The organism is Caballeronia sp. LZ016 (genome assembly GCF_031450805.1).
Taxonomy (GTDB): domain Bacteria; phylum Pseudomonadota; class Gammaproteobacteria; order Burkholderiales; family Burkholderiaceae; genus Caballeronia.
Genome location: NZ_JARTVY010000002.1, coordinates 284,510 through 515,195, shown reverse-complemented (window position 1 = coordinate 515,195; position 230,686 = coordinate 284,510). Strand labels below are relative to the sequence as shown.

The window sequence follows — 230,686 nt, the reverse complement described above, 5'->3', positions numbered from 1 at the left end:
ATTACGGCTATCAGGGCTGGCGCGCCACGACGGCGACGGCGGAAGGCGTCTGTTCGCTGTCGGGGATGCCGATCCATCGCGGCGATCAGGTGTATCGCCCGTCGCAGCGCGATCCGAAGCCGCAAAACGCATCGGCGATGATCCTCGCGGCCGCCATGCCGCAGGACGAAGAAGTCGAAGCCGACGTTCACGGCTGATTCAATATCCGACCGTGAAGCGTTGCCTGACGGATTCGCCGCGCTCGAACGCGTCGAGGAAGGCGATGGCGAAATCGTCGAAGCTGATCCAGCTCCTGCCGCTGCCGTCGACGAGCAGCTCGTCGACGCCCAGCCGGAATCTGCGCGTGCGCGGGCCGCTCACGAACTCCGCCGACGGCGACACGAAGGTCCACAGGACATCGCGCTCGCGCCGCAGCGCGTCGAGAAACGCTGCGCCCGCGGTCGCTTCCTCGCGATACGCCGGCGGAAAGCCGGGCGCATCGAGCACGCGCCGCCCCGGCGCGACGTAGAGACTGCCCGCGCCGCCGACAACCATCAGACGCGCGACGCCCGCGCGCTTCACCGCACCGACGATCGCGCTTTCCGGCACGGATGCGAATCGCGTCGCGCTGAACACCGCGTCGTGACCGGCGATGGCGTCGGCAAGCGCGGCTGTGTCCGTGGCGTCGACGTTGCGCGTGCCGAGGCCTTCGCGCGCCTCGAGGGTCGAAGTATCGCGGGCCAGCGCCGTCACCATGTGTCCCCGGCGCAACGCTTCTTCCAGCAATCGGCTGCCGGCATTGCCCGTCGCGCCGATGATCGCGACCTTGCTCATATCCGTTCTCCCGGCTTTGGCGACGCAGACGTGCCGCTCCGGGCGTCGGTAATTCTTCCGCACGGAGAGCGAAAACACAGCGGCGCCGCGTCGAATGACCCGATTCCGTTTCGATGAATTGATGGATGCGAGAATCGTTTTGGCATCGCCGCCGGCGTCGAACTCCGGCGACCGGTTCCGAGAACGCAATTTCCGAGCCGGTTTTAAGCGCCAACGGCAATATGAGAAGCGCGCGGCTATAATCCGGCGCACACCATGAAGCGATGCAGACGCCGTTAAACTAGAGGCCCCGCACTCCTGCCGAAACGCGTCAAACGGCGATTCCCGGCGCGCCGAACGCAGTTCGTTTCGTGAAGAGTTCCAATGGACGTCGTCAATTTGACATGACACTGGTTTATCTTGCAGGTCCTCGCCGCTCCATTACCGGAAGGAGTTAATCGTGAAGAATCCGCAATTGCAGGGTGCCATCGAAGGACGCGACAATCCGGCAGGCGAAACCGCCTATGAGCCGATTCCGGTTGGCGTCGCGCCGGCGGAATCGGCCGATGAAGCCGACTACGCCGATTCGCTGGAGATCCCGCTCAATTACGGCATCGTGATGGACGCTGTCAGGGACGCGGTGCGCGCGAATCCCTGAGCGTTTGAGTCTTTGAACAAAGCGCCCCCTCGGGGCGCTTTTTTTTCGCCGGCGTATTCACGGCCGTTTCCGCGGCATTACATCGCGCTGTCATCATTATTATCAGACGAAATATCGACTGCACTGGAATGCGAGTTCCTTTCAGCCGCCTGTGATCCGCAAAAGTCAAGCGGAATAAAAGCGTGAATATTCGTTACCGTACTGTATTAACACAATGGTACACTTCGCCGTCCGCCAGATGCGGGCTCGCGCCCGAGACTAAGGGTGCGGCTGCTGTCCAAAGTTCGTCCACGTGACGACGCCTGAATACCCGAATAGATGCCGTTTAACAGCGGTGTTTCGCATTACCTGCTAATCGTCCTGGGTTTATCGTTTATTGCAGCGAAGGCTCGTCGGGCCAAACGCGTGTCTTAAGCAGGCAGACAAGCGACGGTAAGAATCAACGAACAAACCGCACGCAATGCGCGCGCATTCGAACCAACAAAAATGGCCGCACCTCTCGATTACCTGCTCGACCGTCAGATATCCCGGCAATGGCGCGGCTTGCTGTCCGCGCTCGCGGATGAGTTCGAAACGCAGATCGGCGGGGCGGAGTTGCGGCAACTGATGCATCGCGTCGGCAGCCGTTTCGCGGATGCGTCGCCCTTGCCGCCTTGCGCATCGACGGCCGAACTCGCCGATGCGCTCAACGCGGTGTGGCGCGAAGCCGACTGGGGCTTCGTCGAGCTGTCCGACGCGCGCGACCATCTGCGCCTCGTTCACTACTGCGCGCCGCTTCGCGCATTCGGCGACAGCGCGCTCGCGTGGACGCCCGCGTATCTCGAAGGCGCGTATCAGCACTGGCTCTCGACGATGGGCGCGGACGGCCTCGCCCTTCGGCAGCACGGCGACATCGGCCAGACCGGCGACGGCGCCGCCATCGAATTCCGGCTCGCGCGCGGCGCGGCCTGAGCATCGCTTTCGAGGAAGGGCCGCATCGTCGGCGGCATCGACCGTTCAGGATCGGACGGCGAAAAAAATGCAGCACGCAGCACTGGCCAGGTTTCAAGCAGGGCATCACGAGGATGCGGCATCCATGAATACTTCGCGCGACATCGAGAAGCTGTTCGATCACTTCGGCGGCAATGCAGGGGAATATCAGGAAATCGGCCGGGAAAACGAGGCCAGGAGCGCCCGTACCCGCTGGCCGCTGCTCGCCACGCTCGACTTCGCGCAGCCGGCCATTCCCGAGATCGCCGCGCGCCGTGAATCGCGCGCGCAGCCGGATGCCGCGCCGGCATCGGCGCCGACGCCTATTCATCGCGGCAAGCCGCCGTTGTTTGCGCGCTCGCACCGCCGGGCGATTCCGCCGGTGATTTCCCCCGCCCCGCGCGATTCGCTGAGCGCCGCGCGATTTTCCTCGCCGGACGACGCTGCGCAGGCGGCGCTTCCCGCGACGCGCAACGCGCCGGCAGCGCCGCCGCGCGTCGAGAAGGCCGCGTCCAGCCCGTCTCCGTCGATACTCGGCAAGCTGTTCCGGTCGGCGCCCGCCGCCCAAGCCGCATCCGACGACTCCCTCGCCGGGCTTTTCCACCGCCTGCGCAACGGCGGCCCACGCCCATGAAAGTCATCACGGTCGTATCCGCGAAGGGCGGCGTCGGCAAGACGACACTCGCCGCCAATCTCGCCTCGGTGCTTGCCTCGCGCAATCGTCGCGTGATCGTGCTCGATCTCGATCCGCAAAACGCGCTGCGCCTGCACTTCGGCATCCCGCTCGACAGCATCGACGGCATCTCGCGCGCCACGCTCAGCCACAGCCCGTGGCAAACGGTGATGTTCGACGGCATCGACGGCGTCACCGTGCTGCCTTATGGCGCGCTCCTCGAAGACGATCGCCGCCGTTTCGAAACGCTCGTCGATGGCGATCCCGCGTGGCTCGCGCGCTCGCTCCATTCGCTCGCGCTCGACGCAGACGATATCGTGATCGTCGATACCCCGCCCGGCTCCTCCGTCTACACGCGCACCGCGCTGACAGCGGCGAACTTCGCGCTGAACGTGGTGCTCGCGGACGCAGCCTCCTACGCCGCGATCCCCGGCATGGAGCGCATGATCGACGCCTACGCCGCGCCGCGCCCGGACTTCGCCGCTCAGGGCTATGTCGTGAATCAGGTCGACCAGTCGCGCCAGCTGAGCAAGGACGTGCTCAAGGTGCTGCGCGACATGCTCGGCGCGAAACTCTTTCCGGGCGTGATCCATCAGGACGAAGGCATCGCGGAATCGCTTGCGTGCGACACGACCCTCATTCACTACGATCCGCTCTCGCAGGCCGCCGCCGATCTGCGCGCGTGCGGCGACTGGCTGCTCGCCGCCATCGATTCGATCGCGCCATCGAGGAACGTCGCATGAGTTCGGCGAAAATCCCGTCGCAGGAAACGGAGGTCAGCGTCGCGACTTCGCGTCTCGAACGCATCGTCGATGCGGGCATCTGGAGCAGCCGCATCGTCGTGATTGTGCTGACGCTGTTCGCCGCGTTCGCGCTGTACTTCGTCGTCACCGTGCCGCTCGCGTTCGGCCAGCAACTTGCGTTCGCGACCATCTGCTTCGTCTGCGCGCTCGGCTTCCGCCGGCTGCAAGGGCAATACGCGACGCTCGTGATGATCATGCTGTCGGTGACGGCCTCGGGCCGCTACATGTTCTGGCGGCTCACCGAAACGACGTACTGGGAGCGTCCGCTCGACGCCGCATGGGGACTGCTTCTCGTCGCCGCCGAAGTCTATGCGGCGCTCGTGCTGATGCTCGGCTACTTCCAGACCGCGTGGCCGCTCAAGCGCAAGCCGCTGCCCTTGCCCGCCGACCGCGGCGCGTGGCCGACCGTCGACGTCTTCATCCCGACCTACAACGAGCCGCTTTCCGTCGTGAAGCCGACGATCTACGCGGCGCTTGCGCTCGACTATCCGACCGACAAGCTCGCGATCCACGTGCTCGACGACGGCCGCCGTCCCGAGTTCAAGGCGTTCTGCGAGGAAGTCGGCGTCAACTGGACGATCCGCACGCACAACCGCCATGCGAAGGCGGGCAACATCAACGAGGCGCTGAAGGTCACGAAGGGCGAGTACCTCGCCATCTTCGACTGCGATCACATCCCGACGCGCTCGTTCCTGCAAATCTGCCTCGGCTGGTTCCTGCGCGACAAGCTGCTTTCGATGCTGCAGACGCCGCATCATTTCTTCTCCCCCGATCCGTTCGAGCGCAATCTCGGCACGTTCCGCAAAGTGCCGAACGAAGGTGAACTGTTCTACGGACTCGTGCAGGACGGCAACGACCTCTGGAACGCGACGTTCTTCTGCGGCTCGTGCGCGGTGCTGCGGCGCTCGATGGTCGAAGAGATCGGCGGCATCGCGGTGGAAACCGTCACCGAGGACGCGCATACCGCGCTGAAGCTGCATCGGCTCGGCTATACGACTGCGTATCTCGCGATCCCGCAAGCCGCCGGCCTCGCGACCGAGAGCCTGTCGGGGCATATCGGCCAGCGCATCCGCTGGGCGCGCGGCATGACGCAGATTTTCCGCATCGACAATCCGCTCACGGGCAAGGGCCTCAGGCTCGGCCAGCGGCTGTGCTATCTGAACGGCATGCTGCACTTCTTCTATGGCGTGCCGCGTCTCGTCTTTCTGACGGCGCCGCTGTCGTATCTGTTCTTCGGCGCGCACGTGATCGAAGCGGCGGCGAGCACCATCGCCATCTTCGCGCTGCCGCACATGATGCACGCGAGCATCACGAATTCGCGCATGCAGCGCTCGTTCCGCCATTCGTTCTGGGCCGAAGTGTACGAGTCGGTACTGGCGTCGTACATCACCGCGCCGACGCTGCTCGCGGTCATCAACCCGAAGCTCGGCAAGTTCAACGTGACGGCGAAGGGCGGGCAGATTGCAAAGGCTTATTTCGACTGGTCGATTTCGCGCCCGTATCTGTTCCTGCTGCTGCTGAACCTGCTCGGCTTCATCGCGGGGGCGGTGCATATCGGCATGAACTGGCACGTTCGCAGCGAGGTGCAGACGACCGTGCTCAACCTCTGCTGGACCGTCTACAACATGCTGATACTCGGCGCGTCGGTCGCGGCGGCGAGCGAGCGCCGGCAAGTGCGCTCGACGCATCGCGTGACCATGAAAATGCCCGTCATGCTCAAGTTCGCGACGGGGCGCACGCTCGCCTGCGAGACCATCGACTATTCGGAAGGCGGCGTCGGCGTGAAGCTGCCCAACGGCATCGCCGTGCCGATGCACGAGCGCGTGACCGTCTCGCTCTTTCGCGGCGACGAGGAATTCGCGTTTCCCGCGACCGTGGGCTTCAGCGAGCCGGGGCGCGTCGGCTTGCGCTTCCTGCAACTCACGCGCGAGCAGGAATACGACTTCGTCAAGACCACTTTTGCGCGGGCGGATGCCTGGACCGGCTGGTCCGAAGGCCGCCTCGCCGATACGCCGCTGCGCGGCCTGTCGCACGTGCTGCTCGTCGGCACGCGCGGCATCGCCGGCCTTTTCGAGCACCTGTACAGCGACCTTCGGACCTGGATGAGCAAGACGCCGGCCGACACGAAGAAGCTGACGACAAAAGATCAATGATGGGTAAAGGATTATCGAGGCCGCGTCGCTGCGGCGTAGTGGCATGCGCGTTTGCATCGGTCATGGCGATGGCCGCCTCGCTCGCGGCGGCGGCCGATGCCGCGCCCGGCCCGGCCGTCGTTTATAACCCCAACACCATCGCGCAGCCCGCGCTCGCGGCGCCCGTCCCCGCGTTTTCCGGCAAGCCCGCGAAGCCGCTCGCCTCACGCGTGCCGACGACCGCCGATCCCGGCATGCTCGTGCCGGGAGGACGCCGCCAGACGCTGACGTTCGCCGACTACGGCGCGCTCGATCCGCTGCAGTTGCGCGGCACGGACGGGCAGAACGGCATCGCGTTCTCGGTGCGCGGCGATGAAGTCGTGACCGGCGCGGTGCTGCATCTCATCTACAGCTATTCGCCGTCGCTGTTGCCTTCGATCTCGCAACTGAAGGTGCTCGTGAACGGCGAAGTCGCCGCGACGCTGCCGGTGCCGCGCGAGCAGGCCGGCACGCTCGTCGCGCGCGACGTGGCGATCGATCCGCGCTTCATCGCCGAGTTCAATCACCTGAACGTGCAGTTGATCGGGCATTACACGCAGCAGTGCGAAGACCCGTCGAATTCGACGCTCTGGGCGACCGTCAGCAATGCGAGTTCGCTCGATCTCACGTATGCGTCGATTGCGAGCAAGCCCGATCTCGCCGCGTTGCCGCAGCCATTCTTCGACCGTCGCGACGTGCGCCGGCTCGAGCTGCCCTTCGTGTTCGCGGGCAAGCCGGGCCTCGGGGAACTCGAGGCGGCGGGCATGGTGGCGTCGTATTTCGGCTCGCTCGCGGGCTATCGCGGCGCGGTCTTTCCCGCGCAGACAGATGCCGTGCCGCTCGCGGGCAACGCCGTCGTGTTCGCCATCGGCGATGCGAAGCTGCCGGGCGTCGAGATTCCGCCGGTCTCCGGTCCGACGATCGCCGTCGTCGAACGCGATGCCGCCGCGCGCGGCCGGCTGCTGCTCGTGCTCGGCCGCGACGACAAGGAGCTGAAGACCGCCGCCAAGGCGCTGGGCGTCGGGCAGAACACGCTGTCGGGCGCGAGCGCGACGATCACGCAGTTCAACGACCTGCAGCCGCGCCGCCCTTACGACGCCCCGAACTGGCTGCGCACCGACCGTCCCGTGCGATTCGGGGAGCTGGCCGAAGCGCGCGACCTCACCGCCAACGGCTACGACGCCGACGCCGTGCGCGTGAACCTGCGCGTGCCGCCGGATCTCTTCATGTGGCAGACCAAGGGCGTGCCGATCGACCTCGCTTACCGCTACACGGTGCGGCCCGCGCCGGATCGCTCGTCGCTCAACATCAGCGTGAACGACGGCTTCGTGCAATCGCTACGGATTCCGGCCGTGTCGGCATCGACGTTCGATCTCGCGCATTACTTCAGCCGCGTGCTGCCCGACCGGACCGCCGCCGCGCGCCGCCAGATCTACTTGCCGCCGCTCCTCATCACGCCGCGCGCGCAATTGCGCCTGCACTTCTATTACGACATCCCGAAGACCGGCGAATGCCAGGGCCGCGTGCTCGATAACGTCGTCGGCGCGATCGATCCGAATTCGACCATCGACCTGTCCGGCTTTCCGCATTACATGGCGCTGCCCGATCTGGCCGCATTCGCCAACGGCGGCTTCCCGTTCACGCGGCTCGCCGATCTGTCGCAGACGGCGGTCGTGCTGCCGAACGATCCGAACTCCGCCGACTACAGCCTGTATCTGCTGGAGATGGGCCGCATGGGGGCATCGACGGGTTATCCGGTGACGGGCGTCACCGTCACTCACGCGAACGACGTGGACCGCTTCGCCGACAAGGACCTGCTGATTCTCGGCGCGCCGGGCCGCCAGCCGCTCTTGCAACGCTGGGCGAAGCACATGCCGTTTTCCGGCGACGGCGACGCGCGCACCTTCCAGTTGAGCGACGTGGCGTTCAAGGTCGTCGACTGGTGGCATGGCGAAGACGGGCCGGAGCGCTCGCCCGCGCGCGCGGACCTGTCGCTCGTCAGCGCGAACGGCGATGCGCTCCTGACCGGCTTCGAATCGCCGCTGCAAAGCGGGCGCAGCGCAGTGGCGCTCATCAGCGCGGCCGGACAATCCGATGCGGACCTGTCCGCCGCGCTGCTCGACAACGACCTGCTGCCGTCCATTCAGGGCGCGATGGCGGTCATCCACGGCCGCACGGTCACGGTGACGTCGAATGGCGAGGCGTATTACGTCGGCCATCTTTCGCCGATGCATTACATGCGCTGGGCGCTGTCCGCGCATCCGCTGCTGCTCGTGCTGTCCGCGGTGATCGCCGCGCTGATCATCGCCGCCTTGTTCTACCGCGCGCTGCGTTCGCTCGCGGCGCGGCGTCTGAGGGATTGATATGCGTGAGGTTATCGTCCGACTCGCGGCGGGCGCGGTCGTCGCCATTGCCGCAGCGTCGCATGCCAGCGCGGCGCAGTCATGCGACTGGCCGGCTTATCGCCAGTTCATCGAGCGCGTCGTGCAGGCCGATGGCCGCGTGATCGACCGCTCCACCGAGGCGCAGCAGACCACGTCCGAGGGCCAGTCCTACGGCATGTTCTTCGCGCTCGTGGCGAACGACCGCGCGAGCTTCGACCGCATGCTCGGCTGGACGCGCGCGAATCTCGCCGGCGGTAAGTTCGATGCCGGCGACGTCCGTTTGCCCGCGTGGCAATGGGGCCGCAAGGCCGACGGTTCCTTCGGCGTGATGGACGCGAACGCAGCCTCGGACGCCGATCTGTGGATCGCCTATGACCTGCTGCAAGCCGGCCGCCTGTGGAACGAGCCCGCGTACACGCGGCTCGGCCGGGCGCTCGCGGCGCAGGTCGTGAAGGAGGAAGTCGTCGATCTCCCCGGTCTCGGACCGATGCTGCTGCCGGGGCCGCAGGGCTTCAACGCGGGCGGCGTGACGCGGCTGAATCCGAGCTATCTGCCCCTGCCGCTGTTGCGCGGCCTGGCGCACGAGATGCCCGACGGCCCCTGGACGAAGCTCGCGCAGAATGCCGCGCGCCTCGTCAAGGTCACGTCGCCGCGAGGCTACGCGCCGGACTGGGCGGCGTATCGCAATGGCCAGTTCGTCGTCGATCCGAAGAACGGCGACATCGGCAGCTACGATGCGATTCGCGTCTACCTGTGGGCCGGCCTCGCCGCAAGCGCCGACCCGCTCGCGCGGCCGTGGCTCGACGCGCTGCCCGGCATGCGCCAGAGCGTCGCGAAGGCGGGCTTCCCGCCCGAGAAAGTCGCCGCGACGACCGGCGCGGCCAGCGGCGAAGGCCCGCTGTCGTACTGGGGTGCGCTCGCGCCGTATTTCAAGTCGCTGAACGACGAGCGAAGCCTCGGCCTCGCCCGCGCCCATCTGGACGCGCTGAACGGCTCGCAGGATGCGGTCTACTACGACCGCGTGCTCGGACTTTTTGGCGGCGGTTTCATCGACGGACGATACCGCTTCGATGAAAACGGACGCCTCGTGCCGAACTGGAGAAGCGCATGCTGATCCGGGCAAAGAAGCGCGCCATCGCGGCGATGCTTTGCGCGGCGCCCGCATGGGCCTTCGCGCAGGCGAGCGCCGATCCGCTGACGGTGCTCGTCGATCAGGGCAAGTACTGGCAGGCGCACAAGCGCGGCGATCTCGCGGAGCAGGCGTGGCAGAAGGTGCTCCGGATCGATCCGAAGCAGCCCGACGCGCTCTTCGGCATGGGCATGGTGCTCGCGGATCGCAAGGACGGCAGCGGCGCGCAGCAGTATCTCGCGCAATTGCGGCAAGTCGCGCCGAACTATCCGAGCATCGACGAGCTCGGCGCGCGGCTCGGCCAGTCCAGCCCGCGCGATCAGACCGTCAACGACGCGCGCCGTCTCGCGCAAAGCGGACAAAGCGCGTCGGCGGTGCAGGAATACCGGCGCGCGATCGACGGCAAGCCCGCGACGCCCGCGCTCCAGCTCGAGTATTACCAGGCGCTCGCCGCGACGCCGCAGGGCTGGGACGAGGCGCGTCGCGGCCTCGATCAGCTCGCGCGCCAGAACACCGGCGACCCGCGCTACGCCCTCGCCTACGCGCAGCATCTGACCTATCGCGATACCACGCGCCGCGACGGCATCGCGCGGCTTGCGAAGCTGGCGGGCGATAACGCCGTCGGCGCCCAAGCGAAAACGAGCTGGCGGCAGGCGCTGTTGTGGCTCGGCGCGCGGGCATCGGATGCACCGCTCTTTCAGGCGTATCTGCAAACCGCGCCCGATGACGCCGCCGTGAAAGCCCGCTTCGAAGCGATGGTCCAGCAGGACAAGGCCGCCCGCGACCGCGCAGAAGCGGACGCCGCCGTCGATGCGCGCGGCCGCGCCGTCGCCGATGGCTTCGCGGCGCTCGACCGCGGCGATCTCGTCGCGGCGCAGGCGCGCTTCTCGTCGGTGCTCGCGGGCAATCCGAACGACGCGGACGCGCTCGGCGGCCTCGGCGTCGTCGCGCTGAAGCAGGAGCGGTTCGCACAAGCGCGCACGTATCTCGAACGCGCCACGCGGGCGGGCAACGCGGCGCGCTGGAAGGACGCGCTCACCAGCGCGACGTACTGGACTTATACGAGCGATGGCATCGGCGCGCGCAGCAACGGCGAGATCGCGAAGGCGAAGGCGTTGTTCGAGCGCGCGATCGCCGTGAATCCGTCGGATGTCACCGCGCAAACGCTGCTCGGCGACATGCTGCTCAACAACGGCGATCCGCGTGGCGCGGAAGCGGCGTTTCGCATGGCGCTGCGCCGTCAGGCCGACAATCCCGATGCGATTCGCGGGCTCGTCGGCGCGCTCGCCGCGCAAGGACGCGGCGACGAGGCGCTCGAATTCGCGAACCGGCTGAACGCGGAGCAGCAGGCGAAAGCGGGCGGCATCAACACGCTGCGCGGCGAAGCACAGGCGGCTCAGGCACGCACCGCCGAAGCGCGCGGCGACCTGGGCGCGGCCCGCAGCCTCTTCGAAGACGCGCTGCTCAACCTGCCCGACGATCCGTGGCTGCGCCTCGACCTCGCGCGCATCTACGTGCGGCAAGGCGCGGTCGGCAATGCGCGCAGCATGATGGACGGCCTCGTCGCGACTCATCCCGACATGACCGATGCGCTGTACGCCAGCGCTTTGCTCGCCGCCGAAACGCAGGACTGGACGGCGGGCCTCGCGCAGCTCGAGCGCGTCCCGGCCGCGCAGCGCACGCCCGCGATGACGGCGTTGCAGCATCGCCTGTGGGTGCATCAACAGGCGGAACTCGCCACGCGCGCCGCCAGCGCGGGCCAGCGCGCGCAGGCCATTGCGATTCTGCAGCGCGCCGAGCCGGTTGCGGCGGGCAGCGCGGAACTGACCGGGGCGGTGGCGTCGGCGTATCTGAAGGCGGGCGATGCATCGCGCGGACTCGCGCTCGTGCGCGGGGCAATAGCGACTGCGCCCAACGACGCCGGCTTGCTGCTGCAATACGCGGGCATCCTGTCATCGATGCAGCAGAGCGCCGAACTCGGTTCGGTGATGCGCCGTCTTCAGTCGATGCCGCTGACCACCCAGCAACGCGCCGATTTCAACGATCTGAACGTGGGCATCGTGATCGCCCGGGCGGATGCGGTACGCACGCGCGGCGATCTGGCGGGCGCATACGACGTGATCGCGCCCTGGCTCGCCGCGATGCCCGACAACGCGGACCTGCAGGCGGCGCTCGGCCGCATGTACACCGCAGCAGGCGACGACCGCAATGCCCTCGCGTGCTATCGCGCGGCGCTTGCACGCCGTCCGGACGATACCGGTTTGCAGGGCGCCGCGATATCGGCGGCGGCGGGCGTGCGCGATTTCCGGCTGGCGGAATCGATTGCGAAAGACGCTATCGCCGCTGCGCCGAACGATCCGGCGCTGCTTGCCGCCATCGGGCGGATGTATCGCGCGCAAGGCAAGCTGGACCTCGCCGCGCAGTTCCTGCAACGGTCGCTCGTCGCGGCGAACGCGTCGGTTGCGGCCGGATCTGCGCGACGCGATAACGTGCCGCGCGACTGGCAGGCCGCGATGAACCGCATCGGGTCGACGCCGCTTCCGGGGACCAATCCGTTCGAAGGCAAAACGGCCGTGGGAGCGGCGTCGTCGGGGAATCCGCAAGCCAGTTTCAACTCGTTGAATCCGTCTTCTTCGTCTTCTTCGTCTTATTCGTCACCCGTGCCGACCTATCTGCCGCCTCCGCAGCCTGCGCCGTATTCCGTGCCTTACGTGGCCCCACAGCCTTACGAAGCGCCGCGCCCGGCGGCCAGCGGCGGGTACGGGCCGGATGCTTACGGGTCGGCGCAGTCGGGCGGGCCGCGTGCTGCGCCGGGCGGCGGCTACGGAGCCGATCCTTACGGCCCCGCGCAACCGGCTGCGCCGCTGCAGCCGTATCCGGGTCAGGAGCCGGGCGCTTATCCGGCGCAGGCCTATCCGCAGCAGCAAGCCGCCTACGGCGCGGCGGACCCCTACGCCACGTCGCCCTGGCCGATGTCGCCTGCGGCGCGCCAGGCGCAAACGGGCGGATATCCGGCCGCCACGGCTTCCGCTTCGAAGCGGGCGGCGTCGCGCAAGCCGGCAACGGCAGCAGCCTATCCGGCTCAGGCGCCGTATGGGCAACCGCAATACGCGCCGCCGCCGGCCGGATACGCGCAGCCTTATCCGCAGCAGTACGTCGCGCAGCAGTACGTTCCGCAGCCGTACGTTCCGCAGCCGTATCCGCAGCAGTACGCGCAGCAGCCGTATGTCCCGCAGCCGCCAGCGGGCTATGCACAGCCTTACTACCCGGCGCAGGCGGAACGCGCCGCTTCAGCCGCGACGACGAGCGCAGGCGGTGCTGCGAGCATCGCCGGTTCACAGACGGCCGGCGTCGCCGAAGAACTCGCCGCGATCAACCGCGAGCAGGCGAGCACGATTTCGGGCGGCATCGTCTTCCGCAATCGGAATGGCGAGGACGGCCTGTCGAATCTCACCGATATCGAAGCGCCCATCGAGGGCCGCATCAAGGCGGGCAACGGACACGTGATCGTGCGCGCGACGCCCGTCACGCTCGATGCCGGCACCGCCGCCGGCAACCAGCAGACGCTCGCGCGCTTCGGCTCGGGACAGGGCGCGACGACGACGCCCATCGCCAACAATTACGGCTCGCAGACGGCGACGGGCGTCGGCCTGTCGGTCGGCTACGAGAACCGCCACTTCAAGGGCGATATCGGCACGACGCCGCTCGGCTTTCGCGAGACGAACATCGTCGGCGGGGTGCAGTATCAGAACGCGATCAGCGACAAGGTCTCGTATTCGCTCGCCGTCGCGCGCCGCGCCGTCACCGACAGCCTGCTCTCCTACGCCGGCGCACGCGACGCCGCCGCCGGCCTCGAATGGGGCGGCGTGACTTCGAGCGGCGCGCGCGCGGACCTCGGCTGGGACGACGGCACGAGCGGCGTCTACGTCAACGCGGCGTTCCAGTATCTCGATGGCCGGCATGTCGCGTCGAACACGGCGGCGAAAGGCGGCGGCGGCGTCTACACGCGGCTCTTGAAGGACCCGGACCAGACGCTGACGGTCGGCGCGAACACGACGCTCATGCACTACGACAAGAATCTGTCGTATTTCACGTACGGCCAGGGCGGTTACTTCAGTCCGCAGCAGTACGTGATCCTCAATTTCCCGGTCGAATACATGGGACGCGCGGGGCTTTTCACCTACGATGTAAAGGGGTCCGTCGGCGTGCAGCATTACCGGCAGGATGCATCGAATTACTTTCCGATCGATAGCCAGCGTCAGCAGAACGCGGCGGGTTCATCGTCGGTGCCGGATGCGGGCGCGGTGTACCCGGGCCAGAGCAAGACGGGCGTGTCGTATTCGCTGAGCGCGACCGGCGAATATCAGCTCGCGCCGCAACTGGCGTTCGGTGCGACGGCTTCGTTCGGCAACGCGTACCAGTATCGCGAATGGCTCGCGGCCGTGTACGTGCGATACAGCTTCAATCGGCAAGGGAACGTGCAGCCGCTGTTTCCGCCGCAGGCGTTCAGCTCGCCGTATATGTCTCTGGCGAACTGATCGCGCGTTCTTTTGCGGCCGTGGCGGCCGCTGTCCCTGCATGGCGGGAACGCGCGATTGCGCGCACACTGCCGGAAGCGGCGCGCCCGCCGCTCGTGGGCTTGCGGGCGCGTGTTCCAGCGCATGCGAGGACGCATCGAATGACCTCGACCTTCACCGATCGACGCGACGCAGGCCGCCAGCTCGCCGCGCTTGTTTCCGCCTACGCTGACCGCGAGGACGTCATCGTGCTCGGTTTGCCGCGCGGCGGCGTGCCGGTGGCGTTCGAAGTCGCGAGCGCGCTCGATGCCGCACTCGATGTGCTCGTCGTGCGCAAGCTCGGCGTGCCGTGGCAGCCCGAACTGGCGATGGGCGCGATCGCATCCGGCGACGCGTTCTATCTCGATGAGCGCATCGTCGGATATGCGGGCGTGACCCGTTCCGCGCTCGATGGCGTCATTGCCAGCGAGCGCGCGGAACTGGAACGGCGCGAGCGGCTTTATCGCGGTTCGCGGCCGCCGCTGAACTTATCGGGCAGGGTCGCGATCATCGTCGATGACGGCATGGCGACCGGCGCCACGATGAAAGTCGCTGCCATGTCGTTGCGCAATGGCGATGCGCCGCCCGCGACGATCGTCGCCGCCGTGCCGGTTGCGCCGCTCGATTCGGAGACGCGCGTCGCGCATGTCGTCGATGAGTTCGTGTGCGTGCTGAGGCCGCATCAGTACTTCGGCGTCGGGCAGTTTTATCTCGACTTCGATCAGACTCGTGACGAGGAAGTGCGGGCGTTGCTCGGCGTGCGAGATTAGCGCAGCCACGGCGCGTCGCGCTCGGCTTTCCCGTTCCCCACGTCATTGCGCACATGAGCATCTCGTCCATCGCTGACAATTGCCAAGGATCACTGAGCATTTTGACGAAATGCGATACACCGAAGAATATAAAGGCGATACCGTAGGAGCTTGTTCGTAGTCCGGTAAGGCCCATGTAACATGCCTGTGCAATGCACCTTCACACTCAACAATCGCGCTACCTCCACGCTTGTTTGTTCGGGCTACGGAACGGTCGAGGCCTTCTCCGGACAAAAGCGCGGACGCGACAATCCCGCTGAAGTTGCTACGAGGCGGATCGGCCCCATCCCGCGCGGCACCTATTACATCGTCGATCGCCAATCGGGCGGCCTGCTCGGTAGCCTCCGCGACAGCTTCTCGCCGCTCGTCGGTTCGACTGACCGGAGAAAGTGGTTCATGCTCTGGAATCCGAAAACCGGCGACATGACGAACATCGACGGCGTGATGCGCGGCAACTTCCGCATTCATCCGGAAGGCGAGCGCGCGTTGAGCGAAGGCTGCATCACGCTCGTCAATCCTGCGGAGTTCGAATTGTTGCAGCGTTTCATCAGGCGATCGCCCCCCTCACTTCCGGTCCCGGGTTCAGTGCTGAAAGCGTACGGAACGGTCACGGTCACGGTCACGGTCACGGTCACGGTCAAATGAGGCGAAATACCTTGTCGAAGTTCGCGCTCGTGGGCTTGTGGGCCGTCGTCTCGTTCCTGATGGGTGCGGCCATCACCCGGTTCATCAACCTTCGCGCCGGGGCAATTCCCGACTGGATGGCCGACTCGGTTCGCACGACGCTCGATGCGCTGGGCTATCAGGCAATCGGCGTCGAGAGCATCATCGACGGGAGCCTTCTCGGCACGATCGGCGTCTGCTGGTTGTTGGCCGCCGTCATGCTGTGGACCAGCCTCCGTCTTGCTGGCAACTTCTTTCGACGCCGGCCATCGCATCTGGCGTGCGTCCTCGCAATATTCGCTGCTGCCTACGCAATCGCGCATCGCATACATGAAGCTGTGACCGCAACGGGTGGTCCGCGCTGGCTGCATGATCGCCTGACGACTCCGTTCGACGGTGAGCCGGACCCGCTTCAGGCGGTGTACCTCTTGTTCTTGTTCATCGCCTGCTGGCTAGGCGTGCTTCTCGTCGTCATGGCCGTTCGTGCGGTTTGCAGAAATCGCGCATGTTCGCGCCGCGATGTCGGCCATTCTTGAAGGTCAGACTCATGTCGTCCGATATTCTGTTGCAGATCAAAGGCATCACTGGAGAATCGCAGGATGTATCGCTCGAAGGTGCGATCGAAGTGATCCATTGGGAGTTGTGCATCGAGCAGCAGTCATCGATGCTTTCCGGTTCGGGCGGCGGCGCAGGCAAAGCCTCCGTTTCCGATCTCACGTTCCGTCACGAGCTGGACCGGGCGTCACCCAACCTTGCCGTATATGCCGCTCAAGGCAAGCGCATATCCGAGGCGAAGCTCATCATGCGAAAGTCCGGCGGACTACCGTTGGAGTACTATCGAATCACGCTATACGACGTGCTCGTCACGAAGGTATGGCCGTCTGTGGATGGCGCCAGTTCCATCGAAACCGTGTCTCTCTCTTTCGCCCGCATGAAGCAGGAGTACGTTCTGCAGAGCAAGCGGGGAGCAAGCGCTGGCACGATAACCGGCATCATCGACGTCAAACAGAATAGAGCCGCGTGAGTGCGGGCGTTGCCTGGCGTGCGAGATTAGCGCATCCACGGCGCGTCGCGCTCCCGTGCATCCCGCCCATACTTCCTCCGCGCCTGCCCGAGCACCTCCCGCGCGACTCCGCCTTCATCCACAAGCGCCTTGAGCGCCGCCAGAACGATCGCCACGCGATCCACCTCGAAGAACGCGCGCAACGATTGCCGCGTATCGCTGCGGCCGAAGCCATCGGTGCCGAGGGTCACGTAACGGCGCGGTACGTGAGCGCGGATCAGCTCCGGCACCGCGCGCACATAGTCCGTCGCTGCGATCACCGGCCCGCGCGTTCGTCCCAGCGCGCGCGTGACATAAGGCATCGCGTCTTCATCCGATAAACGCGAGCGACGCTCGCACGCCGCGCCATCGCGATGCAGTTCCGCATAACTCGTCACGCTCCACACGGCGGCATCGATGTTCCAGTCGGCGAGAAGCATCGCGCGCGCGGCGATCGCTTCGTTCAGAATCGCGCCGGAGCCGAGCAACTGCACTTGCGCGTCCGACTTGGAATCCGCATCCCCGATCCGGTAAATGCCACGCAGAATGCCTTCGCGCGTGGCGGCATCGAGCGTCTTGCCGGGCGCGGACGGCTGCGCGTAGTTCTCGTTGCCCACGGTGATGTAATAGAACACATCCTCCTGACGCTGCATCATCGCCTGCATGCCTTCATCGACGATGGCCGCGACTTCATAAGCGAACGCGGGATCGTAAGCGCGGCAGTTCGGAATCGTCGATGCCGTCAGATGGCTCGTCCCGTCCTGATGCTGCAGACCCTCCCCGCCGAGCGTCGTGCGCCCCGCCGTCGCGCCGATGAGAAAGCCGCGCGAGCGCTGATCGGCGGCGGCGAAAATGAGATCGCCGATGCGCTGAAAGCCGAACATCGAGTAGTAGATGTAGAACGGGAGCATCGGCAGATCGTGAACGCTGTAAGACGTCGCCGCCGCAATCCACGATGAAATCGCGCCCGCCTCGGAAATGCCCTCCTCCAGAATCTGCCCGCGCGTGTCCTCGCGATAGTAGAGCATCGAGCCCATGTCCTCCGGCTCATACAACTGGCCGAGCGGCGAATAGATGCCCACCTGCCTGAAAAGGTTAGCCATGCCAAACGTGCGCGCCTCGTCCGCGACGACCGGCACGATGCGCGCACCGAGCGTCGCATCCTTCATCAGGCTGCCGAGCATGCGGACGAACGCCATCGTCGTAGACATCTCCTTGCCGGCGGTATCCATGGCGAACTGCGCCCACGTGCCGGGCGCAGGCGGCACGATCGATTGCGATGCGCGCGCGCGACGGCGCGGCAGATAACCACCCAGCGCCGCGCGCCGCTCGTGCAGATAGCGCATCTCGGGCGCATCGTCGGCTGGCTTGTAGAACCGGAGCTGCTCGACGTCGCTATCCGACAGCGGCAAGCGGAAGCGGTCGCGAAAGGCCTTCAGGTCGTCGAGATCGAGCTTCTTCTGCTGATGCGTCGTCATGCGGCCCTGCCCGACCGCACCCATGCCGAAGCCTTTCATCGTCTTCGCGAGGATCACGGTCGGCTGGCCCTTGTGCGCGAGCGCCTTCGCATACGCCGCGTGCAGCTTGCGCACGTCGTGGCCGCCGCGCCGCAAACGGTCGATATCCTCATCCGACATATGCGCGACGAGCGCCGCGAGTTCCGGATTCTGGCCGAAGAAGCGCTCGCGGTTATAGCGGCCGTCATTGGCCGAGAAGGTCTGGAACTGGCCGTCGACCGTATGAGCGAACGCGCGCAGCAACGCGCCGGTGCGATCGCGCGCAAAGAGCGCGTCCCAGTCCGATCCCCACAACACCTTGATGACGTTCCAGCCCGCGCCGGTGAACTGCGCTTCGAGTTCATCGACGATGCGGCCATTGCTGCGCACCGGGCCATCGAGCCGCTGCAGGTTGCAGTTGATCACGAACACGAGGTTATCGAGCCGCTCGCGCGACGCCAGCGACAGCGCGCCGATCGATTCCGGCTCGTCCATCTCGCCGTCGCCGAAAAAGCCCCACACCTTGCGCCCTTCCGTCTGCTTCAGGCCGCGATTCTGGAGATAGCGCATGAAGCGCGCCTGGTAAATCGAGTTGATCGGGCCGATGCCCATCGAGCCGGTCGGGAACTGCCAGAAGTCGGGCATCAGCCACGGATGCGGATAGGAACACAGGCCCGGTCCCGTGATCTCGCGTCGATAATGGCGCAGGTGGTCCTCGTCGAGAAAGCCTTCGAGGAACGCACGGGCATAGACGCCCGGCGAGGAATGCGGCTGGAAATAGACGAGGTCGCCGCCGTGGTCGTCGCCGGCAGCGTGAAAGAAGTGATTGAAGCCGACTTCGAACAGATCCGCCGCCGACGCGTAACTCGCGATATGTCCACCGAGCTCGCCGTACGCGCGATTGGCGCGCACGACCATCGCCAGCGCGTTCCAGCGCAGCACCGCCGCGAGCTTCTCTTCGATGTCGAGATTGCCGGGATACGGCGGCTGGTCGCCGACGGCGATGGTATTCGCGTAAGGCGTCGCCCGCGCCCGCGCCGACTCGACGCCGACCGACAGCGCATGCTCCGCGAGCCGGTCGAACAGGTATTGCGCCCGCGCCTTGCCGACGTGCGCGACCACCGCATCGAGCGCCTCCAGCCATTCGGCGGTTTCGGCGGGGTCCGTGTCTTCACGCCCTCGCGCAAGAGAAAGAAGCTGGCTGGTTCCGCTCGACAGGTCCGTCATGGCGCGACTCCGCGTAAGGTGCTGGAATGCTTTCAAGCATATCCAGTTCCCGACAGAATTTGCGTCTCATTTGGCTGCTGCGGCGCGTTACGATAGCGTATTCATTCTGCGAAATCGCCAATAACCGGAATCTTCACACTATGAGCGTGCAAGTGAAGCAGCGCCTGGACCGCATCGATATCGGCATCCTGAATCAGTTGCAGCAGAACGCGCGCATCACCAATTCGGAACTGGCGCGCGCCGTCAATCTGTCGCCGACGCCGTGCTTCAATCGCGTGCGCGCGCTGGAAAAAGCGGGGCTGTTCAGGCAACACGTAACGCTCCTCAGTCCCGAGGCGCTGGGCCTGAGCATCAACGTGTTCATTCAGGTCAGTCTGGAAAAGCAGGTCAAGGATGCGCTCGCCCGCTTCGAACAGGCGATCGGCGAGCGGCCCGAGGTCATGGAGTGCTATCTGATGACGGGCGACGCCGACTATCTGCTGCGCGTCGTCCTGCCGGACGTGGCGGCGCTCGAACGCTTCATTCTCGAACGGCTGACGAAGATGCCGGGGGTATCGAATATCCGCTCGAGCTTCGCGTTCAAGCAGGTGCGATACAAAACCGCGCTGCCGCTGCCCGCGTCCGGCCTGACGCTGCCGGAACCGAAGGACGATGAAGGCGACTGGACGTGATGCGCTGCGAGCACGCTGCGGCATCGGCCGCCCGATTGCCGCAGAATGGCCGCTAACGTCATCTACAACCTCTTTCCATGACCGACCGCGCCCCGCTTCGCGCGCCTTCCTGGCGCGACATCGCTGAACGGACGGAACGCGCCCTCGCCTGCGGCGCGCTCCGCTCGTTCGCGACGGTTCCGCATTTCATCGACGACCACGGCGTGCGCTTTCTCGTGCGTCAGGCGGCGAACCTCGCCCATAAGGAGCAAGCCGCGAAGCTGGCGGCGAAGTCCGCAGCCGACGCCGCCAGCGCGTGGCGCGACCCGTTCTCGCCGTGCGAGGAAGCGCTGCGCGTCGGCGATATCGGCGAGCGGCACTTTCTGCTGCTCAACAAGTTCAACGTGCTCGCGCATCATCTGCTGATCGTGACGACGGATTTCGAGCCGCAAGCCGCGCTGCTCGACGCCGGCGATCTCGCCGCGCTGCTCGCGTGCCTGCGCGAATTCGACGGCTTCGGTTTCTACAACGGCGGCGCCGTCGCGGGATCGAGCCAGCCGCACAAGCATCTGCAGATCGTGCGGCTGCCGCTCGACGGTCATCCTGTGCCGATCGAACCGCTTGTCGAAGCCGCTCGCGACGCCGCGCCGTACCGCGTGCCTCGATTTCCGTTCGCTCATGCGGCGGCGTGGCTCGGCGATGCAACGTCGATGCGCGCGGCCGACGTGTTCGACACCTATCGCCGGCTGCTGAGTGAGATCGGTATCGAGCCGTTCGATGTCGCGGGAGCGGAGCATCAATCCGCGCCGTATAACCTGCTCGTGACGCGCCGATGGATGCTCGCCGTTGCCCGCACCGCCGCCGATGTCGACGGCGTCGCGGTGAACGCGCTCGGCTTCGCCGGCTCGCTGTTCGTGCGGGACGACGCGCAGCGCCGCATCGTCGAAACGCTCGGGCCGATGAACCTGCTCACGCGGGCATCACGCCCGGCCTGAAACCGTCGCGGCAGCTTGAAAAGCCGCGCCGCGCCCCGCATGTCGGCTCTCAACCTTTCGGAGTCCGGACATGGGAAGCCGTCCTCGATTCATCGACGATCTTGCGCGCGGCTCGCAAGACGCCGCGCCAGATCGCACGTCCACGCCGCTCGACGACGCAGCGCTGCTCGATGCCTATTCCCGCACCGTCATAGGCGCGCTGGAACGCGTGCAGCAAGCCGTCGTGTTCATTTCGGTCGAACGCGAATTCGCCGATGCGCGCGGCACGCGGCGCGCGGCCGGCGGCACCGGTTCGGGCTTCATCTTCACGCCCGACGGCTATTTGCTGACCAATAGCCACGTCGTCCACGGCGCGACGCGCATCGGCGTGACACTCGGAGACGGCGCGCACTTCCATGCCGATCTCGTCGGCGACGATCCCGACAGCGATCTCGCGGTGCTGCGCATCGGTTCGCCCGAGCCGCTGCCGCACGTGGAACTTGGCGATTCGCACAGCCTGCGCGTCGGGCAAATCGCGATTGCCGTCGGCAACCCGCTCGGGCTTGCGCAAACGGTGACGACGGGCGTCGTGTCGGCGCTCGGGCGCTCGTTGCGGTCCAACTCGGGCCGCATGATCTACGACGTCATTCAGACCGATGCCGCGCTCAATCCCGGCAACTCGGGCGGGCCGCTCATCAACTCGGCGGGACAGGTGATCGGCGTGAACACCGCGATCATCTCGGGCGCGCAGGCCATCTCGTTCGCCACTGCAATCGACACGGCCAAGTGGGTCATCATGCAGATCTTCGCGCATGGGCGCGTGCGGCGGGCGTATATCGGCGTCGCCGGCACGACCGCGCCGGTTTCGCGGCGGGTGCAGCGCTTCTTCGGGCTGCCGGCATCGAGCGCCGTGCACGTGATGGAAGTCGTCAAGGGAAGCCCGGCCGCGTCGGGCGGGCTGCGCGCGGGCGACCGGATCGTCGCGGTGGATGACGTCGCCATCGATACCGTCGACGGCTTGCAGCGCACGCTCGATGCATCGCGAATCGATCGCGCGGTGAAGATCACGGTGCTGCGCGGGTCGCAGAAACAGGACCTCGAAGTCACGCCGGTCGAGCAGACAGGGTGATGTTTTTATCGGCATCACGAAGCACTCGAAATCGACGTGAAGCGATCAGGCCCACGGTTTGCGCTAAGGCAATTGTCTGGTGACTATGTGCGCTAACAGCCGGTCGGCATTGCGACTATCCGGCTTAATGAGGGAGCAGCAGGCGCACGAGCGGGTCACCGTTCGACCGGCCTGCCCTCCGGGGAAGGTCCCAAGGTCCATTGAGAACCGAGCAAAAGGGATTGCCATGACCAAGCACAAGACCAAGCTTTCGATGCCGCGCCGCCAGGCGTTCCGCTGCAGCGGCCAGCAACTCGACGCCATCATGCGATTCGCGGAAGAGCGCAAGTTCGACGAGCAGCCGCTGCAATGGGTCGTCGCGCAATACTGTCGCTCGCAAGCGAAGGCGGCCTGACTGCACCGCGCAAAACTTCGCGTCAACGCTCCGACAATATCCGCTGTTTAAGCACCCAGATCGCCGTCGGCACGGCGTAGTAGGCGCTGACGTTGCCGGTGACGAGCTTGCCGGTGAGTTGCACGCGCGCGTCTTCGGGCGGTTCGGCATCGACGATTTGCACCGTCGATACGTTCGACTGCGCACCCGCACCCGCGATGCAGAGAGGGCTTGCGAGCGCAAGCACCCACGCGCGACTCGTGGCCGCGTCTGCCTGGCGCGCAGCCTGTCGCGTGACCTTGCCTTCGAGCGTCACGATGTCGCCGTCGCTTGCGCATGGCGCTGCCCATGCGGAGCTCGCCCCTGCCATAATGAGCAGAACCCCCCACGCGCACGCTTTCGCTGTCATGCGAGCCTCGTAAAAAGCGCATTCGGGCCGACGCGCTGTGGTCTGAAAAGAAGCCCACACACTTTAGGCGATTGCCGATAGGGTCGCAACCCGGACAATTTTCGGAGGCGCGCTGCATTCGGGCATACGTGCGGGAACGCACGTTGCTGTCTCTTCTGATGATTCCAACACCGCGCACTCATGCGAGCGCCGCGTCGTTCGATCAGGGAATGGACGCTCGCATCGACGGTACGCGCATACACGCGGACGGAGACGACGATGAATCAGCCGACCAATCAGGTGATAGTGGGCGTATTTGCGTCCTATCGCGATGGACACGAGGCGCTGCGCGCGTTGCAACTTGCCGGGCTTTCACGCGACGACGCGCATCTTTACCGCGCCGGCCCCAACGACGTCGATTTCGACGCCTTTCCACTGCCCTCGCACGAAGAGGACGAGGCCGAGTACATCGCACATGGCGAGCATCAGGGCGTCATCGGCGCGCACAACCGCTTCGTTTCGCGCGAACCGCAGCCGCAACGGCCGCTCAGGCCCGCCGAAAACGATGAAGCCATTCGGCAGCGGACGCTGCTGGTCATTCGGATTACCGATGAAATCAAGCCCGGCGCGATCGGCGACATGCTGCACGAACATGGCGCCGTCGCCGTGAAGGATCCGGCCGGCCACTGGCGATTCTCGCCGTACAGGAAAGCCGCGCGAGCGTGAGCCGCCGCGCCGGGCGACCCGGTCAATGCATGCGCCGGGGCGCCCGCTCGTTGCCGAGGGCGTCCGTTTCCGCCGATGAATCGGTGTCGGCGGCTGCGGGCGCTTCGACTGCCTCTTCGTTCGCACGCCGCATCGCCTCTTGCGCCGACGCTGCCCTCAACGCGCGGCATTGCGCCGATCGCCGAAACGTCGCAAGCATGCGGACGACTTCACGTGGCCTCGTTCGCATCGCCGCCTCCGCTCAAGCGTTGAGAAACTACTTTAAGTGTAGGCAGCAAACCGCCGAAAACAAAGCCCGATGCGCGCATAATCCCGCGCAGCGTTGACGTTTTATTCGCACGCGCCGAGCGGCCGCCGCCGCGCCCCTGCGCCGTTTTGAACGAACCGTCTAGTTAATCGTGTGCGTCGTGACGCTCGCGCAACAATCGAAAAGTCCTTTACTGCTGCCTTGCCAGCAGCCTTCGATGTCCGCAGAATGGAAGCAACGGCTTAATTAAAGCCGTTTTTCATTCTTGGCAGCAGACGGGCGGACACTCGATGGCAACCCTGGAAGGCAAAGCGCGATTTCGAATCGATACGGATAGCACCGGCGCCGGCATCGCGATCATGGTCCTGACCACCGCCGCGTTCGCCGCAAGCGATTCCACCGTCAAGCTGATCGGCGCGGCTGTTCCCCTCGTCGCGTTGCTGTGGGTGCGGTATGTCTTTCAGATGATCGTGCTCGGCGTGTGGCAAGCGAGGCGCGGCCCTTTCAACCTTTTGCGCACCGGCAACGCCAAGCTGCAGATCGTTCGCGCCCTGCTGCTGCTCACCAATTCAGCCTGCACGTTCGCCGCGCTACGGTACTTGCCGCTTCCGGTCACCACATCGCTTGCGATGCTCGCGCCGCTCATCTCGACGCTGCTTGCCGCGCTCGTGCTGAAGGACCACGTCCCGCGCAGCAAGTGGGCGATGGTCGTGCTCGGCTTCATCGGCATGTTGCTGGTCGTGCGGCCGGGCGGCAGCGGATTCACCTGGACCGTCATTTTTCCGATTGCGTCGGCGACGACGTTCGCGTGCTTCCAGGTCGTATCGAGCCATCTGTCACGTGTGGACGATGCCGCCACGACGAATTTCCTGACGGCACTCGTCGCGACGATCGTGCTGTGCGTGCTTGTGTGGGCGGATCAGGCGCAACTGCTGCCTGAGCTCGCGCGCGTGAGTGCGGCAAGCTGGATGCTCGTCGCACTCATGGCCACGATGGCGACCGTCGGTCAATTGCTGATGCTTCAGGCGCTGCGACGCGCGCCGCTGTCGGTGCTGACGCCGTTTTCTTATGCGCAGCTCGCGTTCGCGACGTGCTTCAGCTGGCTGCTGTTCGGCCAGGCGCCCGACTCGTGGATGGCAATCGGCATGTGCGTCATCGCGGCGAGCGGCATCGGCACCGTGCTGATGCATGGCCGCAAGGCGGCAGCCGCGTGATGCAGGGCGCGCAGCCCGCACGACGCGAGGCACGCAGGGCCGCCCGTTAGCGCGATGCTTGCGCCGTCTGCGCCTGCCCCGTGCAGAGCCAGTGCACGTCGACATCAAGCGCGCGGGCGATGCGGTTGAAAGCGTGAAGCGGCGGGACGGTAATGCCGCGACGCCAGAACTGAACGTCGTCTTCGCTTACTTCGACCCATTTGGCTGCTTTGGCGGAACTGACGTTCGCGCGTTGCATCGCCCGGTCGAGCCGCGCGGCCATTGCGCGCCGCAGGGAATTATCGTCGTGACTGCGTTCAAGGTGTCCAATGGTTTGGGTATGTCGGCCCATCTGTTTCAACTCTCTCGATTTATCTATTCTGGCCGTTCAACGCCGGCTCGATTTTGCGCAACGAATCGTACGAAACAAGAATGACGAACGAATGACAGATGCCGTCTTCCGCGATTTCATGCGCTTGTTGCAGTGCGAGATTTTTTCAAGACGGGGTATCAGCGTCAAGTGGGGGTAGACCGGATGGCTCGCCTTTCGGCCTAAGTGTTTACCCGCTGCAAACGTAAAACACCTTGATTCACAAGGACTTATCGAACGCTCGTGCGCGCAGTTGCAACAGCTGAGTGCTGGGCGACCGAGGCGCGCCCTCTCGAGTCCGTTATTCGCATGAGGAAAATCGCCGATTAAAAAACGACGATTGACACGCGTGTCACTTTTCTCTAAAAATCGATTCCTCGCTGCGCCGCAAAATCCACCGCATATTTAAAGAGGCACTTCATGGAATCGAGCACGAGCAGTCTTGCGCCCGAAAATCTTCTCGCGTCGCAAAAGGCGGGATTGGACGTCACTTTCGGCCTGGCATCGCGCGCGGTCGAAGGCTTTGAAAAGCTGATCGATTTGAATGTGCGCACATTGAGAACGGCGCTGGCGGATCACCAGGACTACGTGACGAAGACTTTCTCCGTACGCGATCCCAAGGAATTCTTCGCGCTCCAGAACGCACAGTTCCAGGCCAACGCCCAGCGCACACAAGCGTACTGGCAGCAAGTCGCGGAACTCTCGACGGGCGTGCGCGGCGTGTACCTGCAGGCCGCGCAGGATCAGATCGAGAAATCGCAGCGCAACGTTCAGGCATTCGTCGACAGCATCGCGACCGGCGCACCGGGCAGCGAGGCTGTGGTGTCGGCGTGGAAACAGGCAATCGACGCGGCCACGCAATCCGCCAATTCAGCCTACGAAGCCGCCCGCACGGCGGCGCGCCAGGTCGTCGAAGCCGCCCGGGGCGATGCGGCGAGCGCCGCTCAGGCAGCCGATGCCGCCGCGCCGCCCGCTGTTCGCGTCGTATCGACGAAAGCGGCCGGCGCGAAGAAGTAAAACGCGGCGGGTTATCGTTCGAAGGCCGTGAGCACGAGTTCGTGCGAGCGGCCGATCCACACCGCCGAATCGCGATGATCGCGCAGGTCGTCGCCGGTATTCGGATGCATGAAAATATCGAGCGCGCCATGATTGACAGCCAGCCATTCGAGCATCGTGGTTAGCCGCTCGCTGCCGAATCCCAACTGAAACGACCACTGCGGATGCGGCCCGACCGGCCGTTCATGAAAGCGCCCCAGCCGCAATGCGCCGGCTTGCAAGTCGCTCGAAAAGCGCTGTTCGATGCGTTCCCTGAACCGCCATGCGGCGTCGCGGCTAGCGGCGTCGAAATAAACATGCGCGTGCCAACTGCTTATCGTGGGCGTTTCCATCGTTTCATCCGTGGGCAGCATGATCGAGACAGCGCCCATTCTAGCGAAAGGCCGCTAATACGCCCCGCCGCCGCTACTCGACGATGACCGGTTCGGCGACGCCCCGCCGCCTTCCGTCTGGCACCCGGCGAGCGGTCCAGCGAGCACGGCGACGACCGCCGCGACGATTATGGCGAGCTTCATGGCCTTCTCCCTAAAGCGTGACGACAAGCGCTAAACGCCCCGCCGGCTCACGATATTCCCCATGCTAGACTACTGTACATGCGTACAGTTACAGAACCCGCCTACACAGTCGCCGTGCGCGCGCTGTGCGAGTTCACCGCGAAGCAAGGCGACCTCGACCTTCGCTTCACGCCCACGCCCACGGCGCAGGAAGGCGTCGCGGGTCACGTGACCGTAACCGGGCGGCGGGCTGCGGGATATCAGAAGGAAATCGCGTTGTCGGAAGACTTCGGCCCGCTGCGCGTGCGTGGCCGGGCCGATGGCTACGATCCCGCATCGAACCGGCTCGAAGAAATCAAGACGCATCGCGGGAAGCTGGAGTCGATGCCGCCGAATCATCGGCATCTGCACTGGGCGCAGGCGCGCGTCTACGGGCATCTGATGTGCCGCAAGCTCGGGCTCGAATCCATCGAGATCGCGCTCGTTTACTTCGATATCGCCGCGCAGACGGAGACCGTGCTGACGGAAACGCAATCCGCCGATGCGCTCGGGGAACATTTCAACGCGCAATGCGAGCGGTTCATCGCGTGGGCCGAGCAGGAGGTGCAGCATCGGGCGGCGCGCGCTGCCTCGCTCACGGCCCTTGCGTTTCCGCATGCCACGTTCCGCCCCGGTCAGCGCACGCTCGCCGAAGGCGTGTATCGCGCGGCCGTGTCGGGGCGATGCCTCGTCGCTGAAGCGCCGACCGGCATCGGGAAAACGGTCGGCACGCTTTTTCCGTTGCTGAAGGCCTGGCCCGCGCAGCAGTTCGACAAGATCTTCTTCCTCACCGCGAAGAGCGCGGGCCGGCAACTCGCGCTCGATGCGCTCACGACGCTCGGCGCATCCGCGCAACGCCCGCTGCGGATCGTCGAACTCGTCGCGCGCGACAAGGCGTGCGAATACCCGGACCGCTCGTGTCACGGCGATTCCTGCCCGCTCGCCCGCGGCTTCTACGACCGTCTGCCCGCCGCACGCGCCGCCGCGCTGGGGCGCGCACAGTTGCATCGCGCGTCGATTGCGGAGGTGGCGCGGGAGCACGCGGTGTGTCCGTACTATCTGAGCCAGGAGTTGTCGCGCTGGGGCGATGTGATCGTCGGCGACTACAACTATTACTTCGACACGAGCGCGATGCTCTTCGCGCTCGCGGAGGCGAATCGCTGGCGCGTGGCCGTGCTCGTCGACGAAGCGCATAACCTTGTCGAACGCGCGCGCGCGATGTATTCCGCAACGCTCGATCAGGGCGCGTTCAACGCGATGCGCCGCGCCGCGCCGCCCGTGTTCAGGCGCACGCTGGCTCGCGTGGCGCGTGCGTTCAGCGAGACGAGCCGCGAGCAGAGCGCGGCGGGCATCGAATACGCGGCGCACGACGAGCCGCCCGCGAAACTGCTGAACGCGCTGGGTCAGGCGGTATCCGCAATGACCGAAACCCTCGCCGAGCAGCCGGACGTCTTCACGCCGGACGTGCTGCGCTTCTATTTCGACGCCGTGCAGTTCACGCGCATCGCGGAACGCTTCGGCCCGCATTCGATGTTCGACATCGCGCTGTCGGGCAAGCGCCGCGCCGTGTTCTGCCTGCGCAACGTGATTCCCGCGCCGCATCTCGCGCCCCGCTTCGCGCGCGCGCATACCGTCGCGCTGTTTTCCGCGACGCTTACGCCCGCCCACTTCTACGCCGACGTGCTCGGCCTGCCCGCGACGACCGTCCGCATCGACGTCGAAACGCCGTTCACCGCGGACCAGCTCGATGTGCGCGCGATCGCCCACGTATCGACGCGTTTTCGCGACCGCGAGCGTTCCGTGGACCGCATCGCCGACATGATCGCCGCGCAGTATCAGCGCGCGCCCGGCAACTATCTGAGCTTCTTCAGCAGCTTCGACTATTTGACGCAGGTGGCGTCGGCGGTGGCGGAGCGGCATCCATCAATTGTCTGCTGGCAGCAGTCGCGCGCGATGAGCGAGGCCGCGCAACAGGCGTTTCTCGCGCGCTTCGAGCCGGACGGGCGCGGCATCGGCTTCGCGCTGCTGGGCGGCGCGTTCGGCGAGGCGATCGACCTGCCGGGCACGCGGCTGATCGGCGCGTTCGTCGCGACGCTCGGACTGCCGCAACTGAATCCCGTGAACGAGCAGATGAAAGCGCGCATGCACGACGCGTTCGGCGAAGGCTATGCGTACACGTACCTGTTCCCCGGTTTGCAGAAGGTCGTGCAGGCGGCGGGGCGCGTGATTCGCGGTCCGCAAGACCGCGGCGTGCTGTTTCTCATCGACGATCGCTTCGCCCGCACCGAAGTGCGACGGCTCCTGCCTGCATGGTGGAACGTGAGCGTGATTCGCGAACCGGAGGACGCGGGCACTCTGCTTGCTGGATAACGGCACCCCAAAAAGCCTGCGGCGTGAAAAAGCCCAGGCCAAACATAAGGAGAAGCCATGTCCACCACCGATCAACCGCTTCGGCAACCGCAAGCGGGCGACGCGCTCGAAATCCTTGCCGCGGATCACCGCGCCGTCGAGCAGTTGTTCGACGCGTTCGACCGTGCGCCGAAAGACGATCTCGAACGCAAGTCGACGCTCGTGCAGCGTGCGTGCGAACTGCTGACCATTCATGCGATCGTCGAAGAGGAATTGCTCTACCCCGCCGCCCGCGAGGCGCTCGGCAAGGACGACGAGAAGATCGACGTCGAGGAAGCCTATGTCGAGCATTTCCTCGTGAAGACGCTGATCGAGAAGTTCACGCAACTGCGCGCTGGCGAGGAAGGTTTCGATGCGACGTTCCGCGTGCTGAAGGAAAACGTCACGCATCACGTCGAAGAAGAGGAATCCGAACTCTTCAAGGAAATCCGCAAGACCGGACTCGATCTGGTCAAGCTCGGCGAGAAGATCGAAGCGCGCAAGACCGAACTGCAGAACCGCATCACCGAAGTCGCGACGGGCACCACGGCGACGACGCACTGAATCAGACCGCAAGATCCGGGAGCGTGTGAGCCGCCGCCGTCGCGCAAAATGACGGCGAGACTTACACATCGACCGGAGCATTCATGAAAGCGACTGGCAACGCCCTCGCGTACGACGACGGCGCGGATATCGTCGAACGCGTCGATGCGCTCGACTGGGCGGGCATCGAAACGCAACTCGGCTTGCAGGGTTCGGCCGTTGCGCCGGGGGTGCTGTCGGGCGACGAATGCGCGGCGCTGGCCGCGTCCTATGACGACGACGCGTTGTTCCGCAGCCGCATCGTGATGGAGCGTCATAGTTTCGGACGCGGCGAATACAAGTACTTTGCTTATCCGCTGCCCGCGCTGCTCGACGATATCCGCGGCGCGGCATACGCGCATCTCGCGCCGATTGCGAATCGCTGGAACGAGGCGATGGGGATCGACACGCGGTTTGCACCGGACCACGCGGCATTCATCGAGCGATGTCATCGCGCGGGACAGACGCGCCCCACGCCGCTTCTCCTTCGCTACGTCCCCGGCGACTTCAACTGTCTGCACCAGGACTTATACGGCGAGCACGTGTTCCCGATCCAGATGGCGATTCTTCTGTCCGCGCCGGGACGCGAATTCACGGGCGGCGAGTTCGTGATGACGGAGCAGCGCCCGCGGATGCAATCTCGCGTTGAAGTGGTGCCGCTCACGCAAGGCGACGCGGTATTCTTCGCGGTGCATCAGCGGCCGGTGAACGGCACGCGCGGCGTGTATCGCGTGAACATGCGGCACGGTGTCAGCCGGTTGCGCTCGGGCCGGCGCCATATGCTCGGCGTGATCTTCCACGACGCGCGCTGAGACAGCCTGACGGGCGATTATTCGTTCTCTTCGAAGTAGTGCCCGAACCGCGCCTGCTTGGTCTTGATATAGCGCTCGTTCTCCTCGCGCATCGGAATGGCGAGCGCGACGCGCTCGCTGACCGGAATGTCATGGCGCAGCAGCGTATCGAACTTCGAGGGGTTATTGCTCATCAGCCGCACCGACTTCACTTCCATCGCGCGCAGGATGGCGGCGGCGGAATCGTATTCGCGGGCGTCGTCGGGCAGGCCGAGGTGCAGGTTCGCATCGACGGTATCGAGTCCCTGTTCCTGCAGCGCGTAAGCGCGAATCTTGTTCGCCAGGCCGATGCCGCGCCCTTCGTGCCCGCGCAGGTAAAGCAGAATGCCGCGATTCTCAGCGGCGATATAACGCAGCGCCAGATCGAGCTGCTCGCCGCAATCGCAGCGGTATGAGCCGAATACATCGCCGGTCACGCACTCCGAATGCAGCCGCGTGAGCACGGATTCGCCGTTGCTCACGTCGCCCATCACGAACGCAATGTGTTCGACATCCGTTTCCTTCACGCGATACACGTAAGAGCCGAAGGTGCCATAGCGCGTCGGAATGGTGGCGGTGGCGACCAGTTCGACGTCCGCGCATTCGGCGCATTCGCCGAATCGGTGATCATTATTCTGTACGTCAAGCGTTGGAGAAACGGTTTTCATAGTCAATCAGCGAGTCCATGACGCCGGGCGTGATCCGGCACGTCATGGTAAGGCCCATCGGGAAAGTTTGCAGATTGTCGCACGGCGCGCGTCCGCTTTACCCGTCGCCCGCTGATCGATGCGCTGTTGCGCCGATTCACGCCGGATTTTCGAAAGTGCCTGGACTGCTGTCGGTTGCGCGCCATTCCGGCTTGCGCACCGGATCGGCCTTTTGCAGGGCCGCGCGCAGGGCGGCGGCGTCCAGATCGGCGGTATAGACGGGCGTGGCGGGCTGCTGGCGCCAGGAGTCGTCGATCTCGCCGGCATCGACCGCATCGAAGCCGATCTCGTCGATCAGTTTCATCACCACGCTCTTCGCGCGATGATCGTCGCCCGCGACCGGCAGCGCGATGCGCCCCGCCGCGCCCGCCGGCTTGCCGTTCTTGCGCAGATGCGCCGCGTAGATATTGTTGAACGCCTTCACCACCGGACGCCCGATCTGCTGCTCGACCCAGCGGCTCTCCGGCATGCCTTTCTCAATCGGCTTGATACGCCCGTCGCGCTGCTGCGGATAGTAGTTGCCGGTATCGATCACGACGACGCTCGCCGGCACGCCCGCGAACAAGTCTTTCGGCAAATCGGGCACTTTCGCTTCCGGGATCGTCACGACGACGACTTCGGCGCCCTTCACCGCGTCACGCGCCTCGACGGCGGTCGCGCCGGTCGCGCGCTCCACGTCGCGCAGCGAATCCGGCCCGCGCGAATTGGCGATGTTCACGTCATGCCCGCATTGCGCGAAGCGCTCGGCGAGAACCAGTCCGATGTTTCCCGCTCCAATGATGCCGATCTTCATGAAACCCTCCGTGAGTTGTTGACGTTTCCGAAGCGCAAGCGCAGTGCCGCGGCCAGATGGCGCGACGAATCGACGCCATAGCCCAGATCAATTACAATGATAAAATCAATCCATTTTCAAGGATTGATAGTTTTAGTTCATACTTCACTTACTTCTTCAACACCACTCCAAGAGGAATCTGGTAATGCCGATCATCAACAGCCAAGTCAAGCCGTTCAAAGCAACCGCCTATCACAATGGCGACTTCGTGACCGTCACCGACGAAACCCTGAAGGGCAAGTGGTCCGTGTTCGTCTTCTATCCGGCCGACTTCACGTTCGTCTGCCCGACCGAACTCGGCGATCTGGCGGATCGTTACGAAGAATTCAAGAAGCTTGGCGTCGAAATCTACGGTGTGTCGACGGATACGCACTTCACGCACAAGGCATGGCACGACACGTCGGAAACCATCGCGAAGATTCAGTATCCGATGATCGGCGACCCGACGCTCGCGATCTCGCGCAACTTCGACGTGCTGATCGAGGAAGAAGGTCTGGCCCTGCGCGGCACGTTCGTGATCAACCCGGAAGGCGAGATCAAGCTGTGCGAAATCCACGACAACGGCATCGGCCGTGACGCGGGCGAACTGCTGCGCAAGGTGCAGGCTGCGCAATACGTCGCGGCACACCCGGGCGAAGTCTGCCCCGCCAAGTGGACGCCGGGCGCTGAAACGCTGACGCCGTCGCTCGACCTCATCGGCAAGATCTAAGTCTCGGTTCTCACAACGAGCATCCGGACCCGGCCGCGCTTCGCGGCGGGTTCACCCCCTACGCCTTCGGTACGGCGCTGTTGCGCCGCGCCGGAGCGCGTCGGTCAGAACGCAAAGAACAACGTCACGGAACGGACAACGCCATGCTGGACGCCAACCTCAAGAATCAGTTGAAAGCCTATCTGGAAAAGGTCACCCGGCCGATCGAGCTCGTCGCCTTCCTCGACGACAGCGACAAGTCGCACGAGCTCAAGAGCCTGCTCGACGAAATCGCTTCGCTGTCCCCGCGGATCAGCGTCGTCGAGAAAGGGGATGCCGCCGCGCGCCGTCCGTCGTTCACCATCGGCGAGCCGGGCAAGGCTGCGGGCATCCAGTTCGCGGGCATCCCGATGGGCCACGAATTCACGTCGCTCGTGCTGGCGCTGCTGCAGACCGGCGGCCACCCGATCAAGCTCGACGACTCGACCATCGAGCAGATTCGCAATCTCGATGGCGAATACCAGTTCGAAACGTATTTTTCGCTGTCGTGCCAGAACTGCCCGGAAGTCGTGCAGGCGCTGAACGTGATGGCGATCATCAACCCGCGCATCAAGCACGTCGCCATCGACGGCGCGCTGTTCCAGAACGAAGTCGAGGAACGCCAGGTCATGGCCGTGCCGACGATGTTCCTGAACGGCGAGAGCTTCGGCCAGGGCCGCATCGGCGTGAAGGAAATCCTTGCGAAGCTGGATAGCGGTTCGGCGGCTCGCGCAGCGAAGGAACTGGAGAAGAAGCCGGTGTTCGATGTGCTGATCGTTGGCGGCGGCCCCGCCGGTGCGGCAGCGGCCATCTACTCGGCGCGCAAGGGCATCGCCACCGGTGTCGTCGCGGAACGCTTCGGCGGCCAGGTGCTCGACACGATGGCGATCGAGAACTTCATCTCGGTGCAGGAAACGGAAGGACCGAAGTTCGCGACCGCGCTCGAGCAGCACGTCAAGAGTTATGAAGTCGACGTGATGGACGTGCAGCGCGCCGAGAAGCTGGTTCCGGGGCGCGTCAACGAAGTTCATCTCGCGAGCGGCGCGGTGCTGAAGGCGAAGACCATCATCCTCGCGACGGGCGCGCGCTGGCGCGAAATCAACGTGCCGGGCGAGCGCGAATATCGCGGGCGGGGCGTGGCTTACTGCCCGCACTGCGACGGTCCGCTCTTCAAGGGCAAGCGCGTCGCGGTGATCGGCGGCGGCAACTCGGGCGTCGAGGCGGCGATCGATCTGGCGGGCGTGGTATCGGCGGTGACGCTGATCGAATTCGGCGCGGAACTGCGTGCGGACGCGGTACTGCAGAAGAAGCTGCGCAGCCTGCCGAACGTGACCATCGTCACGAGCGCGCAGACGACGGAAATCACCGGCGACGGCAAGAAGGTCAACGGTCTGACCTACACCGACCGCGTGAACGGCGAAAGCCATCGCGTGGACCTGGAAGGCGTGTTCGTGCAAATCGGCCTCGTGCCGAACACCGAATGGCTGAAGGGCACGGTGGAGTTGTCGAAGCACGGCGAGATCATCGTCGATGCGAAGGGCGCGACGTCGCTGCCGGGCGTGTTCGCCGCGGGCGACGTGACGACCGTGCCGTTCAAGCAGATCGTGATCGCCGTGGGCGAAGGCGCGAAGGCATCGCTCGGCGCGTTCGACCACCTGATCCGCGCATCGGTGGAAGAGGAAGAAGCCGTGGCCGCGTAAGCGTCACCGGATGTGCTGCAAGAAGGGCGAACGGAGCAATCCGTTCGCCTTTTTCTTTGCCGGTGCAAGTCACGGCGCGCGGGAAGGCTTCGGCTCCAGCACGAGCGGGAACGTGACTTCGAACACGCTGCCATGCCCTTTCGACGACTGGAAGCGCAGCTCGCCGTCCAGCGTGCGCGACAGTTCCTTGACGATCGCAAGCCCTAGCCCCGCGCCGGGGATGTCGTCGGCGGCGGCGCGCTCGAATTCCTCGAACACGCGCTCCTGATCCGCTTCGCTGATGCCCACGCCGGTATCCGCGACGCGCAGACGCCAGCGATTATCCGGCGCGGCGCCGATCGTCAGCGCGATCTCGCCCGACGCCGTGTATTTGATGGCGTTCGACAGCAGGTTCAGCGCGACCTGCTTGACCTTCAGCCGGTTCGACACCACGCGGCCGAGGCTCGCGTCCAGATGCCCGATGAGCGCGAGCCCTTTGGCCTCGGCCGCGACGCGCGACGACTGCAACAGTTCGTCGTAGAGGCCGATCAGATCGAAGGACTCGACGGTGAGGATGGAGTCGTCGCCGAGCACCTTCGAGTATTCGACCATTTCGTCCACGAGCGTCGCCATGTCGCCGATCTGGCGATTCGCGAGCGCGAGCGCCGTGTCGCGCCGCGCGGGCGAGCGTCCGGCCAGTTGCAGCGCCGTCGAGAACACATTCAGGAAATTGCGCAAGTCGTGCGCGACGCGCCGCGTGATCTGCATGCGCGTCTCGTAGAGCTCGCTGATCAGCTTCTGCCGCAGCGTCAGTTCGTAATTCGCGTGCTCCAGCATGCCGGTGTAATCGTCGATCTTGCGATCGCGCTCGCTCACGGCTTCGCGAATCGACGTCAGCGTGACGAAGCTGATGACTTCGTCGGTCGTGAGGCGGGCGTGCTCTTCTTCGGCGCGCGACAGACCCTCGTGCGTCGCCGCATATTCGCCGATGGCCGACAGCAGCACCTGCCGGAATGCGTCGAGCTCGCGCACCAGTTCATCGATGCGATACCCCTGCTGCCAGCGCCACTGGCCGTGCCGCCGCGCGTCGGCTTCGAGCGTGCGTGCGCTGTCGACGGCGGTTCGCGATTCGAGCACGACGCAAATCTCTTCGAAGATGCTCGGCAAATGATCCGCAAGCTGGCGATACGTGAGCTGGTCCGCGTGTTCGACTTCGGAATCGCCGAACACGAGGTTCATCCATCGTTCGGTCAATTCCGTCTGCCGCTCACGCAGCGCGGTCACGAGACCGCTCATGCCGCCGGCTGGGGTGTCGCTCATGGGCGATTCTCCGATTGCTGTGCGCCGGAGACGGCGCGCATGACGCTGGTCTGACAGGCGACGTCACAGGTCGATTCGACCGCCTGCCGCTTGCAACACCACGGCAGTATAGGCCGGCGCCCGGCGCGCGGCGCATGTCCGAGTGTCCTGTTCGGGCATTCTTTTTCGAAGGCGGCGGCCCGGGCGGTATTATTTGCCCGATCACCCGCGAACGGCTGGAGCATTCGATGACGACACCTTCCGACTGGCAAGCGCAGCAGTACAGTCTTTTCGAAGCGGAACGCACGCGGCCGGTGCGCGATCTGTTGAACGGAGCGGAGGGCGCGCCCATCCGGACCGCCGTCGATCTGGGCTGCGGTCCCGGCAACTCGACCGAGACGCTCGTCGGTTTTGCGCCCGGGGCGAGCGTGATCGGCGTCGACAATTCGCAGGACATGATCGACGCGGCGCGCAAACGCATGCCCCACGTGGCGTTCGAACTGGCGGATATCGCCGCGTGGGACGGCGCGGGCCCATACGATCTGATTCTCGCCAATGCGTCGCTGCAGTGGGTGCGCGGCCACGACACGCTGCTGCCTCGCCTCGTCCACAAGCTCTCGCCCGGCGGACGCCTCGCGATCCAGATGCCCGACAACCTCGACGAGCCTGCTCACGCGCACATGCGCACAGTCGCGGCGCAAGCGCCGTGGCGGCAGCGGCTGCAAGGCGTGGAGCGCACGGCGCGCTTCTCCGCCGAGTGGTATTACCGGCTGCTGAAGCCTCATTGCGCGCGCGTCGATGTCTGGCGAACGACGTATCACCACGCGCTCGAAGGTGGCGTCGATGCTGTCGTCGAATGGTTCAAGGGCAGCGCGCTGCGGCCGTTTCTGGCGAAGCTCGACGCCCTAGAACAGGAGGATTTCCTGAACCGCTACCGCTGTGCGCTGGCCTCCGCCTATACGGTGCTGGACGACGGCTGCGTGCTGCTGCCGTTTCCGCGCCTTTTCCTCGTCGCGACGCGATGACGCGCCCGTTCACTGCGGCCGGCCGGTCTCGCGCAGCATCTGCACGAACTGCCGCGCCGCCGGCGAAAGCGCCCCGCCCTTTCGCGTGACGACGCCGTACGTCTGCGATTTCGACTTCATCCGCACCGGCAGCACGCGCAGCATGCCGTGAGTTTCGAATACGCGCGCGACGCTCGCGGGGAGAATCGACACGAGTTCGGGACTCTCCTGCAGCAACGTGACGGTGACGAACGGCGATGCGGTCGAAATGGGATTGGCGGGCATCGGCAGGCCGGCAAGATCGAGTTCGCGCTCGAGCAGCGCGCTCATCGGCAGATAGCTCGGATACGTCACCCAGCGATGATTCGCCAGCTCCGCGAAGCCGATCTCGCCGGCCCCCGGCTCCGCGTGAATCCGTCCGACGACGACGCAAAGCGGCTCATCGGTGAGCGGCTGATAGTGATACTTCGACGGCTGATCCGATACGCTCGCGCGCCCGATCACCAGATCGACGCGGCCATCGTCCAGCATCACGAGCATGTTGGCGCTCGTGTCCTCGATGATTTCGATTGCGAGGTCCGGATGCTTCGCGTGCATCCTGTTCACGATCGGCGCGACGACGCCCGACACCGCGCCCATGATCGTGCCGACCGACAGCCGCCCGCCGGTGCCCGCGCGAATCTGCGCCACTTCCTGGCAGAGCGCGTTCAGATCGGCGGCGAGCACGCGCGCGTAACGAATGACGCAGCGGCCGAACGGATTCGGGATCAGCCCGCTTTTCGCGCGCTCGAAGAGCGGCGCTTCCAGCATGGATTCGAGTTCCGCGAGCGCCTTGCTCGCGGCGGACTGGGTCATCGCCATCGCGCTCGACGCCTTGTGCAGCGACTTGTGCTCGTCGAGCGCGATCAGCAGTTGCAACTGCTTCATGCGCAGCCGGGACATGAGAACATCGAGCGAATTCTTGATCATGCGACGCTGCCGGGTGATTCCAAAAAGCGATCATGCGATGGAAAGGTTTCACTATACAGGCGCGTGCCTCGAGCCGTATAGTCGGCATAGCGCCACGCTCGTCAGTCATCATACGAGTGGGCGATCCATTTCACGAGAAGGACGAGACATCATGCAACTCACAGGCAATCTGCTCATCGGCCAGCAATCCGTTTTCGGCGCGAACGGTTCCATCAAGGCCGTCAACGCATCGACCGGCGCGGCCATCGAACCGGCTTTCGGCGGCGCGACGCTCGACGACCTCGACCGCGCGTGCGCGCTCGCCTGGTCCGCATTCGACGTGTATCGCGAAACCGCGCCGGAAGCACGCGCGAAGTTTCTGGAAGCCATCGCCCAGAACATCCTCGATATCGGCGACGACCTGATCGAGCGCTGCATGATCGAAAGCGGCCTGCCGCGCCCGCGTCTCGAAGGCGAGCGCGGCCGCACGGTCGGCCAGTTGCGCATGTTCGCCGATGTCGTCCGCAACGGCGATTACCTCGGCGTGCGTATCGACCCGCCGCAGCCCGAGCGCAAGCCGCTGCCGCGCGTCGACCTGCGCCTGCGTTACATCGGCCTCGGCCCGGTCGCCGTCTTCGGCGCAAGCAACTTCCCGCTGGCGTTCTCCGTCGCGGGCGGCGATACGGCATCGGCGCTGGCCGCGGGTTGCCCCGTCATCGTGAAGGCGCACTCGGCGCATCCGGGCACGGCGGAACTCGTCGGCCGCGCGGTGCAGAAGGCTGTCAAGGATTGCGGCATGCCTGAAGGCACGTTCTCGCTGCTGTTCGACAGCGGCCGCGACATCGGCCAGGGTCTCGTCAAGGACAACCGCATCAAGGCAGCCGGCTTCACCGGTTCGCGCGGCGGCGGCACGGCGCTGATGAAGCTCGCCGCAGCTCGCACCGAGCCGATCCCGGTCTACGCGGAAATGAGCAGCATCAACCCGGTCGTGCTGTTCCCGAACGCGCTGAAGAACCGTGGCGAAGCCATCGGCAAGGCGTTCGTGCAATCGCTCGTGCTCGGCGCGGGCCAGTTCTGCACGAACCCCGGCCTCGTGCTGGCCATCGACGGTCCCGACCTCGACAAGTTCATCGAGGCGGCATCGGCGGCGCTGAAGGAAACCACGGCTCAGACGATGCTCACGCCGGGCATCCACAAGACCTACGAAAGCGCGATCGAAAAGGCCGGCTCGCACGCCGACGTGACGATCGCCGCGCGCGGTCTCGAAGCCAAGAGCGGCCATCAGGGCCAGTCGGCGCTGTTCGTGACGACGGCGGATGCGTTCCGCAAGAACCTCGAACTGCAGGAAGAGATATTCGGCGCATCGTCGCTCGTCGTGCGCTGCCCGGATCTGGCGTCGATGCGCGAGCTGATCGAATCGCTCGAAGGCCAGCTGACGTCGGCGCTGCACATCGACGAAGCCGATTACGCCGATGCCCGCAGCTTCCTGCCGGCGCTCGAACGCCGCACCGGCCGCATTCTCGTGAACGGCTTCGGCACCGGCGTGGAAGTCGGTCACGCGATGGTTCACGGCGGCCCGTACCCGTCGACGGCGGACGGCCGTTCGACCTCGGTCGGCAGCCTGGCGATCGATCGCTTCCTGCGCCCGGTGAGCTATCAGGACCTGCCGGAAGCGCTGCTGCCCGACGCGCTCAAGATCGACAATCCGCTGGGGCTGAATCGCCGTATCGACGGCAAGCTGCAACTGGCGAGCTGATCGAAGCACGGTCTCGCGGGACGCCCCTTCGGGGGCGTTTTTCGTTTGCGGGCTTTTGAAATTTATTTCGCCGCCCTAACTAACCACGCGCTGCGCCACGTGGCGGCCGCGTTGGCATCAGTGGGGTAGCGAGCGGCCCGGGAGCCTTGTCGGTTATCGGCTAAAGAATGGCGTCTCAAAACCGCCGCCCCGCGCAAAATGTCGCAATCAGACAGACTGAAGCGTGGCGCTGCGCGCATCGCCCGAACCGCAGCGAATCTGCGAATGGGCCACCGTCGCCGCGATCCGGCGCTTTCGCATCGGGACCGGGGCTGCGCGGCGGGTCGAGAACGCGGCCGCGCTCGCATCCGGACGCCCGAACCTAGGTGCGAAACGCAATTGACGTCCGGAAATGGTTGAACCATATTCGGATTTCGCTTCCCCACAGCGAGTTTTCGCACGGGGAACAATACGAAGGATTGCTGCGGCAGCCCCCGCGTTACCCGCGCGAGGCGACGCCGAAGCCACGTTATCGAATATGTCCTTCGAGGGCTTTTAGCATGACCACGCGTTTGACGTTTCCCGCATCCATGTTTTCCGTCGTCTGCCAGCGCTGCGGCAGCACGATGCGCAAGAGCGCCGACAGTTGCCCCAACTGCGGCGCGGACCGCAGCGCGGCCTTCGGCCACAAACGGGGCGCGGGAGACGCACGGCCGCGCACGAGCATGTTCGAGCAGCAGGCTTCCACGCCGTTCGCTTCGGCATCGGCGTCGGCATCCGGTCCGATCGATACCGGCGACGACGAAGCGCCGAACTCCGCCTGGACCGGACGCTGGGACCCGAAGCGCGCGAGCGAGCGCATCGCGCAGCGGGCGGCGGAACACCGGGCGAAGCGCGCCGAGGAATCCGCGCGCAACGCCTACGCGGACCCGAGCAACGATCCCGACGGCCTGCCCGGCTCCGGCAGCCGGGATCGCAGGAAGACGATCATCGCGGGCGCATGCGCGCTGGCGCTCGCCGCCGGGGCGATCGTCGTCCTGCGGCAGGCATCGGACGAGCAGCCCGTACCGCAGACCGAATCGAGCGCGTCCGGCGCCATCGACCCGAAATTCGGCGCATTCGGCCGCGGCGCAACCGATGCGCCCGCCGAATCCGCGCTTCCCGGCACCCCGAAGCCGCAAGCCCCGACGGCGCAGGACAGCGCCCGCGTCATCGCACCGGACGATCCGCTGTACGCCACGCGCATGGCGCTGGATCGGCGCGATCTGACGCAGGCGCGCGCCCGCATCAAGGCGCTGCCCGCGCAGCAGCAGACGCGTCCCGAATTCGATGCGCTCAAGGACGAACTGGCGAACCGCGAACTGCAACGCGACGCCGCGCTGCAACTGGCCCGCGCATGCGAGCGGACTTCCGCCTGGGCGTGCGTGCAGCAGAATGCGGCGGAGGCGCTGGCGCTCGACGGTAGCAACGCCGAGTCGCAGGCGATGCTCGAGCGCGTCATCACCCATGCAGGCTGGCTCGCGGCGACGCCGCAGGGCGCGAAAGCAGGCGCGGCGAACGCCGTCGACAACACGCCGAACCCCGCCGCCGCGACGGGCGCGGTGGCGGTCGCGCCGGCGCCCGCTCCCGTTCCGTCGCAGGCTCCGGCAAACGTTGCAACGGCGGCGCCTTCGGCGCCTTCTTCCTCGCCCGCAACCGCTGCACCGCCCGCAGCCGTCGCCGCCGCGAAGCCCGCGCCGGAACGGCACACGACGCCACGCGCGGCCAACGCCACCGCCGCTGCGGCGGCCGCACGGCAGGCCGCACTCGACGAAGCCCGCGCGGAGACCGGCTACTTGTCGCGCGCGGAAAAGATCGCACGTGCGCAGGCGGCCACGAACGCAGTCGTCGCCGCGACCATCCTTCCGCCGACGCCCGCGTTCGCCTCGGCCCCCGCCGTGACGGCGACCGCGCCTGCGAAACCGGCGACGACATCGGCCACGACATCGGCCACGACGACCGTCGAAAGCACAAAGCCTGCGCAAGCCGCGCAGGGGAACGGCCTCTATGTCGCCCCGAGCGCGCAGAACGGCATGTACGTGGCGCCGAGCGCGCCGACCGACATGTACGTCGCGCCCGCCGCGCCGAACGGCATGTATGTCGCGCCGACGCCGCGTCCCACTCCGTCGCCCGCGCCCGTACAACACACGACGCCTGCTGGCGGGCAATCGTCAGCGGCGCCGGCGGCGGCCCAGGCCCTCGCGCAGCCCGCCGTATCGCACGCGCCGCCGCTCCTGGCGACATCGAACACCGCGCCGGCCGTGAGGCCCGTGGCGACCGTGCAGACCGCCGTCGCCACCGCCACGCTCGCGCCGACGACGCCGGTCGCCGGTCCGGGCGCGCGGGCGGCGAGCACGTCGGCTGCATCGACCGTGACGGCGCGTTTCGACGCCGACAAGAGCGACGACGTCGAACGCGCGATCAAGCAATACGGCTGGAGCAACACGGACGCCGCGCCCAAACCCGCGCGCTAAGCCAGCCCGCGCAACCCGCGCATGACCGCCTTTCGCGCGATGCAGCCGCATCGCGCGTGTTTCGAAGAACCCGTCCAACTCGACTCAAGGGTCAATCATGGTCTCGACCAGTTTCATGCGCAATGCCGCGCGGGGTGCGCTCGCGCTCTGCGCCGTCATCGGGCTCGCCGGCGCGGCGAATCCGAGTTTCGCCGATCCCGTGCCGTACAAGATCACGACGGGCCAGGAACGCGGCACGTACATCCAGATCGGCCAGGACTTGTCGAAGTACGTCGCCGAGCCGGCGGGCATCGATCTCGAAGTGCTGCCGTCGAAGGGATCGGCGGAAAACGTGCAGCGCATGCGATATGAGCCGGGCGTGAAATTCGCGCTGGTGCAGTCGGACGTGTATCAGGCGTATCTCGACATGGCGAGTTCCGGCAACGCGGATGCGGGCAAGATCATCCAGCCGCTGCGGCTCATCATGCCGCTGTACGACGAGGAGATTTACTTCGTCGTGCGCTCGGATTCGCCGCTCAAGACCATCAACGAGATCAAGGGCAAGAACATCAGCGTCGGGCCGATCGGCAGCGGCACGGCGCAATCGGCGGAAACGCTTTACCGGCTGATGTTCGGCGAGCCGATTCCCGAGGCGAACGAGCAGCACTACAACAACGAAGACGCGCTCGCCAAGCTGATCGTGCGCAAGATCGACGTCGCGGTGATCGTCGCGGGCCAGCCCGCGAAGCTCTTTCAGGACATGAACCCGGAACTGCTGCAGCAGATCAAGCTGCTGCGGCTCGATCCGTCCGCTCCGGAGACGGCAAAGGCGAAGCAGACGTACTTCCCCGCGACCATCCGGACGACGAGCTATCCGAACTGGATTCAGGAAGACACGCCGACGCTCACCGTGAAGGCATTCCTCGTCACCTACGACTACGGCCTGCGCGGCACGGTCGGCGCGCTGTCGAAGTTCGCCGATTCCCTCTGCACGAACTTCGACACGCTGCAGGCAAGCGGTCATCCGAAGTGGAAGCAGGTACGGCTGGAGTTGCCGCCGCTCACGCGCGGCTGGAAGTACTATCCGCCGATGGAAAAGCACCTGCGCCAGTGCATCGCGCGGCGCACGGCAGCCGCGAAAGCGCAGGGCTCGGCGCAGACGGTGTCCACGCGCGGCACGGAAGCCGGCGCGCCCAGGAAGAAATCGACGTGCACCAGCCAGGAGAAACTGCTCCTGCTCTGCGACGACCAGTGACGCCCGGTCATCCGCGAAGCGACGGCATGAGCGCGGCGAGACGCGTCATACCGCGCCCGATCGTCTCCGCGCTCGTGCCGCCGTATCCGAACAGCATGCCCTGCTCGCGGGCCACGCCCGCATAGAACGGGCGGATGCCGTACAGCCCGACCGACGCCTCCCGCGCCGCCGCGACGACGCGCGCCTCCTGCCACGGTTCGCGAAGGCGCGCGACGAGATGGATGCCGGCCATCGCGGGAAGCGGCTCGAAGCAGGGCGCGAGATCGCCCGTCAGCCTGTCGAGCAAGGCCGTGCGCCGCTGGGCGTACGCCTTGTGCATGCGGCGCAGATGCTTCGCGTATTCGCCGTCGAGCATGAACGCGCCGAGCGCCGCCTGCGTCAGCATGCAGCCGTGCCAGTCCGCGATCTGCTTTGCGTGCCAGAGCGGCTTGCGAAGCGTCGCGGGCGGCACGACATAGCCGATCCGCAAGTCGGGAAACAGCGTTTTCGAAAACGTGCCGACATACGCGACCAGTCCCGCCCGATCCAGACTCTTCAGCGATTCCACCGGCCGTCCTTCGAAACGGAACTCGCCGTCGTAATCGTCCTCGACGATCACCGCGCCGCGCCTGGCCGCCCATTCGAGCAGTTCGACGCGGCGATCGAGGGTCATCGGCATGCCGAGCGGAAATTGATGCGACGGCGTCACGTAGACGAGCCGTGCGTTGCGCGGCAGCCTGCTGACGACGATGCCCTCGCCGTCCACCGGCACATGCGCGATGCGTGCGCCCAGCGCCGCGAACAGCGCCCGCGCAGGCGGATAGCCGGGTTCTTCGACGGCGACGACGTCCCCCGGCTGGATGACCACGCGCGCGAGCAGATCGAGCGCCTGCTGCGCCCCTTGCGTCACGACGACATCCTGCCAGTTGCACGCCACCGCGCGGCTGAAGCCGAGATAGCGCGCGATGCCGAGCCGCAGTTCCTGCTCGCCCGCAGGATCGCGATACGACGCCACGCCGCCGCCCGCGCGCGCCTGTGTGCGCAGCGCCTGATTCAGACAGCGACGCCAGGCATCGAAGGGAAACAGCGTCTTGTCGGTGACGCCGCCTTTGAAGTCGCAGTCGAGCGACACGTCCGCGGGCGGCATCGGCATCGCCATGCGCTCGGGCATCGCGCGCCAGATCCCGGCGGCCCGGGCGCGCGCCGACGCCGGTTCGGGACGAGCGCCCGGCAGGCGCGCGAGGCCATCGGCGACGAACGTGCCGTCGCCCGCGCGCGTGCGCAGAAAGCCTTCCGCGATGAGGCGATCGAACACTTCGAGCGTCGTCTTTCGGGAGACGCCGAGCTGCGCGGCGAGATCGCGCGTGGACGGCAGACGCGCGTTCGCGGCGAGCCGCCCTTCGATGATGCCGGCGCGCAGCTGGCTATAAATCTGGCCGGTCAGGCCGCGCCGGCCGTGCAGGATGATGTGGATGTCCAACGCGGTGGCGACGCCGTCAGCGAAGCGGCGGCCATTCGGCGCGCGGCGTTTCCTGCAAGCGGCGGTCTCGATTGCCGTCGCAGGGAGCGACCGGGTCCGGCCGCTTCCGGGCATTCGGTGCGTCGACTCGTTCGTCGTTCATTCGTCGGCTCCAAAAATTGCACTGCAGAGCGATTCGCCCTCCCCAGTCAACCACGCCGAGCCCGCGCCTTGCTCGCTGACCCGCACTTCCGCCAGGCCCGCATCCGCGAGCGCCGTCAATTGCCGGCGCAGCGCGCTCATCGGCAAGGCGGATTGCTTCGCCAGTTTCGGCAGCGACCACGCGCGCGCGGGCGTTTCCTGCTTCGCACGCCATAGTTGCGCGAGAACGGCGACCAGCGCCGGATCGATGTCGTCGTTCATGTCCTTGCTCCCTTCGCGCGGGCGTCCAGTTCGCCGACGAGTTGCCCGAGCCGTTGCAGCGCCGCCTCGCGCTGCGGCGTCCACGGATAGCTGTAGTTGAGGCGAATGTAATGGGCGAACGCGTTGCGCGTCGAGAACATATATCCCGGGCCGACCGTGATGCGCTCGCTGAGCGCCGCGCGATACAGCAGCATCGAATCGACGCGCTCCGGCAGTTCCACCCACAGCACATAACCGCCCTGCGGCGCGGACGTGCGCGTGCCGGGCGGAAAGAAGCGCTCCACCATCGCAATCATGATGCGCGCCTGCTGCCGATACAGCTTGCGCACGCGGCGCAAGTGCCTGTCGAAGCCATCGTGACGCAGATAATCAGCAACGGCCACTTGCGGCACGGATGGCGTCGTCAGCGTATTGAGAAACTTGAGCTTCTCGACCTGCGCGCGAAAGCGCCCCGGCATCGCCCAGCCGATGCGATGCGACGCGGTCAGGCTCTTCGAAAACGACGCGCAGTGCAGCACGATGCCCTTCGTATCGTAGTTCTTGAGCGTCGAAGGCCGCGCATCGCCGAAATGCAGTTCCTGATAGACGTCGTTCTCGATGACGGGAATATCGTGCATCGAGAGCAGATCGACGAGCTGGCGCTTGCGCGCATCCGGCATCTGAAAGCCGAGCGGATTCTGAAAGTTCGGCATCACCATGCACGCCGCGATCTTGCCCTCGCCGACGATCTGCGCGAGCGCGTCGATGTCGATGCCATCGGCGGGGTGCGTCGGCACTTCGATCGCGCGCATGCCGAGACGCTCGATCGCGTGGAGCATCGCGTAGAACGTGGGCGATTCGACGGCGACCGTGTCGCCCGGTTTCGCGACAGCCTGCAGGCTCAGGTTGATCGCTTCGGTGGCGCCGACCGTGATGACAATCTCGCCCGGATCGACCGGCACGCCGTTTTCCGCATAACGCCGCGCAATCTGGCGGATCAGCTCGGGATTGCCGGGCGGCAGATCGTCGATCAGATTCCAGCTTGCATGACGCCGCGCGATGGCGTTCGCATATTGGTTGATGCGCCGCCACGGGAACGGCTCGGTATCGGGATACGGCGAGCCGAACGGCACGGCGTCGTGCGCGCGGATACTGCGCAGCGTCGACAGCACGAGTCGGCTCACGTCGACTTCCGAAGCGACCGCGACCGCGATCGCGCCCGCGCCCGCCTCGCCGTCCCGCTTGCGCCCTGCCGCGCGATGGTCCGGCTTCGCCCGCACGAAGTAGCCCGATTGCGGCCGCGTCTCGAGAATGCCCCGGCTTTCCAGCAACGCGTACGCATGCAGCACGGTCTTGATGCTCACGCCGTGCTGCTGGCTTGCCTGCCGCACCGACGCGATGCGCTCGCCCGGCGTGAATACGCCGCGCCGCACGGCGGCTTCGATTTCGTCGGCGAGTCGTTCGTAGAGTTTCACGGGCGCGGTTTTATCGGCTGGATCAAGCGGAAGTCTAGGGCAAATCGCCGCAACTGTACTCCTTCCATTTCATGTTTTCTGTGCGCCGCGTTCGTTTCGGGACACAGTACGCTGTGGGTCATCGTCTCAGCAAGCCGTCCGACACCGTCATGAAGAAGCCCGAACCGCGCATCGAACCGTATCATCACCCCGCCGCCGGATGGGGCGCGCTCAAGCAGGTCGCCATCAACCTCGTGAAGGAAAAGGTGTCGGGCGGCAACTACCGCACGCTCTTCAGGCAGAACCAGCCTGATGGCTTCGATTGCCCCGGCTGCGCGTGGCCGGATCGCGAGCATGCATCGACATTCGAGTTCTGCGAGAACGGCGTGAAAGCGGTCGCCGCCGAAGCCACGGCCAAGCGCGTGACGCCGGCATTCTTCGCGAAACACACGGTGTCGTCACTGATGGCGCAGTCGGACTACGAACTGGAGCAGCACGGCCGCCTGACCGATCCGCTCGTCTACGACGCGACACGCGACCGGTATGTGCCGATCCCGTGGGATGCGGCGTTCGAACTGATCGAATCGCACCTGAAGAAGCTGGACGATCCGAACCGCGCCGCGTTCTATACGTCGGGGCGCGCCAGCAACGAGGCCGCGTTCCTGTATCAGTTGTTCGTGCGGATGGTCGGCACGAACAACTTCCCCGACTGCTCGAACATGTGCCACGAAGCGACGAGCCGCGGCCTGCCGCACACGGTCGGCATCGGCAAGGGCACCGTCACGCTCGACGACTTCGAGCACGCCGACACGCTGCTGCTCTTCGGACAGAATCCGGCGACGAACCACCCGCGCATGCTCGGCGAGTTGCGCGAGTGCGCGAAGCGCGGCGCGACGATCGTTTCGATCAATCCGCTCAAGGAGCGCGGGCTAGAACGCTTCGCCAGCCCGCAGCACACGCTCGACATGCTGAACCCCAAGGGCGTGAAGATCAGTTCGGTGTTCATCCGTCCCAAAGTCGGCGGCGATTTCGCGCTGATCAAGGGCGTCGCGAAACGCGTGATCGAACTGGACGACGCGGCGCGCGTCGCGGGCGGCGAGCGTGTGATCGATGTCGATTTCGTCGCGCAGCATACGGTCAGCTTCGACGCCTTCGCCGCCGATCTGCGCGCGGAAAGCTGGGAGACGGTCATCGCCGAATCGGGCGTGCCGATGGACGAGATCCTCCGCCTCGCCGATATCTACGCGAACGGCCGCGCCGTGATTGCGACGTGGGGCATGGGCCTCACGCAGCACAAGAACTCGGTGCCGACCGTCCAGTTGCTTTCGAACCTGATGATGATGCGCGGGAACATCGGCCGGCGCGGCGCGGGCCTGTGCCCGGTGCGCGGGCATTCGAACGTGCAGGGGGATCGCACGGTCGGCATCGAGGAAAAGCCGACCCAGGCGTTCCTCGACCGCCTCGCCGCCGCCTACGATTTCGAGCCGCCGCGCGAGCACGGCTACGACGTCGTGGAAACCATTCATGCGATGCTCGAAGGCCGCGTGAAGGTGTTCATCGGCCTGGGGGGAAATTTCTCGATTGCGACGCCCGACACGCCGCGCACGTGGCAGGCCATGCGCTCGTGCGATCTCACCGTGCACATCACGACGAAGCTCAATCGCAGCCACCTCGTCCACGGACGCGACGCGCTCATTCTGCCGACGCTCGGCCGCACCGAAATCGATATGCAGAGCGGCGTGCCGCAAGGCGTGAGCGTCGAGGATTCGATGAGCATGGTGCACATCTCCTACGGCATGAACAAGCCGGCGTCACCTAACCTGCTGAGCGAAGTGGCCATCGTCGCGCGCATGGCGCACGCGACGCTCGGCAGCGCGAAGGTCGACTGGCTCGCGCATGCGAACGACTACGCGCTGATACGCGACGGCATCGAAAAAGTAATCGACGGATTCGAGCGGTACAACGAGCGCCTGAAGACGCCGGGCGGCTTCCATCTGGGCGTCGCCGCGCGCGACCGCGTGTGGAAGACGCCGAGCGGCAAGGCGCGGTTCATCGTGCATGCGATCGCGGTGGATACGCCGATTCACCGCGCCCGTGCGCTGCACGGCGAGCGGCTTCTGACGCTGATGACGACGCGCTCGCACGATCAGTACAACACGACGATCTATGGGCTCGACGACCGCTACCGGGGCGTGTACGGCCAGCGCCGCGTGCTGTTCGCCAACCGTGAGGATATCGACATGCTGGGCTTCGAGCCGGGCGAGCTCGTCGATATCACGAGCGTGTGGGACGACGGCGTGGAGCGCCGCGTGGACGGCTTTACGCTCGTCGAGTATGACATTCCGCGCGGCTGCCTTGGCGCGTACTATCCGGAGACGAATCCGCTGGTGCCGCTCGCATCCGTTGCGGATGGCGCCGGTACGCCGACATCGAAGTCCATTCCTGTGTTGTTGCGTTCCGCCAGTCGATGAATTGCCGCCTGAGGTTACATTGCTGCGTGGCGTTGCCGAGCGCATGCTGACGCGCCCGCGACCGCGCACCGAGGCGACGTTCGAGCGCGGCCGTTCCGCAGAACAGGCGGTCGATGGTTGCCCCGAGCGCCGCGAGGATGCTGACGCACGCAATCCAGCCGAACGCGATGTCGTCGAGCGCGCAACTCACGTAGGCGCCGCCGGCCATTGCCGCGAGGAACACCAGCATGACGAGCCCGAACGGCGGCGATTCCCCGTGCTCCGTGCGGCGGCCGAGGCTGCTGGCGGCGAATGCATTGTGTTGACCCAGACCGTGGACGTCTGCCGTTCCGTTCATTTTTCTTCTCCAAACCGCTGAAAGTTTGTGTCCGCACAACATACGCAGAAGGAGACGAGAGCGGAATCAGAGTTGTCCGAACAATAGAGTCGCCGTTCACCGATTGCTTTTCGGGCAAAAGCCGGTTATTTGCGGCGCTTTACTTGGCGCCTGCAAACTCCTGAACTTCGGCATCGGCGACGCCGGCGAGCGGGACCGCGCCCGACGGCCCCATCGCGCGGGGTTGCAGGAGCAGCGCGACCAGCCCCGTCCATCCCGTCTGATGCGACGCCCCCACACCGCGGCCGTTGTCCCCGTGAAAATACTCGTGGAAGAGCACGAGATCGCGGGAGTGCGGATCGGCTTGCAGCAACGGATACGCCGCCATCACGGGCCGCTCGCCGTTCTTGTCGAGCAGGAAAAGCGTGGTCACGCGGCGCGCGAGTTCATCGGCGATTTCGGCGAGCGAGAATTTCTGTCCCGATCCGGTCGGATACTCGACGCGGAAATCGTCGCCGTAATAGCGATGAAATTCCAGTATCGACTCGATCAGCAGATAGTTGACCGGCATCCACACCGGCCCGCGCCAGTTCGAATTGCCGCCGAATACGCGCGATGTCGACTCACCGGGCTGATACTGCACGCTGAAGCTCTCGCTGTTGTGATAGAAGACGAACGGCTCGTCGAGATGCACCCGCGAGAGCGCGCGCACGCCGTGATCGGAGAGGAATTCGGTCTCGTCGAGCATGCGCTTCAGAAGCGCTTTCATGCGATGTCCGCGCAACAGCGACAGCAGCACGCTATTGCCCTGCCCCGCGACGTTCCAGCGCGACACGAGCCGCGACAAGTCCGGCCGATGCTCCAGAAACCAGTGCAGCCGGTCGCGCAGGCCCGGCAGCGCGCGATGCACGCTCGGCTCGAGCACGTGCACCGCGAACAGCGGAATCAGGCCGACGATCGAGCGCACGCGCATCGGCACGCTGGAGCCATCGGGCAGGCGCAGCTTGTCGTAGAAGAATTCGTCCTCGCTGTCCCAGAGGCCGGTGTCGCAACCGTCTTCGCAACTCACCGCTTCCGCGATGTACAGGAAGTGCTCGAAGAACTTCACCGCGATATCGACGAATACCTTGTTCGCATACGCCAGTTCCAGCGCGATTCGCATCAGGTCGAGCGCGTAGGCGGCCATCCACGCGGTGCCGTCGGCCTGATCGATGTGACCGCCCGTCGGCAGCGGCGACGAGCGATCGAAGATGCCGACGTTATCGAGGCCGAGAAAGCCGCCCTGGAAGATGTTGCGGTCGTCGGCGTCCTTGCGGTTGACCCACCATGAGAAGTTGAGCAGCAGCTTGTGGAACACGAGCTCCAGGAAGTCGCGGTCGCCCACGCCCGTGATCGCGCGGTCGATCTCGTACACGCGCCACGTCGCCCAGGCATGAACGGGGGGATTGGCATCGCCGAAAGCCCATTCGTAGGCGGGCAACTGGCCGTTCGGATGCTGATAGCGGTCCTTCACGAGCAGCAGCAACTGGCGCTTGGCGAACTCGGGATCGATCAGCGCGAAAGCCGCCGCATGGAACGCGAGGTCCCACGACGCGTACCACGGATACTCCCATTTGTCCGGCATCGATACGATGTCCGCGTTGCACAGATGCCGCCAGTCGAAGTTGCGCCCGAAGCGCCGCTGCTTCGGCGGTTTGGGCTGAAGCGGGTCGCCGTCGAGCCAGCGCGTGACATCGAACTGGTAGTACTGCTTGGACCACAGCATGCCCGCGAGCGCCTGCCGCTGCACGAGCCGCTGATCGGCATCGGCGATATCGTGCTGCAGCGCGCCGTAAAATTCGTCGGCTTCCGCGATGCGCCGCGCGATGAGCGCATCGGCATCGAGCGGCGTGACGTCGGGCGCGGATTCGGGACGCCAGCGCAAATAGACCGTCGCTTTCGCATGCGCTTCGAGCTGCAGATGAAACCGCGCGGCAGCGCGCGTGCCGGTGTCGCGGCGAATCGCGTCTGCATCGCCATGCACGAGGTAGTCGTTGAAGCCGTCCTTGAACGGCCCTGCGCCCTCCATGTGAAACAGGCGCTTCACGTTGGTTTCGTTCTCGCAGAAGATCCATTCGACGCCTGGCGCATGCGGCGACCATGCGGTGACGACCATCGGCTCGTGGCCCAGATGCCGCGCGGCGACATACGTCGCGCCTTGCACCGTTTCGAGCGTGAGCGAGGGCTTGGTCGGAGTCGGCTTCCACGACCACGTATTGCGCGCCCAGATTTGCGGCAGCACGTCGATGGCGGCGGCCTCGTCCGCGCGATTCTCGACGGTCACGCGCATCACGATATCGTCCTCCGTGTGCTTCGCGTACTCCACCTGCACGTCGAAGTAGCGTCCGTCGTCGAAGGCGCCGGTGTCGAGAACTTCGTACTCGGGCATGTCCGCGCCGCGCCGCGCGTTCTCATCGACGAGATCGGCATACGGAAACGCCGCGTGCGGATACTTGTACAGCATGCGCATGTAGGAATGCGTCGGCGTGCCGTCGAGATAGAAGTACAGCTCCTTCACGTCCTCGCCGTGATTGCCTTCCTGATTCGTGAGGCCGAAAAGGCGTTCCTTGAGGATCGGATCGCGCCCGTTCCAGAGCGCGAGAGAGATGCACCAGTTGAGCTTGTCGTCGCCGAAGCCGGCGATGCCGTCCTCGCCCCAGCGATACGCGCGGCTTCTCGCATGATCGTGCGGGAAGTATTCCCACGCGGTGCCGAACTCGCTGTAGTCCTCGCGCACGGTGCCCCACTGGCGTTCGCTCAGATACGGCCCCCAGCGCTGCCAGCGCGGGCAATCGCCGGCATGCAGCCGCGAGCCTTCGACGGTATGGATCTGATTGACGGTGCGCGGCTTCGGCATGGGATTTCCTCGGTGCGGCGGGTGTGATCTTCAGAGACGCCAAATTTAACGCGATTCCACGATCGCCCGCACAAACGATGCATCACGCGCCGTCGATCAGCTTCCCGATGCGCAGCAGCTCCGCGAGCGACCACGCCTGAAACGGCGTGCCGCCGGGCGTATGCGGCGCTTCGCCGTCCGCCACTTCGCTGACATGACCGATGCCGTACTGATCGAGATGCGCATGAAGCGGCGCAAGAAAGCGCTCGCGCACGCCCGCCGCGCCGTGCACGCGCAGCCATGCCTCGACGAACGGGCCCATGAGCCAGGGCCATACGGTGCCCTGGTGATACGCGCCATCGCGATCCATCAGGCCGCCCGCATAACGCGACCGGTACGCGGGGTCCGATGGCGCGAGCGTGCGCAGCCCGAGCGGCGTCAGGAGATGCGCTTCGACTTGTGCGATTACTGCGCGCGCGATCTCCCCGTCGACAATGGCATGCGGCAGGCCGCCGACCGCGAAAATCTGATTCGGACGGATCGAGCGATCCAGCTTGCCCGGCTCGTGATCGGCATCGACGACATCGTAGAGGGCGTGTGTCGCAGGGTCCACGAAGCGCGTCTGGAACGCTTGCCGCGCGCGATCGCGCATTGGCTGCCAGCGCGCGTTCCATGCCGATGCAATCGACAGCGCATTGATCCACAGCGCCTGCACTTCGACCGGCTTGCCGATGCGCGGTGTCACGACGCAGTCGCCCGCTTTCGCGTCCATCCAGGTGAGCTGCACGCCGGGGACGCCAGCGCGCAACAGGCCGTCGCCGTCCGCGACGATGTCGAAGCGCGTGCCGCGCGTATAGCCTTCGAGAATCGCATCGACGGTGTGTTGCAGGCGGGCCGTGGTCGCGGCGGGGGCGTGGCCGGTGGCGAGATAGTCATGCACCGCGATCGCGAACCACAGCGACGCATCGACCGAGTTGTATTCGGGCAGGCCGCCGCTGTCCGGAAAGCGGTTCGGCAGCATGCCTTCCGACAGCGTGTCGGTCCATTCGAGCAAGATCGATTCGGCATCCTCATGACGTCCCGAAGCGAGCAGCAGGCCGCGCATCGAAATGAACGTATCGCGGCCCCAGTCGGTGAACCAAGGGAAGCCCGCGATGATCGTGCGTCCGTGCTTGCGCGCGACGACGTAGGCATCCGCCGAGCGCGCGAGCCGCGAGCCGAACGCGGCGCGGCGCTCGCGCTCACGCGCGTCGAGCCGCGATGCAAGCGCGAGGGCATCGCGTTCGCGCGGCGGATCGTCGCCGGTATCGGCGTGCAGGATCAGTACCGCTTCGCCGCTAGCAAGATCGAAGTGAAAGACGCCGGGCGTCGCGAGGTCTTCGATGTCATCCAGCCCGCGCTCGCGTTCGCGCACATACTGGAAGTTGCGATACCAGTCCGGCGCATGTTCGTAGACACCGTTGCTCGTCGCGCCGATGGCCGGCAGCGCGCCGTAGGGCCGCCAGTGCACGCGCTCGCCGTCGACGCTCGCATCGAAGTCGAACGACGCGTTCTCGCGATGCAGCGCGTGATAATCCCGGCCGGAGATCAGCGGGCGCACGTGCAGGGCCGCCTGCGTCGGCGCGCCTTCGAGACGCCAGCGCAGCACGGTCTCGCCGCTCTCCTTCGCGACGAACGCCTCCGCGACGGCCACCACGTTTTCGCCGATGCGATAACGCCACGTCGGCCACGGCGATATATCGAAGGCATCGAGTTGCGCCGATGCGTCCGGGTACAGCACGTCGGGCGCGTAACGCTGCATCGTCAGCGGAACGCGTGCGCCGTCGACATCGAGCCAGGCCTCCACGCCGTTGACCAGCACGACGCGGCCTGCGGGCGGTTGCGTCGCGGTGAGCAGCAGCGCGTGATAACGACGTGTGCGCGTCGTGCCCACTGTCCCCGACGCGAAGCCGCCATGCGCATCGGCCTCGAGCCATTCGTCTTCGAAACGCGCCGGATCGATGGTCATGCCGCCGCCTCCTTGCGATAGTCGGCGAGCGCGCGGCGGGCCTTGCGTCGGATGGCCTGCTGCATGCGCGGCGTCCAGCCGAAGCACCATCCGGCAGGCCCCAGCGCCTGACGGCTCCAGCGCCACAGATCGAAGGCATCGGTCTGTTCGAAGATGAGCCCGTCGCGGATCGTGAAGCGCGTGCGGATGTGGTTGACGACCGGCCGCCCCGTCGCCGAGTAGGTATAGCGCACGACGGCATTCGCGCTCGCGGTCTGCCCGATCGACTCGATGCCGTCGACGGTCAGCGCGAAGTCACGCGCCCGGTGCAGCAGCATCCGCCACATGTCGCCCGCTTCGCGCCCGAACAGCACGCCGAAGGCGGGGTCCTCGAAGCGGACGTCGGGCGCGTAGCAGGCGGCCATCGCGTCGGCGTCGACGTTTCCGAAGGCGCGGTAGAAGCGCTCGATCAGTTCGATGTTCGTATTCGGCATGGCAGATCGCAGACGGGTTGCGCGGCGCGCACGAAGTCGCATTCTCGCGCGGCTGCGGCGTGTCTGCATGACCGCCACTGCCCCGAAAGCGCGCTAATGGCGATAACCAACAGCAAACGATTCCCGCGCACTCCACTTCAATAATCACCCTTACTCTTTTCGAATAAGAAATTTCTTATATTTTCCCGAGATTGCTTTCAATCAAGGAATAACCAATCGCCCGCATCCGACGGCGCATATTTTTTTGAACGCATATCCGAAAGATAGCCGTTTAAATATAATCCACTGGCCGTGCTAGTCGAGGGGTCGACGAAGAGCGTGCCCAGCGTGGCTCTGGCACGGTCGCCAATCCCGAACCGCTGCAGCACCGAAGTCGAGCACGATGAGAATAAAGCCCAGAACGAGTATGCCATCGCAGGCATCCGCGGATTACTTCCTTACAGATTGCCGAATCGGAATCATAATCCGCGTTATTCAGTCCGTATCGCCCGATCATTTTATATATGTGCTTAGAACCGAGGGCGGATCGCATTATTGCGCGCAATTGGATTATCGGGAATACCCGGATCGTAATTCCGCTTTGTTGATGGCATTCGAATCCGGACTTTCCGTCACGATGACCGGCGACACGAGCCACAAAATCACCGATATTTCCGCCGCACTGCCCGGCGCGCCCCGGCTTCCATCAATCGGCGCGACCTGGCGTCTGCTCGAGGACGTCAGGACGGGGACCATCGTTCAGGTCGAAGACGCCGATACGCTCGCGACCATGGCGTACATCGTCCGCAGCGGGGACGGCACGTATCACTGCGCGCAGATCCGCCCATGCGAGGACGGCTACCGCAACGCGTTGCTGATGGCGGCGTTCCGGGCGAGTCTGCCGGTCACCGTGGCAGGCGACGCCGACTATTACCTTACGGCGCTGTCGGTCGGGTCGAAGGCGTTCGGGCCGCATCTCAGCGCCGCGCCCGCCTTCATCTCGAGCACGCCGCGCTCGGGCGTCATCGACGAAATCATGGACAAGGAAGTGTCCGACACGCTGATCGTGATGGTCAAGACGCCGGACGGCACGCGGTACCACGCGCAGATCGACCGGCAGGAGCATGCGAACAGGAACAACCTGCTGTTGCTCGCACTCCGGACGGGCCTGCCGGTCACGGTCAACGGGAATCAGGACCATTACGTCACCGGCATCGCGGTCGGTGCGTTGTCGGCGCCCGCCGCGCCGTCGCTGGTGCTCTTCGGGGCGAAGCTGACGGACACGCGCAGCGGGATGCTCGTGCGGATCATCGATTCCGATTCGCTGGAGGACATCCGCTATGTCCTGCGCACCGCCGACGGCGCTCACTACTGCGCGAAGATGAACACGGTGGATCATCCGAGCCGGCACGGAATGCTGATATCCGCGCTCGCGAGAAGCCTGCCGGTCAGCATCTCCGCCGACGACGATTCGGCGATCACCGGCGTCGCGGTCGGCCTGCCTCGCGCGGGCAGCCCGACGTTTCGCTGCGGCACGACGCGCTTCGCGACCCGCGAAACCGGCAACATCGTCCGCATGATCGACTCCGACCTGCTGGGCGCGGGCGCGGTCTACGTGCTTCAGACGCCCGATGGCAACGAATGGTGCGTGCCGCCGCTCGCGCACACCGAGCCGGCGCGCGGCGAACTTCTCACCGCGGCGCTGATGGCGGGCCTGAACGTTACGATCAACGGCAGCGCTCACACGTCGCCGCATGGCGCGGGAAGCGTGATCGTCGAGCGGCAGTAATCAGGCGGCAAGCAACGCCACGGCGTGGATGAGCACGCCTACCGCGCCGCCCACGAGCGTGCCGTTCACGCGGATGAATTGCAGGTCGCGCCCGATGTTGAGTTCGACATCGCGTACGAGCGTCGCGTCGTCCCATTGCTTGACGGTCGCGGCAATGTGCTTCGCGATGCCTTCGCGCAGCTCGGGCGCGAGCGCCTTCAACGCATCGCGCATGTGTTCGTTGATGGACTCGCGAAGCAGGGGATCGCCGCCCAGCGACTGGGCGAAGCCCGACGCGACCTGCACCACTTTCGCGTGCAGCGCGGAGTCGGGGCGTTGCAGGTCGGCGCCCAGCCAAGTCGTGAATTCGTTCCACAGTCCGTCGACATAACCGCGCAACTCCGGCCGATCCAGCCACTCGCGCTTGTGCAGGTCGATGCGCGCCTTGAACGCGGGGTCGGACTTCAGGCGCTCGACGAAGCGCTCCACGGCGGCGTCGAACGCTTTGCGGCGCTCGTGCTCGGGGTCGCTCGTGACGTCGTGCAGCCATTGGTTCGCGCCGCGCACGAGGCCCGCCGCGAACTTGTTGCCGAGGTCGGCGGCGTCCAGCCCGACGAACCCGAGCATGCCGATGAGCTTCGGATACTCCTCACCCGCCACCGCGACGATGCGCGTCGCCAGCATCTCCTGCACTTCGGGCTTGTCGAGCCACGCGGCCATCTGCTTCAGGCCCTCGTCCAGCAGCAACTGATGACGGCGGTCCGCGGTCAGCGTGGACAGCAGGTTGCCCGCCGCGGCGGACAGATCGAACGCTTCGGCGCGGCGGCGGATGGCTTCGTGAAGCATCGACTTGACGCGCTCGTCGTCGACGAAAGACAGCAACTGGCCGACCGCCGTGACCGCTTTCCTGCCGAGCAGCTCGGCGTTCCTCGGCTCCGCGAGCCATGCCGAGAGACGGCTCGCCGGGTCGAAGGCGTTCACGCGGGCGACGAGCGCATCGGTGCCGAGGAAGCGGTCGCGCACGAAGACGGCGAGGTTGTCGGCGACGCGCGCCTTGTTCGCGGGCAAAATCGCCGTGTGCGGGACCGGCACGCCGAGCGGATGGCGGAACAGCGCCACGACGGCGAACCAGTCCGCGAGCGCGCCGACCATCGCGGCTTCCGCGAACGCCGATACCCACGCCCACGCGCCCGCGTCGTGCTGGCTCTTGGCGAGCGCGAACAACCCGCCCGCCGCGACCAGCAAGCCGGCGGCGAACCACTTCATTCGTTTCAGGGCCAGGGCTTTATCCTGCGTGTCCATCGAGTCGTCATCATGGGTGGTGGAAAGGCCGCCAGCATATCAATGCCGCTGCCGTAGCGCCAACAGGGCGCGCATGGCGCGGGCGGCTTCATCGGCGGGAGCGAAAGTGTGACCGCGATGCGCCGCCGCGATCACCTTGCTATCGATGCCCGCATCGCCGGGAGCGCGCGAACGCGGCGGTCAGCCCAACAGCGTCCGGCCCTCAATACTTGGCCGGCGTGAGCCAAGCCCGCGCAAGACAGCGGCGCAATGCCTTCTTGCATCACGACCATCGAGCCTTCGCGTTCCCGAAACGTCGCATCGTGAGACAACGACGCGAACCCGAACACGCCCGGCTGCATCGACGAAACGGGCGCGTCGAGTTCCTTCACGCCGCGTCTTCCGCGCGATGCGTGCGCCCGAGCACCGGCCGCAAGGCGGTGCCCGTATGACTGCGCGGATGGCTCGCGAGCGTCTCCGGGTCCGCCGCCGCGACGATGGTTCCGCCGTTCACGCCGCCCTCCGGCCCGAGGTCGAGCACCCAGTCGGCTTCCGCGATCACATCGAGATCGTGTTCGATGACGATCACGCTATGCCCGCCATCCACCAGCCGATGCAGCACGCGAATCAGCTTCGCGACGTCCGCCATGTGCAGGCCGACGGTCGGTTCGTCGAGCACGTAGAGCGTGTGCGGCGGCTTCTGGCCGCGCCGCGTGATGTCGTCGCGCACCTTCGACAACTCGGTGACGAGCTTGATGCGCTGCGCCTCGCCGCCCGAAAGCGTCGGCGACGGCTGGCCGAGCGTCAGATAGCCGAGGCCCACGTCCTTCATCAGTTGCAGCGGACGCCCGATGCCCGGCATCGAGGCAAAGAATTCGACCGCCTCGTCGATTTCCATCGTCAGCACTTCGCCGATGTTCTTGCCGCGCCACGTCACCGCGAGCGTTTCGGGATTGAAGCGCTGGCCGTGGCACACGTCGCACGGCACCTTGACGTCCGGCAGGAAGTTCATCGCGATGGTGCGAACGCCCTGGCCTTCGCAGGCGGGACAGCGGCCGTCGCCCGTATTGAACGAGAAGCGCGACGGCGTGTAGCCGCGCGCGCGGGCTTCGAGCGTATCCGCGAACAGCTTGCGGATGGTGTCCCACATGCCGATATACGTCGCCGGGCACGAACGCGGCGTCTTGCCGATCGGCGTCTGATCCACTTCGAGCACGCGATCGATCGCCTCGAAGCCGGTGATGCCCGCGCAGCCCTGCCATGCGTGGACGACATCGAACTTCGGACGCGGCGCCTCCCGCGCGAGCACGCTCGAGCGCGACTTCGCGGCGGGCCTGCCTTCCGCCGCCTGCGCGGTCTTGCGCGCACGCCGTTCAGCTGGCGACGACAGCGCCGAGCGGCCGACGGCATCGAGCAGGTTGGTCATCAGCACGTCGCGCGCGAGCGTCGACTTGCCGGAACCCGAGACGCCCGTGATCGCGACGAGCCGGTTCAGCGGCACGCTCGCCGTCACGTTGCGCAGGTTGTGCAGCGTCGCGTTCTCGACCGTGAGCCATTGCTCCGGCACGGCGGGACGCTTGCCCGCCGCCGTCCGCACATCGCGGCGCGGCTGCAGTGGATGCACGATCGGGTTCGCCAGCATCTGCCCGGTGAGCGACGCCTTGTGCGCCGCGAGGTCCGTCACGCTGCCCTGGGCGACGACCGTGCCGCCGCGCTTGCCCGCGCCCGGCCCGATATCGATGATGTGATCCGCGCGGCGAATGGTGTCCTCGTCGTGCTCGACGACGACGAGCGTATTGCCCTTGTCGTTGAGCTTCTTCAATGCGCTCAGCAGAATGAGATTGTCACGCGGATGCAGGCCGATGGTCGGTTCGTCGAGCACGTAGCACACGCCCTGCAGATTGCTGCCCAGCTGCGCGGCCAGTCGAATGCGCTGCGCTTCGCCGCCCGAGAGCGTAGGCGCGGCGCGATCCAGGCTCAGATAGCCGAGACCGACTTCTTCGAGAAACTGCAGACGCCCTTCGATCTCGCTGATGACATCGCGCGCGATATCCGCCTCGCGGCCCGCGAGCTTCAGCGACGCGATCCATTCGCGGGTATCGGTCACGGTCCAGCGTCCGACTTCGGTGATCGGATAGTTGCCGAACGTGACGGCGCGCGCGACATCGTTCAGGCGCGTGCCTTCGCATTCGGCGCAGGGCTGATCGACGATATCGTCCGGTTCCTGATCCACCGAGCCGATGCTCTGCTCACGGCCGCGATCGTCCTGCGCGAAGACGGTATCGTCGAAAGCGGCGCGCTGCTCGCGTGTGAGCTTCACGCCGGTGCCGACGCACGTGTTGCACCAGCCGTGCTTGCTGTTGTACGAGAACATGCGCGGGTCGAGTTCTGGATAGCTCGTGCCGCAAGTGGGACAGGCGCGTTTCGTCGAGAACACGATGGTCTCTTCGCTGCCGCGCCGCTTGCCGTTCGACAACGCGCCGTGCAGCTCGTCGAGCGGCGCGCAAAGATGCATCACCCCCTTGCCGACTTCCAGCGCGTCGTCGAGCACGCGCCGCAGTTCCGCCTCGTTATCCGCCGATACGACGAGGTCCGCCACCGGCAGTTCGATCGTATGCTCGCGGAAGCGGTCGAGCTTGGGCCACGGATCGACCGCGTGAAACTCGCCGTCCACGCGCAGGTGCGTATTGCCGCGCGCCTTCGCCCACTTCGCGAGATCGGTATAGACGCCCTTGCGATTCACGACGAGCGGCGCGAGCAGCCCGACATGCTGCCCCTTGAAATCGCGAAGAATCTGCGCCGCGATGGACTCCGAGCTTTGCGCCTGCACCGGCGTGCCGTCGTTCACGCAATGCTGGATGCCGAGCTTCACATAAAGCAGCCGCAGGAAGTGCCAGACTTCCGATGTCGTCGCGACCGTGCTCTTGCGTCCGCCGCGCGACAGGCGCTGCTCGATCGCGACGGTCGGCGGAATGCCGTAGACGGCGTCGACCTCGGGCCGGCCCGCCGGCTGCACGATGGAGCGGGCATACGCGTTCAGCGATTCCAGATACCGGCGCTGGCCTTCGTGGAAGAGGATATCGAACGCGAGCGTCGACTTGCCCGAGCCGGACACGCCGGTCACGACGTTGAACTTGTTGTGCGGAATGTCGACATCGAGCGATTTGAGGTTGTGCTCGCGTGCATTGACGATACGCACCACGTCCTCGCCCTGCAGCGCGCGCCGCGCGCTCGCCACTTCGGCCGCGAGTTGCAGCGGCACGCCCGCGCGCTTTTCCGCCGCGCCGGGCTGCATGGCTTCCTCGTAGTCGAGCAGCGCGCGGCCCGTATGCGACGCTTCGCACGCGGCGACATCGTCCGGCGTGCCGACGCAGACCACTTGCCCGCCGCCATCGCCGCCTTCCGGACCGAGATCGATGATCCAGTCCGCCGCGCGGATCACGTCGAGATTGTGTTCGATGACGATCAGCGAATGGCCGCGTTCCAGCAGACGTCGCAACGCCTGCATCAGCTTGGCGATGTCGTCGAAGTGAAGGCCGGTGGTCGGCTCGTCGAACATGAAAAGCCGGTCTTTCTGACTGGGCGATGCCGTCTCCGCCAGATAGCCCGCGAGCTTCAGGCGCTGCGCTTCGCCGCCCGATAGCGTCGGCACCGGCTGGCCGAGCTTCACGTATTCGAGGCCCACATCGACGATGGGCTGCAGCACGCGCAATACTTCGCCATCCGAAGCAAATAGGGAGACCGCTTCGCTGACCGTCAGTTCCAGCACATCGGCGATGCTCAGTTCACGGCCGCCACGCTCGATCTTCACATCGAGAATTTCCGCGCGATAACGCCGGCCGTCGCAATCCGGGCAGCGAAGATAGACGTCGCTCAGGAACTGCATTTCGACGTGCTCGAAGCCCGAGCCGCCGCATGTCGGGCAACGGCCATCGCCCGAATTGAAGCTGAACATGCTCGCGCCATAACCGCGCTGCGCGGCGAGCGGCGCTTTTGCGAACAGCTTGCGGATTTCATCGAACGCGCCGACGTAGCTTGCCGGATTCGAGCGCGCCGTCCGGCCAATCGGCGACTGATCGACGAATACCACGTCGTCCAGTTGCTCCGCGCCCTTCAGCCCACGGAACGCGCCGGGCGCTTCCGTCGCCTTGCCGAAATGGCGCATCAATGCGGGCGCAAGCACGTCCTGAATCAGCGTCGACTTTCCCGAACCGGACACGCCCGTCACGCAGACGAGACGCTGCAACGGAATCTCGACCGTCACGTCGCGCAGGTTGTGATCGCTCGCGCCTTCGAGCACGAGGCGCGGCGTGTTCGCATCGACCACGCGGCGCGTCCAGTTCGCCGCATGCGCGACCTGCTTGCGGCCGCCAAGATACGCGCCGGTGAGCGTGTCGCCCGATTGAATGTCGTCGGGCGTGCCGTCGTAGACGATCTGCCCGCCGCGCTCGCCCGGCCCCGGCCCCATGTCGATGAGACGATCGGCGGCGAGCATCACCGACGGATCGTGCTCCACGACGACGAGCGTATTGCCCGCATCGCGCAGCCGATGCATGGCCTCGACGATGCGGTTCAGATCGCGCGGATGCAGCCCGATGCTCGGCTCGTCGAGCACGAACAGCGTGTTCACGAGCGACGTGCCGAGCGCGGTCGTCAGGTTGATGCGCTGCACTTCGCCGCCCGACAGCGTGCGGCTCTGGCGATCGAGCGTGAGATAGCCGAGGCCGACATCACAGAGATACTTGAGGCGCGTGCGGACTTCCGCGTGCAGCAGCTTCAGCGCTTCGTCGAGCAGCGTCGAGGGCAGCGTCAGCGAATCGAAGAAACGGCGGATGCGGTCGATCGGCATCAGCATCAGATCGTGCACGGTGAGGCCGGGCAGCGCTTCGAGCTGATCGCGCGTCCAGTCGACGCCGGTCGGCAAGAAGCGGCCGGCGGGCGCGAGGACGGCATCGGCCTGTTCCTTCGTGCCGAGACGCCACAACAGCGATTCCGTCTTGAGCCGGGCGCCCGCGCACGCGGGACATGTCGTATAGCTGCGGTATTTCGACAGCAGCACGCGAATGTGCATCTTGTAGGCCTTCGACTCCAGATAGTCGAAGAAGCGCTGCACGCCGTACCACTGGCTCTGCCACTTGCCGGTCCAGTCGGGCGAACCCTTGATGACCCAGTCGCGTTCTTTCTGCGTCAGCTCGCTCCACGGCACGCCGAGGCGAATGCCGGCCTTCGCGCCGTATTTCACGAGGTCGTCCTGATTCTCTTTCCACGCGGGCGTCTGCAGCGTCTTGACCGCGCCTTCGCGCAGCGTCTTTCTTTCGTCCGGAATGACGAGGCCGTAGTCGACGCCGATCACGCGGCCGAAGCCGCGGCACGTTTCGCACGCGCCATACGCCGAGTTGAACGAGAACAGCGCCGGTTGAGGGTCGGCATAGCGCAGGTCGCTTTCCGGGCTGTGCAGGCCGGTGGAGAAGCGCCAGATGTCCGGCTCGCCTTCCTCCTTCAGCACGTACACGTTCACGCGTCCGGTGCCGCGCAGCAATGCGCCTTCGATGGCCTCCAGCGCACGCGAGCGCTCCGTGTTCTGGAGGCGGAAGCGGTCAGCGACGACATCGAGCACCTGCCGCGCGCCTGCATCCGTTTGCACGTGGCGCTTGGCCTGCACCCGCGTGTAGCCGCTCGCGGACAGCCATTGCGCGACCTCGTCGTCGCTCGTGGCGTCGGGCAGTTCGACGGGGAACGTGATCGCGAGGCGCGGATCGCCGGCGCGCGTGCGGTCGAGCAATTCCGCGTAGATCGTCTCGGGCGTGTCATGCCGCACGCGGTGCGCGGTCTTCCTGTCGAACAGTTCGGCGGCGCGCGCGTAGAACAGCTTCAGGTGATCGTTCAGCTCGGTCATCGTGCCGACGGTGGAGCGCGAGCTGCGCACCGGATTGGTCTGGTCGATGGCGATCGCGGGCGGCACCCCGTCCACGCGATCCACCTGCGGGCGGTCCATGCGGTCGAGAAACTGGCGCGCATAGGCGCTGAACGTCTCGACGTAGCGGCGCTGGCCTTCGGCATAGAGCGTGTCGAAGACGAGACTCGACTTGCCGGAGCCGGACGGCCCCGTGACGACGGTCATCTGGCCGGTGTGCAGGTCGAGATCGAGATTCTTGAGGTTATGTTGACGGGCGCCGCGGATGCGGATTGCGTTGTTCGATGCCAATTTTTCAACCGGTTCAAGGTGATGGACGGCTCTCGCGCGTCGGTCGACAGCCGTGGGCGGCGCGCAGAAGTGTTCGGCAGCGCGCGCCTGCCGCAGCGAACAGTACTGTACACCTATACAGTATGTGTCGCCAGACGCGCCAGAAGTGTGCGGTTGTGCCTGTGCAAGTAGCTCGCCCGGTCGCCGCTAGCGCAGATGCGCGATGAGGGCATCCGCGACCGCTTCGGGGGCTTCGCGCGGCGGAAAATGCCCCGCGCCGTCGATCACGACGCGCCGGTAGCCCGCCGTGAAGCACGCGTCCTGTCCCTCGGACATCGCAGGGTCGTCGCACGTATCGGCGCCGCCCTGGATCATCAGCGCGGGCACATCAATACGCCCGATTCCGCGAAGGCGCGCGTACAGCGGCGCGAGCGTCGCATCCGATGGCTCATCGCTGCGCCAGCGCCGCCGATAGGCATTGAGCGTGACCGCGACCCAGTCGGGATTGTCGAAGGCACGCGCGGTGGCGGCGAACTCGGTTTCATCGAACCAGCCGGGCGGCGACCACGTGTCCCATTGAATGCGCGCGAAGCCTTTCGGATCGGCGGCCACGGCGGCGGGCCCGGCATCGAGCGACATGAACCACTGATACCAGAAGCGCCGCGCCTGAGCGAAGTCCGGCGGCAACGCGAATTCGCCGCGCGGCTGAAACGCCAGCGCGATCGCCGCCATGCGCCGCACGCGTTCGGGGAACAGCGCGGCGACCGTATACGCGGCGCGCGCGCCCCAGTCGTGACCGACGATATCGAACCGCGCGATGCCGAGCGCATCCGCGAGATCGACGGCGTCTTTCGCGAGCGCGACGCCTGAGCCGTCGCGCACGGTGTCGTCGCGAAGAAACCGCGTGCCGCCCGCGCCGCGCAACTCCGGCACGACGGTGCGAAAGCCCGCGCCGTTCAGCCGTGCCGCGACCGCCGTCCAAGCGCGCGCCGCGTCCGGCCACCCGTGCAGCAGGATGACGGCGGGACCATCGACGGGGCCGGTTTCGGCATAGGCGATGTTCAGCACCGGCGTTCCGGCATGGCGATCGAAATGGGGCATGACGGCTCCTTCGGGGGCGCGCGAGACGTGTTCATTCTAGGTCCGCCGCGAGTTAGACGTTTAACCGGCTGAACCTACGGAAGGCTGACATCGTATGAGCGTTGGGGTATGTCCTGAGTCCGCGTCCATAGGCGGAGTCTTGACGCTTGCCGGAAGCGACCGGTATCGTCCCGTGAGGTAAACGGTTTCTTCAAAGCCGGCTAAACACGAAGCTTGTCGTACGACGTCGTCTGAATTCCCCACTACATATCCGGCAACACCGGAACGGAGACACGCATGAAGGACCGCACCACCACTCTCATTTCTCCCCGACGCCGCAGCATCCTCAAATTCGCCGGCGTGTCGGCGAGCGCGCCGCTCGTCGGCGGTCTCGGCGGCCTGGGAATCCTCGCTGGCTGTGGCGGCGGTCACGACGATTCCGGCACGCCCGCCACGGCCGCCGATCCGATCTGGGGCCCGTCCGGTTCCGCGACGCAGATCGTCAACGCACTGAAGAACGTGTCGACATCGATGGTGCCGGGCCGCCAGTTCCTCGTCACCGACTACGGCGCGAAGCCCTGCGCGGTCGTCGCGGCGACGAACCCCTACACCGATGCGTCTAAGTCGCCGCTCAGCACCGGCGCGGACCAGACGCACGCGCCCGGCTCCTTCGATTCCCGTCCCGCATTCCTCGCGGCCATCACGGCCTGCAATGCGGCGGGCGGCGGACGCGTCGTCGTGCCGGCGGGCAACTGGTATTGCGCGGGGCCGATCGTCCTGCTCTCGAATGTCGATTTCCACTTGAGCGCGAACTGCGAGATCTTCTTCAGCCAGAACCCGGCCGACTTTGCGAAAGACGGCCCCATCGACTGCGGCGCGAACGGCAAGCTGTTCTATAGCCGCTGGCAGGCAAACGATTGCCTGAATTACGGCCCGCCGGTCTACGCGCGCAATCAGACGAACATTGCGATCACCGGCGAAGGCAATACCTCCGTGCTCAACGGCCAGGCGATGACGCCGTTCGCCGGCAGCGGCAATACCGCTACCTGCTGGTGGACATGGAAGGGCAACAGCGGCGCGTACGGCTTCGCCGGGTCGTCGACGCCGTCGCAAGCCTATATCAATCCGAATAACGTCGATCTGAAGACGGCGGCGCCCGGCATCGCCGATTCGCTCTACGCGAGGCTCACCGACCCGGCGACGCCGTGGCAGCAGGATCAGAACTATCTGCCCGCGCTGTCCGAAGCGGGCGTCGCGATCGAGAAGCGCATCTTCGGCATCGGGCACTATCTGCGGCCCTGCATGATCGAATTCATCGGCTGCACCAACGTGCTGATGGAAGGCTATCGCACGATCAACACGCCGTTCTGGCAGCATCATCCGACCGACTGCAGCAACGTCGTGATCCGCAACGTGACGGTCGACAGCATCGGCCCGAACAACGACGGCTTCGACCCGGACGCCTGCGACATGGTCTTGTGCGAGAACGTCACCTTCAACACGGGCGACGACTGCATCGCGATCAAGTCGGGCAAGGACCTCGACACGCAATACGGACCCGCGCAAAACCACGTGATCCAGAACTGCACGATGAATAGCGGCCACGGCGGCATCACGCTCGGCAGCGAGATGGGCGGCGGCGTGCAGCGCATTTATGCGCGCAATCTGCAGATGCTCAACCAGTTCTGGGCGACGAACTCGCTCAACATCGCGATCCGCGTCAAGACGAACATGAATCGCGGCGGCTTCGTGAAGGACTTCTATGTCGACAACGTGACCTTGCCGAACGGCGTGAGCCTGACGCCTTCCGGCTATGGCAGCAGCCTGCTCGCGGGCAGTCCGATCAATTCGACGGTACCGCTCGGCGTGGTGACGGCGACCGCGGCGAATCCATCGGCGGCGCAAGGCGGGATCATCACATTCGATTGCGACTATCAGCCGTCCAAGGACGCGATCCGCACGCGGCCGGCGCTCGTGCAGAACGTCAACATCTCGAACGTGAAGGCCAGCAACGTGACGCTGAACGGCAAGACCGCATCGTGCTTTCAGGCGATCGTCGCGCAAGGTCCGGTCGCGTTCGACTACAACGGCCCGGCGCCCACGCCCGCGATTCCCGCGATCACCGGCGTGACCATCACCAATTGCGACTTCGGCACGCCGGCTGCCGCAGGCCCGGCGACAGCGACATCGCCCGGACCGATCTATGCGTACAACGTGCACGACATCAAGCTCGTGAACACGGTGATCGCGGGGCAGACGCTGAATCAGACGGTGAGCGATCCGCGATAAGCGAGAAGCGATAAGCGGGACTCGCGCGAGTCCCGCTTATCGACGCGTCATCAACGCGATGCGTGCCGCGCGCCTGACGCGGACTTCTTCCCCGCCGCATGCGCGCGCCGCGTCTCCCAGCCCTTCTTCGCGGACGCCGAGCGATCGGCGGCGGAACGGCGGCTCGCGCTGGCATGCGCCTGCTTCGACAGCGACTTGTGCGAAGCCGCCTTCGTGCTCTCGCGCTTCAGCACGCGCGTCGACGTCTCCGAACGCTTCTTCTTCGATTCGGTGCTCGGGCTCTTCGTCTTGCGATGCGCGGCCTTCGTATCCTGCGCGGCCTTCTTGCGCGTGCCTTCCGACGCTTCGCCCTTCTTCGGCGCCTTCAGCTTGACGCCCGAGCGCCGCGCCTCCGACAAGCCGATCGCAATGGCCTGCTTCGTCGATTTCGCGCCGTGCTTGCCTTCGCGGATGTGATCGATCTGCTCCTTCACGTACGCGCCCGCCTGGGTGCTCGGTGACTTTCCCTCGCGCTTCGCTTTCTGCGCGCGCTCCACGGTTCTCTTCTCCGGCATGTCGGTGCTCCCTTGAAGTTGAGTGGCATCGGCTTTCGAGCAACGGGCGTGCCTTGTGCTGCGCGCGGGCCAAGCATGGCATTCGCCCGTAGAATGCGGAGTGTGAAAGCTAAACCGACACCCATCGATTTTTCCGCCGCCTCCGACGAGGTCGCGCGCCGTCTCATCGGCGCCATCGTGACCGTGGATGGCGTGGGCGGCCGTATCGTCGAAACCGAAGCCTACGATCGCGAAGACCCGGCATCGCACACCTTTTCCGGTCCCACGCCACGCAACATGGTCATGTTCGGGCCGCCCGCGCACGCTTATGTCTATCGGTCGTACGGCATTCACTGGTGCCTCAATTTCGTGTGCCGCGAAGACGGGCACGGCGCGGGAGTGCTCATTCGTGCGATCGAGCCATTGACCGGCATCGACACGATGCGCGAGCGGCGCGGACTGGAACCCCTCAAGCTCTTGTGCTCGGGACCGGGACGCCTGGCGCAGGCGCTCGGCATCACGCACAGGAACAACGGCATGTCGCTGCTGGAAGCGCCCTTTCATGTCGAGCCGCCTGAAGAAGCGTTCGACATCGTATGCGGGCCGCGCATCGGCATCAGCAAGGCAATGGACGTGCCGTGGCGTTTCGGGCTTGCCGGTTCGAAGTTCGTCAGCAAGCCCTTTCCGAAAGACTGATCAGTCTGCCGGGCGCAGCTTCTTCACTTCTTCGTCGGAGGGTTGCACGCTTGCGCCATCGACATAACGGAAATTCGTCATCACGCCCTTGCCGTTCTTCAGCGCGGTGACGCCGACGTAGGCGCCCATCGTCGATTGATTGTCCTGCCTGCGATAGACGATCGGGCCGAAAGGCGTATCGACGGGCAAGCCCTTGAATGCGGCTGCGAGCTTGTCGGCATCGGCGCTGCCTGCTTTTCTGAGGCCATTGGCGAGCGACATCATCGCCGCATAGCCGACGACCGAGCCGAGGCGCGGATAGTCATGATATTTCGCCTGATAGGCCGCGACGAACTGCTTGTTCGCGGGGGTATCGATCGAATACCACGGATAACCCGTCACGATCCAGCCCGTGGGCGCTTCTGCGCCGAGCGGGTCGAGATAGTCCGGCTCGCCGGTCAGCAAGGACACCACCGCGCGATCCTTGAACAAGCCACGCGTGTTGCCTTCGCGAACGAACTTGCCGAGGTCCGCGCTGAAGAGCACGTTGAAGATGGCATCGGGCTTCGCATCGGCAAGGGCCTGCGTGACTGCGCCCGCATCGACATTGCCGAGCGGCGTGGCCTGCTCCGCCACGAATTCGACATCGGGCTGCGCGGCCTTGAGCAGGCGCTTGAAAGTCGCGACCGCCGACTGCCCGTATTCATAGTTCGGATAGACGAGCGCCCAACGCTTCTTCCCGAGCTTCGCGGCTTCCGGCACGAGCATCGCCACCTGCATGTAAGTGGAGGGCCGCAAGCGATACGTGTACTTGTTGCCGTTCTGCCAGACGATCTTGTCGGTCAGCGGCTCGGCTGCGAGAAAGAACATGCGCCGCTGTTTGGCGTAGTCAGCGAGCGCAAGACCCGTATTCGAGAGATATCCGCCAAAAAGAAGTTTCACCTGTTCGCGCGCGACGAGTTCCTGCGCGACGCGCACGGTATCGCCGGGGTTGCCGTTGTCGTCGCGAGAGACGACTTCCAGCTTGTTTCCGTTGACGCCGCCTGCGGCATTGATCTGTTCCAGTGCGAGATTCCAGCCGTTCTTGTACGGCATCAGGAAAGCAGGCTGCGCCTTATAACTATTGATCTCGCCGATTTTGATGGTGTCCGCGTGGGCCTGGAATGCGCCCAGCGCCGCAATGGCGGTCAGGCTCAGCTTCAGCAATCGTCCTGCACGAGTCATCATCGAACTCTCTCCTTTAGCGATATTTCTTTAGCGCGAGCATCGACGCTCAAACGCCCAGGTACGCACGACGCGCAGCATCGTCGCGCACGAATTCATTCATCGGGCCTTCATGGCGAATCAGGCCTTTTTCGAGCACATAGACGCGATCGCTCACGAGCGCCGCGAAGTGGAGATTCTGCTCCGACAACACAATCGCGATGCCTTCGCGCTTCAGTTCGAGGATCATATCGGCCATCTGCTCGACGATGACCGGCGCCACGCCCTCCGATGGCTCATCGAGCAGGACCACGCGCGGATTGCCCATCAGCGTGCGCGAGATGGTCAGCATCTGCTGCTCGCCGCCGCTCATGCGGCTCGCGCGCCGGCCGCGCATTTCGCCGAGGTTCGGAAACACGCGAAAGAGTTTCTCGGGCGTCCACGAGGGCGCGCCCTCGCGTGGCGGCTGACGGCCGGCGTCGAGATTTTCCATCACGGTCAGATCGCCGAATATGCGGCGGTCTTCCGGCACATAGCCGAGCCCCATGCGCGCGATGCGATACGGCGGCAGCCCGGCGATGCTCGCCCCCATGAACGATATCGCGCCCGTCGTGCGCGGTATGAGGCCCATGATGGCTTTCATCGTCGTCGATTTGCCCGCGCCGTTACGGCCCATCAATGCGACGACTTCGCCGGGCCGCACGTCGAACGCGACATCGAAAAGAATCTGCGCACGGCCATAGAATGCGTTGAGGGCATTGACCTCGAGCAGCGTCATCGTGCAGCTCCGCCGTCGAGCGCGGCACGCGGACTGAACGATGCGCCCGTGCCCAGATAGACCTCGCGAACACGCGAGTCGTTGCGGACGGCATCGACATTGCCTTGCGCGATCAGTTTGCCGCGCGCCAGAACGATGAGCGTGTCCGCGTATTCGAACACCACGTCCATGCTGTGCTCGGTAAAGAGCACGCCGATGTTGCGCTCTTTCGCGAGGCGCGCCGTCAGCGCCATCAACGCATTGCGTTCTTCGGGCGCCATGCCGGCGGTCGGCTCGTCCATCAGCAGCAGCTTCGGGCGATTCGCCAAAGCAACGGCCAGTTCGGCTCGCTTGACGTCGCCATAAGCCAGCACGGCGCAACTGCGTTGCGCATGACCGGCCATGCCGACGAGATCGAGCAGCGCCATTGCTTCCTTCTCGCGCCACGATGCAATGCGTGCAAACGCATCGAATACACGCCGTTCATGCGATAGCAAGGCCATCTGCACGTTCTCGAGCACGGTCATCGAATTGAACGTGGCCGCGATCTGAAACGTGCGTCCCACGCCGAGCCGCCATATGTCGCGCGGACGCCTGCCTGCTATCTGCTGGCTGTTCAATCGAATGGAGCCCGTGTCCGGCTTGAGCTGCCCGTTGATCATGTTGAAGCATGTGGATTTACCCGCACCGTTCGGGCCGATGAGCGCAAGCAGCTGACCCGCCTCAAGAGAGAACGACACGTCGTCGACGGCGCGCACGCCATCGAACGATTTCGATAAGTGTTCGATGCGCAAGAGCGTCATTGCGCCTCCGGCAATCGATCGCGCAGAAAGCCCGCGATGCCCTGCGGAAACGCGATGACGAGCACGAGAATGGCCGCGCCGAGCAGCGCCTGCCAATAGTCGGTCTGGCGCGCGACGGTGTCCTGCAGCCACGTGAACACCGCAGCGCCGACGATCGGCCCGGCCAGCGTCTGGATGCCGCCTAGCAGGACCATCACGAGGCCGTCGACGGAACGCGCGACGCTTACGACCTCTGGCGAAATATTGCCCTTGGAGAACGCGTAGAGCGAACCGGCAAGCCCGCACACGAGCGATGCAACGACGAACGCGGCCCACTGCACGCGCGCCACATCGATACCTATTGCTTCCGAGCGCAACGGCGAATCGCGGCCTGCGCGCATCGCGAGACCGAGCGGTGCGAACAGCATGCGACGCAGGAGCCATACGCCCGCTATCGCAGCGCATAGCGTCAGGTAATAGAACGCGACAGGCGAAGAAAGCCAGGGCGATGGCCACAAGCCGATGATACCGTTGCTGCCGCCCGTCACAGCGTCCCATTGATACACGACCGACCACACGATCTGCGCGAACGCGAGGGTCAGCATCGCGAGATAAACGCCGGACAAGCGCACGCAGAACCAGCCGAAGACGATCGCGCCCAGGCCCGCAACGATGGGTCCGAGAACGAGCGCCGCTTCCATCGGCAGAGAAAATGCCTTCAGGAATAATGCCGCGCCATACGCGCCAAGGCCGAAATACGCTGCGTGTCCGAACGAATGCATGCCGCCCGGCCCCATGATGAAATGCAGGCTTGCGGCGAACAGCACGGCAATCATGATCTCGACGAGCAGCACCGGCATATAGGGAAACGCATCGGCTGCCAGCGGCGCAAGTGCAAGAAGCAATACGACGACGCCTGCCGCGAGTTTCATACGGCGCGATGCGGACACGAGCGGCCTGTCGGCAGGCGCGGCGGAGCGCGCTATCGCTCGCGGACGGCCGAAGAGTCCCCAGGGCCGCAACACCAGCACGACCGCCATCACGACGAATTCGGCGACGAGCGTGAATTTCGACAATGAGAAGTCCGCGCCCATGATCGACACGTGTCCAATGCCGATGCATAGCGCCTTGATTTCCGCGATCAGCAAGGCCGCGACGAATGCGCCGGAAATCGAGCCCATGCCCCCGACTACGACGACGACGAAGGCATCGCCGATGCTTGCGATATCGAGCGAGAGATTGGCCGACATGCGCGGCGCCTGCAGCGCGCCGCCCAAACCCGCGAGACATCCGCCGACGAAGAACACGCCGGTAAAGAGCCATGCCTGATTCACGCCGAGCGCGCCGAGCATCTCACGGTCCGCGCTCGCCGCCCGCACGAGCGTGCCCCAGCGCGTGCGCGTCAGCGCGTACCAGAGCGCGGCAAGCACGAGCGGGCCTGTCACGATGAGGACGAGGTTATAGGCCGGCAACGCGTGGCCGAGCAATTGAACCGCGCCTGCGAGATGCGGCGCGCGCGGGCCGAACAGGTCTTCCGGGCCCCACAGATAGAGCGCGGCGTCGCGGAAAACCAATACGAGCGCGAAGGTCGCAAGCAAATGAAACAGCTCTGGCGCGCGATAGATGCGTCTAAGCACGCCGACTTCGATCAACGCGCCCAGCGCGCCGATGATGACCGCCGCGCCCGCGACCGATGCCCAGAAGCCCGCGACGCTCGCACCGAAACGGCTGGTCAGGCTGTATGCGACGTACACGCCGAGCATATACAGCGAGCCATGCGCGAAGTTGACGATCCGCGTCACGCCGAAAATCAGCGAAAGCCCCGATGCAACGAGAAAGAGCGCACAGGCATCGGCGAGGCCGTTGACGAGTTGAACGAGCAGATTGGCAAGCATCGGGCGCGTTGAGAACCAGTAAGGCTAAAGAACGACGAGGCGACATTATCGATGAAATCTCAGTGAGTCTTGCTCGCGACCAAAATTCCCGCGCTGGAAAACACGGCTTGACGGCGTAAATGGCTCGTATATGCTCGCTAAAGGGACCTGGCCGGCCTTGGCCGACATCCCCCAAGCAGTCCAATCTCGCCAAACGAGCATTATCGTGAGAGTCCAAAGCCCTCTGGTTAAGACGAGCGCAAGCCGCTCCTTTACCGATCGCTGCGGCATCAATCCCGATTGCCGCTTCATGTCGGTCATCACCACCCTGTCGCGCCGTTCGGTGCGGCGACGCAATGCCATCGCGACGCGCGCGTTCATCGCCGTGCATTGCGTCGGCGTGGCTTCACTGCTGCCGTAGCGCCTCTTTCTCCGCTTTTCCTTAAACGACCGCCGGGCGCGCGAACCATCGCGCGGCTCGAACGCGTCTGCACGCTTCGCGGCCCGTTGCTTCGTCAAGGCCGGGGCTTAGTGCGCCCAATGAAAACGCATTGGAAAGAGAGAATGAAAATGGAACGTATAGACGAATTCCTGCGCAAGCATCGCATCACCGAAATTGAAGCGATCATTCCGGACATGGCGGGCACCGCGCGCGGCAAGATCATTCCGCGCAGCAAGTTCGAATCGGGCGAATTCATGCGCCTGCCGCAAGCGGTGATGATTCAGACCGTCACCGGCGACTATCCCGACGACGCGAGCTTTACCGGCCTCACCGATCCCGACATGGTCTGCGTGCCGGATGCCACGACGATTCGCCTCATTCCGTGGGCCGCCGATCCCACTGCTCAGGTGATTCACGACTGCGTGCATTTCGACGGCACGCCGGTCGCCATTTCGCCGCGTCGCGTGTTACGGCAAGTGCTTCAGAAGTTCGAGGTCAAAGGCTGGCGGCCCGTCGTTGCGCCGGAGCTCGAATTCTTTCTTGTCGATGTGAATCGCGATCCCGACCTTCCGCTGCAGCCGCCCGTCGGCCGCACGGGGCGCGCGGAAACGGGCCGGCAGGCGTACTCGATCGATGCGGTCAACGAGTTCGATCCGCTATTCGAAGACATCTATGAGTATTGCGAGGTGCAGGAACTGGAAGTCGAGACGCTGATTCACGAAGTCGGCGCAGCGCAAATGGAAATCAATTTTCTGCACGGCGATGCGCTCGATCTTGCAGACCGTGTGTTTCTCTTCAAACGCACGGTGCGTGAAGCGGCGTTGCGCCACAAGATGTATGCAACCTTCATGGCCAAGCCGATGGAGAACGAACCGGGCTCGGCCATGCACGTGCATCAAAGCATCGTCGATGAAGAGACGGGGCGCAATCTCTTCACCGGGCGCGATGGCGAAGCTACTGGCCTCTTCTATAGCTATATCGCCGGACTGCAGAAATACACGCCTGCACTCATGCCTGTCTTTGCCCCGTATATCAATTCTTATCGCAGGCTCTCGCGCTTCATGGCAGCGCCGATCAACGTGCAATGGGGTTACGACAATCGCACGGTCGGCTTCCGGGTGCCGCATGCTTCGCCGGAAGCCCGGCGCATAGAGAACCGCATACCGGGCGTGGATTGCAATCCTTATCTCGCGATTGCCGCAACGCTGGCAGCGGGCTATCTCGGCATGACGCAACATCTCGAACCGACTGCGCCGCTCGCGAGCGACGGCTATCGCCTGCCCTTTCAACTGCCGCGCAATCTCGACGAAGGCCTGAGCCTGATGGGCGCTTGCGAGCCGTTGGCGGACATGCTCGGCGATAAATTCGTGCGCGCCTATCTGGCGTTGAAGGAAACCGAATACGAAGCGTTCTTCCGTGTCATCAGTTCATGGGAACGCAAGCACTTGTTGCTGCACGTCTGAGAGCGGAGGCCAACATGAACGATCGTATCGACTCGACGGCGCGCTATCGCGCACTCGATGCCGCGCATCACATTCATCCGTTCTCGGATACGGCGGAACTCAATGGCGCGGGCAGCCGCGTCATCGTGAAAGCGGATGGCGTTTATCTCTGGGACTCGGATGGCACGCGCATCATCGATGGCATGGCGGGGCTGTGGTGCGTCAACGTCGGCTATGGACGACGCGAACTGCTCGATGCAGCGAGCGAGCAGATGCAGGCATTGCCCTACTACAACACGTTCTTCAGGACGACGCATCCGCCGGTGGTCGAGCTGTCGGACATGCTCGCGCAGCTGGCCCCGGCTTGCTTCAATCGCTTTCTCTACTGCAACAGCGGCTCCGAGGCGAACGATACGGCACTGCGCGCGGTGCATCGATACTGGGCTTTGCAAGGCAAGCCGCACAAGCGTTACGTGATTGCACGGCGCAACGCGTATCACGGCTCGACGATTGCAGGCGCAACGCTTGGCGGCATGGCTTATGTGCATGAGCAGATGCCGTCGAAGATGGAGCACGTCGCGCATATCGATCAGCCGTACTGGTTCGGAGAAGGCGGCGAGATGGATGCCGATGCCTTCGGAGCCGAACGTGCGAGCCAGCTCGAAGCGAAGATCGTCGAACTCGGCGCGGACAATGTTGCTGCGTTCATCGGTGAGCCGTTCCAGGGCGCGGGCGGCGTGATCTTTCCGTCATCGACCTATTGGCCGGAAATCGAGCGCATCTGCCGCAAGCATGACGTTCTCTTCATCGCCGATGAAGTGATCGGCGGCTTCGGACGCACCGGTGAATGGTTTGCGCATCGGCACTTCGGATTCGAGCCCGATGTCATCACCATGGCGAAGGGTCTGACGAGCGGCTATATCCCGATGGGCGCCGTCGGATTATCGGACCGCATCGCGAATGTCATCGTCGAAGGCGGAGAGTTCAATCACGGCTTCACTTACTCAGGGCATCCGGTCGCGGCGGCCGTGGCGGTTGCGAATCTCAAGCTATTGCGCGATGAAGGCATCGTCGCACGCGTCAAGAACGACGCGGGACCGTATTTCCAGAAGCAGTTGCGCGAGAGATCGTCGCTCGGGCGAAAGCAGCGATCGATGCGACGGCAAAAGCGCTGAATATCAGGTGATCAGCTTTGCGTCTTGCTGGCGAAGTGGTCCGCCGCCATCAGCCTGAACGCGGTGACGGCGGGATTGTCCTGATCGACGCGCCACGCCATGCTCATTTCCGCCTGTACGCTGTTGTTTGCAATCAGGCGGAACTCGACGTTGTCGTAATGGAAGCGTTGTGCCGATGCCGGCAGGATACCGAGACCTAGCCCGGCGCGAACCAGCGACAGAATGGTCGGTGTTTGATCGATATATTGCGTGAAAAGCGGGTTCACTTCTTCCGCTGCAAGCATGCCCATGATGCGGTCGTAGAAGTATTTTCCGTGCGTCGGCGAATGCATGATGAACGGTTGATGATCGAGTTGCCTGAGCGCGATCTGTTCGTTGTCGCATAACGCATGACCCGCTGGCAGCGCGACGATCAACGGCTCTCTGTCCACGAGCTGAAATTCGAGCTTCTGACGCGACGGCAACGGCCTAAGAAATCCGAGGTCGATTGCATTGGCGGCAAAAGCCTCGATCTGCGCGACCGAAATGAGTTCGAGCAACACGACATCGATGTCCGGGAGTTCGCGCCGCGCCGCAACCAGCAATTCCGGAATCAGTTCATAGCCCGCCGCGCCCGTAAAGCCGATTCGCACGCGCCCCGTCTTTCCCTTGCTTGCCCGACGCACCGCGCTTTCCGCTTGCTCCGAGAGATTGAGCAAGCGCGTTGCATCGGCAAGAAAAACATGGCCTTCGGTGGTCAGCTTGACGGCGCGTCCGATGCGCTCGAACAGCTTGACGCCGAGGTTTTCCTCGAGCAGATGAATCTGCCTGCTGAGCGGCGGCTGCGTCATGTTGAGCAATGCGGCGGCGCGCCTGAAGTTGAGCTCCGTCGCGGCCGCGACGAAGCAACGTACTTGTCCAAGGTCGAGCATCGTGATCGGCGATATCGGCGCGGGTGACGGTATAGCCGACCATTATAGGTGCGCTTTCCGACGCGCCGCGCCGCTGCGCGAATCAGGTCGTGAGGCTGCCTTCAGGACGCTCGCCTGCAAGCGCCTGCGCGATGCTGGCGAGCACCATCTCGCCCATCGCCGTGCGCGACTCCACGGTCGCGCTCGCGCGATGCGCCTGCAGGACCACGCGATCCATGCCGAACAATTCGGACGGCACATTGGGCTCATCGACGAACACATCGAGACCCGCGCCTGCAATCACGCCGCCCTTGAGCGCATCGACGAGATCCTGCTCGGCCACCAGCTTGCCGCGTGCAACGTTGATCAGATAGCCGTCCTTGCCGAGCGCATCGAGCACGGCTGCATTCACGATGCCTTTCGCCTTGTCCGCAGCGGCGGCCAGCACGAGAATGTCGCTTTCACGCGCAAGCGAAAGCAGATCGGGCACGAAGCGATGCTCGACATCGTCCATGCGGCGAATATCCGTATAAGCGATGGGACAGCCAAACGCCGATGCGCGTTGCGCAATCGCGCGGCCAACCTTTCCCAGTCCCACGATGCCCACGCGCTTGCCGCTAAAGCGACGCGATAGCGGAATGGCAGCGGGGCTCGGATTCGATGGCCACTTGCCGGCCTTGACGAAGTCGTTGCCGGGGCAGATCTCGCGCAGCACCGTGATGATCAGGCCGATGGCCAGATCCGCGACATCCTCGGTCAACGCGCCGAAGGTGGCCGTCACCGGAATGCCGCGCGAGCGCGCGAATTCCAGATCGACGGCATCCGTGCCCACGCCATTCACCGCGATCACTTCGAGTGCGGGCAGCTTCGTAATGAGGTCGTTCGAGATGCCCGTATGTCCGCCTGTAATGACGCCTCTTATCGATGCGCCATGCTCGCGGATATACGCTTCCTTGTCGTCCTGCTCGAAGAGGCGATGCATCGTATAAAGCGCGTTCAAGGTGTCGTTGATCGCGGGCACGAGGATGGGATTCAGTTGCAAGATGCTGGGCTTCAAGATGATGTCTCCGTGTGGTCACGTTCGCCGCTGGCGGTGGATTGCGACGGATCATGTCGTCTTTTCCGGTGCGCGTCCAATCCCAAATCGCTATCAATTGATCCACGATTCGATGCGCCGCACGGCGCGCGGCCTATCGATTCAATACGGGAATCAGGTAATAGCAATAAAAGATTGGACGGGCGATCAGGTCCGCCGCGAGAATCGGTTCATCGGCAGCAAGAACACTAAAAAAGCCTTGAATCTGATCGGAGACATCAGCGTGAAATCGAGCCTCACATTCCCACTTCCGTTGCACTCCCCCGCATTCGCACGCCCTAGCGGCCCTGCTTGCTAAAGCACGTCCCCTCGCAAGAACGCGCGCTCATGTCATGCGCGATGTTCTCCTCGCGTCGAATGAACCGGAGGAAGTCACATGAATAACGCTGAAGGCGTTGTCTCGTCCGTGCAGGCCGAGCCCATTGCGGGCAAGCGCACGGGTCATCGATGGATCGTGATGGGCCTGATCTTCTGCATTTGGGCCATCGCTTGCGCGGACCGTGCGAATTTCGGCATTGCACTTCCCTATCTCAAGAAGGAATACCACATCACGAATACCGAGGCCGGCCTGATCGTCAGCCTCTTTTCGTTTGCTTATGGCTTCGTGCAGATTCCCGTCGGTCTGCTTTACAAGCGGCTTAGCGAGAAGACCACGGGCTTTCTGTTTGCGGTGTTCATGATCCTGACATCGGTGTTCACCGGGCTGATGGGCACCACATCGTCGGTGTTTCTGCTGCAGGCGTATCGCGTCGGACTGGGTTTGTCCGAAGGACCGCTCGGCATCGGCTGCACGAACATCATCAATCGCTGGTTCCCGGCTAAGGAAAAAGGCACGGCAACCGGCCTCTGGATCGCAGCGTCGAAGCTCGGGCCGCTGATCGTGCCGCCGGTGTGCATCATCGTGATCCAGCTTTGGGGATGGCGCGAAATCTTCTATGTGTTCGCGGTGCCGGGTATCGTGCTCGCGTTCGTGTGGATGGCGCTCGTGACGAATTCGCCGACTGAGAACCGCTTCTGTTCGCCCGCCGAACGCCGCTATATCCTCGATGAAGCGCCCTCCGGCAAGAGCGAAGTCAAAGCCGCGAGCCGCGGCCATCTCGAACCGATGCCCTGGCTCGACGCCATCAATCGCACGAAGCGCGTCGCTCCGCTCGAGACCATTCGCCAGGTGTTCCGCTCATGGAATGTCTTTGGCGTAGCGTTGGGCTATGGCTGCATGATCGGCATCAGCAATATCTTCATCTCGTGGATCCCGACTTATCTCGTGACCGTGAAAGGCTTCGCTTCGGTCAAGATGGGCTTCCTCGCGTCGGCGCCTTTCATCGGCGCGGTAGCGGGCAACATGCTCGGCGGCGTGATCTCGGACCGTCTGCTTGGCGGCCGCCGCAAGCCGATGATGATGCTCGGCGCGCTCGGCACGATGATCATGATGTTCGCGCTGATCGATGCACCCGATAGCGTCGCTTATCTGGGCGCGGCGCTGATCATGTCCGGCCTCATGCTCGGCATCGGCTTCGCGGGATATTCCGCCTATCCGATGGGCCTGGCGACGAAAGCCACGTATCCGACGGCATTCGGCATCGTCAATTCGCTCGGGCAGATCGGTGGCGCATGCGCGCCGCTGGCGGTCGGGCTGCTGCTGGATCGGTATAGCTGGACGAGCGTGTTCCTCTACATGTTCGGCACATCCCTGCTCTGTCTTCTGCTGCTCCTGAGCATCGTTGAACCGGTGGCGAGCGTCAATGCGCAAAAGAAGGGTTAAGCGGTCATAAGCCTTGCTCGACCATCGCAAGAAGACGCGTTGCAAGCGGCTCGACCTGTTCGGGGCCGAGCCCTTGCAGCGGGCCTTCGATCAATAGCAGCGCGAACCCATGCACCGCGCTCCACGCCAGATATTCCGCCTGCCTGCGCCGACGCGCTTCCAGCGCGCCCGCCTCCACCATCTCGTCCAGCGCGCGGCTCAATAGCTGGAAGGGATCGAGACCGCTCGGCCCTGCGCCATAAGGCGCATCGTGCTCGGCCCACTCCGCTTGCGGCGCGGCAAACGCCGTGCGAAACAATCCCGTCTCTTCCTGCGCGAACCGCAGATAACCCGCACCGATGGCGCGCAGGCCCGCGCGCGCGGCATCGGTGCGGCGACGCTTCCTCGGGCGCGCGGCAAGTTCATCTTCCATCGCCGCGGCCACCGACGACAGCGCCGCCGAGCGCACCGCCGACAGCAACGCCTGCCTGCTCTCGAAATGCCGATATGCCGCGTTAGGCACGACGCCCGCACGGCGCGTCGCTTCGCGCAGCACGATTGCATCCGGCCCGCCTTCACGCGCAAGCTCTATCCCGGCGTCGATCAATGCACGCCGCAAGTCGCCATGTCTGTAAGTGCTTCGCGCTTTCTTCGCGTTCGGTATTGTCATTTTGCTTCTAAGGGCGATGGCGTATGTGGACAGCGTCCATTATCTCTGCTAGTTTTTGTGGACGGTGTACACAAGCGAAGAATAATTTCGCTCAGGCCCTAGCCGTTCTGTCACGGCAGGCGCGCATCGTATGAATACCGTCACGCGTGGAGGCATCATGTCCGTTCCGAACGACCGTATGAATGACGAAGCGCGCATTCGCGAGATTGCAGAAGCGTGGCGGCAAGCGGTGCTGGCAAAAGACGCGTCTGCGCTCGTCGCGCATTACGCGGCGGACGCCGTCGTGTTCGATGTCGTACCGCCCGCGTCCATGCAGGGTGTGGAGCGCTATCGCGAGAACTGGCAACGCTGGTTCGACAGCATCGCCGGCCCGTTCACGTTCGAGTTCAGGGAGATGCATGTCGCGGCAAGCGGTGACATCGCGTTCCTGCACTCGCTCAATCACGTGGCGGCGGGCGGGCGCGATGACATCGTTCGCGCCACCGTATGTTTCAGAAGAATAGACGGCGACTGGCGCGTGGTGCACGAACACGCCTCGGTGCCGCTGATGATGGACATGGACCCGGACGAGAAGTCCTGACAGTCGCATTTCAAGGAGCAGACATGCAAGTTCAGCCCTATTTGTTTTTCGAAGGCCGTTGTGAAGAAGCGGTCACGTTCTATCGCGAACAGCTCGGCGCGCAAGTGCTGATGATGATGCGCTTCCGGGACAATCCCGACGCGTCGAAAGACGGCGGCAGCGAAGCGGCCAGCGGCTGCAGCATGCCGGCAGGTTCGGAAGACAAGGTCATGCACACCGCGTTCACCATCGGCGATTCCATGTTGATGGCGTCGGACGGCATGTGCAGCGGCAAGCCCGAATTCAAGGGCGTGTCGCTCTCGCTGACGGCCAGCGACGAGCAGCAGGCCGAGAAGTTCTTCAGCGCCCTCGGCGACGGCGGCCAGGTGCAGATGCCGATGACCCAGACGTTCTTCGCCAAGCGCTTCGGCATGGTGCAGGACAAGTTCGGCGTGTCGTGGATGGTGCTCGGCGGCGTCGAGAGCAACCCGGCGTAATCGCCGCCCGCGCGGGCGGCCCATGGAAAGCCCTAAAGACCGGACACGCGTATAGGCCTTATAAAACGTGGAACAATATACGGCGCTATCCGCAAAACCGAACAGAAGGAGTTTTCAATGAGCAGCCCGCGCAAAAATCATCTAACCGGCTCGGACATGCCCGCTGATTCAGCCGATCGTCCGACGCGCGAGGAAGCCGAAGCAGCGGTGCGCGTGCTATTGCGCTGGGCCGGCGACGATCCCCGCCGCGAAGGCCTGCTGGACACGCCTGCGCGCGTCGTGCGTTCCTACGAAGAGTTCTTCGCGGGCTACGCGGAGAATCCGCACGACATCCTGGCCCGCACCTTCTCCGAAGTGCAGGGTTATGACGAAATGATCGTGCTGAAGGACATTCGCTTCGAGAGCTATTGCGAGCATCACATGGTGCCGATCATCGGACGGGCGCATGTCGCTTATCTGCCTAACAAGCGTGTGGTCGGCATCTCGAAGCTCGCGCGCCTTGTCGACGCTTTCGCGAAGCGCCTGCAGATTCAGGAGAAGATGACCGCGCAAATCGCGGATACGCTCGACGAGGTGCTGCAACCGCTCGGCGTCGGCGTCATTCTGGAAGCTGCGCATCAGTGCATGTCGACACGCGGCGTGCACAAGGCGGGCGTGGCGATGGTGACGTCGCGCATGCTGGGATCGTTCCGCGACGATCCTTCCACGCGGCGCGAGTTTCTTGCGATCGTCGGACAATCGAGCGCGTTCAGCGTGACCAATACCTGAAGCGGCAATTCGCGGCAGGCAAGAGAAAGGGCCTTCGCGGCCCTTTCGTCGTTTATGCGCCGTGACCGTTGTCGCTGCCGATGCCGTTGCGCGGCGCATCCGCTCCCGCGCCTTCGCGCACCTTGCCTTGCGACACGTTGCTGCCCGGCGGAACGCTATGCGTGAGCCACACGTTGCCGCCGATCACCGAGCCCTTGCCGATGGTGACGCGGCCAAGAATGGTCGCGCCTGCATAGATCACGACATCGTCCTCGACGATCGGATGCCGCGCGTTGCCCTTCACGAGCACGCCGTCATTGCCCGATGGAAAGCTCTTTGCCCCGAGCGTGACCGCCTGATAAACGCGCACCCGCTCGCCGATGACCGCCGTCTCGCCGATCACCACGCCCGTGCCGTGGTCGATGAAAAAGCTCGGACCGATCGTCGCACCGGGGTGAATGTCGATGCCCGTCAGCGAATGCGCGATCTCGTTGATGAAGCGCGCGAGCAGCGGCACGCCGAGCTCATGCAGCGCGTGCGCGAGACGATGATGCGTCATCGCCCATACGCCCGGATAGCACAGCAGAATCTCGGTGATGTGCTGCGCGGCGGGGTCGCCGGTGAAAGCGGCCTTGATATCCGAGACGAGCAGCGCGCGGATAGCCGGCAATTGCGCGCCGAATTCGCGCGCGATGCCGAAAGCATAAGTGTTCAGCTCGGCATCGTTGGTATCGCGATGCTCGGGCAGGAAGCGCAATGCGCGGCGAATCTGCTCGTGCAGCAGGCGCAGCGTGTTTTCCAGCGTCTGACCGACGTAGTAATCGACGCTTTCGTCGGTCAAATCCGGCGCGCCGTAATGTGTCGGAAAGAGCGCGGAACGCAGACCGTTGACGATCTTCACAATGGCGTCGCGCGACGGCAACTCGCGAATGCCGAGCGGATGCCGCGTGCGATGCAACTCCTCGCGCGACTCACGCAGTTCCGCGACGATGCGCGACAAGCCCCACTCGCGCGAATCGTGAAGCGGCGCGTCGTTGAGGGAGTCAGGCGCGATCTCGCGTGGCATTGAAGTCCTGAGCGAAGGCGTGTTCTGCATATCGACAGCGATGAAATGGAAACGGCCGCCGTGACGTGCGCGGCGGAATTACCACAAGCGTACCCGGTTTCGACTGGCCTTGCGTCGATGCAGGCCGGAGTTGGCGCTTCGACACGTGAGTCTGTCGATTCGACGCCGCTTGCTCAAACCGTGACATTGCTCGCGTCGATCCAGCGCACGGCCCAGTCCCGCGCATGCGCGATGGCGTCGCCCTCGCTGCGAAAGCGCAGTTCAGCGGGAAAGAAACGGTTCGCCACGAGTTCGCCATCGCTCGAACGCGAGATGACGACATACGGTTGATAGCTTCCGTCCGCCGTCCGGGCGGGGGCGCAGTTGAGAAGATAGCCTCGATGGGAAAAGGCTGCATCGTGTTGCATGAGTCACCCGTCCTAAAGTGCCCTGCTCTTTCGAATGGCGTTGCCCGAAGTCCGGCAGCGTCATTGCGCCTATTGCGCTTTGCTGCGGACAAGCTACAAATAATACTGGTAGTGAAACCCCCGAGTGTCGAAAAAAATCCGCTAAATTTTTAGCGTCGATGAAGCGCCCGTTGCGCAAGGGCTCCGGTTACATCGTCAGCACGCCGGAACGGCTCTTGCAGCGGCGCATCGTCACTCGTGCGAACCGCAGGAGGTCATCGTGAACAACGCTGAAGCTAACGAACCGCAAGGCAAGCAAAGCGATCGTGCGGCCAGGAGTCCGATCAAGACGCCCGCGACCGAGACCGTGCATGTCAGCATGGACGACGCAAGAAAGGCCGAAGCCGGCCGCGAAGCGCATGCCGGCGCAGGCGCGATGGCGGACACATCCGCGCCGAATCAGGCGCACCCGCGGCATCCGCGCGGCATCGATGTGGTCAACGACGAGACGCTCGACGACACCGTCGATACGGATGGCAAGAACGTTCATGCCAAACGGGAAGCAGAAATGCGCGCACGCGAGCCGGACTCGGTGATTTCATCGAATGCGACGCTCGTCAATACCGTCCCGGAACCGGGCGACGGCCTCGGCGGGTTCGACAGCCGTCCCGCGCGCAATGGTCTTGCGCTAGCGCTGGAGCGCGGCTATCGGATGATCGATCGCGGCATGGTCACGCCTGCGCTGCCGGAAGTGGAGGCGCAGCAGCGCTTCGAGGCACGCGATGCACGCGGCCACACGTTGCGCGGCCGCAAGCACTATGCGATGAACCACTTGCGGCCATCGCGGCTCATCGAGATCGAGCGTTCGTGACGGCGTGCGGACAGGCCGCGCGTTGTTGCGCAGCCTGTCCGCCAAAACGCGCTTACTTGTCCTTCTTCTCGCCTTCCTCGTCGGACTCGATGCGCGTCACGCCGCCGGTCGCGGGCGGGTCGCTCGCCGGAAACGTGTCTTCCACTGCCTTGTCGACGATCTCTTCATCGCGCTCGGAAGTGGGATTCTGTTCCTTGGTGTTGCTCATTGTCGGCTCCTTTGTCGTGCGCTCGCGCGTGGCGAGCCGTTGGTGTCGTAACGCAATGCAGCAACGTTCGTTCCAGACGGCGCGGTCCAGGCACACCGATTGCGCTTGGCGGTAGTTGCAAACAAATCGGGAAGACGGACCGCGTCAATCGAACGAGAAGAGGAAGGCCAACATGAGCACGAGCCAGGCATACGACGATTACAACGCCCCTGCCGCAACTGCCGGCACTCCCGCGCAGGCGCCGCTGGAAACGCGCGCCGCCGCGCCCGGACGAACGTCGGCGGAGCAACGGTTTCGCACCGCGCTCGCGTGTCTCGGCGCAGCTTACGCCCTCTCGTGGGCCGAACTGGGGCTCTCCCTCGCGATGGGTTTTCCCGGCGATGCGGCGAGCCATCCGGTCGCGGCATCGATCGTTTCGCGCGTGCTGGTCGGCCTGCTCTATGTCTGCGTCGCGTCGAGGCTGCAGTGGGCGCGCTGGCTGACGGTTGCGCTCGGTTTCGCATCCGTCGGTCTCGTCGCGCCGACGCTCGCGATGCAATGGCACGTGTTCCCCAGCGCCGCCGTGCTGTCCGGCGCGATGCTGGCATGCCGGCTCGCCGCCTCGCTCTACCTGCTTTCGCCGATGCCGTCGCGCAAGGCTCGATAAGCGCCTGGCTTTTCTTCGCGCAGCGGCGCGTGCACAATGCGTGGCGATCCTCAACCGCAACGCATAGCGAGGCTGCACATGAAAATTGCCGTTATCGGCGCCACCGGCACGGTTGGCCGGGCCGTTTGCGCCGAATTGCAGGCGCGTCACGACATCATCGAGATCGGCGCGACGCGCGGGACGCATCGCGTTAATCTGCTCGATGTCGACAGCATCAGGCGTCTCTTCGACGGCATCCGCCGCGTGGATGCGATCGTCGCCACGGCGGGGCATGTCCACTTCGGCGAACTCGTGAAAATGACGCCCGCGCAGTTTCGCGTCGGCCTCGACGACAAGCTGATGGGCCAGGTCAATCTCGTCCTCACAGCCCGCGACTATCTGAACGATGGCGGCTCGTTCACGCTGACGAGCGGCATCGTCGGCGCCGAGCCGATCCTGCAGGGCGCGAGCGCGGCGGCCGTCAACGGTGCGATCGAAGGCTTCGTGCGCGGCGCGGCAATCGAGATGCCGCGCGGTCTGCGCATCAACGGGGTCAGTCCGACGGTTCTGACCGAGGCGCTGGAAACGTTCGGCCCGTATTTTCGCGGGTTCGAAGCGGCGAGCGGTGCGCGCGTGGCGCTTGCATACAGCCGCAGTGTCGAAGGGGCGGAAACGGGGCGCGTTTATAAAGTTCACTGAACATGCAAAGCGCTGCCATGCAATGGACGCGTGACGAATACCGCGTGAGCACCGACGTCGATACATTCGATTTCGGTGTCGTCCACCGTTATCTGAGCGAAGCGGCGTACTGGTCGCCGGGCATCGCCCGCGAGACGGTGGAGCGCGCCGCCCGGCATTCGCTCGCGTTCGGGCTTTTCAGGGGCGAACGGCAGATCGGCTATGCGCGCGTCATCACCGACACCGCCACGTTCGCCTATCTCGCCGATGTGTTCGTGCTCCCCGAGCATCAGCGTGGGGGCCTCGGTACGTGGATGATCGAATGCATCATGGCGCATCCCGCCCTGCAAGGGCTCAGGCGAATGATGCTGGTCACGCTGGATGCACACGGCGTTTATGAGCGATTCGGCTTCGAGGCCCCGAGGCATCCGGAAAGAATCATGGAAAAGATCAGCCGCGCTTGAGCGTCGCGCGATTGTTCGCGTCCTCCGGATTCTCAATTCGACGCGCCGCCCTTTTTCCCGGCCGCCCGTCCTTCTACAGTGTGTCCTTCTTCGCGCCGGCCGTTTCGTCTGAACGCGCCGTGCGCCAGCTTTTCGACTGTCGACGAGCGAGGCCGCGGCCTTGCCGGCACTTTCCGGTTTCCATCGATATGCAACTTGACACGCCCACCGTCTCCGGCGCATCGGACGACTTTTCCACCACGATCCGCCAGTGGCTCGCCGTGCTCGCGGTCGCCGTCAGCGCGTTCGCGTTCGTGACGGCGGAATTCCTGCCGGTCGGCCTGTTGCCGCAGATCGCGCACGACCTGGGCGTGAGTCCCGGCATCGCGGGGCTGATGGTCACGACGCCCGGCGTGATGGCCGCGATCTTCGCGCCGACGCTCATCATCGGCGCGGGCCGCATGGACCGTCGATATGTGTTCCTGCTGCTCACCGCCGTCCTCTTCGTTTCGAACGTGGTGTGCGCGATGGCCCCCGGCTTCGCGATGATGCTCGTCGGGCGCGCGATGCTCGGCGCCGCGCTCGGCGGCTTCTGGACGCTCGCGACGGCCGCGGCTCCGCGCCTCGTGCAAGGCAGGGACGCGGCGAAGGCCACGGCCATCATCCTGACGGGCGTGACGTTCGCGACGGTCATCGGCGTGCCGCTCGGCATCTTCATCGCCTCGTTCTCGTCGTGGCGGCTTTCGTTCGCCGCGACCGCGGGGCTCGTCGCCGTCGCACTGATCGCGCAGGCGCTGCTCGTGCCGCGGCTGCCGTCCGCGTCCGGCCTGCGCGTTCACGACTTCAAGGCGCTGCTTGCAAGGCCGCATGCGCGGCTCAGCATGTTGATGGTCGCGTTCGCTTTCGGCGCGCACTTCTCGACGTACACGTACATTGCGCCATTGCTCGAACAGGACTTCTCGCTGAACGCGATCACGTTGCTGCTGCTCGGCTTCGGCGTCATCGGCTTCTTCTCGAACGCGCTGATGTCGGCGATGGTCGCGAAGCACCTCGTGAAATCCGTGGCCGTGATGATCGTGCTGCTGCTGGGCGCAATCGTATCGATGCTGCTGCTCGGACATTCGCACATCGGCGAGACGGCGGCCATGCTGATCTGGGGCGTCGCGTTCGGCGCGTTGCCGCTGTGCTTCAGCGTGTGGATTCAGCGCGGCACGGCGGACTATCCGGAGGCCGGATCGGCCATGTTCGTCAGCATCATTCAGGTGGCGATCGCAACGGGCTCCGCAGTGGGCGGCGCGATCGTCGACCGCGCGGGCGTGGAAACCGACTTCATGCTCGGCGCGGGCCTCGCCGTGCTCGGTCTCGTGACCTTGCAACGCGTGACCGCGCTGGGCCGTCCGGGCATGACGCATTCGGCCGAGAGCCGGTGCGAGCCGTCCCTCGACTGAGGCAGCGCGTCACGCTGCTTCAGCATCCCTGCGTATTCACGAACAGCGAATACAAGCCATGACTCGCCGCCATGAAGAGCCGGTTGCGATGCCGCCCGCCGAAGCACACGTTCGCGCATCGTTCCGGCAAATCGATATGGCCGATGGCCTCGCCTTGCGGCGTGAAAACGCGCACGCCGTCGAGCTCGGCGTCGCCCATGCCCCAGCCGCACCACAGATTGCCGTGAATATCGACGCGAAAGCCATCGGGCGTGCCGGGGCCGGCGTCGATCAGAAGGCGCGGCTTGCCGAGCGCGCGGCCACCGTCCAGCACGTCGAACGCGAATATCTTGCGCGGCGTCGAGCGCGAGTCGACGACGTACAGCACAGATTCATCCGGTGAGAACGCGAGTCCGTTCGGGCCGGCGAAGTCATCGATCATTTTCGTGATCTCGCCGCTCCGGCCATCGACGCGATACACGCACGGCTTGAGTTGCGCCTCCTGCTTCTCGCCCTCGTAATAGCCGTCGATGCCGAACACGGGGTCGCTGAACCAGATCGATCCGTCCGACTTCACGACAACATCGTTCGGTGAATTGAGCGGCTTGCCGTCGAAGCGATCCGCGAGCACCGTGATGGAGCCGTCGTATTCGGTGCGTGTCACGCGCCGCGTCAGGTGTTCGCAAGTCACAAGCCGCCCCTCGCGATCGCGTGTGTTCCCGTTCGCGTTGTTGGACGGCTTGCGAAACACGCCGACCTGGCCGCTCTCCTCGTCCCATCGCAGAATGCGATTGTTCGGGATGTCGCTCCACAGCACGTAGCGGCCATCGCCGAACCAGACCGGCCCTTCCGACCAGCGCGCGCCCTGATAGAGACATTCGACCGAAGCCGAAGCGATGCGCAGCGCGTTGAAGCGCGGATCGAGCACGCGAATGGCGGGGTCGGGGTAACGGCGATCGGATGAAGGCATGAAGCGGTCCTTTGCAGAAAGTGAAGTCAGTCACGAGACATGGATGCAAGCGCGGCTGCGGATCGGCGCAAGCCGTCGAAAATGCGTTCCGCCACGCGCGACGGGAAATCGCCCGGCAATTTCGCGGCGACTTCTTCGATCGCGCCGGGTGTCCGTTCGATGAGGCTTTCGATGATCGGCTCCGCGTCGTCGGCGAAACCGCAACGCGCGGCCATCGCGTTGAAGTGCCGCCGCTGGATGTCGCGGAACGCATAGTGCCGGCTCTTGCCCGGAATCGCCATCGCGAGTTTGGCCTTGTGCCATGACCACTGGTTCGCGCCGTCGCCTTCGACAGGCCAGATCGACATGACGTCGTAAAGCGGCGTGAGCCGGTATTGTCCGCCCGCGAGCAGGCGGATGCTGAAGTTCTTGGCGTGCCCGTCCGGCGCGGCAAGCAGCGAGAAAAGAATCTGCGATGTCACCAGCGTTCGGATGTCGCCGCGCGCATCGACCGATTGCTGCAACACGCGCGCGAGCTGCAGCACGCCCGGCCCGCCATCGTGCTCGTACTTTTTGTGCGGCGGCAAGCCGGCGACCTGGCAGAAGTCTTCCTGCGGCAGCCGCACGATCCAGTCGCCGCCGGCATGCAGCCTCCGGTCGAAGCGTTCGACGACGAGCACGCGGCGCTGCCCGAAAGTGGCAATGTGACAGTTCGCAACCGGCAAGCCGTATGCGCGGAGTATCGCCATGCACAGCCATTCGTTCTCGATGGATGTCGTCAGGTCCGCGCGCCGGTTGCCGACGAGCCCGAGCGGCAGCTTCAGGATATGCGTGGTCGGCGTCGCGCCGTGCGGCTTCAGCCATCGATCGCCGTGGCGAAGCAGTGCGGTCTTCTCCTGCGCGCCGGCGAGCGAAATGCGAAAGTCGTCGTCATCGTGAGCGCCGGACAGGCCGCCGCCGGCCGTCTGGTCGAGCAGCATTTCGATCTCGTGATCATCGAGCGGCGTTCCCTCGATGCTTCCACGCCGAAGGGCGATTCGTCTTCCCCCAGCAACTGCACCGCGCCGACACAGTCGCGGCCGATCGCCCGCAACAGATCGAAGGCGTCGACACTGTCGGTGCTGAAGCGCTGCGCGATTCGGCGGCGGATCGCGTCGCTGTCGGGGAGCAGGTTGTCGAAATAATTGAGCACTTCGCCGCCGCGCAGTGGCGCGCCGTCGAGCGGGAGCGGCAGCGACAAGGACAGCGGACGCGCTTGCGGCGATGTGAGCCAGTCCGCGTCATATTGAAGTTCGGGCGCGCCGCGCGCCGGCAAGCGCCAGGTTGCGATGCGCTCGCCATTCGCCCAGACGGACAACGCCCGCGAATGCGACTTTCGGCCAGCCGTCACCATGATTCGGCGGGCGGGCTCGTTTGCGGCAGTTCCGGCCGGTCTTGCACCACGAGTTGTAATCCGTATGCTCCGAGCATCGCGAGTAACTGATCGAGAGTCAGCGCGCCGGGATTGCGTTCCAGCGTCGAAACGCGGCTCTGGCTGATACCGAGCCGCGATGCGGCCTGCGCCTGCGTCAGACCGGCGCGCCGCCGGCCGGCGGCGAGCAGTTTTTCCAATTGAGCGGGCGTTGCGACGACCTGTTGCATGAGCGTATCTGCGTGACGAATAAATGCACTTTATTCGCGACACAAATAAACGTCAAATACTTCTCCCGCAGATACGTCCGGCTCAGTTCGGCCCCAGTTCGCCATCCCTCAATCGCCACAGGTTCAGCGGGTTGTCGTCCGCCAGCGCTTGCGGCAACAGCGGCGCGGGCAAATCCTGGTAACAGACGGGCCGCAGGAACCGCTCGATCGCCATCGCGCCGACCGATGTCGACCGCCCATCGGACGTCGCGGGGAACGGGCCGCCGTGCACCATCGCGTACGCCACCTCGACGCCCGTCGGAAAGCCGTTCGCCAGGATCCGCCCGACCTTGCGTTCCAGCACCGGCATTAAACGCCGCGCCAGATCGATGTCGTCGTTGTCCATCAGCAGCGTCGCGGTCAACTGGCCTTCGAGCGTGCGCGCGACCGCGATCATCTCGTCCTCGCTCTCGCACGCCACGATCACGGATGTCGGGCCGAAGATTTCGTCGGCGAGCTGCGGCGTCGCGAGAAACTGCTCCGCGCTCACCCGATACAGCGCCGGCAACGCGCCGCTCGCCGCATCGCTTTCCTTGCCCGTCGCGACGCGCTGCGCGCCCGACGCGTCGCGATGCGCGATCCCATCCGCATAAGCCGCCGCGATGCCCGCCGTGAGCATCGTCTGTGCTTCCTTTTTTTCAAGGGCGGCCGTGGCGTTGTCGACGAAATCGTCGAGTTTCGCATCCGCCAGCGCGAACACGAGCCCCGGATTCGTGCAGAACTGGCCGACGCCGAGCGCAACCGAATCGATATAGCCGGCGGCGAGCGCATCGCCGCGCGTGGCGAGCGCGCCCGGCAGCGCGAAGATCGGATTCACGCTGCTCATTTCGGCGAAAACGGGAATCGGCTCGCGGCGTTTCGCGGCGATATCCGCGAGCGCGAGACCGCCGCGCCGTGAGCCGGTGAAGCCGACCGCGCGGATCGCCGGATGTGCGACGAGCGCCTCGCCAATCGCATTGCCCGAGCCGACGACCAGCGAGAACACGCCTTCGGGCAGGCCGATGTCGGCGACTGCTTTCTGCACCGCGCGTCCCACGAGTTCCGATGTGCCGAGATGCGCCAGATGCGATTTCACGACGACCGGACAGCCCGCCGCGAGCGCCGCCGCCGTATCGCCGCCCGCGACCGAAAAGGCCAGCGGAAAGTTGCTCGCGCCGAACACGGCGACCGGGCCGACGGGAATCTTCTGCAAGCGCAGATCGGGACGCGGCAGCGGCTTGCGATCCGGCTGCGCGGAATCGAGCGTCGCCGAAAGCCAGCGCCCTTCCCGCACGAGCGATGCAAAAAGCCGCAACTGCGCGACGGTGCGGGCGCGTTCGCCTTCGAGCCGCGCCTTCGGCAGCGCGGATTCCGCCTGAGCGCGCTCGATGAGCGCATCGCCCAGTGCGATGACGTTGTCCGCGATGGCTTCCAGAAACTGTGCGCGCGCCTCCAGCGGCGCGTGCCGATACGGATCTAACGCGGCGTCGGCAAGTTCGCACGCGCGGTCGACTTCCGCCGCGCCGCCACCGCCGAAGACAGGTTCGAGCTCGACGTTGCGGGCGGGGTCGAACGCGCGGAGCGTGGCGTCGGCGCCCCGCACGGCCGACGCGCCGATCAGCATTTCTCCGGTGATCATCATGGTGAATCCTCCGTGCTGGTGATGCAGCCCGCTGAGCAGGCGGCAGGGATGCTGCGAGCGGGCGACGCATTGCGTGTGCCAAAGCGGTGCGCGCCCTGCAGACGGACACGGGACCGTAAGAAGCGTTCCGTCACCGCCTGACGGCCCCGTTCACCCCTTCCCGACCTTCCGAAACGTTATATGCCCGATCCGCCGCACCAGCAAAACCGCGACCAGCGCGGCCACTGCCGTCAGCATCGTGCCGATGTGCACCGCCTGCACGAGCGCATCGCGGGCGGCGTCGAAGAGCGCGGAGGCATCCAGCCCGGCCGAGCGCAGATCGTGCAGCAAGGTATCGCGCAACGCTTCGTCGACGAGAATGCGCGGGTCCACGAAGCGCGGCTGCCATTGCGCCGATGCCGCCGCGCCCAGCACGCTGACCGTGCGCTCGACGACGTTCGCGTAGTGATGCGCGACGATCGTCCCGACGATGCTCGTGCCGAGCATGCCGCCGACCATTCGGGTCGACTGCAGCAGCGCAGTGGTGATGCCGAAGCGCTCTCGCCCCGCGATCTCCTGCCCGAACACGTTCATGTTGTTCAGCACGAAGCCGAGTCCGATGCCGACCGCGGCCATCGGCAATTCGATCCACACATGCGGCGTCGACACGCGCGCAAACGACAGCCCGACCGAGGCCAGCACGAGCAGCGTGAAACCGATGGTCAGGATCTGCGTCGGCTTGCGCAAATGGATCACGATCCGGGTATTGATGAAGCTGCCGAGCGCGATGCACGCGGCGATCGGCGTGGCGAGCAGGCCGGCTTCCTGGGGCGAGAGCCCGAAGCCGCCCTGCAGCAGCAGCGGCGCGAAGAAGATCAGCGAGAACATCACGAAGCCCGCCATGAAGGAGAGCGTGAACAGCGTGACCAGATGCGGATCGCGGAAGATATCGAGCGGAATGATCGGATGAGTCGCGCGCCGCTCGCAGACGAGCAGCGCCGCCGCGCCCGCGATCACCGCGCAGCCGAGCGCGATGTTGCCCGTCGAGAGTCCCGATTTCGGCACGGACTCGATCAGCGCCTGGAAGCCGCCGAGCACGAGCGCGACGAGCGCCGCGCCGAGCCAGTCGATCTTCACGCCGCCTTCGCGCGGCCGGTGCAGATTCGGCAGATGCGACCAGATGAAGTACAACGCCGCCGCGCCGACCGGCAGATTGATCAGGAACGTCGAGCGCCAGCCCCAGTGCTGGCTCATCCATCCGCCGAGCGACGGCCCCGCCGCCGTGCCGATGCCGTATGCCGCCGCGAGCACGACCTGCCATCGCACCCGCGTGCGCGGATCGGGGAAGAGATCGGGGATGGCGGCGAACGCGGTGCCGACCATCATTCCGCCGCCTACGCCCTGCAGTCCCCGCGACAACGCCAGAAACAGCATGTTCGGCGCAAGCCCGCACAGCACCGAGGCGACGGTGAAGGTCACGACCGCCGCGATGACGAACCGCTTGCGGCCAAAGTAATCGCCGAGCCGCCCGAACACCGGCACCGTGACGACGGACGCCAGCAGATAGGCGCTCGCAATCCACGCGTAATACTCGAAGCCGTGCAGTTCCGCGACGATCGACGGCAGCGCCGTGCTCACCACCGTCTGGTCCAGCGCGACGAGCATGTTGACGAGTCCGATGCCGAGCATCGCGTAGAGGGCGGTTCGGAACGCAAGCGCGTGCGGCTGGGGTTCGGTGGTGCGGTCGTCGGTCATGCGGCGTGTTAAGCGGGCGCTGAGTCGGTGGAACCACGGATTGTACGGCGTCGCTTGCGACAGATCGACTCATCCTGAAAACTGCGCGGTCTCGCGACACGACCGCCGCGCTATGCTGAAAGCGCGTATCGCCGCGATGCAAGCGCCACGCCACGCGTCGGCCGGCATGCGCCCGACATTCTCACCGCACGAGGAACACGCCATGTTCAAACGCATCATCGTCGCCATCGACGGCAGCCGCACGTCCCAGCACGCCTTGAATACCGCGCTCGATCTCGCTGTCACGCATCACGCGGTCGTCCAGCCGTATTGCGTCATCGAAAGCGGGCCGATGGTCATGGACGTGCCGGGCTACGATCCGTCCGCGCTGCAGAAGGGCCTGACCGAACAGGGCGAAGCCGTTGCGCGGGAAGCCGCCGAAGCGATGAAGGCGCGCGGCGTTGCGGGCGATGTCGCGACCGTCGAGGCCACCGCCAGCGACGACGTCGCCTCGCTCATCATCGCCGCCGCCCACGCGTTCAACGCCGATCTGCTCGTGATGGGCACGCATGGCCGCAAGGGCTTCAAACGGATGATTCTCGGCAGCGTTGCGGAGCGTTGCCTGCGTCAAGCCAGCTTGCCGGTGCTGTTGATTCCCTCGGCGGCAAATAATTCGGACAACGCCTCTACCGCATGATGTGAAGATTGTGCAAGCGCCGGGGGCGCGGCATTTTTTCACGCGGTCGGCCGGGCTTGCTATGGGACAATCAATTTGTCATCCATCAAGAAACCGAGCTCGCCATGTCTGATCCGATCCTCCCCCGGCGGCAAGCGGCGCACTGTTCCAGCTGCGCAATGCGCCATCTGTGCATGCCCGAAGGCCTGTGCGCCCGGGACGTCACCAAGCTGGAACACATCATCTCCGTGACGCGCAAGATTCGTCGCGGCGATGCGCTCTTTCGCACCGGCGACACGTTCGATTCGCTCTACGCGGTGCGCTCGGGTTCGCTCAAGACCGTCGTCACGAATGACGGCAGCCGCGACGGCGGACGCGGGCGCATGACCGGCCTGCTGCTCGCGGGCGATGCCCTCGGTCTCGACGGCATCGGCGATGGCCGCCACACGTGCGACGCCATCGCGCTGGAAGACAGCTCCGTCTGCGTCGTGCCCTACGCGCTTTTCGAGCGCATGTGCCGCGAGACGGATTCGCTGCAACGGCGCATGCATCGCATGATGAGTCAGGCGATCAATCGCGAAGCCGAACACGTCGTGCGGCTGGGCATGCTGCGCGCCGACGAGCGCGTCGCCCGCCTGCTGCTCGACATGTCCGCGCGGCTCGCGCGGCGCGGGTACGCCACTGCGGAATTCACGATGCGGATGACGCGCGACGACATCGGCAGCTATCTCGGCATGACGCTCGAAACGGTGAGCCGCACGCTATCGCGCTTCGACAAGCTTGGACTCATCGAGGCGCAGGGCAAATCCATCCGCATCCGCGACTTCGACGGGCTGCGCGGCATCTGACAATCGCCTGAGCGCGCCGGTTCGCTCGCCACAGCCGAACAAACGCCGCAATCCGGCGCGCTGGCACGAACTTCGCTAAACACTGGCTGTTTCATGCAAGCGAGCAGGCGTTTTGACGCCTGTTCGAATCCTATGCAATGCTCTCGGCTTGCACCGGAGACAGAGCGAAATGAATCGCGAACCATCCCTGCGTCATCCTTTGCTCGAGCGGCTCGCGGAAGCGCGCCGCGTGACCGACGAACTCTTCGACATCGTCAGGCGCGAGCATCTTTACGACCGGCCGATCGCCGAGCGGCATCGCATCGTCTTCTATATCGGCCATCTCGAGGCGTTCGACCGCAATCTGTTCGACAAGCGCCTCTTCGACCTCCCGAACGCCGATCCCGCCTACGACCAGCTGTTCGCGTTCGGCATCGATCCCGTCGATGGCGGCCTGCCGACCGATCAGCCGGCCGACTGGCCTTCGCTCGACGAAGTGCAGGCTTACAAGGCGAAAGTGCGCGCGGATATCGACGCCCGTTTCGATCCGCTCAAACTCGTCGCCGACCCCGTTTCCGCGGACGAGCCTGCCGCGAAGCTGCTCGAAGTCGCGATCGAACATCGGCTGATGCACGCGGAAACGCTTGCGTACATGCTGCATCAATTGCCGGTCGACAGAAAAATTGCGCCGGCCAATGCGATATGCGAACGGACATCGGACCGCCCGCTCGTGCATGAAACCGTGCGCGTTCCCGAAGGCACGGTCACGCTGGGGCTTTCCCGCGAGAGCGGACGATTCGGCTGGGACAACGAGTTCGACGAAATGCGCGTGGACGTGCCGGCGTTCGATATCGACCGCTACATGGTCACGAACCGCGATTATCTGCGCTTCATCGATGCGGGCGGCTACTGGAATCGCGACTACTGGAACGACGGCGACTGGGCGTGGAAGGAGCGACATCGCATTGCGCATCCGGCGTTCTGGATTGCGGGCGACGAAGCCGTCGACGACGCCGGCAGCGCCGAATCCGGCTGGAAGCTGCGCACGATGTTCGAGGAACTCCCGCTTCCGCTCGACTGGCCGGTCTACGTGAGCCATGCGGAAGCCAGCGCCTACGCACGCTGGGCGGGCAGGAAGCTGCCCACGGAAGCGCAGTGGCAACGCGCGGCCATCGGCGCGCCGCATGTGGCGGAAGGCAACTTCGATTTCCGCCGATGGGACCCGACGCCGGTGCAGGCGCATCCCGAGAACCGCAGCGCGTTCGGCGTCGAGGGACAGTTCGGCAACGGCTGGGAATGGACATCGACGACCTTCGGCCCGCTCGACGGCTTCGAGCCGTTCCCGTTCTATCTCGGCTACTCGGCGAATTTCTTCGACGGCAAGCACTTCGTCATCAAAGGCGGCTCGCCCCGCACGGCGGCGTGCATGTTGCGGCCGAGCTTCCGCAACTGGTTCCAGGGGCATTATCAGTACGTGTATGCGGGCTTTCGCTGCGTGAGCGAGCCAGCCGTCTGAAGATTCTTCGCCGATGGGCTTGTATATCGAGTGCGGGGTCTCTATAATGCGCGGCTCAACAGGCTCGTAGCTCAGCTGGTTAGAGCACCACCTTGACATGGTGGGGGTCGTTGGTTCGAGTCCAATCGAGCCTACCAACGCATATGCTGTAGAAAAATCGCCGCGTTTATCGCGGCGATTTTTTTGCTCACTCTTTTTCCTTCCCTCTCCTGCTTCGCTAATCCCACATGTTCCGGAACGCCACAGCGGCGATCACGGGTACGGTCAGCACGAGCGGAATCGCGAAGTACGGCACTTCCAGATTGACCGTCCAGCTATAGATCAGCCAGCCGATACCGAGCGCCAGCGTGCCGATGCCGACCAGCGCCGAGAGGACATTGAGCGACCGCTTCGACAAGCGCCTGCGGGACGTTTCTTTACTCGAAGTCGGTTCCATGATGACGGTGAGCGCTTCATGCGCGAGACATATACATCGAAGTTTATACCGCTCGCCGGCGCGGCGTAGCGCGGTCCGAAACCATGACAAAGCGCCGCCGGTTCGCGAAAGGAACCGGCGGCGCGCGTTCTTCGGGCGGCTCGATCAGAAGTCAGTCGTCATCGACAGAAGCACCGTTCGCGGCGCGCCTTGCGTCAGATAACCGCCGATCGTCGACGACCAGTACGACTTGTTGGCCACGTTGAGCACGCTCGCTCGGAACGTCGTCGGCTTGCCGAACAGCACGGTCGCATAGCGCGCGCCGAGGTCGAAGCGATCCCACGCAGGAATCGACAGCGTGTTCGTCACGTTCAGATACTGCGAGCCGGTATGAATCCAGCGCGCCGTCAAGGTGAGGCCGTTCAGCACCGGCACGTCGTATTCCGCATTGACGTTGAACATGAAGGTCGGCACGCCGATCGGCATGTTGCCGTCCGTCGTCGCGCTGCCGGTGTCGAGCTGCGTCGCGTGGATGTACGTCGCCCCCGCGATCAGCCGAACGCCGCGCAACGGCTCGCCGTAGATCGACGCCTCCACGCCGCGATGCCGCTCGTTCCCGTTATCGACGAAATAACCGGCGCTGTTCGTGTACGTCAGCGGCTTCTCGATCTGGAACAGCGCAAGCGATGCGCCGTACTTGCCGTTGTCGTACTTCGCGCCGACTTCGTACTGCTTCGACTTCTGGGGCGGCAGTTGCTCGCCGAAATTGACGGCCGTGTTCGGCGCGGAATCCCCGATCGCAAGCGCCTCGCTGCGATTCGCGAAGAACGCCACGTTCTGCCACGGCTTGACGACGAGGCCGAAGAGCGGCGTCGTGATCGAATCGTTATAGGCGCGGGTCTGCTTGCCGGTGTAATCGAACGTGTTGGTGTGCAGTTCCTGATAGCGCGCGCCGACGGTGAACAGCACGCGATCGTTCAGGAAGCCGAGCGTGTCCGACACCGATGCGCTGCGCATCAGATTGAGCGCCGTCGTGCCCGGATCGGCCAGATTGCCGGCCGACAGCGTGCTCGCCGGATACGGCACCTGCGGCGTGTCGTAGAGGCTCGTCGGGAACGCGCCGGCGAACGTATAAGCCGACATCGAATCCACCCGCACGATCGACGCGCCCGCCGTCACGAAATGCGATACCGGCCCGGTGTTGAAATGGCCGCGCACGCCCGCTTCCGCCGAGCTGCCGTCTTCCTTGTGCGGCACGCCGAGCCGCGATGCGGTCGTGGCCGTACTGGATACGGTCGGCGACGAATACTCGCCGTGCTCGTCCGTGTGCCGCATGCCGCCCGCGATATAGGCCGTCCAGCCAGGCAGGAAGTCGTATTCCGCGCGCAGGATGCCGACGGTATCCTCGATGGAACTGAAGCTCCAGGTCTGCGCGTAGTTGTAGGTCGCCGACGGCGTTTCGGGAATGAAATTGCCGCTGACGTTCACCGTCGGCCGGCCGCCGTTCACGCGCTGCCGCTGATAGAGAAAGTCGCCGTAGAGACGCAGCTTGTCGCCGCGCCAGTCGAGCGAAACGGCCGTGGTGTTGTCGCGGCGATGTTCACCGTCGATGCTCGTTTCGCCGTCGTGATTCGCCTGATTCACGCGGATGCCGAACTGCCCTTCGCTGCCGAAGCGCCGTCCCACGTCGACATGCGCGCCGATTTCGCCCGACGCCGTGCCTTCGAGCGTGACGCGCGTGAGCGGCTTGTCGTCCGCGCGCTTGAGCTGCAGATTCAGCCCGCCGCCGACGGCCGATCCGTTCGGCGACGCGCCGTTCAGAAACGTATTCGCGCCCTTGAAGACATCGACGCGCTCCAGCGCATCGGTTGCGACGAGCTGGCGCGGCGTGATGCCGTACAGGCCGTTGAGCGAGACATCGTCGCCATCGAGCTGAAAGCCGCGGATGATGTACGTCTCCGCGAAGTTGCCGAAGCCGTAGGCGGTACGCACCGCCGGATCGTTCGCGAGCACGTCGCCGATGGTGCGCGCCTGCTGGTCCTCGATCAGCTTCGACGTGTACGTCGTCATGCTGAACGGCACGTCGAGCGTGCGCTGCTGGCCGAGCACGCCGAAATCGGCGCCGCGCGCGACCTGGCCGCCCGCGAAGGTCGGCGCGAGATCGCCGGGAAGCTGCTCTTTGCTCGCCTCGACGCGGACGGCCGGCAGCGTGTTTTCAGCCGACGGCGCGGCGTCGGCGCCGGCTGCGGTCTGGGCATGGGCCGGAAAGGAAAAAGCGACGGCAATCGCCGCGACGATGACGGCGCGATGCGACAGCGCCTTCGCAGGCGCGGCCTGCAAGGTTTGCAAACGGAGAACAGGCATGAATCGGAGAAAACGTCGGTGTTGGTCGGTTCCGGCCCGGGGCGTCGAAGGAATCCGGGCGGCGTTTTTCTTGGGTCGTTACCGGCAATCGGAGGCGCGTGACGGCTCGACTTGTCGCCGGATTCTAACGTAAATAAGAGTCGTTATCATTTAAATAACGCGCGGCTTTGCGGAATCGCAACGCGTTCGGTGCTCAGGCGTCAGGACGACAGCGAGCGGCCGCGCGCCGCCCGCGCATCGGCGGCGGCGGCCGAGTGACGGCGCGCGGCGCGTTTTCGCATCCAGATGATGAGGCCCGTTGCGCTCAACACCGCGACCGCGACGCCGACCGCGCTGATCAGAATGCGCCCTGTCAGCCCGATAATGCGCCCCGAATGAAGCGGAAACTGCGCCTGCATGAAGACATCGCCTGCGGAACCGCGGCCTGGAATGGACGATCCGGCGAGCGTTCCGGTGTGGCCGTTGTAGTAAAGCCAGGCATTGCCGAGGCCGCCATCGCCGTGATCGTGGCCCGGTGCAAAGAAGCCGACGCCGTATGCCTGCATCGCGGGCACGTAGTACAGCGCGCCCATCGGCTCCGCGACGTTTTCGCGCTTCGCATCGCGCGCGGCGGTTTCGATGATTTGCGCGCGCGTCGCGGCCGGCTGGCCGGGCGGCGCGGCCCGCATCAGCTCCGCGTTCTCGAGAAACGATGGCGACAGCTTCGAGAACGCGGACACGATGGGCCGCACGACCGGATCGGCGAGGTTCATCGAAACCGACGTGAGCGCCATCATCAGCAACAGCGCCCAGATCCAGACGCCGCCCGAGCGATGCAGATCGAACGTCAGCGCATAGCCGCCGCGCCGGAAGCGGAACGCGAGCGACTTGCGCCACGCCTTGACGCTCGGAAACGACAGCACGAGCGCGATGCCGCTATCGAAAAGCCAGATGATGCCGACGATGCCGAGGAGCCACGTGCCCGTATCGAAGCCGGCGAGCACCGGCAGATGCAGCGTGTAGTGCAGTTTGTAGAGGAACGGCATCAGGTCGATGCGCGCGAGCGACACCGCGCCCCACATCCGCCGCGCCTGAACTTCGCCGGTGGCGGGGTCGACGGCGATCTGGTTGTAGTCGACCGCGTACGGCGCGCCCGTCGACGGATTCGTGCGCGGCCACACCATCATCTGCGTGGTATGCCCCGCCTCGACGCCGAGCGGCAGATAGGTCACTTCGACGCGCGGATCGGCGGCTTCGACGCGCCGCGCGAGTTCCAGCGGCGGCAGCGGCGCGCCGTCGGTGCGTGCGTGGAAGAACGACGGATTCAGAATCGCATCGATTTCGTGATCCCACGCGATGACCGCACCGGTCAGCCCCGAGACGAACAGGAACAGCGCGGTCGCGACACCAAACCAGCGATGCAGGCGGACGAGAACCGGCCTCATGCTTGCATTGCCCTGAAACGGAGGTTGCGCGCGGCTGCGATCATTCGACGCTCTTTGGTAAATAGGAATTATTCGCAATGTTATACAGGACCGGCGATGCGGACAAGCGTTTCGTAAGGCGGCGACATCCGGCGAAACAAATGCTGCGTGGTTTTTGACAGGCGCCGTCACTACAGTGGGTTCATTCGCAACCACTCAGGGCGACAGCATGAAACTGATCGGGAAGTTATCGATGTATGTGCTCGTCATCGTGCTCGCGGCATCGATGATCGAAGCGCTGATTCTCAGCCGCGTCCGCAAGGGGACCGCCCGTGCATTCGACTGGCACGAAGTGTTGATTTCTCTCGCGGATCTCGCCGGCCGCAAATTGCTTGCGTTTCTGCCGCTGTCGCTCGCGACGCCGGTGGTCGCGTTCGCGTGGGAGCATCGCATCCACACGGTGACGAGCAACGCGCCGCTGACGATCTTGCTGCTGTTCATCGGCATGGAGTTCTGCTACTACTGGTATCACCGCGCTTCGCACACCGTGCGTTTTTTCTGGGCGACGCATGCAGTCCATCACTCACCGAACCAGTTGACGCTTTCTTCGGCCTATCGCCTCGGCTGGACGAGCAAGATCACGGGCGCCGCGATGTTCTTCACGCCACTCGTGTGGCTGGGTGTGAAGCCCGAAGTCGTGCTCGCGGCGTTGTCGATCAACCTGCTCTATCAGTTCTGGCTGCATGCGACGTGGATTCCGAAGCTCGGCTGGCTGGAATACGTGCTCAATACGCCTTCGTCGCATCGCGTGCATCACGCGTCCAATGCGGCTTATCTCGATGCGAATTTCGGCGGCGTGCTGATCGTGTTCGACCGCCTGTTCGGCACGTATGTCGAAGAGCGCGCGGATGAGCCGTGTCGTTATGGCCTTACGACGCCGACCACATCGCGCAATCCGATCGTCGTCGAGACGGAGCACTGGACGAGCCTCGCGAAAGACGTGCTGAGCGCGAAGAGCGTGTCCGACGCAGTGGGCTTCGTGTTGCGCCCGCCGGGCTGGCTGCCGGATGGCGAAGGAGAGACGACGGCCGAGTTGCAGAAGCGCGCGAAGGTGTCCTGAGGCTGCGACGGTTCTTCAAGCGAAGGCAGGACGAACGATCTCGATTATTCATCAAGCATCCTAAGCATTCATCGATTCAGGCCACCGGAAATTTTGCCCCGCGCCGCAAGCGAATGGGACCGCGAATGATCGATTCCGGCGATACCGTAACCGCCCCTTGCGTGATCACGATGCTTCCCTCTTGCGCCAGCCGCGCGGCGACCTGGCGTATCGCGGGCATCAGTTGACGCCATGCTGTTTCATCGTCGGGAATGAGTTGGCGGGCGACATCGGACGGGCAAATGGATGCAGTCGGGGCGCGCCGCCCGAGCAGTTCCAGCATGCATAGCTGAATGTTCCTGTCCGATATCTTCATCGCTCAACGCTCAAAAGCTGTGCCGAAGCCCCGTCATCACCGATAGTTGCGTCGACCCTCCCGCCGCGCTCACTCCGCTCACGCCTTGCAATTGCGCGCCAATGAGCCCGCCGCGATACAGCGAGTAATCAGCCTCGACATAGACATCGGTGCGGCGCGACAGGCCATGATCGGCGACCACCTGGAACTGTGTTGCGTGACCATCTCCGCTTGCGTTCTTGCCGTCCTGAAGCGTGCGCCACACGTTGGCCGACAAGTGCGTGCGCCTGCCGATCAACTGTGTCACTCCGCCAAAGAACATTTGCCGCGATGAAAACTGCGTGAATCCCAGCGCCGTCAATTGAGCCGGCGTATAAGGGCCGTTCGGAGCGTTACCCAGATAAGCCGCGTCCTCGCGATTCACCGCCCAGCCCGCGTTGACCGACGTGTTCCCGAACGTATAGGCTCCGCCCGCCGTCCATGACTTCATGTGCGCGGAGCTGTTCACCGCGTCGCGCGTGTCGAGATAAGCCGCACCCAGCCGCAACGGCCAGCCCGGCACGTAGGTCACGGATGCACCAATCTGGCTTCCCGCGCCATAAGCGCCGGCCACGCCGCCGAACGCATACGAGAGTTCCATCGTCACGTCCTGCCAGCGCGCCGTGTACTTGGCCATGTTGCTGGTCCAGACGCCCTGCGCCATGCCGACCTCCGGCCTGAAGACATACACCGTCGGCAGCCATGGATTGGTGACATAGGTCCGCAGCACGGCCGTCGCGAGCGGATTGACTTGCCGTCCCAGCGTCAGTCGCCCGAAAGTCGAGGACCTGACGCCGACGAACGCCGTGTTGAAGAATGGATAGGAAGGGTCAGTCGTCCCGCTATTCGGGAAGAAGCGATTCTCCAACTGAAAAACGACGCTCGCTCCACCGCCGATGTCTTCCGAACCAAGCAAGCCCCAATGACTTTCGCCGAGGCCGCCGTTCGAGAGTTGCAGGCGGTCGTTGCCGGACGTATCCGCATGAGTCGTGTAGCGCAGCGCCGTATCCACGAGTCCATAGAGCGTCACAGAAGACTGAGCTCGCGCATTGACACCAGAAAGCGCAAGCCCTGCGAGCAGTACGGCCAGCGGTCGCGGTCTCCGTTTGTTACCCAGGTTCATTGTCTGCCCATGTGCTTAGCGAACTTATTGCGGTCGATGCAGTGTCGAACGTACTGCAATCCGAATGCGAAGGCCGCAGACTACCAGCAACGCACACGCGCCAGCGAGTTCGTGTCTCATCGGTAAGAAACGCCTTGACTTTTGCCTTCACTCGCTAAGGAAAAAAGGGAACACGGAAATACTCATGTAAAACCTACTCGCCTCGTCGACACGGCGCTCCCGGCTTGGCGGCCGGGACACATCACGTCCCGCACGTTCGTGAGAATCTTGGTCGTCGCGTTTAGGGGCCAACCTTTATTCCCTAAAGCGGCGCACTTTTTTCTTTCTTTAATCCACGGGATAAAAAATGGACCGCATCGACTCAGCACTTCTCACCCAACACCTGGGCTTTTCATCGCTCGAACAGGACCTGACGCCCGACACCGTCAAGAAAACGGAAAGATTGCCGTTTACGATAAAAGTCGTGAGTGATCAGGCAGAACTCGAGAAGGCCGTCGCAATGCGCCGGGCTGCCTACGGGCGCCATTTGCCGGAATTCGCGGAAACGATGGACGTCGAGGCGCTGGACGCCTCGCCCGGTACGGTCGTGCTGCTCGCGCAATCGCGGCTCGACGGGGGCCCGCTCGGCACCATGCGGATTCAGACGAACGTTCTCGGACCGCTCGCGGTCGAGCAATCCGTCCGCCTGCCGGACTGGCTGAACGAGGCGCGTCTTGCCGAGGCTACACGGCTCGGCGTCGCGCGCGGTGCGATCGGCCGGATGGTCAAGGTGGCGCTGTGCAAGGCGTATTACATGTATTGCGTTCAGAACGATATCGACTGGATGCTGATTACCGCACGTTCACCGCTCGACCGGGAATACGAGGCGATGCTTTTCAGCGACGTGTATGGCCAGAACGAATTCCTGCCGATGACGCACGTCGGCGGCATGCCCCATCGCGTGATGGCCAAGCCCGTTGCGCTGGTCCGCCAGCGCTGGGCCGCGGTCAATCACTCGTTTTACGGCTTCTTCTTCGAAACCGATCACGTCGACATTGATGTCAGCGTCGCCGCGGCGCTCGATGACGCGCAAGGCTGCGCCGATTACAGCGCGCTGCAATCGCTGAGCGAAGCGTAAGGTAACGAACGTCCGCTCAGGCATGATCGGGCGGACCGGTGATCGGCGGCGTCGGCGCATTCGTGCTGTCGTTGCCGATTGTCGTAGCATCTCGATCAACGAGGCGAAAGCGGTAGTCAAGGAGGAAAGGGCAGCAAATGACAAGCGATAAGTGGACGTTTCGGGACCGGCTGACGAGTTGGGCGTTCCTGCGGTTCTCCGTATACGTAGCGCCGTTCGTGATCGCGCTCGGCACCATCGCGGTCATGTTCTGGGCGCCGCGCCAGTTCGACACCACAGGCACGGTTCCGCTTCACTTTCATGTCATCGCGGACCCTTCTGCGACGCTGCAGCCCGCCGACGCCATCGCCCGCTTGCGCGAGTCGGCGTCCACTGCCTCTGCGCGCTTCAGCACGCATCGCGCGGAAACGCCGTTCTGGTTCCTGCTCGAAGCGCCCGCACGCGACACCGGTGTTCCCGCGTTCATCGAGCTTCCGTCGCGGCACGCGCAAACGATATCCTGCTGGAGCACGGACGCGCTCCCTGCCCTGCTCGGCGCCGGCGACCGCTACGGCACGCGCGGCGACATTCGCTTCAACAAGGCAGGCTTTGCGCTGCGACTCGATGCACGCACGGGCGAAACGCCCATTCTTTGCCGCGGCACGTTTTCCGGGCCCGCGTATATCACCGCGACCGCGCTGAGCCGCGACAAGCTCGAAGAAACCACACTGGATTTCCAACAAGGTGCGTCGCTGATTACGGGCGGGCTGCTCACGCTCGCCATCTTCGTGTTCGTGACGGCGATCATCAATCACGAATGGACGTACGTCATTTTTGCCGCATGGCTCGTCGGCAATCTGCGCCTGACGGCCAACGCGATGGGGTTCGATACCGAATGGATGGGCCGCCTCATCCCGCCCGGCCATATTCAGTTCTTGCGTGAATTCACGTTCGCGTCGTACTACATCCTCACCGCGACGCTGTTCGTCGAGTTGTTCCGCCGCGAGCTCAAAGCGATCGGCCTGCGCTGGACGCTGCACGCCGTGCGCTACGGCGGCTGCATCCTGATGGCCGCTGCGTTCACGCTCAGTTACGCCCACTTCATTCCGGTGCTGTGGGCGAGCGCCAGCTTTTGTATTGTCGTCCTAACTTATTTTCTGGCGCAGCTCGTCTTCAAGGCGCGCTCTCGAACGGTGCTGTGGTATGTCGCGTCGATGGGCATCGTGCTGTTCGCGACGCTGTCGGAAGTGCTGGAGGCGGCGTTCGGCTTCAAGGGGCTGGCAGGCGCGCATAGTCCCGTCGTAACGGCGCTCTCGTCGAGCATGCTGTGCGCGTTCGCGATCGCCGAACGCATGCGTGAAGAGCGAGAACGCCGCCGTCAGATGCAGATCGAACTGCGCAATACATATGATGTCACGCCCATCGGTCTCTTCACGCTGAACGAGGAGCATTGCTTCGTTCGCGCCAATCCCGCGCTGCACGCGATGCTCGGCCTGCCTCATGCGCAAGACGGCCTGCATCGCTGGGCCGACTACTTCGCGACAGGCGCCGAGCGTGCGCTCGACGAACTCCTGCGAGGCGACGAATCGGCATCGATCGAAATCGAAGGCGCGCCGGGGACCACCACCGCCGGACGCCGCTATTCGCTTCGCGCCATCCGCGCGAACGGGTTCATCGAAGGTTCGCTCGAAGACGTGACGGACCGCTCGAAAGCGGTCGAACGCCTGCACTTCCTCGCCGAGCACGACCCGCTCACCGGGCTTCTGAACCGGCGCGGAATCGAACATGCCATCGCGCGGCAATGCGAACAGCGCGGCGCGTGGGCGCTCGCGTATCTGGATCTCGACCGCTTCAAGGTGTTCAACGACCTCTTCGGCCACAGCACGGGCGATGAGATCCTTCGGCATGTCGCCGCGCGTCTCGTCGAGCGTCTGGGCTCGCATGTGCCGATCGGGCGCATCGGTGGCGACGAGTTCGTGTGCGTGCTGGCCGACATGACGATCGACGATGCCATCGCGCGCTGCAAGGAACTCGTCACCGCGTTGAACGCGGCGCCGTTTCTCGTCGATACCCGCGCTTTCCAGGTAAGAGGATCCATCGGCGTCGTCGAGTGCTCGCATGGCGAACGCGGGCAGGACGCGCTCGCCTACGCCGACCGGGCCTGCCGCGCCGCGAAGCGCGGCGGCAACGCGCGGCTCGTCGCATTGCGCAAGGGTGCGCCCGCGTTCGAGGAACGCGCCGCCGAGATCAATCTCATCGAAGCGCTGGGCGAAAGCCGCTTGCCCGATGGACTCTTCCTCGTGATGCAGCCGATCATGTCGATGCACGCGCCGGGAGAAGCGCTCGACTTCGAAATGCTGCTGCGTCTGCGTACGCCCGATGGGGCCGTCGCGACTGCGGGCAAGCTGATCGCCGCCGCCGAGGACTCGGGCACGATCGTGCAGATCGACCGCTGGGTGCTGTCGACGACGCTTGCATGGCTGAGCGAGAACCGCGCATCGCTCGCAAGAACGCGCTTCGTCTGCGTGAATCTGAGCGGCGGCTCGCTCAACGACGAGCACTTCCTCGACGAGCTGTTCGCGCTCTTCTCGCGTTACGAGGACGTGGTGCACTACCTGTGCATCGAGATCACGGAGAGCGTCGCGCTGCACGACCTGGAGCATACGGAGCGCTTCATCGCACGCGTGCATGACATGGGCGCGAAGATCGCCATCGACGACTTCGGCGCGGGGCAGACCTCGTTGCGCTATCTGAAGAAGCTGTCGGCCGACGCGCTGAAGATCGACGGCGAGTTCGTGCGGACGATGTGCAATCATCCCGCCGATATCGCGATCGTCGAAGCGATCATCAATCTCGCGCGCAACCTCGGGATGCGCAGCATCGCCGAATGGGTCGAAGACGTGCAAACACTCGATGCGCTGAAAGAACTGGGTGTCGATTACGTGCAGGGTTTTGCGATCGCGAAACCACAAGAGGCCCGCGACATCCTGGCGGCCTCTTCCGCCGCGAGCTTCGTGACCAATGCGGAAGTCAAACGTTATCTGCAAGCGGAAACGGTATGACCTGCATGCGCCACGGAGGTGGCGCATGCACTTGCAGTGCGATTCAGCGCAACACGTCGCCGGTTTCGAGCTTTCGTATGCGCCGCTCAACATCGGCGAGATCTTTCGCGTCGGAAACATACGCATCGTGCCGCTTGCGTTCGCTCGCGTCGAGCCAGGCATCCAGTAGATAGAACAGGAACATGATCATGGCAGTACACCGTCTGGTCGTGTGATAGGGCTCGCGCCATCATGACTGCGCGAAAACATCCGTGCCGCAAATGAGCGTCCGGGCTTGCAGGGGTTCGAGCGCGGCCGCGAGCCGCCGGCCTTGCGCTTCGCTCACCATGCCGCTGAGCACATCGGCGAAGCGCGGGGCCTCCACGCCCGAAACGATGTACTGCCAACGATATGCATCGAGCACGCCCGCGCAGACGCGTGCCTCCTCGTCGTCGGACAACGCGCGGTCGAGCATCGAGAGGAAGCAGTGTGCATCGGCTGCGGCCTGCGTCTGCAATAGGCCGTCTATCGCACAGACGAGATCGATGAGATCGCCGACTGCCGCATCGCGCGCGGCTTCGTCGATGCGCGCATCTTCCCGCTGCCATTCGATTTCGTCGATGATCGCGTGCTGCGACTCCTCCTGCCAGTGAAACAGGAAGATGTCCTTGAAAAGCGGCGACATGCTGCTGTCGCTTTCCATGCTCTGCCGGTAGTGCACCTGCGTGACGATCTCGATGCAGCACGTCAGCGCAAGGATCGACCACGTCGACTTCGTGAGCACGAGCGCGGCGACGTCGTCGGCGTTGGCCGTGAAGCGATAGCCGTGCGGCATGGCCGCCGCGGCGAGCACATCGACACGGCGGAACAGTTCCTGATGCTTCAGCTCTTCGTCGGTGAATCGCACGATGGCTTCGAATGCGGTCTGATCGGCGAGCGCGTGGTCACGGCCCAGTTCGATCATCTTCGCGCCGATGAAGCGCTCGATCAGCCCGAACATGTTCGCGTAAGTGCGGCCCTGAATCTGCGACATCAGGCGGCGTTCGCCGTCATCGAGAAACGGCAGGCGTTCCGTTTCGCTCAGTCCTTCGGGCATGAACTTGTGCAACGGGTCGAAGTGACGGCCGCGTAATACGTCCCGGTCGATGTCCCAGCGAATGCGGCGCGATGCTTCGATGCATTTCATGTAGCGTTGCTGGGCGGCTTGAGGACTGAAGGCTTTCATGGACAACTCCGTGAACTGTCTATCGGAAGAGAAAGGACGGTTCGGCGGAAGAAGAATGAATGCGTTGCGCCACCGTCTGGAGATCATTCTGGGCAGACGCATGCGCGAAAACATGAGTCGCGCGTCCCGGTCGACGCCGGGATCGGGCGCGCAATACGTGTTAATGCGGGACACGTGTCCCGGCGAGCGTGGGTCTATGTCGAAACGTCGTCGAAGCCGGCGCGGCGCGCAAGCACGATCGCCTGTCCGCGGCTATCGACTTCGAGCTTCGAAAAGATGCTGGTGAGGTGATTGCGCACCGTCTTTTCGCTCAACGCGAGCCGCGCGGCGATCTGCGCGTTGTCGCGGCCGCCCGCCAGCAATTCGACGATGTCGCGCTCGCGCGGCGTCAGCATCGCGAAGGCGGGATCGGGCGCGGTCGTTGCCGGAAGAAACGCCCGCACTTCGTCGCGCCATCGCTGCCAGGCGGGTTCGGTTTCGAGCACGAGATGATTGTCGCTCTCGAGCGGCACGAACCGCGCACCCGGGATCATGCCCGCAATCAGGCGGCTCTCATCGAACGGAACGCGCGCATCGCCGCTTGCATGAAGCACGAGTACCGGGCATTCCACCTTCGGCAGCAGATCGAAGACATCGATCTCGTTGAAGACGCGCATGATGCGCGCCGCGTTGCGCGGCGTGGTCGTCATGCGTTCGAGTTCGTTGAACCAGCGATGCTGTTCCGGACTGCCGCCCGGTATGAACTGCGTAGTGAAGAACTGGCGAAACGCGGGATTGCTCTTGCCCCAGCCGATTTCCGCGAGGCGCACGAGCATCTCCGCTTCTTCGTGCAGCGCGAGATCGTCGGTGCGTTTGAGACGTCCTCGCGAATAGCCGCCGTGCAGCACGAGATGCGTCACGCGCTCGGGATGCGCAACCGCATAAGCGACTGCGATCGACGCGCCTTGCGATATGCCAAGCAGCGGAAAACGGTCGATCCCGCAGGCGTCGACGACGGTTTCGAGATCGCGCAGCCAGGCATCGAACGATATTTCGGCGACATCTCTATCGGAGAGACCACAGCCGCGCTGATCGTAGCGGATCAACGTGTGATGCTGGCACAACTCCAGCATCAGATGGCTCCACACGGGGCTCGAAAAGTCCAGCTCCAGATGACTCAGCCAGTTCGCGGCCTTGATGAGCGGCGGCCCCGCTCCGCATGTCGCGTAAGCGATGCGCGCGCCATCGCTCGACGTGCATAGACGTATCTGTTGCCGCGGCGGGGACGAACACTGCTTCATAACGAGGCAATGATGTAGGGAGTACGTACAAATTCGGCCGATCGATACGATCGCCCGATTGAGTCATGCTCGCGCGCAATGGCGGGGGAGTCAAGGCTCGCGACCGGCGTTCTTTCCGCAACCGCGCACCGGACGTGCCGCTGCGGCCTGAGTTGACACTAGCGCCCGATAAGTCTATAACCATCCCATTGGATGGCGAACGGATGGAAGCGTCGGAGCATGGAAAAGACAGACACCCCCGAAGCGGCCCGCACGCGCGGCGGCGAAACGGAAAAAATTACGATCAATCTGGGCCCGGTTGACCTGGGCCAGATCGATTTGCTCGTCGAAGAAGGTTTCTATTCGAACCGGACAGACCTGATTCGCACGGCCATTCGCAATCAACTGGCCGTTCACGCGGTGGTCGTCCGGGAGACGGTGACGCGGCGCGAGCTGGTGCTGGGCTTGCAGTACTTCTCGAGGCGCGATCTCGAAGCGGTACGCGCCGCCAACGAGCGGCTCCGGATCCAGGTGCTCGGACTCGCCAGCATCGCTGCCGACGTGACGCCCGAACTCGCCTTGGCCACCATCGATTCAATCCTGGTGCGCGGCGCACTGCACGCACCGGCGGCCGTCAAGGCTGCGCTCGCGGATCGAATCCGCTAGCGCGACCCTGACCGTCAACGCTAAACGGACCCACAAATGAAACTCAACGAAGGCTTTCTGGACTCGATGAAAGAAGCGTTCGCGCGCTTCAAGGAACACGACACTGCCGCTGCAACCGACCTGATCAGGCGGGCGTTACGCGGAGAATCGGCGAACGTCGAGCCGCCGCCCGCGAAACGCCCGGAACGTGCGAAGGCCGAGCGCGTTCACCGGACATCGAGTGAAGCCGATACTGCCGTCGAGGATCGCGGACACTTCAGCCGCCGAAGCTACGCGAATGCCGCCGGACTGCGCGACTACAAGCTGTACGTGCCGAGCGGATATCGCGGCGAGCCGATGCCGCTCATCGTCATGCTGCACGGCTGCACCCAGGACGCGGACGACTTCGCGGCCGGCACGCAGATGAACGCACTCGCGGACGAACACGGCTTCATCGTCGTCTATCCGGTTCAGCCTCAAGCGGCGAATGCCTCGAAGTGCTGGAACTGGTTCAAGCCTGCCGATCAGGCGCGCGACGGCGGCGAGCCGTCGTTGATCGCGGGCATCACGCGCGAAGTCATGGCGAGCCACAGCGTGGACCCGGGGCGCGTGTATGTCGCGGGATTATCGGCGGGAGGCGCGATGGCCGCGATACTTGCAGAGACCTATCCCGACCTGTACGCCGCGGCAGGCGTGCATTCGGGGCTGCCCGCCGGATGCGCGCACGATCTCCCGTCCGCGCTCGCCGCGATGCGCGGCGGCAAGCGTCCCGCGCACGCGGCCACCCGGCCGCCGCGCTGCCCGCTCATCGTCATTCACGGCGATGCGGACACCACTGTTCACTACGCCAACGCCGATGCGATCCTGCGCGGCTTCAGCGTCGACACGAGCGCGTCGGCCGCGCCCGCAAGCGAGATGGTCAGTACCCGCAAGTACACGGTGCGCAAGCTGGTCTCGCGCGACGGCACGCGGGCGGAATGCTGGACGATCCACGGCGCGCCGCACGCGTGGTCGGGCGGCAGTTCACGCGGCTCCTTCACCGATCCTGCCGGCCCGGATGCGAGCGCCGCCATGCTGCGATTCTTTCTGGCGCATCCCCGGCGGGATTGAGCCCTATCGGGCTGATCCGCCCTGCAGCAGCCAGGCAGGATCGGAAAGATGCGCCGCGAAGAAATCGCCGAGCGCCGTCACCTTCGCCGGGCGCGCCCTCGCCGATGGCGTGACGAAGTACAAGCCGCCTCGCGTCAGCCGCCAGTCGGTCAGGATGGTTTCGAGACGGCCATCGGCGAGGTATTCGCCTGCAATGAATTCGGGCAGCTCGGCAATCGCGAGTCCTTCGAGCAGCATCGGCAGAAGCGCATCGGCGTTCGTGACGCGCAACGGTCCCGTCGGCGTGACGGGTTCTTCATCGCCTGCATCGTTCGTGAAGCGCCACACGGCGTTGCCCGCGCGATATGCATACGAAAGGCACGGGCGGCCCGCGAGATCGCGCGGATGCGTCGGGCGGCCATGCCGCTTCAGATATTCCGGCGAAGCCACGACGAGTTGCGACACCGGACACAGACGCTTCGCCACCAGCGACGAATCCGGCAAGGCCGCGATCCGCAGCGCCGCATCGAAACCCTGCGCGACGATATCGACCGTCGCATCCGACAGGTGCAAGTCCACCGATACTTCGGGATACGCCCGGAAGAACGCGGGCATGAGCGGCGCGACCCAGCGCAGCCCGAATGACATCGGCACCGCGAGACGCACCAGCCCGCGCGGCTGAATCGACATCTCGCGCGCGGCGCTTTCTGCCTCTTCCGCCTGCCGGTAAATGTCGCCGGCTTTCTGCGCGATCGTGCCGCCGAACTCCGTCAGCGCGAGCTGCCGCGACGTTCGATTGAACAGCCTCGCGCCCAGCCGATCTTCCAGCCTCGCCACCCCGCGCGACACCGTCGCGACCGAGACGCCCATCGCGCGGGCGGCGGCGGCGAAAGAGCCCTCTTCGGCAACCTTGGCGAACATGGCCAGGCCTTCAAAGTCCGGAAGCTTCGTCATTTCAATTCTGCAACGATGGTTTGCAGGCGATTCTATTTCGAAAAGACGCATCCGTCGATATTCTTCTCACATCGCTTCACGACATGACACCTCAACCGGACACACAAGGAGAAACATCATGGCACGCAAGCTCGAAGGCAAGATCGCGCTCGTCACCGGCGCCACCAGCGGCATCGGCCTCGCCACCGCGAAGCGCTTCGCAGCGGAAGGCGCGCACGTCTACATCACGGGCCGCCGCCCGGCGGAACTCGATGCAGCGGTTACGGCAATCAACGCGGTCGGCTCCGCGACGGGCGTTCGCGTCGACTCGTCGAAGCTCGACCAGCTCGATGCGCTGTATGAGCAGATCCGCGCAGAGAAAGGCCGGCTCGATGTGCTCTTCGCCAACGCAGGCGGCGGAAACATGCTGCCGCTCGGCGAGATCACCGAAGCGCATTATCACGACACGTTCGACCGCAACGTGAAGGGCACGCTCTTCACGGTACAGAAGGCGCTGCCGCTGCTGTCGAGGGGCGCCTCCGTGATCCTCGCGGGATCGACGACCACCATCGAAGGGACGGCGGCGTTCAGCGTGTATTCGGCGTCGAAGGCTGCGATCCGCAACTTCGCCCGTAGCTGGATTCTGGACCTGAAGGACCGCGGCATCCGCGTGAACACCATCAGCCCCGGTGCGACCAAGACGCCCGGACTCGTCGAGCTGGCAGGCCCGGACGAGGCGCAGCAGCAAGGCTTGCTCGACTATCTGGCGTCGCGCATCCCGATGGGTCGCGTGGGCGATCCTAACGAAATCGCTGCTGCGGCGCTCTTCCTGGCCTCCGACGATGCGAGCTTCGTGAACGGCGCGGAACTCTTCGTCGATGGCGGTCAGGCGCAAGTCTGAGCGTCGCGGACGGGACGGAGGCAGCGGTGTTCGCCGCCTCCTTCGATAGATGCAGCGCCGGTCCGTGGGCTTATGATCCTCGGCTCTCTCTCAGGTTCTGGCTGGCCGATAACGGTTTTTCCGGCGCTGCGCGCGCAGGATATCGTGGAACCGGTTCCAACGTCGCATCGTATTTTGCAATAACCTTATTACGAGCGATGATTTGGAGCGCCAGGGCGGTGCAGGCGCTACCTCTGCCGGGCGCGCCCAAAAAAAAAGCCGGCTCGATGAGCCGGCGCAAAAGTTCTGGCCAATCCGAGGGCCGTGCCAGAACCTGAGAGATCGAGCGTGCCGGCACGTATATGCGACACGCGAAGCGCAGTATAGCGGAATGCTGAACCGGTCGCTTCTCTTGCTGCCGTTTTTACCAATTCAAAAATGGACGAACAGCGGAATTGCGCTAGCCAATATTCCGAGAAACCGCCACGCTCATCTTGGGAACGCAGCAAACGACGCAGCCGCCGCCCGACCGCTTCCCTTCCGTTTTTATCATTTCCAGCGGGGCGACAAGACGAAACCGTTGCCGCTCTTAGGGCGTTCGCGTTCGTTTGTCTCTTGCCACGCTCCGGCTGACTTGCGCAAGCCATCGACACGGCAACGCGGCTGATGCGATGCGGCCTCGCGACCTCGACAGGCAGCGTGCGGCGCATGCAGTTGTTCATCCACTACATTCTCGACACTAGCCGCATCCGGGCGTGACGACATGTGCGCAAGTAACCGACGACGGAGTTGATCCGTTTCATCGGCGATACGCGTCGGCATTGCGCTCGACCCTGCGAAAGCGGCTCGCTCGACGACACGAATAATCGCGGCGGCATGAGCGGGCTGAATATCGCGAACGCGATCATCAAGCAACCGCACGATGCGCAACTCGACGGCGATTCGACGCGACGCAGGCACGCGTCGCGGTCCGGCTGCCGCGCCTTGCCGCGCAAGACGGGCTAGCCCTCCCGCACGCTCACGCGTGATTGCGCGAGAACGCTTCGTATGGCATCGAAGAGACGCGCGGGGTCCACGGGCTTCGAGAGATGCAGATCGAACCCCGCCTGCAGTGCGCGCGCCTTGTCGTCCGCACTGCCGAACGCGGTCACGGCGAGAGCCGGCGTCCGATGCCCGGCATGTCGCAACGATTGGATGAGCGAGTAGCCGTCTTCGTGCGGCATGCCGATGTCGGACATGATCACGTCGAAGCGCTGCGTCGCGAGACATGCTCGCGCGGCGGACGCCGATTCCGCGCCGCACACGTGCGCCCCGACGGAGTTGAGCACGGCGGTCATCGCGTCGCGCGCGTCGGCCTCGTCTTCGACGAGCAGGATGTCGAGGCCGTCCAGCACATCGTCACGCACGGAGGACGCCGCGTTGCGCGACGGCACGTCGTGGCCCGTCCGCGACGGTAACGCGACAGTGAAGACGCTGCCCTGTCCTTCGCCGCCGCTATGCGCCGTGATCGACCCGCCATGCAGGTTGACGATGCTCTTTGCGATCGCCAGTCCGATCCCGAGGCCGCCGAATGTGCGCGTCGTAGCCGTCGCCTGAGAAGCCTGCGCGAACGGCTCGAATACGCGCTCGATGAACGACGCCGGAATGCCGCGGCCATTGTCGGCCACTTCGATTTCGGCCAGTTCCCCTCGTCTGCGTGCGCTGACGCGTATGCGTCCGCCGGGCTGCGTGTATTTGAGCGCATTGCCGAGCAGATTCGAAAACACCTGACTGAGCCGCGTGGGATCGCCTTCTATCTCGAGCGATTCAGGCAGCGAACGAAGGACATCGATGCCCTTCGCCGCCGCATCGAGCGCCACGTCTTCCATCTCCGAGACGAGCAATGGCACGAGGTCGAACTTCTCCATCTCGATGAGAAGCTGCCCCGCCGCGATACGGCTCAGATCGAGCAGGTCATCGACGAGGCGAGCCTGCAGCTTCACGTTGCGGTCGATCGCATCGATGCCGCGCGCGTGCAATTCGGCGTTGGCGCTTTCGTGACGCAGCACATAGCTCCACGACTGCATCGCGTTGAGCGGTGTCCGCAGTTCATGCGATACGGTGGCGAGAAACGTGTCTTTCAGGCTGCTCGCGTGCTGCGCTTCGAGACGCAGAAGCCGTTCATTGGCCAGTAGCCGGTCACGCTCGCTTTCGAGGCGCTTCTGGCGCGATATGTCGATGGTGATGCCGTCGAAGCGCACCGGCGCGCCATCGTCGTCGAGATGAGTGCGGCCCTTGGCGCGTATCCACCGAACTTCCCCGGCCGGCGAGACGGTGCGATATTCCATATCGTAAGGAATGCCATCATTGACGGCCTGCTCGATGGCCAGGCGAGTCTTCTGCCGGTCGTCCGGATGAACGATCTGGAAGAACAGCTCGAGGTCGACCTCTGCGTTCGGGGCCAGCCAGAAATGCTCCTTGCATTTCGGATTCCAGATGATCCGATCGAGTGGAATCGGGCAATGGAACGTGCCGATTTCGGCTGCCTCGATCGAAAGGTCCAGACGCTCGCGCTCCTCACGAAGGCTCTGCGCGGTCCGGAGCGTCTCTTCGACATCGGTGATCATGCCGACCCACTCGTAGACATCGCCATTCTTGTCGCGGGTGCCCGCCGCGCGAACCTGACAGCGCCGGTAAGTCGACGAAGCCGCATGCCACAGGCGCACGTCGACACGGTAAGGCTGGTCCGTCTTCACGGCGCGTTCGAGCGCGGCCCCGGCGAGACAGCGATCCGCTTCGTGGATCATCTCCATCCAACCGTGGCCCTGATGCTTCTCCCACGGCTGCCCGGTATAACTCTCCCACGATGGCTGCGGAATCGCGAAACGCCCGATGTCGTCGCACACATACGCGACTGCGCTCGCGACCGTGACCAGCGCCCGATACCGCGATTCGAGCCGCAAGCGTTCCAGTTCGATGTTCTTCGGCTCGTTCACATCGATCGTCGCGCCAAGCCAGCGGACAATCGCGCCCTCCCGATCCTTCAGCGGCGTCGCGAGCGAACGCATCCAGCGATACGCGCCGTCCGGCTGGCGCAGGCGGTGATCGATCACATAGTCCGAGCCGTCCTTCACGGATGCCGCCCATCGTTCGAGCGTCGCTTCGCGATCGTTCGGGTGAGTCAACGTCTCCCATGCCCGTCCAAGCAGTGGCCGATCGGCGGCGGTATTGCGCAATACCGCGCTCGAGATGTGATCGAGCAGGCCATCGGGACTTGCCGTCCACAGGATGATGGGCATGGCTTCCGACAGCATCCGATAACCGGCCAAGGCTGTCTCGAGGTCCATCAACGCGGGATGAGCCGCGGCATCGCGAGTCGATTCTTCCTTTACGACCAGCAGCATCGCAGCCTCTTGCGTGCGGGCCGTGCCTTGCGCGAGCGGACGGAAGTCGAGCGTCCACGCGATCGCATCTTCGGCAGTCGAAGACGCGGGCGCGGATACGACCACACTCGTCGCCCTCGCCTCTTGCAGCGCTTGCGCCGCGACAGCCGTTACGCGCGCGCCCCACTCCGCCCGCGATGATTCAGACTCGCTCGTCAATAGGCGCGCAACGAACTCTTCCGATGCAAACGCGTGCGGTGAATCGCCGAAGCGTTCGATGAAGCGCTCGTTACCCGAAACGACGGACAGATCCCGCGCAAGGATGGCGCAAGGAAGAGGGTTGGCATCCAACAGCGCAAGCACCAGTGAGTCGTCGTTGATTGTGGGCATTTCTACGGCGGTCGGGAGTCACGAAAGTACGTTCAGAATCTTTGAAGGTCTTCTTCGAATCAGTAAGTCTTTTCTATGTTACCTGCGCGAGTACATGCCATGCGTGGCATGAAGCAATGAAAATGCCTTCCACGCGGCGATTGAACGTTTGCCTGGCGTGTCCATATTCTGTTCAGTTCAGCTTCGCTGGCGGATGCCGTAAACGGACAGAACACACTGCGCACCAGCGTTTCTTCGTCGCACGCGGCCTTACTGATAGCCGCACCCGGCGCACGCGAAAGCATCGGCGACTGCGACGCTATCGCTGGACGAACAAGGCCTTGATCCATCCCATATGGTTCCGTGCTTTCGTTTACATCTTCTTTATCGACGGTTTAAGTTGACAGCCGGCGACGTACAGGAAACCAAGAAAAATGTGACAATGTCACCTCTCAACACGCCCAAGACGCATAACGCGCTCGTGTTCTCCTTCAGGCTCCTATGGATGACTTCATCAGATCGCTTTCCCAAGCGGACGGCCCGGACGCGGCAGCATGGTTTGAAGCGATCCTCGATGCGTATGTCATTCTGGACGAGAATTTCCGTATATGTTTTGTCAACGCCCGTTATTCGCAGTTGACGGGGCATACACGTGAAGCACTCATCGGCAAATCGATCTACGAGATCAATCAATACGGAAGCGAAGCGCATCGCGTGGCCCGCAATCAGTGGGTTGCGGCTGCACTCGTGAATCTCGCGGCGGGCGAAACGCGTTCCTCGCCCCCATTCCGTGCCGAATGGCCGTCAGGCCCGGATGGCAAGCTCGCTTTTCGCTTCTGGAAGATCAAGGCGAGCGTGATCGTGCCCGCGAATGGCGTGCGCTCTTACTACGCCATTCGCGTCAGCGATGTGACCGAGCGCGTGCAACGCAGTGAGGCCGACAAGCGGGAGAAGGCGCGTCTTCGGTCGCAGGCGCAGCTTCGGCAGATCATCGCTGCGGAGAAAGAGAAGCAGCTACAGGAAAGCCGCGAGCAGCTCGCGGAGGTCCTTGCTTTTGCGAAAGTCGGCGCATGGCAGCGCGATCTGCTGACCGGGGTCATCACATGCACCACGCAGGCCAAGATCAACCTGGGCCTGACGGCGCACGAAGAGCTGACGACAGAACGGCTTTTCAACGAACTCATCGATCCTGTCGACCGCGACCGCGTGCGCGCGGAACTGGATGCGGCCATTGCGGAGCATCGCGATTACCGCGTCGAGTATCGCGTCGTATGGCCGGACGGTTCGGGCCACTGGGTCATGGTGGGCGGCCGCGCGCGCTATGGCGAAGGCGGCCGGCCCACGCAGATGCTCGGCTTCGTGCTCGACATCACCGCTCGAAAACAGCAGGAAATCGATCAGCAACGTATCGCCGGCGATGAACGGCTCGCGCGCGAACAGAGCGACAGGAACGCGCTTGCGATGGACCATTTTCTGACGACGGTCTCTCACGAACTGCGCTCGCCCATCAGCGTGATTCTCAACTGGGCCGAACTGCTGGACCGCACCGATTACAAGGGCGGACTGCCGCGCGCCACCGCCACCATTCAACGCAACGCGAAGCAACTGGCGCTGATGGTCGACGATCTGCTCGACAGCGGAGCAATCGTGTCGGGGAAGCTGTCGATCGAATTCGCACCGCTCGCGCTGGATCGGCTCGTGATGGATGTCGCGAACGACCTTCGCCTGCAGGCCGAACACAAGGGCCTGCAACTGACGAGCCGCAGGATGGAGCCGTGCACCGTTCAGGGCGATGCCGCGCGCGTGAAGCAGATCGTCTGGAATCTCGTCACCAACGCGATCAAGTTCACGGATGCGGGCGTCATCGACGTATCCGTGACATGCGATAACGGGCAGGCCGTGCTCAGTGTGAGCGATTCGGGCTGTGGCATTTCCCCCGATGCGATCGACAAGGTATTCGAGCGCTTCGAGCAGTTGAGGCCGAGGTCATCGGGGCGCGTGGGCGGCCTGGGACTGGGCCTGTGGCTCGTCAAGACGCTCGTTGAACGACAGCATGGACGTATCGAAGCGCATAGTGCCGGCATGGGGCGCGGCACGACGTTCGTGGTGAAATTGCCGTTGAGCGCTTAGTCGTCGCCTGGCGGCGGCATCATGCGCGCAGCGCCGGGCTGTCGTGGCCGATGCTTGTTCAGCACGAGCCAGAATGCGCCGATGTCCTTGATGGCGTCCATGAAGTCCGTGAATTCGACCGGCTTCACCACGTATGCATTCACGCCGAGGTCGTAGCTTGTCAGGAGATCTGTTTCCTGGCGGGACGACGTCAGCATCACGATGGGAATGTGCTGCAGATGTTCGTCTTCGCGGATGGCCGCAAGCACGTCGTGGCCATCGAGTCTCGGCAATTTCTTGTCGAGCAGAATGACGGCCGGGTGCACGTCCGGGCGACCGCTCCACTTGTTCTCGCAACGCAGATATTCCAGCGCCTCTACGCCGTCGCGAACGACATCGACGGGATTTTGCAAGCCTGCCCTTTGTAGCGAAAGAAGCGTCAACTCGATGTCGTTCTCGCTGTCTTCGACAAGCAAGACCGCTTTCAGCTCTGCCCCCGCCATACAACTTCTCCCTTTCCCTCGATCCTTGCTGATTCGGTCTGCCACCGCCGGCGTCACGTTGCGGGCGCTGGCTGCGATGGGGCCGATTGTAGCGCCGATGGCGCGTTCACGGTCGCGCCGGCGCTGCGCAGCAAGAACCGGGCCGCGCGGGCGCGCAATCGTTCACCCTCGCCTTCGGCTCGCTGCTCAGCCGCGTCGGCAATTGCTTGCCACGCGCTGCGTAAAAAGCATCCAACAATAAAACGTTTGTCGTGCCGGTACGCGCCAGCTTCTAATGAATAGCTCCTTTCTCGACTGACACGCCGCGCATCGAGATCAACAATGGTTATCACGGAACCTGCATGGCCGACCTGACTTCTTCGCGCAACACCTATGCGTCGACGCCCTCCACGCGTGCGAGCGTTCCGAAGGGCGTGTTCTATCGATGGCTTTCATGGACCGTGCCCGCGATCGTCGTGCTGCTCTGGGAAGCCGCCGCCCGCGCCGGACTGATCGCACCGCAGGTTCTTCCCGCGCCGAGCAGCGTCTTCGCGACCGCCGCGAACATGGCGCAGAACGGCGAGCTGTTCGTGCACCTCGGCGTCTCGCTGCTGCGGGCGGGGGCAGGCTTCGTCATCGGCGGGACCATCGGGCTCGCGCTCGGCGTCGCCGTCGGCTTCTCGCCGCTCGCGCAAGCGCTGCTCGACCGTCCCATTCAGATGATCCGCGCTATTCCGTTTCTCGCGATGCTTCCGCTCGTCATCGTATGGTTCGGCGTCGGCGAAGTCGCGAAGATCTTTCTCGTTGCGCTCGCGGTGCTCTTCCCGATCTACATCAACACGATGCTCGGCATCCGGCAGATCGATCCGAAGCTGATGGAACTTGCCCGCGTGATCGGCATGAGCCGGACCGGCATCGTGCGGCGAATCGTGCTTCCCGGCGCGATGCCTTCGATTCTCACAGGCGTGCGCTATGCCCTCGCACATGCGTGGCTCGCGCTCGTCATCGCCGAGACGCTCGCGACGACGCGCGGCATCGGCTTTCTCGCGATGGACGCACGCGAGTTTCTGAACACCAACGTCATCCTGCTCACCATCATCATCTACGCGATCATCGGCGTCGTCGCGGACGCCCTCGTTCGCATGCTCGAAACCCGCTTTCTGTCGTGGCATGCGAACTACGTCAAAGGAGCGCGCCAGTGACGCAGCGCATCGAACCTATCTCCGCCGGGGCAAGGACTCACGACCGCATCGAGCCATCGACACTCGCGGTGTCGGCGCGCGGGCTGCAACGACGTTATGGCAGCCGCATCGTCATCGATTCGCTCGACCTCGATATCCGCAAGGGCGAATTCGTCGCGCTGCTCGGCGAAAGCGGTTGCGGCAAGACCACGCTGCTGCGCGCGCTCGCACGGCTCGATACGCCTGATGCGGGCAAGATTCAGGCGCCGGAGCGCCCATCAGTCGTATTCCAGGAGCATCGCCTGCTGCCCTGGGCGATGTTGTGGCAGAACGTGGCGCTCGGTCATGAAAATACGATCGGCCGTGACGGCGCCGCCCGCGCGCTCGCCGAAGTCGGGCTTGCCGGCCGCGAGGACGACTGGCCGCGCAACCTGTCGGGCGGCCAGGCGCAGCGCGTGGCGCTCGCGCGCGCGCTCATCCACGATCCCGCGTTATTGCTTCTCGACGAACCCTTCGCCGCACTCGACGCGCTCACGCGCATCCGCATGCATGGACTCGTGAAGGAACTCGTGGCGCTTCATCAGCCCGGTGTGCTGATCGTCACGCACGATGTCGACGAAGCGCTCGCACTGGCCGACCGCATCCTCGTCATGCGCGCCGGACGGATTGCGGCATCGTTCGACACCGACGACCACGCGCCGCAGGCGCTGCGGCCCACGCTGCTCGCAGAACTGGGCGTGCAGCGTCACTGACCGTTTTCCCACAAGACAGGAAGGACCTGAAAGGATGAACGATTCTTCGATGACCCGCCGCCGCTTGTTGCGCGCGGCGGGTGGCTTGCTGGCCGGCGCAGCCACGAGCGGCCTGTTCCCCGCGCACGCGGCCGAGCCGCGCAAGCTCACACGCAACACAGACATCGTTCGCATCGGCTGGGGCTACGGCAGCCTGCCGGATATCGCGAAGCAACGCGGCGTGTTCGAGAAAACGCTGGCGGCCAAGGGCATCAAGGTCGAATGGATCGGCCCGTTCCCGAATCATGCGCCCTCGATTCAGGCCGTGGTCGGCGGCAGCGCCGACTTCGGCTTCTGGGGATCGACGACGCCCGCGCTTGCCGCGATGCTCGCCGGCTCGCCCATCGTATTCAACGCATTCGATATCTACTCGCCGCGTTCAACGGCCATTATCGCGAAGAAGTCGAGCGGCATTAATTCGGTATCCGATCTTTCCGGGCGGAAGGTGGCGGTCAACCGGTCGGGACTCGGCGAGTTTCTGCTCATCGCGGCGCTGGAGAAGCATCGCGTCGACCGGGACAAGGTGCAGTTCGTCTACCTCAATCCGCCCGATGCAGCGCCCGCGTTCGCACAAGGCAAAGTCGACGCATGGTCGATGTGGTCGCCGGGCGTGGACATCTCCCGCTTCTCGAACGATGCGAAGGACATCTTCAACGAAGGCCGCGACCTCGACTTTCTCATCGACTATAGCTCGCTCGTGACGCGTCGCAAGTTCACCGAGGAAAACTCGGAGCTGATCCGCGCGGTCATCGATGCGTATTACGTCGAAGGCGCATGGCAGTCCACGCATTCAGCCGACGCCGAACTGCTCGTGCAGCGCGAAGGCAAGTATCCGGATCAGGTTCGCGACTATCTGACGAGCCTCAAGCGCGTCAATCAGTTCCACGAGCCCGACGACGCCGCTTTCGTCGCGCAGTTTCAGCGCGCCGCCGACTGGCTCGCGGAACGCAAGATCATCAATTCGCGCATCAAGGTGGCGGATTACAGCATCAAAGTGTGATGCGAGGAGACCAACCATCATGACGGAACGCCCGCACAACGCGGGGCCGAGGCTCGTGTCCGACGTGTCGGCAGCACTCGGCTTCTCGCAGGCCATCGGCGACATCGCTGCGACAGCGGCCGAACGCGAACGATTGCATCGCCTGCCGCATGACGAGATCGCGAAGCTCAAGGCGCTCGGCTTCGGCGCGCTGCGTTTGCCGTCCGATGCCGGCGGCCACGGCTTGTCACTGCGCGACATGCTCGCCGTCGCGCGCGATGTGGCCGCCGCCGACTCGAACATCGCGCATGCCTTTCGCAATCATCTGTGGCAGGTCGAAGCCGCGCTCCGGCGCCGCGATCATCCGTTCCATGCGCGTGTGCTGGCACTCACCGGCCAGGGCAAGACGCTGGGGCTCGGTTTCGTCGACAGCGATGTCACCGCAGCCGGCGCGCGACCGACGAAGGTCTTGAGCAGGCTCGAATGGGACGCATCGCGCGATGTCTATGTCGGCTCCGGCGACAAGGTCTATGCAACGGGCAATCTCTATAACGATGCGTTCACTGGCGTCGCAGTGGAGAGCCGCGCGGGCCGCACCGTGCAATACGTGCTGGAACGCGGCCCGGGCGTCGGCGATGACGATGACTGGCAAGGCTTCGGTCAACGCCTGACGGGTTCGGGAACCGCGCGCTTTCGCAATGTGGCGATTCCCGCCGCGCAGCTTTATCCGGCCGATCCGCCGAAGTCCGACGAAGCCGCGCCGTGGGGATACACCTTCCATCAGGTGTATCTGACGAACTGCATTGCAGGCATCGCGCGTCGTGTCGCGCTGGACGCCACTGATGCGTTGCGCGCGCGAGGGCGCAACTTCTATCACGGCGATGCCGCGCATCCCGCCGACGAGCCGGTTCTGCAATCGATGCTTGGCCGCATCCGCGCCTATGCCGCGAGCGTCGAAGCGATCGCGGACCGTGCGGTCGATGCCCTGCAGCGTGCGTGGGATGCATACGGTACGCGCGGCGAATACGACGCGACGCTCGCCGCCACGCTCGCGGCATCGGAGGCCAAGGTCGTCATCGACGATCTCGCACCGCAGATCGCGGGCTGGCTGATCGATCTCGGATCGGGCTCGGTGGTGTCACGCATCGGCGCGCTGGATCGGCACTGGCGCAATATCAAGGTCATCGCGTCGCACAATCCGCGGCTTTACAAGGAACGCCTGCTCGGGCAGAACTTGTTGACCGGGCAACTCCCGCCTACAGGCGCGTTCTTTTGATGATGAGAGACGCCTTCGCATATCGCTAGCGAAGGCGTCCTGTATCAGGCGCTCAACAGGCGACGCACGCGCGGCGCCACTTCCTGCGCGAAGCGGGCCATGTCGGCTTCGAACGGCTGGAACTGCAGCATGAAGAGTTCGATGCCCGCGCGATGAAAGTCCGCAATGCGCCGCGCGACGGTATCGTAATCGCCGACGAGATCGGCAGCCGTCCCGCCGTTCGAGCCGACCCGCGCCGAACGCGCGAAGGTCTGATGCATCACCGCGTTCGGATCGGTGTTCGCCTTTTGCCGCTCGCGCAGCGGCTTGTCCAGTTCCGCGAGTGCAAAGAGATGCTGCAAATGGGCCTGCGCTTCGTGCTCCGTCTCCCGCGCGATCACGAAGGCCGACAGCCCGAAGCGCAAGGGCTCGCGTCCCTCGGGGCGCACGCGCGCGGAAACATCGGCGATCAGGCTCGCTACGTCGCCGTGTGGCTGGCCGTTGATGAACCATACGTCGCCATGCGCCGCCACGAGCGAACGCGCGGGCTCGGATTCGCCGCCGACATAAATGCGCGGGCGCGCGCGAAACGGATCGCCGGGGCGCAACCGATAATCATCGATACGGAAGTGGTCTCCGCGATGCGTCACGGCTTCGCCGCGCAATAGTGCATCGACGACCGCGATCCATTCGCGGCCATAGGCATAGCGCTCGTCGTGCTCGGCAAAGCCGATGCCGGCGCGTTCGAGCTCCGGCCGGTTCCATGCATTGACGAGGTTGATCGCGAAGCGCCCGCCGCTGATGTGCTCGATTTGCTGGGCCATTTTCGCCAGCACCACCGGGTGATAGAGATAAGGCTTGATCGCCGCGATGATCTCGATGCGCGACGTGAGCGCCGCCAGCGCCGCGGACGCCGTCCACGCTTCGAGCTGGTCGAGCGAAGGATCGTGCGGATTGATCGTATGCTGCGCGACGAGCACGGAGTCATAGCCGAGACGCTCGGCCTCGAGCACGAGCGCCTTGTTGCGCGCCCAGGATGCGTCGTAAGGCTCATCGGGGTCCTGCAGCGCCGCACGGCTGCCATGCACGAGCGCCCAGACACCGAAGCGGGGAAAGTTGGACATCGCTTGAATGAACCAGAGGACGAGTTGGAAAGAAGCACATGCTAACGCCGGACGTGACCGGGTCCATCCAATTTCTATCGATAACCTATTGCGGTTTGAAGCATTAGGCCGCGCGCCACATCTTGCTCATGCATCGCGTATAAAGTTATGCGGAGCAATTGGTTCTCCAGGCCAGGCACGATTCTTAGAATGACTGTTTCTCTCACCTTTCATTCCAAGGACTCGCCCCACTGTGCGAACGCTCACATTGCGCCTTCTGCGCACGCTATTGCCTTTTGCACTCGCCATTACGTTCGCTGGCGCCGCACGCGCGGACCAGCTCATCCTCAAGGTCGGCGTGACGAGCGGGCCGCATGAGGAAATCTTCGAAGCAGTCAAAAAAGTCGCGGAGCGCGATTACGGCCTGCGCATCAAAATCGTATCGTTCAACGATTACATCCAGCCCGATGCAGCGCTCGACGCCGGCGATCTCGACGCCAACAGCTATCAACACCGGCCCTTTCTCGCTTCGCAGATTCGTGCACGCAATTACAAGCTCGTAGGAATCGGCCGTACGTGGATCGGGCCGATCGGCCTTTATTCCAGGCGATACACGAAATTCAGCGAGCTTCCCCCGGGCGCGACCATTGGCATCCCGAACGATCCCGCGAATGAAAGCCGCATCCTTCTCCTGCTGCAGAGGGCCGGCGCCATCAAGCTGCGACAAGGTATCGATCCGGTCACCGGCATCAACGCGACGCCGCTCGACGTCGTCTCCAATCCGAAGCAATTCCGCTTCAAGGAAGTCGATGCGGCGCAACTGCCGCGCACGCTCGACGATTTCGACGCGACCACCGTCAATGCCGACTACGCGATCAAGGCGGGACTGAATCCCGCCCGGGACACGATCTTGAAGGAGGACGGCTCGGGCATCTATGCATGTCTCATCGCCGTGCGCGAGCAGGATGCGGGCAAGCCGTGGGTTCAGCAGCTCGTCGCGGCGTATCAGTCGCCCGAAGTCAGACAGTTCATCCTGTCGCGCTATCAGGGGGCGATCATTCCCGCCTTTTGATCGGCTATCAACGATCGCAACGCAACGATTCCGCCTTAGCTTCTGAAAATTCCTCGTTTAGCGCGCGCGCATTGCTTGCCGATAATCGTCGCTTCACGAAACCTGAACGAGCCTCCATGCCTTTCGATCGCAATGCTCCCCTGCCTGCCGATGCGACCGTCGGCGCAGCCTGGGGCGTCGGCCCGACCGACAACTATGCCGCGCTCGCCGCACGCTTTCGGCCCATCTTCGCGCGCATTCGCGAAGGCAGCGTCGCGCGCGAAGTCGAGCGCCGCCTTCCCGTCGACGAAATACGCTGGCTCCGCGAAGCCGGCTTCACCGCGTTGCGTGTGCCGCGAGAATACGGCGGATCGGGCATTCGTCTGGTCGAATCATTCGAATTGCTGACTGAACTGGCGGAAGCCGATTCCAACATCGTGCAGGCGCTTCGCGCGCATTTCGGCTTCGTCGAACATACTTTGCACAGTCCCCTAGAGCGCCGCGAGCGATGGCTCGGGCGGCTTGCCGAAGGCGCTATCGTCGGCGGCGCATGGTCCGAGACCGGCGAAGCGCCTCGCAGCCAGTTTGCGACACGCATCGCGCAAGAAGCGGGCGAATGGCGTCTGGATGGCGTGAAGTTCTACACGACGGGATCGCTCTTTGCCGACTGGATTCACGTCGGCGCAAGCGATGCCGACGAAGCGCAAGTGTCCGTCACGGTGGACCGTCGCACGGCCGGTGTCGAAGTCATCGACGATTGGGACGGCATGGGACAGCGTCTCACCGCGAGCGGTACGAGCCGCTTCACCAACGTGAAGATCGACGAACGCGAGATCGTCGCGGGACGTGTGCCGTTTCCGTACTCCGAGGCGTTTTATCAGCTCGTGCATATCGCGACGCTCGCGGGCATCGGCCGCGCCGCGGTCAGCGATGCCGCCGCGGCCATCGCCGCCCGCAAGCGCAGCTATAGCCACGCGGTGACCGCGCACGCCGCCGAAGACCCGCAACTGCTGCAGGTCATTGGACGCGCGCGCGCGCATGCATGGACCACTGGTGCGATCGTCGCGCAGGCGGCGCGTGCGCTCGAACGCGCAGCGCAATCCATCGAGCGGCCCGACGCGCTCGCGGTCATCGCGGAAGCGGAAATCGAAATATGGCAGGCGCAGACGGTCGCCTCGCAACTCATTCTCGATGCCACCGCCAGCGTGTTCGACGCGCTCGGCGCATCGGCGACGCTGCGTACGTCCGGTCTCGATCGATACTGGCGCAATGCCCGCACCCTTGCGTCGCATAACCCGCGCATCTACAAGGACCGCATCGTCGGCGACTTCGCCGTGAATGGCACGCTGCCGCCGGGGCAATGGCGCATCGGCGTGGCGTGATCTCTTACAGGGCGCATGCATGGCGCACGCACGAATCCATGAGCAAGAAGCAAATCATTCTGAACGCGTTCAACATGAACTGCGTCGGCCATATCAATCATGGCCTTTGGACGCATCCGCGCGACCGCTCGACCGACTACCGCAAGCTGTCGTACTGGACCGATCTTGCGAAGCTGCTCGAACGCGGCCTGTTCGACGGCCTCTTCATCGCGGATATCGTCGGCGCGTACGACGTGTATGGACAATCGGTGAATCTCACGCTCAAGGAATCGATTCAACTCCCCGTCAACGATCCGATGATGCTCGTCTCCGCGATGGCCGCGGCCACGACGAACCTCGGCTTCGGCATCACGGTGAATCTGAGCTATGAAGCGCCTTATCTGCTCGCGCGCCGCTTCTCCACGCTCGATCATCTGACGGACGGGCGTATCGGCTGGAACATCGTGACGGGCTATCTCGACAGCGCCGCGCGCGCGATGGGCCAGAGGGAAATGATCGCGCATGACGAGCGCTACGACCGCGCGGACGAATATCTCGACGTGCTCTACAAGCTATGGGAAGGAAGCTGGCAGGACGGCGCGGTGCGGCGCGACCGTGAGGGCCGCGTGTTCGCCGATCCGTCGAAGGTCCGCAAGGTCGAGCACCACGGCCGCTATTACGACGTCGAAGGCTATCACCTCTGCGAGCCTTCTCCGCAGCGCACGCCGGTGCTGTTTCAGGCGGGATCGTCGGGGCGCGGGCAGGCGTTCGCCGTGCGTCACGCCGAATGCGTGTTCGTATCGAGCCAGAGCAAGGAAGGCACGCGCAAGCTCGTCGATGCCCTGCGTGCGCAGGCCGCCGAAGCCGGACGCCTTCCGAGCGATCTGAAGATCATCATGGGTGTGACGGTCGTCGTGGGCCGCACGCGCAAGGAGGCTGAAGAGAAGTTCGCGGAGTACGCGCGATACGCAAGCCCCGAAGCGGGCCTCGCGCATTTCGCGGCGGGCAGCGGCATCGACTATTCGACGTATGCGCTCGACGATGAACTGTCGCCGCCGGGCGGACACAAGGGGCGAGGCATCGAATCGTCGGTGCAGCGCGTGACCGACGGCAAGCGCGGCGTGACGCTCAGGCATCTGCTCGATCAGATGCAACTGGGCGGCCGCTATACGACGATCGTCGGCGATGCGGTCCAGGTGGCGGATGCGCTGCAATCATGGGTCGATGATGCGGGCATCGACGGCTTCAATCTCACGCGCACGGTCACGCCGGAAAGCTACGAGGATTTCATCGATCTCGTCATCCCCGAACTGCAGTCGAGCGGCATCTATAAGACATCGTATGCGCAAGGCACGTTGCGCGAGAAGCTGTTTGGGCGCGGCGCGAGGCTCGGCTCGCGTCATGCGGGCGCGGCGTTTCGGGACCTGAATGACGCTCACGCGGCGCAAGGCAAATGAGCGCCGCTTCGCCGTTACTCGTCATCGACAGGCTCTCCGTTTTCTTTCGATGGACACGCTGCCGTTCGTCGGGCGATCGCGAGATCGCGCGGGGTGAAATGCTCGCGCTCGTCGGGGCGTCGGGCAGCGGCAAATCGACGATCGCCCTCGCCACCATGCGCCTTCTGCCGAGCCACGCGCGCGTGCGCGGCGCGATCCGTTTCGAAGAACGGCCGCTGCTCGGCCAGAAGGAACGCGAGCGGAACGTTGCGTGGCGATCGCATCAGCATGGTCTGATCGCGGTGCCCGGCTCGGCCATAGCGTTTACGGTGCGTTCGGCAGCGAGACAGTCGCGCGGGTTTGTCTGAAGAACGTTCCGGCGGACCACACGCTCGCGCAGTCGAAACTCGTGAAGGGGCCGACCGCGCCCATCGGCCTCTATAGCCACACCCTCCTTTTATAAGTGCCGCTCGATGCCATAGCGGATCTGGCCGGAATACGGCCCGGCGGTCGCGCCGGAGCGGATTTCAAGCTCATTAGGGTCGGCGGCGCAGGCGTGCGAACGAACACTGCAATCGATACGACAGTGAGCACGGTTGCTCGCCATGAAACGGATTTCTTCATCATGGCCTTCCGCCTTGCTTCGCGCTTGCGAGGACCGAAGCAGTCGTTGCCCGTGCGCCATCCGCTTACAAACGGCCCCGTCAAAGCCCGACCAACGAATCAATCTATGGATTTCGTCATTCGCGTCTTATACGCTTGCAGTCACGCACCGCGTTGCAGTGAATGAGGACGCACCGCTCACATCACGATCAGGAGGCACCGCAATGAGCCGCACCGAGAACGCCCCGTGGACCGAGCCGCTCGACGCGGTGCTGCGCGAATGGGCGCAAACCGCCGCCGCGCGCGACAAGTCGGGCGGCACGGCCTTTCACGAGCGCGGCCTGCTGCGCAAGAGCGGGCTGCTTCGCCTGTCGATACCCGCGCAATTCGGCGGCGACGGTGCGCCGTGGTCGACGACGCTCGATATCGTGCGACGCATGGCGCAAGTCGACAGCTCGCTCGCGCATCTCTTCGCGTTCCATCATCTGCAACTCGCGACGATCCGCCTCTTCGGCCGCGACGCGCAGATTCGCCACTGGCTGGGCGAGACCGTCAAGCAGGGCTGGTTCTGGGGCAACGCGCTGAATCCGCTCGACAAGAGCACCCGCGCGCTGCCCGGCGAAGCGAACGGCTATCTCTTCGATGGCCGCAAGAGCTTCTGTTCCGGCGCGCGCGATTCGGATCAACTGCTCGCCTCCGCATTCGATGCAGACGGACGCCTGCTGATCGCCGTCACGCCGACAAACCGCGCGGGCATCACCGTGCTCGACGACTGGGACAACATGGGCCAGCGTCAGACGGACAGCGGCACGGTCGTTTTCGAGCGCGTCAGCATCGCCGCTGACGAATTGCTGAACGATCCCGGCCCGCTATCCAGCCCGTTCGCGTGTCTGCGGCCGCTGCTCGCGCAGGCTATCTTGAGCCACATCTATGTCGGCATCGGCGAAGGCGCCTTGCAGGCGGCGCGGGAAGCGACGCTCGCGCAAACACGGCCGTGGATCGCGTCGCAGGCCGAGCGGCCATCGGAAGACCCGTACGTGGTCGCGCATTTCGGCGACTTCTGGGTGGCGCTGCAAGGCGCACGCTTGCTCACCGAACGCGCGATGCAGTCTTTCGATGAGGCATGGCAGCGCGGCCTCGCCCTCACCGAAAGCGAACGCGGCGAAGTGGCCGTGGCGGTGGCTGCGTCGAAGGTCGCGGCGGCGCGCGCGGGGCTGGAAGTCGCGAGCCGCATGTTCGACGTGACCGGCGCGCGTTCGACCACGGCGGCGCTGAGCCTCGATCGCTTCTGGCGCAACGTGCGCGTGCATACGCTGCACGATCCCATCGACTACAAGGTGCGCGAGCTCGGCGATTGGGCGCTGAATGGGCGCGTGCCGAAGCCGTCGTTCTACTCGTGATCGCCGGGCTGAACGCGTAGCGATGTACAGCCGAAACCCACAGTCGATGAGTGGGTCAGGTCTCGTTCTGACTCATGGGAAGATTCAGCGCCTTCAGCGAATCGACGAGGGATGATGGGCGAGCGGCGTGACCTGCATCGTCATATACGGGAACAACGGCAAAGCCGACAACACGGTATGCAGTTCGTCGTGCGAGTCGACATCGAACACACTGTAATTCGCGTACTCGCCGACGACCCGATGCAACTGCTGCCACTTCCCTGCCCGCTGCAACGCTTGCGAATAAGCCTTCTCGCGCGCCTTGATTTCCTCGGCCTGCGCAGGCGGCATGTCGTGCGGCAGACGGACGTCCATTCTGACGAGATAAAGCATGTTTTCTCCTCGAGGTAGCACGGTGACTCATGCACGCTTGTCGCGACGATAGAACGCGAGCTTGTCTTCATCGATTTGCAGGCCCAGCCCCGGACCTTCGGGAAGCTGAAGATCGAAGTCGCGATACTGCGGACGAACCGTCACGATGTCATCTTTCAGCAGCAGCGGGCCGAATAGCTCGGTGCCCCACGCCAGTTGCGGGAGTGCGCTGAAACCATGCGCGGATGCGATGGAACCCACGCTGCCTTCGAGCATCGTGCCGCCGTAGAGCAATACGCCCGCTGCATCGGCAACGGCCGCCGTGCGCAGCATGCCGTAGATGCCGCCGGACTTCGCGATCTTCAGCGCGAATACATCGGCGCAGGCTTCCCGCACGAGGTCGAGCGCGTCCTCGGGACCGGTGATGCCCTCGTCCGCCATGATCGGAACGGTGAAACGCGCCGCGAGCCGCGCAAGCGCTCCGCGATGTTCGCGCGGCGTGGGCTGCTCGATCAGGTCGATACCCGCGGCCTCCAGCGCTGCGATACCGAGCGCGGCATCGACCTCGTTCCAGGCCTGATTGACATCGACCGTGACCCGTGCGCGATCCCCCAGTGCGGCTTTGATCTTCGACACGTGCGCCACGTCGTCGCGCACGCTGCGGCGGCCGATCTTCAGCTTGAAGGTATCGTGCCGGCGCTCCGCCAGAAGCACTTCGGCTTCCTCGATGTCGCGGGCGGTATCTCCGCTCGCGAGCGTCCAGAGAACGGGAAGCGTCTTGCGGACCGCACCGCCGAGCAGCGCCGATACGGGCACGCCGAGGCGCTTTCCTTGCGCATCGAGCAACGCGGTCTCGATACCGGACTTGGCGAACCGGTTGCCACGCGCGACCTTGTTCAGCACGAGCATGGCTGCGTTGATGTTGGTCGCGTCCTGTCCGATCAGCGCCGGCGCGAGGTAAGTGTCGATCGTGAGCTTGATGCCTTCGGGACTCTCTTCGCCATACGACAACCCACCGATGGTGGTCGCTTCGCCGATGCCCTCGATGCCATCGCTCGATCGCAGGCGGATGATGACCATCGTTTGCTGCTGCATCGTCGTCATGGAGAGCTTGTGGGCGCGAATGGTCGGAAGATCGACCAGGATCGCTTCGACAGCCGTGATTTGAGCGTTCATACCTGAAATGGCGGAGTCAATGGAGTTGCGCCAGTATTGCGTGGGCATTCACGGCCTGTCCAAGACCATTGACGTCTGATGCGATACCCGCGAGGTATGGCTGGCTCACTGCCCCTTTTCCGTGCGCGCCGTAAAAGGGATTTGCGCTTCCTCGTAGAGCCGATAGATGAGTTCGAGCATCTCCCGCAGGTCGCGCGATTCGTCCATTGCGCGCATGCTCATGATGATCGGCGACACCAGCGTGGGGTCATCGAGCTCTTTATAGCTGACGTCGTCGCGCTTGAGTCCATAGACGCTGCTCGGCACAATAGAAATGCCCTCGCCCGCGGCCACGAGGCCCAGAGCAATCTGAATCTCGCGCACTTCATAAATCTTGCGCGGCTCGAGTCCCCGGTCCTTGAAGGCGGCAAGCACCTGGTCCGCATAACTCGGGCGAGGCGTTTTCGGATAGACGATCAGCGTCTCATTGATGAGATCGCGCAACGCGCACACCGGCCTGGACAGCGCAAGCGGATGGCCTACCGGAAACGCGACGATCATCTTTTCTTCTCTTAGCACCACGCGCCGGATATTGGCGTCTTCAAGCCGAAGGCGGCCAAAGCCGACATCGATTCGCCCGTCCTTGAGGGCTCGCATCTGATCCATCGTCGATAACTCATGCAGACTGAGTTCGACTGTCGGGTTCTCGTCGCGAAAGCGCCGGATGATCTTCGGCAACAGGCCATAGAGCGTAGATGCGACGAAACCGACGGACATGCTGCGCTCGATATTGCCGACTCGCCTCGTCATCGATTCGAGTTCGGCCGTCTGCGCCAGCAATTGCACTGCATGCGCGTAGAAGAACTTGCCTGTCTCCGTGAGCTTGAGCGGCCGCGAGTTTCTTTCGAAGAGCTGCACGCCCAGGATTTCTTCGAGCTGCTGTATTTGCCGGCTGAGCGGCGGCTGCGCGATGTGCAGCCGCTGGGCCGCGCGCGTGAAGTTTCTCTCCTCGGCCACTGCCACAAAGTAACGAAGATGCCGCAGCTCCATACGATACCTCCGGGATATGGCCCGATACTAAATCAGTGTTGGACCGGGCTGTTTGCCGTCCTTTATTCTGCCTTCACGCTTTGTTTCGAGCCCCGACTATACCTTACGAGCATATCGGCATTCGCTTGAAACGAGGGTTAACCCCAGCAAAAGACAGAGACACAGGAGCAGACATGACTGCAAGGGTATTCGACTCGAAAGAAGTGCAGGACCTGTTGAAGGCCGCCGCCAATTTGGGAAGTCAGAACGGCAATGCTCGCGTCAAGCAGATCACGCATCGCTTGCTTAGCGATCTTTTCAAGGCCATCGATGATCTCGACATTACGCCCGACGAAATCTGGGCCGGCGTTCATTACTTCAACAAACTCGGCAAGGACGGCGAGGCCGCGCTTCTCGCGGCCGGCCTCGGCCTCGAAAAGTATCTCGACATTCGCATGGATGCAGCGGACCGCGAGGCCGACATTCACGGCGGCACGCCGCGCACGATCGAAGGTCCGCTGTATGTCGCAGGCGCGCCGGTTCGTGATGGCGTCTCGAAGATCGACATCAACACTGACGGAGACGCGGGTCCGCTCATCATCCGTGGGACGGTGACGGGTCCGGACGGCAAGCCCCTTGCCGATGCGATCGTGGAATGCTGGCACGCCAATTCGAAGGGCTTCTATTCCCATTTCGATCCGACCGGCGCACAGGATGACTTCAACCTTCGCGGCGCGGTGAAGACCGGCGCCAACGGCAAGTATCAATTCCGCACGCTGATGCCGGTTGGTTACGGTTGCCCGCCGCAAGGCGCGACGCAGCAACTGCTCGACGCGATGGCTCGCCACGGCAATCGCCCGGCGCACGTGCATTTCTTCGTGACGAGCGGCAAGACCCGCAAGCTGACCACGCAAATCAACATCGAAGGCGACCCGCTGATCTGGGATGACTTCGCGTATGCGACCCGCGAAGAACTCGTGCCGCATGTGGTCGATAAGACGGGTGGTATCGCACTTGGTCTTAAATCGGATGCGTATAAAGAAATTCAATTCGACATCGCATTGACTTCCCTTGTGCAAGGCAAGGATAACCAGTTGGTCAATCGCCCGCGCGTCGCCGCCGCAGCATAAGGGCGCATCGCAAGACTTCTCGCACGACCTCTTCAAACCGATGCAAGGGCTTCGCTACGAAGCCCGCATAGGGAGACGACTCATGTCCGCAACATTCGATAAAGCCCGACAGCTCGACGACCTGCTCGCCAATGCCGTGCAGGACGACACGGAAAACGGCGTTTTCCGTTGCCGCCGCGATATCTTCACGAACCCGGATCTGTACGAACTCGAAATGAAGCACATCTTCGAGAAGAACTGGGTGTATCTCGCGCACGAAAGCCAGGTCCCGAACAACAACGATTACTACACCACGTCGATCGGCCGTCAGCCGATCGTCATCACGCGTGACAAGACCGGTGAACTGCATGCGGTCATCAATGCCTGTGCTCATAAAGGCGCAATGCTTTGCCGCCGCAAGCATGGCAATAAGGGCAGCTTCACGTGCCCTTTCCACGGCTGGACCTTCTCGAACGCAGGCAAGCTGCTCAAGGTGAAGGATGAAAAGACCACTGAGTATCCGGTGCAGTTCAACAAGCAAGGCTCGCACGACCTGAAGAAAGTCGCGCGCTTCGAGAACTATCGCGGTTTTCTGTTCGGCAGCCTGAGCGACGACGTGATGCCGCTCGAAGACTATCTCGGCGAAACGAAGATCATCATCGACCAGATCGTTTCACAAGCGCCGGATGGCCTCGAAGTGCTGCGCGGCAGCTCGTCATACATCTACGACGGCAACTGGAAGATGCAGATGGAAAACGGTTGCGACGGCTATCACGTCAGCACCGTCCACTGGAACTACTCGGCGACGATGGGACGCCGCAAGGTCGAAGGCACGAAGGCCGTGGATGCGAACGGCTGGAGCAAATCCGTCGCGGGCGTCTATGGCTTCGAGCACGGACATATCCTGCTGTGGACGAACACGATGAATCCGGAAGTGCGGCCAGTCTATGAGCATCGTGATGAAATCGCGGCACGCGTGGGCGAAGACAAGGCCAAGTACATCGTCAACCAGACGCGCAACCTGTGCCTCTATCCGAACGTGTTCCTGATGGACCAGTTCAGCACGCAGATTCGCGTGGTACGTCCCGTCAGCGTCGATAAAACCGAAGTCAGCATCTTCTGCTTCGCACCTAAAGGCGAGAGCGCAGAGAGCCGCGCTATCCGCATTCGTCAATACGAAGACTTCTTCAACGTCTCGGGCATGGGAACGAGCGACGATCTCGAAGAATTTCGCGCATGTCAGGCCGGTTACGCAAGCACGACATCGATGTGGAACGACATGTCGCGCGGCGCGCCGCTGTGGGTCCACGGTCCCGACGCGAACGCGAAAGGCATGGGCCTGAATCCGCTGATCTCCGGCGAGCGCAGTGAAGACGAAGGCCTCTTCGTGGTTCAGCACGAATACTGGATGCGGGTCATGCGCGACGCGTTGCAAAAGGAACAGGCGGAGGTGGCGGCATGAGCATCGATTATCAGAAGATCTGCAACGCGCTCTATCAGGAAGCGCGTCTTCTCGACGATCGTCAGTGGGACGAGTGGCTCGCCTGCTATACCGATGACGTCACCTACTGGATGCCCGCATGGGACGACGACGACAAGCTGACCGACGACCCGCATAGCCAGATATCGTTGATGTATTACGCGGATCGCGGCGGACTCGAAGATCGCGTGTTCCGCATCAAGACCGAGCGCAGCGGCGCGTCGATGCCGGAACCACGGACCAGTCATAGCGTGACCAATGTCGAAGTGCTGGCTCAACGCGACAATGAAGTGGATGTTCGATACAACTTCAACACGCTCAGTCATCGCTACAAGATCACGGACCAGTTCTTCGGCACCGCTTACGTCACCTTTCGCAGGATCGACGACCGCCTGCTCATATCGAGCAAGAGGATCGCGCTGAAGAACGACTATATCCGCCAGGTGCTCGACGTCTATCACGTCTGATGCCCTTTCCGGGAACGAGACACGAAGCAGGAGGCACTATGTCCAGCTATAACATCGCACTGAATTTCGAAGACGGCGTGACGCGCTTTGTCGAATGCAAGGCCGGCGAGAAGGTTCTCGATGCCGCCTTTCGCGCGAAGATCAATCTGCCGATGGATTGTTCCGACGGCGTATGCGGCACCTGCAAATGCCGCGCCGAAAGCGGCCAATACGATCTCGGCGACGACTATATCGACGACGCGCTGAGCGAAGACGAGAAAGACAGCGGTCTCGTCCTCACCTGCCAGATGGTGCCGCAAAGCGATTGCGTCATCGCGGTGCCCGCATCGTCCACATCTTGCAAGACGGAGCACAACAAGTTCGCTGCAACCGTCACGAAGGTCGAGCAACATCACGATGCCGCCGTGGTTCTCGAACTGGATGTGGACGGCGTTGCGCCGGCTTTCCTCGCTGGCCAGTATGTGAACATCGACGTGCCGGGCAGCGGACAGCATCGCTCCTATTCGTTCTCGTCCGCGCCGGGGGAATCGAAGATCAGCTTTCTGATCAAGAAGATTCCGGGGGGCGTGATGAGCACGTGGCTCGACACCGCGAAGCCGGGCAGCAAGGTCGAGCTGACCGGACCCATCGGCATCTTTTATCTGCGTCCCGTCGAACGGCCGTTATTGTTCCTCGCGGGCGGCACGGGACTGGCCCCGTTCCTCTCGATGCTCGAAGTGCTCGCACGCACGAACCCGCAGCAGAAGGTGCATCTCATCTATGGCGCGACGCGCGACCTCGACCTCGTGATGGTCGAGGCCATCGAGGCATACACGGTGAAGCTGCCGAACTTCACGTTCACGACCGTGGTTGCCGAAGCCGCGTCCAGTCATCCTCGCAAAGGCTGGGTCACGCAGCATATGCCCGCTGAATGCCTGAACGATGGCGATGTCGATGTCTATCTGTGCGGCCCCCCGCCGATGGTCGACGCAGTACGCAAGCATTTCGACGATAACGGCGTGGCGCCGAACAGCTTCCACTACGAGAAATTCACTCCCAATGTCGCGGCGGTGGCTCATGAACATGCATAGGTTCGAAGGCAAGGTAATGGTCGTGACCGGCGCGGCGCAGGGCATCGGCCGCGGCGTTGCGCTGCGTGCGGCGTATGAAGGCGCGAAGGTGCTCTTCGTCGATCGCGCCGACTTCGTCTCCGACGTGGCGGCCGAAGCGGCTGGCGCGGATACGGCAGGCTTCGTCGCAGACCTGGAAACGTACGAGGGCGCAGCCTCGGCGATGGCGTTCGCCATGCAGCGATATGGCCGCATCGACGTTCTCGTCAATGGTGTGGGCGGCGCGATTCGTATGCGGCCCTACGCCGAATTCGAGCCCGCTCAAATCGATGCGGAGATCCGCCGCTCGCTGATGCCGACGCTCTACGCGTGCCATGCAGTCTTGCCGCATATGCTCGCAGAGGGTGGCGGGACCATCGTCAATGTGTCTTCCAATGCGACGCGTGGCATCCGTCGCGTGCCTTACTCGGCGGCTAAAGGCGGGGTCAACGCAATGACGCAATCCCTTGCGATGGAGTACGGCGAGCACAACATCCGCGTCGTTGCTGCGGCGCCGGGTGGAACGCAAGCGCCCGCGCGACGCGTCCCCCGCAACGCGGCAGGAGACAGCGCAGAAGAGAAGGTCTGGATGAGCGAAGCGGTAAAGCAGGTCACCGACTCGACCTTCTTCAAACGCTACGGCACGCTGGACGAGCAAGTCGCGCCAATACTCTTTCTCGCATCCGACGAAGCGGGCTATATCACAGGCGCGGTGCTGCCGGTTGCAGGCGGCGACAACGGTTGAGGCATTGCAGCGAATCAGAGAGGAGACGCCATAGTGAACGAACGCAAAGCCATCGTCCCTGCGGGAATGGAAGCGGTCTACGACAACATTCGCTACGCCCCGGCAGTGAGAGTCGGCCACACGGTGTATGTCTCGGGGCAGATCGGCCGTGACGCCAACATGAAACTGGTGGAAGGACGCGAAGCGCAGATCGTGCAAGCCTTCGAGAATCTCAAGACCGTGCTCGAAGCCGCAGGCGCAACGCTCGCCAATGTCGTCGACATCACCACGTTCCACACCGACATGCGGGATCTCCCGCTCTTCATGCAAGTGCGCGACCGATACCTGAAGGCACGTCCGCTGCCTGCGTGGACCGCCGTGGGGGCGCATATGCTGGGCGGCGCAGGCGGTTATATCGTGGAAATCAAGGCCGTGGCGGTCATCGCTGAACGATGATGGACCGTCGCTTGTTCGATAACCACGACGCCAGCACGCGACTCGCCATGTTGTTGCGATACATGCAGGTGGAACAAATCACATGGCGTGCGTGGAGACACTGCGCGAACGTCACACCCCTCACCCGCGCCTCGACTCCTTCGAGGTCCGCGTCAGACCATCGATGATCCATCGCAGGCAAGCGAATGGCGGTCGGATCGTCGGCCGGACATTGAATGCGCTCGACATTGCATGTGATGCCTGGAACTTGCCGGTTCGTCGTTCCCAAGACTCTGTAGGCACGCGCGCGCCCTCGTCGTGCGGCAAATGAATGCGAAGCCGTGGGGCCTTGTAGACGAAGAACAGCACAGCCGTTTCCACGGATGTTCTCTGTCGCCGCAGTGCCGTAATCGCGGGCCTATCCCCCAAAGACAACGCCGATTCACGTAATATCCAGAAACGGCGCTTTATCTCTTTTCGCTCTCTAACGATCTCGACGAGACGCGCGAAGTCATCTCGCGGGTCATGCAGCGCATGTGTTTCGCGAAGTCCATGTACGAATGCCCGCCATGCTGCGCGAGCCGGACTGACGAAGAGAAAGCGAACTCGTCGCGTTGAGGCGAAAGGCTTCGCTCGCTGCGGTCTCTACAACAGAAACGGTCTTTCATGAACGAACTGATTCAGTCGCTCGGCGACATCGTTGGAAACGCTTACGTCTTTACCGGCGCCACTGAAACGCGCCGCTTCCGGCAAGGGTATCGATACGGCGGCGGCCCGGTGCTCGCCGCGATTCAGCCGGGCACGCTCGTCGAGATGTGGCGGGCGCTGCAGGCGTGTCATCGTGCGAATGTCATCGTCATCTGTCAGGCGGCGAATACCGGGCTCACCGGCGGATCGACGCCTGCGGCTGAAGGCTACGATCGCCCGGTCGTCGTGATCAATACCATGCGCTTGCGCCGGCTCGATCTGATTCGCAACGGCGAGCAGGCGATCTGTCAACCGGGCGTCACGCTCGACCAGCTCGAGAAGCGTTTGAAGCCGCTCAAGCGCGAACCGCATTCGGTGATCGGCTCGAGCTGCATCGGCGCATCCGTAACCGGGGGTGTGTGCAACAACTCGGGCGGTTCGCTGATTCGCCGCGGACCGGCGTTCACGCAGCTTTCGATTCACGCACGCATTACAGCCGACGGCGAGCTGAAGCTGGTCAATCACCTCGGAATCGATCTCGGCGACTCCGCCGAAGCCATCCTCGCCCGTCTCGACGCAGGCGAACTGCCCGACGATATCCCCGCAGCAAACGGGTTGCTCGCTTCCGATCACGAGTACAGCACGCATGTGCGCGACATCGAGGCATCCACTCCCGCGCGCTTCAATGCAGACCCGCGCCGGCTCTACGAAGCATCGGGCTCTGCGGGACACCTCGCGGTGTTCGCACTACGGCTGGATACGTTCCCTGCGGACGAACAGACGCAAGTGTTCTATATCGGCAGCAACGATCCGGCCGAACTCGAAACCATCCGCCGCGACATTCTCGGCGGCTTCAAGAGTCTGCCGATAGCGGGGGAATACATGCACCGCGGCGCGTTCGACATCAGCCGCCGCTATGGCAAGGACATGTTCCTCTACATCCGGACCTTCGGCACCGACAAGGTGCCGCGCGCCTTCGCAGCGAAGAGCCGGTTCGATGGATTCACCGAGAAGGCCCGGCTCGGCAGTGGCATCAGCGATCGCCTGCTGCAGGCATTGAGCCGGCTTTTGCCCGAGCATCTGCCGCGACGGCTGATCGAGTACCGCGACAGATTCGAGCATCACCTGCTGCTCAAGATGGGTAACGACGGCGTGCAGGAAGCGCGCGACTATCTGCAATTGCGGTTTCCCACGCAACAGGGCGACTATTTCGAATGCACGCCCAAGGAAGGCGAAGCGGCGTTTCTGAACCGCTTCACCATCGGCGGCGCGATGGTCCGGTATCGCGCGGTGCATCCGCGAACGGTGGAGGATATCGTCGCGCTCGATATCGCCCTGCCGCGCAATACGACCGACTGGTTCGAACGGCTGCCGCAGCACATCTCGAAGGACATCGAGTATTCCATGTACTGCGGTCATTTCTTCTGCCATGTGCTGCACCAGGAATATCTGGTGAAGAAAGGCGTCGATTGCGACCGCATCAAGGACGAGATCCTCGCGCTGCTGGCTGCGCGCGGCGCCGAGTATCCGGCGGAGCACAACGTCGGGCACCTCTACGAAGCGAAAGCGTCGCTTACGCAGTTCTATGAAGAGCTCGATCCGACCAACTCATTCAATCCCGGCATCGGAAAGACCTCGCGTCTGTTCAAGTGGGGAAAATCCACTTATGGCTGCGCTTGCGAGTCCGATCGTGAGGCTGCGCATCAGACGCAATGAAGCACGGGCCCGTGCGACTGCCTGCCTAGACCCCGGACAGCGAGAACGCCTGCAGCCCGAGCGTCGCCGCCAGTTCACCCGGCGACCGCACGATCTGCGCTTCGGCAGGAAAGAGCGCGGCGGCATCGTCATCGACGGGCCAGCCGATCACTCGCATGTGCGCCGCTATCGCGCCGCCCGCGCCGGTCGGACTGTCTTCGACTGCGACGACCTCTTCCGGCGCGAGACGCAGCAGCCACGCGGCGCGTTCGTATGGCTCCGGGCTCGGCTTGCCGTGACGCACGTCGTTGACGCTGACCGTGATGAGCGACGGCTCCTCGATGCCCAACGCGCGCAGGTTCGCTTCCAGCAACATGCGCGAAGCATTCGATACGATTGCCTGCGTGATGCCCGCCGCCTTCGCCATGCGATACACCTCGAGCGCGCCGGGACGGGGCACGAGCCGGGGCGCGCCGTTCAGATAGGCCCGCGCGCGAAACGCCGACCATTCGCTGAAATCGACGGAAAGCCCGAAGCGCTCGCGAACGAGCGCATGCACTTCGCGCCCGGTCTTGCCGAAAACGAGCGGATGCAATTCATCGCCCGCTTGCACCCCGTGATGGGCGAGCGCCTCGACGAGCGTCGCCAGATGCAGTGACTCGCTCTCGATGAGCGTGCCATCCATGTCCCACAGAATTGCCTTGATCAAAGCGTGATTGTCCTTGTCGTGCGTGCGCCGCAAACGCGTGTGCGTCGAGCGCGTCGTGTCGTGGTAGATGTGCTGCGCCTTCCCCCCCGATGCGATCGCATGTTTCGCGCGGGCGCCGGGATAGCCTAGCCTATCACGGCGCACTCAAACGGACGACACGAGCACGGCAGCGCCGTTTCCAGTCGATAATGCTCGTGGAGTGCCGCTAAAGGCAACGCAAGCTCTTGGATTCGCCTTCGAAAACAGCGCCGCTTCTAACGCGGCAAAACACAGGAGATACTGCATGACTGATATGCCGGGCTTGTCGCTACAAGAGACGGAATCGAGCCGTCGTGCGTGGCGAGTCATCGTGGCCGCATCTATCGGCAATGCGCTCGAATGGTTCGACCTCGTCATATACGGGTTCTTTGCCGTCACGATTTCCAGGCTGTTCTTCCCCGCCGGGAGCGAGACGGTCTCCTTGCTGCTCACGCTCGGTACGTTCGGGGTGTCGTTCTTCATGCGCCCGCTCGGCGCGGTCGTGCTGGGCGTCTATGCGGACAAGGCAGGCCGCAAAGCCGCGTTGACGCTATCCATTCTCTTGATGATGGCCGGCACCCTGCTTATCGCGATCATGCCGACATATGCGACGCTCGGCATCGCGGCGCCGGTCGGCATCGTCCTCGCTCGCATGATTCAAGGTTTCTCGGCGGGAGGCGAATTCGGCAGCGCGACCGCCTTTCTCGCGGAGCACGGTGGTCAGCGGCGCGGGTTCTTCGCGAGCTGGCAAGCGGCCAGTCAGGGACTCACGACGCTGCTCGCAGCACTGGCCGGCACGTGGCTGACGACCGCGCTCACGCCGGAGCAGGTGCTGAGCTGGGGATGGCGACTGCCGTTCTTCCTCGGATTACTGATCGGACCGGTGGCGTACTACATCAGGCGAAATATCGATGAAACGCCCGAGTTCGTCGGCACGGAAACCACCAAGACGCCGCTGGCCGATACGTTCACGGATCAAAGACATCGTCTCGTGCTGGCGATCGGAGCGGTGGTCCTCGGAACGGTGGCGACGTATCTCATTCTCTTCATGCCCACGTATGCGGTCAAGCAACTGGGCCTGCCCGCATCCGCTGCATTCACTGCGACCATCGCAACGGGCGTGATCCAGATGATCGGTGCTCCGTTCTTCGGCCATCTGTCCGACCGTGTCGGCAGGACAAGAATCATGATGGTGGCAGGCGCGGTCTTCCTCGTCTGCGCGTATCCGGTTTTCCGGCTGCTGCACGACTATCCTGCGTTCGGCACCCTGGTCTGGGTCCAGATTTTCTTCGGCTTGGCCAACGCAGCGTATTTCGGCGCACTCCCCGCGTTGCTCAGCGACCTCTTTCCGACGAAGAACCGCACGACGGGAATGTCCGTCGGCTACAACGTGTCGGTGACGGTGTTCGGCGGTTTCGCGCCGTTCATCATTACGTCGCTCATCGGGCTGACGGGGAATCCGCTTGCCCCGAGCTTCTATCTGATCGCGGCGGCGATCGTCAGCCTGTTCGCACTGGTCCATATCAGAAAGCTGGCGCAGGCGTGAGCGGACACGCGGGCGGGGCAGCGCGGCGAGGGAGAATGAACGTAACAGGTATGTGATAATTCCCAACCCGCGCCCGTCCGGCCCACAAGGCCGTCGACACTGCGCGAGGGCCCGTTACCCCTCGTGGCCAGCCTCCCCTCGCGAAACTCGAACAGCAACCACGATGCCTACATACCGTTCCAAAACTTCCACCGCCGGCCGCAACATGGCGGGGGCGCGCTCGCTATGGCGCGCGACCGGCATGAAAGACGAAGACTTCTCGAAGCCGATCATCGCCGTCGTCAATTCGTTCACCCAGTTCGTGCCGGGTCACGTGCATCTGAAAGACCTGGGCCAGCTCGTCGCACGCGAAATCGAGGCGGCGGGCGGCGTCGCCAAGGAGTTCAACACGATCGCGGTCGATGACGGCATCGCGATGGGTCACGACGGCATGCTCTATTCGCTGCCGAGCCGCGAGATCATCGCGGATTCGGTCGAGTACATGGTCAACGCGCATTGCGCCGACGCCATGGTCTGCATCTCCAACTGCGACAAGATCACCCCGGGGATGCTGATGGCCGCGATGCGCCTGAACATCCCTGTCATCTTTGTTTCGGGCGGCCCGATGGAGGCCGGCAAGACGCGCCTCGCCAATCCGAAAACCAAGGCCATCGAACTGAAGAAGCTCGACCTGGTCGATGCCATGGTGATCGCCGCCGACCAGTCATACTCCGACGCCGACGTGGCCGAAGTGGAACGCTCCGCGTGCCCGACATGCGGCTCCTGCTCCGGCATGTTCACGGCCAACTCGATGAACTGCCTCACCGAAGCGCTCGGTCTCTCGCTGCCGGGCAACGGCACCGTGGTCGCGACACACGCGGATCGCGAGCAGCTTTTCAGGCGCGCGGGCCGGGGCATCGTCGAACTGGCGCGCCGCTATTACGAGCACGAAGAGGCGCGTGTGCTGCCGCGCTCGGTCGGCTTCAAGGCTTTCGAGAACGCCATGACGCTCGATATCGCGATGGGCGGCTCGACCAACACCATCCTTCACCTGCTGGCGATCGCCCGCGAGGCCGAGATCGACTTCACGATGGCGGACATCGACCGCCTCTCGCGCACCGTCCCGCAGCTCTGCAAGGTCGCACCGAACACGAACAAGTATCACATCGAGGATGTGCATCGCGCGGGCGGCATCATGGCGATCCTCGGCGAACTCGATCGCGCGGGCAAGCTGCATACGGATGTCCCGACCGTGCACGCGCCGACGCTTGCAGACGCGCTCGCGCAGTGGGACGTCAAGCTGACCGACGACGAAGCCGTCAAGACCTTCTATATGGCGGGACCCGCGGGCGTTCCGACGCAAGTCGCGTTCAGTCAGAGCACGCGCTGGCCGAGCCTCGACACGGATCGAGCCGAGGGCTGCATTCGCTCCTTCGAGCACGCGTTCTCGAAGGAAGGCGGCCTCGCGGTGCTGACGGGCAACATCGCGCTCGATGGCTGCGTCGTCAAGACGGCCGGCGTCGACGAAAGCATTCTCGTGTTCGAAGGCACCGCGCATGTCACGGAATCGCAGGATGAGGCAGTCGAGAACATCCTCAACGACAAGGTCAAGGCGGGCGATGTCGTCATCGTCCGTTACGAAGGTCCGAAAGGCGGACCCGGCATGCAGGAAATGCTTTACCCGACGAGCTATATCAAGTCGAAGGGTCTCGGCAAGGCGTGCGCGCTGCTGACGGACGGGCGTTTCTCGGGCGGCACGTCGGGCCTGTCCATCGGCCACTGCTCGCCGGAAGCGGCGGCGGGCGGCGCAATCGGCCTCGTGCGCGATGGCGACAGGATTCGCATCGACATTCCGAACCGGACGATCGACGTGCTGCTGTCCGACGACGAGCTCGCGCGCCGTCGCCAGGAGCAGGACGCGAAGGGCTGGAAGCCCGCGAAGCCACGTCCGCGCAAGGTGTCGGCGGCGCTCAAGGCGTATGCGAAGCTGGTGATGTCGGCGGATAAGGGCGCGGTGCGCGACTTGTCGTTGCTGGACGACTAGGTTCGCGTTTCGTGCAGACGAAGAAGGCCGCTTTCGCAAGCGGCCTTTTTTGTGCGTGGACGGTTTCTTGCTGGCGCTCGGCCGGAGAATGCCGAGCGCTTCGCGCGTGCGGCGCTGTAGCCGGCCCGTTCGATAACTCGACGCGAAACGGCATCGTGCCGTGTCAGTTCACTACGCGAGCCGCGCGTGTTTTCCCGGCGTGCCGAAACGGCAGTCACAAGCAACCACCGTAACGCCCCGCCCGATCAAGCGCGATCCGGCCCGACGCCCAGCGCCTCCGCCTTGCGAACCAGATCCGCGAGCGACCGGGCCTGCATTTTCTTCATCGCCTGTCCGCGATGGATCTTCACCGTGATCTCGCTCAGCTTCATTTCGGATGCGATCTGCTTGTTCATGAGTCCGGCCACGACGAAGGCCATTACTTCCCGTTCGCGCGGAGTCAGCGATCCATAACACACCCGAAGATCGGCGACGGAGCGGCTCGACTTGCGGCGCTCTTCGTCGCGCGCAAGCGCAGTGGCGACGGCATCGAGCATGTCCTGGTCACGAAATGGCTTCGCGAGGAAGTCCTGCGCGCCCGCCTTCATCGCCTTGACGGTCATCGCGATATCGCCGTGCGCGGTCATGAAAACGATCGGCAAGCCGAGTTCGCTGGCCGCGATCTGCTCCTGCACCGCCAGTCCGCTTTGCCCTCGCAGTCGCACGTCGAGGATCAGGCAGCTCGGCACGTCCTGCATCTCGCACGCGAGAAAGTCTTGCGCCGATGCGAACGTCTGCACCGCGAGCCCCACGGAGCGCAGCAACATGCCGACGGCCTCGCGCATGGAGTCGTCATCGTCGACGACATAGACCATCGCATTGCTCGCGGCGTTATCGAGCCGGCTGCTCATGACATGTCCCCTTATCGACGGGCAGAATGAACTGCAAGGACGCACCGCCTCGTGCGGCAGCCTCGGCCCAGATGCGGCCGCCATGCGCCTCGACGATAGACCGGCAGATCGACAGGCCCATGCCCATGCCATCGGCCTTGGTCGTGAAGAAGGCGTTGAATATGCATCCCGCGCTGTCTTCGCCGATGCCCGGCCCCGAATCCTCGACGGCCACATGAGCATGATCGCCGTCGAAGACGCGCGTGGCAATCAGCAGCCGGCGCGGCGTGGTCTGGGCGGCCATCGCCTGCGTGCCGTTCATGATGACGTTGATGAGCACCTGCTGCAACTGCACGCGATCGCCGCATACGACAGGCGATGGCTCGGCAAGCTGCAGCCGCACTGCCACGCCATGACGGTCGAGTTCGCCGCGCACCAGCTCGAGCGCCTCCTCGACGGTTCCATTCAGCGCGAATGCGGCGGCGGGACCTTCGTGCTTCTTCGCCATCGCGCGGATTCGCTGGATCACGTCGCTCGCGCGTTTCGCATCGCGAATCATCTGCGCAATCGACTGCTTCGCTTCCGCGAGATCCGGCTCCGGCCGATTCAGCCAGCGCAGCGCGGCATCGCCGCACGTGACGATAGCGGCGATCGGCTGCGTCGTTTCGTGCGCAATGGACGCGGCGAGCTCGCCGAGCATCGAGATGCGCGTCACGTGCGCCAGTTCCGCCGTCGAGCGCGCAAGCGCCTCCTGCGCGAGCTTCGTCTCGGTGATATCCATCAGCGCGCCGGCATACTCCCGCTCACCGCTTCGCTGCACCGCATGCGCGACGTAATGCACGTGCTTGATGGCGCCATCGGGCATCCGCAGCCGATGCTCGACATCGATCACGGGCGCGCCGCCTTCCTCGTCGCGGTACGCGTTGCGCACCAGCGCGAGATCGTCGGGATGCGTGCGGGCGAGAATCGCATCGATGGATGGAACTACGTCGCGGGCGTACTGGAAGATGCGATAGGCCTCGTCGGACCACCACATCGTGCCTTCGGGCAAGCGCGTCGCGATGCTCGCCGTGCGGCTCAGGCGCTGGGCGTCGAGAAGGAACGCTTCGGTGCGTTCGAGCGCGCGCTCCGCCTGCTTGCGCTCCTCGACCTGCTCGCGCAGATCGGCGGTGGCGGTCTGATTCCTCAACGCGAGATAAGACGTGGTCGCGATCGCGAGCAGGCTCACCGCGCATCGGGCGATGGCGCCGGTCGACACCGAGTCGTCGTGAGAGAGGACGAAGCCTGCAAGCGTCAGCAGCACGCAGCCCCATGCCGCGCGGACGGTTGCCGTGCGCCCGCCCGACGACGCGACGAGCAGCACGACGACGACATAAAACACGGCTATCGCGATGTCGAGCGGCGTGAGCGCATCGATGAGAAACACCGCGAGGGCAAGCGCACCGGCAAGCGCCCATGCGATTCGCGCATCGCGGCGCGCGATACCGGCCGACTCGTTGTGCCGGCCGCTTGGATCGGCCGGGCTAAGCGGATTAAGCATAGGCAGTCGAATGGCGTTGACTTGACGAACGCGTGCGCTCACTGGGCGTCGGATTGAAAACGTCGCTGCAACGTACTCAGGCAATCGGATACGACGGCGCCGTCCACCGGCTTGCCGAGAAAGCATAGCGCGCCGCCGTCGAGCGCCTGCCTGCGTACCGCATCCGATGCGAACGCGGTGATGAAGATGATCGGCAACGCGAGGCCCAGTTCGCGCAGCCGCTGCTGCAATTGCAGGCCGGTCATGCCGGGCATCTGCACGTCGCTGATGATGCACGCAACTTCGTCGAAATGCCCGAATGCCAGAAACGATTCCGCAGACGGGTACAGATGCACGTCCCAGCCGAGCGAGCGTAACAGGCTCGACGTGGCGGCGCGAACCGATTCGTCGTCGTCGATGACTGAGACCAGTGGAGGGAAGGTCAAGCGCGTGTCCTCGATCATGTGCTGTCGGCGCGGCCCAAACGTGCGGGTCCGCTACTGTGACGCCATCTTAGCGAGCGCGGCGAGCGCGGCAAATCATATGTGCGTATAGGTTTTCTCTTTCGCCGGGCGGCGCTCATACGTTGGTATAGCGGCGTCATGCGTCCGGCTATTGCAACTGATCAAAGGTTCGATAAGCGTCATCCGCGCGCCTCGCGGATCGCACGCCCGGTTATCCCGAAGTACACACGAACTCAACGCCAGCATGGCCGCTCGCGCGCCTTCGTACGATGGGCCGGCAAGCCTCGTCCCACTACATTTCATTCACGGCTGCATCGATGAACACGGTCAGCCGCACGAAGCAACGCCCGACGCACGACAGGCGCTTCGAGGCCCCATCCGGCTCATTCATTTCATTCAAGGAGTGTCACTCATGAAGAAGATCGTCGTTTATCTCGCACTTGCCGCCAGCGCATTCGCCGCACCCGCTCTGAGCTTCGCGCAGTCCAGCGGTCCGCTCACCCGCGCCGAAGTCCGCGCCGATCTGGTGCGCGTCGAGCAGGCCGGTTACAACCCGGCGCTTGCAAGCGATCCGCACTATCCCGACGACATCCAAGCCGCCGAAGCAAAAGTCGCAGCGGAACAGACGGGCGGCGGTTTCGGCGGCGTGCAGCAGCAGCGCACGTCGTCGGGGGCGCCGGCGCGCATGTCGATGAAAGGAACGTGCGTCGGGCCGGCAGGCTTCTGCACGCCCTACTTCGGAAGCTGATTCGTCACGGCCGGGCAGCCGAACCTGTCCGGCCGTCCCTAACCTCTTATATCCGTCGATGGAGTCTCTCGTGAAGTTTCTATCGCATGCAGCTATCGCGCTCGCGGTTGCCGCCGGTTTCGCGTCATCTCCTGCAATCGCCGCTACATCGAGCCCCAGACAGGTCAGGAACATCGTTCTCGTGCATGGCGCGTGGGTCGATGGCTCTGGCTGGAAACCGGTCTACGACATCCTCGTGAAGGATGGGTATCACGTCAGTCTCGTGCAGGAACCGTTGACCTCTCTTGCAGACGATGTGACAGCCACTCGCCGCGTGCTCGACTTGCAGCACGGCCCGACGATCCTCGTCGGCCATAGTTATGGCGGTTCGGTCATCACGGAAGCAGGCGAGCACCCGAATGTCGTCGGTCTCGTTTATGTCGCCGCACATGCGCCTGCTGTCGGCGAGGATGAAAGCGCGCTCGGCAAACAGATGCCGAGTTATACGTCGAAGCAATCGGGCGCCATCGAGAAGACCGCCGATGGCTACACGTATCTCAGTCCCGCCGTGTTCCCGAAAGACTTCGCGGCCGACCTGCCATTAGCCAAAGCCAGGTTCGAATCGCATGCGCAGATGCTGACGGCGGCGGATGTTTTCTCGACGCCGTTGACCGCTGCGGCGTGGACCTCGAAGCCGAGCTGGGGCATCGTCGCGGGCGACGACAAGATTATCAGTCCGGATCTCGAGCGCTGGTATTACGCGCGGGCGCATAGCCACACGACCGTGATTCCCGGCGCGAGTCATTCGGTGTATGAGTCGCGTCCGCGGCAGGTTGCGGCAGTCATCGAGGATGCGGCGCGGCACGCGCAACCATGAGCGATACGTCCGCTCGCGGAGTCGTCGCCTTCGGAGACCCACGGCAGGTGCAGATCGAATGTGTGACTGCTTTAGCTTCGCCATGACCAGCCAGCCCAAGGCCAAGACCCAAACATAAGACGAAATCGCCGCGATAAGTGGAGCAGCGCACAATGGGCCGCCGTCGCATTCGATAACCTCGTGCCTCATCGCCTCGGAGCAGGCGAGTTCACACCACAAACTACGGGGAAAATCATGAAAACACGCATGGCGGTTGCGTTGAGCGTTGTGCTTGCTGCATGTGGCGGCGGCGGGGGCGGTGAAACCAGCGCGACGTCCGCGGCATCGGCCACGCCGGCGTCGAATTCGACTGCCACGACGTGTTCAGGCGGCCCTTTCACGACAGACCCGGCGAAGGCCTGCTCCGATGCGTCCGGCAAGGTCGTCACCGCCTACGTCTACGCGCAGCCGCAGACGGTCATTGCCGATGGCGCCGTCATCTCGACCGACACGACATGGCCCGCGAGCGGTTCGCCGTATTACATCGCCGGCACGATGCACGTTGCCACGGGCGCTACGCTGACGATCCCGGACAATGTCATCGTGGAGGGCATCAGGCCGACGCCGTGCACGTCCGACTGCATCGGGCAGATTCCGACGAAAGGCATCATCAACGTGGCGGGGAAGCTGAATGTCGGTGGCAACGATCAGGTGCAGCTTCTCGGCGTGACCGTCAGCAACGTCGATGCGAACGCGGGCGGCGGGACGGTCAGCATCCAGCATGCGCGTCTCGAAGACGCCTTCGTGCAGATCAGTCCCGCCGCGCCTTTTTCGATGACCTATAGCCAGGCTTATCGTCTCAACGTGACGCCCATCGTTCGCGCAGGCGTCACCACTTACGAGGCGGGCACGAACGGCTACCCAAGCTTCAAGAACTCGACGCTCAGGTACAACACGTTCGTCGATTCGGCCGCCTTCGCCTTCGATCCTTCGGTGATCGTGCAGAACAATCTGTTCATCAACATGGTCGATTCGCTCGTCTTGATCGACGACTTTCCGGTCAGCGGCGCGCCTGCCGGCATCGCGAAGAACAATTCGTTCCTGTTCAAGACGAACTCGCCGAATACGAACCGCATGGTCATTGCGGCGCACGGGACCTACGCTGCATCGACGATGCACACCCTCGACTTCTCGAACAACTTCTGGGGCGTGACGGACAACACGACGATTCAGTCGCGTATCCTCGACAGCACGAATTCGAGCAGTCCGAGATTGCCGAACGTCATCAGCTACGCGCCGGCCGCCGCGAATCCGGACCCGGCGACGCCCGCCGATCCGCAAAGCAACGTGCCGAACGAGTAAGCGAGGGGTGCGAGCGCGGCTGGCCAGCCGCGCGCCTCACTCGACGATGATGGCGGCCGGCGCGGTCAGCGAAGAACCCGAGTTGTCCGTCTCGCGAATTCGCACGACCGCGCCGCGAAGCGCGAGAAGACCGAGGGGCGGCCGGCTTCGGCCGGTTGCGCAAGCGAGCGTGCCGCGGACCGTCTTGACGCCGCACGCGCTCATCGCGGCAACGCGCGCCACACGCGCTGAACGCATCACGTCGAGAGCTGCTATAACGCCGGCATCGACCGTCCCGCGCAGCCGGCGCGCGGAACCTTTCACCCCACGAACCGTTGCATTCGGGGCGGTCGCGCTCGAGAGGCGCTGTCGTGAATGGCTTCGATCATCAGGTTCATCCATGCGGCTCTAGTGGCGCATCTGTCAGCGCAGCTTGCGAGCGGATGATCGGCGACTATGCTTACAGTTCAGAAGCAAAGGAGCCGCCATGCAAACGTCCGTCGTCCGAAGATCCGTCGATCTCAGCGCGTATCCGAATCTCGTCGTCGTGCAATTGGGCTTTCGCGTGCGCCGGTTGCGGGGAATCGCCGCGATACTCGGCATCGGCAAAGGGCTGCGGCAGATCGAATCTAATCCGCCGGATGGATTACTGTCGAGCCAGCAGGTGTTCTTCGCGCTCAACCATATCGGCATTCGTCAATACTGGCGCGATCTCGACAGCCTCGAAGCATTCACTCGCAGCGAGCCTCATTCGCGGTGGTGGCGCGACTTTCTGCGCGACAGCCGCGGCGCGGGCTTCTGGCATGAAACGTACAGCCGGCAGGGAATGGAAGCGGTCTATATCGACATGCCGGCACCCGTGGGCTTCGATCGTTTTGCACCCGAGCGCCAGCCGACCGGTCCCTTCATGAGCGCGCGGCAGCGGATGGGAAATTAGCGATCACGAAGAATCGACTCGCCGCTCGATCCGCGCCGCATTTCCAGGCGATTTCATGACCGACTTGCATCGGCAGCGCGCGCGTTTTCGTTACGCCGTCGCCTGCGGCTCCAGCAAGTCGCTGATGCGTTTCAGATTCGATTCGACCTCTGCCAGCGCGAACGCCAGCGTGGACAGCGCCTGCACCCGCTGCGGACAATGACCGGTCTGCGAGACGCGTTCCATGCAGCGCGACCGGGCGTGGGTCGCGGCATCGTGCAGCGGCGCGAGGAAGTCCCGGCTCGCCGGCAGCGGCGCGTTGTCTCGAAGGTAGGCTGCGAGGTGGTGCAGGTAGTCGCTGCCGTTCTTCCGTACGGCGCTTACCAGCTCGCCCAGTGCGGCGCAGTCTTCCGCCGCGAATGCGCCGCTATGCGACTGGCCAACGCGGTCGAGCAACACGAGTCCGTGCCACAGGGTATGGACAGCGTCGAGCGCCGCGTTGAGCGTCGGGCCGCGTTCGAAGCGCGCTCGAATTCGCGCTTCGCCACTGATGGCTCTTGCGTCCACGAGGTGACGAAGAAACTGTTCGTGCAACGCATCGACGGCGGCGCGGTCATGATCGCGGGAAAGGATCGGCACCGCCGATAGCAACGCGCGACAGTCGTCGAGCAGCTCGGCCATCACAGCGAACGCGCGGGAGCGCGCCATTTGCGGCACGACGGTCAACGACACCATAATGCCGATTCCCGATCCCAGGATAATCGCGACTGCGCGCGAGAGCGCTTCGAGCGGGCTGTCGGGCGGCTGAAGCGCAAGCGCCGCAGCGACGAAGATGCTGTAGTTGGTCGCGGGGAAAAAGGCCGATGTCAGACACGTCGTCAGGGTGGTCAGCGCGAGCCTGGGCAAGGCGGCTTCAGCAGCAGGGAAACTGTGCAGTGCCGCGAGTCCGACGAGCGTTCCGATAGCAGCGCCGGCCATCTGTCCCATGCCGCTTTTCAGGCTGCGGTCGAAATGCACCTGCAGCGAAAACAGGCTGGCGAAGACGCCCCAGGTGAGGCTCGGAGAGTTCGCGAACCGCAAGCACGCATAAGTCACAGCGCTCGCGATGAGCGACTGAATGCAGATGCGGGTCGGGTCGGACCGGGCAATGCGCCGAACGGAATTGAGGGCTGTCACGCCGTGATAGGCAGCAAGTGTCGTTCCGGTGACCAGAGACGCGGTAAGAGAAGCGGCGCGCGTCGACGAAAAACGCTGCCTTTGCGGAACAAACGCTGTCTTGCGCAAGCGAATTACAGCGAGTGAGTGGAGTGAGCGAATGATGTCGTGCGAGAAGAATCGATAAAAGACCCGAGCGGCCATCGCATTTTTCAAAGTGCGGGCTTACCTGCCGGTTCTCCGCGCTCAGGTTATATGCAGGAGAAACTTATTCGCCTCAAGAGGAGACATCGATTCGCTAAATGTCATGACGCGCGCATTTGCGATGGTTCACGAATCGAAGCCGTAGCGTGCGCCACGGTAATAGGTCAGCAGTAGCCGAAGCCCTGACCCGCCAAAAGCCCTTTCGCTAAATCGCTCCCAACTATTGGACAAGCAGCCTGTCGGCAAGCCGCGAGATGCACCGTTCGCGCGCCATGCCGACGAAGTTCTCTAATTTCATCCGGTCGTAAGGTTAACCCCGATTTAAACCCAAACCAACAAAAGGGACATTCAGGCTGCTGCATGTAATCCAACTGCAACCCGATTGACGCCACCTTAACGCGCCGGCTTCCGCAGCTGGCGTTACGCGCGCCGCGAGGAGGAAGATTTGGTTCTGGAACTGGAGCGAGTCAGTGTCGTTTCTGGCGGGCAACCGTATCTTTACGGCGTGGATTTGCGCCTCGTCCCCGGCGCCATCAATGTGCTGCTCGGACCCACACAAGCAGGCAAGACCACGCTCATGCGCGTAATGGCGGGGCTCGACAGGCCGAGCGACGGCCGAGTGCTCGCCGACGGCCAGGACGTGACAGGCGTCAGCGTTCGCGAGCGCAATCTCGCGATGGTTTATCAGCAGTTCATCAATTACCCGGCGATGACGGTTTTCGAAAACATCGCCTCCCCTTTGCGCCTTCAAAAAATCGACCCTGCCGAAATCCGCCGGCGTACGCAGGAAGTCGCAGCCAAACTCCATATCGAGCATTTGCTGCAGCGGCGGCCAGGCGAACTGTCGGGTGGCCAGCAGCAGCGCTGCGCGCTCGCACGCGCGCTCGTGAAGCGCACGTCCCTGGTATTGCTCGACGAGCCGCTCGTGAATCTCGACTACAAACTGCGCGAGGAGTTGCGCATGGAACTGGCTACGCTTTTCGCCGACGGCAAGACGACCGTCGTGTACGCGACCACCGAACCGCTCGAAGCGCTGCTGCTGGGCGGCTATACGGCAATCGTCGATAAAGGCCGGGTTCTGCAGTTCGGTCCCACGCTCGATGTGTATAACGCACCGGTCAATGTCGCGGCCGCGGCGGTATTCAACGACCCGCCGATGAACATGCTGACGAGCGACTCGGCCAACGGCCGCGCGCGTCTGCCGATCGGCGTTGAGGTTCCGGTCAGAAACGGCTCCGATGCGACCGGCGCATGCCGTATCGGCATTCGGCCTGGACACCTGCGCCTTCGAGCGAAGGCCTCTCATGCGATCGCCGTTCCGTGCCGGCTGGAACTCGCCGAATTGAGCGGCTCCGAAACGTATCTGCACTTGCGCACGCTGACGGGCGCGGTGGACCTGGTTGCGCAGTTGCAGGGCGTGCATCAGATCGCGCTCGGCACGCAGCTCGACGTTTTCATCGACCCTGACGAACTGTTTGTGTTCGGCGCGGATACCCGACTGGTGTCCAGCCCGGAGGCAGCTCATGGCGTGCATTGAGTTTCAGAATCTCGCGCACGCGTACGGACCGAACCCCGCGACGCTCGACGACTACGCGCTTCAACCCATGAGCATGGTCTGGGATGACGGCGGCGCGTATGCGTTGCTCGGGCCATCGGGTTGCGGCAAGACCACGCTGCTCAATATCGTGTCGGGGCTCGTCAAGCCGTCGGAGGGCAAGGTGCTGTTCGACGGACGCGACGTGACGGCGCTCGGCGCACGTCAGCGCAACATCGCCCAGGTGTTCCAGTTCCCCGTGATCTACGACACGATGACCGTATTCGATAACCTCGCGTTCCCGCTGCGCAATCGCAAGGTGTCAGCCGCCGAGGTCACGAAGCGCGTGCACGAAGTCGCGGAAATTCTCGACATGACGCGAGAGCTGCCGAACAAGGCAAGCAATCTGGCCGCCGACGCCAAGCAGAAGATTTCGCTTGGGCGGGGCCTCGTGCGCAAGGACGTCGCGGCGATTCTCTTCGACGAACCGTTGACTGTGATCGACCCCGCGATGAAGTGGATGCTGCGCCGACAGTTGAAGAGAATCCATCAGCAGCTCAAGCTCACGCTGATCTACGTGACGCACGATCAGGTAGAAGCGCTGACTTTCGCCGACGAAGTCGTGGTCATGACAAATGGCCGCGTCGTTCAGAAGGGCGGAGCCGATGCCCTTTTTCTGCGGCCGGATCACGCTTTTGTCGGCTACTTCATCGGCAGTCCCGGCATGAATCTCTGTTCGATCGAGCTCGACGCCGACGGCGCGAGAATCGGCTCGCAGCGCTTGCCGCTCGACGCGGGCACGCTTGCGACGCTGCGCGGCGCGCATCAGCAGGCAAACGGCGCGCTTAAACTGGGGATTCGTCCGGAGTTCGTGCGCCTTTCGCAGCAAGGAGAAGCCGGCGCGGTCAAGGCGCGCGTGCTGCGCGCGCAGCAGCTCGGCAACTATCAGCTAGTTACCGCGGAATGCGACGGCCATGTGTTGAATGCGAAGCTCGAGCCGCATTTGCGGGTTGTCGACGGACCTGCCTGGCTGCATCTCATCGCGCCTGAGACCGTGTTCTTCTGCAACGACGAAAGAATCGAAACACGCATCTCCGAAGGGGCCATGCGATGAACAAGCCCGTCAATCAGAAGGCGTGGTTGCTGGTCATTCCGGTGTTCATCTGCGTCGCGTTCTCCGCAATCCTGCCGCTGATGACAGTGGTGAACTATTCGGTGCAGGACATCATCGGCCCCACGCAGCATGTGTTCGTCGGTACGGAGTGGTTTCGCAACATCATGACTGATCCCGATTTGCGCGAAGCGCTCGGCAGACAGGTTATTTTCTCCGGCTGCGTACTGCTGTTCGAGATTCCATTGGGCGTGGGCGTCGCCCTTGCGATGCCGGCATCGGGATGGCGCGCATCGGCCACGCTCATCGTGCTGGCCATGCCGTTGCTGATTCCATGGAACGTCGTGGGCACGATCTGGCAGATTTTCGGTCGGCCGGATATCGGACTGCTCGGCTACTGGCTCAATAGTCTCGGCTTCGACTACAACTACACCGCGAGTCCCACGGCCGCATGGCTCACCGTGCTCGTGATGGACATCTGGCACTGGACGCCGCTCGTCGCACTGCTGTGCTATGCGGGCTTGCGCGCGATTCCGGACGCCTTCTATCAGGCCGCCGAAATAGATGGCGCAAGCCGCTTCGCGGTGTTTCGCTATATCGAATTGCCCAAGATGCGTGGCGTGCTGATGATCGCCGTGCTGCTGCGCTTCATGGACAGCTTCATGATCTATACCGAGCCGTTCGTGCTGACGGGCGGCGGCCCCGGCGATTCGACAACCTTCCTGAGTCAGTATCTAACGCAAAAAGCGGTCGGCCAGTTCGATCTGGGCCCGGCCGCCGCCTTCTCGCTGATCTATTTCCTGATCATTCTGCTGCTGTGCTTCATTCTCTATAACTGGATGAGCCGCGTAGGCACGGGCGGCCCCGCCGCGCAAGGAGACGACCATGCGGGATAAGCGCCGCTTACTGCGGACGTCGATACTCATTGTCTACATGCTGTTCGCGCTGATTCCGCTCTACTGGATGTTCTCGATCTCTTTGCGCACGAACGAAGAAACCATGTCGACGTTCGCCACGCTCCCGCAGCACGTGACGTTCGAGAACTACAGGGTGATCTTCACCGATCCTTCATGGTACTGGGGCTACATCAATTCGATCATCTACGTGCTGATGAACACGGTGATGTCGGTGCTGGTGGCGCTGCCTGCCGCGTACGCGTTCTCACGCTATCGCTTTCTCGGCGACAAGCACATGTTCTTCTGGCTGCTCACCAACCGCATGACGCCGCCCGCCGTGTTCCTGCTGCCGTTCTTCCAGCTTTATTCGAGCGTCGGCCTGACCGACACGTACATTGCCGTCGCGCTTGCGCACATGCTGTTCAACGTGCCGCTTGCCGTGTGGATTCTCGAAGGCTTCATGTCGGGCGTCTCACGCGAAATCGATGAAACCGCGTACATAGACGGCTATACGTTCCCCGCATTCTTCGTGAAGATCTTCCTGCCGCTCATCAAATCGGGCGTCGGGGTGACGGCTTTCTTCTGCTTCATGTTCAGCTGGGTCGAGCTGCTGCTCGCGCGCACGCTGACTTCGGTCAATGCAAAGCCTATCGCTGCCGTGATGACGCGCACCGTGTCGGCGGCCGGTATGGACTGGGGCGTGCTGTCGGCGGCGGGCGTGCTCACGATCGTTCCCGGCGCGCTGGTGATCTACTTCGTGCGCAACTACATCGCCAAGGGTTTTGCGATGGGGAGAGTGTGATGTTCTCGTGGATGTACTGGACGCCCGAGGTAGCGATCTTCTTCGGCTGCATCGTCGTCATGCTGGGCGGCATGACGGTATGGGAACTGCGCTCGCCGACTCATGAACGCAAGGGCTTTCTGCCTATCGCGACGACTCGCGGCGATCGCCTGTTCATCGGCCTGCTGACTGCCGCGTATATCAATCTTGCGTGGCTGGCGATCAGCGCGGAGGGATCGAGTTCCTGGCCGGCTTTCGCAGCGTCGGTGCTGGTGCTGCTCGCGATCATGTGGAAAGGCTAAGAAGGCCGACGCATGCAATGAAGACTGGCAACTGCCGGTCCCGCTGATGCCCCCAGCGGGCGCCGACAAGATCGAAGGGGCACGGCAGACACAGGAGAAGACCATGCATCAGAGGAGACGGATCGTCGCGCTGGCAGTGGCAAGTATCGTGTCGGGTGCCTTCGCGAGCCAGGCTCTGGCGGGCACGCCCGAGGCGCAGAAATGGGTGGACAGTGAGTTTCAGCCAAGCACGCTTTCGAAACAGCAGCAGATGGACGAGATGAAATGGTTCATCGACACAGCGGCGAAACTCAAAGCGAAAGGCGTCAAGGAAATCCATGTCGTGTCGGAAACCATCGACACGCATACCTACGAATCCAAGACGCTTGCCAACGCCTTTAGTGAGATCACCGGCATTCAGGTGAAGCACGACATCATTCAGGAAGGGGACGTCGTCGAGAAATTGCAGACCTCGATGCAGTCCGGGCAAAGCATTTACGACGGCTGGATTTCGGATTCGGACCTCATCGGCACGCACTATCGCTATGGCGTGATCGTTCCGCTGTCCGACTACATGGCAGGCGAAGGCAAGGAATATACGAACCCCGGTCTCGATCTGAAAGACTTCATCGGCACGAGTTTTACGACTGCGCCGGACAAAAAGCTCTATCAGCTCCCCGACCAGCAGTTCGCCAACCTCTACTGGTTCCGCGCGGACTGGTTTGCACGCAAGGACTTGCAGGACAAGTTCAAGGCGAAATACGGCTACGATCTCGGCGTGCCGGTCAACTGGTCCGCGTATGAAGACATCGCCGAGTTCTTTACGAACGACGTGAAGAACATCGACGGAGAAAAGGTTTACGGCCATATGGACTACGGCAAGAAAGACCCGTCGCTCGGCTGGCGCTTCACGGACGCATGGCTTTCCATGGCGGGCGCAGCCGACAAGGGCATTCCGAACGGCATGCCCGTCGACGAATGGGGCATACGCGTGACGCCGGACGGATGTCATCCGGTGGGCGCGTCGGTGTCGCGCGGCGGCGGAACCAACAGCCCGGCCGCAGTCTACGCTACGACCAAATACATCGACTGGCTAAAGAAATACGCGCCGCCAGAAGCGTCGGGCATGACTTTCAGCGAAGCGGGCCCTGTGCCCGCGCAAGGCCGGATCGCGCAACAGGTATTCTGGTACACCGCGTTCACGGCGTCGATGCTCAAGCCGGGCAACGTCACGAATGCGGACGGCACGCCGAAGTGGCGCATGGCGCCCTCGCCGCACGGCGCTTACTGGAAGGACGGCATGCAGAACGGCTATCAGGACGTCGGCTCGTGGACGTTCTTCAAGTCGACGCCGCCGAACCAGCGCGCTGCAGCGTGGCTATACGCGCAGTTCGTGACGTCTAAGAGCGTGTCGCTCAAGAAGTCGATTGTCGGTTTGACGTTCATTCGCGACTCGGATATTCATAGCGACTACTTCACGAAGAATGCGGACAAGTACGGCGGCTTGATCGAGTTCTATCGCAGCCCGGCGCGCGTCGCGTGGACCCCGACCGGCAACAACGTGCCCGACTATCCGAAGATGGCCCAACTCTGGTGGAAGAACGTCGGCACCGCCGTCGCCGGAGAGAAAACTCCGCAGGCCGCAATGGATAATCTTGCGAAGGAAATGGACCAGGTGTTGTCCCGTTTGCAGCGTGCAGGGATGAAGATTTGCGCGCCGGAGCTGAATCCGCAAAGCGATCCGTCCAAGTGGCTGTCCGACCAGCACGCGCCGTGGAAGGCGCTCGCCAACGAAAAGCCGAAGGGCGAAACAGTGAAATATGAGCAACTGCTGTCCGCGTGGAAGGCGGGCAAGGTGCGGTAAGTTTTCCGATGGCGTCGAGCGCTCTTAAGAACGGGCGGCACTGAATGGTGCCGCCTTTTTTCATGCCTTGCTGACCATGCGCGATGAGGGAGAAGATCATCGACGCGCCTCTGAATTGCGGCCTGCACGTGATCATCACTCTCCGACGTGTAGCGGTTCAGGATAGACATCGGTCAGGCCTAATGAATCACCCACAGCCCATTCAGGCTGCCCGGTCTCATCGACGTAATCGACACAGCGTCCCGAATAATCTATCGAGCGCACGGCTACCACTGTGGACGGTTCGTCCTTCGCAACATACAGAACTGCCTTTCCATCTTTTCGCTCGATCGCAGCCGGCCTCAGTGGTCCAAGCACGTAAGGAATGTACGGCGTTCCCGTGCAGGCCGCGCCGGAGTATGCAGGCGTCACCCCGCTCCACCTGAGCCTGGTGGCGGACTGTGAGCCGTCGGCGGCTTTTTCCAGCGCGAAGCCCACGAAAACCGGCGCACCGTTGATGTTCATGATGACGCCGCCATCGGACACGTCCCCCTTGGGACCATCTGCGATCACGCCTACGAGCTTGCCATTGTTGTCATAGAGCTTCGGAAGCGAGTGGCGTCGCTTGTGGGGCTGGCTTTCATCTGCAGACGTCACGCTTGCCATTGCCGCGAGCAGCGCCATGACGAACCATTTCGATAAGCCACTCATGTTCACCTCACGGTAATCACGTTACTTGTCTCACTCTCCGATTCTAAGAGGCTCGGGATAACGTTGAGTGAGATCGACGATGGTTTCCACAGGCCATGCTCTCGAGGCGAACAACGGTGGCCCATTCGTGCAGGACGCGGGGCTCAGCGGATTCACGCGAGAGGCGAAGCCGATTATCCGGGACTGCGTATCTTGTGCGATGTACAGAGAAGCCGAATTCCCCTTACGGGCGATTGCGCTCGGTCGATACGCACCGCGTTCGTAGTAGATGTAAGGCGTTCCCGTACAGTTATCGCCGGAGTATGCGAGACGCGGATACTGCCATGCGAATTCGCTATTGCTTAGCGTTGTGTCTGTCCAAAGCCGCCTATTCGCGCGAATCCGGCGAAGACGAACACGCCGTTTATCTTCAGCGCGACCCCGCCGTCATAGTTGAGGCCGGATACATACAAGACGTCGCCGACGAGCGTGCCTCGGGCATCGTAAAGCCTTGCCTTGGGAGCGGAGTGATGGGATCTTTCCTCTTCGTCCCAGCGGTGCCTGTTGCCGTTACCCGGCCAGTCGTGGGCCATCGCATGGACGGCGGGCATGCAGGCAATGAGGAAGAGCACAAACGAGACCAACGGTCGGCGATACACTTGGCCACCTCGTGTCGAAGAAAACACCGCTGCTGAAAGAGCAAAGCAGTCAAACGCGAATCGACGTTACAACCCCACGCGCAGCGGTTCGGGATATCTATCCGACAAATCTATGGAGTTCTCGATTCGCCAGACCTTGTCAACGAATGGCGGGTAACCGCGATAGCAGTTCGTCCCTTCCCAGACCGACACGGTCGTATGGTCTTCGACACGCCCCTCGACAGCGATGTACAACGTGACATGTGCGTCGCGTCGGATAGCAGTCGCCGGCCGCAAAGGGGAGCCGGTGGAGGCGACATAAGGGGTGCCCGTACAGTCGGGGCCGTCATATCGGAGTGCGCCGACGCTCCACGCCATCCGGCTTGCGGATCGCGTGCCGGCATCGCCCGGAAGGCGCTCGAACGGCGCGGCGACGAGCACACCCTCCACGTTCAGCAAGACTGCGCCGCCGTCGCGATCGTCGCTACCGGTGACGATTTCACCGACTAGCCTTCCCCGTGCGTCGTACAGTTTCGGGACGATGCCATGCGCTCCCGAGACACGCGAAGAACTACTGTTGCGCTCGTATTCGTCGGGCTGTCGCAAGCTCGCGCCCTGCGCATGAGCGGTGACAGGCGCCAGCATGGTTGAAGCGCAGACCAGCGTACTCGTCAGCAACTTATGAAAGGATCGCCTGTTCACGATGCCCCCGCTCAACGCCCGCCTTGCTACATGTTATGCGTAACTTCTCTGGCGACCAAGAAAACCGCTGGCGACGCTTGCGATCGAACGCACAACCGAAGCTGCGCGTCGAAAGCACGATCGGTGATTGCGCTTGGGGTCGAGCGCGACACTGCAGCGCCCAGTCGACAGAACAGCGCAAAACGCCGTATCGGGGCCACGCATGCTGATAACGTCTATCATCGGAAACAAGATTCTTTCGTTGACTAGCAAGAGCGTGGCGAGGAGTGCCGTAAGAGACTTCGGCCGTCTGCAAAGTAAATCAACCGGAAAAAGCCGGTGAAAACTCCTCACGCTATGATCGACCGGCGGATGCATGAACCGCCCCTTCCACTGGAGAAAAAGCATGGCAGAAGCACAGCGCAATCGCCAGGTGCTACTTGTGTCCCGGCCTGAACGCGAAGCGACAACATCGAATTTCAAGCTGATTGAAACGCCGCTTGCGCCGTTGCAGGAAGGCGAAGTGCGCGTGCGAAATCACTATCTGTCGCTCGATCCGTACATGCGCGGACGCATGAGCGATGCCAAATCCTATGCCCCTCCGCAACCGTTGAACGAAGTGATGATCGGGGGGACCGTCGGTGAGGTGACTGAGTCGCGCAATCCGTCCTTCCGTGTCGGCGACAAGGTGGCCGGCATGTACGGCTGGCAGGAATACGGCACGTCGGATGGCAAGGAACTGCGTGTCGTCGATGCTTCGCGTGTGCCGCTGTCGGCCTATCTCGGCGCCGTGGGCATGCCAGGGGTCACGGCGTGGCTGGGACTGAACCGCATCATCGAGGCTAAGGCGGGAGAAACCATCGCCGTCAGCGCGGCCAGCGGCGCGGTCGGCAGCGTCGTCGGACAACTGGCGAAGGCTGCGGGCTGCCGGGCAATCGGCATTGCGGGCGGTGCAACGAAGTGTCGCTACGTCGTCGAGACGCTCGGCTTCGACGCCTGTGTGGACTACAAGGCAGGCAAGCTGCACGACGACCTCGAGGCCGCGGCGCCCGATGGCATAGACGGATACTTCGAGAATGTCGGCGGAGACGTGCTCGATGCCGTGCTCGCGCGGATGAACGCCCACGGACGCATCGCGTTGTGCGGCATGATCTCGGGCTACGATGGTCAACCCGTGCCGATCAAGGCGCCGACGCTGCTGCTCCGGCAACGGCTGAAGATTCAGGGTTTCATCGTGACGGAGCAGATGGACGTGTGGCCGCAGGCGCTCAAAGAACTGGGCGAGCGCGTCGCTGCGGGAAAACTTCACTTCCGCGAGACCATCGCGGAGGGCTTGGAGAACGCACCCGAAGCTTTCCTGGGGCTTTTGCGCGGGAAGAATTTCGGCAAGCAACTGGTCAAGTTGATCTAGCTGTTCGGCGACGCGCGCGGGCAGCTTAGCGCGCCGCGTCGGCCTTCGTACGCGGCTAATCCGGGGCTGGCAACGGCATCATCATCGGGCAGTTCGAGTGGCTCGAACACCTTCAGAACCGAATGAACTCTTCTTACTCAAAGAACAGTCATCGCGCCGGCCACTGATGATGAACGTCAGCAAGCAACAGCATCGTGAGCAAACGAGCCGTTGGAACCGCAGCCTTTCGCTTTGAGCGGCGGCTTGTTGCAACACTCATGCGCCCGATTCCGCTCGGGCATCGGAAAGCCGGTGCACTGAAAGTACTCTCGGCTCTCGACAGAGCGAACAGTGATACGCCGCCGGACCTGAGAGGTCAACTCTCAGCGGCGCATCTGCACGCATCCGGACGGCTGCACACGTTGTCATTCATTGGGCTGTCCCTGAGAGGTCGGGCTATCGCCTGGACCGAGTGAGTTTCCGCTTCCGCTGTGTCGCGCTTTGCCAGCATGCTCGGAATCGCGGCGCTGCTCTCTTGCTTCTCTTTGCTCTTTCGTTTCTTGGTCCGGCTGAGTGCCTTCAGTCATAATGCTGTCCTCGCATTTGGTCTGGCGATGCAACAGGCATTGCCTTGACTCGTGATGAGCAATGCACAAGCCTGATTAGGCGATGCGGTGCTAGCGCGTCGCGTGGACGGCGCGCGCCGGGGCACGCGAAATGCTTCGACTAGCGCAGAGCGCAATGCAGCGCTTTCGCAGAGAGGAGCAACGCATCGACGAACGCGAGGGGGCAGGCGTCAATAGCGCCCTTTTCTTGCAGATGGAACTGCCCTGTTCAACTCAAGCCACAGAACCGCTAACAGTTTGTGAGGCAGCAGAATTGAAACATCAAGCGGTTCCACCTGACGCCCGATAAGAACGCATACGCCTTCCAGTCATGACGCGATCACCCGAGCATGCGTGGCCTGCGAACTGCGCCCACTCACCGCTCACGTCGGCATGCAAAGAGGCCGACTATCAAGCCGTTGAACCAGGACACTCATGACGGATTCCATTGTTGATTGTGTCGTCGTCGGTGGCGGGCCGGCCGGACTGACTGCTGCGCTTTATCTCGCGCGATTCAGGCGCTCCACGATGGTCATCGATGCCGGGCAAAGCAGGGCATCGATGATCCCGATCGTGCGCAACCTCGCTGGCTTCGAGGGCGGTATCAGCGGAGAAGAACTTCTCGGGAAAATGCGTCGTCAGATCGCGTGCTACGAAGTATCGGTAGCCGAAGGACGCGTTAATGGAATCAGTGAGACAGACGGCAGGTTCATCGTCCGATACAGCAGCAAGCCGGATTCTTGCGAGCGCAGTGTGATCGCACATCGTGCGCTGGTAGCGTGTGGAATCCGCGACAGGCTCCCGCCGATCGACGAGGCCGTTCGACTGACCCAACGAGGGCTGCTCCGCTTCTGCGCCATATGCGACGGCTTCGAAGCGCAAGGCAAGCGAATTGCAATGCTCGGTCCCGCATCGCGTGCGCTGTCGCATGCCTTGTTTTTCCGCACCTTCTGTCGACAAGTCGCAGTCGTCGCACCTGATCTCGGTGTATTGACGCAAGAAGAATGTGCCACCGCGACGGAGAACGCCATCGATCTGATACCGACAGGTGCGCTGCAATCCCCGGACAGCACCGAGGGAGCACTAAGCGTTGTCTGCCGAAATGGCCGCCGTCACGTATTCGATGCGGTCTATCCGGTGCTCGGCTGCTTCCCGCAAGCAGAGTTATTGAGCGGCCTGAACGTCGAGCGAGACAGCGACGGCATGATCGTGACGGACAAGCAGCAGCGCACGAGCGTGAGCGGTCTGTTCGCTGCGGGGGATGCAGTGAATTCGCTGAATCAGATTTGCGTTGCAGTCGGTGAAGCTGCAATTGCAGCGATGGCGATCCATCGAAGCCTGCCCCCCAACCCGCTGTAAAGGCGCTGCGCGTTCGTATGTATGACGCGGCGGGAGCGCGGCGCTATAGCCATTCCTTTTTCGACCCATTGTGCGTCGAGTACACGCCGGGTCGCAGGCGCAGGTGTCTGTCCGTTCCTCGCAAAATAGTGCTGGTGGATTCGCCGAAAGACATTCTCGACGATGTGCGCTTATAGAGATTCGTCCCGTTTGCGCCCGGTTCGGTGCGGCCAAACCCGGATGCCAGGACGGCGGGCTGCACGAGTCATGTCACGAGGCACGGCGATTGCCTGGTTAGTGAGTGAGCGTGACCCATACGGCGCGACAACTTTGAATCCGGAGACTCGATGCGTGATAGCCAATTCGCCCGCTCGCTTAACGCAGTGCTCACGACTGTTGCAGTTATGTGCGCTGTCGCGGGATGTATCACTGGGGGCGACGCTTCGACGCGATCGCAGGTGCAGAAAGACCTCGCGACGTATCGTTGCGCCGGTTTCGATCCGGTCGCAGACGAGATCACCTATCCGGCTGACGTTGAGCGAGCTGAAGCCCGTGTCAACGCGGGTAAAGGCTGCGTTAGTGACCCGCATCCGGCGGTTCGTCCCTGACACCAATGGTCTTTCCCCGCAGACACGCAAGAGACGAAGCGCCGGCCAGCAATTCATAGTGATGCGAAGTAACTGGCGACGGAGCATGTTTTTCAGAGACAGCAATGGGTAGCGCGTACTTGATCGACCCCTTGGCACGGACTATCACGATAGTCGAGCGTGGAGACAGAACATCTCTTTCACCGGTTCACGCGCTGCTCGGATGTGAAGAGATAGAGCGATACTCCTTGGGCGGCGGCGACCTGCTATATGTCGGCCAGCAGCGGCCTGCGGGCGGCGGCGCATTCGTCTGTCACCTTTACCCGGACACCTCGTTCATCGGACGAGCACTATGGGTCGGCTCGAGCGCCGCAGGCGAAGAGGTCGACCCCGACATGCCGCTCGATGTCGCATCGGAAACGATCGTGTTCGTTAGCGGCGACTACCTCGATCAATCGCCCGGCGATGACCGGTAGCGCAACGGGGTTTGCCACTCGGCCAGGCGGCCGGGCCGCTGCTCTCGCCGAGCGCTCCACCCAGTGTTGATTGGATGCAACTGAACGCCCGAAGGGCAACGGCTGGCTCAAGGGAAACTTTTAGAAGTGGGTGTGTTCGCAAAGCAATAGCTGTCGAAACCGACATTCTTTGCTCAACGCACATAGGGATACCGCTGAAAGACCGCCAAGCCTTATGGCGGAAGGCAGCAGGAGTCGAACCTACCTGGGAGTGTCTGACACCCCCAACTGGGTTTGAAGCCCAGCCGCACCACCGGATACGAATGCCTTCCTCGAGCGCAGAAACGAGGATAAATAACAGCGCGAGCGTCGAATTATAACGGCGTCACGCTTATCGCATGCAGCGACACGCAGCAACATGCAGCGGCACGAGCGCAAGCATCAGCGCACATCGTCACCTGCGCTGTCCCGAGGCGGCCGACGCCGCAGCAAGCGGTACGCGAGGAACAACAACGCCAGCACGACGAGCAGATCGATCATCGTCGCGCCATGCGTCTGAAACTCGACGAGCGCCGCATGCAACTCTCGCTGAAAGAGCGCGCCGCCCAGCAGCCAGAACCCCGCCCACGCGACGATTCCCGCCGCGTCCCAGAGAAAGAACGCGGACGCGGCAATGCGCGTCGTGCCCATCAGCGGCGGAGTGACGAGCCCCAGGCCCGGCACGAACTTCGATACCGCGACGATCGGCACGCCGTACCGCTCGAACATATCGCTTGCCGTGCGCATCCCCGCATCGAACGCATAGGACCGGCGGGACAAAGCCGCCACCAGGCGCCGCCCGTAGAGCCGTCCCGCCGAGAACCAGACGGCATCGCCCGACAAGGCGCCGCTCACCGCCGCCAGCAACACATGCCAGAACGACAGCCGCCCGCTCGCAATCACCGATCCGGCGAACACGAGCAACGGCGCGGACGGCAGCGGCACGCCGAGGCGCGTCAGCAGAACGTTGCCGAACACCGCAGCCGCGCCCCACTGCGTAATCGCCGATGGCGGAATCTGGATCAACCGGCGCCTCCGCCACTCGGGCATCGTTGCACCATCATTTCGGCCTCGACTCGACGAGCATCACCGGCACGCTGCCGCATCCCGCGCTCGACGCAATTTCGATGCCGCGCCACGGCGATGCATCGCCATGATCGATCGCCATCGGATCCATGCGCCGGTCCGGACGCAACACGTTGAACGGCCACGACGGCCGCCGCAGCCGTTCATGCACGATCGAGCCGAGCCAGATCGGCGTCGGCGCCGCGCCCGAATGCTCGCGCACCGCATACGTCGTCGGCCAGAAGCGCAGCACGTCGCGTTGATCGGGTCCGCGCGGCGAGCGCGTGAACACGAGCTTCGACGGCTCGCCGTTGTTCAGGCGCGGCAGCGCGGGCAGCGCGGTCGCCGGCGCATCGGGCGACACCACCGACATCACGCTTTGCATCGTCACGCCGGTCACCTCCTTCCAGCCGCGGCTCGCCAGTTGCGCGCGTATCTGCGCGGGCGTCGCGGCCCATTGCACGGTGATCGGCTCGAGCCGGTCGCCATCGAGACTCGACCGATAGCAGGAGAACCTGCGCCACACCGTATCCATCCATTCGATCGGCGTGACGACGACCGTCGCGGGCGGCTTGCTATGCGCTTCGGTATCGTCGCTCACCTGCAGCGCCACGCTCGCGCACACGACCGTCAGCACCGCCAGCGGCATCAGTGGACGCGGCTTCGGCTTGCCCGGATTGCGCCACACGGCAGTCAGCGCGATCAGAAACACCCAGATCGCGGCGAGCGCGGCGCTGCCGAGCGCATCCGAAATGGTGAAGCGGCCGAAGTAGAGGCCCGCCAGCGCCACGGCGGTGACGATGCCCGATGCCGCCGTCGCGACGAACACGCCCGTCAGCATGCCCACGCGCCGCAGCAGCAAGAACGCCAGAAAGCCGTAAATGACCACCGTCGCCGCGAGATGACTGCTCGGGAACGTGCGGCCGGCAGGCGCGAACGACATCGGCAGCGGCTGATGCGTCGTGAAGCGGATCACCGCCACCAGCACTTGCGAGAACACGACCGCCACGAGCCAGTACGCCACCGTGCGCCAGCGCCGCTCGAGAATCATCCATACGATGACCATCGCGGCCAGCGCGAGCAGCGTCGGCATGCTGCCGAGCGCGGCGGCGGCATCGAGGATGGAGTCGGCCCACGTCGACCGGAACGATTGCAGCAGCCGATAAATCGACGCATCGACCTGCACGAGCGACGATCCGCGTGTCACGTTCGTCAGCACGTAGAAGAAGAGCACCGCCGACGCGAGCAGCAATACCGAGATCACGGCAATCAGCCCGGTCGCCGGATTGCCGGGATCGAGCGCGCGCGAGACGACGCGCGCCGTCACCCCCGGTTTCCGCTCCGCCCACGTCAGCAGCCATTCGCGAGAGGCGACCGTCCATTCCTTCGCATGCCACACGACGACGCGCGCGAGATTGAACACGAGCCACGCGAGCGCCGTCACCGCCACGAGAATGACGACCAGCCGGATCGACACCGCGCCCGCCAGTTCGATCGACGCGCCGAACACGACGCCGGGCAGCACATGCAGCGGCGCCCAGATCAGCGCACTCACGACGTTGACCACGAAGAAGCGCGCGGGCGGCATACCCGAAATCCCGGCGACGACCGGCACGACCGCGCGCATCGGGCCGACGAAGCGCGCGAGCACGACGCTCTTCGCACCGTGGGCCTCGAAGTATCGCTTGCCTGCGGCGAGCGCCCCCGGATGGCGCCGGAACGGCCACATTTGCGCGAGCGTATCGGCGTAGCGGGCGCCGAACCAGAAGCTCACGGCATCGCCGGCTATCGCGCCGAGAATCGCGCAGACCAATACCCAGCCGAGATTCAGCGCGCCCGCGCCGACGAGCGCACCCGCGACGAACATCGCCGTGCTGCCGGGAACGAAAGTGCCGACGAAGGCAAGAGATTCGAGAAACGACGCGAGCAGGACCACCGCGAGCGCCCACTCGGGATGCGCCGACATCAGATGCAGCAACTGGTAGTAGGCATGCTCCATCGTTCGCCTGGCCCGTTGAGCGGACCCGTGCGGCCGGTTCAGGCTGACTCGTGCCAGCGGCTGTCGGCGCGCAACAGGTGCAGGTCGCGGTGAAAACGAGTGTAACCAACCCTGTCGAAGAACTCCAAAACCTGGATCGCGCGCTTGCGGCCGAGCCCGGTCGCATCGCGAAACTCGGCCGCGCCGATTGCGTCGGCCGCGCCGTCGCGCGAGCGGGCGTTCTGCGCCGCGAGCCGCGCCAGTTCAGCGATGGATGCGCGCGAATAGAAGAGATCGCGCACGATCTGGAACAGGTCGCCGCGCCGCGCGAGCTTGCGCAACAGGCGGCGCATCGCGTCCTCGTCGGCGCCGTGTTCGCGAGCGAGGTCGCGCATCCACGGCGGATCGAAACGCCCCCGCTCGATCGACGCCAGCACCGCGCCGGCCAGCGCTTCTTCCGCGGCGTCGAGCGCCACCGTATGCGACGGCAGATGCAGCCACGGCCCGCTGCGCGCGATGGCACCGCTCGCGACGGCATCGTCGATGATCGCGCGCCACAGCGCATCGGGCGCGAGCGGCGCGGCCATGCGGCGAAGGCGCGCGGCGTCCGGGCCCTGCTCGTCGGGGAAGCGTTCATGGAAGGCGGCGAGCGCATCCGTCAGACGCGCGGCGAGCGCGTTCCAGTGCGCGGCGGCAATGAGGAGCGCGTCGTCGTGCAAGGGCACGCGGCGCAAGCCTTCCGGCAGCGCGACGGATTCCGCCGGCATCCCGCACAAGTGTTCGACGAGCGAGCGCGGCAGGCCGTACGGCGACTCGTGGAAGAGCGCATCGGCGCGGGCGGTGTCGAGCCAGTCGGCGAGCGCATCGAGCCACGCGCGGCGTTGCGGCGTGCGACGCTTGCGCGCGGGCGCGAACGGATCGAGCACGCGCCCGCCGCCGACCGTGCGGCTCGCCTGCGCATTACGCGCGATGAAGCGATCGCCCGGCAGCGCGCACACGGGCTGCTCGAAGACGAGCTGCACGCGCGCCGCCTGACCCGCCGCGAGCGTATCGCCGTCGAGCAGCGCGACATGCGCGACGCGATGCGTCGTGCCGAGATGCACGTGCAGCGGCGCCCAGTGCGTGAGCGTGATGCCCGCGTCGGCGAGCAGCGTGAGGTCGACATCGATCCGCTCCGACGCCCGCGCGATCCGCCCATCGACGATCCAGTCGCCACGCGAAAGCGCGTCCTTGTCGATGCCCGCGAGATTGAGCGCGCAGCGCTCGCCCGCGCGGCCCGATTGCGCCGCGCGGTTCTGCGCGTGGATGCCGCGCACGCGCACGGGCTCGCTGCTGTTCGGTCGCGGCGCGAGCGCGAGCATGTCGCCGACGGTCACGCGGCCCGCGAACACCGTCCCCGTCGCGATCGTGCCCTGCCCCGACAGCGTGAACACGCGGTCCACCGCCAGCCGGAAAAAGCCGTCGTCGCGGCGCATCGCCCAGTGAGCGGCGGCGTCGCGCAGATGCGTGTCGAGCGCGGCGACGCCCGCATCGTTCGCGGCGGTGGCGTCGGTATCGAAAAACGGTGCGTCGTGAAGCGGGGTGCCGGCGAGCAGCAAGCGGATCTGCGTGTGGACTTCGCGCACGCGGGCAACATCGACGCGATCGGTCTTCGTCACCGCGACCGCGCCGCGCGTCACGCCGAGCAACTGGAGAATGGCGAGGTGCTCGCGCGTCTGCGGCATCACGCCGTCGTCGGCGGCGATCACGAGCAGCGCGAAGTCGATGCCGCACGCGCCCGCCGCCATCGTATGCACGAGCTTTTCGTGGCCGGGAACGTCGATGAAACCGAGCATGCCGCCGCCGGCGAGCGGCACGTACGCATAACCGAGTTCGATGGAGATGCCGCGCGCCTTCTCTTCCTTCAGCCGATCCGTGTCGACGCCCGACAGCGCGCGCACGAGCGTCGTCTTGCCGTGATCGATATGTCCCGCCGTCCCGACGATCATGCGTCCTCGCCCTGCAACTGCGCGATGAATGCGGCTTCGTCGGTTTCTTCGAGACAACGCAGATCGAGCCACAGCGCGCCATCCGCGATACGCCCGATCACCGGCCGCGGCAATGCACGCAGCTTCTTCTCGATGCGGTTCATGTGACCGCCCGCGCGCTTGCCGTTCGCGAGCCTGACCGTCAGGCCGTAGCTCGGCAACACGTCGACAGGCAACGCGCCGCTGCCGATCTGGCTGAACATCGGCTCGGTCGTGACGATGAACGCATCGCCCGCCATGCGTTGCAGCGCGGGCCGGACGCGTTCCGCGGCGAGGCGCATGCAATCGGCCGGGCGCGTGAGCAGGCGCAGGGTCGTGAGACGCGTCTGCAGCGTTTCCGGCGATCGATACAGCCGCAGCACCGCCTCGAGCGCGGCGAGCGTCAGCTTGCCGACGCGCAGCGCCCGCTTCAACGGATGCTTCTTGATCTTCGCGATCAGCTCTTTGCGCCCGACGATCAGGCCCGCCTGCGGGCCGCCGAGCAGCTTGTCGCCGCTGAAGGTGACGAGGTCCGCGCCCGCCTCGACGGTTTCGCGCACGGTCGCCTCGCGCGGCAGGCCCCATTGCGTCAGATCGACGAGCGTGCCGCTGCCCAGATCGACCGCGACGGGCACGCCGCGTTCTCGCGCGAGCGGCGCGAGTTCCGCAGTGGTGACTTCCCTCGTGAAGCCGCTCATCGCATAGTTGCTGCAGTGGACCTTCATCAGCAGCGCGGTTCTCGCGTTGATCGCTTCTTCGTAATCCTTCGGATGCGTGCGATTCGTCGTGCCGACTTCGCGCAGCTTCGCGCCGGCGCGGCTCATGATGTCGGGAATGCGGAACGCGCCGCCGATCTCCACCAGTTCGCCGCGCGACACGATGACTTCCTTGCGGGGCGCGAGCGCCGACAGCGTCAGGAGCACCGCCGCCGCGTTGTTGTTGACGACGGTCGCGGCCTCCGCGCCGGTCAGTTCGCAGATCAGATCGTTGATGAGGTCGTCGCGGTCGCCGCGCGCGCCGGTATCGAGATCGAACTCCAGGTTCGCCGGACGCGTGAGGACGTCGGCCACCGCGCGCACGGCTTCATCGGGCAACAGCGCGCGGCCGAGGTTCGTGTGCAGCACGGTGCCGGTCAGATTGAACACGCTCTTGACGCGGCTTTGCGCATGCTTCGCGAGCCGCAGACTGACCGCGTGGCCGAGCATCGTCTCGGTGAGGGCATCGACGGATGCGCGGCCGGCTTGCGCATCGGCACGCCAGGCGTCGAGCGTCGCGCGCAGCATCGCGAGCGTCTGCGTGCGCCCGTAATCGGCGATGAGCGGCTCGAACACCGCCGACGCCAGCACGCGCTCCACCGATGGCACACGCGCCATCAGCGCGCGCAATTCGCCTCCGTCGCCGCCGGTGACATCGCTCATCGGTCGTGTTCCGCTTCGTCCGCAGCGCGCGTCTGCTCCGGCCACAGCCACGGATGCGGCGACGCGCGCTGGAAACCGGCATCGCTCATCAGCAGGTCGAGCGTGAGGCTCGCGAGGTCATCGGCGAAGGGCTCGAAGTCGTAGGCCTTGTCCTGATAGCCGATCTTGCGGTAGGTGCCGCATTCGTCGCACGACTCGGCCTTGAGCGGCGCGTTCCGCGCGCGTTCGGCTTTCGCCTGTTCGTCCTCGGCGGATGGTTCGGCGGCGTCCATCGCGTGATAGGCGATGCCCTTCGTCGAATCGCAATTCGAGCACTTCGCGCGGACGACGTGCCATTCGGTCGTGCACAGGCCGCATTGCACGTAGCGATACCCGTCGTGCGTGCCGCCGATGCGCACCACGCTCGCGACCGGCATCGTGCCGCAGACGGGGCAGACGCCGGGCGCGTCCACATACGGCACGTCGCTCGCTGCGATGCGGCTCGCGACATCGGTCCACAACACCTGCAGCGCCGCCATGATGAACGGCGCGCCGGCAGGCTCGATGTCCGCGAAACGCAGCGCGAGGATGGCGTCGGCCTGGGCGTCGAGCGCGGCGGCTTCGGTCGTGCGCAGACGCGCGACGAGCTGCGCAAGCGCGGGCGTGAGCGCGCCCGCCGTCTCGATGCGATCGAGCAGCATGAACAGCACGTCGCGCCAGGCGGGATCGCGCGCATCGGTGAGCGCGGGAACGATGGGCATCGAATGCCGCTGATTGAGCTCGATGGTTTCACGCGACGGCATCGGCGCGGTGAAATCGGCGAGCACGCGTTGCTGCGCATCGGCGAGCGCGGCCATCAGGCGCAGATAACCCGCGATGGGATTGCTTGCATCGGCGAGCTGGCGCAGGCGCGTGGCGCGCGCGCTGAACACCGTCGCGCGTTCCGGCATGCGCAGCCGGGGAATGGCCGACGGATCGAGCGATTCGATCTTGCCGGCTTCGAGTATGCGTTGAACCACTTGGGTGTGTCCTCAGAGTGCCTGGCGCGGCGCGGCATCGGCCACGCGCTTGTCGGCCAAGCATATCAGCTAAATCGAACGCGATCAGACCACGGAAAACGCAGCTCTGGCTGATCGCGGAGATGAACGATCCCGCAAAAAAAGAACCGCTCGTCTGAGTTGAAGCACGAGCGGTTCAGTCGACTTCCTCGGCGTCGGGATCAGACGCCTACTTCCCGATGATCTCCCTGAACCACCGCGGATGGTGCTTGCGCGCCCATCCATAGGTGACCGTGCCGCGCACCATCGCGCTGATCGAGCCTTTGATCCACAGTCCCGCATAGATGTGGATGATGATGGACAGGATCAGCACGAAGGCCGTCGCCGCGTGGACTACCGCCGCGAGACGAATCACCGTGATCGGGAAATAGAACGCGAAGTACGCGCGCCAGATCACGACACCCGACGCCAGCAGCAGCAGGAGACTCACGACCATCACGTAGAACACGAGCTTCTGACCGGCGTTGTACTTGCCGATCTCGGGCAGGCGGTCTTCGCGATTGGCAAGCACGTCGTCGATCTGCTTCATCCACTGGACGTCGCTCTTGTCCATGCGGTTGTGATGCCACACGCGCAACGCCAGCACGAGGAACGACAGGAACATCACGCAGCCGATGAACGGATGCAGGATGCGCGTCCACTGCCCGCCGCCGAGCACGGCATAGAGCCATGCCATCGACGGATGAAACATCGCGAGCCCGGACAGCGCGAGCAGAACGAAGCTGATCGCGGTGATCCAGTGGTTCGTGCGCTCGTTCGGCGTGTAACGCACGATCAGGCGGTTGCCCCGCACGTCGCGCAATTCGCTATCGTGTTTCATTCGAACGCTCCCTTTCCTTGCGTGCATCGTCGGCTTCGCGCTGAGCTTCGGCTTCCTCTTCCGCCGTCACTTCGTTCGGACCGACACGCGTGTAATGGAAGAATCCGGCGAGCGCGGCGAGCGCCATGCCCGCGACCGCGAGCGGCTTCGTCACACCCTTCCAGACCGACACGAGCGGACTGATCTTCGGATTCTCGGCGAGCCCGTGATACAGCCCCGGCTGATCCGCATGATGCAGCACGTACATCACATGCGTGCCGCCGACGCCCGCCGGGTTGTACAGACCCGCGTTCTCGAAGCCGCGCTCCTTCAGGTCTTCCACGCGAGTCTCCGCCTGCTCGATCATGTCCGCCTTGGTGCCGAACATGATCGCGCCGGTCGGACACGTCTTGACGCACGCGGGCTCCTGACCGACCGCCACGCGATCCGAACACAACGTGCACTTGTAGGCGCGGTTGTCTTCCTTCGAGATGCGCGGAATGTTGAACGGGCAGCCGGTCACGCAATAGCCGCAGCCGATGCAGTTTTCCTCGTGGAAATCCACGATGCCGTTCGTGTACTGAACGATCGCGCCCGGCGACGGGCACGCCTTCAGACAGCCCGGGTCCTCGCAGTGCATGCAGCCGTCCTTGCGGATCAGCCATTCGAGGTCGCCCTTCGGGTTCTCGTACTCCGTGAAACGCATCACCGTCCACGAGTGTTCGGTGAGATCGCGCGGGTTGTCGTAGACGCCGGTCGTATGACCGACGTCGTCGCGCAAGTCGTTCCACTCCATGCACGCCGTCTGGCAGGCCTTGCAGCCGATGCACTTGGACACGTCGATCAGCTTGGCGACGGTGCCCGTTACCGGCTCCCGGATCTGCGGCGGCGGCGTGGTGGTGGCGGAGACGCGCTTGATATCGAGCGATTGCAGAGCCATCTCTCCCCCTTAAGCCTTTTCGACCTTCACGAGGAACGACTTGAACTCCGGCGTCTGCGAGTTCCCGTCGCCCACGGAAGGCGTCAGCGTGTTGACGAGATAACCCGGCTGCGTCAGGCCCTTGAAGCCCCAGTGCAGCGGCAGGCCGACGGTTTGCACCTTCTTCCCCTCCACGGTCAGTGGTTTGATGCGCTTGGTGACGAGCGCCACCGCGACGATGTGCCCGCGATTGCTCGACACCTTCACGCGGTCGCCCGCGACGACGCCGACTTCCTTCGCCAGGTCCTCGCCGATCTCCACGAACTGCTGCGGCTGCACGATCGCATTGAGCTTCACGTGCTTGGTCCAGTAGTGGAAATGCTCGGTCAGGCGATACGTCGTGGCGGTATGCGGGAACTTGTCCGCCGTGCCGAACTGCGCCCGGTCGTCCGGGAACACGCGGGCGGCCGGATTGCTCGTGGCCATCTTGTTGTCCGGGAAGAACGGGTTGTAGCCGAGCGGCGTCTCGAACGGCTCGTAGTGCGCCGGGAAGGGTCCTTCGTTCATGCCGTCGCGGGCGAAGAAACGCGCCACGCCTTCCGGATTCATGATGAACGGATTCATCCCGTTTTCGGGCGGCTCGTCGACCTTGAAGTCCGGTACGTCCGCGCCCGACCACGTCTTGCCGTTCCAGCCGATCAGCTTGCGCGACGGATCGAACGGCTTGCCGTTCACATCGCACGATGCGCGGTTGTACAGCACCCGGCGATTGACCGGCCACGCCCATGCCCAGTTCAGCGTCTGGCCGATGCCCGTCGGGTCGGAGTTGTCGCGGCGGCCCATCTGATTGCCGGCCTGCGTCCACGCGCCGCAATAGATCCAGCAGCCGCTCGCGGTCGATCCGTCGTCGCGCAGTTGCGCGAAGCTCGAGAGCTGCTCGCCCTTCTTCGCCAGCACCTTCGTCTTGTCGGCGACATCGGTGACGTCGGCGAGCGCGCGGCCGTTGAATTCCATCGCGAGTTCTTCGGGCGTCGGACTCTCCGGATCGGAGTACGGCCACGTCATCTTCAGGATCGGATCGGCATACGCGCCGCCGTTTTCCCGATACGCCTCTCGCAGGCGCAGCCACAGACCCGACATGATCTCGATGTCGCTGCGCGCTTCGCCCGGCGGCTGCGCGCCCTGCCAGTGCCACTGCAGCACGCGCGACGAACTCACGAGCGAGCCGCGCTCTTCCGCGAAGCACGTCGTCGGCAGACGGAACACTTCCGTCTGAATCTGCGACGCATCGACGTCGTTGAACTCGCCGTGGTTCTTCCAGAACTCGGAGGTTTCCGTCGCGAGCGGGTCCATGACGACGAGATACTTCAGCTTCGACAGGCCGAGGCCGATCTTCGCCTTGTTCGGCGCGGCGGCGAGCGGGTTGAAGCCCTGACAGAAGTAGCCGTTCATCTTCCCTGCGGCCATCAGTTCGAAGGCTTGCAGCAAGTCATAGGACTTGTCGAGCTTCGGCAGGAAATCGAAACCGAAGTTGTTCTCGGCGGTCGCGTTGTCGCCCCACCAGGACTTCATGAAGCTTACATGGAACGCGCGATAGTTCTTCCAGTAGCTGAGCTGGTTAGGCCGCAGCGGCTGGGTCGCGCGCTTCGTGATGTACTCCTCGTAGTCCTGCTCGGCTTCCATCGGCAGCGTCATGTAGCCGGGCAGCAGGTTCGACATCAGGCCGAGGTCGGTCAGCCCCTGGATGTTCGAGTGCCCGCGCAGCGCGTTCATGCCGCCGCCCGCAATGCCGATGTTGCCGAGCAGAAGCTGGACCATCGCGCCCGTGCGGATCATCTGCGCGCCGACCGAGTGATGCGTCCAGCCGAGCGCGTAGAGGATCGTGCCGGCGCGATTGGTCGCGGCGGTCGACGCCAGCATCTCGCAGACCTTCAGGAACTTGTCGGTCGGCGTGCCGCACACCTTCGTCACCATTTCCGGCGTGTAGGCGGCGTAGTGCTGCTTCATCAGGTTGTAGACGCAGCGCGGATGCTGCAAGGTCGGATCCACCTTCACGAAGCCGTCGTCGCCGCGCTCGTAGTCCCAGCTCGTCTTGTCGTACTTGCGCTTTTCGGCGTCGTAGCCGGAGAACACGCCGTCCTTGAACGCGAAGTCCTCGCGCACGATGAACGACATGTCCGTGTAGTTCTTCACGTACTCGTGCTGGATCTTGTCGTGCGTCAGCAGATAGTTGATGACGCCGCCAAGGAAGGTAATGTCCGTGCCGGTACGGATCGGCGCGTAGAAATCCGCAACCGATGCCGTGCGCGTGAAGCGCGGATCGACAACGATCAGCCGCGCCTTCCTGTGCGCCTTCGCCTCGGTCACCCATTTGAAACCGCACGGGTGCGCCTCGGCCGAGTTGCCGCCCATGACCAGAATCACGTCCGCGTTCTTGATGTCGACCCAATGGTTCGTCATCGCTCCACGGCCAAACGTCGGGGCAAGACCTGCCACCGTCGGGCCATGTCAGACACGCGCCTGATTGTCGAATGCGAGCATGCCAAGACTGCGGACAGTCTTGTGCGTCAGATAACCGACTTCATTGCTGCCCGCCGACGCCGCGAGAAAACCCGTGCTGAGCCAGCGGTTGACCGTCTTGCCGTCCGGCGTCTTCTCGACGAAGTTCGCGTCGCGGTCCGCCTTCATCAGCTTCGCGATGCGGTCGAGCGCCTCGTCCCATGACATGCGCTTCCACTCGTTCGAGCCCGGCGCGCGATACTCCGGATGCAGCAGCCGGCTCGGGCTGTGGATGAAGTCGATGAGCGATGCGCCCTTCGGGCACAGCGTGCCGCGATTGACCGGATGGTCCGGGTCGCCTTCGATATGGATGATGCTGGCCTTCGCGTTCTTGGCGTTGTCGCCCAGGCCGTACATCAGGATGCCGCAGCCTACCGAGCAATACGGGCAGGTGTTGCGGGTTTCAGTGGTGCGCGACAGTTTGTATTGGCGGACTTCGGCGAGCGCGGGTGCCGGAGAGAAGCCCAGTGCAGCCAGGCTCGATCCGGCGAGCGTGCTCGCGGAGACCTTGAGGAACTGTCGCCGTGACATTTGCGGCATGATTGCCTCGGCGCGTCGTATTAGTGGGGTGGTCTGGATTATAGGTACGCGATACGGCCCCCGATGCTTCGCCTTACGTGGGGATTTCACCGGGAAAGCCGACCGTTTCTTTGCCGCGACGCACGGCGCGTGCGTCTCGAATTGCGGCAAAGGCGGGATCATATCAATGAACTTAAGCGAACGCTTAGGTCCGCGTTGCTGCGGATTGGAACGAAACCTGCTCGATCGGTTGCATTTACCGCAAGCGGGCGGCAGCGCGACGCCGGACCCTTGCCGATACTGACCCGATGCCGCCGAGAGGACCGCGATGAGCTCCGTTTCCACGCAAAAAATAGAGGCAGCCGTCAGGAAAGATGCGTCGTGGGCGCTCAATGCGCTCAAGCAGTTTTCCGAGAACCGCTGCGCCGCGATGGCCGCGAGCATCGCGTTCTACTCGGCCTTTTCGCTCGCGCCGACGCTCGTCATGGTCATCGCCGTCGCGGGCTGGGTGTTCGGACCGGAAGCCGCGCGCGGACAGCTGTTCCATCAGGTCAACGGGCTGATCGGCGATCAGGCGGCGGCGGGCGTGCAGAGCATCGTCGAGAACGCGCATCGCAGCGGCGGCACGGGAATCGCCGCGATCATCTCGTTCGTGCTGCTGGCCGTGGGCGCATCCGCGACATTTTCATCGCTGAATACGGCGCTCAACATCGTCTGGCCGCTGACGGGCGAGCAACGCTCGAGCGTCATGGCGATGGTTCGCGTGCGGCTCGTGTCGTTCGGGCTCGTCCTGGGCGTCGCGTTCCTCCTGATCGTCTCGCTCGTGCTCGATACGGCGATTCAGGCGGTCGGCATGTGGCTGTGGGGCGATTCGCCGTTCGTCATCATCGGCGATATCGTGCAACTGGTCGTGGGCCTCGCGATTCTGTCTGTCGCGTTTGGCGCGCTGCTCAAGTTTCTGCCGGACGCGCCCGTTCAATGGCGCGATGCGCTCGTCGGCGGGCTCGTCGCGGCGCTGCTGTTCTCCGCCGGGAAAAAGCTTTTCGCGTTCTATCTCACGCACGCGGGCACGGCGAGCGCGTTCGGCGCGGCCGGATCGCTCGCGGTGCTGCTGATGTGGCTCTACTTCTCGGCGGCGGTGCTGTTGCTCGGCGCGGAGTTTTCGGCGGCGCGGGCGCGGATGCACGATCCGCGCGGCCCCGGCGGCGTTCAGAGCGGCGCTCGCGTGCCGCCCGGCAGCCGCGCGAAGATCGGCTCGATGCTCGCGGGGTCGACGCGCGTCGGCGTACCGGCGGCTGCGGAGCAAGCTCTGCCGCGACCCGTTGCCGCCCCTGGCGCATCCGCGGACCCCGCACCCCGGCGCGACAAAGCATCGGCGATGGCGCGGGCGCTGGAAGTGTCGCGCAGAATCGCGCGGGCCGAATCGACGGCGACGCGCGCGACCGCTATCGCGATGGTCGGCGCGGGCCGCAAGGCGTCGAATGCGAACGCGGCGGTGAAACGGCACCCGTGGCGCGCGGTGCTCGTCGCGGCGAGCGCGGGCATGGCGGTCGCACTGCTTTCGAAGCGGGATGGGCCGCCGAGAAAATGACGAATCGCTAAAGCCGGATCGCGCGTTCGCCGTTTATCACTGAAATCGTTATCAATCGATGGCGGGAAGAAATACCGCCCGACCGTCGGGGAAACTCCCCGCGGAACTTTCCATCGCTGTGACTGTCGTCGCGAAAACAACTGCCGAATTGCCGCAGATCGTTCGTGGGCGGGCGTTCGGCAACGGTGTCTGTTTTTCGAGACACTCTATTTTTTTCATTTTTTAAGTTACGAAACGTTGCGTTATTCTCTGCGCCGGTAACAACGATATTAATCATTGGCGTGGAGAATTCGATGAAACGATTCGCACTGACGTCCCTCTCGCTGGCCTTGCTCGGCGCAGCTGGCGCAGCACAGGCACAAACGAGCGTGACGCTGTATGGCGTGATCGATACCGGCCTGGCCTATGTGAGCCACGCCAATCCGGCTGGCGACCATCTGTTCGGCATGGTCAACGGCACGCTGTCCGGTCCGCGCTGGGGCTTGAAGGGTCAGGAAGATCTGGGCGGCGGTCTGAAGGCGCTGTTCCAGTTGGAAAGCGGCTTCGATCCGGGCACGGGCCGTCTGAACCAGGGTGGCCGCGAATTCGGTCGTCAGGCATTCGTCGGTTTGAGCGGCAACCAGTGGGGTACGGTCACGCTGGGTCGTCAATATGACCCGTCGGTCGACATGGTTCAGGGCCTCACGGCTGACAACTACTGGGGCGCAGCGTTCGCCACCCCGGGCGACGTCGACAACTACGACAACAGCCTGCGCGTGAGCAACGCCGTCAAGTACGTTTCGCCGGTGTTCTCGGGCTTCCAGTTCGAAGGCATCTACGGTTTCAGCAACCTGGCGGGCACCACCGGCCAGGGCCAGACCTGGGGCGGCGCGGTCACGTATAACAACGGTCCGTTCGGCCTCGCAGGCAGCTACCTGTACGTGAACAACCCGAGCGCAAACCGCGCGACCGGCTGGAACAGCCCGTCGTCGGATTCGCTGTTCAACAGCGTCATCAACAGCGGCTACTCGACGGCTCACGCGATCGGCATCGCACGCGGCGCCGGCCAGTACGTGTTCGGCCCGTTCACGGTCGGCGCATCGTACAGCTTCGCGCAGTACAAGAACGACGGCAACTCGCTGTTCCAGACGCAAGAGAAGTTCAACGTCGGCAACGCGTTCGTGAACTTCCAGCTGACGCCGGCTACGCTGCTGGGCCTCGGCTACACGTACACGCACGCAAGCGGCGACACGTCGGCGAACTACCACCAGGTCAGCCTGGGCGCCGACTACGCCCTGTCGAAGCGCACCGACGTCTACGCTGTCGGCGCGTACCAGCACGCAAGCGGCACGCAGCGCGTGACGAACGCGGACGGCACGACGTCGACGGTCGGCGCAACGGCTTCGATCAGCGACTTCGGCTTCGACAGCGGCCGCAGCCACCAGGAACTCGTCCTGATCGGCCTGCGCCACAAGTTCTAAGAAGAACCGACAACCGCCAGACGCGGCACGCGAGTGCCGCGTCAGCGGACAGCAGCACCTCGAACAGCCATCGGTTTCCGATGGCTGTTTTTTTTGCGCCTTCCATCTCGCTTGCGATGATTTGCCGCTCGCAACCGTTCAGGCGAGCCGAGCCGCGCGAGCCCCTGCACAATGACTCGCTCGATCCTCGTGCTGCGGAGTGTTCCGGATGGCTTCACGTGCGCTTGCTTCACTCTGGCATTGCGCCATCGCCGCACTCATGTCCGGCTGTGCGTCTCAGGCTCTCACGCCTCCTTCCGGCCCTCGTCTGCCGATGATCGTCGCGCATCGCGGCGGCGCGGCCGATTTCCCGGAGAACACCTTGCTCGCGATCAGCGGCGCGCTGGAACATCGTGCCGACGCGATCTGGCTCTCCGTCCAGCTCACGCGCGATGGCGTGCCGGTGCTGTATCGCCCGGCGTATTTATCGGCGAATACGGACGGCGAAGGGGCGGTCGCGAACATGGACTTCACGGCACTTGCCCGGCTGAACGCGGGCTTCGGCTTTGCACGCATCGATGCCAGCGGCGCGAAGACGTATCCGTACCGCGCGCATCCGCTGCGCATTCCGACGCTCGCCGAGGCGCTCGCCGCCATTCCGCCGTCGACGCAGGTCATGCTCGACATGAAAGCTTGCCCGCCGACCGGCAGGCGGCGGCCGTGGCCCGCGTGCTCGATGAGGCGAACGCGTGGAATCGCGCGCTGCTGTATTCGACCGATGCGGCGTATCAGACGGCGTTTGCGGCGTACCCTCACGCGCGCCTGTTCGAATCGCGCGATACGACCCGCAGCCGGCTTGCCGGCGTCGCGCTGGCGCATGACTGCAACGCGCCGCCGCCCGGCACATGGGCCGCGTTCGAGTGGGCGAGAGAAATGGAGCTGGTCGAGGCGTTCACGCTGGGCGAAGCACGTTCGCCGGTGAATGCGAAGCTATGGACGCCGCAAGCGATGGCCTGCTTCCGCGCGCGCGGCGAGACGCATGTCATGGCGATCGGCGTCGGCGATGCGCGGGCTTATCGCGCTGCCGCGTGTCTTGGCATTGACGCGGTCATGGTGGATTCCCCGCGCACGATGCAGGCGATCAGAGCGCGCATCGCCGGGACGCTGCAATGCGCGGACGGCGCTTCTGAAGCACGTTTCTGAAGCGCGTTAGTCCTGCGGCGCGTTGCCCGGCGCCTCGACGTCCTGTGCGAGCGTCTGAGCGGGCGCATCCGACCCGCCGGGCGGCAGATCGCCGATGACGAGCCGCGGCACCGTTGCGCGCGTCTCGCGCGGACGCAGCGGCACGTCGGCGAGATCGGTCCACGATGGGTTCGGAATCTCCCCGAAAAGCTGCCGCAGCCGCTCGCCCCAACTGCGGTTGATCATCTGGTAGTAGGCGCTGTTGTTGTCGAGCGTGGCGAAGCGCGTGACGCGCAGCGAATCCTTCTCGTAGACGAGCAGATCGAGCGGCAGACCGACGGAGAGATTCGAGCGCAAGGTCGAATCCATCGAGATGAGCGCGCATTTGGCGGCTTCGTCGAGCGGGGATGCGGGCGTGATGACGCGATCGATGATCGGCTTGCCGTACTTCGATTCGCCGATCTGAAAATACGGCGACACGCGCGTCGATTCGATGAAATTTCCGGCCGCGTAGACCATGAACATGCGCGGGCCCTGCCCCTCGATCTGCCCGCCGAGGATGAAGCTGCAATTGAAGTCGACGCTGAATTCCGCGAGCGACATGGCGTCGCGCCGATGCACCTCGCGCACCGCGTCCCCGACGATGCGCGCGGCCTCGGCCATCGTCGCGCAGTTGTAGAGCGTTGGCGCGTCGGGGCCAGTGGGCTCGGCGAGCAGTTGCGTCACGGCCTGCGTCAGCGCGAGATTGCCTGCTGCGAGCAGCACGATCACGCGTTCCCCCGGCTGCTCGAAAACGGCCATCTTGCGAGCGGCGCTGACGTGGTCAACACCGGCGTTGGTGCGCGTGTCCGACAGGAACACGAGGCCCTCGTCCACGCACATGCCCACGCAGTAAGTCATGTCGATATACCTAGAAAATCAGAAAGCAGGGTGCCATTGTATCGATCACGCGGGCGCATCGCAGCGCGCGTGTTCGAACCGGAAATAACGGCAGATACGAGCGTACGCTTGAGCGACGCATGCGTTTGTGCAATTCGCGCTAGACTCGCCGCTCATTCGCGTTTTATGTCTCCGTCGCCGTTCATGCAAGAAGATTCCCTCGCCGATGCCCTCCTCGCCGGACTTGCGCGCCCGATCGTGTTCGTCGATCTGGAGACGACGGGCAGCGATGCGACCGCCGATCGCATCACCGAGATCGGCGTGGTGGAAGCCAGCACGGCGGGCATCGAGCGCTGGAGCGTGCTCGTCGATCCGGGCATGCCGGTGCCGCCGTTCGTCGCGCGTCTGACCGGCATCGACGATGCGATGCTGCGCGGCCAGCCGAGCTTCGAATCGCTCGCGCCCGCGCTGGCCGAGCGGCTGCATGGCAAGCTTTTCGTCGCGCATAACGCGCGCTTCGACTACGGCTTTCTGAAGAACGAGTTCCGCCGCGCGGGCATCGCGTTTCGCGCGGATACGCTTTGCACGGTGCGGCTGTCGCGCGCGCTGTTTCCTTCTGTCGAGCGGCATGGGCTGGATGCGCTCATCGCGCGGCTGAATCTCGCGCCGCAAGGACGCCACCGTGCGCTCGCCGATGCCGATCTGCTCTGGCAGTTCTGGCAGAAGATTCACGAACTGTATTCGCAGGAACTCGTCGATGCGGCCGTGAAGGCGCTCGTCAGGCGCGCGAGTCTGCCGGCCGCGCTGCCCGAAGGCGCGCTGGATGCGCTGCCGTCATCGCCCGGCGTGTATCTCTTTCATGGCGATGACGACGTGCCGCTGTACGTCGGCAAAAGCATCAACCTGAAGCAGCGCGTCGGGGCGCATTTTTCGGGCGATCATCGGCTGGCGAAGGATCTGTCGATATCGCAGGCTATACGGCGGATCGAATGTCGTGAGACCGTCGGGGAGCTGGGCGCGCTGCTGCTGGAAGCGAAGCTCGTGAAGGAGTTGCAGCCGGTGCACAATCGGCTGCTGAAGCGCGCATCGGCGACGTGTGCCTGGCAATGGCTGCCCGGTGCGCCTGCGCCGACGCTGTTGCGTGCGAGCAAGCGGGATTTGTCGCGCGAGCCGCATTTGTTCGGCGTGTTCGCGTCGCGTGCGAAGGCACACGCGTTCATGCGTCATCTTGCCGATGAACACCGGCTCTGTCCGGCGACGCTTTGCATCGAAAAGGCGCCGCCGGGGCGGATGCGCGGGTGCTTCGGGTATCAGGTCAGGCGTTGTCTGGGCGCGTGTGCCGGTGCGGAATCGCTTGCGGATCATGCAGCGCGGGCGCTGGATGCGCTGGAACGCGCGCGCGTGGTGCGATGGCCGCATGATGGTCCGGTTGCGATTGCGGAACGCGATGCGGAGACGGGGCGCGAGGCCTGGCACGTGATCGATCGATGGTGTTATGTGGGGACGTGCGGCGGGCGCGAGGAGATTGCCGGACTGCTTGCGGATGCGCCCGAATTGCGGCCTTTCGATGCGGATGTTTATGCGTTGATTGGGAAGCGCATCGCGTCGGGAGAACTCGAATGGATTGCTTGCGATGCGCGGCCTGCGTTTAGTCTTGTGGTGCAGGAGGCGGTTGCGGCGTCCGAGAAGCGCGCGGTTGGGCGGCGGCGAGTGGGCGTGAAGGCGGGCGTCGCGGATGTGGGGCAGCTTGGGTTGCTTGGGTAGGCAATGGGGCGGTTGGGTAGGAAAGGGGGGGGGGGCCGAAGGGCGCTTGCAGTGTGAGCATCATCGGCCGAGCCTCCAATGCAAACGGCAGCAGACCGTTGCCCGCCAGCACGTATGGCAGCCCGAAGCAACGGATCAGCCATGGGAAAAAGCGCGCCCGCGTGTGGCGCACGCCAGCTTTGCATCGTCGTGTTCATGCGCGCGATAACCGTAGCCGTTCATCATCCCGCGCCGTGGCTGACGGCGGCCGCAGGCCGACGACCGACCGAAGTTCCTTTAGGGACGGCAGGCGCCGAGGAACCGGGCTCAGTATTAGCTAACGCTCGGCCGGTACGGATGTACCAGCCGCTGGAAATAGCCCAGGCGTATTCACACGCAAGACAAGATCGCCCTTGGCGCACTTGAAACGATACAGCGCGAGATTGCCCATCCATCGCGTCGACAACAACGTCGTGCCGCGGGCTTTGGCTGTGCCAGCCAAGCATTGCAGCGACGCGTCTTCGCGCATCTGTTGCTTGAGCGCTCATGACATCTTGGTTCGCTTACCTGCCATTCGTCGTGCACGCGATGATCCACTTCATCTCTCGAAGTCGTAAGCTCTCGCGACGCGTGAGACGGCCCACCGCATCGCGCAGATAACGATGCTCGATCTGCGCCGATGTTCCCGCCGCCCAGCGCGTGGCCGTCACACCGCCGCGTGCGTCGTAGTCGGTCTGCTGGCGCTGGCCATCGAGATTGATCTGCTCGATCAGCCGGTCGCCCGCGTCGTAGCCGAAGCCGTATCGCTCGCCGTTCTCGTTGACCAGCGCGGTGAGCCGGCCATAGGCGTCGTATTCGAACGCGACCTTGCGGCCTGCCGCATCCAGCCGCTCGACGACGCGGCCCTGTGCATCGCGGATGTAACGCGTGTGCTGATTCAGCGCGTCAGTGCGCGCAACCAGTTGACCCGCAGCATCGAGCGTGAAACGGTCTTGCGCGCCAGCTGCCCGTCCTCTGTCCAGCTCAGATGGCGCTCGCCGCCGCGCGCATCGGTGATGCGCGTGACCTGCCCCCACGCATCGTGGTCCAGCACGGTGCGCTGCATCAGCGGATCGAGTTCCAGCACGCCGTTGCCGCGTTCGTCGTACGCGTATCGCCAGACGTGGCCGGCCGCATCGACTTCCTGCACCGGCAGCGCCCACACCGGATGCCATTCGGTTGCTCGACGCGGCCCAGCGGATCGGTGCTGGACATGAGCCGCCCGGCGTCGTCGTATGACCAGCGCCACACGCCGCCTTGCGCATCGGTCATCGCGAGCAACTGACGCTCGTCGTTCCACTCGAAGCTGCTCACCTGCCCGAGTGCGTCCTCGTAACGCGTCACCTGATGCAGCGCGTCCCACTCGCGCACGCTCTCGCGCCCGAGCGTGTCGCGCACCGTCATCCGGCGCGCGTTCACATCGTAGTCGAGCCAGTAGTGATCGCCGCTATCGGTCCAGTGCTCGGTGACGCGCCTTTCCTCGCCGTCCGGGCCGTCGAAGCGGCCCCAGCGATAGTGGCACTCGCCGCAGGCCGGGCACTGATTGCGATCGCCGGTGAGGCGACGGCGCGACGCACGTAGCGCGGCCGCAACCGGTTCAGTCGGCTGGTTCATGCTGTCTCCTGCGGCGATTCAGTGTCCTGCGCTTCGGCGGCGCTCACGACGATGCCCGCCTCGTGCAGCCGCTCGTCGATGCGCGCGAACGCTTGATCGAAAGCGCCGCCGCTGGTGCGCGTGCCCAACAGCGCGGTCGAGAGAATCGCCGTATGGCTCGCGACCGTGGCGCGATGCACGCCGCACCGCTGCGCCACATCGACGGCGGCCTCGTGCGTGTGCGTCAACAGGTTGGCGACTAGCGCCTGACGCAGCTTCAGGTTCGGCGTGCAGCCGCTGAAGAGCTGGGCGGTGTGCGCGACCACTAGCGCGAGCGCACGCGCCCATTCAGGATTCGGATAGTGGCCGGCGCAACAACGACGCCGGCAGCACACGCTCTCGCGCGGCGCATAGCGCACGGTGAGCAGCGCCTGATAGATCGGCGATAGCCGCTCCAGCTGGCGGCGGATGCGCGCGGCTTGCGCGCAGGCGTCCTCGCCCAGCAGCGTCGTCTCACTGACGACGTGCTGGTGCAGTTGCGCGAGCGAAGAAGCGCCGCCGCGTTCGACACTGAGACGGAGCGTGTCGCGCAGTGCGCGGGCGGTGTCGGTGTAGTGCGATTGCATGGCGGATCGGAAGCGTGGGGCCGTAAACGATGAAACCCGCCGACATGTCACATGTGGCGGGTTCCAGGCACACCGGTAGAGCTTCCGATTAATCCCGCATATTAGACTTCAAATGTCGGTTGTCAAGCATGCCTTAGGAAACTTTCGTGCGAGGGACGCGCGAGGTAAGCTGAACGTGCAACCAGCCTGCCGCGCCCTTGGCACGCCTTTTTTGTAGGCCACTTCGCGCTCAGTCCCGCCTGGCGGGCTACTGCGGCATTCCCAACACCTGAAAGAACGGCTAGCAGCGGAGTTTTCAGCCCCGAAACGCGTACCTTTGCGGTACCCCACGCCGTTCAATCCTCGGTTTATCCCCCGTCCGAACGCAGAAATGTCAACCGAGCTGGCAGACATTGTCGGTTCTGGCGCCGTCGTCACGGCCGGGCGGGCGCGTCTTTCGCGTGGCGCATGAGACATAAAACACGGTGACGAACTTCCCACCAGTGGACAACCTCCGCCCCACACCCCGCACTCGCCCAACACGCGCGCCACAGCGGCCTTCCTTCGCCCTGCACGCTTCTCACGCACCAGCCTCGTCGCGCACCCTTACGCCGTTGTCCCCTGCGTTATCCACTGTCGACTGCTCGCGACAGCGACTTGACTCCGCCGTCCTTTTTGTTGGGCTGCCCCGCTCTGCGCCGGGTTGCGCGGCACCGCCGCTGCCGACCTTCCTGGCAAATTGGGATAAGTCGCCGCGAGGCGCTGCTATGATCGCGCTCCCAGCAACCGTCCTTCGATCCGCTCGATGCCCAGCATCACTAAGCGAGCCCAGCTGCGCGACATCTCGGAAGTCGTCACGTTCGGCCGTTCCCCGACGACGATGTTTAACGCAACCATCGAAGGCAAGCGCTACTTCAGTCTCACTGTGCCGGGACGTCCTCGGCTGCAAAGCGGCATGGAAGTGACTTCGGTGCTTCGCGATCCGGACGATTGGTACTCCATCATCGGATGGCTGGATCACAAAACCGGCGACATTATTGGCGTGCCCTCGCCAGCGGTCGCGTTACTTGCCCTTGCCGCCTGCGGAATGCCGGCGCTCATTTGCCTGTTGGCCGTTCTACGCGGTCCAGAGCAACAAGGCGTGTGGCCATTGACGGCCATGTTGACTATCGCAAGCCTGTGGCGGTTCGATCGGTGGCGTAAGGCGCGAACGCTCTATCGCCTTCTGAACCGCACGATCGACCATTGAAAGTCCCTTCGAGGGAAATCAGTGTGCGTACTCAACGTTCGGAGGTCCTTGTCCGACCGGAAGTACGCTGTGCGCAGGTTGTTCTCGAAAGCTGCCCTTCGCCGAAGGAACCCCGGTTCGGAAGTGGTGCAGTGAGTAAGTCGTTCTCTCACACGGTGGAAGTGGTGGAAGGCGAGGAAGCTATTCTTATATATTGCTTCTATTACGCGCGCGTCATGTCAGAATTTAGTATTGGCTTCCTCGGCTTCCACCACTTCCACTGGTGCGTCCCTCTTTGTCTCGAATGCGCTTTTAGTTTTCGGAACGAAGACGCACGCCGCGAAAGAAATTGCCGCGATTCAGGGTCTCGAAACGTAGTGAGTGCTCGCCGAGCAGTCTCGCCTTGAAATCGGTGGTGCCGATACGATGCCCGTCGATGCTGTTGCGCGTGAACCAATCCGCATAGGCCCGATAGAGAATACTCGACTGCGTGGAGAAAGCTGAGTCGAATTCAAGCGCCTCATCGACCCACTGCGTGAACGAGTCGCTCTCATTGAAGTAGTCGGCCGACGCTTCACGCACCGCACTTGGCATCTCGCCCAAGCCTGAGCTCCACAGTTGACGCGCGCCCTCGACCATCCAGGCGAGAATGGCGGGATATTCGACACGCAGCTTTGCGCTCAGCTCAGGGTCACGCTCGGCTTCAGGAACGCGATGCGTGAATGGGATCAATCGGAAGCGGCGCCGCTCGGCTTCGTCGACGGCCCGCAGACGCGGCTTGTGATTGCCGCAGAAGCACAGCTTGCAGACGGGCTCGAACGTGAAGAAATTCTGGTGCATGAAGCGCGCCGCGATGCGTTCGCCCGACGCGATGTCCTTGATGCGCGTGCTGTTCCATTCGCGGCCTTCGGGCAGTTCCGTGCAAGCAACGAGTCGCGCGCCATTGAGCATCGCCACGCCTGCCGGATGCTGGTCGTGATACGAGGCGAGAAAGATGTCGACGGGCGCCGCGCAGTAGTAATCGCCGAGAATGTCGCGCAGGGCGCGCAGGAAGCACGTCTTGCCGTTGCCACCCGAGCCGTACAACATGAACACGAGCTCGTACTTGGTGCTGCCCGTGAGGAAATAGCCGCACACCCGCTGCAGCCACGCGACGAGTGCAGTATCACCTTGGGTGCAGGTGAGCAAAAATTCCATCCAGCGTGGACAGCCGGCCTCAAAGTCGGGCGCGACGCTTGTGATGCGCGTGATCAAGTCCGCAGGACGTGCTTCGCGCAAGCGACCGGTGGACAGCGTGACGACGCCCGCCGGGGTGGCGAGGAGCGACCGGGCGCAGAGGGATTCATGCCCGCTTTCGAGCGCGGCGCGGGCGCGCGTGGCGACCGCGTTGCACTCGACGCAATCGATGTTTTCACCCTCGAGGGCGGTGATGGTGCTCCGAACCGTACGTACGATTGCGTCGCGCGTGCCGGCTTCTCTGGCGTCATGCTTCATCGTCTGCTCCTTCGATCATCGCGGATAGGAAGGCGATCGCCGTCGGCGCGATCCGGCGAACGTCGGCTTGCATCGTATCGGTCATGGCGTCGAACACCGCGTGCGGATCCTTCGAAACGTATTCGTCACGTTCGAAGTCGCGTAGCCGTCCCCACAGCCACAGCGAATCGTCCGGCAGTCGCGCAACAGCGGAGGCGGCTGGATCCCGAATCTCACGGATGAGCGCAGCAGTGGTTGGCTTCTTCTCGGGGCTGCGCAGCGCGGCCTCGAAATCTTCTTCTGGGATCCGGGCGAGCTTCTGCCACTTCGAGGACTGATCGCGCGTTACACCCATGTCTAAAAGCGTCGCATGGGACGACGCTTTTCCGCGCCCTGGCCCTGCCGCTCGTTGCCCCGGCCCGCTTGCCCGCATCTCCGCTTCGGCAAGTTCCTTGAGCAACACGCCCGCTCGACGCTCTGCGCGCAAGCGAATCTCACAAGCCTGACGTTCCGCATCCGTGTTCTTCGCCTGGCTGCTGTAGACCTCGAGCGCCAGCACCTTGTCGCGAATTTCCTTCACTTCGTCGATGCGATGACACTCGGCGATCGCGCGGCACATGTCGGCGTAGCGCACGGCAAGTGCGCTTTGCTCGGCAGGCGCATGAGCAGCGCTCACCGCGACAGTGCCGCCCGGCCCCAAGCGTTCGGCAACGGCAGAGCGAGTGCATCTTTCCGCCTCGCGGCTCTGGTTGGCCGATAGCTGGGCTGGCTTGGTCATCTCTCTCACGTTTTCGAGAGCGGAATACGGGCCGTCCGGCACCTTAGACGCCGATGTTTTCACGATCGCCTCCACACAGCCTTGAGTTTCGACAGATAGCCCATCGCCGGGTCAAGGAATTCCGTCACGGCCGGCCACATGAACGGTTTCATCAGCGCCTGCATGTCTTCGGGGCGGATATCGCTGGTCGCGATCTGCCGGATTGATTCCGTTACCTTGAATACGCGCTCGTTGTCCGATAGGCGCTTTGATGGCGGCAGGAAGGCGGGCGTGTCCGAGGTGGCCACGGGCATTTCCGGCACTTCGGCACGCTTGCGGGCGCGGATGCACTTGCGCGCGACGATCTGGCGTTGTTGTGCTTGTGGAATTTGCGCGAGCGTCGCCGCGGCATGGATACTCGCGTGGCCAGCGTCCAAAGCATCAATGAGCTCGGGCGTGCCACTTCGCAGGACCTGTTTGGCCTTACGGTAGCTCTCGCGAACGCCGAAGCCAGCCCTTTCCGCAGCGAGATCCGATGAACGCGTGCCTGATTTAACTTCGCCCAAATTTGGGCAAAGTTCGATGTCCGTCCGCATACCCTGTCGATTGCCAAGCTGCGCCTCGATCGCCTGTCCGATCGCCACGCGCTCCGATACGGTGAAGTCCTTTCTTAGCTCGTTCTCCGCGTATTCGCCCAGCACGATCGACTCAAGGTTCACCACGCGCGCCGGCACGCTTTCCCATTGCAGGCGCATACACGCTAGCAAGCGCCGCTCTCCGGCGATCAGTTCGAGCTCAGGTGTCACGACGATCGGATGCAGAAGCCCGATTGTTTCGATGCTTTGAGCAAGCGCCGCGATGTCGCCATGGTCCACGCGATGACGCGTCCCAACGCGAATCTGTGCAAGCGGCACATCGACGAATTCTTCGTGTGCAAGCCGTGGTGGTTCGGCCATTGCACGCCGAACTTCGATGACCGTATCGCGAGATGAATCGAAGCGCCGGGCTATTTCTGCGTTCGTCGCCTTGGGATTAGCCTCGAGCGCCTGGCGTATCGCTTCGCGGTTCTCTGCATAGGACGCGGGATAGCGCTTGCCGTTCACTCCAATGACGCGTTGCGCTCTTGCTCTCACCGCTCTTCTGGTGTCAACCATTTTGAAACGCCTTCAGTCCTAACTCAGTGAAAAGTCCACCTAACGATAGAACCGTGTAATTCAGGACGTCAAATCATTTTTTTGATAGGGATATTTCCTAGGGTGTCGAACATACTGTCGAACATCGCTTAAGAACCTAGAAAGCTCACTTCGAAAACTTACGCTTACCCGTTGATTTTTATGGACATAAATTAATCCGCAAAAATCAAGTGTCGAGCATGCTCGACAGGTCCTATTTCTGAAGAATGGATTATCCGGCGCTTGAAATCGCCGCACCGCTTGTCTATCGTTCCTTCTCACGGCGCCCACTTGCCTTGTGAGAGCGGCGTCCCTCTCATCGAATACGGCGTTTCAATGACAACGCGGTTCACACGCCGACCTCTTGGAATGAATGACGTCATCCGGCACTCCGCACGGTGATTGAATTGATCGAATCCAACATTGAATTGGCTTCATCCGACCATCGAAGCGACGGCGCGTCGGTGGGCGGGTTAGTGAGCGCGTCAATGAGCGCGCCGGCCCGTCGCCTCGATGACCTGCCCGCCATCGATTATTACGCGCAGGAGGCTTTCAGCGCCTCGGGCATCTCCAAGCTGTTACGCTCGCCTGCCCACTACCACGTCTGGCGCACAGCGCCGCGCCCGCCCACGACTGGGATGGCCTTCGGCACCGTAGTGCATGCGCTGGTGCTCGAGCCTGACCGAGAACCGCCCATGGCGATCGCACCGGCGTGCGAGCGGCGTTCGAACGCCGACAAGGCGATATGGGCTGAGTTCGAAGCGAATCTCAATGGACGGGTGCCGCTTAAGCAGGAGGAGTTCGACCGCGCGCAGCGCGTGCGCGATGCGGTTTATGCCAATGCCGGCGCGCGGCTGCTGCTCGATAACATCGCCACCGAGGTGTCGATCTTCTGGCACGACGAAGCGTTCGATATCCCGTGCAAGGCGCGGCTCGATGCGCTACGCGCCGACTTTGGCGTCGTCGATCTGAAGACCACCACCGATGCGACGCCCGATGCTTTCTCACGCTCGATGGCGCACTTCTGCTATCACGCGCAGGCTGCGCACTATCGCAATGCGGTCCTGCATGCGCAACACGCCTCGCCGCCGTTCTTTGCCTGGATCGCAGTCGAAACCAAGGCACCCTTCGGTTGCTGCTGTTACGAGATCGATAGCGACGCACTGAAAGCCGGCCGCGACCTCGTTCACGCCGCCGCGCAAGTCTATGCGCAGGCCCGGCGTGAGCAGCGCTGGCCGGCCTATCCCGACACGATCCGGCTGCTCGGCCTGCCCGGATGGGCGAGACGCGCAAACGACGCACAAGGAGTCCATCGTGACTGATCCTCGCACCGATGAGGCGAGCACGCGCATCGCCATGTTCCGCCGCGACCTTGACTCGCCCGCGCAACGCGAGCAACTGCGCGTGGCTCTGCCCCGGCATATCGATCTGGACACTTTCTGCCGCGTCGTCATGACAGCGGTTCAGTCCAACGATGATCTGGCCAAGGCCTCGCCCCGGTCGCTACTGCGCGCGACCATGGAATGCGCCTCCGATGGCTTGTTGCCGGATGGGCGCGAAGGCGCCATCGTCGCCTACCGTTACCGCGAGACCAACAGCTACATCGCAAGCTGGCAACCAATGGTGTGGGGACTGGTGAAGCTCGTACGGCAGTCCGGCGAACTGACGGACCTCGGCGCGCATGTCGTGACGCTTGCTGATCGTTTCGACTACGTAGTCGATGAATACGGCGAGCACTCTCGGCATCACCCCGATTTTCAGCACCCCGAGGCGGCGCCGCTGCTGGTCTATGCCTACGCACGCACGCGTGACGACGGCCGCTACTTTGAGCCGATGCCGTGGTTCGAAGTCGAGAAATTCAGCGCACTCAGTCAGGCGCACGCCGAAGAAGCACCGTGGAAGCGTTGGCCGCAGGAGATGGCCAAAGTGCGCGTGATCCGGCGACTGTGCAAGCGCCTACCGATGTCCACCGACGCCCGCGCCGTGCTTGCGCGCGACGATGCCCGCGAAGCGCAGCGCTTTTCGCTCAAACCCGCGGACGAAGACCCGATCACCGCAATCGCGACGATGAACGCGGCGATCCGCGAGGCGGCGGCATCGGCCGTGCCGGCGCTCGACCGGCCGGCCGCTGCAGGCGACGCACAGGAAACAGACGGCGCATCGCGCGCAGCGAAAGCACCGCGCAGCGCCCGCGCAAGATTCGATGCGTCACCGCTTGGACTCACGTACGCGCAGATCGCCGAGCGCCTGAAACAAGCGAAGGACCGAGCTTCGCTCGCCGCCGCCGCAAAGCTGATCGACGCGCTCGCGGACTCTCGGCAACGCGAGGAGCTGCATGAGATGGCCGAGCACATTGATGGCGAACTGACCGAAAAGATGCAGCGCGGCGTCGACTGACCTAGCAGCGCCGGGTCGTGTGTCTGAACGTCTCATTCATGATACGGACTACGAATTGATACTGTACGGCGGCGCATTTTCACTTACTGGTATCGGACAAGCAATGACGAAATGCTTCATTCATGACAAGGACGTGCGCAAGCTGCTCGCGCGGCATCCCTCGCTCGAGGTGAGCCGCACTCACCATCACGTGCGCGTGCGGCATCGAGGCACTGGCGACTTCGTCATCGTCTCGGCGACCAGCTCCGACTGGCGCAGTCTGCGCAAGGTGCAACAGGACCTGAGACGACTCGAGGCCGGCGTCGGTTATTTGCAGCGCCGGCGTCGTCGGCGCGACCTTTAAGGCAAGAACAAAAGAGCCACACTCGCCCCGCAAGGCCGCATTCATGAGTGGCTGTCCGCCCAACACAACGGTACAGTCGTCGTGCGTTTCGACCCACACGGGGACGCACCGGACGCAGGATGAGCGGCTAGCTAAGCGTAGGTGAATGCGGCACTCATTCATTGCGGACCACCATTAGGACTACTCGTGATGAATACGACGTCATCGAAACGCACGTTGCCCACGCACTACGTCACCGTCTCTATCGCGGCCGCTATCACGGGCCTTACCGAGAAGGCGATTCGCCGCAAGATCGAAGACGGCAAGTGGGTCGAGGGACGGGAATATCGCCGCTCACCTGACAGCGGCATTTTTATTGATTTGAGAGCTTACGAGAAATGGGTAGAACGAGTGGCGGTGTCGAAGTGAGGGACAGCTCCATCCGCCTGAGCTTTACAGCGAACGGCGTGCGGTATCGGCGCACGCTGATGGTCAACGGCGCGGCTATGTTGCCGACGCCCGCAAACGTCAAATACGCCAACTGGCTGATCGCCGAGATCTCCGAACGCATCCGCGCAGGGTCCTTCAGTCTCACGCAGTATTTTCCGGAGGAAGAGACTCCGAGCGCAGCGGCAGAGGAGGTGCCCGCGAAGCGCCCGAAGAAGGTAGAGGCGGCTCCGAAGACGACCAAAGCGTCACGCGCGCGCGGCAGCGAGCTCACCGTCGAAGGTTGGCTCACCCAATGGCTCGACATGACGCGCATTGAAACCTCGACGCGCATTGGCTACGACGCGGCCGTCAAGTTCTGGTCGCGTTCGCCCTACGACAACCGGGGCCGGCCGATGGGCAGCCTTCCGCTGCGTAGTTTGAAGTTGTCGCACATCCTCACCGCCATCGCCAGCCGCCGCGAATTGTCGGGCAAGACGATCAACAACTATGTCTCCGTGTTGCGCCTCGCGCTCAGCATTGCCGTGGCCGACGAGTTGATGCCGACCAATATCGCCGAGTCGGTTTCGCGCGCCAAGCATCAGCGTCAGCCCACCGACCCGTTCTCGCGCGACGAGTCGGAAGCGATCATCGCCGAAGCCGCCAGAATGGACGAACAGATTCACAACTACGTCGAACTGTGGTTCTGGTCGGGGCTGCGCACGTCCGAGATCAACGGGCTGGAATGGCGCTATGTCGACCTCAAGGACAACACCATCGCTATCGAGCGGGTGCTAGTGGCGGGTGAGGAGAAGAACCGCACCAAGACGGCCGAGGCGCGGCTCGTGCGCCTGAACAGCCGCTCCCGCGCCGCCCTGCTGCGCCAGCGAGCCTTCACGCAAGTCGCGGGCGGGCGCCTGTTCCAGGATCCGCGCACTGGTAAGCCGTGGCACAGCGAGGAGGCGTTCCAGCGGGTCTACTGGGCGCCGATCCTCAAGCGTCTCGGCATCCGCTATCGCCGGCCATACAACATGCGCCATTCATACGCGACGAGCATGCTGATGGCCGGCATGACGCCGGCGTTCTGCGCACGGCAACTCGGCCACACGGTGGAGATGTTCCTCCGTACCTATGCGAAGTGGATTGACGGCAGTCAGAACGACCTGGAGATGGCGCGCCTGGAGAATGCGCTCACGGACCCGCTGACTTGCTTGCCTACCGCAACGCAGTCATAGGCTTCGCCGCGCAGGCTTATTAGACGCCCGTGTGCATCGCGCGGGTGAGTCAAAAGCAATGTCGGCGGCTAATGGGTACCTGAGGGCCAGCTCACTTCACCTCGGGCGGAATCCGACGCTTGAGTCTGACGAAAAATTCTCGGAGCTGCTGCTCCCAGCTTACGGCCGGTTTGGAAGGGCTTCGCTCGTCCGGTCAAGGTCGACAGTCCTCGCTCGGCTTATCGGCGCGATCACAAGTAGGCCCAGCAACGTTGACGCATGCATACACCAAACGTAACTTCGACAAGTCGCTCGCGATGGTTGGCGCAACATCTATTTCTCCGGCAGCCGTGGCGGCGTCAATTGACCGCCCAGCAAGCCCGGAGGCCATCGTTGCAAGCAGGCAGTAGCCGCTCGCCAACTTATTGACGGCTCACGCGTACAGATCGCTTATTGAGCCGTTGAACGACCGCTCCAAAACTGGGATCGAAGAGCAACCATTCTCACCGGTGACTTCAATTTATTTTTTTAGGAGAACCCATTCGGTCTTGTTGCCTTTTGGAATCATCTCTATGATTTTGTCGTCCCGCAGCTGTAAAACACGTTTTTCATCGCATTCTCAGATTTTATTCCCGTTAGCTCGCGCCCCTGCTTGTTGGTGATCTTTCCGTTTTTCGTAATGAAATCAATCACCAATTCCTCTGGCTTGGCAAGCGGAGTGTGCGGGATGGTTACTACGACCGTGTTTTGTACTTCATCGATTGTTGGATCTCTGAGTTTCCATTCTTCATTTTTTGAAAGGCTGTATTCAGTCCCTCGCCCATATCCTTGTTAGGCGGCGTCTTGTATCGCGATAACGTGCGGACAATTTGTTTGTTCCTTGAATATCGAACGTCAAGGATATTCTCAACTGTCACGAATCCAGGTAGGCGACCGGGACTTTGAACCTCAATCCGATTATCGAAGATACGAATGTGGACATCATCCGCGACTGAATAATCCCTGTGAATAATGGCATTGACGACGATCTCCCAGATCGCTTCAGGAGGGTAAGAAACTTTCTTCAGTCCATCAACCGTCCAAATGCTAATTTCGGACATTATCGCTGTTATTCGCGCCACGACGTTCTGTATGAGTTGGTTCGCTGGTCCTTCCAACGCATCCGAAAATGCGAGGTGATCTCTTTCGGGATCATCCTCTTTGGTTTCGTAGCGCGTAATTCTGACGCCTGCTCGGGTGGGTATCACGGCTGATGGGCTGGGCGCGAACAAGACAAGGCCACAAACCTTTGGATCCCAAGTCTTCAGGTCGATTAGGTTTTCGTTAACAGTGAAATTTAACGCGTCCGTTCTGGGAGAAAAATCGACCAGGAAAGAGCGAAGCTCTTCTGACTCAACGATCATCTCGGCCGGCACATTGGCCACAGCATTGTCTTCGAAAGATGCGAGGCCTTTTGCGAACTTCAACGCGACCAGATGATCGGCGTTCTTAAGTGGCAGCGACTGCGCCCCCTTTCTGAGGTACACGTCCTTCGAGGAAGTTTGATGAACCTGGGGGCTTTTGTCGATGCGCATTGACAGCACATAGCCGGGAAGATCCTTCGCCACAAGAAACTCCATGGACGAGGGCACCTGAGGAAAAACCTCATGCAGTGCCTGAAGGTGGCCATTGAACTCCTCAATTGAGGGAAGACCATGCCAACGCTTCTCGGGGGACTCGTCTGCCTTGTCATCCTCGATACCTATCAGTACGTCTCCCCCGTCTGCATTTGCGAGCGCAACTACGATCTTCTGAAGCGACGCGCCGGAAAGCCTAGCGGACTTCTTATCGAAGAAATGGCTTTCCGGGCGAGAAATCAACGCAATCGCTTCTTCCTTGTTCAAGGCACGAGTAAGCACCAACGGTCTCCGAGCATCTATAACACTGTCATCGTATCAGGAGTGAGACGCCTGGGAACTCGGAACGTCGCTTTGCCCGTGCGTCCTGGCAAGAAACGTCGACGGAATCATTCGGGGTCACCGCAATGGATCGTCAACGGTCCTCGAGCTGGTCCAAAGTCCTGCGGCCGCGCAAACGAGATTCGCTGTGAGGACTTAGTATGAAGCCCCTAGTGGGTACATGACCCACATCGTCCCCGGAATTGTCCCCGGAGTGTCCCTGAGGCGGAACTGGTGGGACGCAAAAGACGCTAAGCCTTTGATAAAACGAATAAAGAGATGGTGGGCCGGGTGGGACTCGAACCCACTGTCGGTCGATTATGAGTCGACAGCTTATACCAGTTAAGCTTCCGGCCCTGAGACAGCGCGACGTGCGCCAGAAAAGCGCAACGGGAACTCAAGACAAAAAAGAAAGCGCCTCAACGGCGCTTTCCGATACTCCAGAACGATGCGCAAGGCGACTCTCGAAGGTCTGCGAGTTTGCCTTACAACGCATCCCAATACAAGCCCGCGGAGCGCATCAACTCCCTTCGAGGAACGATTTGAGCTTGTCCGACCGGCTCGGATGACGCAGCTTGCGCAACGCCTTCGCTTCAATCTGCCGGATCCGCTCGCGCGTCACATCGAATTGCTTGCCCACTTCCTCCAGCGTGTGATCCGTGCTCATCTCGATGCCGAAGCGCATCCGCAACACCTTCGCCTCACGCGGCGTCAGCGAGTCGAGCACATCCTTCACGACATCACGCATGCTCGCATGCAATGCCGCATCCGCCGGCGCAACCGTGTTGTTGTCCTCGATGAAATCGCCGAGATGCGAATCGTCGTCGTCGCCGATCGGCGTCTCCATCGAAATCGGCTCCTTCGCAATCTTCATGATCTTGCGGATCTTGTCTTCCGGCATCTCCATCTTCTCGGCAAGCGTGGCCGGATCCGGCTCAAGTCCGGTCTCCTGCAGAATCTGCCGCGAAATCCGGTTCATCTTGTTGATCGTCTCGATCATGTGAACCGGAATTCGGATGGTGCGCGCCTGATCCGCAATCGATCGCGTAATGGCCTGCCGAATCCACCACGTCGCGTACGTCGAAAACTTGTACCCGCGACGATACTCGAACTTGTCCACCGCCTTCATCAGGCCGATATTGCCTTCCTGAATCAGATCCAGAAACTGCAAGCCGCGATTCGTGTACTTCTTCGCAATCGAAATCACGAGACGCAAGTTCGCCTCGGTCATCTCGCGCTTCGCCTGCCGCGCCTTCAGCTCGCCCGCCGCCATCTGGCGGTTCGTTTCCTTCAGGTCCTTCAGCGGCAGCACCACGCGCGCCTGAAGGTCCAGCAGACGCTGCTGCTGCTCGCGGATGGCCGGGATATTCCGCTCGAGCACGGCGCTATACCCATGCCCTTCGGCGACGACCTTATCGGCCCAGTCGAGATCCGTCTCGTTGCCCGGAAAACGCGCGATGAACTCGGCCCGCGGCATGCCGCACTTGTCGACGACCGTGTGCAGAATCTGCCGCTCCACCTGACGCACTTCGTCGACCTGCGCGCGCAGCGTGTCGCACAGGCGCTCGACAGTGCGCGCGGTGAAGCGTATCGACATCAGCTCAGTCTGGATCGCTTCCTGCGCCTTCAGATAGGCCTTCGACTTGTAGCCTTCCTTCTCGTACGCGCGGCGCATCTTGTCGAACCACTCGCTGATCAGCGAAAACTTCTCGAGCGACTGGCGCTTGAGCGCCTCGAGTTGCGCGGCGTTCGCGCTCGCTTGCGCGGCGCCGTCGTCCTCTTCCTCTTCTTCGTCGCTTTCCTCGTCCGTTTCCTCTTCCTCGGATTCGATCGCCTCCGCTTCCTGCTCGGAAAAGCCGTCGGTGTCTTCCGCGTTCGGATCGATCAGGCCGTCGACGAGTTCGTCCACGCGCGTTTCCTCGTTCTGCACGCGCTCGGCCATCGCGAGAATGTCGGCGATGGTCGTCGGGCAGGCGGAAATCGCCATGACCATGTGCTTAAGGCCGTCCTCGATGCGCTTGGCGATCTCGATTTCGCCCTCACGCGTCAGCAGCTCGACCGTGCCCATCTCGCGCATGTACATGCGCACGGGATCGGTCGTGCGGCCGAATTCGGAATCCACAGTGGATAGCGCGACTTCCGCCTCTTCCTCGACTTCATCGTCGGAGGAAGCGTTCGGCGCATTGTCGTTCAGGAGCAGCGTCTCGGCATCGGGCGCCTGTTCGTACACCGCCACGCCCATGTCGTTGAACGTGCTGATGATGCCTTCGATCGCCTCCGTCTCCGTGAAGTTGTCCGGAAGGTGATCGTTGATCTCGGCGTACGTGAGAAAGCCGCGCTCCTTGCCCAGCTTGATGAGCGCGCGCAGCTTGGAGCGGCGCTCCTCGAGCTCTTCAACCGTGCCGGGCGCGCTCGACGCGAACGCGTCTTTCAGCAGCGCCTTCTCCTTCGCGCGACGGTCGCGAGCCCTGACCTTCTCGACCTTCGCCGCAGGTGCGGCAGCCGGCTCGGCGTTTTGCGTTGCGTCGTCTTCGACGGGTACATCGTTCAGCTTTTTCGTCATGGAGTTCGCCATACAGGCTCTAGTCTCGACTCGCGGCTGCCGGACGGCAACCGATTGAACCGTGAATACCCAATGCGCACGCCGCTTCCTGCTGACCTGCCGCGTGCCCCTGCCCGGAGCCCTATCGCGGTTCGAACGCACTGCGCCCGATCGTGAATCGCTCTACCCGCAATAGCAGCCGCTTCCCTTGCGCCCGTCTGTTCGTCGGCGTGCTTACCCGCCGTTCTCGCGTGTCCCGGCGCGCTTTCGCGGCGCCCTCACCGCACTCGCCGCTACCACGTTCGCTTCGACAGCCGATTCAACCAGCGCCTTGCTGCAACCTACCCGACCTTCCCGACTGACTTCGTCACACGTCGCTCATTGGCCCCGCCGACCTAGCCCGAACCGGCAAAATAGTCGACTGAAAACAACGAATTTTGAACTTTTTATTATAGCATTTCACCTTTCTGCATCCGGGCTGACGGCCCTGCCCGCCTTGATCTGCGCGACTTTCGCCGACAAATCTGAAAACTCTGCGACCTCTTCCGCCGACAAGCTCGATTGCCTCGCCAGTTGATCCAGCCGCGCCCGATACGTGTCGTGCCGCAGCTTGACCACCGTCGCCTGCAGTTCCTCCGCTAACAGACGCCTCTGCTCCTCCACGCGCTGCGCCGCGCCCTCGTCCGATGGATCGCGCAGCAGCAGATCTCGCACGTTTTCATCATAGGCGAGAATTTCCTGGAAGATATCCTCGTAGGTTGGCGCATTAGCAGCATTTCTCAAGACATCCGACAGCATCTGGAACTCCGCCGCGACGCCCAGTTCGCGCGCGTGACCGATCACCTCGCTGAACAGTTCGCCGTGCTCGGTCATGGTCACGAGCGTGCGTTCGCTCTCGCCATCGAGCGATACCGCGATGCCCGGATACATCACCAGATTGCGCAGCGCCCGCTGTTCCTGGCCGGTCACGCGTCGGCGCTCGCTTTTCGGCACCGACGCGCGGGCCACGGCGGCCGCGCGCGAATCGATATCGCACAGCGCTGCAATTTCCGTGAACGGCGTGTCGAGCCGGTCCGCGAGCATATGCAGGATCTGCACCCGGAGCGCGTTGGCGGGCAGCGCCTGCAGAAGCGGCTTCGCGTCGAAGAGCGCCTTTGCGCGGCCCTCGGGCTGCTCCAGTTCCTTGTCGTTCAACACCTCGTTAAGCAGGAATTGCGACAACGGCATCGCGCGATCCACCTGCTCGCCGAAGCCGTCCGTGCCGAACTCGCGGACATAGCTGTCCGGGTCGTGCTCCTTCGGCAGAAAGAGGAACTTGATCGTGCGGTTGTCCGCGGCGTGCGGCAGCGCCGCTTCCAGCGCGCGACGCGCCGCGCGGCGGCCGGCCGAGTCGCCGTCGAAGCTGAACACGACGGTGTCCGTCTGCCGGAAAAGCTTTTGCACGTGGACCGGCGTGCAGGCGGTGCCGAGCGTCGCCACGGCGTTCGCGAAGCCCAGCTGCGCGAGCGCGACGACATCCATATACCCTTCGACGACGAGCGCGTAACCCAACTCGCGGATCGCGAGCCGCGCTTCGAATAGTCCGTAAAGCTCGCTGCCCTTGCTGAACAAGGGCGTCTCCGGCGAATTCAAGTATTTCGGTTCGCCGCCGTCGAGCACGCGTCCGCCGAAACCGATGACATTGCCCTTCACATTGCGGATGGGGAACATCACGCGTTCCCGGAAGCGGTCGTAGCGGCGCGCCTGGCCTTGCCCGTCCGTCTTCTCGCTGACGATCACGAGCCCTGCTTCGACGAGATTGTCGTTGCGATAGTCGGGAAACGCGGCTTCCAGGTTCTGCCAGCCGTCGGGCGCGTAGCCGAGGCCGAAGCGCGCGGCGACTTCGCCCGTGAGGCCGCGCTTCTTTAGATACGCGATCGCGTTCGGCGCGGCGCGCAACTGCTTCCGATAGAAGTCGCAGGCGGTCTGCATGACGTCGGTCAACGCGGTACTGACCGCCTTGCTCGGCGCGCTGTCGCCGCCGCCCGGTCCGCCACGGAACGAATTCGAAGGATCTTGGGGTACGGTCAGCCCCGCGCCTTGCGCAAGATCCTTGACCGCCTCGGGGAACGTTAGCCCCGTGTGCTCCATCAGGAAGCCGATCGCCGTGCCGTGCGCCCCGCAGCCGAAGCAGTGATAGAACTGCTTGGTCGGGCTGACCGTGAACGACGGGCTTTTCTCGTTATGGAACGGGCAAAGACCCATGAAGTTCGCGCCGCCCTTTTTCAGTTGGACGTAGCGGCCCACCACGTCGACGATATCGACGCGGTTGAGCAAATCCTGCAGAAATGCGTGCGGAATCACCGGTGGTCGGCGCGGCGTGCGTTACTTGACGAGCGCGGCTTTGACTTGCGCGGATACCGCCGTCATGTCCGCCTTGCCCGCGAGCTTCGGCTTCAGCACGCCCATCACCTTGCCCATGTCCTGCGGACCGGCCGCGCCCGTCGCGGCGATCGCGGCCTGAATTTCGGCGGCGATGGCGTCGGCGGAAAGCTGCTCGGGCATGTACGCGGACAGAATGGCCAGTTCGGCCTTTTCCTTGTCGGCGAGATCGGTGCGGCCCGCGGATTCGAACTGGCTGATCGAGTCCTTGCGCTGCTTGATCATCTTGTCGACGACAGCGGTCACGGCGGCATCGTCGAGCGTCACGCGATCGTCGACTTCACGCTGCTTGATCGCCGCGAGCAGGAGGCGAATCGTGCCGAGGCGCTCGGTTTCGCGCGCGCGCATGGCAGTCTTCATGTCGTCGTTGATCTGGTCTTTGAGGCTCATCGTTCACCCGGTGCAATTGCGAAATGGAAAATCCCGACCGACGTTCGACCGCGCCGCGAAAGCAAAAACCCGCTTGGGAGCGCCTCCTCAAGCGGGACTGTAGCGAGTCGATGGAAGCCTCGAGCGATATGCGCGCCGCCGTAACGCCAGTCAGGGCGAAGGAGCAGCGCAAAGGCGCGCAAGGAATCCTCCGATGACCGTCCGAGTATAGCAAACGGGTCCGTCTTTCGAGGCCGGAGAAACGCCGTCCCGCGCGCCCTCAGGCCACCCTGGCGATGCCGTGCGCGTACTCGGCCGCAGCCTTGCCCGCCGCGAAGCCCGAGGCCCACGCCCACTGAAAGTTGTAGCCGCCGAGCCAGCCGGTGACGTCCACCGCCTCGCCGACGAAGTACAGTCCCGCGACGCGCTCGCTCATCATCGTGGCCGACGATAGCTCGCGCGTATCGACGCCGCCGCGCGTGACTTCGGCCTTGCGATATCCCTCCGTGCCGCTCGGCGTGAGCGACCAGTCGGACAGCGACGCGCCGATCGCTTTCAGCGTGCGGTCGGGGAGATCGGCGAGGCGCGCATCGACGCTTACGCGCTGCGCATCGAGCCAGGCATGCGCGAGCCGCGCGGGCAGATGCTCGGTCAGAAAATTGCCGATCTGCTTCTTCGATCCTGCTTTCGCGTCCAGCAGAAGTTCGGTCGCGTCCAGTTCCGGCAGCAGATCGACGTGAATCGATTCGGACGTATTCCAGTAGCTCGAGATTTGCAGCACGCCCGGCCCCGACAGCCCGCGATGCGTGAGCAGCAAGTCCTCGTCGAACTCGCCGCGCGTCTTGCCCTTGCCGGCGCTGATGCGAACCGGCAGCGACAGTCCGGACAATGCGGCGAACGGCGTCCAGTCGGCGGAAGTGAAGGTGAGCGGCACGAGCGCGGGGCGCGTATCGATGAGTTTGTGCCCGAACTGCTTCGCCACGCGATAGCCGAAGTCCGTGGCGCCGATCTTCGGGATGGAGAGTCCGCCCGTCGCGATGACGAGCGCCGCCGCGCTGATCGCGCCGGCGGTCGTATCGAGCGTGAAGCGCGCGCCGTCCTGGCGGATTGCATGCACGCTCACCGGCCGCCGCCACGCGACGCCGCCCGCATCGCACTCGCTGCGCAGGACATCGATGATCGTCTCGCTCGAATCGTCGCAAAAGAGCTGGCCTTTGTGCTTCTCGTGCCACTTCACGCGGTATTGCTTGAGAAGCGCGAGAAAGTCGCGCGGGGTGTAGCGAGCGAGCGCCGAGCGGCAGAAATGCGGATTCGCCGACAGGAAGTTCGCCGGTTGCGCGTTGATGTTGGTGAAGTTGCAGCGGCCGCCGCCCGAGATGCGGATTTTTTCCGCGAGGCGTTCCGCGTGGTCGATGAGCACGACGCGCCGGCCCGCCTGAGCCGCGACGGCCGCGCACATCATGCCGGCCGCGCCCGCGCCGATGACGGCGATATCGAAGGATTCCATGCCGCGCATTGTAACTGGGGCCGCTGGTATACTTTCCCGTTACCCTCCGACGCCTTCATCATGCTCGTTCTCGGCATCGAAAGTTCCTGCGACGAAACCGGCCTCGCGCTCTATGACACGGAGCGCGGCCTGCTTTCGCACGCCCTTCATTCGCAGATCGCGATGCATCGCGAGTACGGCGGCGTCGTGCCGGAACTGGCGTCGCGGGATCACATCCGCCGGGCGCTGCCGCTTCTCGAACAGGTGATGGCGGAGGCGAAGGCGGAGCGCGCCGCCATCGACGCCATCGCGTTCACGCAAGGGCCGGGGCTCGCGGGCGCGCTGCTCGTCGGCGCGAGCATCGCCAATGCGCTGGCGATGGCGTGGGACAAGCCGACGGTCGGCATCCATCATCTCGAAGGACACTTGCTGTCGCCGCTGCTCGTCGATGCACCGCCGCCCTTTCCGTTCGTCGCGCTGCTCGTGTCGGGCGGGCATACGCAGTTAATGCGCGTCACGGATGTCGGCGTCTACGAGACGCTCGGCGAAACGCTCGACGATGCCGCCGGCGAAGCCTTCGACAAGACCGCGAAGCTGCTCGGCCTCGGCTATCCGGGCGGGCCGGAAGTCTCGCGGCTCGCCGAATTCGGCACGCCGGGCGCGGTCGCGCTGCCGCGTCCGATGCTGCACTCCGGCGATCTCGATTTCAGCTTCAGCGGCCTGAAAACCGCCGTGCTGACCCAGAGCCGCAAGCTCGGCGCGAACGTCTGTGAACAGGCGAAAGCGGATCTGGCGCGCGGTTTTGTCGATGCCGCCGTCGATGTGCTCGTCGCGAAGTCGCTCGCGGCGCTCAGGAAGACGGGACTGAAGCGCCTCGTGGTCGCGGGCGGCGTCGGCGCGAACCGGCAGTTGCGTGAGGCGCTGTCGGCGGCGGCGAAGAAGCGGCGCTTCGACGTCCACTATCCCGATTTGTCGCTTTGCACCGACAACGGCGCGATGATCGCGCTCGCCGGCGCGCTGCGGCTCACGCGCTGGCCCGACCAGGCCGTGCGCGACTACGCATTCACCGTGAAGCCGCGCTGGGACCTGACCTCGCTCGCGCGCGCCTAGTTCTTCCTCGGCGGGCTGAACGCCTGCACGACCGACTGAAACACATCGAGCGCCTCGCATCGATCGCCGTGCGCGGTCAAGGCAGGCCATCGCGCGCCCGCGAAAACCGGCGCATGCGCCTCGCGGGCGAAGCGCAGCGCGCACGCCACGGCGATGTCCGCGTGACCGATCGCATCGCCGAACCAGAAAGGCGTCGGGCGCGCGGCGCGGTCGGCTTCGAGCGCATCGAGCACGCGCTCGACCTGGCGCCTGCAGCGATCCACCCACGCCTGCGATTCCTGCTCATGCAGCACCCGCTCGTAGACGAGCGCGACGGCTTTGTCGGCGAGTCCCGTCGCCAGTGCGCAAACCTTGAGGGCTTCACGCCGCGCCGCGCCGTGCGATGCGATCAACGCCCGCGTTGCGCCCGCCTCGTCGTCGAGGTAGTCGAGGATCATCGCGCTTTCGATCAGCACGTCGCCGGAATCGAGCACGAGCGTCGGCACGCGGATCAGCGGGTTGATCGGCGCGATCTTGTCGGCATCGCCGAAGACGGACCACGGGCGATGCTCGTACGCAATGCCGTAGAGATGCAACGCGATGGCGACGCGCCGCACGAACGGGGAATCGTATTGGCCGATCAGAATCATTACGCGCTCCGTGTTGTCGGAGTCGGCAGTTTAAGGTCGCGCGGGCCTCGGAAACAATGGCAGCGCGAGCGTCGCGCAAGCGCCCGCCGCGAGCCACACGGCCGTCCAGGAGCCGGCGGCCAGCACGTGAGGAATCGCGAGCGGCGTCAAGAAGAGGCCGACGTACACGGCGGTGTTCGTCATCCCGAGCGCGGTTCCGGCGCGCGCGGTGCCCGCGAGCGTCGCCAGCTCGGTGTACGCAACCCCATGCCATGCCGATATCGAAACGCCCGCGAAGACGATCATCGCCGCGAGCACGACGGGCGCGCGGGCTGCGCCGGATGCCGTCGCCGCCGCGAGCGCCCCGAACGACGCGACCGCGATCCACGTCGATACGCGCAAATATCCGCGACGATTCCCATGCCGGTCCGTGTAACGGCCGCTCCACACGCGCATGACCATCGCGCCGAGCTGGAGCGCGCCCATCGTCGCACTGATCGACGTGACGCCGAAGCGGCCGGCATCGTGCAGAAAGACAGCGGCGAAGGTCAGCACCGCGAATTGCGGCACGCACAGCACGCCGATGCCGAGCACCATGCGCCACACGAGCACGTCGCCGAGCGGCGCGGCGCGTTTCGGCTGCGACGGCTTCGCGTGCGGCGGCTCGCGCAGCCAGCGCCATGTGAACGCGCCGGCAACCGCGCACATCGCGGCCAGCGCGCCGAATACGGCGGAGAATCCGATCGACGACGCGAGCCACGGCAGCAACGCTGCGCCGATCCCGCCGCCGAGCGGCACGGCGGTCTGCCGGATGCTCATCGCGAGGCCGCGCTCGCCTTCCGCAAACCAGGCCATCACCGCGCGACCGCTCGCGCCGTTCACGCTGCCGCCGAACAGGCCCAGCGCGCACAGGCCGACCACGAGCCAAGCGAGCGACGGTGTTGCCGCGCTCGTCGAAGGCGCGACGAACACGCTCATCGCGGCGAGCGCGGCGGCGGTCGCAATCAGTCCGATCAGCAGGACGCGGCGATCGCCCCATCGATCGGTGAGCAGGCCCCACGGCAACTCCGATACCGCCGCGCCCAGCCCCAGCGCCCCCAGCGCGAGCCCCAGCTCGCCGTTGCTCAGGTGATAGCCGCTGCGCAACCAGACGGCGGTCGTCGGTATGCCGGCGACGGCGGCGGAAAAGCTCGCGTTCGCCGCCACGCCGACGCCGAGCACCTTCCAGCGATGCGCGCCGCCAGCCGCAGGCGCGGTTGAGTCGAAAGTCGTTGCCATGCCATGCCTCGTCATCGTTGACTGCGGCCAGTTTGACGGCTTAGGATCGTCCTGAAAATCAAATAGTTCTGGACGAATCATTCGATAAAACAGGATGGTTATCATGAATCAAACGACGTTCGACCTTGCCGTGCTTCGCAGCTTCGTCGCCGGCATGCAGCTGGGCAGTTTTGCGAAGGCGGCGGATCGCGTGGGCCGGTCGACGTCAGCGATCAGCGCGCAGCTTCGCAAGCTGGAGGAGCAGGCGGGCATCGAACTCTTTCGCAAGTCGGGGCGCGGGCTGGCGCTGACCGACGCGGGCGAGGTGATGCTCGGCTACGCGCGGCGCCTCGTCGAGCTGAACGACGAAGCGGCGGTGGCGGTGCGCGGCGTCGATCTCGAAGGATGGATTCGGCTCGGCCTTCAGGAGGACTTCGGCGAAGCCGTGCTGCCGGACGTGCTCGGCCGCTTCGCGCGGGCGCATCCGAAGGTGCGGATCGAAGCGCGCGTCGCGCGCAACACCGAACTGCTGGAACGGATCGATACCGGTCAGCTGGATCTCGCGCTCGTGTGGGGCATGGCGGGCGCAAAAGAATTCGAGCCGATCGCGGCGCCGCGCATGCGCTGGATCGGCTCGTCGTCGGTGCCTTTTCAACAGCACGCAAGCGAGCCGCTACCGCTCATCGCCTTCGACCGTCCGTGTGTCTTTCACAGCGCGGCGACGGCAGCGCTCGATCGCGCGGGAATCAAATGGCGCGTGGCATTCACGAGCCCGAGCCTCGCGGGGCTGTGGGCCGCGGCTGCAGCCGGGCTCGGCGTCACTGTGCGGACATGTTACGGGCTGCCGTCGACCGTGCGCGCGTTGGACGACGTCGAATCCGGCTTGCCGCCGCTGCCGTCGATTCCGCTCGCGTTGCATCGGGCGTCGGCGGGCGCATCGGCCCCGGTCGAGCGGCTCGCGTCGCTCGTCATCGATTCGGTGCGGGAAACGCATTCGGCAGCGGAACCGGCGTTTGCATGAAAAAACCGGTCGCGCGGACCGGTTCTTCGTTCAGCTGTCAGCGCAAACGCTTAGCGCTTGTCCCGCTCGATGACCGCATACGCGCTGTGATTGTGAATCGACTCGAAATTCTCCGCTTCCAGCACATACGCGACGATGCGATCGTCGGCATTCAGCCGCACCGCGATATCGCGCACGAGGTCTTCCACGAACTTGGGATTCTCATAAGCGCGCTCGGTCACGAACTTCTCGTCGGGGCGCTTCAGCAGGCCCCACAGTTCGCACGACGCCTCTTCTTCCGCAACGCGCACGAGTTCCTCTGCCGCGACATCGCCGGCCAGTTCGGCCGTGATCGTCACATGCGATCGCTGATTGTGCGCGCCGTACTGCGAGATCTTCTTCGAGCACGGGCACAGGCTCGTCACCGGCACGAGCACTTTCAGCGACAGACGCGTTTCGCCGTTGCGCTTCTCCGCGACGAAAGTCACTTCGTAATCGAGCAGGCTCTGCACGCCCGATATCGGCGCGGTCTTCATCACGAAATACGGCACGCTCACCTCGATACGGCCGGAGTGCGCTTCGAGCTTCGTAAGCATCGCGGCGAGCATGGTCTGCAGCGCGGCCTGATCGAGCGGCTCGCGATTCTCCTCGAGCAGCGCGACGAAGCGCGACATGTGCGTGCCCTTCTGATCGGCGGGCAGATGCACATCGAGGTTCCAAACGCCGACGCTCGGCTGCACGCCGCTCGCCGTGCGCACCGACAGCGGATGCCGCACGCCCTTGACGCCGACGCGCGCGATATCGATTTGACGCGTATCCGGCGTGCTTTGCACATCGGGCATGATGAAGGCGGGATTCATCTGATTCATTTGTTATGTCCTTTGCGCCGCGCGCGGAAAGACCGGGCGTTGAGCGGCGATAAACGATGAAACGCAAACGGCGCGGGGGAGAACCCGCGCCGCATGGCTGACCTTACGTCTGGCGCGCCGCTTCCCCGGGCCCGCCTGTCAGCCGAATTCGCGTCAGGCGACGCGCTTGGTCAGCTTGCCCGCGCTTTCGACGGCGCTCAGGAAACGCTCGCGGATCGAATGCGCGATACCGGCCGCGTCGAGGCCAACGCTCGCGAGCAGCCTCGCGGGATCGCCGTGATCGATGAACACATCCGGCAGGCCCAGTTGCAGCACCGGCTTGACGATGCCGCTCGCCAGCAGCGCTTCGACGCACGCCGAGCCCGCGCCGCCCATGATCGAGCCTTCCTCGATGGTCACGATGGCGTCGTGCGTCGCAGCGAGTTCGCGCAGCAGATCGGCATCGACCGGCTTCACGAAACGCATGTTGGCGACGGTCAGGTCGAGTTCGTCGGCGGCAGCGAGCGACGGCGCGACCATCGTGCCGAATGCGCAAATCGCGATGCGTTTGCCGGAGCCGAGTTTCTGCGACGATTCGCGGCGAATCTCGCCCTTGCCCACGGGAAGCGCGGTCATCTGCTTGACCGTGGCCACGCCCGTGCCCGCGCCGCGCGGATAGCGCACGGCAGTCGGATTCGATTGCTGCAGCGCGGTGTACAGCATCTGGCGGCATTCGTTCTCATCGGATGCGGCCATCACCGTCATGTTCGGAATGCAGCGCAGGAACGCGAGGTCGTAGTTTCCCGCGTGCGTTGCGCCGTCCGCGCCGACGAGACCCGCGCGGTCGATTGCGAAAACCACCGGCAGGTTCTGCAGCGCGACGTCGTGAATCAACTGGTCGTATGCGCGCTGGAGGAAGGTCGAATAAATGGCGACGACGGGCTTCATGCCGTCCGCCGCGAGACCACCCGCGAACGTGACCGCGTGCTGCTCGGCGATGCCGACGTCGAAGTACCGGTCCGGGAAGCGCTTCTCGAATTCGACCATGCCCGAGCCTTCGCGCATGGCGGGCGTGATGCCGACCACGCGCGAGTCTTGCGCGGCGGCGTCGCACAGCCATTCGCCGAACACCTGCGTGTAGGTCTTCTTCGACGGCGCGGTAGACGGCTTGATGCCCTCGGCCGGGTTGAACTTGCCGGGACCGTGATAGAGCACCGGATCGGCTTCGGCGAGCTTGTAGCCCTGGCCCTTCTTCGTGACGACGTGCAGGAATTGCGGGCCGCGCAGCTCCTTGATGTTCTGCAGCGTCGGGACGAGCGAGTCGAGATCGTGACCGTCGATAGGTCCGATGTAGTTGAAGCCGAACTCTTCGAACAGCGTCGCCGGCACGATCATGCCCTTCGCGTGCTCCTCGAGCTTGCGCGCAAGATCCAGCACCGGCGGGGCGGCGCGCAGCACGCGCTCGACGCCCGCGCGCGCGGCGGCGTAGAAACGGCCCGACATCAGGCGGGCGAGATGGCGATTCAGCGCACCGACCGGCGGGGAGATCGACATGTCGTTGTCGTTCAGGATGACGAGCAGCGGCAGGTCGTCGGCGACGCCCGCGTTGTTCATCGCCTCGAACGCCATGCCGGCCGTCATTGCGCCGTCGCCGATCACGGCGATCGAATAGCGGTTGTCGCCCTGCAGCTTGTTCGCGACCGCCATGCCGAGCGCCGCCGAAATCGACGTACTCGAGTGCGCCGTCCCGAAGGTGTCGTAAGCGGACTCGGCGCGGCGCGGGAAGCCGGAGATGCCGCCCAACTGGCGCAGGCCGGGCATCTGGTCGCGGCGGCCGGTCAGAATCTTGTGCGGATACGTCTGATGGCCGACGTCCCACACGATACGGTCGTTCGGCGTATCGAAGACATAGTGCAGCGCGATCGTCAGCTCGACCGTGCCCAGGTTGGACGACAGATGGCCGCCCGTCTGCGACACGCTGTCGAGCACGTAGGCCCGCAGTTCGTCGGCAAGCGGCTGCAGTTGGCGTCGATCGAGGGCGCGGAGGTCGGCCGGATCGTCGATGGATTTCAGCAAGTCGTACATCGTCGTCCCATTGTAGGAAAACTGGCGTGATTCGTTCAGCGCGATTGTTGCGCCGTGGGGTTCGTCACGCATTCAACATTCAATGCACCCGGTTCACAACCAGGTCAGCAAGTTCAGCAAGCCGCTGGCCGCGTGCGCCGAACGGCCGGATGGCGGCGTGCGCGTCGCGGCCGAGTTGCGCAGCGAGTTCGCGGGATGCGTCCAGTCCGATGATGGACACGTAAGTCGGTTTGTCGTGCTGGGCGTCCTTGCCCGCCGTCTTGCCGAGCGTGGCGGAGTCCGCGGTGACGTCGAGAATGTCGTCGACGACCTGGAACGCGAGGCCGACCGCGGCGGCGTACTGATCGAGCGCCGCGAGTGCTTCGGCGCCCGGCGGCCCGCCCGCCAGCGCGCCCATGCGCACCGAGGCGCGCAACAGCGCGCCCGTCTTCTTGCGATGCATCGTCTCGAGTTCGGGCCGCGACAGCTTGCGGCCGACGCTTTCGAGGTCGATCGCCTGCCCGCCCGCCATGCCGACCGAGCCGCTCGCAACCGCCAGTTCGCGCACGAGCGCGGCCTGCTGGCTATCGGAGAGACCGTTGCCTTCGGCCGTCAGCGCGACGAACGCCTGCGACTGCAGCGCATCGCCGACGAGCAGCGCCGTCGCTTCGTCATACTGGATGTGTACCGTGGGCTTGCCGCGGCGCAGGGCGTCGTCGTCCATGGCGGGCATGTCGTCGTGCACCAGCGAATAGACGTGGATCATTTCGAGCGCGGCGCTCGCGGCCTCGACCGCCTGCGCGCTCGCGCCGGTCAGTTCGCCGGCTGCGTGAACGAGCAGCGGGCGCACGCGCTTGCCGCCGCCGAGCACGGCGTAGCGCATGGCTTCATGGAGCCGCGCCGGAGCGATGTCCGTTCCGGGAAGGTAATGCTCGAGCGCGGTTTCGACGCGGTCGAGCGTGGCGCGCATCCATTGTTCGAAGGTCATAGGTCGTCCCCGTTGTCGGTGGCTGCGCCCGCGCCCTGAGTTGCGCCCTGAGTTGCGCCCTGACTCGCGCGCTGTACGTCGGCGGGCAGCGGCTTGAGCGTCTCGCCATCGAGCACGCGAACCTGCTGCTCCACTTTTTCGAGCTGCTGTTGGCAAAAGCCCACAAGCGTCGCGCCGCGACGGTACGCCGCAAGCGAATCCTCGAGGCTCAGCGCGCCCTCTTCCATGCGCGCCACGAGCGATTCGAGCTCGGCCAGCGCGGCTTCGTAATTTTCCGGAAGCGACGCGGCGTCCGCGCCCGGCGCGTTGCCGCCGGTTTCTTCGCCTGTTGCCTGGACTGCGGTCTTCGCCATGAATCGTGGATGTGCAGTTGAAAATTGGAACCAAGTCGCACATTCTACGGCAAAAGCCAAATTTTCGACCCGCACCCGGTACGTATGGCAGACGAGGGACCGCGCGAGCCGGCTTGTCGCCATCTGCCCGAAAACCGCATGAAACGGCGCACCCGCACCGGCGCGATAAACACGCGCTTAGCGGAACTCTCGTGACAATTTATACCCAAATCAAGACCTTATGCGCCCCGGCGTGGCGGATTTCGGTATAATCGCGGGCTCCCTAAATCGAATCTTCGATGGTTGGGTTGTTCACTGCTTTCACGTCTTAACGGGAGTGGGAATGTCCAATCTGAGCAATGCATTGCAGTTGAAGGCTGTTCATAGCCAACTGCCAGTCACGGCTTACTTTGACGAAGCGCTTCTTACGCGCGAACTCGACACACTTTTCAAGCAGGGTCCACGCTACGTCGGGCACGAACTCATGGTTCCCGAAGCGGGGAACTATTTCGCGCTTCCGGGCGAGGGCGAAGGGCGCGTGCTCGTGCGCAATCAGCAGCAAATCGAACTGCTGTCGAACGTGTGCCGCCATCGCCAGGCCATCATGCTCAACGGCCGCGGCACCGCGGACAACATCGTCTGCCCGCTGCACCGCTGGACCTACGATCTCAACGGGCAGTTGCTCGGTGCGCCGCACTTCGCGGACAAGCCCTGCCTCAATCTCGGCGCGACGCCGCTGCAGAACTGGCAAGGCCTGCTCTTCGAGGCAGAGGGCCGCAACGTCGCGGCCGATCTCGCGAAGCTCGGCACCGCGCGCCACTTCGACTTCTCGGGCTTCATGTTCGATCACGTCGAAGTGCACGAGTGCAATTACAACTGGAAGACTTTCATCGAGGTCTATCTGGAGGATTACCACGTCGCGCCGTTCCATCCGGGGCTGGGCAGCTTCGTGTCGTGCGACAACCTGGAATGGGAATTCGGCGACTGGTACAGCGTGCAGACGGTGGGCGTCCACAAGAATCTGGAAAAGCCCGGCAGCCCGACCTATCGGAAGTGGCACGACGAAGTCCTGCGCTTTCGCAACGGCGCGCCGCCGGAGTTCGGCGCCATCTGGATGGTGTACTACCCCGGCCTGATGATCGAGTGGTATCCGCACGTGCTCGTCGTGTCGTGGCTCATTCCGCGCGGCACGCAAAAGACGACGAACATCGTCGAGTTCTACTACCCCGAGGAAATCGCGCTGTTCGAGCGCGAGTTCATCGAGGCGGAACGTGCGGCGTACATGGAAACCGCGCGCGAAGACGATGAAATCGCCGAGCGCATGGATGCCGGCCGTCGGGCGCTGATGTCGCGCGGCGAGAACCAGGTCGGGCCGTATCAGAGTCCGATGGAATCCGGCATGCAGCATTTCCACGAGTTCCTGCGGCATCAGCTCGGCGCCATCTGAGCGCGCACTGGCAATTCGAAGAGACGGGCTTTCGGGCCCGTTTTTTCTTTTAGACTATCGGCTCTGCCCGCATTGCAAGCTGCTCGAGGAGCCGTCATGCCGCACACTCACTACACCACGCTCATCTCCGCGACGAATCTCGCCGAACGGCTCGATACGGCGCCCGGCAGCGTCGTCGTCTTCGATTGCCGGTTCGATCTGGCCGCGCCCGAAGCCGGAGAAGCCGCCTACGCCGCAGGCCACATTCCGGGCGCGCACTATTTGCATCTCGACCGCGATCTGTCCGGCGCGAAGACCGGCACGAACGGTCGTCATCCGTTGCCGGAGCGCGCGGCGCTCGTCGCGAAGCTCGCGAGTTTCGGGCTGAACGAAGGCCAGCAGGTCATCGCTTATGACGCGCAAGGCGGCATGTACGCGGCGCGTCTGTGGTGGCTGCTGCGCTGGCTCGGGCACGATTCCGTCGCGCTCGTCGATGGCGGCCTGCAGGCATGGGAAGCCGCCGGCAAGTCGCTCGACACCGCCGTGCCGCCGACATCGCCAGGCAGCTTCAAGGCCGCCGCGCCGCTCCAGGTAACCATCGATGCGCAAGCGATCGAGCGCAGCATCGGCACGCGCGATCATCTGCTGATCGATGCGCGCGCCGCAGACCGGTATCGCGGCGAGAACGAGACGATCGACCCCGTCGGCGGGCACATTCCCGGCGCGCTGAATCACTTCTTCAAAAACAATCTGACGCCGGAAGGGCGCTTCAAGACCGCGCACGAGTTGCGTGAAGCGTTCGCGTCGCTGATCGGCGCGACGCCGGTGGATCGCGTCGTTCTGCAGTGCGGCTCCGGCGTCACCGCGTGCCACAACGCGCTGGCGATGGAAGTGGCCGGCCTGCACGGCGCGGCGCTCTACCCCGGTTCGTGGAGCGAATGGAGCGCCGATCCGGGCCGCCCCGTCGCCACGGGCGCGAACCCTTGAGCCGTATTCAGACGCCGTGCTCGCGGAACCACGCGAGCGCGCGCTTCCAGCCGTCCTCGGCGTCGGCCTTGCGGTAGCTCGGACGATAGTCGGCGAAAAACGCGTGCGGGGCATCGTCATACACGACGAACTGTGAGCCGCGCCCTTTTTGCGGCGCGCTGGCGATGGCCTGCTTCATCTGTTCGATGCTGTCCTGCGGAATGCTCTGGTCCTGCCGCCCGTACAGGCCGAGCACCGGCACCTGCAAATTCCCCGCATTGTCGACCGGATTGCTCGGCGTCGTCGCCGTCTTGCTGCCGACGAGCCGCCCGTACCACGCGACCGCCGCCTTCACGTTCGGATTGTGCTCGGCGTAGAGCCACGTGATGCGCCCGCCCCAGCAGAAGCCGGTGATGCCCAGGCGTTTCGTATCGCCGCCGTGCTCGCCCGCCCATTTGACCATCTGGTCGATGTCGGAGAGCACTTGCGAGTCCGGCAGCTTCGAGACGATCTGATCGTTGATTTGCTGAATCGACGGCATGGACGCGGCGTCGCCCTGGCGCGTGAACAATTGCGGCGCGATGGCCAGATAGCCGAGCTTGGCGAAGCGGCGGCAGACATCGGCGATATGTTCGTGCACGCCGAAGATCTCGTGAATCACGATGATGACCGGCAGATGCGTCTTGCCCTTCGGCTGCGCGCGATACGCCGGCACCAGCGTGCCGTCCGCGCCGCGCACGCCGATGGAGCCGGCCTCGAGACCGTCGCTATCGGTATGGATGGTTTGCGCGGAGACCGGCAGGACGGCGGCGGCGAAGCCGGTGCCCAGCGCGGCCTTGAGGAAGCCGCGGCGATCGAACGGAACGTGCGGGATAAGGCTGTCGACTTCGGGAGTCAGCATGCGAAGCTCCTGCGGCAAGAGCCGCCAAGGCGCCGCCGATGCGGGCGTCGGCTGCATGGGGCCGAGTACCGTCGATGGCGCTGAACCGGAAACCGCGCTTCTCGTTGAGCATCATGCAGCGCGGCGCTGGACGACTGTCACGGGCGAATGCCGCACGCCCGGGCGCGCCGGATATAAGCGCGCCGCTCATTCTAAACAGCTTTGCCGTGCCGCTGCGCCGTCAGTGCAGCTTGACGCGGGGCGCGGTGGACCGGCGCAGCCAGTGCGCGACGGTATCGAGCATCATGCGCGCGTAGCCGTGCAGCGCCGCGATATGCAGCCGGTACAGCGACATATACATGAAGCGCGCGAAGAGTCCTTCGATCAGCATGTTGCCGCCGATCAGTCCGCCCATCAGATTGCCGACCGCGCTATACCGCCCGAGCGATACGAGCGAGCCGAAATCGCGATAGGTATATTCCGGCAGCGGCTTGCCCTGCATGCGCCGCTCGAACGCCGCAAACAAAAAGCTCGCTTGCTGATGCGCCGCCTGCGCACGCGGCGGCACGTTGCGTTCCGTGCCGGGCCAAGGACACGCGGCGCAATCGCCCAGGGCGAAGACGTTGTCGTCGATTTCCGTTTGCAGCGTGCGACGCACGATCAACTGGCCGAGGCGATTGGTCGGCAAGCCATCGAGTTGTGACAGCACCGCAGGCGCCTTGATGCCCGCCGCCCACACGGTCAGGTCCGCGCGAATGATCTTGCCGCTCGCCGTGCGGATCGAATCGCGCGTGACTTGCGCGACGGTTTCGCCCGTCATCAGCCGGACGCCGAGCTTGGTGAGCAGTTCGGCCGTCGCGCTCGACACGCTCTCCTTCAGCGCCGGCAGGATGCGCGGCCCCGCTTCGATCAGCACGATGCCGATATCGTTCTTTGGATCGAGCTTGTGCAGCCCGTAAGCGGCCAGCACTTGCGCGGTGTTGCGCAGTTCCGCCGACAATTCGACGCCCGTCGCGCCCGCGCCGACGATCGCCACCTGAATGCGCGGCGCGGCTTCGACGGCAGGCATCGGCGCCATTTCCCCGATGCCCGCCGCGACCGGCTCGGGCGCGACGTGCTCGGCCCGCATGCAGGCCGCGATCAGCCGCTTGCGAAAGAGTTCGGCCTGGCCGACGGTATCGAGCGCGATTGAAAACTGCTGCGCACCGTCGACGCCGAAAAAATGCGTGGTGCTGCCGATGGCGAGCACGAGCGTGTCGTACTCGAGCTCCCGCTCGGGCAGCAGTTCGCCTGCTTCGTCGTCGCGCAGCGCGCCGATCCTGATGCGCTTCTGCGCGCGATCCAGCCCGACGAGCTCGCCCTGCTGAAACTCGAAGCCGTGCCACAGCGCCTGCGCCGCATATTCGAGTTCCTGCGTGAACGGGTCCATGCTGCCTGCCGCGACTTCGTGCAGCAGCGGTTTCCAGATATGCGTCGGATTACGGTCGACGAGCGTGATCTGCGCGCGCGGCGCCCTGGTGTCCGGCCTGGCGTTGCTCGAACCGAAGCGGTCGCCGAGACGCGTCGCGAGTTCGAGACCGCCGGCTCCGCCGCCGACGATGATGAAGCGATGCATGGAGCTCTCCCTATGGCTTTGAATTCGAGTGCGTTCCCGCGCCAGTTTTCATTGTGCGTGAGCACGCAGCGCATGGACAAGCGCCGCCGTCGCATGCCGGACATACGCGCCGCGCCGAAACATCAATGCGCCTCTTCCCAGTTGTTGCCGACGCCCACTTCCGCGACGAGCGGCACCTTCAGTTCCGCGACGCCGCACATGAGTTCGGGCAGACGCTTGCGCACGTCCGGCAGTTCTTCTTCCGGCACTTCGAGCACCAGTTCATCGTGGACCTGCATGATCATCTTCGTGCCCATGCCCGTGCTTTCGATCCAGTCCTGCACCGCGATCATCGACATCTTGATGAGGTCGGCGGCCGTGCCCTGCATCGGCGCATTGATGGCCGCGCGCTCAGCCGCCTGACGGCGCGGGCCGCTGCCGCCGTTGATTTCGGGCAGCCACAGACGGCGTCCGAATACCGTCTCGACGAAGCCGTTCATCTTCGCGGTGGTGCGTGTCGTGTCCATGTAAGCGGCGACGCCCGGATAACGCGCGAAATAGCGGTCGATATAGAGCTTGGCTGCATCGCGCGTGATACCCAGGTTCGACGAGAGACCGAACGAGCTCATGCCGTAGATCAGCCCAAAATTGATGACCTTCGCGATGCGACGCTGGTCGTTGTCGACTTCGAGCGGCGTCACGCTGAACACTTCCGACGCGGTCGCGCGATGCACGTCCTCGCCTTGCCTGAACGCGCGCATCAGCGATTCATCGCCGGAGATATGCGCCATGATGCGCAACTCGATCTGCGAGTAATCGGCGGAGACGATCTTGCAGCCCGGCGGCGCGATGAACGCCTCGCGAATGCGCCGTCCTTCGCCCGTGCGCACCGGGATGTTCTGCAGGTTAGGTTCGTTCGACGACAGCCGTCCCGTCACCGCGACGGCCTGCGCATAATTCGTATGCACGCGCCCCGTCGATGCATTGACCATGCGCGGCAGCTTGTCCGTGTAGGTGGATTTGAGCTTGGACAGCGCGCGATGCTCGAGCAGGACCTTCGGCAACGGATAATCTTCGGCGAGCTTTTGCAGCACTTCTTCGTCAGTGGAAGGCGCGCCGCTCGGCGTCTTCTTCACAACGGGCAATTCCAGCTTCTCGAAGAAGATCTGCCCGATCTGCTTCGGCGATCCGAGGTTGAATTCGTCGCCCGCGAGCTCGTACGCCTGCGTCTGCAAGTCGATGAGACGCTTCGCGATTTCATTGCTCTGCGCGTCGAGCTTCTCGCGATCGATCAGCACGCCATTGCGTTCGATCTTGCGCAGCACGCGCGATGTCGGCATCTCGATGTCGCGGTACACGCGCAACAAGCCTTCTTCCTCCGCGACCTGAGGATAAAGCGCCTGATGCAGACGCAAGGTGACATCCGCGTCTTCGGCGGCGTATTCGGCGGCCTTGTCGAGCGGCACTTCGTCGAAGCCGATCTGCGATGCGCCCTTGCCCGCGACGTCCTCGTACTTGATGGTCTTCACGCCCAGATGCCGCAGCGCGAGATTGTCCATGTCGTGCGGACGATGCGACTCCAGCACGTACGACTGCAGCAGCGTGTCGTGTTCGACGCCGCGCAAGTCGATGCCGTAGCTGGCAAGCACTTGTTCGTCGTACTTCAGATGCTGCCCGACCTTCTTCTTCGATGCGTCCTCGAGCCAGGGCTTGAGCTTCGCGAGCACTTCATCGCGCGGCAGTTGCACGGGCGCATCCGGCCCGCGATGCGCGAGCGGAATGTACGCGGCATGCCCCGCTTCGACCGACACCGAGATGCCGACGATCTGCGCGACCATCGGATCGAGCGACGTGGTCTCGGTATCGAACGACGTGATCTCAGCGCCATCGATGCGCGCGAGCCAGGCATCGAACTGTTCCCACGTCTGCACGGTCTCGTAGTGGTGAACGATCTCGGTGACTTCCGCGGGCGGCGTGTCGGTCGGACCTTCGACGGCATCCGCGATTTCGATCTCTCGCAGCCACGTCTTGAAGCCGTGACGGAGAAAGACATCGCGCAGTTCGTCGCGTGCTTCGGGGCGGCTCGGCAGCGTCTCTTCGATCGACGCGATCTGCGAAGCGAGGTCGCATTCCGTGTGCACGGTGACGAGCTTCCGGGCCATCGGCAGGAAGTCGAGCGCCTTGCGCAGATTGTCTCCTACCGCACCTTTGATCTCGCTTGCGTGTGCGACGATGCCATCGAGCGTATCGTATGCGGTGAGCCATTTGAGCGCGGTCTTCGGACCGCATTTTTCGACGCCGGGCACGTTGTCGACGGTATCGCCGATGAGCGACAAATAGTCGACGATGCGCTCCGGCGGCACGCCGAACTTGTTCACGACGCCCGCGCGATCGAGCGTTTCGTTGGTCATCGTATTGATGAGGGCGACATGATCCGTCACGAGCTGAGCCAGATCCTTGTCGCCCGTCGACACGATCACTTTCATGCCGCGTTTTTCGGCCTGAACGGCGAGCGTGCCGATGACATCATCGGCTTCGACGCCTTCGATCATCACGAGCGGCCAGCCGAGCGCACGCACCGCGACGTGAATGGGCTTGATCTGTTTCGAAAGGTCTTCCGGCATGGAAGGACGGTTGGCTTTGTAGTCGGCGTACCAGTCGTCGCGGAAGGTCTTGCCCTTTGCATCGAAGACGCACGCGCTATACTCTGCATTGATTTCGCGCCGCAGGCGCCGCAGCATGTTCACCATTCCATACAGTGCGCCGGTGGGACCGCCGTCGGGACCACGCAGGTCAGGCATCGCATGGTAAGCCCGGTACAAGTAGCTAGAACCGTCGACCAATAGCAGGGTCTTACCTTCAAGACTGAGTTCTTCAGGCATTATGAACAAGAGAAAAGTGATTCCGAGTCTGCGATCGCTCGCAGATCAAGAGCGCGCGACGGCCAAGAAGGCTCGCGCGTCGTGGCAGATGTTCACGATTATGGCAGAGTTTATCGAGGCGACCGAGTACCTCTCGGAGATCCGCCCTGCCATCAGTATCTATGGTTCGGCGCGTCTGAAACCTGAGTCGCCGTACTATCAGCGCACCATCGAAATTGCTCAAAAGTTCTCGGATGCGGGCTTCGCGGTCATCTCCGGCGGCGGCCCGGGCATCATGGAAGCGGCCAACAAGGGCGCGCACGCGGGCAAGTCGCCGTCGGTCGGTTTGAATATCGAATTGCCGCACGAGCAGTCGGGCAATCAGTGGCAGGACATTTCGCTGCGCTTTCGTCACTTCTTCACGCGCAAGGTCACGTTCGTCAAGAATTCGGATGCGGTCGTGGTGATGCCCGGCGGTTTCGGCACGCTCGATGAACTGGCCGAAGTGCTCACGCTCATTCAGACGAAGAAGTCGCGCCACGTGCCGATCGTACTGGTCGGCGCGGAATTCTGGGCAGGGCTGCTGGACTGGTTCAAGAAGACGCTCCTCACTAACGGTGTCATCAGCGAGAAGGATCTGGATCTGATGCAGGTCATCGACGAGCCGGACCAAGTGCTCGATGCGGTGCTGCGGTTTTATGAAGACCGCGAGGAAGCGGCCGAGCCGCCGGCTGAAGGCAAGTCGGATGAGGATCGGATGTTTTATTTGTGATGCGTATGGCTCGTGCGGAAGGCTCCGACATTTGAGCCTTCCGCCTCCGTGGCAATGTGCTCGCACTGATCGCGCGTGATTCAAATTCGTTCCCATTGCGTGTACGGTCTGGGCTTTCTCAACTCGGAAAAGACCGGACCGATTCTCTCGTTGGCGCATGGTCGTGCTGTGGGCGAGCGCTCTGCTGGGAGCGATGGCTCTGGCTGCGATGATCGTCACGCAGTTGAACGGCATGCTGAACGACGCCAGTGAACGCGTCGCTTTGCCCGCTAGTGCAGCCAATTCGCCCGCGCCTGATAAGGAACATCCGCCGAGTAGCCCTGCCGGTGCGACTGTTACTGCAGACCCAGAGCAGTCGCAGTACGAGGCAACCACTGCCGAGTCAAAGCTTGATCCCCAACAGCAATTTGCAGCGGAAGTAATGCAGCAAGAGCCTGAATTCAATCGAATCATCAACGACCCCGACTGGCGGACCTTCCTGCAAATGCGAAAGGGCGAACTGACGATTGCCGAGCTGTTAACTGCCGCTTATAACCGTCAGGATATGCAAGCGGTAGTCAACTTTTTCGAAGCATTCAAACTATCGAAGTACGCAGCGGCGACGCGCGGCGTTTCGTTCGCTGAAGAGCTGCGCTATGAGGACGAGGTAATGCGGCAGCTGCCAGATGCCAATGCGCGCACCTATCGCACGAGCTTCGACTGTGCGAGCTTTCGTTCGACTCCCGAATACTTGATATGCCGCGATATAGAACTGGCTAACGCAGATTTGATTCTTGCCCATCTGGTGCGGGAGGCCCAAGCCGCCGTCGTCGACAAAGCAGCGCTTGCGGAGCGGCTCCGCAAGCAGTGGAATCACCGGCAACAGAAGTGCGCGGACAAGCCGTGCCTTGCGGCGTGGTACGCGTATGAGCAAGACGTCCTCATCAAGATTGCGCAGACGGGCGACGTCAACGCTAAGTGAGCTCGCCCGCTTACGGATGACACCTCACTGAAACGCCACCTCCGCAAAGCTCCTCAACTTGCGCGAATGCAGCTTCGACAAGCCGTTCATCCGCAGCAACTCCATCGCCTTCACGCCGATCTGCAAATGCTGATCCACCTGCGCGCGATAAAACTGATCCGCCATTCCCGGCAGCTTGAGTTCGCCGTGCAGCGGCTTATCGGACACGCATAACAACGTCCCATACGGCACGCGGAAGCGGAATCCGTTCGCGGCGATCGTCGCGCTCTCCATGTCGAGCGCAATCGCGCGGCTTTGCGACAGCCGCTGCACCGGCTCACGATGCTCGCGCAACTCCCAGTTACGATTGTCGACGCTCGCGACCGTGCCCGTGCGCATCACGCGCTTCAGCTCGACACCTTCGAGCTGCGTGACCTGCGCGACCGCCTTCTCCAGCGCGACCTGCACTTCCGCGAGCGCGGGAATCGGCACCCATAGCGGCAGGTCCGCATCGAGCACGTGATCCTCGCGCACATAGCCGTGCGCGAGCACGTAGTCGCCGAGACGCTGCGTATTGCGCAGCCCCGCGCAATGCCCGAGCATGATCCACGCATGCGGACGCAACACCGCGATGTGATCCGTGATCGTCTTAGCGTTCGACGGCCCCACGCCGATGTTCACCATCGTGATGCCGCTGCCATCCGCGCGCTTCAGGTGATACGCGGGCATCTGCGGCAGGCGCGCCGGCGCGGCGCCTTCCTCCGGTTGCGCATCCAGATTCGCGTTGTACGTGACGACATCGCCCGGTTCGACGAACGACGAATACTCGCTGCGATACGCCCGCGTCTCCTCATCGTCGGCGCGGGACATCATCGTGCGACCGAGCTTCACGAACTCGTCGATATAGAACTGATAGTTCGTATAGAGCACGTAGTTCTGGAAATGCGTCGGCGAAGTCGCCGTGTAATGGCGCAGGCGATGCAGCGAAAAATCCACCCGCGCCGCCGTGAAAAGCGCGAGCGGATGCGGCTCGCCCGCCGCCGGTTCGTACGTGCCGTTGACGATGCGGTCATCGAGCAGCGCGAGATCGGGCGTATCGAAGACATTGCGCATCGCGAGCAGACGATCACGATCGAGATCGCCCTCGAGATGAATGCCCTCTGCAAACGCAAAGTGAATCGGAATGGGCTGCGCGGATACGCCCACTTCGATCCCCACGTGATGATTCTTCGCGAGAAGCCGCAACTGCTCCCGATAGTAATCGCCGAAAAGATCGGGGCGCGTGAGCGTCGTCTCGAAGATGCCCGGGCCGGCGACGAAGCCGTACGAGCGCCGCGAATCGATCTGCGAATTCAGCTCCGTCCGCACGCGCACGAACGGATAGCACGCGCGCACGCGATGCGTGAACTGCTCGTTGCGCCGGTATCGCGCGAAGGCATCGCGCAGGAAGGCCGTGTTCGCTTCGTAGATCGCGGAAAGGCGCGTGACGGCGGCTGTGGGATCGTCGAAGGATTCGGTCGGGAAGTCGCTCGCGGGCGTGCCCTGAGTGCTTTGAGTGCGGTCGTTTGTCATGATCTTGTGCGTGTCTTTGTGCGCTCGTGATAAATCACATTAACACGGAAGAATGCGAGAACCATGAAGCCCCTCATCGCGTGGGTGCCTCCGCCGCGATCTTTTGAGGTACGGTGCCGCGAGCCGCAAAAGCAGCGCAGAATAAGGCAATGCTTCGCTTTCGGTAGGGTTTGCTAGAATCCGCCCATCGCCTGGAGAACTCCCATGAAGCCCCTTCTTTCTGCCGCCGCGGCAGTCCTCGCCGCCGCAAGCGTTGGCGTTTTCGCGCAATCGGCGCCCAACGCTGTCGAACCGGCAGCACAACCGGCCACGCAACAAACGATGTCGCCGGAGGAAGCCGCGGGCCTTCCGAATCTCAAGGCCATCAACCGCCCGCCCGCCAACGTCAGTTCGAAGGTGGAAATTTCGCCGCCGCGCAAGCCGAGCTTCCATGAACTGAGTTCCAACGGGACGGAAATCACCGAGTACCGCGACAAGGGCAAGCCCGTCGAGATCAACGTGCATTCGAACTTCGGCACGCGTTACCAGATGAGCTCGCCTGCGGACACGTCGCCGCAAGTGCGCGACAACGGCAAGGCGAGCACGCGCCTGCCGTCCGTCAATCTGCGCTATTGACTCAAGCAAGATCGCTTCGAGCCCGCTCTTCAGCAGCGGGCTTCCTCTTTCGGCCCGCGCGGGCCATTCACCAGACCGACGTTTCCTGCATGGCCGTATTCACCCCCGTCACTGACGCCGAACTCGGCGACTGGCTGCAACACTACGATCTCGGCGATGTCGTCGAATTTCGCGGCATCCAGTCGGGCATCGAGAACAGTAATTTCTTTCTCACGACAACGCACGGCGAGTACGTGCTGACGATCTTCGAAAAGCTCACCGCCAGCCAGCTTCCGTTCTATCTCGACCTGATGCGGCATCTCGCGTCGCATCGCGTGCCGGTGCCCGACCCGATGCCGCGCCGCGATGGTTCGCTCTTCGGGATGCTGAAAGACAAGCCGGCGGCCATCGTCACGAAGCTCGAAGGCGCGCCGGAGCTTGCGCCGACGCCTGCGCACTGCATCGAAGTCGGACAGATGCTCGCGCGCATGCACCTCGCGGGGCGCGACTTCGCGCGGCATCAGCCGAACCTGCGCAGTCTGTCGTGGTGGCAGGAGAACGTGCCGGCCATCGTCGATTTCCTGAGCGACAGCCAGCGCGAACTCATCCAGGCCGAACTCGCGCATCAGGCCGCGTTCTTCGGCTCGTCCGATTACGCCGCGCTGCCCGAAGGCCCGTGCCATTGCGACTTGTTCCGCGACAACGTTTTGTTCGCGCACGGCCGGGAGCACGCGCGGCTCGGCGGGTTCTTCGATTTCTACTTCGCAGGCGTCGACAAATGGCTCTTCGATGTCGCCGTCACCGTAAACGACTGGTGTATCGACCTGCAGACCGGCGAACTCGATCCCGCGCGCGTCGATGCCTTGCTGCGCGCCTATCAAACGGTGCGTCCGTTCACGCCGGCCGAAGACCGCCACTGGAACGACATGCTGCGCGCCGGCGCAATGCGCTTCTGGGTCTCGCGGCTGTACGACTTCCATCGTCCGCGCGAGGCAGAGATGCTCAAGGCGCACGATCCCGGCCACTTCGAACGCATCCTGCGCGAGCGCATCGGTGCCGCTTCTTCTTCCGCTTAACGGTAACCCGGCAACTCACCCATGCGACTGATCGAAGTTCCCGCCAAGACCGGCTACGTGTGGTTCCGCCAGGGCATCTGGCTGTTCCGCCGCAACCCGTTCGCGTTCCTCACGCTGTTTTTCGCCTACTTGTTCGTGATGACGCTGATTTCGCGCGTGCCGCTCATCGGCCCGTTGCTGCCGCTGCTGTTCATTCCGGGTATCGCGGTCGGGTTCATGGCGGCCTGTCGGAACACCATCGCGGGAAAGCCGGTCTGGCCGACCATTCTCGTCGATGGTTTCCGCTCCTACGGCAACGCGGTGGCGCGCCGGCTGCTGGTGCTCGGTGCGCTGTATATCGTCGCGATGGGCGTGATCTTCGGCGTCTCCGCGCTCGTCGACGGCGGCACACTGCTCAACCTGATGATGGGCAACGGCCCTTCCGGCGATCCGGAGACCGTGGCGGCGAGCTTCAATCCGCTGGCCGTGCTCGTCGCGATGGCGTGTTACCTGCCGATCGCGATGCTCTTCTGGTTCGCGCCGGTTCTCGTCGCGTGGCACGAGGTCACGACGGCGAAGGCGCTGTTTTTCAGCCTGGTTTCGTGCTGGCGCAATCGCGGCGCGTTCGTTCTGTACGGCGTGCTGTGGATCGCGGTTGCGCTGGCGGTGTCGTTCGGACTGACCGCGTTCATGCAGGCGATCGGCGCAGGGCGGGAGATGGCGTTCGCGGTGCTGATGCCGGCATCGATCCTGGTGACGACGGCGCTCTACTGCTCGTTCTACGCGACGTACCGCGGTTGCTTCGGCGTCCAATCGCCCGATACGCCGGATTTGCCGAACGCATCGGACACGTCGGGCGCTTAACGCTTTTCGTACGCGCAAATAAAAATGCCGGCTCTATCAGCCGGCATTTTTGTGTCTACCGCGAAGTACGCGGCGATCAAGCTCAGTTCGACATCCACGACGGATGACGTGCCGCCGCGCGCTGATCCAGCTTCTTCATGCGATATTCGAGGTCGCAAATATCGGTGGCTTCGGCGAGGTACTCGTCGTCGCGCTCACGGTCACGCTGTTCAGCGGATTTGGTCAGAAAAAGGAAGATGCGGGAAAGCAGGAACATGATTGGCCTCGCTGGAATACTGGGGTAACTACCTATGAAAGCGATTATAGGGTAATCCCTGATTCGACGCCAGTCTTTCCCGCTAGAACCCTGATACTAAAGACCATTTTCCAACACTTGAAACAATCCGCCGCCGCTCACGCGACGAATGCGGCTCGCGTCTCTTCGCTCGAACGGCGCTGATGCTTGAAGAACTCCCACATCAGCGCTGCCGAATCGCGCCCTTTGGATGAATGGAACGCCACGGTATCGTCTCCGCCGGCCCACGAATGGCCGAGCCCGCGCACGATCGACGTTTTCACGACGCGCCGTCCGTTCTTGACGTAGTCGCGCACGACGCCGTCATCCAGCGTTTCCTCGCGGACATCGCCGGCGCGGCGATTGCCGGAGGCGTCGATGAAACCGTTCAGCCGCAAGAACTGCTGCGTGAGCTGATCCGCATTGGCCGACGTCACGACCGAATCCAGTTCGCCGTGGACGATGACGGCGGGCATGCCCGGATAGGTCCGCACATCGACGGCAGCATCGATCAGGGCGACCGGGTCCGTGCGGCTGCCGCGCCGCATGACGTCCATCGCGCCGATGGCGGACGTCGCTTCGCCGAAAACGACGCCCGAATGCAGCCCGACCGCAGCGAACAGATGCGGGTAACGCACCGCGAGCATCGCAGAAAGCCCCGCCCCGGCCGACATGCCGGCCAGATATACGCGCTCGGCGTCGAATTCATGTTTCGCGATCACCGCCTTGATGAGCGATACGATCGACGCCGCTTCGCCGCCGCCCGCGCCGCTTGAATCGTCGTACCAGTGCCAGCAGCGATGTGGATGCTCGTGCTTCGACTGCTCGGGATACAGCACCGCGAAGCCGTACTTGTCGGCGAGCAGGTTCATGCGCGTGCCTTGGGCAAATTCGTCGGCGGTCTGCTTGCAGCCGTGCAGCATCACGACGAGCGGCATCCGGCCGAGTGCGGCCTTCGGCGGCACGTACAGTCCGTATGACAGGTGGTTGATGAAACGCCCGGCTGTCGGCGGCGCCGAATGATACGAGCGATCCCACTTGCCTCGCGCCCACGCGGACGCGCGCGGCCGCACCCGCGACTCGCGCATTTCCGGGCGCGCCGACGGACGCGGCGACACTGCGGCTTTCGTTGCCGCAGCGGACTTGAGCTTCGATTTGACGGTTTTGGCACGCACCGGCTTGGCCGACGTACGCGGCTTCGGCACATGCGTCAGTTCCACTTGGCCAGCGACCAGGCGTCTCAAGCCGCGCAACCAGACTTTGGTAAGGCTTTTCGACATTCGGCTGGGCTCCCCACAAACTTGTTTCGAATAGACACGCGACGATATGGCGCGCGTCGTGTTGCATTGCACAATAACATTAATTCAGCGGGCCGGCTTTGCCCGGGCAATACTGCTTGAGCGAAGTTAAAGGCGTTTAGCCGATGAATCGCGCATTAGACAGCAGTTAGACGCAGAAAACCGCCGCTTCTCGCTTGAAAATTCGGCTTCTTCCGAACCCGTATACTTTCGCCTTCCGCATCCATTCAGTGTCCGCTGTGCCGCAGTGCAGCAACGCCTGTACCACGACGCCACCATGAACCTCGACTTGCCCTTCTCCGTATGGATGAGCATCACCGCGCTCGGCGGCACGGGCGTGATGCTCCCCGTCGCGCTAGCGGCCGCAGCGTGGCTCGCGCTCGGCTATCGATGGAAGTACACCGTCGAATGGATCGCGCTCTTCGGCATCGGGAGCAGTCTCGTCGCGCTGAGCAAGATCGCGTTCATCGGATGGGGAATCGGCATCCGGCTCATGGACTTCACCGGCATCAGCGGGCACGCCTACATGGCGACGTCCGTCCTGCCCGTGGCGATGTTCGTCGCGCTATTGCCCGCGCGCGGCTCCATCCGGGGAACCGGCGTCCTGTTCGGCCTGGTGCTGGGCGTGGTCGTCGGCGGATCGCGTGTCGTGGTCAACGCGCATTCGGTGTCGGAAGTGGTGAGCGGCTGCGTGCTCGGCGCGGCGGTGTCGCTCGCGTTCGTGTGCATTGCATGGCGGGCGGAGCCGGGTAAGCTCTCGCCGATGCCGGTAGCGGCGAGCCTCGCCGTCGTCGTCGTGGCGCTGCATGGCGTGCCGGTGCCGACGCAGCACTGGATCACCGAAATCGCGCTCGGCTTGTCGGGCCACCCGTACCCCTACGTGCGGGCGCTGTGGAAGTCGAAGAGTTATCACAAGCCGGATCGACGGACCGACGTTCGACCCATCGGCAGCAATCTGACGTAACACGCTCAGTCGTTCACGCCGATGATCACGCTCGACGCCTTCACCACCGCCACCGCTTTCTGGCCCGGCGCGAGTCCGAGCGTATCGGCGCTCTCGTTGGTGATGATGGCCGTGACGGTCGTCGCATCGTCGAGCGAAAGCGTC

General features: G+C 63.9%; 199 protein-coding genes, 3 tRNA genes and 2 pseudogenes (2 of these 204 cut by a window edge). 110 read left to right on the top strand and 94 right to left on the bottom strand.

Annotation, left to right across the window (positions count from 1 at the left end):
- Positions 1-197, top strand: partial view of a DUF3331 domain-containing protein gene (locus tag P9220_RS15770; protein WP_309765938.1) — the 3' portion only. It extends 268 nt beyond the left edge of the window; the window shows 197 of its 465 coding nt (coding positions 269-465); its start codon lies off the left edge, out of view; it ends in the stop codon at positions 195-197.
- A 1-nt stretch (position 198) separates the two neighbouring features.
- Here the strand turns inward: P9220_RS15770 and P9220_RS15765 are convergent, their stop codons facing one another.
- Positions 199-813, bottom strand: a complete 615-nt coding sequence (locus P9220_RS15765; protein WP_309765937.1) for an NAD(P)H-binding protein — start codon at positions 811-813, stop codon at positions 199-201.
- Between the two features lie 439 nt (positions 814-1,252).
- Here P9220_RS15765 and P9220_RS15760 point away from each other — a divergent pair, with 439 nt between their 5' ends.
- The 12 genes from P9220_RS15760 to P9220_RS15705 all read left to right on the top strand — a co-directional run bounded on the left by P9220_RS15760 (position 1,253) and on the right by P9220_RS15705 (position 16,631).
- Positions 1,253-1,450 carry a hypothetical protein gene (locus P9220_RS15760; protein ID WP_309765935.1) on the top strand — a complete coding sequence of 66 codons (198 nt, stop codon included), beginning with the start codon at positions 1,253-1,255 and terminating at the stop codon, positions 1,448-1,450.
- 486 nt (positions 1,451-1,936) lie between these two features.
- Positions 1,937-2,401 carry a cellulose biosynthesis protein BcsD gene (gene bcsD, locus P9220_RS15755; RefSeq protein WP_309765933.1) on the top strand — a complete coding sequence of 155 codons (465 nt, stop codon included), beginning with the start codon at positions 1,937-1,939 and terminating at the stop codon, positions 2,399-2,401.
- A 124-nt stretch (positions 2,402-2,525) separates the two neighbouring features.
- A complete protein-coding gene (gene bcsP, locus P9220_RS15750) occupies positions 2,526-3,053 on the top strand; it encodes a cellulose biosynthesis protein BcsP (protein ID WP_309765932.1) in 528 nt (175 codons plus the stop codon).
- Positions 3,050-3,835 (top strand): cellulose biosynthesis protein BcsQ, encoded by a 786-nt coding sequence (gene bcsQ, locus P9220_RS15745; RefSeq protein ID WP_309765931.1) that lies wholly within the window; start codon positions 3,050-3,052, stop codon positions 3,833-3,835. Before bcsP ends, bcsQ begins: the two co-directional genes overlap by 4 nt.
- A complete protein-coding gene (bcsA, locus tag P9220_RS15740) occupies positions 3,832-6,048 on the top strand; it encodes a UDP-forming cellulose synthase catalytic subunit (protein ID WP_309765930.1) in 2,217 nt (738 codons plus the stop codon). Before bcsQ ends, bcsA begins: the two co-directional genes overlap by 4 nt.
- 62 nt (positions 6,049-6,110) lie before the next feature.
- On the top strand, positions 6,111-8,429 hold the full coding sequence (gene bcsB / locus P9220_RS15735) for a cellulose biosynthesis cyclic di-GMP-binding regulatory protein BcsB (RefSeq protein WP_309765929.1): 2,319 nt from the start codon (positions 6,111-6,113) through the stop codon (positions 8,427-8,429).
- A 1-nt stretch (position 8,430) separates the two neighbouring features.
- Positions 8,431-9,564 (top strand): cellulose synthase complex periplasmic endoglucanase BcsZ, encoded by a 1,134-nt coding sequence (bcsZ, locus tag P9220_RS15730; RefSeq protein WP_309765928.1) that lies wholly within the window; start codon positions 8,431-8,433, stop codon positions 9,562-9,564.
- Entirely contained in the window at positions 9,558-14,117 is a 4,560-nt protein-coding gene (locus P9220_RS15725) for a cellulose synthase subunit BcsC-related outer membrane protein (RefSeq protein ID WP_309765927.1), read from the top strand. Before bcsZ ends, P9220_RS15725 begins: the two co-directional genes overlap by 7 nt.
- Before the next feature lie 140 nt (positions 14,118-14,257).
- Positions 14,258-14,905 carry a phosphoribosyltransferase family protein gene (locus P9220_RS15720; RefSeq protein ID WP_309765926.1) on the top strand — a complete coding sequence of 216 codons (648 nt, stop codon included), beginning with the start codon at positions 14,258-14,260 and terminating at the stop codon, positions 14,903-14,905.
- Between the two features lie 180 nt (positions 14,906-15,085).
- Entirely contained in the window at positions 15,086-15,589 is a 504-nt protein-coding gene (locus P9220_RS15715; RefSeq protein WP_309765925.1) for a DUF2778 domain-containing protein, read from the top strand.
- Positions 15,586-16,143: a hypothetical protein gene (locus P9220_RS15710; protein WP_309765924.1), complete on the top strand. Its 558-nt coding sequence runs from the start codon at positions 15,586-15,588 to the stop codon at positions 16,141-16,143. The genes P9220_RS15715 and P9220_RS15710 overlap by 4 nt, the downstream gene beginning before the upstream one ends.
- 11 nt (positions 16,144-16,154) lie before the next feature.
- Positions 16,155-16,631: a type VI secretion system tube protein Hcp gene (locus P9220_RS15705; protein WP_309765923.1), complete on the top strand. Its 477-nt coding sequence runs from the start codon at positions 16,155-16,157 to the stop codon at positions 16,629-16,631.
- A 26-nt stretch (positions 16,632-16,657) separates the two neighbouring features.
- On the opposite strand, the gene mdeB is transcribed toward P9220_RS15705, so the two are convergent.
- Positions 16,658-19,372 (bottom strand): alpha-ketoglutarate dehydrogenase, encoded by a 2,715-nt coding sequence (gene mdeB, locus P9220_RS15700; RefSeq protein ID WP_309765922.1) that lies wholly within the window; start codon positions 19,370-19,372, stop codon positions 16,658-16,660.
- A gap of 140 nt (positions 19,373-19,512) precedes the next feature.
- Between mdeB and P9220_RS15695 the strand changes: the two genes are divergently transcribed.
- From P9220_RS15695 to P9220_RS15680, 4 genes are all read left to right on the top strand, one after another.
- Entirely contained in the window at positions 19,513-20,043 is a 531-nt protein-coding gene (locus tag P9220_RS15695) for an Lrp/AsnC family transcriptional regulator (protein ID WP_309765921.1), read from the top strand.
- Between the two features lie 77 nt (positions 20,044-20,120).
- Positions 20,121-21,017, top strand: coding sequence for a DUF4922 domain-containing protein (locus P9220_RS15690; RefSeq protein ID WP_309765920.1), 897 nt, complete (start codon positions 20,121-20,123; stop codon positions 21,015-21,017).
- Between the two features lie 70 nt (positions 21,018-21,087).
- Positions 21,088-22,125 carry a trypsin-like peptidase domain-containing protein gene (locus P9220_RS15685; protein ID WP_309765919.1) on the top strand — a complete coding sequence of 346 codons (1,038 nt, stop codon included), beginning with the start codon at positions 21,088-21,090 and terminating at the stop codon, positions 22,123-22,125.
- Positions 22,126-22,351: 226 nt separating this feature from the next.
- A complete protein-coding gene (locus tag P9220_RS15680) occupies positions 22,352-22,519 on the top strand; it encodes a hypothetical protein (protein ID WP_160174734.1) in 168 nt (55 codons plus the stop codon).
- A 22-nt stretch (positions 22,520-22,541) separates the two neighbouring features.
- On the opposite strand, the gene P9220_RS15675 is transcribed toward P9220_RS15680, so the two are convergent.
- Positions 22,542-22,814 carry a hypothetical protein gene (locus tag P9220_RS15675; RefSeq protein ID WP_309765918.1) on the bottom strand — a complete coding sequence of 91 codons (273 nt, stop codon included), beginning with the start codon at positions 22,812-22,814 and terminating at the stop codon, positions 22,542-22,544.
- Positions 22,815-23,165: 351 nt separating this feature from the next.
- On the opposite strand from P9220_RS15675, the gene P9220_RS15670 reads away from it, so the two are divergent.
- Both P9220_RS15670 and P9220_RS15665 read left to right on the top strand, forming a co-directional pair.
- Complete coding sequence (locus tag P9220_RS15670; protein ID WP_309765917.1) at positions 23,166-23,612, top strand: hypothetical protein; 447 nt, start codon at positions 23,166-23,168, stop codon at positions 23,610-23,612.
- 537 nt (positions 23,613-24,149) lie between these two features.
- A complete protein-coding gene (locus P9220_RS15665) occupies positions 24,150-25,073 on the top strand; it encodes a DMT family transporter (RefSeq protein WP_309765916.1) in 924 nt (307 codons plus the stop codon).
- A 46-nt stretch (positions 25,074-25,119) separates the two neighbouring features.
- On the opposite strand, the gene P9220_RS15660 is transcribed toward P9220_RS15665, so the two are convergent.
- A complete protein-coding gene (locus P9220_RS15660; RefSeq protein ID WP_309765914.1) occupies positions 25,120-25,311 on the bottom strand; it encodes a helix-turn-helix domain-containing protein in 192 nt (63 codons plus the stop codon).
- Positions 25,312-25,842: 531 nt separating this feature from the next.
- On the opposite strand from P9220_RS15660, the gene P9220_RS15655 reads away from it, so the two are divergent.
- Positions 25,843-26,439, top strand: a complete 597-nt coding sequence (locus tag P9220_RS15655; protein WP_309765913.1) for a phasin family protein — start codon at positions 25,843-25,845, stop codon at positions 26,437-26,439.
- An 11-nt stretch (positions 26,440-26,450) separates the two neighbouring features.
- On the opposite strand, the gene P9220_RS15650 is transcribed toward P9220_RS15655, so the two are convergent.
- On the bottom strand, positions 26,451-26,810 hold the full coding sequence (locus P9220_RS15650) for a DOPA 4,5-dioxygenase family protein (protein ID WP_309765912.1): 360 nt from the start codon (positions 26,808-26,810) through the stop codon (positions 26,451-26,453).
- A gap of 54 nt (positions 26,811-26,864) precedes the next feature.
- On the bottom strand, positions 26,865-26,993 hold the full coding sequence (locus tag P9220_RS15645) for a hypothetical protein (protein WP_309765911.1): 129 nt from the start codon (positions 26,991-26,993) through the stop codon (positions 26,865-26,867).
- 78 nt (positions 26,994-27,071) lie between these two features.
- Between P9220_RS15645 and P9220_RS15640 the strand changes: the two genes are divergently transcribed.
- From P9220_RS15640 to P9220_RS15630, 3 genes are all read left to right on the top strand, one after another.
- Positions 27,072-29,381, top strand: coding sequence for an ATP-dependent DNA helicase (locus tag P9220_RS15640; protein ID WP_309765910.1), 2,310 nt, complete (start codon positions 27,072-27,074; stop codon positions 29,379-29,381).
- A 57-nt stretch (positions 29,382-29,438) separates the two neighbouring features.
- Positions 29,439-29,963: a hemerythrin domain-containing protein gene (locus P9220_RS15635; protein ID WP_309765909.1), complete on the top strand. Its 525-nt coding sequence runs from the start codon at positions 29,439-29,441 to the stop codon at positions 29,961-29,963.
- 83 nt (positions 29,964-30,046) lie between these two features.
- Positions 30,047-30,793, top strand: coding sequence for a 2OG-Fe(II) oxygenase (locus tag P9220_RS15630; protein ID WP_309765908.1), 747 nt, complete (start codon positions 30,047-30,049; stop codon positions 30,791-30,793).
- A gap of 17 nt (positions 30,794-30,810) precedes the next feature.
- Here the strand turns inward: P9220_RS15630 and ribA are convergent, their stop codons facing one another.
- Both ribA and P9220_RS15620 read right to left on the bottom strand, forming a co-directional pair.
- Positions 30,811-31,479: a GTP cyclohydrolase II gene (ribA, locus tag P9220_RS15625; protein ID WP_309765907.1), complete on the bottom strand. Its 669-nt coding sequence runs from the start codon at positions 31,477-31,479 to the stop codon at positions 30,811-30,813.
- 136 nt (positions 31,480-31,615) lie between these two features.
- Entirely contained in the window at positions 31,616-32,311 is a 696-nt protein-coding gene (locus P9220_RS15620) for an NAD(P)-binding domain-containing protein (protein ID WP_309765906.1), read from the bottom strand.
- Between the two features lie 184 nt (positions 32,312-32,495).
- Here P9220_RS15620 and ahpC point away from each other — a divergent pair, with 184 nt between their 5' ends.
- Complete coding sequence (ahpC, locus tag P9220_RS15615) at positions 32,496-33,059, top strand: alkyl hydroperoxide reductase subunit C (RefSeq protein WP_309765905.1); 564 nt, start codon at positions 32,496-32,498, stop codon at positions 33,057-33,059.
- Positions 33,060-33,202: 143 nt separating this feature from the next.
- Entirely contained in the window at positions 33,203-34,777 is a 1,575-nt protein-coding gene (gene ahpF, locus P9220_RS15610; protein WP_309765904.1) for an alkyl hydroperoxide reductase subunit F, read from the top strand.
- 69 nt (positions 34,778-34,846) lie between these two features.
- Here the strand turns inward: ahpF and P9220_RS15605 are convergent, their stop codons facing one another.
- Complete coding sequence (locus tag P9220_RS15605; RefSeq protein WP_309765903.1) at positions 34,847-36,076, bottom strand: sensor histidine kinase; 1,230 nt, start codon at positions 36,074-36,076, stop codon at positions 34,847-34,849.
- A gap of 227 nt (positions 36,077-36,303) precedes the next feature.
- Here P9220_RS15605 and tam point away from each other — a divergent pair, with 227 nt between their 5' ends.
- Positions 36,304-37,080, top strand: a complete 777-nt coding sequence (gene tam, locus P9220_RS15600; protein ID WP_309765902.1) for a trans-aconitate 2-methyltransferase — start codon at positions 36,304-36,306, stop codon at positions 37,078-37,080.
- A gap of 9 nt (positions 37,081-37,089) precedes the next feature.
- Here the strand turns inward: tam and P9220_RS15595 are convergent, their stop codons facing one another.
- Positions 37,090-38,025 (bottom strand): LysR family transcriptional regulator, encoded by a 936-nt coding sequence (locus P9220_RS15595; RefSeq protein ID WP_309766773.1) that lies wholly within the window; start codon positions 38,023-38,025, stop codon positions 37,090-37,092.
- Between the two features lie 154 nt (positions 38,026-38,179).
- Between P9220_RS15595 and P9220_RS15590 the strand changes: the two genes are divergently transcribed.
- From P9220_RS15590 to P9220_RS15580, 3 genes are all read left to right on the top strand, one after another.
- Positions 38,180-39,763: an aldehyde dehydrogenase (NADP(+)) gene (locus P9220_RS15590; protein ID WP_309765901.1), complete on the top strand. Its 1,584-nt coding sequence runs from the start codon at positions 38,180-38,182 to the stop codon at positions 39,761-39,763.
- A 539-nt stretch (positions 39,764-40,302) separates the two neighbouring features.
- Positions 40,303-42,255, top strand: a complete 1,953-nt coding sequence (locus P9220_RS15585; protein ID WP_309765900.1) for a zinc ribbon domain-containing protein — start codon at positions 40,303-40,305, stop codon at positions 42,253-42,255.
- 97 nt (positions 42,256-42,352) lie between these two features.
- Positions 42,353-43,489: a TAXI family TRAP transporter solute-binding subunit gene (locus P9220_RS15580; protein ID WP_404980258.1), complete on the top strand. Its 1,137-nt coding sequence runs from the start codon at positions 42,353-42,355 to the stop codon at positions 43,487-43,489.
- Between the two features lie 7 nt (positions 43,490-43,496).
- On the opposite strand, the gene P9220_RS15575 is transcribed toward P9220_RS15580, so the two are convergent.
- The 3 genes from P9220_RS15575 to P9220_RS15565 form a co-directional block, all read right to left on the bottom strand.
- On the bottom strand, positions 43,497-44,948 hold the full coding sequence (locus tag P9220_RS15575; protein WP_309765899.1) for a PLP-dependent aminotransferase family protein: 1,452 nt from the start codon (positions 44,946-44,948) through the stop codon (positions 43,497-43,499).
- Between the two features lie 138 nt (positions 44,949-45,086).
- Positions 45,087-45,350: an ArsR family transcriptional regulator gene (locus P9220_RS15570; RefSeq protein WP_309765898.1), complete on the bottom strand. Its 264-nt coding sequence runs from the start codon at positions 45,348-45,350 to the stop codon at positions 45,087-45,089.
- Positions 45,347-46,804: a PLP-dependent aminotransferase family protein gene (locus tag P9220_RS15565; protein ID WP_309765897.1), complete on the bottom strand. Its 1,458-nt coding sequence runs from the start codon at positions 46,802-46,804 to the stop codon at positions 45,347-45,349. The genes P9220_RS15570 and P9220_RS15565 overlap by 4 nt, the downstream gene beginning before the upstream one ends.
- Positions 46,805-46,953: 149 nt before the next feature.
- On the opposite strand from P9220_RS15565, the gene P9220_RS15560 reads away from it, so the two are divergent.
- The gene (locus P9220_RS15560; protein ID WP_309765896.1) at positions 46,954-49,254 is read left to right on the top strand and encodes an FdhF/YdeP family oxidoreductase; all 2,301 of its coding nucleotides are present in this window, start codon (positions 46,954-46,956) and stop codon (positions 49,252-49,254) included.
- A gap of 43 nt (positions 49,255-49,297) precedes the next feature.
- A complete protein-coding gene (locus P9220_RS15555) occupies positions 49,298-49,612 on the top strand; it encodes a hypothetical protein (RefSeq protein ID WP_309765895.1) in 315 nt (104 codons plus the stop codon).
- Positions 49,613-49,730: 118 nt separating this feature from the next.
- Here the strand turns inward: P9220_RS15555 and P9220_RS15550 are convergent, their stop codons facing one another.
- The 4 genes from P9220_RS15550 to P9220_RS15535 all read right to left on the bottom strand — a co-directional run bounded on the left by P9220_RS15550 (position 49,731) and on the right by P9220_RS15535 (position 55,339).
- Positions 49,731-52,466, bottom strand: a complete 2,736-nt coding sequence (locus P9220_RS15550) for an MGH1-like glycoside hydrolase domain-containing protein (RefSeq protein WP_309765894.1) — start codon at positions 52,464-52,466, stop codon at positions 49,731-49,733.
- A gap of 82 nt (positions 52,467-52,548) precedes the next feature.
- Positions 52,549-54,453, bottom strand: a complete 1,905-nt coding sequence (locus P9220_RS15545; RefSeq protein WP_309765893.1) for an amylo-alpha-1,6-glucosidase — start codon at positions 54,451-54,453, stop codon at positions 52,549-52,551.
- Positions 54,450-54,926 (bottom strand): nuclear transport factor 2 family protein, encoded by a 477-nt coding sequence (locus P9220_RS15540; protein ID WP_309765892.1) that lies wholly within the window; start codon positions 54,924-54,926, stop codon positions 54,450-54,452. The genes P9220_RS15545 and P9220_RS15540 overlap by 4 nt, the downstream gene beginning before the upstream one ends.
- Before the next feature lie 197 nt (positions 54,927-55,123).
- Positions 55,124-55,339, bottom strand: coding sequence for a hypothetical protein (locus P9220_RS15535; protein ID WP_309765891.1), 216 nt, complete (start codon positions 55,337-55,339; stop codon positions 55,124-55,126).
- A gap of 173 nt (positions 55,340-55,512) precedes the next feature.
- Here P9220_RS15535 and P9220_RS15530 point away from each other — a divergent pair, with 173 nt between their 5' ends.
- Positions 55,513-56,694 (top strand): hypothetical protein, encoded by a 1,182-nt coding sequence (locus tag P9220_RS15530; RefSeq protein ID WP_309765890.1) that lies wholly within the window; start codon positions 55,513-55,515, stop codon positions 56,692-56,694.
- Here P9220_RS15530 and P9220_RS15525 read toward each other — a convergent pair whose 3' ends face one another.
- From P9220_RS15525 to P9220_RS15515, 3 genes are all read right to left on the bottom strand, one after another.
- Entirely contained in the window at positions 56,695-57,939 is a 1,245-nt protein-coding gene (locus P9220_RS15525) for a DUF445 domain-containing protein (RefSeq protein ID WP_309765889.1), read from the bottom strand. It lies immediately after the preceding gene.
- 403 nt (positions 57,940-58,342) lie between these two features.
- A complete protein-coding gene (uvrA, locus tag P9220_RS15520) occupies positions 58,343-64,159 on the bottom strand; it encodes an excinuclease ABC subunit UvrA (protein WP_309765888.1) in 5,817 nt (1,938 codons plus the stop codon).
- 186 nt (positions 64,160-64,345) lie between these two features.
- Positions 64,346-65,239: an alpha/beta hydrolase gene (locus P9220_RS15515; protein WP_309765887.1), complete on the bottom strand. Its 894-nt coding sequence runs from the start codon at positions 65,237-65,239 to the stop codon at positions 64,346-64,348.
- Positions 65,240-65,515: 276 nt separating this feature from the next.
- Here P9220_RS15515 and P9220_RS15510 point away from each other — a divergent pair, with 276 nt between their 5' ends.
- Complete coding sequence (locus P9220_RS15510) at positions 65,516-67,507, top strand: glycoside hydrolase family 28 protein (RefSeq protein WP_309765886.1); 1,992 nt, start codon at positions 65,516-65,518, stop codon at positions 67,505-67,507.
- Between the two features lie 50 nt (positions 67,508-67,557).
- Here P9220_RS15510 and P9220_RS15505 read toward each other — a convergent pair whose 3' ends face one another.
- The gene (locus P9220_RS15505; RefSeq protein ID WP_309765885.1) at positions 67,558-68,061 is read right to left on the bottom strand and encodes a DUF6496 domain-containing protein; all 504 of its coding nucleotides are present in this window, start codon (positions 68,059-68,061) and stop codon (positions 67,558-67,560) included.
- A gap of 93 nt (positions 68,062-68,154) precedes the next feature.
- On the opposite strand from P9220_RS15505, the gene P9220_RS15500 reads away from it, so the two are divergent.
- Positions 68,155-68,736 carry a DNA-3-methyladenine glycosylase gene (locus tag P9220_RS15500; protein WP_404980257.1) on the top strand — a complete coding sequence of 194 codons (582 nt, stop codon included), beginning with the start codon at positions 68,155-68,157 and terminating at the stop codon, positions 68,734-68,736.
- Here P9220_RS15500 and P9220_RS15495 read toward each other — a convergent pair whose 3' ends face one another.
- From P9220_RS15495 to P9220_RS15480, 4 genes are read right to left on the bottom strand one after another with little or no spacing between them, the layout of a single operon-like run.
- Positions 68,737-69,942, bottom strand: coding sequence for an ABC transporter substrate-binding protein (locus P9220_RS15495; protein ID WP_309765882.1), 1,206 nt, complete (start codon positions 69,940-69,942; stop codon positions 68,737-68,739).
- Positions 69,943-69,988: 46 nt separating this feature from the next.
- Positions 69,989-70,696 carry an ABC transporter ATP-binding protein gene (locus tag P9220_RS15490; protein ID WP_309765881.1) on the bottom strand — a complete coding sequence of 236 codons (708 nt, stop codon included), beginning with the start codon at positions 70,694-70,696 and terminating at the stop codon, positions 69,989-69,991.
- A complete protein-coding gene (locus P9220_RS15485) occupies positions 70,693-71,478 on the bottom strand; it encodes an ABC transporter ATP-binding protein (protein ID WP_309765879.1) in 786 nt (261 codons plus the stop codon). Before P9220_RS15485 ends, P9220_RS15490 begins: the two co-directional genes overlap by 4 nt.
- On the bottom strand, positions 71,475-73,352 hold the full coding sequence (locus tag P9220_RS15480) for an ABC transporter permease (protein ID WP_309765878.1): 1,878 nt from the start codon (positions 73,350-73,352) through the stop codon (positions 71,475-71,477). Before P9220_RS15480 ends, P9220_RS15485 begins: the two co-directional genes overlap by 4 nt.
- 205 nt (positions 73,353-73,557) lie before the next feature.
- On the opposite strand from P9220_RS15480, the gene P9220_RS15475 reads away from it, so the two are divergent.
- The 3 genes from P9220_RS15475 to P9220_RS15465 all read left to right on the top strand — a co-directional run bounded on the left by P9220_RS15475 (position 73,558) and on the right by P9220_RS15465 (position 76,390).
- Positions 73,558-73,752, top strand: coding sequence for a hypothetical protein (locus P9220_RS15475; protein ID WP_309765877.1), 195 nt, complete (start codon positions 73,558-73,560; stop codon positions 73,750-73,752).
- 149 nt (positions 73,753-73,901) lie between these two features.
- The gene (locus tag P9220_RS15470; RefSeq protein WP_309765875.1) at positions 73,902-75,236 is read left to right on the top strand and encodes a glutamine synthetase family protein; all 1,335 of its coding nucleotides are present in this window, start codon (positions 73,902-73,904) and stop codon (positions 75,234-75,236) included.
- A gap of 14 nt (positions 75,237-75,250) precedes the next feature.
- Positions 75,251-76,390 carry an aminotransferase gene (locus tag P9220_RS15465; RefSeq protein WP_309765874.1) on the top strand — a complete coding sequence of 380 codons (1,140 nt, stop codon included), beginning with the start codon at positions 75,251-75,253 and terminating at the stop codon, positions 76,388-76,390.
- An 11-nt stretch (positions 76,391-76,401) separates the two neighbouring features.
- Here the strand turns inward: P9220_RS15465 and P9220_RS15460 are convergent, their stop codons facing one another.
- Both P9220_RS15460 and P9220_RS15455 read right to left on the bottom strand, forming a co-directional pair.
- On the bottom strand, positions 76,402-77,301 hold the full coding sequence (locus P9220_RS15460) for a LysR substrate-binding domain-containing protein (protein ID WP_309765873.1): 900 nt from the start codon (positions 77,299-77,301) through the stop codon (positions 76,402-76,404).
- Positions 77,302-77,383: 82 nt separating this feature from the next.
- Positions 77,384-78,337 carry a 2-hydroxyacid dehydrogenase gene (locus P9220_RS15455; RefSeq protein WP_309765872.1) on the bottom strand — a complete coding sequence of 318 codons (954 nt, stop codon included), beginning with the start codon at positions 78,335-78,337 and terminating at the stop codon, positions 77,384-77,386.
- Positions 78,338-78,752: 415 nt separating this feature from the next.
- On the opposite strand from P9220_RS15455, the gene P9220_RS15450 reads away from it, so the two are divergent.
- Positions 78,753-80,138, top strand: coding sequence for an MFS transporter (locus tag P9220_RS15450; protein ID WP_309765871.1), 1,386 nt, complete (start codon positions 78,753-78,755; stop codon positions 80,136-80,138).
- Positions 80,139-80,142: 4 nt separating this feature from the next.
- Here the strand turns inward: P9220_RS15450 and P9220_RS15445 are convergent, their stop codons facing one another.
- Positions 80,143-80,787, bottom strand: coding sequence for a TetR/AcrR family transcriptional regulator (locus tag P9220_RS15445; protein WP_309765870.1), 645 nt, complete (start codon positions 80,785-80,787; stop codon positions 80,143-80,145).
- Between the two features lie 157 nt (positions 80,788-80,944).
- Here P9220_RS15445 and P9220_RS15440 point away from each other — a divergent pair, with 157 nt between their 5' ends.
- From P9220_RS15440 to folE, 3 genes are all read left to right on the top strand, one after another.
- Positions 80,945-81,367 (top strand): nuclear transport factor 2 family protein, encoded by a 423-nt coding sequence (locus P9220_RS15440; RefSeq protein ID WP_309765869.1) that lies wholly within the window; start codon positions 80,945-80,947, stop codon positions 81,365-81,367.
- Between the two features lie 23 nt (positions 81,368-81,390).
- A complete protein-coding gene (locus tag P9220_RS15435) occupies positions 81,391-81,843 on the top strand; it encodes a VOC family protein (protein ID WP_309765868.1) in 453 nt (150 codons plus the stop codon).
- A gap of 117 nt (positions 81,844-81,960) precedes the next feature.
- A complete protein-coding gene (gene folE, locus P9220_RS15430; protein WP_309765867.1) occupies positions 81,961-82,611 on the top strand; it encodes a GTP cyclohydrolase I FolE in 651 nt (216 codons plus the stop codon).
- Positions 82,612-82,663: 52 nt separating this feature from the next.
- Here the strand turns inward: folE and epsC are convergent, their stop codons facing one another.
- Both epsC and P9220_RS15420 read right to left on the bottom strand, forming a co-directional pair.
- Positions 82,664-83,656, bottom strand: a complete 993-nt coding sequence (gene epsC / locus P9220_RS15425; protein WP_309765866.1) for a serine O-acetyltransferase EpsC — start codon at positions 83,654-83,656, stop codon at positions 82,664-82,666.
- 173 nt (positions 83,657-83,829) lie between these two features.
- On the bottom strand, positions 83,830-84,063 hold the full coding sequence (locus P9220_RS15420) for a hypothetical protein (protein ID WP_309765865.1): 234 nt from the start codon (positions 84,061-84,063) through the stop codon (positions 83,830-83,832).
- 259 nt (positions 84,064-84,322) lie between these two features.
- Here P9220_RS15420 and P9220_RS15415 point away from each other — a divergent pair, with 259 nt between their 5' ends.
- Positions 84,323-84,913 (top strand): DUF3005 domain-containing protein, encoded by a 591-nt coding sequence (locus tag P9220_RS15415; protein WP_309765864.1) that lies wholly within the window; start codon positions 84,323-84,325, stop codon positions 84,911-84,913.
- A 52-nt stretch (positions 84,914-84,965) separates the two neighbouring features.
- Here P9220_RS15415 and P9220_RS15410 read toward each other — a convergent pair whose 3' ends face one another.
- Positions 84,966-85,121 (bottom strand): hypothetical protein, encoded by a 156-nt coding sequence (locus P9220_RS15410; RefSeq protein ID WP_309765863.1) that lies wholly within the window; start codon positions 85,119-85,121, stop codon positions 84,966-84,968.
- Between the two features lie 172 nt (positions 85,122-85,293).
- Here P9220_RS15410 and P9220_RS15405 point away from each other — a divergent pair, with 172 nt between their 5' ends.
- From P9220_RS15405 to P9220_RS15390, 4 genes are all read left to right on the top strand, one after another.
- A complete protein-coding gene (locus P9220_RS15405) occupies positions 85,294-85,767 on the top strand; it encodes a hypothetical protein (protein ID WP_309765862.1) in 474 nt (157 codons plus the stop codon).
- A gap of 36 nt (positions 85,768-85,803) precedes the next feature.
- Positions 85,804-86,445 (top strand): short chain dehydrogenase, encoded by a 642-nt coding sequence (locus P9220_RS15400; RefSeq protein ID WP_404980256.1) that lies wholly within the window; start codon positions 85,804-85,806, stop codon positions 86,443-86,445.
- 17 nt (positions 86,446-86,462) lie between these two features.
- Positions 86,463-86,888 carry a GNAT family N-acetyltransferase gene (locus tag P9220_RS15395; RefSeq protein WP_309765860.1) on the top strand — a complete coding sequence of 142 codons (426 nt, stop codon included), beginning with the start codon at positions 86,463-86,465 and terminating at the stop codon, positions 86,886-86,888.
- 188 nt (positions 86,889-87,076) lie between these two features.
- The gene (locus tag P9220_RS15390) at positions 87,077-88,315 is read left to right on the top strand and encodes an MFS transporter (RefSeq protein WP_309765859.1); all 1,239 of its coding nucleotides are present in this window, start codon (positions 87,077-87,079) and stop codon (positions 88,313-88,315) included.
- A gap of 19 nt (positions 88,316-88,334) precedes the next feature.
- On the opposite strand, the gene P9220_RS15385 is transcribed toward P9220_RS15390, so the two are convergent.
- The 5 genes and pseudogenes from P9220_RS15385 to P9220_RS15365 form a co-directional block, all read right to left on the bottom strand.
- Entirely contained in the window at positions 88,335-89,264 is a 930-nt protein-coding gene (locus tag P9220_RS15385; protein WP_309765858.1) for an SMP-30/gluconolactonase/LRE family protein, read from the bottom strand.
- Positions 89,265-89,290: 26 nt separating this feature from the next.
- Positions 89,291-90,636 (bottom strand): annotated as a pseudogene (locus tag P9220_RS15380) (type II toxin-antitoxin system HipA family toxin).
- Entirely contained in the window at positions 90,630-90,884 is a 255-nt protein-coding gene (locus tag P9220_RS15375; RefSeq protein ID WP_309765857.1) for a helix-turn-helix transcriptional regulator, read from the bottom strand. The pseudogene P9220_RS15380 and the gene P9220_RS15375 overlap by 7 nt, the downstream one beginning before the upstream one ends.
- Before the next feature lie 82 nt (positions 90,885-90,966).
- Positions 90,967-92,544: an aldehyde dehydrogenase (NADP(+)) gene (locus P9220_RS15370; RefSeq protein ID WP_309765856.1), complete on the bottom strand. Its 1,578-nt coding sequence runs from the start codon at positions 92,542-92,544 to the stop codon at positions 90,967-90,969.
- A gap of 150 nt (positions 92,545-92,694) precedes the next feature.
- A complete protein-coding gene (locus P9220_RS15365) occupies positions 92,695-94,212 on the bottom strand; it encodes an MFS transporter (RefSeq protein ID WP_309766770.1) in 1,518 nt (505 codons plus the stop codon).
- Between the two features lie 268 nt (positions 94,213-94,480).
- Between P9220_RS15365 and P9220_RS15360 the strand changes: the two genes are divergently transcribed.
- The 4 genes from P9220_RS15360 (at position 94,481) to P9220_RS15345 (ending at position 97,413) form a co-directional block, all read left to right on the top strand.
- The gene (locus tag P9220_RS15360; protein WP_309765855.1) at positions 94,481-94,954 is read left to right on the top strand and encodes a universal stress protein; all 474 of its coding nucleotides are present in this window, start codon (positions 94,481-94,483) and stop codon (positions 94,952-94,954) included.
- A gap of 104 nt (positions 94,955-95,058) precedes the next feature.
- Positions 95,059-95,781, top strand: a complete 723-nt coding sequence (locus tag P9220_RS15355; protein ID WP_309765854.1) for a helix-turn-helix domain-containing protein — start codon at positions 95,059-95,061, stop codon at positions 95,779-95,781.
- A gap of 169 nt (positions 95,782-95,950) precedes the next feature.
- On the top strand, positions 95,951-97,276 hold the full coding sequence (locus P9220_RS15350; protein WP_309765853.1) for an SUMF1/EgtB/PvdO family nonheme iron enzyme: 1,326 nt from the start codon (positions 95,951-95,953) through the stop codon (positions 97,274-97,276).
- 60 nt (positions 97,277-97,336) lie between these two features.
- Positions 97,337-97,413 (top strand) — tRNA-Val (locus P9220_RS15345).
- Positions 97,414-97,493: 80 nt separating this feature from the next.
- Here P9220_RS15345 and P9220_RS15340 read toward each other — a convergent pair.
- The 3 genes from P9220_RS15340 to P9220_RS15330 form a co-directional block, all read right to left on the bottom strand.
- On the bottom strand, positions 97,494-97,712 hold the full coding sequence (locus P9220_RS15340; protein WP_309765852.1) for a hypothetical protein: 219 nt from the start codon (positions 97,710-97,712) through the stop codon (positions 97,494-97,496).
- Between the two features lie 144 nt (positions 97,713-97,856).
- Positions 97,857-100,055 carry a TonB-dependent siderophore receptor gene (locus P9220_RS15335; protein ID WP_309765851.1) on the bottom strand — a complete coding sequence of 733 codons (2,199 nt, stop codon included), beginning with the start codon at positions 100,053-100,055 and terminating at the stop codon, positions 97,857-97,859.
- Positions 100,056-100,255: 200 nt separating this feature from the next.
- Positions 100,256-101,479, bottom strand: coding sequence for a PepSY-associated TM helix domain-containing protein (locus P9220_RS15330; RefSeq protein WP_309765850.1), 1,224 nt, complete (start codon positions 101,477-101,479; stop codon positions 100,256-100,258).
- Between the two features lie 208 nt (positions 101,480-101,687).
- Between P9220_RS15330 and P9220_RS15325 the strand changes: the two genes are divergently transcribed.
- The gene (locus P9220_RS15325) at positions 101,688-102,578 is read left to right on the top strand and encodes a sterol desaturase family protein (protein WP_309765849.1); all 891 of its coding nucleotides are present in this window, start codon (positions 101,688-101,690) and stop codon (positions 102,576-102,578) included.
- A gap of 76 nt (positions 102,579-102,654) precedes the next feature.
- On the opposite strand, the gene P9220_RS15320 is transcribed toward P9220_RS15325, so the two are convergent.
- Both P9220_RS15320 and P9220_RS15315 read right to left on the bottom strand, forming a co-directional pair.
- Positions 102,655-102,933, bottom strand: coding sequence for a DUF3253 domain-containing protein (locus tag P9220_RS15320; protein WP_309765848.1), 279 nt, complete (start codon positions 102,931-102,933; stop codon positions 102,655-102,657).
- 10 nt (positions 102,934-102,943) lie between these two features.
- The gene (locus P9220_RS15315; RefSeq protein WP_309765847.1) at positions 102,944-104,074 is read right to left on the bottom strand and encodes a porin; all 1,131 of its coding nucleotides are present in this window, start codon (positions 104,072-104,074) and stop codon (positions 102,944-102,946) included.
- 463 nt (positions 104,075-104,537) lie between these two features.
- Between P9220_RS15315 and P9220_RS15310 the strand changes: the two genes are divergently transcribed.
- A complete protein-coding gene (locus tag P9220_RS15310) occupies positions 104,538-105,191 on the top strand; it encodes an N-acyl amino acid synthase FeeM domain-containing protein (RefSeq protein ID WP_309765846.1) in 654 nt (217 codons plus the stop codon).
- Positions 105,192-105,328: 137 nt separating this feature from the next.
- Positions 105,329-108,232, top strand: a complete 2,904-nt coding sequence (locus tag P9220_RS15305) for an EAL domain-containing protein (protein WP_309765845.1) — start codon at positions 105,329-105,331, stop codon at positions 108,230-108,232.
- A 43-nt stretch (positions 108,233-108,275) separates the two neighbouring features.
- On the opposite strand, the gene P9220_RS15300 is transcribed toward P9220_RS15305, so the two are convergent.
- The 3 genes from P9220_RS15300 to P9220_RS15290 form a co-directional block, all read right to left on the bottom strand.
- The gene (locus P9220_RS15300) at positions 108,276-108,422 is read right to left on the bottom strand and encodes a DUF3563 family protein (RefSeq protein WP_309765844.1); all 147 of its coding nucleotides are present in this window, start codon (positions 108,420-108,422) and stop codon (positions 108,276-108,278) included.
- A 39-nt stretch (positions 108,423-108,461) separates the two neighbouring features.
- Positions 108,462-109,436, bottom strand: coding sequence for a hypothetical protein (locus tag P9220_RS15295; RefSeq protein ID WP_309765843.1), 975 nt, complete (start codon positions 109,434-109,436; stop codon positions 108,462-108,464).
- A gap of 194 nt (positions 109,437-109,630) precedes the next feature.
- The gene (locus tag P9220_RS15290; protein ID WP_309765842.1) at positions 109,631-110,716 is read right to left on the bottom strand and encodes an alpha/beta fold hydrolase; all 1,086 of its coding nucleotides are present in this window, start codon (positions 110,714-110,716) and stop codon (positions 109,631-109,633) included.
- A gap of 192 nt (positions 110,717-110,908) precedes the next feature.
- Between P9220_RS15290 and P9220_RS15285 the strand changes: the two genes are divergently transcribed.
- Positions 110,909-111,361 carry a CopG family transcriptional regulator gene (locus P9220_RS15285; protein WP_404989552.1) on the top strand — a complete coding sequence of 151 codons (453 nt, stop codon included), beginning with the start codon at positions 110,909-110,911 and terminating at the stop codon, positions 111,359-111,361.
- A 36-nt stretch (positions 111,362-111,397) separates the two neighbouring features.
- Positions 111,398-112,450 (top strand): PHB depolymerase family esterase, encoded by a 1,053-nt coding sequence (locus P9220_RS15280; protein WP_309765841.1) that lies wholly within the window; start codon positions 111,398-111,400, stop codon positions 112,448-112,450.
- Positions 112,451-112,453: 3 nt separating this feature from the next.
- Here P9220_RS15280 and P9220_RS15275 read toward each other — a convergent pair whose 3' ends face one another.
- Positions 112,454-113,383 carry a LysR family transcriptional regulator gene (locus P9220_RS15275; protein WP_309765840.1) on the bottom strand — a complete coding sequence of 310 codons (930 nt, stop codon included), beginning with the start codon at positions 113,381-113,383 and terminating at the stop codon, positions 112,454-112,456.
- Positions 113,384-113,501: 118 nt separating this feature from the next.
- On the opposite strand from P9220_RS15275, the gene P9220_RS15270 reads away from it, so the two are divergent.
- Positions 113,502-114,263, top strand: a complete 762-nt coding sequence (locus tag P9220_RS15270) for an SDR family oxidoreductase (RefSeq protein ID WP_309765839.1) — start codon at positions 113,502-113,504, stop codon at positions 114,261-114,263.
- A gap of 855 nt (positions 114,264-115,118) precedes the next feature.
- Positions 115,119-115,247 (top strand): hypothetical protein, encoded by a 129-nt coding sequence (locus tag P9220_RS15265; RefSeq protein ID WP_309765838.1) that lies wholly within the window; start codon positions 115,119-115,121, stop codon positions 115,245-115,247.
- Here P9220_RS15265 and P9220_RS15260 read toward each other — a convergent pair.
- Entirely contained in the window at positions 115,244-117,994 is a 2,751-nt protein-coding gene (locus tag P9220_RS15260) for a PAS domain-containing protein (RefSeq protein WP_309765837.1), read from the bottom strand. The two genes, P9220_RS15265 and P9220_RS15260, sit on opposite strands and share 4 nt — an antisense overlap.
- Before the next feature lie 480 nt (positions 117,995-118,474).
- Here P9220_RS15260 and P9220_RS15255 point away from each other — a divergent pair, with 480 nt between their 5' ends.
- Positions 118,475-120,103, top strand: a complete 1,629-nt coding sequence (locus P9220_RS15255) for an ATP-binding protein (RefSeq protein WP_309765836.1) — start codon at positions 118,475-118,477, stop codon at positions 120,101-120,103.
- On the opposite strand, the gene P9220_RS15250 is transcribed toward P9220_RS15255, so the two are convergent.
- Positions 120,100-120,585, bottom strand: a complete 486-nt coding sequence (locus P9220_RS15250) for a response regulator (RefSeq protein ID WP_309765835.1) — start codon at positions 120,583-120,585, stop codon at positions 120,100-120,102. The genes P9220_RS15255 and P9220_RS15250 overlap by 4 nt on opposite strands.
- A gap of 341 nt (positions 120,586-120,926) precedes the next feature.
- Here P9220_RS15250 and P9220_RS15245 point away from each other — a divergent pair, with 341 nt between their 5' ends.
- From P9220_RS15245 to P9220_RS15230, 4 genes are read left to right on the top strand one after another with little or no spacing between them, the layout of a single operon-like run.
- The gene (locus P9220_RS15245) at positions 120,927-121,766 is read left to right on the top strand and encodes an ABC transporter permease subunit (RefSeq protein WP_309765834.1); all 840 of its coding nucleotides are present in this window, start codon (positions 120,927-120,929) and stop codon (positions 121,764-121,766) included.
- A gap of 17 nt (positions 121,767-121,783) precedes the next feature.
- Entirely contained in the window at positions 121,784-122,497 is a 714-nt protein-coding gene (locus P9220_RS15240) for an ABC transporter ATP-binding protein (RefSeq protein ID WP_404980290.1), read from the top strand.
- A 34-nt stretch (positions 122,498-122,531) separates the two neighbouring features.
- Positions 122,532-123,536, top strand: a complete 1,005-nt coding sequence (locus tag P9220_RS15235; protein ID WP_309765833.1) for an NrtA/SsuA/CpmA family ABC transporter substrate-binding protein — start codon at positions 122,532-122,534, stop codon at positions 123,534-123,536.
- 19 nt (positions 123,537-123,555) lie between these two features.
- Positions 123,556-124,791, top strand: coding sequence for an acyl-CoA dehydrogenase family protein (locus P9220_RS15230; RefSeq protein WP_309765832.1), 1,236 nt, complete (start codon positions 123,556-123,558; stop codon positions 124,789-124,791).
- 44 nt (positions 124,792-124,835) lie between these two features.
- Here P9220_RS15230 and P9220_RS15225 read toward each other — a convergent pair whose 3' ends face one another.
- Positions 124,836-125,894: an LLM class flavin-dependent oxidoreductase gene (locus P9220_RS15225; protein ID WP_309765831.1), complete on the bottom strand. Its 1,059-nt coding sequence runs from the start codon at positions 125,892-125,894 to the stop codon at positions 124,836-124,838.
- Between the two features lie 268 nt (positions 125,895-126,162).
- Between P9220_RS15225 and P9220_RS15220 the strand changes: the two genes are divergently transcribed.
- The 5 genes from P9220_RS15220 (at position 126,163) to P9220_RS15200 (ending at position 131,724) form a co-directional block, all read left to right on the top strand.
- Positions 126,163-126,945: a MetQ/NlpA family ABC transporter substrate-binding protein gene (locus P9220_RS15220; protein ID WP_309766766.1), complete on the top strand. Its 783-nt coding sequence runs from the start codon at positions 126,163-126,165 to the stop codon at positions 126,943-126,945.
- A gap of 116 nt (positions 126,946-127,061) precedes the next feature.
- Positions 127,062-128,306 carry an acyl-CoA dehydrogenase family protein gene (locus tag P9220_RS15215; protein WP_309765830.1) on the top strand — a complete coding sequence of 415 codons (1,245 nt, stop codon included), beginning with the start codon at positions 127,062-127,064 and terminating at the stop codon, positions 128,304-128,306.
- A gap of 38 nt (positions 128,307-128,344) precedes the next feature.
- Positions 128,345-129,742 carry an LLM class flavin-dependent oxidoreductase gene (locus P9220_RS15210; protein WP_309765829.1) on the top strand — a complete coding sequence of 466 codons (1,398 nt, stop codon included), beginning with the start codon at positions 128,345-128,347 and terminating at the stop codon, positions 129,740-129,742.
- A 98-nt stretch (positions 129,743-129,840) separates the two neighbouring features.
- Positions 129,841-130,089: an ATP-binding cassette domain-containing protein gene (locus P9220_RS15205; protein ID WP_309765828.1), complete on the top strand. Its 249-nt coding sequence runs from the start codon at positions 129,841-129,843 to the stop codon at positions 130,087-130,089.
- Positions 130,090-130,548: 459 nt separating this feature from the next.
- Positions 130,549-131,724, top strand: a complete 1,176-nt coding sequence (locus P9220_RS15200) for an acyl-CoA dehydrogenase family protein (RefSeq protein ID WP_309765827.1) — start codon at positions 130,549-130,551, stop codon at positions 131,722-131,724.
- Positions 131,725-131,817: 93 nt separating this feature from the next.
- On the opposite strand, the gene catC is transcribed toward P9220_RS15200, so the two are convergent.
- The 3 genes from catC to P9220_RS15185 all read right to left on the bottom strand — a co-directional run bounded on the left by catC (position 131,818) and on the right by P9220_RS15185 (position 134,280).
- Positions 131,818-132,096, bottom strand: coding sequence for a muconolactone Delta-isomerase (gene catC, locus P9220_RS15195; RefSeq protein WP_309765826.1), 279 nt, complete (start codon positions 132,094-132,096; stop codon positions 131,818-131,820).
- A gap of 27 nt (positions 132,097-132,123) precedes the next feature.
- Positions 132,124-133,251, bottom strand: coding sequence for a muconate/chloromuconate family cycloisomerase (locus tag P9220_RS15190; protein WP_309765825.1), 1,128 nt, complete (start codon positions 133,249-133,251; stop codon positions 132,124-132,126).
- Between the two features lie 105 nt (positions 133,252-133,356).
- Positions 133,357-134,280, bottom strand: coding sequence for a LysR family transcriptional regulator (locus tag P9220_RS15185; protein WP_309765824.1), 924 nt, complete (start codon positions 134,278-134,280; stop codon positions 133,357-133,359).
- Between the two features lie 173 nt (positions 134,281-134,453).
- Here P9220_RS15185 and catA point away from each other — a divergent pair, with 173 nt between their 5' ends.
- The 7 genes from catA to dld all read left to right on the top strand — a co-directional run bounded on the left by catA (position 134,454) and on the right by dld (position 141,965).
- Complete coding sequence (gene catA / locus P9220_RS15180; RefSeq protein ID WP_309766765.1) at positions 134,454-135,389, top strand: catechol 1,2-dioxygenase; 936 nt, start codon at positions 134,454-134,456, stop codon at positions 135,387-135,389.
- An 82-nt stretch (positions 135,390-135,471) separates the two neighbouring features.
- The gene (locus tag P9220_RS15175) at positions 135,472-136,830 is read left to right on the top strand and encodes a Rieske 2Fe-2S domain-containing protein (RefSeq protein WP_309765823.1); all 1,359 of its coding nucleotides are present in this window, start codon (positions 135,472-135,474) and stop codon (positions 136,828-136,830) included.
- On the top strand, positions 136,827-137,315 hold the full coding sequence (benB, locus tag P9220_RS15170; protein WP_309765822.1) for a benzoate 1,2-dioxygenase small subunit: 489 nt from the start codon (positions 136,827-136,829) through the stop codon (positions 137,313-137,315). The genes P9220_RS15175 and benB overlap by 4 nt, the downstream gene beginning before the upstream one ends.
- A gap of 38 nt (positions 137,316-137,353) precedes the next feature.
- Entirely contained in the window at positions 137,354-138,385 is a 1,032-nt protein-coding gene (gene benC, locus P9220_RS15165; RefSeq protein WP_309765821.1) for a benzoate 1,2-dioxygenase electron transfer component BenC, read from the top strand.
- Positions 138,372-139,148: a benzoate diol dehydrogenase BenD gene (gene benD, locus P9220_RS15160; protein WP_309765820.1), complete on the top strand. Its 777-nt coding sequence runs from the start codon at positions 138,372-138,374 to the stop codon at positions 139,146-139,148. Before benC ends, benD begins: the two co-directional genes overlap by 14 nt.
- A 33-nt stretch (positions 139,149-139,181) precedes the next feature.
- Positions 139,182-139,583 (top strand): RidA family protein, encoded by a 402-nt coding sequence (locus P9220_RS15155; RefSeq protein ID WP_309765819.1) that lies wholly within the window; start codon positions 139,182-139,184, stop codon positions 139,581-139,583.
- Positions 139,584-140,228: 645 nt separating this feature from the next.
- A complete protein-coding gene (gene dld / locus P9220_RS15150; protein WP_309765818.1) occupies positions 140,229-141,965 on the top strand; it encodes a D-lactate dehydrogenase in 1,737 nt (578 codons plus the stop codon).
- 25 nt (positions 141,966-141,990) lie between these two features.
- On the opposite strand, the gene P9220_RS15145 is transcribed toward dld, so the two are convergent.
- Entirely contained in the window at positions 141,991-142,653 is a 663-nt protein-coding gene (locus P9220_RS15145) for an HAD family phosphatase (protein ID WP_309765817.1), read from the bottom strand.
- 292 nt (positions 142,654-142,945) lie between these two features.
- Here P9220_RS15145 and P9220_RS15140 point away from each other — a divergent pair, with 292 nt between their 5' ends.
- Positions 142,946-144,217: an MFS transporter gene (locus P9220_RS15140; protein ID WP_309766764.1), complete on the top strand. Its 1,272-nt coding sequence runs from the start codon at positions 142,946-142,948 to the stop codon at positions 144,215-144,217.
- 163 nt (positions 144,218-144,380) lie between these two features.
- The gene (gene ilvD, locus P9220_RS15135) at positions 144,381-146,240 is read left to right on the top strand and encodes a dihydroxy-acid dehydratase (RefSeq protein ID WP_309765816.1); all 1,860 of its coding nucleotides are present in this window, start codon (positions 144,381-144,383) and stop codon (positions 146,238-146,240) included.
- A 245-nt stretch (positions 146,241-146,485) separates the two neighbouring features.
- Here the strand turns inward: ilvD and P9220_RS15130 are convergent, their stop codons facing one another.
- The 3 genes from P9220_RS15130 to P9220_RS15120 are packed head-to-tail and all read right to left on the bottom strand — an operon-like array spanning position 146,486 to position 149,074.
- A complete protein-coding gene (locus tag P9220_RS15130) occupies positions 146,486-147,130 on the bottom strand; it encodes a response regulator transcription factor (protein ID WP_309765815.1) in 645 nt (214 codons plus the stop codon).
- A complete protein-coding gene (locus P9220_RS15125; protein WP_309765814.1) occupies positions 147,111-148,649 on the bottom strand; it encodes an ATP-binding protein in 1,539 nt (512 codons plus the stop codon). Before P9220_RS15125 ends, P9220_RS15130 begins: the two co-directional genes overlap by 20 nt.
- 38 nt (positions 148,650-148,687) lie before the next feature.
- Positions 148,688-149,074 carry a response regulator gene (locus P9220_RS15120; protein ID WP_309765813.1) on the bottom strand — a complete coding sequence of 129 codons (387 nt, stop codon included), beginning with the start codon at positions 149,072-149,074 and terminating at the stop codon, positions 148,688-148,690.
- A 430-nt stretch (positions 149,075-149,504) separates the two neighbouring features.
- Here P9220_RS15120 and P9220_RS15115 point away from each other — a divergent pair, with 430 nt between their 5' ends.
- The 4 genes from P9220_RS15115 to P9220_RS15100 all read left to right on the top strand — a co-directional run bounded on the left by P9220_RS15115 (position 149,505) and on the right by P9220_RS15100 (position 152,953).
- Entirely contained in the window at positions 149,505-149,840 is a 336-nt protein-coding gene (locus P9220_RS15115) for a DUF4148 domain-containing protein (protein ID WP_309765812.1), read from the top strand.
- Between the two features lie 70 nt (positions 149,841-149,910).
- Complete coding sequence (locus tag P9220_RS15110) at positions 149,911-150,696, top strand: alpha/beta hydrolase (RefSeq protein ID WP_309765811.1); 786 nt, start codon at positions 149,911-149,913, stop codon at positions 150,694-150,696.
- Between the two features lie 234 nt (positions 150,697-150,930).
- The gene (locus P9220_RS15105; protein WP_309765810.1) at positions 150,931-152,037 is read left to right on the top strand and encodes a hypothetical protein; all 1,107 of its coding nucleotides are present in this window, start codon (positions 150,931-150,933) and stop codon (positions 152,035-152,037) included.
- A 466-nt stretch (positions 152,038-152,503) separates the two neighbouring features.
- Complete coding sequence (locus tag P9220_RS15100; protein WP_309765809.1) at positions 152,504-152,953, top strand: monooxygenase family protein; 450 nt, start codon at positions 152,504-152,506, stop codon at positions 152,951-152,953.
- A 90-nt stretch (positions 152,954-153,043) separates the two neighbouring features.
- On the opposite strand, the gene P9220_RS15095 is transcribed toward P9220_RS15100, so the two are convergent.
- Entirely contained in the window at positions 153,044-154,027 is a 984-nt protein-coding gene (locus tag P9220_RS15095; RefSeq protein ID WP_309765808.1) for an FUSC family protein, read from the bottom strand.
- Between the two features lie 709 nt (positions 154,028-154,736).
- Here P9220_RS15095 and P9220_RS15090 point away from each other — a divergent pair.
- From P9220_RS15090 to P9220_RS15065, 6 genes are all read left to right on the top strand, one after another.
- Entirely contained in the window at positions 154,737-155,828 is a 1,092-nt protein-coding gene (locus P9220_RS15090) for an ABC transporter ATP-binding protein (protein ID WP_309765807.1), read from the top strand.
- On the top strand, positions 155,815-156,939 hold the full coding sequence (locus P9220_RS15085; RefSeq protein WP_309765806.1) for an ABC transporter ATP-binding protein: 1,125 nt from the start codon (positions 155,815-155,817) through the stop codon (positions 156,937-156,939). The genes P9220_RS15090 and P9220_RS15085 overlap by 14 nt, the downstream gene beginning before the upstream one ends.
- Entirely contained in the window at positions 156,936-157,832 is an 897-nt protein-coding gene (locus P9220_RS15080; RefSeq protein ID WP_309765805.1) for a sugar ABC transporter permease, read from the top strand. Before P9220_RS15085 ends, P9220_RS15080 begins: the two co-directional genes overlap by 4 nt.
- A complete protein-coding gene (locus tag P9220_RS15075) occupies positions 157,822-158,634 on the top strand; it encodes a carbohydrate ABC transporter permease (RefSeq protein WP_309765804.1) in 813 nt (270 codons plus the stop codon). The genes P9220_RS15080 and P9220_RS15075 overlap by 11 nt, the downstream gene beginning before the upstream one ends.
- Entirely contained in the window at positions 158,634-158,915 is a 282-nt protein-coding gene (locus P9220_RS15070; RefSeq protein ID WP_309765803.1) for a DUF2160 domain-containing protein, read from the top strand. Before P9220_RS15075 ends, P9220_RS15070 begins: the two co-directional genes overlap by 1 nt.
- A 103-nt stretch (positions 158,916-159,018) precedes the next feature.
- Positions 159,019-160,758, top strand: a complete 1,740-nt coding sequence (locus tag P9220_RS15065; protein WP_309765802.1) for an ABC transporter substrate-binding protein — start codon at positions 159,019-159,021, stop codon at positions 160,756-160,758.
- 135 nt (positions 160,759-160,893) lie between these two features.
- On the opposite strand, the gene P9220_RS15060 is transcribed toward P9220_RS15065, so the two are convergent.
- The 3 genes from P9220_RS15060 to P9220_RS15050 form a co-directional block, all read right to left on the bottom strand.
- Positions 160,894-161,448, bottom strand: coding sequence for a hypothetical protein (locus tag P9220_RS15060; protein WP_309765801.1), 555 nt, complete (start codon positions 161,446-161,448; stop codon positions 160,894-160,896).
- A gap of 341 nt (positions 161,449-161,789) precedes the next feature.
- Positions 161,790-162,086: a hypothetical protein gene (locus tag P9220_RS15055; protein ID WP_309765800.1), complete on the bottom strand. Its 297-nt coding sequence runs from the start codon at positions 162,084-162,086 to the stop codon at positions 161,790-161,792.
- Positions 162,087-162,152: 66 nt separating this feature from the next.
- A complete protein-coding gene (locus P9220_RS15050) occupies positions 162,153-162,782 on the bottom strand; it encodes a hypothetical protein (RefSeq protein ID WP_309765799.1) in 630 nt (209 codons plus the stop codon).
- Between the two features lie 370 nt (positions 162,783-163,152).
- On the opposite strand from P9220_RS15050, the gene P9220_RS15045 reads away from it, so the two are divergent.
- The 4 genes from P9220_RS15045 (at position 163,153) to P9220_RS15035 (ending at position 167,142) form a co-directional block, all read left to right on the top strand.
- A complete protein-coding gene (locus P9220_RS15045; RefSeq protein ID WP_309765798.1) occupies positions 163,153-164,157 on the top strand; it encodes an NADP-dependent oxidoreductase in 1,005 nt (334 codons plus the stop codon).
- 1,019 nt (positions 164,158-165,176) lie between these two features.
- The gene (locus P9220_RS15040; RefSeq protein WP_309765796.1) at positions 165,177-166,100 is read left to right on the top strand and encodes an NAD(P)/FAD-dependent oxidoreductase; all 924 of its coding nucleotides are present in this window, start codon (positions 165,177-165,179) and stop codon (positions 166,098-166,100) included.
- A 326-nt stretch (positions 166,101-166,426) separates the two neighbouring features.
- Positions 166,427-166,687, top strand: coding sequence for a DUF4148 domain-containing protein (locus P9220_RS27070; protein ID WP_404980255.1), 261 nt, complete (start codon positions 166,427-166,429; stop codon positions 166,685-166,687).
- A 227-nt stretch (positions 166,688-166,914) separates the two neighbouring features.
- Positions 166,915-167,142 carry a hypothetical protein gene (locus tag P9220_RS15035; RefSeq protein WP_309765795.1) on the top strand — a complete coding sequence of 76 codons (228 nt, stop codon included), beginning with the start codon at positions 166,915-166,917 and terminating at the stop codon, positions 167,140-167,142.
- 215 nt (positions 167,143-167,357) lie between these two features.
- Here P9220_RS15035 and P9220_RS15030 read toward each other — a convergent pair.
- From P9220_RS15030 to fdnG, 9 genes are all read right to left on the bottom strand, one after another.
- Positions 167,358-167,453 (bottom strand) — tRNA-Sec (locus P9220_RS15030).
- 109 nt (positions 167,454-167,562) lie between these two features.
- Positions 167,563-168,186 carry a DedA family protein gene (locus P9220_RS15025; RefSeq protein WP_309765794.1) on the bottom strand — a complete coding sequence of 208 codons (624 nt, stop codon included), beginning with the start codon at positions 168,184-168,186 and terminating at the stop codon, positions 167,563-167,565.
- A 34-nt stretch (positions 168,187-168,220) separates the two neighbouring features.
- Positions 168,221-170,224 (bottom strand): VTT domain-containing protein, encoded by a 2,004-nt coding sequence (locus tag P9220_RS15020; RefSeq protein WP_309765793.1) that lies wholly within the window; start codon positions 170,222-170,224, stop codon positions 168,221-168,223.
- Between the two features lie 38 nt (positions 170,225-170,262).
- Positions 170,263-172,191: a selenocysteine-specific translation elongation factor gene (gene selB / locus P9220_RS15015; RefSeq protein WP_309765792.1), complete on the bottom strand. Its 1,929-nt coding sequence runs from the start codon at positions 172,189-172,191 to the stop codon at positions 170,263-170,265.
- Positions 172,188-173,627 (bottom strand): L-seryl-tRNA(Sec) selenium transferase, encoded by a 1,440-nt coding sequence (gene selA / locus P9220_RS15010; RefSeq protein ID WP_309765791.1) that lies wholly within the window; start codon positions 173,625-173,627, stop codon positions 172,188-172,190. Before selA ends, selB begins: the two co-directional genes overlap by 4 nt.
- Positions 173,624-174,625 carry a formate dehydrogenase accessory protein FdhE gene (gene fdhE, locus P9220_RS15005; protein WP_309765790.1) on the bottom strand — a complete coding sequence of 334 codons (1,002 nt, stop codon included), beginning with the start codon at positions 174,623-174,625 and terminating at the stop codon, positions 173,624-173,626. The genes selA and fdhE overlap by 4 nt, the downstream gene beginning before the upstream one ends.
- Before the next feature lie 208 nt (positions 174,626-174,833).
- Entirely contained in the window at positions 174,834-175,484 is a 651-nt protein-coding gene (locus tag P9220_RS15000; protein ID WP_309765789.1) for a formate dehydrogenase subunit gamma, read from the bottom strand.
- Complete coding sequence (fdxH, locus tag P9220_RS14995; protein ID WP_309765788.1) at positions 175,471-176,403, bottom strand: formate dehydrogenase subunit beta; 933 nt, start codon at positions 176,401-176,403, stop codon at positions 175,471-175,473. Before fdxH ends, P9220_RS15000 begins: the two co-directional genes overlap by 14 nt.
- Before the next feature lie 9 nt (positions 176,404-176,412).
- Complete coding sequence (fdnG, locus tag P9220_RS14990; RefSeq protein ID WP_309765787.1) at positions 176,413-179,481, bottom strand: formate dehydrogenase-N subunit alpha; 3,069 nt, start codon at positions 179,479-179,481, stop codon at positions 176,413-176,415.
- Between the two features lie 307 nt (positions 179,482-179,788).
- On the opposite strand from fdnG, the gene P9220_RS14985 reads away from it, so the two are divergent.
- The 3 genes and pseudogenes from P9220_RS14985 to P9220_RS14975 all read left to right on the top strand — a co-directional run bounded on the left by P9220_RS14985 (position 179,789) and on the right by P9220_RS14975 (position 183,693).
- Complete coding sequence (locus tag P9220_RS14985; RefSeq protein WP_309765786.1) at positions 179,789-181,051, top strand: YihY/virulence factor BrkB family protein; 1,263 nt, start codon at positions 179,789-179,791, stop codon at positions 181,049-181,051.
- A gap of 293 nt (positions 181,052-181,344) precedes the next feature.
- Complete coding sequence (locus tag P9220_RS14980; RefSeq protein ID WP_309765785.1) at positions 181,345-182,511, top strand: porin; 1,167 nt, start codon at positions 181,345-181,347, stop codon at positions 182,509-182,511.
- A 208-nt stretch (positions 182,512-182,719) separates the two neighbouring features.
- A pseudogene (locus P9220_RS14975) lies at positions 182,720-183,693 on the top strand (glycerophosphodiester phosphodiesterase family protein).
- Between the two features lie 6 nt (positions 183,694-183,699).
- Here P9220_RS14975 and P9220_RS14970 read toward each other — a convergent pair.
- Positions 183,700-184,572 (bottom strand): proteasome-type protease, encoded by an 873-nt coding sequence (locus P9220_RS14970; RefSeq protein WP_309765784.1) that lies wholly within the window; start codon positions 184,570-184,572, stop codon positions 183,700-183,702.
- Positions 184,573-184,755: 183 nt separating this feature from the next.
- Here P9220_RS14970 and P9220_RS14965 point away from each other — a divergent pair, with 183 nt between their 5' ends.
- A complete protein-coding gene (locus P9220_RS14965; RefSeq protein WP_309765783.1) occupies positions 184,756-186,315 on the top strand; it encodes an exonuclease domain-containing protein in 1,560 nt (519 codons plus the stop codon).
- A 542-nt stretch (positions 186,316-186,857) separates the two neighbouring features.
- On the opposite strand, the gene P9220_RS14960 is transcribed toward P9220_RS14965, so the two are convergent.
- From P9220_RS14960 to P9220_RS14950, 3 genes are read right to left on the bottom strand one after another with little or no spacing between them, the layout of a single operon-like run.
- Positions 186,858-187,370: a hypothetical protein gene (locus P9220_RS14960; protein WP_309765782.1), complete on the bottom strand. Its 513-nt coding sequence runs from the start codon at positions 187,368-187,370 to the stop codon at positions 186,858-186,860.
- Positions 187,371-187,398: 28 nt separating this feature from the next.
- Positions 187,399-187,947 (bottom strand): hypothetical protein, encoded by a 549-nt coding sequence (locus tag P9220_RS14955; RefSeq protein WP_309765781.1) that lies wholly within the window; start codon positions 187,945-187,947, stop codon positions 187,399-187,401.
- The gene (locus P9220_RS14950) at positions 187,944-188,552 is read right to left on the bottom strand and encodes a hypothetical protein (protein ID WP_309765780.1); all 609 of its coding nucleotides are present in this window, start codon (positions 188,550-188,552) and stop codon (positions 187,944-187,946) included. The genes P9220_RS14955 and P9220_RS14950 overlap by 4 nt, the downstream gene beginning before the upstream one ends.
- Positions 188,553-189,336: 784 nt before the next feature.
- Here P9220_RS14950 and P9220_RS14945 point away from each other — a divergent pair.
- Complete coding sequence (locus P9220_RS14945) at positions 189,337-189,780, top strand: hypothetical protein (RefSeq protein ID WP_309765779.1); 444 nt, start codon at positions 189,337-189,339, stop codon at positions 189,778-189,780.
- 291 nt (positions 189,781-190,071) lie between these two features.
- Here the strand turns inward: P9220_RS14945 and P9220_RS14940 are convergent, their stop codons facing one another.
- Genes P9220_RS14940 through P9220_RS14930 form a run of 3 tightly spaced genes read right to left on the bottom strand, consistent with a single transcriptional unit; the run spans position 190,072 to position 193,092 of the window.
- A complete protein-coding gene (locus P9220_RS14940) occupies positions 190,072-191,253 on the bottom strand; it encodes a phage/plasmid primase, P4 family (RefSeq protein ID WP_309765778.1) in 1,182 nt (393 codons plus the stop codon).
- Positions 191,243-192,010 carry a hypothetical protein gene (locus P9220_RS14935; protein ID WP_309765777.1) on the bottom strand — a complete coding sequence of 256 codons (768 nt, stop codon included), beginning with the start codon at positions 192,008-192,010 and terminating at the stop codon, positions 191,243-191,245. Before P9220_RS14935 ends, P9220_RS14940 begins: the two co-directional genes overlap by 11 nt.
- A 59-nt stretch (positions 192,011-192,069) precedes the next feature.
- Complete coding sequence (locus P9220_RS14930) at positions 192,070-193,092, bottom strand: ParB/RepB/Spo0J family partition protein (RefSeq protein ID WP_309765776.1); 1,023 nt, start codon at positions 193,090-193,092, stop codon at positions 192,070-192,072.
- A gap of 476 nt (positions 193,093-193,568) precedes the next feature.
- On the opposite strand from P9220_RS14930, the gene P9220_RS14925 reads away from it, so the two are divergent.
- The 5 genes from P9220_RS14925 to P9220_RS14905 all read left to right on the top strand — a co-directional run bounded on the left by P9220_RS14925 (position 193,569) and on the right by P9220_RS14905 (position 197,541).
- On the top strand, positions 193,569-194,483 hold the full coding sequence (locus P9220_RS14925) for a PD-(D/E)XK nuclease-like domain-containing protein (protein WP_309765775.1): 915 nt from the start codon (positions 193,569-193,571) through the stop codon (positions 194,481-194,483).
- Positions 194,476-195,558 (top strand): recombinase RecT, encoded by a 1,083-nt coding sequence (locus P9220_RS14920; RefSeq protein ID WP_309765774.1) that lies wholly within the window; start codon positions 194,476-194,478, stop codon positions 195,556-195,558. Before P9220_RS14925 ends, P9220_RS14920 begins: the two co-directional genes overlap by 8 nt.
- A 19-nt stretch (positions 195,559-195,577) precedes the next feature.
- Positions 195,578-195,901, top strand: a complete 324-nt coding sequence (locus P9220_RS14915) for a hypothetical protein (RefSeq protein ID WP_309765773.1) — start codon at positions 195,578-195,580, stop codon at positions 195,899-195,901.
- A 189-nt stretch (positions 195,902-196,090) separates the two neighbouring features.
- On the top strand, positions 196,091-196,309 hold the full coding sequence (locus P9220_RS14910; protein ID WP_309765772.1) for an excisionase: 219 nt from the start codon (positions 196,091-196,093) through the stop codon (positions 196,307-196,309).
- Positions 196,306-197,541 (top strand): Arm DNA-binding domain-containing protein, encoded by a 1,236-nt coding sequence (locus tag P9220_RS14905; protein ID WP_309765771.1) that lies wholly within the window; start codon positions 196,306-196,308, stop codon positions 197,539-197,541. The genes P9220_RS14910 and P9220_RS14905 overlap by 4 nt, the downstream gene beginning before the upstream one ends.
- Before the next feature lie 713 nt (positions 197,542-198,254).
- Here the strand turns inward: P9220_RS14905 and P9220_RS14900 are convergent.
- The 6 genes from P9220_RS14900 to P9220_RS14875 form a co-directional block, all read right to left on the bottom strand.
- Positions 198,255-199,418, bottom strand: a complete 1,164-nt coding sequence (locus P9220_RS14900) for an ATP-binding protein (RefSeq protein ID WP_309765770.1) — start codon at positions 199,416-199,418, stop codon at positions 198,255-198,257.
- Between the two features lie 319 nt (positions 199,419-199,737).
- Positions 199,738-199,814, bottom strand: a tRNA-Ile gene (locus tag P9220_RS14895).
- A gap of 163 nt (positions 199,815-199,977) precedes the next feature.
- Complete coding sequence (gene rpoD, locus P9220_RS14890) at positions 199,978-202,032, bottom strand: RNA polymerase sigma factor RpoD (RefSeq protein ID WP_309765769.1); 2,055 nt, start codon at positions 202,030-202,032, stop codon at positions 199,978-199,980.
- Between the two features lie 426 nt (positions 202,033-202,458).
- On the bottom strand, positions 202,459-204,342 hold the full coding sequence (gene dnaG / locus P9220_RS14885; RefSeq protein WP_309765767.1) for a DNA primase: 1,884 nt from the start codon (positions 204,340-204,342) through the stop codon (positions 202,459-202,461).
- A gap of 21 nt (positions 204,343-204,363) precedes the next feature.
- Positions 204,364-204,810 carry a GatB/YqeY domain-containing protein gene (locus P9220_RS14880; RefSeq protein ID WP_309765766.1) on the bottom strand — a complete coding sequence of 149 codons (447 nt, stop codon included), beginning with the start codon at positions 204,808-204,810 and terminating at the stop codon, positions 204,364-204,366.
- A 259-nt stretch (positions 204,811-205,069) separates the two neighbouring features.
- Positions 205,070-206,296, bottom strand: coding sequence for an NAD(P)/FAD-dependent oxidoreductase (locus P9220_RS14875; RefSeq protein WP_309765765.1), 1,227 nt, complete (start codon positions 206,294-206,296; stop codon positions 205,070-205,072).
- Positions 206,297-206,356: 60 nt separating this feature from the next.
- On the opposite strand from P9220_RS14875, the gene tsaD reads away from it, so the two are divergent.
- Positions 206,357-207,385, top strand: a complete 1,029-nt coding sequence (tsaD, locus tag P9220_RS14870) for a tRNA (adenosine(37)-N6)-threonylcarbamoyltransferase complex transferase subunit TsaD (RefSeq protein ID WP_309765764.1) — start codon at positions 206,357-206,359, stop codon at positions 207,383-207,385.
- On the opposite strand, the gene P9220_RS14865 is transcribed toward tsaD, so the two are convergent.
- Positions 207,382-208,014, bottom strand: a complete 633-nt coding sequence (locus P9220_RS14865) for a glutathione S-transferase family protein (RefSeq protein ID WP_309765763.1) — start codon at positions 208,012-208,014, stop codon at positions 207,382-207,384. The genes tsaD and P9220_RS14865 overlap by 4 nt on opposite strands.
- A 30-nt stretch (positions 208,015-208,044) precedes the next feature.
- Positions 208,045-209,271: an MFS transporter gene (locus tag P9220_RS14860; protein ID WP_309765762.1), complete on the bottom strand. Its 1,227-nt coding sequence runs from the start codon at positions 209,269-209,271 to the stop codon at positions 208,045-208,047.
- A 103-nt stretch (positions 209,272-209,374) separates the two neighbouring features.
- Between P9220_RS14860 and P9220_RS14855 the strand changes: the two genes are divergently transcribed.
- Positions 209,375-210,271 carry a LysR substrate-binding domain-containing protein gene (locus P9220_RS14855; RefSeq protein WP_309765761.1) on the top strand — a complete coding sequence of 299 codons (897 nt, stop codon included), beginning with the start codon at positions 209,375-209,377 and terminating at the stop codon, positions 210,269-210,271.
- A gap of 50 nt (positions 210,272-210,321) precedes the next feature.
- Here P9220_RS14855 and folE2 read toward each other — a convergent pair whose 3' ends face one another.
- The 4 genes from folE2 to P9220_RS14835 form a co-directional block, all read right to left on the bottom strand.
- A complete protein-coding gene (folE2, locus tag P9220_RS14850; RefSeq protein ID WP_309765760.1) occupies positions 210,322-211,119 on the bottom strand; it encodes a GTP cyclohydrolase FolE2 in 798 nt (265 codons plus the stop codon).
- A 153-nt stretch (positions 211,120-211,272) separates the two neighbouring features.
- Positions 211,273-213,183: a 1-deoxy-D-xylulose-5-phosphate synthase gene (gene dxs / locus P9220_RS14845; protein ID WP_309766763.1), complete on the bottom strand. Its 1,911-nt coding sequence runs from the start codon at positions 213,181-213,183 to the stop codon at positions 211,273-211,275.
- A 79-nt stretch (positions 213,184-213,262) separates the two neighbouring features.
- Positions 213,263-214,150, bottom strand: a complete 888-nt coding sequence (locus P9220_RS14840; RefSeq protein WP_309765759.1) for a farnesyl diphosphate synthase — start codon at positions 214,148-214,150, stop codon at positions 213,263-213,265.
- On the bottom strand, positions 214,147-214,503 hold the full coding sequence (locus P9220_RS14835) for an exodeoxyribonuclease VII small subunit (protein WP_309765758.1): 357 nt from the start codon (positions 214,501-214,503) through the stop codon (positions 214,147-214,149). Before P9220_RS14835 ends, P9220_RS14840 begins: the two co-directional genes overlap by 4 nt.
- Positions 214,504-214,825: 322 nt before the next feature.
- Between P9220_RS14835 and P9220_RS14830 the strand changes: the two genes are divergently transcribed.
- Together P9220_RS14830 and P9220_RS14825 are read left to right on the top strand one after the other, a co-directional pair.
- Positions 214,826-215,929: an aromatic ring-hydroxylating dioxygenase subunit alpha gene (locus P9220_RS14830; protein WP_309765757.1), complete on the top strand. Its 1,104-nt coding sequence runs from the start codon at positions 214,826-214,828 to the stop codon at positions 215,927-215,929.
- Positions 215,930-216,025: 96 nt separating this feature from the next.
- Positions 216,026-216,895: a sulfurtransferase gene (locus P9220_RS14825; protein ID WP_309765756.1), complete on the top strand. Its 870-nt coding sequence runs from the start codon at positions 216,026-216,028 to the stop codon at positions 216,893-216,895.
- Positions 216,896-216,902: 7 nt separating this feature from the next.
- Here the strand turns inward: P9220_RS14825 and P9220_RS14820 are convergent, their stop codons facing one another.
- The 3 genes from P9220_RS14820 to polA all read right to left on the bottom strand — a co-directional run bounded on the left by P9220_RS14820 (position 216,903) and on the right by polA (position 222,230).
- Positions 216,903-217,775 (bottom strand): dienelactone hydrolase family protein, encoded by an 873-nt coding sequence (locus tag P9220_RS14820; protein WP_309765755.1) that lies wholly within the window; start codon positions 217,773-217,775, stop codon positions 216,903-216,905.
- 220 nt (positions 217,776-217,995) lie between these two features.
- Complete coding sequence (locus P9220_RS14815) at positions 217,996-219,369, bottom strand: NAD(P)/FAD-dependent oxidoreductase (RefSeq protein WP_309765754.1); 1,374 nt, start codon at positions 219,367-219,369, stop codon at positions 217,996-217,998.
- A 122-nt stretch (positions 219,370-219,491) separates the two neighbouring features.
- Complete coding sequence (gene polA, locus P9220_RS14810; RefSeq protein ID WP_309766761.1) at positions 219,492-222,230, bottom strand: DNA polymerase I; 2,739 nt, start codon at positions 222,228-222,230, stop codon at positions 219,492-219,494.
- Between the two features lies 1 nt (position 222,231).
- Here polA and P9220_RS14805 point away from each other — a divergent pair, with 1 nt between their 5' ends.
- Entirely contained in the window at positions 222,232-222,981 is a 750-nt protein-coding gene (locus tag P9220_RS14805; protein ID WP_309765753.1) for a TIGR00730 family Rossman fold protein, read from the top strand.
- Between the two features lie 157 nt (positions 222,982-223,138).
- Positions 223,139-223,942: a hypothetical protein gene (locus P9220_RS14800; protein WP_309765752.1), complete on the top strand. Its 804-nt coding sequence runs from the start codon at positions 223,139-223,141 to the stop codon at positions 223,940-223,942.
- A 24-nt stretch (positions 223,943-223,966) separates the two neighbouring features.
- Here P9220_RS14800 and P9220_RS14795 read toward each other — a convergent pair whose 3' ends face one another.
- Positions 223,967-225,493 (bottom strand): AMP nucleosidase, encoded by a 1,527-nt coding sequence (locus P9220_RS14795; RefSeq protein ID WP_309765751.1) that lies wholly within the window; start codon positions 225,491-225,493, stop codon positions 223,967-223,969.
- A gap of 204 nt (positions 225,494-225,697) precedes the next feature.
- Here P9220_RS14795 and P9220_RS14790 point away from each other — a divergent pair, with 204 nt between their 5' ends.
- The 3 genes from P9220_RS14790 (at position 225,698) to P9220_RS14780 (ending at position 228,006) form a co-directional block, all read left to right on the top strand.
- A complete protein-coding gene (locus P9220_RS14790; protein WP_309765750.1) occupies positions 225,698-226,108 on the top strand; it encodes a hypothetical protein in 411 nt (136 codons plus the stop codon).
- 89 nt (positions 226,109-226,197) lie between these two features.
- Positions 226,198-227,163 carry a homoserine kinase gene (locus P9220_RS14785; RefSeq protein WP_309765749.1) on the top strand — a complete coding sequence of 322 codons (966 nt, stop codon included), beginning with the start codon at positions 226,198-226,200 and terminating at the stop codon, positions 227,161-227,163.
- A 21-nt stretch (positions 227,164-227,184) separates the two neighbouring features.
- Complete coding sequence (locus P9220_RS14780) at positions 227,185-228,006, top strand: BPSS1780 family membrane protein (protein WP_309765748.1); 822 nt, start codon at positions 227,185-227,187, stop codon at positions 228,004-228,006.
- Between the two features lie 82 nt (positions 228,007-228,088).
- Here P9220_RS14780 and P9220_RS14775 read toward each other — a convergent pair whose 3' ends face one another.
- A complete protein-coding gene (locus P9220_RS14775; protein WP_309765747.1) occupies positions 228,089-228,262 on the bottom strand; it encodes a DUF3563 family protein in 174 nt (57 codons plus the stop codon).
- Positions 228,263-228,399: 137 nt separating this feature from the next.
- Positions 228,400-229,560, bottom strand: coding sequence for a PHB depolymerase family esterase (locus tag P9220_RS14770; protein ID WP_309765746.1), 1,161 nt, complete (start codon positions 229,558-229,560; stop codon positions 228,400-228,402).
- Positions 229,561-229,855: 295 nt separating this feature from the next.
- On the opposite strand from P9220_RS14770, the gene P9220_RS14765 reads away from it, so the two are divergent.
- Complete coding sequence (locus P9220_RS14765; RefSeq protein WP_309765745.1) at positions 229,856-230,542, top strand: phosphatase PAP2 family protein; 687 nt, start codon at positions 229,856-229,858, stop codon at positions 230,540-230,542.
- A gap of 5 nt (positions 230,543-230,547) precedes the next feature.
- Here the strand turns inward: P9220_RS14765 and P9220_RS14760 are convergent, their stop codons facing one another.
- Positions 230,548-230,686, bottom strand: the 3' end of a protein-coding gene (locus P9220_RS14760) for a TOBE domain-containing protein (protein ID WP_309765744.1). Its footprint extends 686 nt past the window's final position; only the last 139 of its 825 coding nucleotides appear in the window; its start codon lies off the right edge, out of view — the gene reads right to left on this strand; the stop codon is at positions 230,548-230,550.

Coding starts and splice junctions, on each gene's coding strand:
- P9220_RS15560 (WP_309765896.1), top strand. CDS start 46,954: ATGAAGAAGCCCGAACCGCGCATCGAACCGTATCATCACCCCGCCGCC.
- P9220_RS15555 (WP_309765895.1), top strand. CDS start 49,298: ATGCTGACGCGCCCGCGACCGCGCACCGAGGCGACGTTCGAGCGCGGC.
- P9220_RS15370 (WP_309765856.1), bottom strand. CDS start 92,544: ATGATGATCACCGGAGAAATGCTGATCGGCGCGTCGGCCGTGCGGGGC.
- selA (WP_309765791.1), bottom strand. CDS start 173,627: ATGAGCGATGTCACCGGCGGCGACGGAGGCGAATTGCGCGCGCTGATG.
- P9220_RS15325 (WP_309765849.1), top strand. CDS start 101,688: ATGAAACTGATCGGGAAGTTATCGATGTATGTGCTCGTCATCGTGCTC.
- P9220_RS15690 (WP_309765920.1), top strand. CDS start 20,121: ATGACCGACCGCGCCCCGCTTCGCGCGCCTTCCTGGCGCGACATCGCT.
- benD (WP_309765820.1), top strand. CDS start 138,372: ATGAACATGCATAGGTTCGAAGGCAAGGTAATGGTCGTGACCGGCGCG.
- benB (WP_309765822.1), top strand. CDS start 136,827: ATGAGCATCGATTATCAGAAGATCTGCAACGCGCTCTATCAGGAAGCG.
- P9220_RS15550 (WP_309765894.1), bottom strand. CDS start 52,466: ATGCCGAAGCCGCGCACCGTCAATCAGATCCATACCGTCGAAGGCTCG.
- P9220_RS15275 (WP_309765840.1), bottom strand. CDS start 113,383: ATGACGAAGCTTCCGGACTTTGAAGGCCTGGCCATGTTCGCCAAGGTT.
- P9220_RS15070 (WP_309765803.1), top strand. CDS start 158,634: ATGTTCTCGTGGATGTACTGGACGCCCGAGGTAGCGATCTTCTTCGGC.
- P9220_RS15655 (WP_309765913.1), top strand. CDS start 25,843: ATGGAATCGAGCACGAGCAGTCTTGCGCCCGAAAATCTTCTCGCGTCG.
- P9220_RS15045 (WP_309765798.1), top strand. CDS start 163,153: ATGGCAGAAGCACAGCGCAATCGCCAGGTGCTACTTGTGTCCCGGCCT.
- P9220_RS15075 (WP_309765804.1), top strand. CDS start 157,822: ATGCGGGATAAGCGCCGCTTACTGCGGACGTCGATACTCATTGTCTAC.
- P9220_RS14780 (WP_309765748.1), top strand. CDS start 227,185: ATGCGACTGATCGAAGTTCCCGCCAAGACCGGCTACGTGTGGTTCCGC.
- P9220_RS15490 (WP_309765881.1), bottom strand. CDS start 70,696: ATGACGCTGCTCGAGGTCAATGCCCTCAACGCATTCTATGGCCGTGCG.
- P9220_RS15500 (WP_404980257.1), top strand. CDS start 68,155: ATGCGGAGTGTGAAAGCTAAACCGACACCCATCGATTTTTCCGCCGCC.
- P9220_RS15320 (WP_309765848.1), bottom strand. CDS start 102,933: ATGAAGATATCGGACAGGAACATTCAGCTATGCATGCTGGAACTGCTC.
- P9220_RS15525 (WP_309765889.1), bottom strand. CDS start 57,939: ATGAAGTGGTTCGCCGCCGGCTTGCTGGTCGCGGCGGGCGGGTTGTTC.
- P9220_RS15255 (WP_309765836.1), top strand. CDS start 118,475: ATGGATGACTTCATCAGATCGCTTTCCCAAGCGGACGGCCCGGACGCG.
- P9220_RS15285 (WP_404989552.1), top strand. CDS start 110,909: ATGGCGAACGGATGGAAGCGTCGGAGCATGGAAAAGACAGACACCCCC.
- P9220_RS15100 (WP_309765809.1), top strand. CDS start 152,504: ATGCAAACGTCCGTCGTCCGAAGATCCGTCGATCTCAGCGCGTATCCG.
- ribA (WP_309765907.1), bottom strand. CDS start 31,479: ATGAAAACCGTTTCTCCAACGCTTGACGTACAGAATAATGATCACCGA.
- P9220_RS15530 (WP_309765890.1), top strand. CDS start 55,513: ATGGCATTCGAATCCGGACTTTCCGTCACGATGACCGGCGACACGAGC.
- P9220_RS15695 (WP_309765921.1), top strand. CDS start 19,513: ATGAGCGTGCAAGTGAAGCAGCGCCTGGACCGCATCGATATCGGCATC.
- P9220_RS15105 (WP_309765810.1), top strand. CDS start 150,931: ATGAAAACACGCATGGCGGTTGCGTTGAGCGTTGTGCTTGCTGCATGT.
- P9220_RS15505 (WP_309765885.1), bottom strand. CDS start 68,061: ATGCCGGAGAAGAGAACCGTGGAGCGCGCGCAGAAAGCGAAGCGCGAG.
- P9220_RS14765 (WP_309765745.1), top strand. CDS start 229,856: ATGAACCTCGACTTGCCCTTCTCCGTATGGATGAGCATCACCGCGCTC.
- P9220_RS15295 (WP_309765843.1), bottom strand. CDS start 109,436: ATGAAAGCCTTCAGTCCTCAAGCCGCCCAGCAACGCTACATGAAATGC.
- P9220_RS15305 (WP_309765845.1), top strand. CDS start 105,329: ATGACAAGCGATAAGTGGACGTTTCGGGACCGGCTGACGAGTTGGGCG.
- P9220_RS15405 (WP_309765862.1), top strand. CDS start 85,294: ATGAGCACGAGCCAGGCATACGACGATTACAACGCCCCTGCCGCAACT.
- P9220_RS14800 (WP_309765752.1), top strand. CDS start 223,139: ATGGTCGTGCTGTGGGCGAGCGCTCTGCTGGGAGCGATGGCTCTGGCT.
- P9220_RS15210 (WP_309765829.1), top strand. CDS start 128,345: ATGAGCAAGAAGCAAATCATTCTGAACGCGTTCAACATGAACTGCGTC.
- bcsZ (WP_309765928.1), top strand. CDS start 8,431: ATGCGTGAGGTTATCGTCCGACTCGCGGCGGGCGCGGTCGTCGCCATT.
- P9220_RS14965 (WP_309765783.1), top strand. CDS start 184,756: ATGCAAGAAGATTCCCTCGCCGATGCCCTCCTCGCCGGACTTGCGCGC.
- epsC (WP_309765866.1), bottom strand. CDS start 83,656: ATGCCACGCGAGATCGCGCCTGACTCCCTCAACGACGCGCCGCTTCAC.
- dld (WP_309765818.1), top strand. CDS start 140,229: ATGAACGAACTGATTCAGTCGCTCGGCGACATCGTTGGAAACGCTTAC.
- folE (WP_309765867.1), top strand. CDS start 81,961: ATGAGCAGCCCGCGCAAAAATCATCTAACCGGCTCGGACATGCCCGCT.
- P9220_RS15665 (WP_309765916.1), top strand. CDS start 24,150: ATGGCAACCCTGGAAGGCAAAGCGCGATTTCGAATCGATACGGATAGC.
- P9220_RS15460 (WP_309765873.1), bottom strand. CDS start 77,301: ATGCTCGACCTTGGACAAGTACGTTGCTTCGTCGCGGCCGCGACGGAG.
- dxs (WP_309766763.1), bottom strand. CDS start 213,183: ATGTACGACTTGCTGAAATCCATCGACGATCCGGCCGACCTCCGCGCC.
- P9220_RS15645 (WP_309765911.1), bottom strand. CDS start 26,993: ATGAAGCTCGCCATAATCGTCGCGGCGGTCGTCGCCGTGCTCGCTGGA.
- P9220_RS15630 (WP_309765908.1), top strand. CDS start 30,047: ATGAAAGCGACTGGCAACGCCCTCGCGTACGACGACGGCGCGGATATC.
- P9220_RS14940 (WP_309765778.1), bottom strand. CDS start 191,253: ATGAAGCATGACGCCAGAGAAGCCGGCACGCGCGACGCAATCGTACGT.
- P9220_RS14860 (WP_309765762.1), bottom strand. CDS start 209,271: ATGGCAACGACTTTCGACTCAACCGCGCCTGCGGCTGGCGGCGCGCAT.
- P9220_RS15215 (WP_309765830.1), top strand. CDS start 127,062: ATGCCTTTCGATCGCAATGCTCCCCTGCCTGCCGATGCGACCGTCGGC.
- P9220_RS15250 (WP_309765835.1), bottom strand. CDS start 120,585: ATGGCGGGGGCAGAGCTGAAAGCGGTCTTGCTTGTCGAAGACAGCGAG.
- P9220_RS14955 (WP_309765781.1), bottom strand. CDS start 187,947: ATGAACCAGCCGACTGAACCGGTTGCGGCCGCGCTACGTGCGTCGCGC.
- P9220_RS15270 (WP_309765839.1), top strand. CDS start 113,502: ATGGCACGCAAGCTCGAAGGCAAGATCGCGCTCGTCACCGGCGCCACC.
- folE2 (WP_309765760.1), bottom strand. CDS start 211,119: ATGAATCAGATGAATCCCGCCTTCATCATGCCCGATGTGCAAAGCACG.
- P9220_RS15290 (WP_309765842.1), bottom strand. CDS start 110,716: ATGAAGCAGTGTTCGTCCCCGCCGCGGCAACAGATACGTCTATGCACG.
- catC (WP_309765826.1), bottom strand. CDS start 132,096: ATGCTTTATCTCGTCAGAATGGACGTCCGTCTGCCGCACGACATGCCG.
- P9220_RS15535 (WP_309765891.1), bottom strand. CDS start 55,339: ATGGCATACTCGTTCTGGGCTTTATTCTCATCGTGCTCGACTTCGGTG.
- P9220_RS14985 (WP_309765786.1), top strand. CDS start 179,789: ATGAGCTCCGTTTCCACGCAAAAAATAGAGGCAGCCGTCAGGAAAGAT.
- fdxH (WP_309765788.1), bottom strand. CDS start 176,403: ATGGCTCTGCAATCGCTCGATATCAAGCGCGTCTCCGCCACCACCACG.
- P9220_RS14950 (WP_309765780.1), bottom strand. CDS start 188,552: ATGCAATCGCACTACACCGACACCGCCCGCGCACTGCGCGACACGCTC.
- P9220_RS15205 (WP_309765828.1), top strand. CDS start 129,841: ATGCTCGCGCTCGTCGGGGCGTCGGGCAGCGGCAAATCGACGATCGCC.
- P9220_RS14855 (WP_309765761.1), top strand. CDS start 209,375: ATGAATCAAACGACGTTCGACCTTGCCGTGCTTCGCAGCTTCGTCGCC.
- P9220_RS15705 (WP_309765923.1), top strand. CDS start 16,155: ATGTCGTCCGATATTCTGTTGCAGATCAAAGGCATCACTGGAGAATCG.
- P9220_RS15265 (WP_309765838.1), top strand. CDS start 115,119: ATGAGCGGGCTGAATATCGCGAACGCGATCATCAAGCAACCGCACGAT.
- P9220_RS14945 (WP_309765779.1), top strand. CDS start 189,337: ATGCCCAGCATCACTAAGCGAGCCCAGCTGCGCGACATCTCGGAAGTC.
- bcsQ (WP_309765931.1), top strand. CDS start 3,050: ATGAAAGTCATCACGGTCGTATCCGCGAAGGGCGGCGTCGGCAAGACG.
- P9220_RS15235 (WP_309765833.1), top strand. CDS start 122,532: ATGAACGATTCTTCGATGACCCGCCGCCGCTTGTTGCGCGCGGCGGGT.
- P9220_RS15130 (WP_309765815.1), bottom strand. CDS start 147,130: ATGAGCAGCCGGCTCGATAACGCCGCGAGCAATGCGATGGTCTATGTC.
- bcsA (WP_309765930.1), top strand. CDS start 3,832: ATGAGTTCGGCGAAAATCCCGTCGCAGGAAACGGAGGTCAGCGTCGCG.
- P9220_RS15400 (WP_404980256.1), top strand. CDS start 85,804: ATGCGTGGCGATCCTCAACCGCAACGCATAGCGAGGCTGCACATGAAA.
- P9220_RS15545 (WP_309765893.1), bottom strand. CDS start 54,453: ATGACCATCGATCCGGCGCGTTTCGAAGACGAATGGCTCGAGGCCGAT.
- P9220_RS14815 (WP_309765754.1), bottom strand. CDS start 219,369: ATGCATCGCTTCATCATCGTCGGCGGCGGAGCCGGCGGTCTCGAACTC.
- ilvD (WP_309765816.1), top strand. CDS start 144,381: ATGCCTACATACCGTTCCAAAACTTCCACCGCCGGCCGCAACATGGCG.
- P9220_RS14785 (WP_309765749.1), top strand. CDS start 226,198: ATGGCCGTATTCACCCCCGTCACTGACGCCGAACTCGGCGACTGGCTG.
- polA (WP_309766761.1), bottom strand. CDS start 222,230: ATGCCTGAAGAACTCAGTCTTGAAGGTAAGACCCTGCTATTGGTCGAC.
- P9220_RS15125 (WP_309765814.1), bottom strand. CDS start 148,649: ATGCTTAATCCGCTTAGCCCGGCCGATCCAAGCGGCCGGCACAACGAG.
- P9220_RS14865 (WP_309765763.1), bottom strand. CDS start 208,014: ATGATTCTGATCGGCCAATACGATTCCCCGTTCGTGCGGCGCGTCGCC.
- P9220_RS15355 (WP_309765854.1), top strand. CDS start 95,059: ATGTCTGATCCGATCCTCCCCCGGCGGCAAGCGGCGCACTGTTCCAGC.
- P9220_RS15350 (WP_309765853.1), top strand. CDS start 95,951: ATGAATCGCGAACCATCCCTGCGTCATCCTTTGCTCGAGCGGCTCGCG.
- P9220_RS14840 (WP_309765759.1), bottom strand. CDS start 214,150: ATGACCTTCGAACAATGGATGCGCGCCACGCTCGACCGCGTCGAAACC.
- P9220_RS15175 (WP_309765823.1), top strand. CDS start 135,472: ATGTCCGCAACATTCGATAAAGCCCGACAGCTCGACGACCTGCTCGCC.
- P9220_RS15060 (WP_309765801.1), bottom strand. CDS start 161,448: ATGAGTGGCTTATCGAAATGGTTCGTCATGGCGCTGCTCGCGGCAATG.
- P9220_RS15200 (WP_309765827.1), top strand. CDS start 130,549: ATGAGCCGCACCGAGAACGCCCCGTGGACCGAGCCGCTCGACGCGGTG.
- P9220_RS15140 (WP_309766764.1), top strand. CDS start 142,946: ATGCCGGGCTTGTCGCTACAAGAGACGGAATCGAGCCGTCGTGCGTGG.
- P9220_RS14820 (WP_309765755.1), bottom strand. CDS start 217,775: ATGCTGACTCCCGAAGTCGACAGCCTTATCCCGCACGTTCCGTTCGAT.
- P9220_RS15485 (WP_309765879.1), bottom strand. CDS start 71,478: ATGACGCTCTTGCGCATCGAACACTTATCGAAATCGTTCGATGGCGTG.
- P9220_RS15375 (WP_309765857.1), bottom strand. CDS start 90,884: ATGCAACAGGTCGTCGCAACGCCCGCTCAATTGGAAAAACTGCTCGCC.
- P9220_RS15225 (WP_309765831.1), bottom strand. CDS start 125,894: ATGTCCAACTTTCCCCGCTTCGGTGTCTGGGCGCTCGTGCATGGCAGC.
- P9220_RS14910 (WP_309765772.1), top strand. CDS start 196,091: ATGAATACGACGTCATCGAAACGCACGTTGCCCACGCACTACGTCACC.
- bcsD (WP_309765933.1), top strand. CDS start 1,937: ATGGCCGCACCTCTCGATTACCTGCTCGACCGTCAGATATCCCGGCAA.
- P9220_RS15190 (WP_309765825.1), bottom strand. CDS start 133,251: ATGAACGCTCAAATCACGGCTGTCGAAGCGATCCTGGTCGATCTTCCG.
- P9220_RS14825 (WP_309765756.1), top strand. CDS start 216,026: ATGCCGCACACTCACTACACCACGCTCATCTCCGCGACGAATCTCGCC.
- P9220_RS15115 (WP_309765812.1), top strand. CDS start 149,505: ATGAAGAAGATCGTCGTTTATCTCGCACTTGCCGCCAGCGCATTCGCC.
- P9220_RS15340 (WP_309765852.1), bottom strand. CDS start 97,712: ATGGAACCGACTTCGAGTAAAGAAACGTCCCGCAGGCGCTTGTCGAAG.
- P9220_RS15570 (WP_309765898.1), bottom strand. CDS start 45,350: ATGAACGACGACATCGATCCGGCGCTGGTCGCCGTTCTCGCGCAACTA.
- P9220_RS15385 (WP_309765858.1), bottom strand. CDS start 89,264: ATGCCTTCATCCGATCGCCGTTACCCCGACCCCGCCATTCGCGTGCTC.
- P9220_RS15080 (WP_309765805.1), top strand. CDS start 156,936: ATGAACAAGCCCGTCAATCAGAAGGCGTGGTTGCTGGTCATTCCGGTG.
- P9220_RS15670 (WP_309765917.1), top strand. CDS start 23,166: ATGAATCAGCCGACCAATCAGGTGATAGTGGGCGTATTTGCGTCCTAT.
- P9220_RS15280 (WP_309765841.1), top strand. CDS start 111,398: ATGAAACTCAACGAAGGCTTTCTGGACTCGATGAAAGAAGCGTTCGCG.
- P9220_RS15635 (WP_309765909.1), top strand. CDS start 29,439: ATGTCCACCACCGATCAACCGCTTCGGCAACCGCAAGCGGGCGACGCG.
- P9220_RS15685 (WP_309765919.1), top strand. CDS start 21,088: ATGGGAAGCCGTCCTCGATTCATCGACGATCTTGCGCGCGGCTCGCAA.
- P9220_RS15335 (WP_309765851.1), bottom strand. CDS start 100,055: ATGCCTGTTCTCCGTTTGCAAACCTTGCAGGCCGCGCCTGCGAAGGCG.
- P9220_RS14835 (WP_309765758.1), bottom strand. CDS start 214,503: ATGGCGAAGACCGCAGTCCAGGCAACAGGCGAAGAAACCGGCGGCAAC.
- P9220_RS15640 (WP_309765910.1), top strand. CDS start 27,072: ATGCGTACAGTTACAGAACCCGCCTACACAGTCGCCGTGCGCGCGCTG.
- P9220_RS15480 (WP_309765878.1), bottom strand. CDS start 73,352: ATGCTTGCCAATCTGCTCGTTCAACTCGTCAACGGCCTCGCCGATGCC.
- P9220_RS15040 (WP_309765796.1), top strand. CDS start 165,177: ATGACGGATTCCATTGTTGATTGTGTCGTCGTCGGTGGCGGGCCGGCC.
- P9220_RS15365 (WP_309766770.1), bottom strand. CDS start 94,212: ATGCTCGGCATCGGACTCGTCAACATGCTCGTCGCGCTGGACCAGACG.
- P9220_RS15510 (WP_309765886.1), top strand. CDS start 65,516: ATGAAGGACCGCACCACCACTCTCATTTCTCCCCGACGCCGCAGCATC.
- tsaD (WP_309765764.1), top strand. CDS start 206,357: ATGCTCGTTCTCGGCATCGAAAGTTCCTGCGACGAAACCGGCCTCGCG.
- P9220_RS15390 (WP_309765859.1), top strand. CDS start 87,077: ATGCAACTTGACACGCCCACCGTCTCCGGCGCATCGGACGACTTTTCC.
- P9220_RS15065 (WP_309765802.1), top strand. CDS start 159,019: ATGCATCAGAGGAGACGGATCGTCGCGCTGGCAGTGGCAAGTATCGTG.
- P9220_RS15725 (WP_309765927.1), top strand. CDS start 9,558: ATGCTGATCCGGGCAAAGAAGCGCGCCATCGCGGCGATGCTTTGCGCG.
- P9220_RS14790 (WP_309765750.1), top strand. CDS start 225,698: ATGAAGCCCCTTCTTTCTGCCGCCGCGGCAGTCCTCGCCGCCGCAAGC.
- bcsP (WP_309765932.1), top strand. CDS start 2,526: ATGAATACTTCGCGCGACATCGAGAAGCTGTTCGATCACTTCGGCGGC.
- P9220_RS15230 (WP_309765832.1), top strand. CDS start 123,556: ATGACGGAACGCCCGCACAACGCGGGGCCGAGGCTCGTGTCCGACGTG.
- P9220_RS15000 (WP_309765789.1), bottom strand. CDS start 175,484: ATGAAACACGATAGCGAATTGCGCGACGTGCGGGGCAACCGCCTGATC.
- P9220_RS15410 (WP_309765863.1), bottom strand. CDS start 85,121: ATGAGCAACACCAAGGAACAGAATCCCACTTCCGAGCGCGATGAAGAG.
- selB (WP_309765792.1), bottom strand. CDS start 172,191: ATGATCGTCGGGACGGCGGGACATATCGATCACGGCAAGACGACGCTC.
- P9220_RS15580 (WP_404980258.1), top strand. CDS start 42,353: ATGGTCTCGACCAGTTTCATGCGCAATGCCGCGCGGGGTGCGCTCGCG.
- P9220_RS15620 (WP_309765906.1), bottom strand. CDS start 32,311: ATGAAGATCGGCATCATTGGAGCGGGAAACATCGGACTGGTTCTCGCC.
- P9220_RS15470 (WP_309765875.1), top strand. CDS start 73,902: ATGGAACGTATAGACGAATTCCTGCGCAAGCATCGCATCACCGAAATT.
- P9220_RS15710 (WP_309765924.1), top strand. CDS start 15,586: ATGAGGCGAAATACCTTGTCGAAGTTCGCGCTCGTGGGCTTGTGGGCC.
- ahpC (WP_309765905.1), top strand. CDS start 32,496: ATGCCGATCATCAACAGCCAAGTCAAGCCGTTCAAAGCAACCGCCTAT.
- P9220_RS14970 (WP_309765784.1), bottom strand. CDS start 184,572: ATGACTTACTGCGTGGGCATGTGCGTGGACGAGGGCCTCGTGTTCCTG.
- P9220_RS15650 (WP_309765912.1), bottom strand. CDS start 26,810: ATGGAAACGCCCACGATAAGCAGTTGGCACGCGCATGTTTATTTCGAC.
- P9220_RS15185 (WP_309765824.1), bottom strand. CDS start 134,280: ATGGAGCTGCGGCATCTTCGTTACTTTGTGGCAGTGGCCGAGGAGAGA.
- P9220_RS14795 (WP_309765751.1), bottom strand. CDS start 225,493: ATGACAAACGACCGCACTCAAAGCACTCAGGGCACGCCCGCGAGCGAC.
- P9220_RS15445 (WP_309765870.1), bottom strand. CDS start 80,787: ATGACAATACCGAACGCGAAGAAAGCGCGAAGCACTTACAGACATGGC.
- P9220_RS15465 (WP_309765874.1), top strand. CDS start 75,251: ATGAACGATCGTATCGACTCGACGGCGCGCTATCGCGCACTCGATGCC.
- rpoD (WP_309765769.1), bottom strand. CDS start 202,032: ATGGCGAACTCCATGACGAAAAAGCTGAACGATGTACCCGTCGAAGAC.
- P9220_RS14980 (WP_309765785.1), top strand. CDS start 181,345: ATGAAACGATTCGCACTGACGTCCCTCTCGCTGGCCTTGCTCGGCGCA.
- P9220_RS27070 (WP_404980255.1), top strand. CDS start 166,427: ATGCGTGATAGCCAATTCGCCCGCTCGCTTAACGCAGTGCTCACGACT.
- P9220_RS15300 (WP_309765844.1), bottom strand. CDS start 108,422: ATGATCATGTTCCTGTTCTATCTACTGGATGCCTGGCTCGACGCGAGC.
- P9220_RS15330 (WP_309765850.1), bottom strand. CDS start 101,479: ATGAGGCCGGTTCTCGTCCGCCTGCATCGCTGGTTTGGTGTCGCGACC.
- P9220_RS14935 (WP_309765777.1), bottom strand. CDS start 192,010: ATGACCAAGCCAGCCCAGCTATCGGCCAACCAGAGCCGCGAGGCGGAA.
- P9220_RS15395 (WP_309765860.1), top strand. CDS start 86,463: ATGCAATGGACGCGTGACGAATACCGCGTGAGCACCGACGTCGATACA.
- P9220_RS15680 (WP_160174734.1), top strand. CDS start 22,352: ATGACCAAGCACAAGACCAAGCTTTCGATGCCGCGCCGCCAGGCGTTC.
- P9220_RS15495 (WP_309765882.1), bottom strand. CDS start 69,942: ATGATGACTCGTGCAGGACGATTGCTGAAGCTGAGCCTGACCGCCATT.
- P9220_RS14775 (WP_309765747.1), bottom strand. CDS start 228,262: ATGTTCCTGCTTTCCCGCATCTTCCTTTTTCTGACCAAATCCGCTGAA.
- P9220_RS15660 (WP_309765914.1), bottom strand. CDS start 25,311: ATGCAACGCGCGAACGTCAGTTCCGCCAAAGCAGCCAAATGGGTCGAA.
- P9220_RS14770 (WP_309765746.1), bottom strand. CDS start 229,560: ATGTCGAAAAGCCTTACCAAAGTCTGGTTGCGCGGCTTGAGACGCCTG.
- P9220_RS15440 (WP_309765869.1), top strand. CDS start 80,945: ATGTCCGTTCCGAACGACCGTATGAATGACGAAGCGCGCATTCGCGAG.
- P9220_RS15450 (WP_309765871.1), top strand. CDS start 78,753: ATGAATAACGCTGAAGGCGTTGTCTCGTCCGTGCAGGCCGAGCCCATT.
- P9220_RS15715 (WP_309765925.1), top strand. CDS start 15,086: ATGCCTGTGCAATGCACCTTCACACTCAACAATCGCGCTACCTCCACG.
- P9220_RS15260 (WP_309765837.1), bottom strand. CDS start 117,994: ATGCCCACAATCAACGACGACTCACTGGTGCTTGCGCTGTTGGATGCC.
- P9220_RS15585 (WP_309765900.1), top strand. CDS start 40,303: ATGACCACGCGTTTGACGTTTCCCGCATCCATGTTTTCCGTCGTCTGC.
- P9220_RS15605 (WP_309765903.1), bottom strand. CDS start 36,076: ATGAGCGACACCCCAGCCGGCGGCATGAGCGGTCTCGTGACCGCGCTG.
- mdeB (WP_309765922.1), bottom strand. CDS start 19,372: ATGACGGACCTGTCGAGCGGAACCAGCCAGCTTCTTTCTCTTGCGCGA.
- catA (WP_309766765.1), top strand. CDS start 134,454: ATGACTGCAAGGGTATTCGACTCGAAAGAAGTGCAGGACCTGTTGAAG.
- P9220_RS15590 (WP_309765901.1), top strand. CDS start 38,180: ATGCAACTCACAGGCAATCTGCTCATCGGCCAGCAATCCGTTTTCGGC.
- P9220_RS15720 (WP_309765926.1), top strand. CDS start 14,258: ATGACCTCGACCTTCACCGATCGACGCGACGCAGGCCGCCAGCTCGCC.
- tam (WP_309765902.1), top strand. CDS start 36,304: ATGACGACACCTTCCGACTGGCAAGCGCAGCAGTACAGTCTTTTCGAA.
- P9220_RS15315 (WP_309765847.1), bottom strand. CDS start 104,074: ATGAACCTGGGTAACAAACGGAGACCGCGACCGCTGGCCGTACTGCTC.
- P9220_RS15245 (WP_309765834.1), top strand. CDS start 120,927: ATGGCCGACCTGACTTCTTCGCGCAACACCTATGCGTCGACGCCCTCC.
- P9220_RS15420 (WP_309765865.1), bottom strand. CDS start 84,063: ATGCAACACGATGCAGCCTTTTCCCATCGAGGCTATCTTCTCAACTGC.
- P9220_RS15020 (WP_309765793.1), bottom strand. CDS start 170,224: ATGGAGCATGCCTACTACCAGTTGCTGCATCTGATGTCGGCGCATCCC.
- bcsB (WP_309765929.1), top strand. CDS start 6,111: ATGGCGATGGCCGCCTCGCTCGCGGCGGCGGCCGATGCCGCGCCCGGC.
- P9220_RS15540 (WP_309765892.1), bottom strand. CDS start 54,926: ATGCCGAATACGAACATCGAACTGATCGAGCGCTTCTACCGCGCCTTC.
- P9220_RS14880 (WP_309765766.1), bottom strand. CDS start 204,810: ATGAGCCTCAAAGACCAGATCAACGACGACATGAAGACTGCCATGCGC.
- P9220_RS15515 (WP_309765887.1), bottom strand. CDS start 65,239: ATGCCCCATTTCGATCGCCATGCCGGAACGCCGGTGCTGAACATCGCC.
- P9220_RS15360 (WP_309765855.1), top strand. CDS start 94,481: ATGTTCAAACGCATCATCGTCGCCATCGACGGCAGCCGCACGTCCCAG.
- P9220_RS15765 (WP_309765937.1), bottom strand. CDS start 813: ATGAGCAAGGTCGCGATCATCGGCGCGACGGGCAATGCCGGCAGCCGA.
- benC (WP_309765821.1), top strand. CDS start 137,354: ATGTCCAGCTATAACATCGCACTGAATTTCGAAGACGGCGTGACGCGC.
- P9220_RS14805 (WP_309765753.1), top strand. CDS start 222,232: ATGAACAAGAGAAAAGTGATTCCGAGTCTGCGATCGCTCGCAGATCAA.
- P9220_RS14830 (WP_309765757.1), top strand. CDS start 214,826: ATGTCCAATCTGAGCAATGCATTGCAGTTGAAGGCTGTTCATAGCCAA.
- ahpF (WP_309765904.1), top strand. CDS start 33,203: ATGCTGGACGCCAACCTCAAGAATCAGTTGAAAGCCTATCTGGAAAAG.
- P9220_RS15435 (WP_309765868.1), top strand. CDS start 81,391: ATGCAAGTTCAGCCCTATTTGTTTTTCGAAGGCCGTTGTGAAGAAGCG.
- P9220_RS15085 (WP_309765806.1), top strand. CDS start 155,815: ATGGCGTGCATTGAGTTTCAGAATCTCGCGCACGCGTACGGACCGAAC.
- P9220_RS14875 (WP_309765765.1), bottom strand. CDS start 206,296: ATGGAATCCTTCGATATCGCCGTCATCGGCGCGGGCGCGGCCGGCATG.